This window comes from Pseudomonas protegens, from assembly GCF_003363755.1.
In the GTDB taxonomy this organism is placed as follows: Bacteria; Pseudomonadota; Gammaproteobacteria; order Pseudomonadales; family Pseudomonadaceae; genus Aquipseudomonas; species Aquipseudomonas danubii.
The window spans coordinates 4,182,064-4,370,000 of record NZ_CP031396.1 but is presented as its reverse complement, the minus strand read 5'-3'; the positions used below and the strand labels follow the sequence as shown (position 1 = coordinate 4,370,000).

At 63.4% G+C, this 187,937-nt stretch carries 164 protein-coding genes, 2 tRNA genes and 1 pseudogene (2 of these 167 only partly in view); 99 read left to right on the top strand and 68 right to left on the bottom strand.

The genetic code is table 11. The annotated features are described in order from the left end of the window. Positions 1 to 940 carry the 5' portion of a CoA-acylating methylmalonate-semialdehyde dehydrogenase gene (locus DWF74_RS19710; RefSeq protein ID WP_102863050.1) on the bottom strand. It extends 554 nt beyond the left edge of the window, so the window shows 940 of its 1,494 coding nt (coding positions 1-940); the start codon lies at positions 938 to 940; its stop codon lies beyond the left edge, outside the window. A gap of 74 nt (positions 941 to 1,014) precedes the next feature. Further along, positions 1,015 to 2,364, bottom strand: a complete 1,350-nt coding sequence (locus tag DWF74_RS19705; protein ID WP_115581544.1) for an aspartate aminotransferase family protein — start codon at positions 2,362 to 2,364, stop codon at positions 1,015 to 1,017. 124 nt (positions 2,365 to 2,488) lie between these two features. Between DWF74_RS19705 and DWF74_RS19700 the strand changes: the two genes are divergently transcribed. The 6 genes from DWF74_RS19700 to DWF74_RS19670 all read left to right on the top strand — a co-directional run bounded on the left by DWF74_RS19700 (position 2,489) and on the right by DWF74_RS19670 (position 9,183). Next, a complete protein-coding gene (locus DWF74_RS19700) occupies positions 2,489 to 3,409 on the top strand; it encodes a LysR family transcriptional regulator (RefSeq protein WP_102863048.1) in 921 nt (306 codons plus the stop codon). Positions 3,410 to 3,786: 377 nt separating this feature from the next. Beyond that, positions 3,787 to 4,455, top strand: coding sequence for a TetR/AcrR family transcriptional regulator (locus DWF74_RS19695; RefSeq protein WP_102863047.1), 669 nt, complete (start codon positions 3,787 to 3,789; stop codon positions 4,453 to 4,455). Between the two features lie 5 nt (positions 4,456 to 4,460). Next, positions 4,461 to 5,042, top strand: a complete 582-nt coding sequence (locus DWF74_RS19690; RefSeq protein WP_102863046.1) for an IMPACT family protein — start codon at positions 4,461 to 4,463, stop codon at positions 5,040 to 5,042. Positions 5,043 to 5,573: 531 nt separating this feature from the next. Continuing rightward, positions 5,574 to 7,139 carry an ABC transporter ATP-binding protein gene (locus tag DWF74_RS19680; RefSeq protein ID WP_115581542.1) on the top strand — a complete coding sequence of 522 codons (1,566 nt, stop codon included), beginning with the start codon at positions 5,574 to 5,576 and terminating at the stop codon, positions 7,137 to 7,139. A gap of 11 nt (positions 7,140 to 7,150) precedes the next feature. Beyond that, a complete protein-coding gene (locus tag DWF74_RS19675) occupies positions 7,151 to 8,257 on the top strand; it encodes an ABC transporter permease (RefSeq protein WP_110650823.1) in 1,107 nt (368 codons plus the stop codon). Further along, entirely contained in the window at positions 8,257 to 9,183 is a 927-nt protein-coding gene (locus DWF74_RS19670) for an ABC transporter permease (RefSeq protein ID WP_115581541.1), read from the top strand. Before DWF74_RS19675 ends, DWF74_RS19670 begins: the two co-directional genes overlap by 1 nt. Here DWF74_RS19670 and DWF74_RS19665 read toward each other — a convergent pair. Then, positions 9,180 to 9,617 carry a hypothetical protein gene (locus DWF74_RS19665; RefSeq protein ID WP_102863042.1) on the bottom strand — a complete coding sequence of 146 codons (438 nt, stop codon included), beginning with the start codon at positions 9,615 to 9,617 and terminating at the stop codon, positions 9,180 to 9,182. The two genes, DWF74_RS19670 and DWF74_RS19665, sit on opposite strands and share 4 nt — an antisense overlap. Before the next feature lie 185 nt (positions 9,618 to 9,802). Between DWF74_RS19665 and DWF74_RS19660 the strand changes: the two genes are divergently transcribed. The 3 genes from DWF74_RS19660 to DWF74_RS19650 all read left to right on the top strand — a co-directional run bounded on the left by DWF74_RS19660 (position 9,803) and on the right by DWF74_RS19650 (position 13,173). Then, a complete protein-coding gene (locus DWF74_RS19660) occupies positions 9,803 to 10,486 on the top strand; it encodes an SDR family oxidoreductase (RefSeq protein WP_102863041.1) in 684 nt (227 codons plus the stop codon). A gap of 204 nt (positions 10,487 to 10,690) precedes the next feature. After that, a complete protein-coding gene (locus DWF74_RS19655) occupies positions 10,691 to 12,049 on the top strand; it encodes an 8-oxoguanine deaminase (RefSeq protein WP_115581540.1) in 1,359 nt (452 codons plus the stop codon). A 116-nt stretch (positions 12,050 to 12,165) separates the two neighbouring features. Further along, positions 12,166 to 13,173, top strand: a complete 1,008-nt coding sequence (locus DWF74_RS19650) for a formylglycine-generating enzyme family protein (RefSeq protein WP_115581539.1) — start codon at positions 12,166 to 12,168, stop codon at positions 13,171 to 13,173. On the opposite strand, the gene DWF74_RS19645 is transcribed toward DWF74_RS19650, so the two are convergent. Beyond that, entirely contained in the window at positions 13,170 to 14,258 is a 1,089-nt protein-coding gene (locus tag DWF74_RS19645; RefSeq protein WP_102863038.1) for a calcium:proton antiporter, read from the bottom strand. The two genes, DWF74_RS19650 and DWF74_RS19645, sit on opposite strands and share 4 nt — an antisense overlap. Before the next feature lie 327 nt (positions 14,259 to 14,585). Between DWF74_RS19645 and DWF74_RS19635 the strand changes: the two genes are divergently transcribed. The 3 genes from DWF74_RS19635 (at position 14,586) to DWF74_RS19625 (ending at position 17,831) form a co-directional block, all read left to right on the top strand. Further along, positions 14,586 to 15,668: a BMP family ABC transporter substrate-binding protein gene (locus DWF74_RS19635; protein WP_115581537.1), complete on the top strand. Its 1,083-nt coding sequence runs from the start codon at positions 14,586 to 14,588 to the stop codon at positions 15,666 to 15,668. Between the two features lie 65 nt (positions 15,669 to 15,733). Continuing rightward, positions 15,734 to 16,699: a 2-oxoglutarate and iron-dependent oxygenase domain-containing protein gene (locus DWF74_RS19630; protein WP_115581536.1), complete on the top strand. Its 966-nt coding sequence runs from the start codon at positions 15,734 to 15,736 to the stop codon at positions 16,697 to 16,699. A gap of 178 nt (positions 16,700 to 16,877) precedes the next feature. Then, entirely contained in the window at positions 16,878 to 17,831 is a 954-nt protein-coding gene (locus DWF74_RS19625) for an adenosine deaminase (RefSeq protein WP_016966700.1), read from the top strand. 61 nt (positions 17,832 to 17,892) lie between these two features. Here the strand turns inward: DWF74_RS19625 and DWF74_RS19620 are convergent, their stop codons facing one another. Both DWF74_RS19620 and DWF74_RS19615 read right to left on the bottom strand, forming a co-directional pair. Beyond that, positions 17,893 to 19,269 (bottom strand): MFS transporter, encoded by a 1,377-nt coding sequence (locus DWF74_RS19620; RefSeq protein ID WP_102863035.1) that lies wholly within the window; start codon positions 19,267 to 19,269, stop codon positions 17,893 to 17,895. Between the two features lie 136 nt (positions 19,270 to 19,405). Continuing rightward, positions 19,406 to 20,314 carry a LysR family transcriptional regulator gene (locus tag DWF74_RS19615; RefSeq protein WP_102863034.1) on the bottom strand — a complete coding sequence of 303 codons (909 nt, stop codon included), beginning with the start codon at positions 20,312 to 20,314 and terminating at the stop codon, positions 19,406 to 19,408. A gap of 118 nt (positions 20,315 to 20,432) precedes the next feature. On the opposite strand from DWF74_RS19615, the gene DWF74_RS19610 reads away from it, so the two are divergent. From DWF74_RS19610 to DWF74_RS30450, 3 genes are all read left to right on the top strand, one after another. Further along, positions 20,433 to 20,726: a putative quinol monooxygenase gene (locus tag DWF74_RS19610; protein ID WP_102863033.1), complete on the top strand. Its 294-nt coding sequence runs from the start codon at positions 20,433 to 20,435 to the stop codon at positions 20,724 to 20,726. 30 nt (positions 20,727 to 20,756) lie between these two features. Further along, positions 20,757 to 21,770, top strand: coding sequence for a zinc-binding alcohol dehydrogenase family protein (locus DWF74_RS19605; protein ID WP_115581535.1), 1,014 nt, complete (start codon positions 20,757 to 20,759; stop codon positions 21,768 to 21,770). Between the two features lie 144 nt (positions 21,771 to 21,914). Next, positions 21,915 to 22,091 carry a hypothetical protein gene (locus tag DWF74_RS30450; RefSeq protein WP_162884107.1) on the top strand — a complete coding sequence of 59 codons (177 nt, stop codon included), beginning with the start codon at positions 21,915 to 21,917 and terminating at the stop codon, positions 22,089 to 22,091. A 1-nt stretch (position 22,092) separates the two neighbouring features. On the opposite strand, the gene DWF74_RS19600 is transcribed toward DWF74_RS30450, so the two are convergent. Then, positions 22,093 to 23,289 carry a multidrug effflux MFS transporter gene (locus tag DWF74_RS19600; RefSeq protein ID WP_115582464.1) on the bottom strand — a complete coding sequence of 399 codons (1,197 nt, stop codon included), beginning with the start codon at positions 23,287 to 23,289 and terminating at the stop codon, positions 22,093 to 22,095. Positions 23,290 to 23,381: 92 nt separating this feature from the next. After that, a complete protein-coding gene (locus tag DWF74_RS19595; protein ID WP_115581534.1) occupies positions 23,382 to 23,579 on the bottom strand; it encodes a heavy-metal-associated domain-containing protein in 198 nt (65 codons plus the stop codon). A 145-nt stretch (positions 23,580 to 23,724) separates the two neighbouring features. Here DWF74_RS19595 and DWF74_RS19590 point away from each other — a divergent pair, with 145 nt between their 5' ends. The 3 genes from DWF74_RS19590 (at position 23,725) to cueR (ending at position 27,057) form a co-directional block, all read left to right on the top strand. Then, positions 23,725 to 24,108, top strand: a complete 384-nt coding sequence (locus DWF74_RS19590) for a hypothetical protein (protein ID WP_102863029.1) — start codon at positions 23,725 to 23,727, stop codon at positions 24,106 to 24,108. A gap of 151 nt (positions 24,109 to 24,259) precedes the next feature. After that, positions 24,260 to 26,656, top strand: coding sequence for a heavy metal translocating P-type ATPase (locus DWF74_RS19585; protein WP_115581533.1), 2,397 nt, complete (start codon positions 24,260 to 24,262; stop codon positions 26,654 to 26,656). Further along, a complete protein-coding gene (gene cueR, locus DWF74_RS19580) occupies positions 26,653 to 27,057 on the top strand; it encodes a Cu(I)-responsive transcriptional regulator (RefSeq protein WP_060837378.1) in 405 nt (134 codons plus the stop codon). Before DWF74_RS19585 ends, cueR begins: the two co-directional genes overlap by 4 nt. Before the next feature lie 247 nt (positions 27,058 to 27,304). On the opposite strand, the gene DWF74_RS19570 is transcribed toward cueR, so the two are convergent. Then, positions 27,305 to 28,201 carry a PA4780 family RIO1-like protein kinase gene (locus DWF74_RS19570; protein WP_102863027.1) on the bottom strand — a complete coding sequence of 299 codons (897 nt, stop codon included), beginning with the start codon at positions 28,199 to 28,201 and terminating at the stop codon, positions 27,305 to 27,307. Between the two features lie 456 nt (positions 28,202 to 28,657). Here DWF74_RS19570 and DWF74_RS31060 point away from each other — a divergent pair. After that, positions 28,658 to 29,698, top strand: a pseudogene (locus tag DWF74_RS31060) (cache domain-containing protein); the annotation flags it as partial. A 138-nt stretch (positions 29,699 to 29,836) separates the two neighbouring features. Next, the gene (locus DWF74_RS31055) at positions 29,837 to 30,604 is read left to right on the top strand and encodes a methyl-accepting chemotaxis protein (RefSeq protein ID WP_371826197.1); all 768 of its coding nucleotides are present in this window, start codon (positions 29,837 to 29,839) and stop codon (positions 30,602 to 30,604) included. An 84-nt stretch (positions 30,605 to 30,688) separates the two neighbouring features. On the opposite strand, the gene DWF74_RS19560 is transcribed toward DWF74_RS31055, so the two are convergent. After that, entirely contained in the window at positions 30,689 to 31,966 is a 1,278-nt protein-coding gene (locus DWF74_RS19560; RefSeq protein WP_115581531.1) for an acetyl-CoA C-acetyltransferase, read from the bottom strand. A 133-nt stretch (positions 31,967 to 32,099) separates the two neighbouring features. On the opposite strand from DWF74_RS19560, the gene DWF74_RS19555 reads away from it, so the two are divergent. Together DWF74_RS19555 and DWF74_RS19550 are read left to right on the top strand one after the other, a co-directional pair. Then, the gene (locus DWF74_RS19555) at positions 32,100 to 33,452 is read left to right on the top strand and encodes a 3-oxoacyl-ACP reductase (protein WP_115581530.1); all 1,353 of its coding nucleotides are present in this window, start codon (positions 32,100 to 32,102) and stop codon (positions 33,450 to 33,452) included. A 2-nt stretch (positions 33,453 to 33,454) separates the two neighbouring features. After that, positions 33,455 to 34,309: a MaoC family dehydratase gene (locus DWF74_RS19550; protein ID WP_102863023.1), complete on the top strand. Its 855-nt coding sequence runs from the start codon at positions 33,455 to 33,457 to the stop codon at positions 34,307 to 34,309. Between the two features lie 7 nt (positions 34,310 to 34,316). Here the strand turns inward: DWF74_RS19550 and DWF74_RS19545 are convergent, their stop codons facing one another. Then, the gene (locus tag DWF74_RS19545; protein WP_102863022.1) at positions 34,317 to 34,766 is read right to left on the bottom strand and encodes a DMT family transporter; all 450 of its coding nucleotides are present in this window, start codon (positions 34,764 to 34,766) and stop codon (positions 34,317 to 34,319) included. 420 nt (positions 34,767 to 35,186) lie between these two features. Here DWF74_RS19545 and DWF74_RS19540 point away from each other — a divergent pair, with 420 nt between their 5' ends. Together DWF74_RS19540 and DWF74_RS19535 are read left to right on the top strand one after the other, a co-directional pair. Continuing rightward, on the top strand, positions 35,187 to 36,686 hold the full coding sequence (locus DWF74_RS19540; protein ID WP_115581529.1) for a collagen-like triple helix repeat-containing protein: 1,500 nt from the start codon (positions 35,187 to 35,189) through the stop codon (positions 36,684 to 36,686). 192 nt (positions 36,687 to 36,878) lie between these two features. Then, positions 36,879 to 38,555: a ShlB/FhaC/HecB family hemolysin secretion/activation protein gene (locus DWF74_RS19535; protein WP_115581528.1), complete on the top strand. Its 1,677-nt coding sequence runs from the start codon at positions 36,879 to 36,881 to the stop codon at positions 38,553 to 38,555. 75 nt (positions 38,556 to 38,630) lie between these two features. On the opposite strand, the gene DWF74_RS19530 is transcribed toward DWF74_RS19535, so the two are convergent. Together DWF74_RS19530 and DWF74_RS19525 are read right to left on the bottom strand one after the other, a co-directional pair. Then, positions 38,631 to 39,044, bottom strand: coding sequence for a response regulator (locus tag DWF74_RS19530; RefSeq protein WP_102863019.1), 414 nt, complete (start codon positions 39,042 to 39,044; stop codon positions 38,631 to 38,633). A gap of 187 nt (positions 39,045 to 39,231) precedes the next feature. Next, positions 39,232 to 39,438 carry a Flp family type IVb pilin gene (locus tag DWF74_RS19525; RefSeq protein ID WP_102863018.1) on the bottom strand — a complete coding sequence of 69 codons (207 nt, stop codon included), beginning with the start codon at positions 39,436 to 39,438 and terminating at the stop codon, positions 39,232 to 39,234. Positions 39,439 to 39,767: 329 nt separating this feature from the next. Between DWF74_RS19525 and cpaB the strand changes: the two genes are divergently transcribed. From cpaB to DWF74_RS19485, 8 genes are read left to right on the top strand one after another with little or no spacing between them, the layout of a single operon-like run. After that, positions 39,768 to 40,703: a Flp pilus assembly protein CpaB gene (gene cpaB, locus DWF74_RS19520; protein WP_115581527.1), complete on the top strand. Its 936-nt coding sequence runs from the start codon at positions 39,768 to 39,770 to the stop codon at positions 40,701 to 40,703. A 19-nt stretch (positions 40,704 to 40,722) separates the two neighbouring features. Continuing rightward, positions 40,723 to 41,976 (top strand): type II and III secretion system protein family protein, encoded by a 1,254-nt coding sequence (locus DWF74_RS19515; RefSeq protein ID WP_102863016.1) that lies wholly within the window; start codon positions 40,723 to 40,725, stop codon positions 41,974 to 41,976. Continuing rightward, entirely contained in the window at positions 41,973 to 43,160 is a 1,188-nt protein-coding gene (locus DWF74_RS19510) for an AAA family ATPase (RefSeq protein ID WP_102863015.1), read from the top strand. Before DWF74_RS19515 ends, DWF74_RS19510 begins: the two co-directional genes overlap by 4 nt. Next, the gene (locus DWF74_RS19505; RefSeq protein ID WP_115581526.1) at positions 43,157 to 44,437 is read left to right on the top strand and encodes a CpaF family protein; all 1,281 of its coding nucleotides are present in this window, start codon (positions 43,157 to 43,159) and stop codon (positions 44,435 to 44,437) included. Before DWF74_RS19510 ends, DWF74_RS19505 begins: the two co-directional genes overlap by 4 nt. A gap of 16 nt (positions 44,438 to 44,453) precedes the next feature. After that, positions 44,454 to 45,335, top strand: a complete 882-nt coding sequence (locus DWF74_RS19500; protein ID WP_115581525.1) for a type II secretion system F family protein — start codon at positions 44,454 to 44,456, stop codon at positions 45,333 to 45,335. A gap of 1 nt (position 45,336) precedes the next feature. Further along, the gene (locus DWF74_RS19495; protein WP_102863012.1) at positions 45,337 to 46,221 is read left to right on the top strand and encodes a type II secretion system F family protein; all 885 of its coding nucleotides are present in this window, start codon (positions 45,337 to 45,339) and stop codon (positions 46,219 to 46,221) included. Positions 46,222 to 46,231: 10 nt separating this feature from the next. Beyond that, positions 46,232 to 46,966 carry a tetratricopeptide repeat protein gene (locus DWF74_RS19490; RefSeq protein ID WP_102863011.1) on the top strand — a complete coding sequence of 245 codons (735 nt, stop codon included), beginning with the start codon at positions 46,232 to 46,234 and terminating at the stop codon, positions 46,964 to 46,966. A 1-nt stretch (position 46,967) separates the two neighbouring features. Beyond that, the gene (locus DWF74_RS19485) at positions 46,968 to 47,234 is read left to right on the top strand and encodes a DUF3613 domain-containing protein (protein ID WP_102881936.1); all 267 of its coding nucleotides are present in this window, start codon (positions 46,968 to 46,970) and stop codon (positions 47,232 to 47,234) included. A gap of 56 nt (positions 47,235 to 47,290) precedes the next feature. On the opposite strand, the gene DWF74_RS19480 is transcribed toward DWF74_RS19485, so the two are convergent. Further along, on the bottom strand, positions 47,291 to 48,079 hold the full coding sequence (locus DWF74_RS19480; RefSeq protein ID WP_115581524.1) for a response regulator transcription factor: 789 nt from the start codon (positions 48,077 to 48,079) through the stop codon (positions 47,291 to 47,293). Positions 48,080 to 48,205: 126 nt separating this feature from the next. Beyond that, on the bottom strand, positions 48,206 to 48,676 hold the full coding sequence (locus DWF74_RS19475) for an A24 family peptidase (protein ID WP_115581523.1): 471 nt from the start codon (positions 48,674 to 48,676) through the stop codon (positions 48,206 to 48,208). Positions 48,677 to 48,750: 74 nt separating this feature from the next. On the opposite strand from DWF74_RS19475, the gene DWF74_RS19470 reads away from it, so the two are divergent. Both DWF74_RS19470 and DWF74_RS19465 read left to right on the top strand, forming a co-directional pair. Then, a complete protein-coding gene (locus tag DWF74_RS19470; RefSeq protein ID WP_115581522.1) occupies positions 48,751 to 49,188 on the top strand; it encodes a TadE/TadG family type IV pilus assembly protein in 438 nt (145 codons plus the stop codon). Next, positions 49,185 to 51,947 carry a PAS domain-containing sensor histidine kinase gene (locus DWF74_RS19465; RefSeq protein ID WP_115581521.1) on the top strand — a complete coding sequence of 921 codons (2,763 nt, stop codon included), beginning with the start codon at positions 49,185 to 49,187 and terminating at the stop codon, positions 51,945 to 51,947. Before DWF74_RS19470 ends, DWF74_RS19465 begins: the two co-directional genes overlap by 4 nt. Here the strand turns inward: DWF74_RS19465 and DWF74_RS19460 are convergent. The 5 genes from DWF74_RS19460 to DWF74_RS19440 all read right to left on the bottom strand — a co-directional run bounded on the left by DWF74_RS19460 (position 51,932) and on the right by DWF74_RS19440 (position 56,398). Next, complete coding sequence (locus tag DWF74_RS19460; protein WP_115581520.1) at positions 51,932 to 53,950, bottom strand: pilus assembly protein TadG-related protein; 2,019 nt, start codon at positions 53,948 to 53,950, stop codon at positions 51,932 to 51,934. The two genes, DWF74_RS19465 and DWF74_RS19460, sit on opposite strands and share 16 nt — an antisense overlap. A 177-nt stretch (positions 53,951 to 54,127) precedes the next feature. After that, positions 54,128 to 54,685, bottom strand: a complete 558-nt coding sequence (locus DWF74_RS19455) for a DUF4136 domain-containing protein (protein WP_102881942.1) — start codon at positions 54,683 to 54,685, stop codon at positions 54,128 to 54,130. Positions 54,686 to 54,726: 41 nt separating this feature from the next. Next, positions 54,727 to 55,335: a DUF4136 domain-containing protein gene (locus tag DWF74_RS19450; RefSeq protein WP_102863003.1), complete on the bottom strand. Its 609-nt coding sequence runs from the start codon at positions 55,333 to 55,335 to the stop codon at positions 54,727 to 54,729. Positions 55,336 to 55,346: 11 nt separating this feature from the next. Then, entirely contained in the window at positions 55,347 to 56,096 is a 750-nt protein-coding gene (locus DWF74_RS19445; RefSeq protein ID WP_102863002.1) for a methyltransferase, read from the bottom strand. Next, on the bottom strand, positions 56,093 to 56,398 hold the full coding sequence (locus DWF74_RS19440; RefSeq protein ID WP_115581519.1) for a MazG-like family protein: 306 nt from the start codon (positions 56,396 to 56,398) through the stop codon (positions 56,093 to 56,095). The genes DWF74_RS19445 and DWF74_RS19440 overlap by 4 nt, the downstream gene beginning before the upstream one ends. Before the next feature lie 189 nt (positions 56,399 to 56,587). On the opposite strand from DWF74_RS19440, the gene DWF74_RS19435 reads away from it, so the two are divergent. Together DWF74_RS19435 and DWF74_RS19430 are read left to right on the top strand one after the other, a co-directional pair. Continuing rightward, on the top strand, positions 56,588 to 56,881 hold the full coding sequence (locus tag DWF74_RS19435) for a hypothetical protein (protein ID WP_102863000.1): 294 nt from the start codon (positions 56,588 to 56,590) through the stop codon (positions 56,879 to 56,881). A 67-nt stretch (positions 56,882 to 56,948) separates the two neighbouring features. Beyond that, positions 56,949 to 58,295 carry an MATE family efflux transporter gene (locus DWF74_RS19430; RefSeq protein WP_115581518.1) on the top strand — a complete coding sequence of 449 codons (1,347 nt, stop codon included), beginning with the start codon at positions 56,949 to 56,951 and terminating at the stop codon, positions 58,293 to 58,295. Here DWF74_RS19430 and DWF74_RS19425 read toward each other — a convergent pair. From DWF74_RS19425 to DWF74_RS19405, 5 genes are all read right to left on the bottom strand, one after another. After that, positions 58,289 to 59,164 (bottom strand): alpha/beta hydrolase, encoded by an 876-nt coding sequence (locus DWF74_RS19425; RefSeq protein WP_102862998.1) that lies wholly within the window; start codon positions 59,162 to 59,164, stop codon positions 58,289 to 58,291. The two genes, DWF74_RS19430 and DWF74_RS19425, sit on opposite strands and share 7 nt — an antisense overlap. Positions 59,165 to 59,338: 174 nt before the next feature. After that, positions 59,339 to 61,252 carry an arginine decarboxylase gene (gene speA / locus DWF74_RS19420; protein WP_102862997.1) on the bottom strand — a complete coding sequence of 638 codons (1,914 nt, stop codon included), beginning with the start codon at positions 61,250 to 61,252 and terminating at the stop codon, positions 59,339 to 59,341. Between the two features lie 222 nt (positions 61,253 to 61,474). After that, positions 61,475 to 61,846: a translation initiation factor Sui1 gene (locus DWF74_RS19415; RefSeq protein ID WP_015634001.1), complete on the bottom strand. Its 372-nt coding sequence runs from the start codon at positions 61,844 to 61,846 to the stop codon at positions 61,475 to 61,477. Between the two features lie 201 nt (positions 61,847 to 62,047). Then, complete coding sequence (locus tag DWF74_RS19410) at positions 62,048 to 62,584, bottom strand: NUDIX hydrolase (protein WP_092319250.1); 537 nt, start codon at positions 62,582 to 62,584, stop codon at positions 62,048 to 62,050. 3 nt (positions 62,585 to 62,587) lie between these two features. Continuing rightward, positions 62,588 to 63,655: a DUF2333 family protein gene (locus DWF74_RS19405; protein ID WP_102862996.1), complete on the bottom strand. Its 1,068-nt coding sequence runs from the start codon at positions 63,653 to 63,655 to the stop codon at positions 62,588 to 62,590. A 288-nt stretch (positions 63,656 to 63,943) separates the two neighbouring features. Here DWF74_RS19405 and DWF74_RS19400 point away from each other — a divergent pair, with 288 nt between their 5' ends. The 16 genes from DWF74_RS19400 (at position 63,944) to DWF74_RS19325 (ending at position 82,381) form a co-directional block, all read left to right on the top strand. Beyond that, positions 63,944 to 65,614 (top strand): response regulator, encoded by a 1,671-nt coding sequence (locus DWF74_RS19400; RefSeq protein ID WP_115581517.1) that lies wholly within the window; start codon positions 63,944 to 63,946, stop codon positions 65,612 to 65,614. Between the two features lie 53 nt (positions 65,615 to 65,667). Further along, positions 65,668 to 67,629, top strand: a complete 1,962-nt coding sequence (locus DWF74_RS19395) for a methyl-accepting chemotaxis protein (protein WP_115581516.1) — start codon at positions 65,668 to 65,670, stop codon at positions 67,627 to 67,629. Positions 67,630 to 67,864: 235 nt separating this feature from the next. Beyond that, on the top strand, positions 67,865 to 68,320 hold the full coding sequence (gene aroQ, locus DWF74_RS19390; RefSeq protein WP_025130565.1) for a type II 3-dehydroquinate dehydratase: 456 nt from the start codon (positions 67,865 to 67,867) through the stop codon (positions 68,318 to 68,320). A 24-nt stretch (positions 68,321 to 68,344) separates the two neighbouring features. Further along, positions 68,345 to 68,806, top strand: a complete 462-nt coding sequence (accB, locus tag DWF74_RS19385) for an acetyl-CoA carboxylase biotin carboxyl carrier protein (protein WP_015633997.1) — start codon at positions 68,345 to 68,347, stop codon at positions 68,804 to 68,806. A gap of 17 nt (positions 68,807 to 68,823) precedes the next feature. Next, on the top strand, positions 68,824 to 70,185 hold the full coding sequence (gene accC / locus DWF74_RS19380; protein WP_015633996.1) for an acetyl-CoA carboxylase biotin carboxylase subunit: 1,362 nt from the start codon (positions 68,824 to 68,826) through the stop codon (positions 70,183 to 70,185). A gap of 238 nt (positions 70,186 to 70,423) precedes the next feature. Beyond that, the gene (gene prmA, locus DWF74_RS19375; RefSeq protein WP_102862993.1) at positions 70,424 to 71,302 is read left to right on the top strand and encodes a 50S ribosomal protein L11 methyltransferase; all 879 of its coding nucleotides are present in this window, start codon (positions 70,424 to 70,426) and stop codon (positions 71,300 to 71,302) included. Positions 71,303 to 71,332: 30 nt separating this feature from the next. Further along, on the top strand, positions 71,333 to 72,634 hold the full coding sequence (locus DWF74_RS19370) for a DUF3426 domain-containing protein (RefSeq protein WP_115581515.1): 1,302 nt from the start codon (positions 71,333 to 71,335) through the stop codon (positions 72,632 to 72,634). Between the two features lie 196 nt (positions 72,635 to 72,830). Beyond that, positions 72,831 to 73,844 (top strand): tRNA dihydrouridine synthase DusB, encoded by a 1,014-nt coding sequence (gene dusB / locus DWF74_RS19365; RefSeq protein ID WP_115581514.1) that lies wholly within the window; start codon positions 72,831 to 72,833, stop codon positions 73,842 to 73,844. Next, positions 73,841 to 74,161, top strand: a complete 321-nt coding sequence (gene fis, locus DWF74_RS19360) for a DNA-binding transcriptional regulator Fis (protein ID WP_007921650.1) — start codon at positions 73,841 to 73,843, stop codon at positions 74,159 to 74,161. The genes dusB and fis overlap by 4 nt, the downstream gene beginning before the upstream one ends. Positions 74,162 to 74,243: 82 nt before the next feature. Beyond that, a complete protein-coding gene (purH, locus tag DWF74_RS19355; protein ID WP_102862991.1) occupies positions 74,244 to 75,851 on the top strand; it encodes a bifunctional phosphoribosylaminoimidazolecarboxamide formyltransferase/IMP cyclohydrolase in 1,608 nt (535 codons plus the stop codon). Between the two features lie 189 nt (positions 75,852 to 76,040). Beyond that, positions 76,041 to 77,330, top strand: coding sequence for a phosphoribosylamine--glycine ligase (purD, locus tag DWF74_RS19350; protein ID WP_102862990.1), 1,290 nt, complete (start codon positions 76,041 to 76,043; stop codon positions 77,328 to 77,330). A gap of 100 nt (positions 77,331 to 77,430) precedes the next feature. Then, positions 77,431 to 80,217, top strand: a complete 2,787-nt coding sequence (locus DWF74_RS19345; protein WP_102862989.1) for a hybrid sensor histidine kinase/response regulator — start codon at positions 77,431 to 77,433, stop codon at positions 80,215 to 80,217. A gap of 63 nt (positions 80,218 to 80,280) precedes the next feature. Beyond that, positions 80,281 to 80,877 carry a MarC family protein gene (locus tag DWF74_RS19340; protein WP_060837337.1) on the top strand — a complete coding sequence of 199 codons (597 nt, stop codon included), beginning with the start codon at positions 80,281 to 80,283 and terminating at the stop codon, positions 80,875 to 80,877. Between the two features lie 33 nt (positions 80,878 to 80,910). Then, positions 80,911 to 81,390 (top strand): hypothetical protein, encoded by a 480-nt coding sequence (locus DWF74_RS19335; protein WP_115581513.1) that lies wholly within the window; start codon positions 80,911 to 80,913, stop codon positions 81,388 to 81,390. Next, positions 81,387 to 81,932, top strand: coding sequence for a CPCC family cysteine-rich protein (locus tag DWF74_RS19330; RefSeq protein ID WP_115581512.1), 546 nt, complete (start codon positions 81,387 to 81,389; stop codon positions 81,930 to 81,932). Before DWF74_RS19335 ends, DWF74_RS19330 begins: the two co-directional genes overlap by 4 nt. Continuing rightward, positions 81,929 to 82,381 (top strand): SMI1/KNR4 family protein, encoded by a 453-nt coding sequence (locus DWF74_RS19325; RefSeq protein ID WP_115581511.1) that lies wholly within the window; start codon positions 81,929 to 81,931, stop codon positions 82,379 to 82,381. The genes DWF74_RS19330 and DWF74_RS19325 overlap by 4 nt, the downstream gene beginning before the upstream one ends. 67 nt (positions 82,382 to 82,448) lie before the next feature. On the opposite strand, the gene cobJ is transcribed toward DWF74_RS19325, so the two are convergent. The 4 genes from cobJ to cobG are packed head-to-tail and all read right to left on the bottom strand — an operon-like array spanning position 82,449 to position 86,833. Further along, complete coding sequence (cobJ, locus tag DWF74_RS19320; protein ID WP_115581510.1) at positions 82,449 to 84,170, bottom strand: precorrin-3B C(17)-methyltransferase; 1,722 nt, start codon at positions 84,168 to 84,170, stop codon at positions 82,449 to 82,451. Then, entirely contained in the window at positions 84,170 to 84,901 is a 732-nt protein-coding gene (locus DWF74_RS19315; RefSeq protein ID WP_102862984.1) for a precorrin-2 C(20)-methyltransferase, read from the bottom strand. Before DWF74_RS19315 ends, cobJ begins: the two co-directional genes overlap by 1 nt. Beyond that, a complete protein-coding gene (locus DWF74_RS19310; RefSeq protein ID WP_102862983.1) occupies positions 84,901 to 85,527 on the bottom strand; it encodes a precorrin-8X methylmutase in 627 nt (208 codons plus the stop codon). The genes DWF74_RS19315 and DWF74_RS19310 overlap by 1 nt, the downstream gene beginning before the upstream one ends. Then, entirely contained in the window at positions 85,520 to 86,833 is a 1,314-nt protein-coding gene (cobG, locus tag DWF74_RS19305; protein ID WP_115581509.1) for a precorrin-3B synthase, read from the bottom strand. Before cobG ends, DWF74_RS19310 begins: the two co-directional genes overlap by 8 nt. 131 nt (positions 86,834 to 86,964) lie before the next feature. Here cobG and cbiE point away from each other — a divergent pair, with 131 nt between their 5' ends. From cbiE to DWF74_RS19170, 27 genes are all read left to right on the top strand, one after another. Continuing rightward, the gene (cbiE, locus tag DWF74_RS19300; RefSeq protein WP_115581508.1) at positions 86,965 to 88,179 is read left to right on the top strand and encodes a precorrin-6y C5,15-methyltransferase (decarboxylating) subunit CbiE; all 1,215 of its coding nucleotides are present in this window, start codon (positions 86,965 to 86,967) and stop codon (positions 88,177 to 88,179) included. 93 nt (positions 88,180 to 88,272) lie between these two features. Beyond that, on the top strand, positions 88,273 to 89,370 hold the full coding sequence (locus DWF74_RS19295; protein ID WP_102862980.1) for a cobalt-precorrin-5B (C(1))-methyltransferase: 1,098 nt from the start codon (positions 88,273 to 88,275) through the stop codon (positions 89,368 to 89,370). After that, positions 89,367 to 90,095 carry a cobalt-precorrin-6A reductase gene (locus DWF74_RS19290; RefSeq protein WP_115581507.1) on the top strand — a complete coding sequence of 243 codons (729 nt, stop codon included), beginning with the start codon at positions 89,367 to 89,369 and terminating at the stop codon, positions 90,093 to 90,095. Before DWF74_RS19295 ends, DWF74_RS19290 begins: the two co-directional genes overlap by 4 nt. A 173-nt stretch (positions 90,096 to 90,268) precedes the next feature. Next, on the top strand, positions 90,269 to 90,571 hold the full coding sequence (locus tag DWF74_RS19285) for a type II toxin-antitoxin system RelE/ParE family toxin (RefSeq protein ID WP_115581506.1): 303 nt from the start codon (positions 90,269 to 90,271) through the stop codon (positions 90,569 to 90,571). Between the two features lie 3 nt (positions 90,572 to 90,574). Next, entirely contained in the window at positions 90,575 to 90,865 is a 291-nt protein-coding gene (locus DWF74_RS19280) for an addiction module antidote protein (RefSeq protein ID WP_115581505.1), read from the top strand. A gap of 99 nt (positions 90,866 to 90,964) precedes the next feature. Next, positions 90,965 to 91,363 carry a DUF2946 domain-containing protein gene (locus DWF74_RS19275; protein WP_115581504.1) on the top strand — a complete coding sequence of 133 codons (399 nt, stop codon included), beginning with the start codon at positions 90,965 to 90,967 and terminating at the stop codon, positions 91,361 to 91,363. 49 nt (positions 91,364 to 91,412) lie between these two features. After that, entirely contained in the window at positions 91,413 to 91,907 is a 495-nt protein-coding gene (locus DWF74_RS19270; protein WP_115581503.1) for a copper chaperone PCu(A)C, read from the top strand. 111 nt (positions 91,908 to 92,018) lie between these two features. Further along, complete coding sequence (locus DWF74_RS19265) at positions 92,019 to 92,372, top strand: DUF2946 domain-containing protein (RefSeq protein WP_240322069.1); 354 nt, start codon at positions 92,019 to 92,021, stop codon at positions 92,370 to 92,372. A gap of 88 nt (positions 92,373 to 92,460) precedes the next feature. Further along, the gene (locus DWF74_RS19260) at positions 92,461 to 94,593 is read left to right on the top strand and encodes a TonB-dependent copper receptor (protein ID WP_115581502.1); all 2,133 of its coding nucleotides are present in this window, start codon (positions 92,461 to 92,463) and stop codon (positions 94,591 to 94,593) included. Between the two features lie 99 nt (positions 94,594 to 94,692). Continuing rightward, positions 94,693 to 96,075, top strand: a complete 1,383-nt coding sequence (locus DWF74_RS19255; RefSeq protein WP_102862973.1) for a PepSY-associated TM helix domain-containing protein — start codon at positions 94,693 to 94,695, stop codon at positions 96,073 to 96,075. Positions 96,076 to 96,229: 154 nt separating this feature from the next. Continuing rightward, positions 96,230 to 98,365, top strand: coding sequence for a TonB-dependent receptor (locus tag DWF74_RS19250; RefSeq protein WP_115581501.1), 2,136 nt, complete (start codon positions 96,230 to 96,232; stop codon positions 98,363 to 98,365). A gap of 41 nt (positions 98,366 to 98,406) precedes the next feature. Then, positions 98,407 to 99,195 (top strand): ABC transporter ATP-binding protein, encoded by a 789-nt coding sequence (locus DWF74_RS19245; RefSeq protein WP_102862971.1) that lies wholly within the window; start codon positions 98,407 to 98,409, stop codon positions 99,193 to 99,195. Beyond that, a complete protein-coding gene (locus tag DWF74_RS19240; RefSeq protein ID WP_115581500.1) occupies positions 99,192 to 100,151 on the top strand; it encodes an ABC transporter substrate-binding protein in 960 nt (319 codons plus the stop codon). The genes DWF74_RS19245 and DWF74_RS19240 overlap by 4 nt, the downstream gene beginning before the upstream one ends. After that, the gene (locus tag DWF74_RS19235; RefSeq protein WP_115581499.1) at positions 100,148 to 101,158 is read left to right on the top strand and encodes a FecCD family ABC transporter permease; all 1,011 of its coding nucleotides are present in this window, start codon (positions 100,148 to 100,150) and stop codon (positions 101,156 to 101,158) included. Before DWF74_RS19240 ends, DWF74_RS19235 begins: the two co-directional genes overlap by 4 nt. A 151-nt stretch (positions 101,159 to 101,309) precedes the next feature. Further along, positions 101,310 to 101,609 (top strand): hypothetical protein, encoded by a 300-nt coding sequence (locus tag DWF74_RS19230; RefSeq protein WP_102862968.1) that lies wholly within the window; start codon positions 101,310 to 101,312, stop codon positions 101,607 to 101,609. A gap of 268 nt (positions 101,610 to 101,877) precedes the next feature. Beyond that, positions 101,878 to 103,143: an urea ABC transporter substrate-binding protein gene (gene urtA, locus DWF74_RS19225; RefSeq protein WP_102862967.1), complete on the top strand. Its 1,266-nt coding sequence runs from the start codon at positions 101,878 to 101,880 to the stop codon at positions 103,141 to 103,143. 170 nt (positions 103,144 to 103,313) lie between these two features. Beyond that, positions 103,314 to 104,816 carry an urea ABC transporter permease subunit UrtB gene (gene urtB / locus DWF74_RS19220; protein ID WP_102862966.1) on the top strand — a complete coding sequence of 501 codons (1,503 nt, stop codon included), beginning with the start codon at positions 103,314 to 103,316 and terminating at the stop codon, positions 104,814 to 104,816. Further along, on the top strand, positions 104,816 to 105,895 hold the full coding sequence (gene urtC, locus DWF74_RS19215) for an urea ABC transporter permease subunit UrtC (protein ID WP_102862965.1): 1,080 nt from the start codon (positions 104,816 to 104,818) through the stop codon (positions 105,893 to 105,895). Before urtB ends, urtC begins: the two co-directional genes overlap by 1 nt. Then, a complete protein-coding gene (gene urtD, locus DWF74_RS19210) occupies positions 105,892 to 106,752 on the top strand; it encodes an urea ABC transporter ATP-binding protein UrtD (protein WP_102862964.1) in 861 nt (286 codons plus the stop codon). The genes urtC and urtD overlap by 4 nt, the downstream gene beginning before the upstream one ends. 139 nt (positions 106,753 to 106,891) lie before the next feature. Then, the gene (gene urtE, locus DWF74_RS19205; protein ID WP_102862963.1) at positions 106,892 to 107,590 is read left to right on the top strand and encodes an urea ABC transporter ATP-binding subunit UrtE; all 699 of its coding nucleotides are present in this window, start codon (positions 106,892 to 106,894) and stop codon (positions 107,588 to 107,590) included. Between the two features lie 30 nt (positions 107,591 to 107,620). Further along, on the top strand, positions 107,621 to 108,460 hold the full coding sequence (locus DWF74_RS19200; RefSeq protein WP_102862962.1) for an urease accessory protein UreD: 840 nt from the start codon (positions 107,621 to 107,623) through the stop codon (positions 108,458 to 108,460). A 43-nt stretch (positions 108,461 to 108,503) separates the two neighbouring features. After that, on the top strand, positions 108,504 to 108,806 hold the full coding sequence (locus DWF74_RS19195) for an urease subunit gamma (RefSeq protein ID WP_115581498.1): 303 nt from the start codon (positions 108,504 to 108,506) through the stop codon (positions 108,804 to 108,806). Positions 108,807 to 108,815: 9 nt separating this feature from the next. Next, positions 108,816 to 109,349 (top strand): GNAT family N-acetyltransferase, encoded by a 534-nt coding sequence (locus DWF74_RS19190; RefSeq protein ID WP_115581497.1) that lies wholly within the window; start codon positions 108,816 to 108,818, stop codon positions 109,347 to 109,349. Between the two features lie 7 nt (positions 109,350 to 109,356). Next, positions 109,357 to 109,890 (top strand): GNAT family N-acetyltransferase, encoded by a 534-nt coding sequence (locus tag DWF74_RS19185; protein ID WP_102862960.1) that lies wholly within the window; start codon positions 109,357 to 109,359, stop codon positions 109,888 to 109,890. Next, on the top strand, positions 109,887 to 110,192 hold the full coding sequence (locus tag DWF74_RS19180) for an urease subunit beta (RefSeq protein WP_102862959.1): 306 nt from the start codon (positions 109,887 to 109,889) through the stop codon (positions 110,190 to 110,192). Before DWF74_RS19185 ends, DWF74_RS19180 begins: the two co-directional genes overlap by 4 nt. Positions 110,193 to 110,300: 108 nt before the next feature. Then, entirely contained in the window at positions 110,301 to 112,001 is a 1,701-nt protein-coding gene (gene ureC, locus DWF74_RS19175; protein ID WP_102862958.1) for an urease subunit alpha, read from the top strand. Positions 112,002 to 112,100: 99 nt separating this feature from the next. Next, positions 112,101 to 113,228, top strand: a complete 1,128-nt coding sequence (locus tag DWF74_RS19170) for a sensor histidine kinase (protein ID WP_102862957.1) — start codon at positions 112,101 to 112,103, stop codon at positions 113,226 to 113,228. A 220-nt stretch (positions 113,229 to 113,448) separates the two neighbouring features. Here the strand turns inward: DWF74_RS19170 and DWF74_RS19165 are convergent, their stop codons facing one another. Further along, positions 113,449 to 113,751, bottom strand: coding sequence for a chaperone modulator CbpM (locus DWF74_RS19165; RefSeq protein ID WP_102862956.1), 303 nt, complete (start codon positions 113,749 to 113,751; stop codon positions 113,449 to 113,451). 23 nt (positions 113,752 to 113,774) lie between these two features. Further along, a complete protein-coding gene (locus tag DWF74_RS19160) occupies positions 113,775 to 114,713 on the bottom strand; it encodes a DnaJ C-terminal domain-containing protein (protein ID WP_102863062.1) in 939 nt (312 codons plus the stop codon). A 297-nt stretch (positions 114,714 to 115,010) separates the two neighbouring features. Here DWF74_RS19160 and DWF74_RS19155 point away from each other — a divergent pair, with 297 nt between their 5' ends. Next, the gene (locus DWF74_RS19155; protein ID WP_102862955.1) at positions 115,011 to 116,276 is read left to right on the top strand and encodes an Hsp70 family protein; all 1,266 of its coding nucleotides are present in this window, start codon (positions 115,011 to 115,013) and stop codon (positions 116,274 to 116,276) included. Positions 116,277 to 116,342: 66 nt separating this feature from the next. On the opposite strand, the gene DWF74_RS19150 is transcribed toward DWF74_RS19155, so the two are convergent. The 6 genes from DWF74_RS19150 to DWF74_RS19125 form a co-directional block, all read right to left on the bottom strand. Beyond that, positions 116,343 to 117,353: an AI-2E family transporter gene (locus DWF74_RS19150; protein ID WP_102862954.1), complete on the bottom strand. Its 1,011-nt coding sequence runs from the start codon at positions 117,351 to 117,353 to the stop codon at positions 116,343 to 116,345. A gap of 125 nt (positions 117,354 to 117,478) precedes the next feature. Then, a complete protein-coding gene (locus tag DWF74_RS19145) occupies positions 117,479 to 118,330 on the bottom strand; it encodes a hypothetical protein (RefSeq protein WP_205413458.1) in 852 nt (283 codons plus the stop codon). Then, positions 118,327 to 127,950 carry a hemagglutinin repeat-containing protein gene (locus DWF74_RS19140; RefSeq protein WP_115581495.1) on the bottom strand — a complete coding sequence of 3,208 codons (9,624 nt, stop codon included), beginning with the start codon at positions 127,948 to 127,950 and terminating at the stop codon, positions 118,327 to 118,329. Before DWF74_RS19140 ends, DWF74_RS19145 begins: the two co-directional genes overlap by 4 nt. A gap of 35 nt (positions 127,951 to 127,985) precedes the next feature. Next, positions 127,986 to 129,689 (bottom strand): ShlB/FhaC/HecB family hemolysin secretion/activation protein, encoded by a 1,704-nt coding sequence (locus DWF74_RS19135; protein WP_115581494.1) that lies wholly within the window; start codon positions 129,687 to 129,689, stop codon positions 127,986 to 127,988. A 244-nt stretch (positions 129,690 to 129,933) separates the two neighbouring features. After that, positions 129,934 to 130,233, bottom strand: a complete 300-nt coding sequence (locus tag DWF74_RS19130; RefSeq protein WP_102862950.1) for a PsiF family protein — start codon at positions 130,231 to 130,233, stop codon at positions 129,934 to 129,936. Positions 130,234 to 130,304: 71 nt separating this feature from the next. Beyond that, the gene (locus tag DWF74_RS19125) at positions 130,305 to 131,093 is read right to left on the bottom strand and encodes an AraC family transcriptional regulator (protein WP_115581493.1); all 789 of its coding nucleotides are present in this window, start codon (positions 131,091 to 131,093) and stop codon (positions 130,305 to 130,307) included. Between the two features lie 96 nt (positions 131,094 to 131,189). Here DWF74_RS19125 and DWF74_RS19120 point away from each other — a divergent pair, with 96 nt between their 5' ends. Continuing rightward, positions 131,190 to 132,095 (top strand): DMT family transporter, encoded by a 906-nt coding sequence (locus DWF74_RS19120; protein ID WP_115581492.1) that lies wholly within the window; start codon positions 131,190 to 131,192, stop codon positions 132,093 to 132,095. Positions 132,096 to 132,098: 3 nt separating this feature from the next. Here the strand turns inward: DWF74_RS19120 and DWF74_RS19115 are convergent, their stop codons facing one another. The 3 genes from DWF74_RS19115 to DWF74_RS19105 form a co-directional block, all read right to left on the bottom strand. Further along, entirely contained in the window at positions 132,099 to 132,989 is an 891-nt protein-coding gene (locus tag DWF74_RS19115; RefSeq protein ID WP_102862947.1) for an esterase/lipase family protein, read from the bottom strand. 118 nt (positions 132,990 to 133,107) lie between these two features. Next, a complete protein-coding gene (locus DWF74_RS19110; protein ID WP_102862946.1) occupies positions 133,108 to 133,413 on the bottom strand; it encodes a DMT family transporter in 306 nt (101 codons plus the stop codon). A gap of 12 nt (positions 133,414 to 133,425) precedes the next feature. After that, on the bottom strand, positions 133,426 to 134,064 hold the full coding sequence (locus DWF74_RS19105) for an FMN-dependent NADH-azoreductase (protein WP_115581491.1): 639 nt from the start codon (positions 134,062 to 134,064) through the stop codon (positions 133,426 to 133,428). Positions 134,065 to 134,189: 125 nt separating this feature from the next. Here DWF74_RS19105 and DWF74_RS19100 point away from each other — a divergent pair, with 125 nt between their 5' ends. After that, positions 134,190 to 135,113, top strand: a complete 924-nt coding sequence (locus tag DWF74_RS19100) for a LysR substrate-binding domain-containing protein (RefSeq protein WP_162884167.1) — start codon at positions 134,190 to 134,192, stop codon at positions 135,111 to 135,113. Positions 135,114 to 135,234: 121 nt separating this feature from the next. Beyond that, a complete protein-coding gene (locus DWF74_RS19095; RefSeq protein WP_102881989.1) occupies positions 135,235 to 135,765 on the top strand; it encodes a ferritin-like domain-containing protein in 531 nt (176 codons plus the stop codon). A gap of 66 nt (positions 135,766 to 135,831) precedes the next feature. Here DWF74_RS19095 and DWF74_RS19090 read toward each other — a convergent pair whose 3' ends face one another. Then, positions 135,832 to 137,907 carry an AsmA family protein gene (locus DWF74_RS19090; RefSeq protein ID WP_115581489.1) on the bottom strand — a complete coding sequence of 692 codons (2,076 nt, stop codon included), beginning with the start codon at positions 137,905 to 137,907 and terminating at the stop codon, positions 135,832 to 135,834. 384 nt (positions 137,908 to 138,291) lie between these two features. Between DWF74_RS19090 and DWF74_RS19085 the strand changes: the two genes are divergently transcribed. The 7 genes from DWF74_RS19085 to DWF74_RS19055 all read left to right on the top strand — a co-directional run bounded on the left by DWF74_RS19085 (position 138,292) and on the right by DWF74_RS19055 (position 143,476). Further along, positions 138,292 to 138,717 (top strand): hypothetical protein, encoded by a 426-nt coding sequence (locus DWF74_RS19085; protein ID WP_102862941.1) that lies wholly within the window; start codon positions 138,292 to 138,294, stop codon positions 138,715 to 138,717. Between the two features lie 168 nt (positions 138,718 to 138,885). Continuing rightward, a complete protein-coding gene (locus tag DWF74_RS19080; protein WP_102862940.1) occupies positions 138,886 to 139,518 on the top strand; it encodes a TetR family transcriptional regulator in 633 nt (210 codons plus the stop codon). A 282-nt stretch (positions 139,519 to 139,800) separates the two neighbouring features. Then, positions 139,801 to 140,301: an urease accessory protein UreE gene (ureE, locus tag DWF74_RS19075; protein ID WP_102862939.1), complete on the top strand. Its 501-nt coding sequence runs from the start codon at positions 139,801 to 139,803 to the stop codon at positions 140,299 to 140,301. Then, positions 140,298 to 140,972, top strand: coding sequence for an urease accessory protein UreF (locus tag DWF74_RS19070; protein WP_115581488.1), 675 nt, complete (start codon positions 140,298 to 140,300; stop codon positions 140,970 to 140,972). Before ureE ends, DWF74_RS19070 begins: the two co-directional genes overlap by 4 nt. 9 nt (positions 140,973 to 140,981) lie before the next feature. After that, positions 140,982 to 141,596: an urease accessory protein UreG gene (ureG, locus tag DWF74_RS19065; RefSeq protein ID WP_047301379.1), complete on the top strand. Its 615-nt coding sequence runs from the start codon at positions 140,982 to 140,984 to the stop codon at positions 141,594 to 141,596. 37 nt (positions 141,597 to 141,633) lie between these two features. Next, positions 141,634 to 142,206 (top strand): HupE/UreJ family protein, encoded by a 573-nt coding sequence (locus DWF74_RS19060; RefSeq protein WP_102862937.1) that lies wholly within the window; start codon positions 141,634 to 141,636, stop codon positions 142,204 to 142,206. Between the two features lie 130 nt (positions 142,207 to 142,336). Beyond that, positions 142,337 to 143,476, top strand: coding sequence for an AGE family epimerase/isomerase (locus DWF74_RS19055; protein WP_102862936.1), 1,140 nt, complete (start codon positions 142,337 to 142,339; stop codon positions 143,474 to 143,476). A 73-nt stretch (positions 143,477 to 143,549) separates the two neighbouring features. Here the strand turns inward: DWF74_RS19055 and DWF74_RS19050 are convergent, their stop codons facing one another. The 9 genes from DWF74_RS19050 to amaB all read right to left on the bottom strand — a co-directional run bounded on the left by DWF74_RS19050 (position 143,550) and on the right by amaB (position 154,692). Then, positions 143,550 to 144,455, bottom strand: a complete 906-nt coding sequence (locus DWF74_RS19050; protein WP_102862935.1) for a cation diffusion facilitator family transporter — start codon at positions 144,453 to 144,455, stop codon at positions 143,550 to 143,552. A 234-nt stretch (positions 144,456 to 144,689) separates the two neighbouring features. Beyond that, positions 144,690 to 145,451 carry an SDR family oxidoreductase gene (locus DWF74_RS19045; protein ID WP_115581487.1) on the bottom strand — a complete coding sequence of 254 codons (762 nt, stop codon included), beginning with the start codon at positions 145,449 to 145,451 and terminating at the stop codon, positions 144,690 to 144,692. A gap of 895 nt (positions 145,452 to 146,346) precedes the next feature. After that, positions 146,347 to 147,063 carry an ABC transporter ATP-binding protein gene (locus DWF74_RS19035; protein ID WP_016967871.1) on the bottom strand — a complete coding sequence of 239 codons (717 nt, stop codon included), beginning with the start codon at positions 147,061 to 147,063 and terminating at the stop codon, positions 146,347 to 146,349. Then, positions 147,060 to 147,932: an ATP-binding cassette domain-containing protein gene (locus tag DWF74_RS19030; protein WP_115581486.1), complete on the bottom strand. Its 873-nt coding sequence runs from the start codon at positions 147,930 to 147,932 to the stop codon at positions 147,060 to 147,062. Before DWF74_RS19030 ends, DWF74_RS19035 begins: the two co-directional genes overlap by 4 nt. Then, a complete protein-coding gene (livM, locus tag DWF74_RS19025) occupies positions 147,929 to 149,224 on the bottom strand; it encodes a high-affinity branched-chain amino acid ABC transporter permease LivM (protein ID WP_102862932.1) in 1,296 nt (431 codons plus the stop codon). The genes DWF74_RS19030 and livM overlap by 4 nt, the downstream gene beginning before the upstream one ends. A 2-nt stretch (positions 149,225 to 149,226) precedes the next feature. Then, a complete protein-coding gene (locus DWF74_RS19020; RefSeq protein ID WP_102862931.1) occupies positions 149,227 to 150,141 on the bottom strand; it encodes an ABC transporter permease subunit in 915 nt (304 codons plus the stop codon). A 161-nt stretch (positions 150,142 to 150,302) separates the two neighbouring features. Continuing rightward, a complete protein-coding gene (locus DWF74_RS19015; protein ID WP_102881998.1) occupies positions 150,303 to 151,439 on the bottom strand; it encodes a branched-chain amino acid ABC transporter substrate-binding protein in 1,137 nt (378 codons plus the stop codon). Between the two features lie 364 nt (positions 151,440 to 151,803). Further along, positions 151,804 to 153,087, bottom strand: coding sequence for an L-pipecolate oxidase (amaA, locus tag DWF74_RS19010; protein WP_115581485.1), 1,284 nt, complete (start codon positions 153,085 to 153,087; stop codon positions 151,804 to 151,806). 114 nt (positions 153,088 to 153,201) lie between these two features. Beyond that, entirely contained in the window at positions 153,202 to 154,692 is a 1,491-nt protein-coding gene (gene amaB, locus DWF74_RS19005; RefSeq protein WP_102862928.1) for an L-piperidine-6-carboxylate dehydrogenase, read from the bottom strand. A 171-nt stretch (positions 154,693 to 154,863) separates the two neighbouring features. On the opposite strand from amaB, the gene DWF74_RS19000 reads away from it, so the two are divergent. The 3 genes from DWF74_RS19000 to nadE all read left to right on the top strand — a co-directional run bounded on the left by DWF74_RS19000 (position 154,864) and on the right by nadE (position 158,005). After that, positions 154,864 to 155,766 carry a LysR family transcriptional regulator gene (locus tag DWF74_RS19000; protein WP_115581484.1) on the top strand — a complete coding sequence of 301 codons (903 nt, stop codon included), beginning with the start codon at positions 154,864 to 154,866 and terminating at the stop codon, positions 155,764 to 155,766. Positions 155,767 to 155,959: 193 nt separating this feature from the next. Beyond that, entirely contained in the window at positions 155,960 to 157,174 is a 1,215-nt protein-coding gene (gene pncB, locus DWF74_RS18995) for a nicotinate phosphoribosyltransferase (RefSeq protein WP_102862926.1), read from the top strand. A gap of 3 nt (positions 157,175 to 157,177) precedes the next feature. Beyond that, positions 157,178 to 158,005 (top strand): ammonia-dependent NAD(+) synthetase, encoded by an 828-nt coding sequence (gene nadE / locus DWF74_RS18990; RefSeq protein ID WP_102862925.1) that lies wholly within the window; start codon positions 157,178 to 157,180, stop codon positions 158,003 to 158,005. 166 nt (positions 158,006 to 158,171) lie between these two features. Here nadE and azu read toward each other — a convergent pair whose 3' ends face one another. Next, positions 158,172 to 158,618 carry an azurin gene (azu, locus tag DWF74_RS18985; RefSeq protein WP_102862924.1) on the bottom strand — a complete coding sequence of 149 codons (447 nt, stop codon included), beginning with the start codon at positions 158,616 to 158,618 and terminating at the stop codon, positions 158,172 to 158,174. Positions 158,619 to 158,970: 352 nt separating this feature from the next. On the opposite strand from azu, the gene DWF74_RS18980 reads away from it, so the two are divergent. Both DWF74_RS18980 and DWF74_RS30445 read left to right on the top strand, forming a co-directional pair. Next, the gene (locus tag DWF74_RS18980; RefSeq protein WP_102862923.1) at positions 158,971 to 159,558 is read left to right on the top strand and encodes a TIGR00730 family Rossman fold protein; all 588 of its coding nucleotides are present in this window, start codon (positions 158,971 to 158,973) and stop codon (positions 159,556 to 159,558) included. A 68-nt stretch (positions 159,559 to 159,626) separates the two neighbouring features. After that, on the top strand, positions 159,627 to 159,803 hold the full coding sequence (locus DWF74_RS30445; RefSeq protein ID WP_162884106.1) for a hypothetical protein: 177 nt from the start codon (positions 159,627 to 159,629) through the stop codon (positions 159,801 to 159,803). Positions 159,804 to 159,904: 101 nt separating this feature from the next. Here the strand turns inward: DWF74_RS30445 and DWF74_RS18975 are convergent, their stop codons facing one another. The 11 genes from DWF74_RS18975 to rnr all read right to left on the bottom strand — a co-directional run bounded on the left by DWF74_RS18975 (position 159,905) and on the right by rnr (position 176,678). Next, positions 159,905 to 160,795: a transglutaminase family protein gene (locus DWF74_RS18975; RefSeq protein WP_102862922.1), complete on the bottom strand. Its 891-nt coding sequence runs from the start codon at positions 160,793 to 160,795 to the stop codon at positions 159,905 to 159,907. Then, complete coding sequence (locus DWF74_RS18970; RefSeq protein WP_102862921.1) at positions 160,795 to 163,281, bottom strand: circularly permuted type 2 ATP-grasp protein; 2,487 nt, start codon at positions 163,279 to 163,281, stop codon at positions 160,795 to 160,797. The genes DWF74_RS18975 and DWF74_RS18970 overlap by 1 nt, the downstream gene beginning before the upstream one ends. An 87-nt stretch (positions 163,282 to 163,368) precedes the next feature. Next, positions 163,369 to 166,644, bottom strand: coding sequence for a DUF2126 domain-containing protein (locus DWF74_RS18965; RefSeq protein WP_115581483.1), 3,276 nt, complete (start codon positions 166,642 to 166,644; stop codon positions 163,369 to 163,371). A 308-nt stretch (positions 166,645 to 166,952) separates the two neighbouring features. Beyond that, positions 166,953 to 169,250, bottom strand: a complete 2,298-nt coding sequence (locus DWF74_RS18960) for a YgiQ family radical SAM protein (RefSeq protein ID WP_102862919.1) — start codon at positions 169,248 to 169,250, stop codon at positions 166,953 to 166,955. Between the two features lie 185 nt (positions 169,251 to 169,435). Beyond that, entirely contained in the window at positions 169,436 to 170,833 is a 1,398-nt protein-coding gene (gene dnaB / locus DWF74_RS18955; protein ID WP_007921486.1) for a replicative DNA helicase, read from the bottom strand. A 123-nt stretch (positions 170,834 to 170,956) separates the two neighbouring features. Further along, positions 170,957 to 171,403: a 50S ribosomal protein L9 gene (rplI, locus tag DWF74_RS18950; protein WP_020299422.1), complete on the bottom strand. Its 447-nt coding sequence runs from the start codon at positions 171,401 to 171,403 to the stop codon at positions 170,957 to 170,959. Between the two features lie 19 nt (positions 171,404 to 171,422). Beyond that, positions 171,423 to 172,316, bottom strand: coding sequence for a hypothetical protein (locus DWF74_RS18945; RefSeq protein ID WP_102862918.1), 894 nt, complete (start codon positions 172,314 to 172,316; stop codon positions 171,423 to 171,425). A gap of 36 nt (positions 172,317 to 172,352) precedes the next feature. Further along, complete coding sequence (rpsR, locus tag DWF74_RS18940) at positions 172,353 to 172,583, bottom strand: 30S ribosomal protein S18 (protein WP_002551829.1); 231 nt, start codon at positions 172,581 to 172,583, stop codon at positions 172,353 to 172,355. 28 nt (positions 172,584 to 172,611) lie between these two features. Next, positions 172,612 to 173,037, bottom strand: a complete 426-nt coding sequence (gene rpsF, locus DWF74_RS18935) for a 30S ribosomal protein S6 (RefSeq protein ID WP_011058949.1) — start codon at positions 173,035 to 173,037, stop codon at positions 172,612 to 172,614. Positions 173,038 to 173,286: 249 nt separating this feature from the next. Next, entirely contained in the window at positions 173,287 to 174,054 is a 768-nt protein-coding gene (rlmB, locus tag DWF74_RS18930) for a 23S rRNA (guanosine(2251)-2'-O)-methyltransferase RlmB (RefSeq protein WP_016964328.1), read from the bottom strand. Beyond that, positions 174,051 to 176,678 carry a ribonuclease R gene (gene rnr, locus DWF74_RS18925; protein ID WP_115581482.1) on the bottom strand — a complete coding sequence of 876 codons (2,628 nt, stop codon included), beginning with the start codon at positions 176,676 to 176,678 and terminating at the stop codon, positions 174,051 to 174,053. Before rnr ends, rlmB begins: the two co-directional genes overlap by 4 nt. A gap of 226 nt (positions 176,679 to 176,904) precedes the next feature. Between rnr and DWF74_RS18920 the strand changes: the two genes are divergently transcribed. The 4 genes from DWF74_RS18920 to DWF74_RS18905 all read left to right on the top strand — a co-directional run bounded on the left by DWF74_RS18920 (position 176,905) and on the right by DWF74_RS18905 (position 180,019). Then, positions 176,905 to 176,991: transfer RNA gene (locus tag DWF74_RS18920), tRNA-Leu, on the top strand. A gap of 165 nt (positions 176,992 to 177,156) precedes the next feature. Next, positions 177,157 to 177,243: transfer RNA gene (locus DWF74_RS18915), tRNA-Leu, on the top strand. Positions 177,244 to 177,428: 185 nt separating this feature from the next. After that, complete coding sequence (locus DWF74_RS18910; protein WP_102862916.1) at positions 177,429 to 178,454, top strand: extracellular solute-binding protein; 1,026 nt, start codon at positions 177,429 to 177,431, stop codon at positions 178,452 to 178,454. Next, positions 178,454 to 180,019, top strand: a complete 1,566-nt coding sequence (locus DWF74_RS18905) for an ABC transporter permease (RefSeq protein ID WP_115581481.1) — start codon at positions 178,454 to 178,456, stop codon at positions 180,017 to 180,019. The genes DWF74_RS18910 and DWF74_RS18905 overlap by 1 nt, the downstream gene beginning before the upstream one ends. A gap of 64 nt (positions 180,020 to 180,083) precedes the next feature. Here the strand turns inward: DWF74_RS18905 and DWF74_RS18900 are convergent, their stop codons facing one another. The 6 genes from DWF74_RS18900 to hflX all read right to left on the bottom strand — a co-directional run. Further along, positions 180,084 to 182,018, bottom strand: a complete 1,935-nt coding sequence (locus DWF74_RS18900) for a methyl-accepting chemotaxis protein (protein ID WP_102862914.1) — start codon at positions 182,016 to 182,018, stop codon at positions 180,084 to 180,086. Between the two features lie 139 nt (positions 182,019 to 182,157). Then, on the bottom strand, positions 182,158 to 183,450 hold the full coding sequence (locus DWF74_RS18895) for an adenylosuccinate synthase (RefSeq protein WP_047283686.1): 1,293 nt from the start codon (positions 183,448 to 183,450) through the stop codon (positions 182,158 to 182,160). Positions 183,451 to 183,504: 54 nt separating this feature from the next. Continuing rightward, entirely contained in the window at positions 183,505 to 184,692 is a 1,188-nt protein-coding gene (locus tag DWF74_RS18890) for an ATP phosphoribosyltransferase regulatory subunit (RefSeq protein ID WP_102862913.1), read from the bottom strand. Positions 184,693 to 184,984: 292 nt separating this feature from the next. After that, positions 184,985 to 185,854 (bottom strand): protease modulator HflC, encoded by an 870-nt coding sequence (hflC, locus tag DWF74_RS18885; RefSeq protein WP_102862912.1) that lies wholly within the window; start codon positions 185,852 to 185,854, stop codon positions 184,985 to 184,987. Next, positions 185,854 to 187,032: an FtsH protease activity modulator HflK gene (gene hflK, locus DWF74_RS18880; protein ID WP_102862911.1), complete on the bottom strand. Its 1,179-nt coding sequence runs from the start codon at positions 187,030 to 187,032 to the stop codon at positions 185,854 to 185,856. The genes hflC and hflK overlap by 1 nt, the downstream gene beginning before the upstream one ends. 96 nt (positions 187,033 to 187,128) lie before the next feature. Beyond that, positions 187,129 to 187,937: the 3' portion of a ribosome rescue GTPase HflX gene (gene hflX, locus DWF74_RS18875; protein ID WP_102862910.1), read on the bottom strand. 493 nt of this gene lie beyond the right edge of the window; 809 of the gene's 1,302 nt are visible here — the last part of the coding sequence; its start codon lies beyond the right edge, outside the window; the stop codon is at positions 187,129 to 187,131.

Below are 187,937 nucleotides of genomic sequence, written 5' to 3'. Positions count from 1 at the left end.
TGCCGGCACCAATCTTCAGCGCCTTGATCTGCGGAACCAACTTGGTCACAAGAGCATCCGCCACTTGATCACCCACGCACACAGCTACCGAAATCGCCATGCAACGCTCGCCACAGGAACCATAGGCTGCGCCCATCAAAGCACTGACGGCGTTATCCAGATCGGCATCAGGCATCAGCACCGCATGGTTCTTCGCCCCGCCCAATGCCTGAACCCGCTTGCCGCGCTTGGTGCCTTCGGCATAGATGTACTCGGCAATGGGAGTCGACCCTACAAAACTCAGCGCCTTGACTTCCGGCGCCTCGATCAGCGCATCCACCGCAGCCTTGTCACCATGCACCACGTTCAGCACGCCCTTGGGCAGACCGGCCTCATGCAGCAGCTCGGCAATCAACAGGGTGGAGCTTGGATCGCGCTCGGACGGCTTGAGGATAAAGCAGTTACCGCAAACGATCGCCAGCGGGTACATCCACAGCGGAACCATGGCCGGGAAGTTGAACGGGGTGATACCGGCCACCACGCCCAACGGCTGGAAGTCGGACCAGGCATCGATGTTCGGGCCGACATTACGACTGTATTCGCCCTTGAGGATTTCCGGCGCGGCACAGGCATATTCGACGTTCTCGATACCGCGCTTCAATTCACCAGCCGCGTCCTCCAGCGTCTTGCCGTGTTCTTCACTGATCAGTTGGGCAATGCGTGCCTCGTTCTGCTCCAGCAGTTGTTTGAAGCGAAACATCACCTGGGCGCGCTTGGCCGGTGGCGTATTACGCCATGCCGGGAACGCGGATTTGGCAGAGTCAATGGCTTGCTGGATGGTTTCACGACTGGCCAACGGCACTTTATGAATCGCCTTGCCAGTGGAAGGGTTGAATACGTCGCTGCTACGACCGTTGTCGCTGACCAGTTCGCCGTGGATCAGGTGTTGAATCAAACTCATGCGGGGACTCCTGAAAAGGGGGAAGGCGCAGGCACGAAACGCTTCATGCCTGCCTCTATATAAGAAGGATCGAATCAGTCGAGCTTGTTCAGCACTTCGCCAACCGCATCGAACAGACGATCGAGGTCTTGCGGCTTGCTATTGAAGGTTGGGCCGAACTGCAGGGTGTCGCCGCCGAAGCGCACGTAGAAACCGGCTTTCCACAAGGCCATGCCGGCCTCGAACGGACGCACAATCGCATCACCATCACGGGCCGCGATCTGGATCGCACCGGCCAGGCCGAAGTTACGGATGTCGATCACGTTCTTCGCGCCCTTGATGCCGTGCAGCGCATTCTCAAAATGCGGAGCAACTTCAGCCACGCTCTGCACCAGGTTTTCCTTCTGCAGCAGATCCAGTGCCGCCAGACCCGCAGCGCACGCCACCGGGTGCGCCGAATAGGTGTAGCCGTGGGGGAATTCCACGGCGTACTCGGGCGTCGCCTGGTTCATGAAGGTCTGATAGATCTCGGAGCTGGCAATCACCGCGCCCATGGGAATGGCGCCGTTGGTGACCTGCTTGGCCACACACATCAGATCCGGGGTTACGCCGAAGCTGTCGGCGCCGAACATCGCCCCCGTACGACCGAAGCCTGTGATCACTTCGTCGAACACCAGCAGGATGTTGTGCTGATCACAGATTTCCCGCAGACGCTTGAGATAACCCTGTGGCGGCACCAGTACGCCAGCCGAGCCAGCCATCGGCTCGACGAAGACCGCAGCGATATTGGAAGCATCATGCAGTTCGATCAGCTTCAGCAGCTCATCGGCCAGGGCAATACCGCCCTGCTCCGGCATGCCACGGGAAAACGCGTTACTGGCCAGCAGAGTGTGCGGCAGGTGGTCCACATCCATCATTGCCTGGCCGAACAGTTTACGGTTGCCGTTGACCCCGCCCAGACTGGTGCCGGCGATGTTCACACCGTGATAGCCACGGGCACGGCCAATCATCTTGGTCTTGGTCGACTGGCCTTTCAGTCGCCAGTAGGCACGCACCATCTTCACTGCGGTATCAGCGCACTCGGAGCCGGAGTCGGTGAAGAACACATGGTTCAGGTTGCCCGGAGTCAGGTCGGTGATTTTTTCCGCCAGTTGAAACGACAGCGGGTGACCGTATTGGAAGCCAGGGGAGTAATCCAGGGTGCCCAGTTGCTTGGATACCGCTTCCTGGATCTCTTTGCGCGAGTGACCGGCGCCGCAGGTCCACAGACCGGACAGCGAGTCATAGACCTTGCGGCCCTTGTCATCCACCAGCCAGCTGCCTTCGGCGCCGACGATCAGGCGCGGGTCGCGTTGGAAGTTGCGATTGGCGGTGTAGGGCATCCAGTGAGCGTCAAGCTTGAGCTGACTGGCCAAAGATGAAATCGCGGTTTCCGGCATGTTCATGAGCAAAACCTCGCAAGGCAATGAAGCGGCGTAGGAATAAAAGCGTTGTTGCGACTAAGTTGCCACGGCTATAAAGTCGGTGAAATCCAACTTTAATAACCTTCAGTCTGGCATCCACTAAACTATGAGCAGCCGTCGCGCCGACCCGCTGGCGCAAGTCAGCGACTTTGATATCCGCCTGCTGCGGATCTTTCGCAGTGTTGTGGAATGCGGTGGTTTCTCCGCCGCAGAGACCGTGCTCGGCATTGGCCGCTCGGCCATCAGCCAACAGATGAGTGATCTGGAGCAACGGGTCGGCCTGCGCCTGTGCCAACGCGGACGCGCCGGCTTTTCCCTCACCGAAGAAGGCCGCGAGGTCTATCAGTCGAGCCTGCAACTGCTCAGCGCCCTGGAGAGTTTCCGCACCGAGGTCAACGGCCTGCACCGCCACCTGCGGGGCGAGTTGATCATCGGCCTCACCGACAACCTGGTGACCCTGCCCCACATGCGCATCACCCACGCCCTGGCGCAATTGAAGGAGCGCGGCCCGGACGTGCAGATCCAGATCCGCATGATCGCCCCCAACGAAGTCGAGCAAGGGGTACTCGACGGTCGCCTGCACGTCGGCGTGGTGCCCCAGGCCAGCGCCCTGTCTGGATTGGAGTATCAGCCGCTGTATGACGAACGTTCGTTGCTGTACTGCGCGGTGGGCCATCCCCTGTTCTACGTGGACGACAAGCAACTGGACGATCAGCGTCTCAATGACCAGGACGCCATTGCCCCGACCTTCCGCCTGCCCGCGGAAATCCAGGCCCACTATCAAGCATTGAACTGCACCGCCAGCGCATCCGACCGCGAAGGCATGGCCTTCCTGATCCTCACCGGACGCTATATCGGCTACCTCCCTGACCACTACGCCACCCTCTGGGTGCAGCAAGGCCGGTTGCGCGCGCTCAAGCCCAAGTCGCGCTTCTATGACCTGAGCCTGGCATCGGTCACACGCAAGGGCCGGCGCCCCCACCTGGTGCTGGAAAGCTTCCTGGAGAGCCTGGCGGCAACCCGCTGAAAACCGGCAAAGCCCGCGCAAAGCCCCGTACTCGCAAGGCCGCATCGACAACCAGAGAAAATGGCCTGAGCACCTGGACAGCTTTTTTGCAAAGACCTCGGCACCTAGAACCTTCAGCCCGAGCTCCACGCCCTTCAGCCAGATGCTTCCCGCTGCAGTGAACTGATCCACGGACTCAACGACCGCCGCAACCCCTGGCAGCCCTGCTGATGCGCCTGCTGCCGGACGGTAAAAGCCTTCCAAACGACATAAATCCGGCGCCGGAAAATCACTGCCTGAAGGCCCGCTGAAGCTTTTGTCGCGCCAAGGCTTGTCTGATCAACCTGGGTGCGCTATCAACGCACAGGTTGCACCCACAGACTTGCTCGGAAACCTCCATGACCTTTGAAGTCCCCGCCCACAGCACTCCTCACCCAGGCAAACCCGCCAGCCGCATTCGGCAGAAGAATGAAGAGGCCATCATCCAGGCCGCCGAGGACGAGTTCGCCCGTCACGGCTTCAAAGGCACCAGCATGAACACCATCGCGCAGAAGGCCGGCCTGCCCAAAGCCAACCTGCACTACTACTTCACCAACAAGCTGGGGCTGTACATCGCGGTGCTGAGCAACATCCTCGAACTCTGGGACAGCACCTTCAACACCCTCACCGCCGAGGATGACCCGGCCGAGGCCCTGACCCGCTACATCCGCGCCAAGATGGAATTTTCCCGTCGCCAGCCACAGGCCTCGCGGATCTTCGCCATGGAAATCATCAGTGGCGGCGAATGCCTGAGCGAATACTTCAGCCAGGACTACCGCGCCTGGTTCCAAGGCCGGGCCAATGTGTTCCAGGCCTGGATCGACGCCGGCAAGATGGACCCGGTTGACCCAGTGCACCTGATCTTCCTGCTTTGGGGCAGCACCCAGCACTACGCCGACTTCGCCACCCAGATCTGCCGCGTCACCGGCCGCAGCCGCCTGACCAAGCAGGATTTCGAAGAGGCCGGCACCAACCTGATCCGCATCATCCTCAAAGGCTGTGGCCTGACTCCCGCCCAGAAAGACTGACGCTCATGCCCTTTACCCTGGCCGGCCTTTGCGAGTACCGCGAAGAGATTCGCAAAAGCCGCTTCATCACCTTTGCCGCGCCCATCACCAGCGCGGTCGAGGCCCAAGCCTTCATCCAGCAATACAGTGACCTCAACGCCTCCCACAATTGCTGGGCGTGGAAGCTGGCTGATCAGTACCGCAGCAACGACGACGGCGAACCCGGCGGCACCGCCGGACGGCCGATCCTCGCGGCCATCGAGGCCCAGGATTGCGATCAGGTAGCCGTGCTGGTGATCCGCTGGTACGGCGGCATCCAGCTGGGCACTGGTGGCCTGGCCCGGGCTTACGGCGGCGGTGCCAACAAATGCCTGCAAGGCGCCGAGCGCATCGCCCTGGTCAACCGCGTACCGCTGCGCTGCGCCTGCAGTTTCAGCGAGCTGGCCCTGGTCAAGTTGCGGATCGCCGAACTGGGCGGGTTGCTGGTAGAGGAAGACTTCACCGCCAATGGCGTGGAGTTGCAACTGGCCCTGGGCGAAGAGCAGATCGATACCCTGCAACAGCAGTTGGCCGACCTCAGCCGCGGACGCATCCTCTTGCAGCGCTGAGCGCACCAACCCGGCCCGAGTACCTTGTGCATAACCCGGCAGAGCCTCCCGCAGTTGCCCACATCTGCTGTGCACCCGACTGTGGATAACCTGAGCACATAACGCTGTAACCCTTCTGTAACGTGGCTTTGCGGGCTTTGTTCATTTTTTGCCCAAAGTTCCTCCAATGGACTTTTTTGCAACGTAAAACAGTAAGTTAGAGTGGTTTATCGCGGTTGGAAGGCAAGGCTGCCGGGCTTATGCCCAAGTTCCAGGCTTGCACACAAATACTGTGGAGCAAGCTGTGGATAACCCGTGCAAGGCTGCTCCAGCCGCTGACTGCACAGGGCCTGCAGGCCACTGGTCATTTTTTGCTCAGTTTGCCGCGGACAAAAACAGAGCCCTTTCAAACACTTTGCCCCGAAGTGGTGCCCGGTTTCCGCCTCCTCCAACAGTTCAAGGGGCACTCCAGGGCGGCGCCTGAGCTTTCCTGACCTACTGGCCAGGAAATTGCTTTATCCACAGCAACAACTCCAATCCCCCGAGCCCGTCATGCCAAATTCCGCTGTGCCCATCGCACAAACTCCGCGCCTGCAACTGCGCCAGATCAGCAAGCGCTATCCCGGTTGCCTGGCCAACGACGCCATCGACCTGAGCATCGCTCCAGGTGAAATCCAGGCCCTGCTCGGCGAGAACGGCGCCGGCAAAAGCACCTTGATGAAGATCATCTACGGGGTGATCCAGGCCGACTCGGGGGAGTTGATCTGGCAAGGCCGGCGTCAGCTCATCAGCAGCCCGGCCCAGGCTCGCGGCCTGGGAATCGGCATGGTGTTCCAGCATTTCTCATTGTTCGAAACCCTCAGCGTCGCGCAAAACATTGCCCTGGCCATGGGCGCGGCGGCCGGCACGCCGGGCCAGCTGGAAGGCAAGATCCGCGAAGTGTCCCAGCGTTATGGCATGCCCCTGGAACCCCAGCGCCTGGTGCACAGCCTGTCCATCGGCGAGCGTCAACGAGTGGAGATCGTGCGCTGCCTGATGCAGGACATCCGCCTGTTGATCCTCGACGAACCCACCTCAGTGCTGACCCCGCAAGAGGCCGAAGAGCTGTTCATCACCCTGCGCCGGCTGGCCGCCGAGGGCTGCAGCATCCTGTTCATCAGCCACAAGCTCGCCGAAGTCCGCGCGCTGTGCCACAGCGCCACAGTACTGCGGGGCGGCCGGGTGGCCGGTCACTGTCGGCCGGCCGAATGCTCGAACCAGGAACTGGCGCGACTGATGGTGGGTGACACGGCGGCCCTGCTCGCCGACTACCCCAAGGTCAGCGGCGCTACCGAATTCCTGCACATCCGCGAGTTGAGCTGGCACAACCCCGATCCCTTCGGCTGCTCCCTCAAGGCCATCGACCTGAGCCTGCGCAGTGGCGAAATCGTCGGTATCGCCGGGGTCGCCGGCAATGGCCAGGACGAACTGCTGGCCCTGCTCAGCGGCGAGCAACGCCTGGCTCCCGGTGAGGCCCAACGCATCTGCCTGGCCGGCCAGGCCGTCGGCCATCTCTACCCCGATGCAAGACGCCGAAAGGGGCTGGCCTTCGTCCCCGCCGAACGCCTGGGGCAAGGTGCAGTGCCGGAACTGAGCCTGGAAGACAACGCGCTGCTCAGCGCCTTTCAACAAGGACTGGTCCGCAATGGCCTGATTCAAAGAGCCAAGGTCCGCGCCCTGGCCGAGACAATCATCCAGCGCTTCGGGGTCAAGACCGGTGATGCCCAGAGCCCGGCCCGCAGCCTGTCCGGCGGCAATCTGCAGAAATTCATCCTCGGCCGCGAGATCCTCCAGCAACCGCGCTTACTGATCGCCGCGCACCCGACCTGGGGCGTCGACGTGGGTGCCGCTGCCACCATTCACCGGGCACTGATCGCCCTGCGCGATGCCGGCGCGGCGATCCTGGTGATCTCCGAAGACCTGGATGAACTGCTGCAGATCAGCGATCGCATTGCCGCCCTGTGCGGTGGTCGTCTCTCGACGCCCAAAGCCTGCGCCGACACCTCATTGGTCGAAGTCGGCGCCTGGATGGCCGGCCACTTCGAAGCCGTCCCCTACACCCCCGCCCCGGCGGTTTAACGGAGTCGTCCATGCTGCTTTCACTCGAACCTCGCGGCCGCCAGTCGCGCCTGATGCTCTGGTGTTCCCCTCTTCTGGCCGCGCTGCTGACCCTGAGCTGTGGTGCCCTGCTGTTCATGGCCCTGGGGCATGACCCGCTGCTGACCCTGCACACCCTGCTGATCGCCCCGGTCAGCGACCTGTACGGCGTCTCGGAACTGCTGGTCAAGGCGCTGCCGATCCTGCTCTGCGCCCTGGGCCTGGCAGTGGCCTACCGGGCCCGCATCTGGAACATCGGCGCTGAAGGCCAACTGCTGCTCGGGGCCCTGGCCGGCAGTGCCCTGGCGGTCAACCTCATCGAATTGCAAAGTCGCTGGGCGCTGGTACTGATCCTGCTTGCCGGCACCCTCGCCGGCGCCGCCTGGGCCGGGCTCACCGCCTGGTTGCGCACACGCTTCAACGCCAATGAAATCCTCACCAGCATCATGCTCAACTACATCGCCCTGAACCTGTTGCTGTATTGCGTACACGGCCCATTGAAGGACCCCGCCGGGTTCAACTTCCCCGAGTCGGCGATGTTCGGCGACGCCAGCCGCCTGCCACAGTTGATGGAAGACGGTCGGGTCCACGCCGGGGTGTATTTCGCCCTGCTGGCCCTGGTGGCGGTCTGGGTACTGCTGCAAAAAAGCTTCGTCGGTTTCCAGATCAAGGTCCTCGGGCTGGACCGGCGCGCCGCGGGTTTCGTCGGCTTTCGCCAGCAGCGCCTGATCTGGCTGGCGCTATTGATCAGCGGCGCCCTGGCTGGGTTGGCCGGGGTCTGTGAAGTCACCGGGCCCATCGGCCAACTGGTGCCGCAGGTCTCCCCCGGCTACGGCTATGCGGCGATCACCGTGGCCTTTCTCGGGCGCCTGAACCCCATCGGCATCCTGTTCTCCAGCCTGCTCATGGCCCTGCTGTACATCGGTGGCGAAAGCGCGCAGATGAGCCTCAACCTGCCCCAGGCCATTACCCAGTTGTTCCAGGGCATGATGCTGTTCTTCCTCCTGGCCTGTGACGTACTGATTCTCTATCGGCCGCGCCTGAACCTGCGCTGGGCACGCCGCGACACGCCCCTCAGCGCAACCGCCGGAGCCCTGTAATGGATATCGATCTGCTGAGCAATATTCTCTACGCCATGGTGCGCTGCGGCACGCCCTTGCTGCTGGTGGCCCTGGGGGAATTGATCTGTGAAAAGAGCGGCGTCCTCAACCTCGGCCAGGAAGGCATGATGCTGTTCGGCGCGGTGATAGGTTTTATCGTCGCCCTCAACAGCGGCCATTTGTGGCTTGGCGTGCTGCTGGCAATGGCGGCGGGAATGCTGCTCTCGGCGTTGTTTGCCCTGGTGGCCCTGGCGTTCAATGCCAATCAAGTGGCTACCGGGCTGGCGTTGACTATCTTCGGGGTCGGCTTGTCGAGCTTTGTCGGCGCGGCCTGGGTCGGCAAGCCACTGGCCGGGTTCGAACCGCTGGCACTGCCATTGCTCAGCGATATCCCGCTGATCGGCCGCATGCTGTTTGCCCAGGATCTGCTGGTGTACTTGTCCTTCGCGCTGTTCGCCCTGGTGGCCTGGGTGCTCCTCAAGAGCCGGGTTGGCCTGATCATCCAGGCCGTCGGCGAAAACCCCGACGCCGCCAGTGCCATGGGCCTGCCGGTGCTGCGGGTGCGCACGCTCGCGGTGCTGTTCGGCGGTGCCATGGCCGGGTTGGCCGGGGCCTACCTGTCCCTGGCCTACACCCCGATGTGGGCCGAGAACATGAGCGCCGGCCGCGGCTGGATTGCCCTGGCCCTGGTGGTGTTCGCCAGTTGGCGCGTGTGGCGACTGTTGCTCGGCGCCTACCTGTTCGGCCTGGCGAGCATCCTGCATCTGGTGGCCCAGGGCCTGGGGCTGGCGATACCCTCCAACCTGCTGGCGATGCTGCCGTATGCCGCCACCATCCTGGTGCTGGTGCTGCTATCGCGCGACGCCTTGCGCCCCCGTTTGTACGCACCGGTATCCCTGGGGCAGCCTTGGCAGGCGGGGCATTAAATGACCGGCGCACGCCCGGCTGGAGCCAGCTTGCCTACGTCGCCTTTGACCGGCAGCAACTGCGCCACGCACCAGGCCAGTTCGAAAACCAGGAACACCGCGATCAATGCGGTGGCGCCGTGCATCAGGGCGTACCCCTGCCAAGTGGCAAATAGGAGGCGTCCCACCGCGTCATAACGGCCAAACGCCTGCTGCGGATCACGAATCCGCAGCACCGACCATACGCAGACAATCGACCCCATGAGGTTGGCCATCAGCAGGTGCATCGGCTCGAACGGAGGCAGGCTACCGGGCAGATTGAAGGCCTGGGCCGCGCCCTGCAGCAACTCGTGCAAGGCCATGAAACTCCAGGGGGTGACAAAGGCCAGCGTCACCAGCAAGTCGTACCAGCCGCTGGCGCGGACCAATTTTCGGTAGTGTTCGGTCGTCCACATAGGAAGTGCTCCATCAACTCAAGGAGCGCGCAGGCTAAAGCCTGGAGTATGCTCCAGGGTCAAGCCCTTTCGAGCCCCATGCATGTGCATCGGAGAACTGGGCCAGTTGCGCCACGAGCTGCAACTGCGGCTGGGACAAGCCTGTCCATTGAATCCGTGATCCTCATTTATCAAGGAACCTCATCATGTCCACGGCAAAAACCGCACTGATCATCGGCGCCTCCCGGGGCCTGGGCCTCGGCCTGGTACAACGCCTGCTGGAAGACGGCTGGCAAGTCACCGCCACCGTGCGCAACCCGCACAAGGCCGAAGCCCTGCAGGCACTGGGCAAGGTGCAGATCGAACAACTGGACATGGACGATCAGCAAGCGGTGATCGCCCTGAGCCAGAAACTCAAGGACCAGGTGTTCGACCTGCTGTTCGTCAACGCCGGGGTCAAGGGCCCGGACAACCAGTTGCCGGGCCACGCGACCCTGGCCGAAGTCGGCCAACTGTTCTTCACCAACGCGGTGGCGCCGATCAACCTGGCCCAGCGCTTTGTCGGGCAGATCCGCAAGGACAGCGGCGTGCTGGCGTTCATGAGTTCGGTGCTGGGCAGCGTGACCATGCCGGATGCTCCGGAACTGGCGCTGTACAAGGCCAGCAAGGCGGCGCTGAACTCCATGACCAACAGCTTCGTCACCCAGCTGCAACAGAAGCTGACCGTGCTCTCGCTGCACCCGGGCTGGGTAAAGACTGACATGGGCGGCGAAGGCGCCGACATCGACGTGCAAACCAGCACCCGTGGGCTGATCGCCCAGATCAACGCCTACACCGGCAAGGGCGGCCATCACTTCGTCAACTACAAGGGCGAAACCATCCCCTGGTAAGCCCGCAACCTCTGTAACCGATGCCCCTGGCAGCGCTTGCACAGCGCGGCCAAGGCTCTGCAACCGGGGGCAAACCGCAAGTTTTGTCCCCCGGCACATCTTTCGCTAGACTGCGCACCTCGCCCCTTGCGGCGACCCTGGATCAGCAGACAGGGCAACACTGAGCTGGCTAACCTGAACCCACTTTCAGAGGAGCCGGCCACCATGCCTGCGACCCGTACCTGGTTAAAAAATCCCCTGGCCATCTTCACCGGCAATGCCCTCGACGCCCGTGGCGGCCTGGTCGTGCAAGACGGTCTGATCGTTGAAGTCCTGGGCCTGGGCCAACAGCCTGCGAGCCCTTGCCAACAGGTCTTCGATGCCCGCGAGCACGTGTTGCTGCCGGGCCTGATCAACACCCACCATCACTTCTACCAAACCCTGACCCGGGCCTGGGCGCCGGTGGTCAACCAGCCGCTGTTCCCCTGGCTCAAGACCCTGTACCCGGTCTGGGCCCGGCTGACCCCGGAAAAACTCGCCCTGGCCACCAAAGTGGCGCTGGCCGAGCTGCTGCTCTCCGGTTGCACCACCGCCGCCGACCATCACTACCTGTTTCCCGACGGCCTGGAAAACGCCATCGACGTGCAAGTCGAAAGCGTGCGTGAACTGGGCATGCGCGCCATGCTCACCCGCGGTTCCATGAGCCTGGGCGAAAAGGACGGCGGCCTGCCACCGCAACAGACCGTGCAGGAAGGCCAGGTGATTCTCGACGACAGTCAGCGCCTGATTCGCCAATACCACGAGCGTGGCGACGGCGCGCAGATCCAGATCGCCCTGGCGCCGTGCTCGCCGTTCTCGGTGACCCCGGAAATCATGTCGGCCAGCGCCGAACTGGCCAACGGACTCGATGTGCGCCTGCACACTCACCTCGCCGAAACCCTCGACGAAGAAGACTTCTGCCTGCAGCGCTTCGGCCTGCGCACCGTGGATTACCTGGACAGCGTCGGCTGGCTCGGTCCGCGTACCTGGCTGGCCCACGGCATCCACTTCAACCCGGATGAAATCGCCCGCCTGGGCGCTGCCGGCACCGGCATCTGCCATTGCCCGAGTTCGAACATGCGCCTGGCCTCCGGCATCTGCCCCAGTATCGAACTGACCGACGCTGGCGCGCCCCTGGGCTTGGGCGTGGACGGTTCGGCGTCCAACGATGCGTCGAACATGATTCTCGAAGCGCGGCAGGCGCTGTACATCCAGCGCCTGCGCTACGGCGCCGAGAAGATCACCCCGGAGCGCGTATTGGGCTGGGCGACACAGGGTTCGGCAAGCCTGTTGGGCCGCACCGACATCGGCGAGCTGGCGGTGGGCAAGCAGGCGGACCTGGCGTTGTTCAAGCTCGATGAGCTGCGTTTCTCGGGTAGCCATGATCCGGTTTCGGCGCTGCTGTTGTGCGGCGCGGATCGAGCGGACCGGGTCATGATTGGTGGCCAGTGGCGGGTGATTGATTGCCAGGTCGAAGGGCTGGACCTGAAAAACCTGATCGCCGATCACAGCCAGGCGGCCCGGCAACTGATCGCCGGTAGCTGATCGTTAAGTCCAACGGCGAGGGACCCGATCCCTCGCCTGCGCCTTAAGTTAAGCGGAATCGGATTGAGGAAACATGTTAGTTTCCGCCCTCGAACGAACCGCTATAGGGACATTACGTGAGACAAAAGTACGGACTGGCGCTCTGCGTCGCGCTGCTGATTGCAGGCTGCGAGAAACCGGAGGTTGCTGGCCCGCCCAGCAAAGCGCTGTCAGCTGAAAAAGTGGCAGAAATTGCTTCGACCATCAGCCGCAAATACCCAGATCTGTCCCCACAAAACCGCGAGGCCGTCCTCAACACAGTGATCCGCTCGCTGGACAACATGGTGTTGATCGAAGGGGGCGAATTCCAGATGGGCGATTTCGGTTGGCCCCATGGCTTCGACCCACTTGCCTTGTGCCAATGGCCCTGCGGCGTGGACCCGGCAAAAATGGAGCGGATCAGTCTCGACGTCGATGACGATTTCGTTCACCCGGTCAAATTGAGCAGCTATTACCTGTCCTCGCTGCAAACCACCTTGGGCGATTTTGATCTGTTCTTCCTGGCCCAAGGCAAGCCGCCATTCGACGCTGAACTTCGTAAACGCGAAGACATGAAGCACCTCTACCTTGAAAACCTGCCCGCCCCGGCCTCTCGATCATGGCAAGAGGCCAAGGATTACTGTGGCTGGCTGGCAGACCTCAGCGGCTATCGCGTCGATCTGCCGACCGAGGCGCAATGGGAATATGCGGCGCGCAACCGCGGCCAGCCGGTGATGTTCGCCACCGACAACGGCAATCTGGATTACGGCCGCAACTTCCCGGCCCCTGACGACAACGAAACCTTCGCCGTGGACAGGTTTGTGCCCAATCCGCTGGGCCTCTACAACCTCACCGGCAACGCCAGTGAATGGGTCAACGATTGGTACGATAAACACTACTATCGCGAGTCTCCCGTGGAGAACCCGCAAGGGCCTGAAACAGGCATCTATCGGGCGCAACGCGGCGCCAACAACAAGTTTGCCAACGACCCGACCTTTTCTCCTTCGGCCAGCACCGTGCGCCGTTGGCGTTGGGGGGCACTGGCGGCCTGGAATGCCCCCGGTGTCAGCTTTCGCTGCGCCATCCAGTCAGCCCAGCCGCTTTAAAGGCCCAGCAGCGACAGCATGATGAAGGTGGCAAACAGCACGAAGTGAGTCATGCCTTCTATGGCATTGGTTTCACCGTCGTTGAGGTTGATCGCGCTGACGATCAGGGTGATGAACACCATCACTGTCTGCACAGGAGTCATGGCCATCTGGAACGGCTGGCCGGTGTACAGGGCCATGGCCTCCATCACCGGCACCGTGAGGATCACCGTCGACAGGGAGGCGCCCAGGGCCACGTTGACCACCGACTGCATGCGGTTGGCCAGGGCCGCGCGCAGGGCGGTGAGAATCTCCGGCGCGGCAGAAATCGCCGCCACCAGGATCGCCGTGATCACCGGCGGCGCGCCCGTGCCTTCCAGGCCCAGGTCCAGGGTCTTGGACATCACCTCGGCCAGGGCGCCGATCACCACCACGCCGAACACCAGGATGCCGATGCTCCAGGCCAGGTTGACGGCATGGGGCTGTTCCTGGGCCTCTTTAGCACGGCGCTTTTCCGGGTAGCTATAGCTGAAGAAGTAACTGTGCGGCCCGACCTGCATGCGCAGGAACAGGGTATAGAGCACCACCATCGCGCCAATGGTGAAGGCCGAATACACCTTCCAGTCGGCCTCGGGGATGAACTCCGGCACCACCATCGACACGCCCATGGCGGTGAGGATCATCACGCTGTAGGTGCGCGCCGAATCGTCGTTATAAGGCTGCTCGCCATGCTTGATGCCGCCCATCAGCGCGGCCAGGCCGAGGATGCCGTTGATGTCCAGCATCACCGCCGAATAGATGGTGTCGCGCACCAGGGTCGGCGAGGCTTCGTTGCTCATCATGATGGCCAGGATCACCACCTCCACCAGCACCGCGGCCAGGGTCAGGATCATGGTGCCGTAGGGGTCGCCGACCTTTTCCGCCAGCCGTTCGGCGTGGTGGGCAACACGCATCGAGGCGATGACGATAAAGCCGATCAGCACCAGCCCGGCCATCAGGGCAATGCCTTGGCCGCTATTGAGCAACAGGTGTTCCAGGGGATAGGCGGCCACGGCAGCCAGCAGCGCAAGCAGCAGAAACTGTTCTTGCTTGAGGGAAGTGAACATTGCAGTCCTTTGACGGAAATAAAAACGAGTACAGGAGATGAATGAAAGACTGCTTCGGGTCACTAACGTTTCGTTACATGTCAGTGCACCAGGCTCAGGCGCCACGCACCGGGATGGATCTTGAACAGCCCTTCGCCGGCAAGCCGGCTCCTACATTCCAACGCCGTAGGAGCTGGCTTGCCAGCGAAAAGCGCGCCCCACAGCCCACGTAGAAACCGCCTCGCCGGCGCAACCGCCCTCTTTGTTGTCCTGTTGGTCAGCTATTTGCATTGCCCTTAAGCGCTTGCCGACCCAGTCCTCCCCCACAACAAGATGGAGCTCCAATTCATGCATACACGCCCGTTGCACAAGCTGCTCTGCGCCCTGGCCGCCGCTGTCGGCCTGAGTGCCAGTCTCGCCGCCAGCGCTGCCGATCCGCTGAAGGTCGGCTTCGTCTACATCGGTCCCATCGGTGACCACGGCTGGACCTATCAGCATGAACAAGGACGCAAGGCACTGGCGGAAAAATTCGGCGAGCAGATCAAGACCAACTACGTCGAGAACGTGGCCGAAGGCGCCGACGCCGAGCGGGTGATCCGCAACATGGCCAAGGACAACTACGACCTGATCTTCACCACCTCCTTCGGCTACATGAACCCCACCCTGAAAGTCGCCAAGCAGTTCCCCAAGGTGACCTTCGAACACGCCACCGGCTACAAGCAGGACAAGAACCTCGGCACCTACCTGGCACGCACCTACGAGGGACGCTACGTCGGCGGCTTTCTCGCGGCGAAAATGACCAAGAGCAAGAAGATCGGCTACGTCGCCTCCTTCCCGATCCCGGAGGTGATCCGCGACATCAACGCCATCCAGCTGGCCCTGAACAAGTACAACCCGGGCACCGAGATCAAGGTGGTGTGGGTCAACTCCTGGTTCGACCCGGGCAAGGAAGCCGACGCCGCCAACGCCCTGATCGACCAGGGCGCCGACGTGATCTTCCAGCACACCGACAGCCCGGCGCCGATCCAGGCCGCGGAGCGCCGCGGCGTGTATGCGGTGGGCTACGCCTCGGACATGGCCCACTTCGGCCCCAAGGCGGTGCTGACCTCCATCGTCAACAACTGGGCCCCGCACTACATCCAGGCCACCCAAGGGGTGCTGGACCACAGCTGGACATCCCAGGACTACTGGGGCGGTCTGAAAGAGGGTACGGTTGAGCTGCCCCTCAGCGACCTGCTGCCGGCCCCGGTGAAAGCCGAGGCCGAGCAGATCATCGCCAGCATCAAGAGTGGCCAGTTCCACCCGTTCACCGGCCCGATCAAGGACCAGGGCGGAGTAGAAAAAATCCCTGCGGGAGTCAGCGCCAGCAATGCCGAACTGGCCTCGATGAACTACTACGTCGAAGGCCTGAAGGCAGACCTCCCCAAATAAGCTGGTCGTCGCTGCCGGAGCACCCGCCAGCGACGACGGACCGCCAACAGGATGGGAGCCTTTTCATGCATCAACTGCCGATCATCGATATCAGCCCGCTGTATCAGGAGGCCCAGCCAGGCTGGGACAGTGTCGCCAGACAGATCGACCGCGCCTGTCGCGAATGGGGCTTCTTCTATATAAAGGGCCACCCGATCAGTGCACAACGCATCGATCAATTGCTGGCCATGGCCAAGCACTTCTTCGCCCTGCCCAGCGCCGAGAAACTCAAGATCGACATCACCCAGAGCCGCCACCATCGCGGCTACGGCGCCATCGCCACCGAGCAACTGGACCCGGGCAAGCCCAGCGACCTCAAGGAAACCTTCGACATGGGCCTGCACCTGCCGGATGACCATCCCGAGGTCGTGGCGGACAAGCCCCTGCGCGGCCCCAACCGCCACCCGGACCTGCCCGGCTGGAAAGACCTGATGGAGCAGCACTACCAGGACATGCAGGCCCTGGCCCAGACCCTGCTGCGGGCCATGACCCTGGCCCTGGGCATCGAACGCGACTTCTTCGACCGCCGCTTCCAGGACCCGGTCAGCGTGCTGCGGCTGATCCACTATCCGCCGCGCCACACCGCCAGCAGCACCGAGCAGCAAGGCGCCGGCGCCCACACCGACTATGGCTGCATCACCCTGCTCTACCAGGACACCGCCGGTGGCTTGCAAGTGCGCAACGTCCAGGGGCAGTGGATCGATGCGCCGCCCATCGAAGGCAGCTTCGTGGTCAACCTCGGCGACATGATGGCGCGCTGGAGCAACGACCGTTACCTGTCGACCCCGCACCGGGTCATCAGCCCGCTGGGGGTGGACCGCTACTCGATGCCATTCTTCGCCGAACCGCACCCGGACACCCGTATCGAATGCCTGCCCGGCTGCCAGGACGCGGAGCATCCGGCCAAGTACCCGGTGACCACCTGCGCCGAATTCCTGCTGTCGCGCTTTGCCGATACCTACGCCTATCGCCGGGAGCTGGAGCAGGCCTGATCGCCCATTCGGTCAGGTTTTACCGAACAATCGCGCCGCCAGATGTAGAATGGCGGCTTTTTCGGGCCCGGTGAAAACCTGGCGATCGCCGCAACCGCCGCCAGTTCCCCAGAGAAGGGCACGGCCCCGGCAGCGCATCACTCTCGCAGCGCCCGCCTGCACCTGATGAGACAACACCATGTATGACTGGCTGAACGCCTTGCCCAAGGCCGAGTTGCACCTGCACCTGGAAGGTTCCCTGGAACCGGAACTGCTGTTCGCCCTGGCCGAACGCAACAAGATCGCCCTGCCCTGGAGCGACGTCGAAACCCTGCGCAAGGCCTACGCCTTCAACAACCTGCAGGAGTTCCTCGACCTGTATTACCAGGGCGCCGATGTGCTGCGCACCTCCCAGGATTTCTACGACCTGACCTGGGCCTACCTGCTGCGCTGCAAAGAGCAGAACGTGATTCACACCGAGCCGTTCTTCGATCCGCAGACCCACACCGACCGCGGCATCCCGTTCGAAGTGGTGCTCAACGGCATCGCCGCCGCCCTCAAGGACGGCGAGCAGCAACTGGGCATCACCAGCGGCCTGATCCTCAGCTTCCTGCGCCACTTGAGCGAAGAAGAAGCACAGAAAACCCTCGACCAGGCGCTGCCGTTCCGCGATGCCTTCGTTGCCGTGGGCCTGGACAGTTCGGAAATGGGTCACCCGCCAAGCAAGTTCCAGCGGGTCTTCGACCGCGCCCGCAGCGAAGGCTTCCTGACCGTCGCCCATGCCGGCGAGGAAGGCCCGCCCGAGTACATCTGGGAAGCCCTGGACCTGTTGAAGATCCAGCGCATCGACCACGGCGTGCGCGCTTTCGAGGACGAGCGGCTGATGCAGCGCATCATCGATGAACAGATCCCGCTGACCGTGTGCCCGCTGTCCAACACCAAGCTCTGCGTGTTCGACCACATGTCCCAGCACAACATCCTGCAAATGCTCGAGCGCGGGGTGAAGGTCACGGTCAACTCCGATGACCCGGCCTACTTCGGCGGCTACGTCACCGAGAACTTCCACGCCTTGTACACCGACCTGGGCATGACCCAGGACCAGGCCCGGCGCCTGGCGCAGAACAGCCTGGATGCGCGGCTGGTCAAGCCGTAACGGTCTTCGCCAGCCAGCCGGCTCCTACAGGTTCGTGTAGGAGCCGGCTGGCCGGCGCAACTCAAGCGCCCGCCTCGCTCAACGCCTCCAGCGTCTTGCCCCGGGTCTCCATCCCGAACCGCCAGACCACTCCCGCCGCCACCACAAAGCACGCCGCCCCCAGGGCAAACACCCCGCCCTGCCCAGTGATGGGAAACACCAGTCCGGTCACCAAAGGCCCCAGCAGCGAACCGATCCGGCCAACGGCCGAAGCGAAGCCCGAACCCGTGGCCCGGGCAGACGTCGGGTACAGCTCGGGCGTGTAGGTGTAGAGCACCGCCCACATGCCGAACAGGAAGAACTGCATCAGCAGGCCGGTGCCGATCAACAGGCTGACGTTGCCGCCAAACACCGCGCTCTGGCCGTAGAAGAAGGCCATGATCCCGCCGCCGAGCAAGGTGACGATGCACACCGGCTTGCGCCCCCAGCGCTCCACCAGCCAGGCGGCCATGAGGAACCCGGGAATCCCGCCAAGGGAAATCAGCACCGTGTAGTACACCGACTGGGTCACGGCAAAACCGGACTGTTGCAGCAAGGCGCTGAGCCAGGACGTCAGCCCGTAGAACCCCAGCAATGCGAAGAACCACAGGCTCCAGATCATCATCGTGCGTTGCCGATACAGGGGCGACCAGATCTGTTTCAGCGCAGAAAAGAAGTGCCCCGGCGCCTGCTCGACTCGCGGCAGGCGCACCGGTTCCGGCAACGGGGCGCCACCCAGGGCAGCCCGCACCTTGTCCTCGATGCCCAACAGCACCCGGTCGGCCTCGGCATGGCGCCCAGCCTGCTCCAGCCAGCGCGGCGACTCGGGAATGAAGAAGCGGATCACCAGCACGAACACTGCCGGAATCGCCAGCACCAGGAAGATGTCGCGCCAGCCGATCAGCGGCAGGAGGAAGTACGACAGCGCACCGGCCGCCACAAAACCCAAGGGCCAGAAGCCGTCCATCAAGGCGATGTAGCGCCCGCGTCGTTGCGCCGGAATCATCTCCGAGAGCATCGATTGGGCGATGGGAAACTCCATGCCCATGCCGATGCCCAGCAGCACCCGGAACAGGGTCAGGCTGTCCACGCTCTGGGCGGTGGAGCACAGGTAACTGGCCACGCCCCAGAGCACGATGCTCCATTGGAACACCGGCTTGCGCCCGAAGCGGTCGGCGAGCATGCCCGACAGCGAGGCGCCGAGCACCATGCCGAAGAAGCTGGAGCTGGCCAGCAGGCCGGCCTGGGCCGAGCTCAGGCCGAACTCGGTTTTGATCGACCCCAGCAGGAAGGTCATCATCGCCAAATCCATGGAGTCGAAGAAAAACGCCAGGGCAATGATGATGAAGATCACTCGGTGATAACCGCTGATAGGTAAGCGCTCCAGGCGCTCTGCGGCGCTGTATCCCTGTATGCCCATGCCCTGTTCCCCCGATTGAATGCACGACCCGTCGAGTGTGCGGGATCGAAGCGGGGGGTGATGGCTGAGGGCGACCTGTTCGCGTCCGGCAGCGACGCCGAGGACGCGGCACCTGGGTTCGCCGGCACCCCGGCTCTTACGGGCGGCGGGCGCTGATCTGGGCGCAGCGCTCCTGGAGCATGTCCCGCAACAGCTTGACCGGTTTGCTCAAGTGCGCGCGATGGGTGCACAGCAGGTTCAGCGACGCGCCTTCGCAACGCAACTCCGGCAACAGCACTTGCAAGCGGCCGGCCAGCACGTCGGCGGCCACATCCAGCCAGGACTTGTAGGCAATCCCTTCGCCGGCCACCGCCCAGCGCCGCACTACATCGGCATCGTCACTCAGGCGGTCGCCGCTGACGGTCAGGCTCACCTCGCGCTTGCCGTCATAAAAACTCCAAAGGTCGTGGGCCCGGCTGTCGAGCATGTACAGCAGGCAGTTGTGCTGGGCCAGTTGCTCCAGCTGGCGCGGCTCGCCGTGCCGGGCCAGGTAGCTGGGGGCCGCACACAGGACCCGGAGATTGTCCGGGGCTATCGGCAGCGCCACCAGGCTGGAGTCTTCCGGCTCGCCGTAGCGCAGGGCAATGTCCACCGGCTGGCGGAACAGATCGGCAATCCGGTCCCCCAGCAGCAGGCGCACGCTGAGCTTGGGATGCTCGCGCTGGAACTCGTCGAGCCAGGGCAGCAGCAGGTTGCGACCAAAGTCAGAGGGCGCGGAAAGCTGCAACACGCCGCTGACCTGATCCTGTCCACTAGCCAGCAAGCGCCGCCCTTCATCCAGGTTGCTCAAGGCGGCGCGAGCGTATTCAAGAAAGCCCTCGCCCTCGGCCGTCAGACGCAGGCTGCGGGTGGAACGGGCCAGCAAACGCGCCCCCAAGTGTTCTTCGATGCGCTTGAGGGCGGCGCTGGCCACCGCCGGCGACAGGTCCATGACCCGGGCCGCCGCCGACAGGCTGCCCAGGTCCGCGGCCCGCACGAACAGTTGCAGGTCATCGAATCGCAGCATGGATCTACCCCTGGATTATCAAAGAAATATTGAAAGAGACTGCTCTTTTAGCCGGTTTTATCTTCGGGAGAAATAGCCAATTATCTGCCCATCACCTGACAGCCCAAAGGTAAACACCATGTCCCAAGCCTTTACCGCCATCGCGACCCTGATCGCCAAGCCTGACCAGCACAACGTCCTCAAGCACGAACTCAGTGCCCTGGTACACCCCAGCCGTGCCGAGACCGGCTGCCAGTATTACCAATTGCATCAGGACGCCGAACAGCCGGGCACCTTCTACGTTCTGGAACGCTGGGACGATGAGGCCGCCCTGGAGTTTCACAACAACACCCCACACTTCCAGCATTTCCTCGACCAGACCCGCGAGGCGATCGAGCACTTCGAACTCAAGCGCCTGCAACTGATCGTCTGACCCTCACTCTGCACTCAACAGGAATTCACCATGAAAGCCATCGCCTACTACGCATCCCTACCAATCGACGACCCCAAGTCCCTGCAAGACATCGAACTGCCCGAGCCGGTCGCCGGCCCTCGCGACCTGCTGGTGGAGGTCAAGGCCATCTCGGTCAACCCGGTGGACACCAAGGTCCGCCAGAACGTCCAGCCCGAAGGCGGCGCCGCCAAGGTGCTGGGCTGGGACGTGGCCGGCGTGGTCAAGGCCGTGGGCAACGAGGTCAGCCTGTTCAAGGTTGGCGACCGGGTGTTCTACGCCGGCTCCATCGCCCGGGCCGGAAGCAACAGCGAGCTGCACACCGTGGATGAACGGATCGTCGGCCATATGCCCAAGAGCCTGGGTTTTGCCGAAGCCGCGGCCCTGCCGCTGACCGCGATCACGGCCTGGGAACTGCTGTTCGAACGCCTGCAAATCAGCCAGGACCGCAGCGACCAGGGCCAGAGCCTGCTGATTGTCGGCGCCGCCGGCGGGGTCGGTTCGATCCTCACCCAACTGGCCCGGCAACTGACCGGCCTCAAGGTGATCGGCAGCGCCTCCCGGGAGCAGACCCAAGCCTGGGTCCGCGAGCTGGGCGCGCACGGCGTGGTGGATCACCGTCAGCCACTGAGCGCCGAGCTCAAGCGCATCGGCATCAATCAGGTGACCCACGTCGCCAGCCTGACCCAGACCGACACCCACCTTGATGAGTTGGTGGAAGCCCTGGTGCCCCAGGGCAAACTGGCCCTGATCGACGATCCGAAAAGCCTCGACGTGACCAAGCTCAAGCGCAAGAGCCTGTCCCTGCACTGGGAGTTCATGTACACCCGCTCGCTGTTCGAGACCACCGACATGCAGGAACAGCACGTGCTGCTCAACAAGGTCGCCGAGCTGATCGACGCCGGCACCTTGAAGACCACAGTGGGCGAGCATTTCGGCCAGATCAACGCGGCCAACCTGCGCCGCGCCCACGCCTTGCTGGAGAGCGGCACGGCCAAGGGCAAGATCGTCCTGGAAGGTTTCTAAGGGCTGAACGCACGGCGGCCATCGCGCACAAAAGCCCGATGGCCGCCGTCAGTCCGAGAGTTGATTTCGGTCATATTTGTGACCGTATTCGGGTCTACACTGGCAGCCCTTGCATCGCACTCTTTTACCGTTAGGAGGTCAGCAATGAAGATCCTGATAAAAGAATTGGCAAACCCTCAAGGCTCCCAATGGCAGGTCCGTCTCGACCAGCACGCGGTGACTTTCCGCAGTGAAGCCGAGGCCCGGGCTTTCACCCAGACCCTGCAAGCACGCCTGCAAGCCCCCCACCCGATTCCCCAGAGTCAGCGCGCCGTCGGCTGACTCAGAGCTCGGCGGCTTTCAAGGCCCGGGCATTCTGTAAACGCCGGGTCATGACCGCCATGCTCACCGCCAGAACACCACACAAGCTGATGACCATGGCCATCGGCATGGCACTGCCATCGTGCAACACACCCACCAGATAGGCAGCGCCCGCAGCGACGCTGAACTGCAGGCAACCGAGCATGGCCGAGGCGCTGCCGGCCCGCGCGCCCTGGCCGTTCATGGCGCAGGCCGCCGCGTTGGGAATGATGCAGCCCAGGCTGGCGATGCACACGAACAAGGGCAGCAACAGCGGCCAGAGCTCACTCGTATGCAGGGCGCTGACTGCCAGCAAGATCAACCCGGCCGCCAGGTAGATCCACACGGTACGGGCCAGCAGGAAAGCCGGACCGCGCTTGGCCAACAGCCGCGCATTGATCTGCGCCACCAGGATGAAACCGCCGGCATTGATCCCGAAGAACCAGCCGAAATGCTCCGCCGGCACGCCGTAGAGCTTGATAAAGACAAAGGGCGAGCCGGCGATATAGGAAAACATCCCGGCGATGGCGATGCCGCCGGTCAGGGCGTGACCGAGAAAGACCCGGTCCGCCAGCAACAGGCCGTACTGGCGCAACGCGCCGGACAACGGCAGGCGCGGGCGCGTGGCCGGCATGCTTTCCGGCAGGCCCAGGGCCACCGCCAATCCAGACAGGGCGCTGAACACCGTGAGCATGATGAAGATCGATTGCCAACCGTAGAGATTGACCAGCAGGCCGCCGAGCATCGGCGCCAGGATCGGCGCCAGGCCCATCACCAGCATCAACTGGGAGAACACCTTGGCCGAACCCACGGCATCGCACTTGTCGCTGACCACCGCGCGGGATATCACCATCCCGGCGCAACCGCCCAGGGCCTGGACGAAACGCGCGCCAATCAGCCACTCCAGGTTGGGCGCATAGGCGCAGGCCAGTGAGGCCAGGGTGAACAGCCCCACTCCCACCAGCAACGGCAGGCGCCGACCAAAACGGTCGGCCACAGGACCATAGGCCAGCTGCCCAATGGACAATCCAAGGAAATAGGCGGCCAGGGTCAGTTGGACGTGTTTTTCATCGGTGCCGAAAGCCAGGGCCATCGAGGGAAAGGCCGGCAGATAAAAGTCGATGGCCAAAGGGCCAAAAGCGCTCAAGGCGCCGAGAATCAGGATTGTGCGCAGGTTCATGGCATCCAAGCGAGCGTTGGTCAGCGGTCGCACAGTCTAGCTGCGCTTGGACGCCTTGAACATTCCGATAGGTCGCTAACGATTAAAAAGACTCAAGCAACCTGGACGGCGTAGCCTTCCTCGCTGATCAGATTGATCACCTCTTCGCTGGACAGGCGACTCTCGACCCCCACTTCCTTGGCCGCCAGATCCACCCGCACGGTGGCCGCCGGGTCCTTGCTCTGCAGCGCCTGAGTGATGGCCCGCACGCAGTGGCCGCAGGACATGCCTTGAACAGTGAATACTTGCATCGCGCTTCTCCTGTATTGGGATGCACGCAGTCTTGTCCTTGCCACCGTGGCAAGGTCAAGTTCCGGATTGAACTGCCGGGCTGGAAATCGGCGCCGCGCTCCGCCAAGCTGCACGTCTTATGACATCACAGCAGGAGATTCAGCCATGCGCTGGTCAACTTTCAGCCTCGTCGGCCTCCTTGGTCTGTTGGCGGCAACGCCACCGGCACTGGCCGCCGGAGAAGACTACGGCGTACTGATCATTTCCCGGGAGCGGCTGGAAGTCGCCACCTCCTGCGAGATCGGCCTGTACATCCAGGACCAGCTCGCCGGTCGGCTGTTCCAGGAACAGAGCGCCTCCTTCAACCTGCCGCCGGGCAAAGTGTCCCTGCGCCTGAAACTGCTGCCGGGCCAGGCGCCGGGCTGCAACCCTGGCCTGCTCGCCCCGGGTTCCCAGGACATCAGCGTGCGGGCCGGCGACGTGCTGAAGTTCCGCATCGCCAGCAACGCCTCGGGCATGTACCTCAAGCCCACCGCCCTGGACTACTGACGCTCCGCCCTCCACACGCCTTGCGTCCTGCAGCGCAAGGCGTGCTCCTGCTCCCCCCTGGGACAAAATGAAGCACCCTGGCAATGCCCGCTTGACCTTGCCTGCATGGCAAGGTTGATCCTGTGGGCAACATTTACAGGGAGTGTCAGCCATGCCTGAATCAACCACCTTCGACCTGCCGATTGCCGGCATGACCTGCGCCAGTTGCGCCGGTCGTGTGGAGCGTGCCTTGGCCAAGGTCGCCGGTATACGCGCGGTCAGCGTCAACCTCGCCACGGAACAGGCCCGGATCGAAGCCCCCGGGGACAGTCTGCCGGCCCTGCTGGAAGCGGTGGAAAATGCCGGTTACAGCGTACCGGTGCAGTCCATTGAATTGACCATCGGCGGCATGACCTGCGCCACCTGTGCCGGACGTGTAGAACGCGCCTTGAACAAGGTTCAAGGCGTGCGCAGCGCCAGCGTCAACCTGGCCACGGAACGGGCTCACCTCGAGCTGCTGGGCCAGGTCGACCCGGCGCAACTGATCAACGCCGTGACCCAGGCCGGCTACTCAGCCAGCCTGTGGCAGGCTGAGCAGAAGCACGGCAACGACCAGCAGCAGAACCTGCGCCGCGAACGCTGGAGCCTGGTCCTGGCGATCCTCCTGGCCCTGCCCCTGGTGCTGCCGATGCTGGTGCAACCCTTTGGCCTGCACTGGATGCTCCCGGCCTGGGCCCAGTTCGCCCTGGCCACTCCGGTGCAGTTCATCTTCGGCGCACGCTTTTATGTCGCCGCCTGGAAAGCCGTGCGCGCCGGCAGCGGCAACATGGACCTGCTGGTGGCCCTGGGCACCAGCGCCGGCTATGGCCTGAGCCTGTATGAATGGGCCACGGCCGCCGCCGGCAGCATGCCGCACCTGTACTTCGAAGCCTCGGCGGTGGTGATCGCCCTGGTGCTGCTGGGCAAGTACCTGGAAAGCCGCGCCAAGCGCCAGACCGCCAGCGCCATCCGCGCCCTGGAAGCCCTGCGCCCCGAGCGGGCAATCCAGGTCATCGATGGGCGCGAGCAGGAAGTCGCCATCAGCGCCCTGCGCCTGAACGACCTGGTGCTGGTCAAACCCGGCGAGCGCTTTCCGGTGGACGGCGAAGTCATCGAAGGCCAGAGCCATGCCGACGAAGCGCTGATCAGCGGTGAAAGCCTGCCGGTGCCCAAGCAGCCTGGGGATAAAGTCACCGGCGGCGCCATCAACGGCGAAGGCCGCCTGCTGGTACGCACCCTGGCCCTCGGCGCGGAAACCGTGCTGGCACGGATCATTCGCCTGGTGGAAGATGCCCAGGCCGGCAAGGCACCGATCCAGAAGCTGGTGGACAAGGTCAGCCAGGTGTTCGTACCCACCGTGCTGGTGCTGGCGCTGATCACCCTGGTGGGCTGGTGGCTGTATGGCGCGCCCCTGGAAACCGCAGTGATCAACGCCGTCGCCGTGCTGGTGATCGCCTGCCCTTGCGCCCTGGGCCTGGCCACCCCCACCGCGATCATGGCCGGCACCGGCGTGGCCGCCCGCCACGGCATCCTGATCAAGGACGCCGAAGCCCTGGAACGAGCCCACGAAGTCAGCTCGGTGGTTTTCGACAAGACCGGCACCCTGACTTCCGGTACGCCACGCATCGCCCATATGCAGGCCCTGGAAGGCGACGACAATAGCGTGCTGCAACTGGCCGGTGCCCTGCAGCGCGGCAGTGAGCACCCTCTGGCCAAAGCGGTGCTGGACCTGTGCCAGGAACGCCAACTGCCGGTGGCCGATGTCAGCGCCAGCCAGTCCCTGACCGGGCGTGGCATCGCCGGCACCCTGGACGGTCGCCAACTGGCCCTGGGCAACCGCCGCCTGCTGGAAGAAAGCGGCCTGACCCCGGGCAGCCTGGCCCAGGCAGCCAAAGACTGGGAACACGAGGGCCGGACCCTGTCCTGGCTGATCGAGCAGAGCCCGCAATCCCGGGTGCTGGGCCTGTTCGCCTTTGGCGACACCCTCAAGCCCGGCGCCTTGCAGGCGGTGCAGCAACTGCGCGCGCGGCATATCAGCAGCCACCTGCTGACCGGCGACAACCGTGGCAGCGCCAAGGTCGTGGCCGATGCCCTGGGCATCGACGATGTGCACGCCGAAGTACTGCCGGCGGACAAGGCCGCCACGGTGACGGCACTGAAAAAGACCGGCGTGGTGGCCATGGTCGGCGACGGCATCAACGACGCCCCGGCCCTGGCGGCGGCAGACATCGGCATTGCCATGGGCGGCGGCACCGACGTGGCCATGCACGCGGCGGGCATCACCCTGATGCGCGGCGATCCACGACTGATACCCGCGGCCCTGGAGATCAGCCGCAAGACCTACGCGAAAATCCGCCAGAACCTGTTCTGGGCCTTCGTCTACAACCTGATCGGCATCCCGCTGGCGGCCTTCGGCCTGCTCAATCCGGTGCTGGCCGGGGCGGCCATGGCCCTGTCCAGCGTCAGCGTGGTGAGCAATGCGCTACTGTTGAAAACCTGGAAACCCAAAGACCTGGAGAACGCCGAATGAACATCGGCCAAGCGGCGCGCAAGAGCGGCCTGAGCGCCAAGATGATCCGTTACTACGAGTCCATCGGCCTGCTCAAGCCGGCCCATCGCAGCGACAGCGGCTATCGCCTGTACGGCGACGAAGACCTGCACAGCCTGGCCTTCATCAAGCGCTCTCGCGATCTGGGCTTTTCCCTGGAAGAAGTGGGCAAGCTGCTGACCCTGTGGCAGGACCGGCAGCGAGCCAGCGCCGATGTAAAGGCCCTGGCGCGCCAGCACATCGATGAACTCAACCAGAAGATCCGCGAACTGGCCGGGCTGCGCGACACCCTGCAGGACCTGGTGGAGCACTGCCACGGCGACCATCGCCCGGACTGCCCGATCCTCAAGGAGCTGGCTTCGGGCAGTTGTTGCGGGTCCTGAGCATTTGCAAGAAGCGCTCTCTGTAGCCGCTGCCGAGCCCTGGCGAGGCTGCGAAAAGGTCCGCAGGGCCTTGCTTGGCGATCCCTTGCAAAACCTCAGCGCCCTCAAGATCCTCGCGTCCCTTCGGGCCGTGCGCAGCCTGCGGCAGCGGCTACAAGGTGCCAAGGTGCCAAGGTGCCAAGGTGCCAAGGTGCCAGGTAGTTTGCAGGAATAAAAAATCCGGCCAAGGCCGGATTTTTCTATTCCATCACTGCATCCAGGGCGGAGGCGGTGGTTCTTCGGATTTGCCTGGCGGCGCATCGTCCGCCGCCCGCACGGCCTGCCGGCGTTCCTCGTCGAGACGTGCCGCTTCGATCTCGCGGATCACGCTGCCAACATCCGCCAGTTCTTCGGGGTCGTCGAACTCGCCGGTCAGCACACTGCCCGGATGCAAGGTGCCAGCCTCGTACAAGGCCCACATTTCCTTGGCATAACGGGTGTGCTTGAGCTCCGGGGCAAAACGCCCGAAGTAGGACGCCATGTTGCCCACGTCCCGCTCCAGCATGCTGAACGCATGGTTGTTGCCTGCCGCGTCCACCGCCTGGGGCAGGTCGATGATCACCGGACCGTCCGGCGTCAGCAGCACGTTGAACTCGGACAGGTCACCGTGCACCAGACCGGTACACAGCATCAGGACAATCTGGGAAATCAGGAAGGCGTGATACTCACGGGCCTGATCCGGTTCCAGCACCACATCGTTGAGACGCGGCGCCGCGTCGCCGTACTCGTCGGCCACCAGCTCCATCAGCAACACGCCTTCGAGAAAGTCGAATGGCTTGGGCACCCGCACCCCGGCATTGGCCAGACGGAACAAGGCCGCCACTTCGGCGTTCTGCCAGGCGTCCTCGGTTTCCTTGCGACCGAACTTGGAGCCCTTGGCCATGGCCCGCGCCTGTCGGCTGTTGCGAACCTTGCGCCCCTCCTGATATTCCGCCGCCTGACGGAAACTGCGTTTGTTCGCCTCCTTGTAGACCTTGGCGCAACGTAGCTCGTTGCCGCAGCGCACCACATACACAGCTGCCTCTTTACCACTCATGAGTGGGCGCAGCACCTCGTCTACCAGACCGTCTTCGATCAGGGGTTCAATGCGTTTTGGAGTCTTCATCAGCTTTTATTGTGGGTCCCTTGTTACCAAACACGCGAAAGTCACTCGTTATACGGCAATCCTCCCACCACGGGAAAGGGCTGCCGAGCGCCGGACGACAGCAATGCACTCAATGTGCCAGATCCCTGAAGCGCTGCCGCCGAGGATCATAGCCGAGTGGCCAGCGAACAACGTCCGCCATGGCGTGAGAGATTGCCGCCATCCGTCGCACGCCCTTGGCGTCTTCAAGGAGGTTTTTTCTCTGCGCGACTCAATTTTCCGCCGGCCCAGCCGAAGTCATCAGAGACAAAGGGATTTTGTCCGACAATCCAATAAAGACGTCAGCCGCCGGCCAAGGTTCGATCGCTGCCTGCTCGACTTCTGCCTCAGGGACTGCAATCAGCGCCATCTTTCAAGCTGCCAATAATCCGCGAGTCGCCTGCACTTCGTGGTCATACAAGAAAATCTGGAGCGCGGATGAATATCAAACAGAAACTCACCTGGGCCTTCGCCGCCATTGCCTGCCTGCCCGTGGTGCTGGTGGCCACGCTGGTGGTGATCAACCTGCGCAGCGAAGCGCAAAACACCTTTGTCGACGGCAGCGGCCGCGAGATCCGCCAAGTGGCCAATGCCATGCAGCTGTTCTTCGAAGGCATCAGCCAGAACATCGACTACCTGGCAGCCCAACCCTTGCTGACCCAGGCCGGCGGCGACCTCAAGACCTGGATGAGCGCCGATGCCGCCAAGGTTCCGGAAGGCGAGCAGGACAAACGCATCTTCGAACTGTTCGCCGCCATGGCCGCCAGCCACCCCGCCTATGCCTATGTGTCCTATGGCGTGAGCAACGGCGGTTACGTCTCCTGGCCCGCCGACCTGAAGCTGGCCAACTACGATCCCCGCGTGCGCCCCTGGTACAAGGCCGCGCTGGCCAGCCCGGGCAAGACCCTGCGCACCGATGCGTACTACTGGGCCCCGGACGATGCGGTGCTGGTCAGCACCGTGCGCTCCCTGGCCAACCAGTTGGGCCCCCAAGGCGGCGTGGTCGCGGTCGACGTGTCGCTCAAGCAGCTCACCGAAATCGTCAAGCAGATCAAGCTGGGCGAGTCCGGCTACCTGATGCTGATGGAAAACAACGGCACGGTGCTGGTGGACCCCAAGCAGCCGGAGCATAACTTCAAGGCCCTGGACAGCCTCGGCGAGGGATACGCGCAGCTGGCCAAGACCGGCAAGGGCCTGGTGCAAGTGGAACTGGGTGGCGAGCACTACATGGCCAACGTCTGGCCTTCCGAACAACTGGGCTGGACCTTCATCGGCCTGATCAAGCAGAACGAAGTCATGGGCTCGGCCACCCAGCTGACCTGGATCATCGCCGTGATCGCCGGGGTCCTGGCCGTGTTGTTCGCGGTATTCGGAGCCAGCTTCGCCAGCCTCATCGTGCGGCCGATCCGCAGTGTCGCCAGTGGCCTGGAAGGCATCGCCCAGGGTGAAGGCGACCTGACCCGCAACCTGAACATCCGTGGCAGCGATGAAACCGCGCAACTGGCCAACTGGTTCAACCAGTTCCTCGCGGCGATCCGCAGCCTGATCCAGCACATCGGCCAGGCGGCACAGAAGATTCTCGCCACCTCCCATTCCTCGACCCAGGTTTCCAACGACATGGCCGAAGCCGCCGGACGCCAGCGCGAAGCGGTGGACATGGTGTCCACGGCCTTCCACGAAATGGTGGCCACGGCCAACGAAGTGGCTCGCTCCTGCAGCCAGGCCGCCGAGTCGGCAGACAGTGGCCAGCGTCAGGCCCAGGAAGGCCAGCAGCAGATCGACGACGCGGTGCACAGCGTCGACCGCCTGAGCCAGGAGATCGAGCAATCGGCGCAATCGATGCAGCAACTGGAACGCGACAGCAACGACATCCAGTCGATCCTCGGCACCATCCGCTCCATCGCCGAACAGACCAACCTGCTGGCCCTCAACGCCGCCATTGAGGCTGCCCGGGCCGGAGAGCAGGGACGCGGTTTTGCCGTGGTGGCCGACGAAGTCCGCGCCCTGGCCAAGCGCACCGCCGACTCCACCGCCGAGATCGACGGGCTGCTGGGCAACCTGGCCAAGCGCACCAGCGCCGTGACCCAGCAGATGCACGCCAGCCTGGAAGTCTCCCAACAGTCGGTGAACCGCATCGGCCTGGCGCGCAACAGCTTCGGACAGATCCGCGAGTCGGTGGATGTGATCCGCGACATGAACACTCAGATCGCCACCGCCGCCGAGGAGCAGCATCAAGTGGCGGAAGACATCAACCGGCACATCAGCCAGATCCATGGCGATGCGCAACGGGTGGCGGAACTGGCCAACGCGGCACGCCTGGACTCCCAGAACTTGGCGGGGCTGTCCAATGAGCTGGACAGCCTGGTGCGGCGCTTCAAGACTTGAGGCCCTTTTCACCGGCAAGCCGGCTCCTACGGATTTGGAGGCACTTCTCTGTAGGAACCGGCTTGCCGGCGAACGCCACGAATCTCAGCGTTCGATGATCGCCGTCACACCCTGTCCGCCCGCCGCACAGATCGAAATCAGCCCACGACCCTGCCCCGCCACACTCAGCAACTTCGCCAGGTTGGCGACAATGCGCCCGCCGGTGGCGGCAAACGGGTGCCCCGCCGCCAGGGAGCTGCCTTTGACGTTAAGCCGGGCGCGATCGATGCGCCCCAGAGGCGCGTCGAGGCACAGGCGGGTCTTGCAGTAATCCGCGTCCTCCCAGGCCTTGAGGGTGCACAGCACCTGGGCGGCAAAGGCTTCGTGGATCTCGTAATAATCAAAGTCCTGCAGGCTCAGCCCGTTGCGCGCCAGCAAGCGCGGCACGGCATACACCGGGGCCATCAGCAGACCTTCGGCGCCTTTGACGAAGTCCACCGCGCCAGCCTCGCCATCGCGCAGGTAGGCGAGGATCGGCAGGCCGCGCTCCTGGGCCCATTGTTCACTGCCCAGCAACACCAGGGAGGCGCCATCGGTCAGCGGCGTGGAGTTGCCGGCGGTGAGGGTGCCCGCGGCACTGCGATCGAAGGCCGGCTTGAGGCTGGCGAGCTTTTCCAGAGTCAGGTCCGGGCGCAGGTTGTTGTCCCGGGTCAGGCCGAGGAAGGGGGTGAGCAGGTCGTCGTGCCAGCCTTCGGCATAGGCGGCGGCCATCTTCTGGTGGCTTTCCAGGGCCAGTTGGTCCTGTTCGCCACGGGGAATGTTCCAGGTCTTGGCCATCTGTTCGCAGTGTTCGCCCATGGACAGGCCGGTGCGCGGCTCACCGTTGCGCGGCAGTTCCGGCTTGAGGTGATGGGGCCGCAACTGCAGCAGGATCTTCAGCTTGTCGCCGGTAGTCTTGGCCCGATTGGCCTGCAACAGGATCTGCCGCAGCCCCTCGTTGACCCCGATCGGCGCATCCGAGGTGGTGTCGACGCCACCGGCGATGCCGCAGTCGATCTGCCCCAGGGCAATCTTGTTGGCCACCAGCAAGGCCGCTTCCAGGCCGGTGCCACAGGCTTGCTGGATGTCGTAGGCCGGGGTGGTGGGCGATAGCCGCGAACCCAGTACGCACTCCCGGGTCAGGTTGAAGTCCCGCGAGTGCTTGAGCACCGCCCCCGCCGCCACTTCGCCAAGGCGCAGGCCGTGGAGCTGGTAACGCTCGATCAGGCCCTCCAGGGCGGCCGTGAGCATGGCCTGGTTGCTGGCCGTGGCATACGGGCCGTTGGAGCGGGCGAAGGGAATGCGGTTACCGCCGATAATCGCGACGCGACGCAGCTGTGTCATGGAAAGCTCCCTATTCTATGAGTGCGACTTCGGTGAGTACCTCTCCCACTAGCGTAGGAGGCTTCTCGCAGATCGAACGACTCGGGGCCATTCGTGGTCCACACTTTGAACCCCAGCCTGCGGAGTGCGTTCCATGTCCGACCGTTATATCGACTTCGCCAATTCGTCCATCGGCCAGCGCCTGGTCGGGGCCCTTGGCCTGCCGTCACCGGTACGTCTGGAGCGCTGGCAGGCCGGCCGCCTGCGGCCCATCGAAGGCGCTCTGTTGATCGGTGGCGGCGCCATGGCCCAACAGGTGAGCGCCCTGGCACCGCGCCTGACCGATTCGGTCTACAGCTACGGCACCGACCCAACCCTGGCCACGCCCTGGATTCCCGGCCATGGGCCCAAGCTCAAGGCCGTGGTCTTCGATGCCAGCGAACTGCGGCATACCGATCAACTCAAGCAACTGCGGGAGTTCTTCCAGCCGCTGCTGCGCAGCCTTGAATCCAGCGCCCATCTGCTGATCCTCGGACGTGCTCCGCACACCCTGGCAGAGCCCTTTGCCGCCAGCGCCCAGCATGCCCTGGAAGGCTTTAGTCGCTCCCTGGCCAAGGAGCTGCGCAACGGCGCCACCCTGCAACTGCTGTACGTGGCCGAGGGCGCCGAAGAGCAGTTGGAAGGCGCCCTGCGATTCTTTCTCTCGCCCAAGAGCGCCTATGTTTCCGGGCAGGTGATCCACTTGCAGCCCTGCGCCAGTCAGGTCCAGGACTGGAGCCGCCCGCTGGCCGGGCGCAAGGCCCTGGTCACCGGCGCGGCCCGGGGCATTGGCGCGGCCATCGCCGAAACCCTGGCCCGGGACGGGGCCCAGGTGCTGTTGCTGGATGTGCCCCAGGCCAAGGCCGACCTGGACGCTCTGGCGGCCCGTCTCGGCGCACGCGCCATCGGCCTGGATATCTGCGCCGAGGACGCCCCGGCCCAGTTGCTCGAACAACTGCCCGAGGGCATCGACATTCTGGTGCACAACGCCGGGATCACCCGGGACAAGACCCTGGCCAACATGACCGCCGAGTTCTGGGACGCCGTGCTGGCGGTGAACCTCAACGCCCCGCAGGTACTGACCCAGGCCCTGCTCGACAGCGGCCGGCTGCACGATCACGGACGCGTGATCCTGTTGGCCTCCATCAGCGGCATTGCCGGCAACCGCGGACAGACCAACTACGCCGCCAGCAAGGCCGGGCTGATCGGCCTGGCCCAGGCCTGGGCACCGCTGCTCAAGGCCCGGGACATCAGCATCAACGCCGTGGCGCCAGGCTTCATCGAGACCCAGATGACCGCCAAGGTGCCCTTCGCCTTGCGCGAAGCCGGACGCCGCATGAGTTCCCTGGGCCAGGGCGGCCTGCCTCAGGACGTCGCCGAGGCCGTGGCCTGGCTCGGCCAGCCGGGCAGTGGCGCGGTCAGCGGGCAAGCCTTGCGGGTGTGTGGCCAAAGTGTCCTGGGAGCCTGAAGATGACAACGCACTGGCATGAACTGAACCTGCCTGCGCTCTTGCCGCCGCTGTTTCTCAAGGCGGCGCTGAGACGGCGGAGCAATGGCATCGAGTTGCCCGAAGATGGCCTGCGCTGCTGGATCAGCCTGGAGCCCAAACAGCTGGCGGCCTATCGCAAGGTCTGCGGTTTTGCCGACAACGGCCTGCTTCCCGCTACCTATCCCCATGTGCTGGCCTTCGCCCTGCAGATGCAGCTGCTCACTGCCCAGAACTTCCCCTTCCCGTTGCTGGGGCTGGTTCATCTGGCCAACCGGATTCGAGTGTTGCGCCCCATGGGCAACGTCAGCAGCGTGCGCATCGGCGTCCGGGTAGACAACCTGCAACCTCACGCCAAGGGGGCGGTGTTCGATCTGCTGACCACCGTGGACGATCTGCTGGGGCCACTCTGGGAAGCCGAAAGCCAGATGCTCTGTCGCACCGTCAAGGTGCCCGGAGAACCTGTCGCGCCGCTCCCACCATTGGGCGAAGGCCTGAACGAGGTGAGCCGCTGGCAGGCCGAAAGCAATATCGGCCGGCGCTACGCCAGGGTCTCTGGTGACTACAACCCTATCCACCTCAGCGCCTGGAGTGCCCGCCTGTTTGGCTTTCCCCAGGCCATAGCCCACGGTCTGTGGAACAAGGCCATGACCCTGGCGGCACTGAGCGAGCACCTGCCGGCCGCGAATATCGAAGTGTCGGTGCATTTCATCAAGCCCGTGCTGCTGCCCGGGACCGTCCGCCTGCTGGCCAGCGCAGCAGGGTCCAGTGGCGAACTCCAGCTACTGGGCAATGGCGATCTGCAACATATGCAGGGTCGCTGGCAGCCCATCGCCTGAGCCCTCATCACCCCCGGCGAATAAGCACTACACCGGCGACGATCAGCAGCAATCCGGCAATCTTGCCGAGGCTCACCGGCGCCTCGCGAAAGCCTACCCAACCAAAGTGGTCCAGGGCCAGGGCCATGCTCAACTGACCCGCCAGCACCAGAGCCATGAACAGCAAGGCGCCGATCCGTGGCCCGGCAAAAGCTGCGGTGGTGATGAAAAAGACCCCCAGCAGGCCGCCACACCAGTGCCACCAGGTCAGGCCCTTGAGGGCACTCAACGAGGGCATCTCACGCTGCATCAACACCAGGATCAACAGGGCTGCAGTACCGACAAAAAAGGAAATCAGTGCTGCGGCCAGCACACCGCCGACCTGCTTGGCCAACTGACCATTGATTCCGGCTTGCAGGGCCAGAAAGGCCCCAGCGAAAAACGGCAGGCACAACAGCCACCAGATTGGACTAGGCATCACAGGCTCCAACAGCAATTCGGCCGCGCAGTATAGGCCAGCGCAGATTTGAAAGTCCTCGACAGCCACTAATAGAATCTTAGAAAACTGCCGCTCTCTCGAGCAGAAAACAAAATAAAACCCATTAATTATATATATATAACTTTCGTTTATAGCTCACGAGCAGCCGCTCCACCCATAGATACAAGGCATTGATAAATAACAACTTAAAATACACAAACTTCACAAACAATACTTTCAAACTAGTCACTTTTAAAGCAGTAAAAAACCAAGAATAAAACTCATTAATACCAAGTTCATAATTGTTCAAAAAGTCTCTCGCGCCTTTTATGTAGACAACGGACGACGGTATCTCCAGCAATAGAACTGGAGAGCTATCGAAAACAACGAACGTTGTAATAGGTGCAAGGGATACCTCTCATGAAAACTCAATTCGGATGGAAAGCGTGTACAGCACTGGCGATGATCCTGACCCTCAGCCTGGCGGGCTGCAGCGGCGGCGGTGGTGGTCATAAGAGTGGCTCGAGCAGTTCTCCTGCCAGCTCAGGTGGTGGTGGCACCGATGGCGGAACCGGTGGCACGCCCAGCACTCTGGTGACCGCCGACGTGGCGTCCGGCGTGGGTTCTACCGTGAGCGGTGTCGGCGACGGCATCAGCGCCCTGGGCGATTCTCTGGCAACGGTTCCAGTGGTCGGCGGCCTGGCCCGCAGTGCCGTCAACACTACCGGTAATGTGGTGGACAGCGTTGGTGAGGGCTTGACCAACGGCCTTGGCAAACTGGGCAGCGATCCCAAGGCCCTGAGCAAGACCACGGCCACCGTCGGCAACGTGGTCGGCGATGTGGGCACCGGAGTCAAGGATCTTGGCGGGCAACTGGCGACAACCACCCAAAGCGTTCCGGTCGTCGGTGGCGTGGTGACCAGGGTGGCCCCGGTACTCAGCGGTGTCGGCACCCGGGTGACCATGCTGGGCAACACCTTGAGTACCGTCACCAGTAGCGGCCCAGTAGGCACCCTGACCGATGGCGTGGGTGACAAGGTACTGGTACCGGTAGTGAGCATGGCAGAAGGCCTGACCGACAAGGTGGGCAGCACCACCGGCCTGGGCGCCCCCGTCAAGGGACTGATCAAAGGCGTGAGCGATGCTGTGGATGATACCGGCGAGAAGGTCAGCGATACCGGTGATGGCAACCCTGTGACCGATCTGTTGGGCAATGCCCTGAGCAACGCCAGCGGCGCGGTAAACAGCGCAGGAGGCTACGTCGGCAAGTCCGGGAGCGGCACCGGAAGCGGTGGCAGCAACGGTGGCGGTACTGGCCTGGGCGGCACCGGCATGCTGGAAGTCGTAGGCGGTGCAGTGGCCAATCTCGGCAACGGCATCAACACCGGCAACACCAATGGCGCTGTCAGCGCAGGGAGTGCCGCCGCCGGTGCGGTGGGCGGCCTGATCGCCTCGGTGGGCGGAGCCCTGGGCGGCCCAGGTACTCCCAACCTGGTGGTCACCGCGCCCCTGGCCAGTGTCGGCGTAAACCTGGGTTCGGCGTTGAATCCGGTCACCAGCTCCGTCACCGGCCTGACCCAGCAAGTGGGCGCAGCCAGTGGCCTGGGTGGCGCGGTCAGCGGTCTGCTGGGCCAAGCGGGCGGGGCTGTGAGCAATGTGGGTACCACTGTTGCCGGTGGCATAGGCGGCAATCAGGTCGGCGGCGCCCTGGGCGGCACCCTCGGCGCAGTGGGCAGCACCGTGGCCTCGGTCGGCGGTCTGGTCAACGGCGGCACTGCCCCCGGCGGCGGTCTGCTCGGTGGGGCCGGGCTCGGCGTCGGAGCCAGCGCCAACGGCAGCGCTTCTGCAGGAGCAGGTCTCAACGGTGGCCTGGGTGGTGCGCTGGGTGGTTTGACCGGCGCCCTGGGCGGCAGGAAATAATTTGCACCTGGCCGATTCGACGGCCTCACCTACAGCGCCTACGCTTGGTTGAGGGCGAGAGGTTCAGATGAATCTCTCGCCTTTTTGTTTATCCAGAGCATCACCCTCCAGCACCTGATCAGGGCTCAGACCTTGAACGGTGCATGGAATGAGGACTTTTAGCATCGCTGCGGCTTGACCATGGAGTGTCCTATGCGCACGTTGGCCAGTTTGTTGTTGATTGGATGCTGTACCTCCGCTTACGCCGACTCCCTTCCCCGCTTTCTCAACAGTAACGACAGCATTACCAACCTGCCCCAACCCAACCTGCCGGTGGACGCCTACCGCCCGGCTACACCGCAGTTGCAGATGCCTGAGCAACCCGTCGCCCCCCAAGGGCAGCAGCCGCTGATGATGGGCACCAAGGTTACGGTGCGTCAGGTCCAGATCGAGGGTGGCACGGTCTACCCTCTTGAGCAGTTGGCGGCGATCTACCAGCCATTGATCGGCCATGAAACCAGCTTCGCTCAATTGATCGAAGCCACTCGTGAGATCACCCGACGCTACCAGAACGACGGCTACCTGCTGTCCTACGCCTTCATGCCGCAGCAGAACTTCAACCAGGGTGTCCTGCGGGTGGTGCTGGTGGAGGGCTACATCAGGGACTACCAGCTGCAGGGCGACATCGGTCCGGTGTCCACCTATCTGGACAAGCTGGTGAGCAAGCTAAAGGCCGAACGCCCGCTGACCCGCAAGACCTTCGAGCGCTATACCACTCTGATGAGCCGGGTACCGGGCGTGACCCTGCAAGCGGTGGTGCCCCCACCGGGAACCACCGACGGTGCGACCCAATTGGTCGCCGTGGCCAGCCGCAAGTCCATCAGCACCACCCTCAACAGCACCGACGACAATCGCAACGGTCTGCAGGCCCTGGTGGGTATTACCAGCAGCTCGCAAACGGCCTGGGGCGAACAGCTAAGCCTCAGCGGGCTGTTTCCCCCGGGCAAGGACAAGGAACACTACTACCGCCTGGACTACAGCCAGTTGCTGGGTTCCGAGGGCACGCAGTTGAGCCTCTACGGTGCGCGCTACCGCAGTGATCCGCGAAGCAACGTGCAATTGGGCAATGGCCTGGAGCTTGAGCCCCATCGCGCAAACGACCGTTTCTCCATCGGCGTCAGCCACCCCTTCATCGCCTCGCCCAATGAGATGCTCACCGCCGGTACACGCCTGTATGCAGTGAACGACAAGACCCGCTATCGGCTGAACAACGCCCCCCTGACCCTGGAAGAGAAAACCGATATCCGCGCCCTGGCGCTGGAGAGCGACTGGAGCAAATCCGATCCGCGCCAACTGCGAATCCTCAGCGCCGGTCTCTACCAGGGCCTGGACAGCATGGGAGCCAAGACCAACAACGCACTCTACGATCTGGATTTCTTCCGCCTGCGTGTGGCGGGGGTACAGAGCGACCGTTTCTTCGACAATTGGCAGGGGGTGCTTTCCGCAGCCCTGTACTGGAGCGACGACAATCTGCCAGACAGTGAACGGGCCAGTTTTGGCGGACAGAACTTCGCGCGGGGTTATCCCGATGACCAGGCCACCGGTGACAAGGGTTGGGGCGTGGCTTATGAGGTGAACTACAGCTTTCGTCGCGAGGGACCCTGGGTCCGGGTACTGCAACCCTATGTCGTGCTGGACCGCTCCAAGACCTGGTTCAACCAGTTGCCGGTCAAGGGCAGCAACCTGTCATCGGCGGCTGTGGGCCTGCGCTTCGGCGACACCAAGCATTACAACATCGCCCTGGAGGCCGCCAAGCCCATGTCCGATGAAGCCCTGGACACCTACAACCGCCGTCCGCGCTATACCTTGAGTTTCAGCTATCAACTCTGAACAGTTGGGTGATTTTGACCTGCTCCCCAGCAGGTCTTTTTTTGCCGATAAAAAAAGACCGAGCAAGCCTGAAGGTCAGGGACCGACGACATGCAGCCGGGGTTGGGGAAACAGATTATTGAGGGTTTCCAGCAGGCGCACGTAATAGATCGGCTTGCGGAACAGATCCAGGACCTGCAGGCGCAACAGGTCACTGACGTCATCCATGTCGGCGTGCCCCGACATGACGATCACCGGCAAGTGCTGGCGCGAGGTGTGCTCGCGCAGACGCTTGATCAGCGACAGGCCACTCTCTTCCGGCATGCGCAGGTCCGTGATCACCAAAGCAATATCTGGATGCTGGGTGAGGTGTTCCAGAGCACATTTCACCGAGGTGGCGGTAAAGCAGCAGAAACCCTCGCCTTCCAGCAGCTCGGCGAGTTCCATCAGCGCATCTTCTTCGTCGTCCACCAGCAGCAATTGCTGACGTGTGGGTTGAGGGAAGGTCATGGACAGTACCCTGGAGTGAGCGTCACGCCCGTGGTTGAACGCAGCCATCGAACATCAGGCCACCCGTGACGCAACCGCTAGCAGGCCTTCGGTTCTGGAAAACCGAAGGCCTGCACGGAACCGGGGGTAGCTTGAAGGTCTGTCGAAAGCGCTGCCCAGCGGCTGCTCACCTGGGCCACTCCGCTGATCAAGGGTCAGGCCGGGTGACGGCGTCGCCTCCAAGGCTGGTCAGGATGTTGTTGAAGATGGCCAGTACACGATCACCCAGAGGGGTCACGAACGCTACGACCACCACTGCCACCATCGCTACGACAATCGCGTACTCGATCGCGGATGCGCCTTCGGTGCGGTCAAAAAACAGGCGCGCCCTGAGCAACAAATATTGAAGAATCATCCTAGCTCTCCTTTGCGCCAGACGGCGCCACTGGAACAGCACTGGGCAAAATTCCCCGGTGCCACCTGAGCATTGTCAACAAAGCCCGGCCCAGCAACTGTAAGAACTGATTAATCACAAAGTATTAATCGGATGGTGGGCGCCAAAAAACTCGCCCCGTTGAATCAACTCATACTTTTGTTAGCTATTTTTCGACGACTTAATGGCATTTCGTCCTAGCTCTACTACCTTCACATAGCGAAATAGTTGCATGTTCATAGCTGCCTGATTGCGAAATTAACTCGTTTGGAATCACGGGCTGGTGGTGCAGCAGGATAGGGAGAGCCTTCATGAACAGTCGCGTCACCATGGGTCTGGCTGGACTACTGCTGCTCGGAGCGGTGTTTTTCGGTTACTGGGGCCTGGTCCTCAGCCGTCAACCCGAACCGGCACCACCGGCTCAACCGGTGGCCCCCCGTGTCGTCGAACAAGTCACCAGCAATGCCGAAGACCAGACCCGCCAACCCGTGGTGGTACTGGTGCGCGATGTGCCACCTTTCGTTCCACTCACCGCCGCGGATCTGGCGCTGGAAAAACTGCGCACCGCACCTGCCGGCAGCCTCAGTGCCATTGATCAGGCGGTGGGCCGTACGCCCTGGCGACAACTGAGTGCCGGCACCTGGCTCAACGCCCAGAGCTTCGAGACCGGTGGCACCCTGGCACGAATGATTCGCAGCGATGAGCGAGCCCTGGCGGTAGCGGTGGATGAAGTCATCGGCGCCGCCGGGCAACTGAGCCCCGGGGACTATGTCGACGTGCTGTTGTTCCTGCGTCAGGACACGACCAATCCACAGCAATCGGCACAGATCGCCGTGCCCGCTATGCGGGTACTGGCAGTGGGCGAGCAACTGGGACTGACCAATGACGGACAGCCCGCCGCCCCAGCGGCGACCCGCGAGGAGAAGCTCAAGCAGGACCAGCGCCGGATCGCCGCCCGCACGGTGGTTCTGGCCGTACCCGAGCAGCTCTTGAGCCGGTTGATGCTCGCCACCCAGGTCGGCGTGCTGCGACTGGCCGTGCGCAGCAGCGAGGAGCAGCGCCTGGCCCACTACTGGGCCGGCAACGAGGACGCCATCGGCCACCTCGATGCAGCCAACAGCAACCTGTTCCAGTTCACTCAACTGGCCCTCGGCAAAGCTCCCCGTAGCCCGCTCGCCCAAGGTGGCGGACCAAGCCCGGCGGTGGAGGTCATCCGGGGCAACCAGGTCTCTCAACAAACCCCCTGATCGAGCAAGGATGCATGACATGCGCAGTCGTTCCATGCCGCTGTTCACCACACTGCTGACGCTGAGTCTGGGCCAATGGCTCTGGAACCCGGCCATGGCCGCGCCAATGTCGGGCTGCTCGAGCCTGGCGCCGTTGCCGGCCGTGCTGGAAGTCGGCGAAGGTTTGCAACAGGAGCTGCAGTCCCCGGTGGTCATCACTCGCTTGGCAGTAGGCGATCCAAAAGTTGCCGATGTCCACGCCAACGGCAACAAGGCCTTTCTGCTCACTGGCATGGCTCCCGGCGCCACCAGCCTGATGGTCTGGACCTCCTGCTCCAGCACTCCACGCCAGAGCATGGTGTTCGTCCGCGGCCGGGCCACTGCCGACATGACCGCCAGCGGCTTGCCAATCAGCGATGATCCGTTGCTGCCCAGCCAGGTACAGACCGATATCCGCTTCGTCGAGGTCAGCCGCACCAAGCTCAAGGAAGCCAGTGCCTCGATCTTCGGCCGCGGAAACAACTTCCTGTTCGGCTCCCCTGGCACCGCTCCCGTCACCACCGGCACCGCCGGCAGCGTCACCCCGACCTTCGGTGGTCGGCGGACCAACATCCCCCTGGACAACGGCACCTTCAATATCGGCTTCGGCAACGGCCGAGTGCTGACCCTGATCAACGCCCTGGAAGGCAGCGGCTTCGCCTACACCCTGGCCCGGCCATCCCTGGTGGCCCTCAGCGGCCAGAGCGCAAGCTTCCTGGCCGGTGGCGAAATCCCTATTCCGGTGCCCAGCACCGCTAGCAACAGCGTGACCATCGAATACAAGGAATTCGGTATCCGCCTGACCCTGACCCCCACCATTGTCGACAGCGGTCGCATTTCGCTGAAAGTGGCCCCGGAGGTCAGCGAGCTGGACTACAGCAACGGCGTGACCATCGCCGGGACCGTGGTACCGGCGCTGACCGTACGACGCACGGACACCAGCATCTCCCTGGCCGATGGCGAGAGCTTCGTCATCAGCGGCCTGATCAGCACCCGCAACAGTTCCCTGGTGAACAAGTTTCCCGGGTTGGGGGACATCCCGGTACTGGGGGCCTTTTTCCGCGACTCGACGATCAATCGCGAAGAGCGCGAGCTGCTGATGGTGGTCACTCCGCATTTGGTCCAGCCCCTGGCCGCCGATGCCAAGCTGCCGGCCTTGCCCGGTGAACGCCTGCGCAGCTACGACCCGAACTTCTATCGCATGTTCTTCCTCGAGAACGGCAACTTCGACAAGCGCAGCGGGCTATCGCAATGAGCCAGAACATGAGCCAGACGTTCCTGGCCATCACCCGCAACAGCACCGATCTTGAGTGGCTGCAAGGCGCCCTGGCGCCCCTGGGCCAGGTGGTAGGGGCCGATGGCAGCCTCGACGAGTTGCTGGCGCTGGTGGACGTGACTTTCGCCAACCTGGTATTCGTCGGCCTCGACCGCGAGCATGTGGTGGCCCAGGCCGCACTGATCGAAGGGGCCCTGGAAGCCAAGCCGATGCTGGCGATCGTCGCCCTCGGCGATGGCATGGACAACCAGTTGGTCCTCAACGCCATGCGTGCCGGCGCCCGGGACTTCGTCGCGTACGGCTCGCGTTCCAGCGAAGTTGCCGGTCTGGTCAGACGTTTGAGCAAACGCCTGCCGGCAGTGACGCCCAACACCCAGATGGGCGGCCTGACCGTGCTCTACGGCGTGCAAGCCGATAGCGACGGCGCACTCCTGTCCGGGCACCTGGCCCTGGTGGTGCAAAAGAGCGGCCAGCAAACCCTGCTGCTGGACCTCGGCCTGCCCCGTGGCGACAGCCTGGCACTGCTGGGGCTGGAAAGTTCGTTCCACTTCGGCGATGCCCTGCGCCACCTGCGGCGCCTGGATACCACCCTGATCGACAGCGCCTTCACCAGCACTGAAGCCGGCTTGCGCATCCTCGCCTACGCCAGTCACGACGAGCCCCTGGAACACACCAGCGCAGCCGAGCTGTACATGTTGCTCAGCGCCTTGCGCCAGCACTTCCAGCACATCGTGGTGAACCTCGTTGGCCAGCCCGACAGCGAGGCTCTGCGGACCTTCGTCAGTCATTGCGACAAGCTGATCTGGTGCACCGACCAGAATGTCCTCGACTGCCGGCGCAACCTGGCGGTCCTCAATCACTGGCGCGAAAAGGGCATGAAACTGGAGCACGCCCGCTTGCTGGTGGACCGCTACCTGCGCGCCGTCACTCCGGATTCCGAAACCCTGGGCAAGACTTTCGGCCTGGAAGTGATCGCGGTGCTGGCCTACAGCCCGGAGGTGCGCCTGAACGCCAAGAACCAGGGAGTCACCCTGTTTGAAATGGCCCCCCGGGAGAGCTTGACCCAAAGCATTCGCACCTTGGGCGAACGCCTGGCCAAGCGCTCCGAAGGCCTGCCCAAGCCCAAGGCCGGCTGGCTCAACAGAATCATGGGGGGCAGATGAGCAGCGAAAAACTCTTTGGCGCCCCGGCTCGTCCGGCACCGGGCAATAGCGATCACGAAGGCCTGAAGCTGGTGCTGCATCGCTACATCATCGATGCCATCGAAGACTCGGGGAAAAACCTGCTGGAAAGCTCACGGCAGAACCTCTCGCAGTTCGTCACCGACAAAGTGGCGGAGTACATCGCGCGCATGCACCTGGCGATTTCCCGCTATGAAATGGAACGGCTGGCGGAGGAAATCGTCGATGAGCTGACCGGCTTCGGCCCCCTGGAAGTGCTGCTGCGCGATCCGGCGGTGACCGAGATCCTGGTCAACGGCCCGCACCGGGTATTCGTCGAGCGCGACGGCGTGCTGCACCAGAGCGACCTGCGTTTCATCGACGCCCACCACGTTGAGCGGGTCATGCAACGGATCCTTGCCCCCTTGGGTCGACGCCTCGACGAGTCCTCGCCGATGGTCGATGCGCGCCTGCCGGACGGCAGCCGGGTCAACGCCATCATTCCTCCCATCGCCCTGGACGGCCCCTGCCTGTCGATTCGTAAATTTCGCAAGGACATGCTCAAGAGCAGCGACCTGATCGCCATGCAGACCATCGACCTGGCGATCTTCGAGTTCCTCCAGGAGGCCGTGGGCAAACGCTGCAACATCCTCATCAGCGGCGGCACCGGTACCGGCAAGACCACCCTGCTGAACATCCTCAGCCAGTTGATCAATCCCCACGAACGGCTGGTGACCATCGAAGACGTGGCCGAACTGCAACTGGGGCACCCCCATGTGGTGCGTCTGGAAACCCGCCCGCCCAATGCCGAGGGCCATGGCGAGGTCAAGGCCAGCGACCTGATCCGCAACGCCCTGCGGATGCGCCCGGATCGGATCATCCTCGGTGAGATCCGCGGCGTGGAAGTACTGGATGTACTGACCGCGATGAACACCGGCCACGATGGTTCCATGAGTACGGTACACGCCAACAACGCTCAGGATGCCCTGTTGCGCCTGGAGACCCTGGTGGGCCTGACCGGTCGCCAGATCGCCGAACGCACCTTGCGGCAGATGATCTGCGCAGCCCTGGATGTGGTGATCCAGTTGACCCGCCTGCCCGATGGCCGGCGCTGCGTCAGCGAAGTGGTGGAGGTGGTGGGCATTCGCGATGACATCTATGTCACCAACACCCTGTTCCGCCTGGATCGCCGCAGCGGCTTTGGCTTCGGTTTCCTGCGCGAGGCGCTGCACCCGGCGGGTGACAAACTGCGCCGCGAGAGCGGGCTGAGCGTCAATTGAACCGGCGAGGTAGCCCATGATCGGCCTGCTGCTTACCTTGATCTGCCTGATTCTGCTGGGGCTTTCCGGCTGGCTGTTCTACCACGGTGTGCGCAAGACCGAGCGTGAGCGAGTGCTCAACCGGCTGGCCGAAGGGCAACCCGAGCTGAGCACGCAACGCAGTCCATGGATCGGCCTGGAGCGCGCCTTTGCCCGCGCCGGCCTGGGCCAGCCCAGTGAGCGCCTGGGCCTGTGGCTGGTGGTGTGGGCAGTGCTGATGTTGTTGGGCTACCTGCTGGGGGACTGGCTCGGACTGCTGGGCAGCCTCTTCGGCCCACCGCTGCTGTTGCGGCTGTATGTCGCCTGGCTGTACCAGCGCCGGCTCAAACGCATGATCGAACAACTGCCGCCCTTGCTGGATCACAGCGTGCGCAGCCTGAAGTCCGGACGCACCCTGGCAGACGCCGTGCTGGGAGCCATCGAGGCCAGTAACGATCCGCTGAAACAAGCCATGGGGCGTATCCAGCGCAACGTGCAACTGGGGGTCAATCTGCCGGACGCGGTCAACGATTTCGCCGAGTTCTACGAGCAGGACGAGTTACGCATGTTCGCCCTGGGCCTTAAGGTCAATCACCGATATGGCGGCAACGCCAGCGAGCTGCTGGAGAACCTGATCAAGCTGATTCGCGAGCGGGAACAAGGGGCCCGACAACTGAGCGCGATGACCGGCGAAACCCGCATGACCGCCTGGGTCCTGGGAACCCTGCCGCTGCTGCTGGTGGGCTACTTCATGCTCACCAACCCGGGCTACATGCTGGGCATGTGGCACGACCCTTCCGGACAGAAAATGCTGATCACTGCCGTGTGCTTGCAGATCTTCGGCTGCCTGGCCCTGTGGCGCATGTTGAGGAGTATCTGAAATGCTTCTGCTGGCCGCTGCGATGCTGTTTTTAGGTGCCTTGCTGCTGCTTGGCAACGGCGTGCTGGAGCAACGCCGGCGCGAGCGCCAGGTTGCCCAGCGCCTGCAAGGCAACCTGACCCGTGACAACCGCCTGGGCAGTTGGCTGCGACAGTTGGGCGACAGCCGCTTCGGCCAGCGCGCCGTCAGCATGGACAGCGAGACCCAGACCCTGCTCAACCGTCTGGGCTGGCGTCGCGCCAGCCAGCGCTCGCTGTTCGCCGCCAGCCAGATCGCGACCCCGGTGCTGGCGGTGTGCCTGGTGATCTTTGTCCAGGAAGTGGCATTCCCCAACGCGCAAAGCAAATGGCTGGTACCGATGCTGGCGGCCGGGGCCGGTTATCTGCTGCCCAAGCGCGCCCTGGCCTACGCCGCTCACCGCCGGCAGAAGCAGATCGCCCTGGAGATTTCGACCTTCATTCCCTTGCTGCGCATTCTGTTCGAGTCGGGCATGGCCGTGGAACAGGCCCTGCGGGTCCTGAGCAACGAAGCCGGGAAGCTGCTGCCGGAACTGACCCACGAGTTGCGCCTGATCCTGGCACGGGTCGATTCGGGCCTGGAGCTGGGCCAGGAGCTCAGCCAGACCGCGACCCTGCTGGCGGTGGACGAATTCACCGACACCTGTGTGATTCTCCAGCAACTGGTACTGCAAGGCGGCGGGGCGATGAAATCCCTGCAGGCCCTCAAGCAGTTGCTCGACGACCGGCGCCTGACTCGCCTGCAGGAATACATATCGAAAATGTCGGCCAAAATGTCGGTGGTGATGATGCTGTTTCTCTTCCCCGCCTTGTTGATCGTGCTGGCCGGGCCGGGCTTCACCGCCATCGCCCGGGCCTTTGCTGCCTAGAGGGAATCTGATGAAAGCCATGATTGTCGCCACCAGTTTGTTGCTGCTCGGCGGATGCGCCAGCAACGGCCAGGTGCCGTGGGCAGCCCTGACCCACTCCGCCAGTTGCGCCAAGCTCAGCTCCGAGCAGGAGCTGGCGGTGAACCTCGCCGATGAGATGGCCAACGACGGCAAGCTGCACGCCAGCCTGGCCAACCTGCAGAACCTGCCGGACAACCTCGCCGAAGTGCGGGTGCGCAAGGCCCGGGTCTACCGCCTGCTGGGCCGTAATGAGGCCGAGCCACTGTACCGCAGCCTGCTGGGCTCCTGCCTGGCCGCCGAGGGCGAGCATGGCCTGGGCCAATTGGCGGCGGCCCGGGGGGACAACGGCCAGGCTCAGGCTCACCTGCAAAGGGCGGCGCGACTGGCACCGACCAATGAAAAAATCCGCAACGACCTGGGGGTCGTCTACCTCAACCAGTTGCGCATCGAAGATGCACGCTTCGAATTCCTCACCGCCATCGAGCTCAAGCAGTCCGAGCCGCTGGCGGCCATCAACCTGGTGACCCTGTTGCTTTATCAGGACAACTGGAAGCAGGCCGCCGAAGTGGTCAGCCAGGCCAACCTGAATCCCCAGCAGTTTTCCCAGGCCCAGGCCCGCGCCGAGGCGCTGGGGAAACCCGCGACAACCACGGCCTCCGTGCCCCAGGTGGCGAAGGGTTCCACGACCCTGCAGCCCGAGGCCACGCCGTCCAAGGAGCGCTGAAATGAAACTGCCCATGCTCTGCTGCACCGCCCTGCTGACCATGCCTCTGGCTGCCCAAGCCATCGATGCAGGCCCCGCCTCGCCCCAGCAGCAGGAGACCGAAGGCTGGCTGCTGTTGCAAAGCCGCAACCTGGCCGCCTCGCCGCAGCCACAGTCGGCGACCCCCACGGAACGTGAGCTGGCGTTGCAACGCTGGTTGAAAAAATACCACTACGAAATTCCGGACCTGTACGACCCGGATGCCGGTGGCAAGGTGGAAACCAAGTAGCCAGGAGGCAATCAAGCGGCGGCAAGCTCATCACCGCCGCCATGCACTGCTCGTTATCAGTGGGCGGTGACCCGCTGGCGCAGCCCCGAATTGCTCGGTGACAAGGCCAGGGCCAGTTGCGTGCGGTTGTGCATGTGGGTCAGCCGCAGGACCTGGGAAACGTAGAGTTTTACGGTGTTTTCGGTGATCCCCAGTTCACAGGCGATCTGGTAGTTGGTCTGCCCCTTGCCCACCAGTCGCGCCACGTCCAGTTGTCGTGGCGACAGCTGGTTGAAGATGGCCGGAATCTCGATGGCATCCCCGTATGCGCTGTCGCCCTGAGACTCCTCGCTGCGACTGGCGGCAGGGGTACGCCGGACCTTGTCCAGGTCCTGGTAGAGATCGTCTATGGACTCCGAAAGAAACTGCAGCTTCTGGTTCAGGTGCCCCAGGTGCAGGTTCTTCTGCCGCTCCTGCAAGGCGACTTCCTGACGCTGCAGGCCTTCGAGGAGTTCGTCCAGGTCGATGGGTTTCTGGTAGTAATCGGCAATGCCGGCGCGCAGGGCCTTGATCACGTCCTGTTTGTCCGCCTGCCCGGTGAGCATGATGGCTTCGAACACCCGATGCTTGCCGGCCAGGCGCTGCAGTTCCTGCACCAGCTGGATACCGTCCATATCGGGCATGTGCAGATCGCAGAGCACCAGGGAGATTTCCGGGTCCTTGTTGAAGCACTCCATCGCCTGGAGGCTGGACTCGCAAGGAACACAACGGTAACCACTGCTTTCAAGAAACTCGCAAAGTTCTTCGACAATCAGTGGCTGATCATCGACCACGAGCACTTTCATCTGTGAGGTGAGCTTGTTCACGTGCTACTCCGTGCGGGCCATTCGTCGACTGGCCACTCCTGTCCTGCCTCGCATGATCCAGGCAGCTACACATAAAAACCTAGACCCACTTTCCGACTATGTACATCGCATTAATCAGTCCGGCGACTAATGGATCACGCTCACAGTTAAGACCATTCCAGCCAGTACAAAGGGAGCAAATGGGTATTTTTTTGACAAGCGCCTGCCGGTCCCTCCCTCTTGGGGCTCAAGCCCTTGTTTCTGCTGAAACCAGAGCCTGGGCGCGATCAGCAACCACATAAGGCTGCACAGCCCAGCGCCGATAAAGGCCCCCAGTAAGTGCTCCGGGTCGCAGAGCAGCCCCAGGGCCGCCATCAACTTGACGTCCCCCGCCCCCATCCGCCCCATGGCATACCCGGGCAAAGTGAACAACAGGGCCAGCAACAATGCCCAACCACCCTGTGCGGCACTGGCCCCCAGCCAGGTACTGCCGGTCCACAACAGGTATAGGCCGGCCAGCAGCGCGACGCCCAGAGTCAAGCTGTTGGCGATCTGCCGCTGACGCAGATCCTGCAGCGCACAGATTGCCAACCAGATCCACAAAACCCAGAAATGCATCGCCTAAGAGGGTTCCTTTTGCCGGATTGATCCTATGCTCAATGGACATAGTGGTTGTCAGGGTAGACGCACTCATGAAACCGGGCCTCCCTAGAAAGCAGAAAGGTGCTGTGGCGATCGAGTTCGCCGCCGTGTTCGTGATCTTCTTCGCGGTGTTTTACGGCCTGGTCAGCTACAGCCTGCCGCTGCTGATGATGCAATCCTTCAACCAGGCGACCGCTGAAGCGGTGCGCCGGGCCGTGGCGGTCGACCCCAATACTGACGACTACGCCACCACAGTGCAGGACCTGGCCAACACGGTGGTGCAGAACCAGACCAACTGGATTCCGCCGGCCTTCAACTTCGCCGCCACCGACCACAGCGCGGTGTACGCCAACGGCGTACTCACAGTACGGATCGACTACCCCACCCAGAAACTCACCCAGGTACTGCCGCGCCTGGTATTACCGGTGGTCGGCCCGGTGCCCAACCTGCCCACCAACCTGAGCGCCATCTCGAGTGTGCAATTTTGACCTCTGGTGACAAGCTGCTTGGACGCTTGCTGGGGCGTCAGCCACTCCCCGCCGACGAGTCCCGGGTCCCGCCCCAGGCTGTTGGCCTGCAACTGGTACTCGACCCCCAGGGCCGGGTCCTCACCAGCAGCGGGCCATTGCGTCATGGGCTGGCCCAGTTGCCCCCCAGCGCCGAACCATCGCACCTGCTGGACTACATCCTGCCCGGCAGCACCCTGGCCCTCGAAGGCCGTCCCGCCGACTGGAGCGGACAAGTGCTGGACCTGGACCTGCGCGGGCTGGGTGGCAAGACCTTGCACCTGCGCGGCTGGCTCCAGCCCTGGGGCTCGCAATGGTTGCTGCATCTGCTGGACATCGGCGACCTGATCCAGCAACGCCAACAGGCCCTGAGCCGTGAGCAATGCCAGATCTTCGCCGCGCAGATCAGCGAACAGATCCGCCTGTGCAACCTGACCCGCCTGCCGGACGTGCTGCACGACCAACTCGCCGACCTGGCCCGCTACTGGCACATCCCCTGCCTGGGCCTGGCCTTGCTCGACGAACAGGAACAAAGCTGGGTCATCCACAGTTGCTACAGTGCCCATGACTCGCCCCGGTTGTGGCATGACGACCAGGACCTGGGGACTGGCCTGGATAGCCTGAGCGGCAATACACCGCTGCATCTGAATCAAATCCAGGGCCTGAATGAACACCCGCGATTGCAGGGTATCTTCGGTCATCGCGAAGGTTTTCTGGTGCCCTACCGGGACGACCATGGCGTCGCGGCCTGGCTGCTGTGCGGCTGTTACGCCGTACAGCAACACGCGCCCAACCTGCTGGACCGCGACTGGCTGATGCTCACTGCGGCCCTGGCCGGACCACTGCTCAGCCGCCTGCGGGAACAGCGTCATCACCTGCACCTGGAGCGCCTGGAAGCCCTGCAAGGGCTGCTGGGCACCGGTTGGTGGGAACTGCGCGCCGACACGGCCGAAGTGTTGCTGGCCAAGCCTCTGGCCGCCAGCCTGCAACTGCCCGCCGACAGCAACAGACTCAGCGTCCAGGAGTGGCTGGAACTGATTCATCCCGCCGACCGCGCCGAACTCAACAGCCGCCTGCAGGCCCTGAAGCTGGGCAAGCCGCTGCTGCTCTGCGTACGCCTGCACGAAGCTGACCCGAGCGCGGCGACGCGCTGGTACCGTTTGCAGGGCCAGGCCCTGGGACGAGGCGAACAGCAACGGCTGGTGGGGTTCATGCTGGATATCAGCGATATCAAGAACCAACAGCAACAAGCCGCTGCCGCCCATGCCCGCCTGGACAACCTGATCGCCAGCTCGCCGGCGGTGATCTATGTCCAGCGCTACCTGGAAGGCGCTCTGCAACCGAGTTTTTTCAGCGCCAGCCTGCAACCGCTGCTGGGCTGGAGCCTGGAAGACTGCAACGAAGGCGCCGTGGCGGACTGGGTCCATCCCGAGGACCGCGACCTGTACTTCCAGCGCTGTCGCCAACTGCTGCGTGAGGGCAACGTCCATGCCCGCTACCGACTCCGGGATCGCCAGGGGAACTTTCACTGGGTACTGGACGAAGCCCAGCTGCTACGCGATGACCTGGGCCTGCCGGTGGAAGCTGTTGGCCTGTGGCTGGACGTCACCGAAGCCACCCTGGCCGCCGAGCACGTGCGCCAGAGCGAAGAGCGCTACCGGATTCTGGTGGAAGACTCACCGGCGATGATCTGCCGCTACCGCCCGGACCTGACCCTGACCTTCGGCAACCGGCCGCTGGCGGCCTACCTGGAGTGCGCCGCCGAAGATCTGCCGGGGAGCAATCTCGGACAGTGGCTGTCCGCCGAGCAGCGCGAGGGTTTTGAACGGCGGCTCACGTTGCTGAGCCCGGAGTTTCCGGTCAGCACCGCCGAGATCAACCTGCAACTGCCAGGGCGTGAACACGCCTGGTGGGTCTGGTCGGATCGTGGGGTATTCGATGAACAGGGGCAGTTGCTGGAAATCCAGGCCGTGGGCCGCGACAACACCGAAGTGCGGCGTTCCCAACAGCAACTGACGCAAAGCGCGAAAATGGCCACCCTGGGGGAAATGGCCACCGGCCTGGCCCATGAAATCAACCAGCCGCTCAACGTGATGCGCATGGCCATCGTCAATGTGCTCAAGCGCCTGAACAGTGGCGATATCCAGGTCGACTACCTGACCGAAAAACTCCATCGCATCGACGCTCAGGTCCAGCGGGCCGCTCGAGTGGTGGATCACATGCGGGTATTCGGCCGGCGCTCGGAGGTGGAGCAACAGCCCTTCAATCCGGCCCAGGCCATCGAGGGGACCCTGTCGCTGCTGGCCGAGGGCATGCGTGGCAAGGGGCTGGAACTGCGTATCAGCGAGCTGGGTTTCGAGGTTCAGGTGCTGGGCTTTGTCGACCAGTTGGAACAGGTGCTGATCAACCTTTTGGTGAATGCCCGAGACGCCCTGCTGGGCAAGCAGGGGCAGCAGAAGGATTTCAAACCCTGGATTGCCGTACATGGCCAGCGCGACGAACAGTGGGTGCGCCTGTGGGTCGAGGACAACGCCGGCGGCATCGACCCGCGGCTGCTGGAACGGATTTTCGAACCCTTCTTCACCACCAAGCCGGTGGGCGTCGGCACCGGGCTCGGTCTGTCGGTGAGCTACGGCATAGTCCAGAACATGGGCGGTCGCCTGAGTGTCAGCAACGGTCAGGACGGCGCGCGCTTTTGCATCGAACTGCCAATTGTCCAGGCGGATCAGATCACCAGATAGGCCCTGCCCGTCTGCCCGCAGGTGAGGTTGGCACCGACCTCGACGTCCATCAGGCTGACCCCCAATGCCGCCAGCAGGTTGTTCAACAGCGGATCGAGCAAGGGGCTCAGCAGATTGCTGATCAACGGCATGATCAGGCTGGTGACACCATTGATCAGCCCTCCCGCGCCCGCCACCACCGAACCCAGGAGGTTGGCGCTGACCGGCTGGTAAACCTGCAGGCTGATCCCGGAGATAGTGCCCGACAGGCTGTTGAAGAGGTTGTTGGTCGGGGCAGCGTTCTGGTAGCTCGGCGCCTGGTTGACGTTCGGGGGGACGGAAAAATCCGGCGCACCGCTTGAGTAAGTCAGGTCCCGCCCCAGGTTCGGCCCGGTCTGGCTGAGCCCCAGCGAAGCGTCGACCATGATGCCGATGCCCCCGGCGGCGAAGGCTGTGCGTGCTGGCCCGCAACTGCCGATCCCGAGAATCTTGCGACAGGTCCAGATGCCCAGGTCGATGATCGGCAGCGGCGTCACCACAGGTTGCGTCGAGGAAGAGAACGTCGTGTTGGGATCAATCTGCCCGACCTTGATGTCGGCCAGGGACGATTCGCTGTGCGCCGTGAGGCTTTTGCTTCCGGTGTTGCCCGTCGGACAGCTGTAGTTGGTGACGTAGGCCTTGGCGCCCCCCAACTCCAGGTTGATGTCGATTCGCGGAGAAGGCAGCACTTGCGGGTCGACTTGCTGGCAGCCGGCGCCCAGCAGGCAGCCCACGGAGTTGATGGTGGCCGCCAGGTTCAGGCTCAGGACACTGTTGAGGGTCGGCGTCAGCGAACCCACCAGCCCCAGCACGGCATTGGCCAGGCCGGTCACCCCGGACAGGCCCGTGAGGTTGACCGAAACCAGCGTCCGTACCTGGGCTGTGCTCACATAGATGCGATTGGCTCCCAACGGATCGAGGATGGCCAGCCGAGGGTCACCGACCGCCGAGAACTGCGGTGGCTCGATGACCTTGACCCTGACCGTCACGCTGGCCAGGCCCAGCAGGTTGGCCGGTATTACCGCCGCCACCGCGCTCTTGCTGTTGGCCAGTTGAACCATCGCTTGCAGCAGTTGGAACAGCTGCACGTTGGCATCCAGCGCGGTGGACACGGCACCGGTCTGCAGTTTCAGGATGTCCGCCAGTTCCAGCTCCGGTATCTGAGCACTCACCGCCGCCTGCAGGCTCCCCAGGGCCGCCAGTATGTCGGCGGTCGCGCCATTGGCCTGGACCACGGTGGCGGCAGTCTGGATCAGTTGAGTCAGGCTCGCCTGGGTGTTGAGCAACTGGGTGTAGTTGCCGGCGGCGACGCCCAGGTCGATGGCCAGTTGGTCGAGGTAGCTCAGCAAATTGATATCGCTGTTGAGCAGGCCATTCCAGCCCACGGCACTGATGTTCACGCTGCCGCCGAGCATGTTGCCCACCAGGGCATTGAGCAACGCTGAGTTGGCGCTGTTGACGGTGGCGATGGTGCTGCGAATGCTCAGTTGCGCCAGCGGTGGCGTGGGGGCAGCCGCAACGGCTGTGGCCGTGAGCTGCGTGGTGAGGTTGATCGGACCTGGCGAGAACAGCGCAGCAACACCCGAGGCCACACTGATGGGGACGGTGTTCGTGGCGATTACCTGCACAGCCGCCGACTGCGCCGGGTTGGCATTGAAGGTCCGCAAACCGTCGGCTCCGGTGCTCAGGAAGCCGCAGTTGGTGGTCAGGGTATTGCCGGCGGCGACGACGAAGCCATTGCGCACGGCACTCTGCCCGACATAGGTGGCGGCCGTCAGGCCGGCCAGGCAATTGCCGCCACGGCTGACGGCTTCCAGCGCCGCGTTGTCCGCTACCCGCTGCAACTTGCGCTGCTCCATGTAGAGCCGGCCGCTGTCCACCACCAGCAGCATCAGCAACAGCGCCAGGCCCAGGGTCGTTGCCGCCATCAGGCCAATGGCGCCACGTTGACGGGCCGGGCCGGTAAACCGCTTCAGAGGAGACATCGGGGCACTCCTTTACCGGCTCGCAGCCGAGCGCACTCTCCATCGATGCACAGCAGTGTAGTCAAAGGCCCGGGCCTGCGCTGGCAGGCTGCCAGCTCGCCTGACTGTCGGCGCAAAGGCGCGCCACAGGCTGTCTGCGGCGCTTGCCAAAACCGGTGCCACTGCCTGGTAAAGGCCTCAGTGCGGCGGGTAGTTCTGCAGGATTCGCATCACCGTAGTACGCACCGCAGTCGTGCGGTCGGCGGGATTGGGCGAGCTGCTGAGCATTTGTTCATCACTGCCACGCCACACCAGCCTGCCGTCCTTACCGTCCAGCAAGTCGATCTGAAGGGTCGCCACCTTGTAGGTGATGTTACGGGTCTCGTTGTACATCGGGCCGCCCCAGTAGCCATTCCATGGGCCACCCCAGCCTCCACCATAGTGGGTGGTGACCTGTTGCTGACGGTCTTCGACGATCAGATACGCCTGGACATTCAGGTCCGCCCGGCTCCCGCCCTGGGCCGGGCGCAGACCCCGCTGGTCCAATTGCTCGGCCACCGCCTGACGGATGCGCTGCTCGGTCAGGTCACTCTTGATGCGCGGATCGTCGGGGCGATATTGCAGGGCGGGTTCTTTCCAGCTCCAGCTGCGGTAGGCGCCAAAGTCCCGGCTGGCGTCAAAGTCATGATTGATCTGGTCAGCAGCGCAAGCACTGAGCAAGGCGGCACACACCAGTAACGCGATTCGATGGAACATGCTGTTTCTCCGCGTGAAGAGCAAAAACGGGCATCGTTCAGCTAACTGGGAGGATAGGCGGCCATGGCCTTTTGCACTGCCTCACGCAGCGAATCGGCACGTTCACTCAGGCTGCCCCTGCTGCTGGTCTCGGCACTGGCGCTCCACACCGGCTGGCCGCTGGCGCCGTCAAACAGATTGACCCGGACCACCACGACCTCCACCTCGTAGGTGCGCACCACCGGCACGCTGCCGTACATGCCGTAACCCGGCCCGTAGCGGTTGTACCCCCCGTACCCGCCATAACCATAATCGTCCCGGACCTGGCGCAGGCGCTTCTCCAGGTGCAGGTCGGCGCTGACCCACAGGTCCGCCGGACGCAGGTCTTGCACCGGTCGCAAACCCTGCTGATCCAGGGCATTGCTGACCGCCTCGGCGATCTGCGCCGAGTCAGCCCAGGCCGAGCCGTTGGGCAGGCGCCCATTGAGCCAGGCCCAGTTGCGGTAGCGCCCATAGTCCCGTTGCGGAGCCGGATAGGCGCTGCGGTCGAAGGTGTTGGCCGCTTGCGGCGGCGCCGGTGGCAGGGGCTTGCTACTGGCGACGTAGGGATTGCTGCCCTGACAGGCGGCAAGCCCGGAACACAGGAAGATCAGACCCAGGCGGCGTTTCATTGCGCACTCCGTTAGACCGGCCGGCACAGCCAATGCAGATAACGCCCAAGCCCGGCAAAACCTGGGTGTCGGCGGTGAGCCAATTCCATCTCCAGCAGATCCGTCAGCTCGGCGCGAGCCTGGAATTCCACCGGCATGTAATCGTGGAAAACCCGCACTCCGCTCTGGGTTTCGACTCGCCACAAGCCCTCAAGTTGCGCCGCCAGCTCGCGCGGATCAAGCGGTTGTTGTGGGGTCAGGCTCTGCTTCTCGCCGGCCATGTCGTTCTTGCGCAGCTTGCGGAAGTGGCCCTTGAGCAGATTGCGATAAACCAGGGCATCGCGGTTATAGAAGGCCAGGGACAGCCAGCCGTCGGCGCTGGTCAGTTGGTGCAGCACCGGCAGGATCGCGTGGGGTTCGGCCAGCCATTCCAATACCGCGTGACAGAGCACCAGGTCGTAGGGCTCGGTGAGCTGCCCCAACAACTCCTGCCAGGGCGCCTGGATGAAGGTCGCCTGCTGACCGGCTTCGGCAAAACGCTGGCGGGCGCCTTCGAGCATCGGCGCGGCGGGCTCGGCCAGCGTCACCTGGTGCCCGTGCTGGGCCAGCCACAGTGACATGTGCCCAAGGCCGGCACCGATATCCAGCACCCGCAGCGGCCGCTCGGGCAGGCTTTCCTTGAGGTCGGCCTGGAGCACCGCAAGGCGGATCGCGCCCTTGGCGCCGCCATAGATCTTCTCGGCGAAACGAGTGGCCAGTTGGTCGAAATGCCGATCGCTCATGAGCAGAACCGCCGTTCGCTGTCCGCCAGCTTGCTGCGCACCACCTGGTCCATGTCCAGTCCCAGTTCACTGCATAGCAACAGCAGGTAGAGGACGATATCGCCTACCTCCTGTCCGGCGTGAGCCAGCTTGTCCGCGGGCAGTTGTCGCGACTGCTCCTCGGTCAGCCACTGGAAGATTTCCACCAGCTCCGCCATCTCGACACTGGCGGCCATGGTCAGGTTCTTCGGGCTGTGAAATTGCCGCCAATCGTTGTGGTCACGAATGGCGTGCAGGCGTTGGGTCAGTTGCTCTAGATTCATCGGGGTCTCCTGAAGGCGTATAGCTTCCGGGGGATAGCCGTGGGACGCAAGAGTGCTTTCGCCGGCCGGTCGGCTCCTACAGAATGAGCGGCCCCGGCAGCTTCTATGCTTAACAGGGAACTCGCTGCGGGCATTCATGGCCCAAGGTTGAGCTCGGGCACCCGCCCCCTCTTTCATCAGGACGCACACATGCAGGTAGAAAGTTTCTTCGAGTGGCTTGGCCAGGCCATAGGTTCGGTCATCCGGTTTATCGTCGACCTGCTCAGCGGGTTGTTCAATACCCTGACCCACGCCGGTGGCAACTTCGTCGACGGACTGTCCCGGGCCCTGGGAATGGACACCTCCATTGTCAGCATCATTGGCCTGATCATCGGCCTGATGTTCCTCTACTCGGCGATCCGCGCCTTCATGCGCGCCTCGATCATCCTCGGCATCATCTGGCTGGTGCTCGGTCTCTGGCTGCTGAGCTGGATCATCCACTGATTCCCTTCTGAAACCTCGGCGCCTCTCGCCGCCGAGGCTACAATGCCGGCTCTCGCAAGGAGCCCGCATGTCCCCCCTGATCACCGATTGGCATCATCGCCCCACCCATCGCCGCGTCTGGGCCCTGGCCGCGCCGATGATCCTGTCGAATATTTCCGTGCCCCTGGTGGCCCTGGTGGACAGCACCGTGATCGGTCACCTGCCCCACGCCCATCAGTTGGGGGCCGTGGCAGTAGGCGCCAGCCTCTATACCTTCCTGGCCTGGGCCATGGGTTTTCTGCGCATGGGGGCCACCGGCTTTGCCGCCCAGGCCGCCGGCCGCGGCGATGGTGCCGCCCTGCGCCAGATCCTCCTCCAGGGCCTGTTGCTGGCCCTGGGCCTGGCACTGCTGCTGGGGGCCATCGGCGTGCCGCTGAGCGGCGCGGCCTTGCACCTGATGCAACCCTCGGCGGGCCTGGACCAGATGACCCGGGCATTTTTCCACACCCGATTGCTGGGCCTGCCAGCGGCCCTGGCCAGCTTCGCCCTGGTGGGCTGGTTCCTCGGCACCCAGAATGCCCGGGCACCGCTGGCCATCCTGCTCATTACCAACCTGGTGAACATCGCACTCAACCTGTGGTTCGTCCTGGGCCTGGACTGGGGCGTGGTGGGCTCGGCCCGGGCCTCGGTGATCGCCGAATGGACCGGGGCATTGATCGGCCTGGCCATGACCCGGCCGGCCCTGCGCGCCTATCCGGGACGGATCGTCTGGGCCGCGCTGCGCCGCTGGCAAAGCTGGCGCCCGCTGCTGGCAGTGAACCGCGACATCTTCATCCGCAGCCTGGCCCTGCAATCGGTGTTTTTCCTGATCACCGTACAAGGCGCCCGCCTCGGGGATGCCACGGTGGCAGCCAACGCTCTGCTGCTCAACGGCCTGTTGCTCACCGCCCATGCCCTGGACGGACTGGCCCACGCGGTGGAAGCCCTGTGCGGCCACGCCATCGGCGCCCACGATCGCCAGGCCCTGCGCCGTTCGCTGGTGGTGGCCGGTGGCTGGTCATTGCTGGCCAGCCTGGGATTCGCACTGATGTTCTTGCTAGGCGGCCACCTGTTCATCGAGATGCAGACCAACATTCCCGAGGTCCGCCAGACCGCCTTCACCTATTTGCCCTACCTTGCCGTACTGCCCCTGATCGCCGTCTGGAGCTACCTGCTGGACGGCCTGTTCATCGGTGCCACCCGAGCCCGGGAAATGCGCAACGGCATGCTCCTCACCGTGCTCCTGCTACTGCCCTTCGCCTGGGGCCTGCAAGGCTTCGGCAACCACGGCCTTTGGCTGACCTTTCTGCTGTTCATGCTCCTGCGCAGCCTGACCCTGGCAGCCTTCGCCTGGCACCTGGAACGACGCGATGGCTGGTTTGCCGGGGCTCACTGAGTCGGCGTCGACTCGACAAAGCCACTGACCCGATCCAGTACCGGCGCCAGCCCACGCAAGGGGCGAGACAGGGCGGCCACCAGCGTGGCGTGGCCAGTGCGGGAGAAATAGAACTCCTGCACCGGTACTCCTGCCGCTCGCAGCTTGCTGGCCAGGCCACCGGTATTACGCTGTGGGTTGACCAGCGAATCATCATCGGACGCTATCAGCAGCGCCGGCGGCGCGCCGCGGCTGACGTGGTTGATCGGCTGCGAGTCCGGCGGCGAATCAGGGTAGAAAAACACCGGGCGCACCTCAGGGTTGCGGATCGGCAGAAAGTCATAGGGCCCGGCCAGGCCGATCCAGCCCTTGATGATCTGCGGCGTAAGCCCGACTTGCCCCAGCAAGCGCGAGTCCAGGGCGAGCATGGCCGCGTTGTAGGCACCAGAACTGTGCCCCATCAGATACAACCGCCGCGGGTCGGCGCCAAACTCGCCGATATGTTCATGGGTCCAGGCCACGGCGCGGGCCGCGTCTTCAAGAAAGGCCGGATAGCGCACCTGTGGATACAGCCGGTAGTCCGCCAGGACCGCCACCATGCCCCGCGAGGCCAGGGCCTCGCCGACAAAGTCGTAGTCGTTGCGCGAGCCGCTGTTCCAACTGCCACCGTAAAAGAACACCACCACCGGTGCACCGGGAACCACCTGCCGGGGCTGATAGACATCCAGCTTCTGCCGTGGATCGCTGCCATAGGCAATGTCCCGGGTCTTGATAAAGGTGCTGTCGGGGGTCAGGGAATTAAGCGCCTTGAGCGGTGAACAGGCCGCCAGCAGGCTAAGCACCAGGGTGCCGAACAGCAGACGCCAGGCGCCTTTCGATGTATTGAGCATCAGCAAGCCTCGTTGCGCCCACCATGGACGCCTCTTTGCAGGCTAGCTGAAATGAAACGGTGCCCCCTCTTCCGTGGCGAACCTGGAAACCGTTCAAAAAAAAGCCGCGCCCTCCATCGCAGGGCGCGGCTTTGTGCCGGGACGGAACAGGCATCACTGGGGATGCCCGGCCCTTCAGGACGACAGGTAGGACGAGCGGGTCAGGCCCAGGCGCAAGGCGTCGAGGAACTGGGTGCGCTCGGCGGCGCTGATCTTGGCGCTGGCCACTTTATCGCGGTAATGAGTCATCAACTCCTCCGGCGACAAGTGCACGTAGCGCAGCATGTCTTCGATGGTGTCGTGGGTCTCGATCCCGGCGTGGTACACGCTGCCATTGGGCCGCTGGTAGATGTTCACCGAGTCGGTGTCGCCGAACAGGTTGTGCATGTCGCCGAGGATTTCCTGGTAGGCGCCCACCAGGAAGATCCCCAGCAGGTAGTCCTCGCCCTCGTTGAGACCATGAACCGGCAGGCTGGTCTCGATGCTCTGCTCGTCGACGTACTGCTTGATCTTGCCGTCGGAGTCGCAGGTCAGGTCTTGCAGCACCGCGCGACGCAGCGGCTCTTCGTCCAGACGGTGCAGCGGCAGGATAGGCAGCACCTGGCCGATGGCCCAGGTGTCCGGCAGGCTCTGGAACACCGAGAAGTTGCAGATGTACTTGTCCGCCAGCTTGTCATTGAGTTCGTCCAGCACCTGGCGGTGGGAACGCTGACGTGCCTTGAGGGAGTTGTGCAGGCGACGGCACACGGCGAAGTAGCACTGCTCGGCCAGGGCTTTTTCGGCCAGGGTCAGCTTGCCGTCGGCATACTGGGCCGCCACGTCGCTCATGTAGTGCGTGGCGCGCCAGTAGGTTTCGGTGACCATCTCGATGTCGGTCGGACCCAGCAGGTCCACCAGCCATTGCACGGTTTCCGGCAGCTCTTCCTTGTTTTCGATCTTCGGCACGTCGTCGTTGTGTTTCTCGACGTCGGTCACCTGCACCACCAGCATGGCGTGGTGGGCGGTCAGGGAACGGCCGCTCTCGGAGAAGATGTGCGGGTGCGGCAGGTTCTGCGCATCGCAGAACTCCTTGAGCATGCCCACCACCACGCCGGCGTAGTCGTCCATGTCGTAGTTGATCGAGCTGGCGTTGCGCGAGTGGGTGCCGTCGTAGTCCACGCCCAGGCCACCGCCGACGTCGATGTGATCCACCGGCAAGCCGAGGTTGCGCAGTTCGCCGTAGTAGCGGATGGCTTCCTTGAAACCGTGCTGGTAGTCCGCCAGGTTGGCGATCTGCGAGCCCATGTGGAAGTGCAGCAGGCGGATGCCCTGGTCCAGGCCGGCGGCGCGGAAGCGCTCCACCACCGACAGCAGCTGCGCCGCCGACAGGCCAAACTTGGATTTCTCGCCGCCGGTGTCGGCCCACTTGCTCGACGCCAGGGACGACAGACGCACCCGCAGGCCCACCTGTGGCTTGACCTTGAGGGAGGCCGCTTCCTCGATCACCAGGCCCACTTCGGACTCTTTCTCGATGACGATGAACACGTTGTGGCCAAGCTTCTGGCCCATCAGCGCCAGGCGAATGAACTCACGGTCCTTGTACCCGTTGCAGACGATGGTGCCGCCCTTGGGCGCCAGGGCCAGGACCGCCAGCAGTTCCGGCTTGGAGCCGGCTTCCAGGCCGATGGAGACGTTCTGGGTGGCGATGATGTTCTCGATCACCGCTTCTTGCTGGTTGACCTTGATCGGGTACAGGGCGGTGTACTTGCTCTGGTATTCCAGGCGCGCGATGTTGGCGTCGAAAGCGCCGGTCAGCTGGCGTACACGGTCCTGGAGGATGTCCGGGAAGCGCACCAGCAAAGGCAGGGACAAGCCGCTCTTGCGCAGCTCCTCGACCTGCTCGAACAGATCGATGGGCAAACTGCTCGGGCCATTCGGGCGAACTTCGACGCGACCGGCGTCATTGATCGCGAAATACCCGGCCCCCCAATGGCGAATCCCGTAGACACTGCGGCTGTCCGCAACGGTCCATTGGCTGCCATCGTCTTTACGTGTGCGTCGTACGGACATCGAAGTCCCCTATAAAGAAGTCATAGAGCGCCGCCCCAATCCGGGGTCGGCGCAGTCTAAAGAATGAAAATGACGATTAGCCTGCAAGCGCAATAGACCGCGCCTGCCGTGCTGAGTTTAGAAACCGTTCATGAACAGGCTCTGTGAAAACCATGGAGACGACACCTGCGTCCTGAGCCAATCAAGACAGCGTCCAGTCAGAGGTGGTTTTCACAGAGGCTGCTAGCCGCCGGACTTCTTCGCCTTGAAACCGTGCTTGACCAGTTCCGCCAAGAGTAGCTCGACATGGTCACCCTGGATTTCAATGACGCCGTCCTTCAAGGCGCCACCGGTGCCACAGCGTTTCTTCAACGTGGTAGCAAGCTCCTTGAGGGCGTCTTCGGCCAGAGGCACGCCGGTGATGGTGGTCACCGTCTTGCCGCCACGGCCCTTGCTCTCGCGACGCACGCGGGCAATGCCGTCGCCGGCCGGAATCACGGTTTGTTTGCAGATACAGGCGGCCACCGGCTGGCTACAGTCCGGGCAATGTCGACCTGCGTCGGTGGAAAACACCAGGCCACCAAGGGCGGCGAAGGATGCGGCTTTTTTGGCCACCGGCAATCCTCTTGGGAGGACAAAGACTGGTCGAAGCACATGGCGGTGCCATCGACCGCGAAGCCCCACTCAGGCAGGGGCAGCGCTACTGAGCCGGGCGCCCTTGTTTAAGAAGCAGCATCGGTTCAGCTTGAAAAGTCGCGCAGTGTAACGGCAAAAAGCCCGGTTGCTAAGAGCCAATCAGCGTCAATTTATGCAACTTTAACGACGTCGGGCCAGATAACGTTGCAAGGCGGCCAGGGAGTCCGGGCAATAGGGCTTTTCGTGGATTTCCCGCAGCACCTGATCCAGGGGAATGAAGTGCGCTTCCAGGACTTCTTCCGGCTGCAAACGCAGCGGACCGTCCCACACGGCAGAGAACGCCGAACACCAGAGACGGTTGCCGGTGTCCTCGAAAAAGAAGTGATCATGGGCAGTCAGTTCGACGCCGCTCACCCCCAGTTCCTCTTCCAGTTCCCGGGCCGCGGATTCGGCATAGCTTTCAGTCGCCAGGACCATGCCACCGGCGGCAACATCCCAATAGCCCGGGTAGATGGCCTTGCTCAGGGTGCGCCGGTGCACGCACAGCTCACCGGCAGAATTGAACAGCATGATGTAGGTGCCACGCCCGATCAGGCCGCGCTCGCGCAGCTCCGAGCGGACCATGGCCCCCAGCAGTTGGTCTTCGCCATCGACCCAGGCTATTTCTTCAGCGTCGGAGGCGGCGCGATGGGCCGCCTCATTGGTGGTCGCAACCATGGATCAGCCTTGATTGAGCAGTTGGCGCAAGTCGATGACCGCTGCGTTGGCTCGGGAAATATAGTTGGCCATGACCAGCGAGTGGTTGGCCAGGACGCCGAAGCCGCTGCCATTGAGAATCATCGGGCTCCAGACCGGTTCCTGGGAGGCCTCCAGTTCGCGGATGATCTGACGCACGCTGACCGTAGCGTTCTTTTTCGCCAGCACGTCGGCGAAGTCCACTTCAATCGCACGCAGCAGGTGCGACAGCGCCCAGGCCTGGCCACGGGCCTCGTAGAAGACGTTATCGATCTGCATCCATGGGGTTTCCACCACTTCTTCATCCACCTGCGGGCCCTGGCCCGGGGCCGGCACTTCGGTTTTCAGTGCGGTGTTGAGCTTGACCCGGCCCACACTGGCCGACAGCCGTTGCGACAGCGAGCCCAGGCGCGTCCCTACATCACCCAGCCAGTTGTTGAGGTTGTCGGCACGGGCATAGAACTGCGCGGTTTTCTGGTTTGGATCGGAGAGGCGAGCCTGGTAGCGGCTAAGGGAATTGATGCCGTCCTGGTACTCGGACTCGCTGGACGGCAGCACCCAGCTCTTGTTGTCGAAGTTGAAGCGCGGTTCGGCCTTGGCCAGGTCGGAGTCTTCAGCGGACTGCGACTGGGAGCGGGCGAAGTCCTTGCGCAAGGCGCGGGTCAGGTCGCGGACCTGGACCAGCACGCCATATTCCCAGCTTGGCATGTTGTCCATCCACAGGCCCGGTGGAAAACGGTCGTTGGAGATATAGCCACCCGGCTTGTCCAGCAAGGTACCGACCACGGTCTTCAGGGTTTCCACGGTGGTGTAGCCCACCACCATCTGCCGGCCTTCCTTCTCGGCAGCGATCTGGGCGTTCTGCTGGACCGGGAACAGCGCAGGTTCCTGACTCCAGTACCAGCCCAGGCCGCCCGTGACCAACAGGTACAGGCCCAGCAAGGTGGCCAGGGCACGACTGAACAGCAGGCCACCGAAATAGCTGCGTGTCGCCGACTTGGGTTCGGCAGCACGATCCGGCGCGCTACCTGCGCGATTCTTCCAATCCAGCATGGCTATGTCCTTTCAATCACTTGGGTTCATCGGTTCGACCACAACCCTACTCCATCGTGCCTTGCCTTGACGGGATATATCTTCCGGCAAATGCGCGCCGCGCAATGATTGCGAATCAGGCGGTCACTATAAATGAAGCACACTCCAGAGCCTATGCGACCAGTGGGTCAGGAACTGAATAACCCCGCCTTGCACATTATTGACGTACGACACTCATGGGACACAAAAGTGGTGCTAGCATAGAGCCACCAGTCGACCTCAGCATGCACCCTACCTAGTAGTCAGGATATGACCGAGCCAGAAGACCCCAGCCGTGAGCGCCTCAAGCACCACTTTGCCCAGCGGGTAATTCATCAGGCACGTCAGATTCTTGAGATATGGCAGCGTCTGCAACGCAGCGAATGGTCCACCACCGACATGTCGGAACTGTGCGAAGCCAACCTGCGCCTGCTGCGTTTCGCTGAACGCTTCGAGCAACCCGAACACACCCAACTGGCCCGCAGCATCAGCCAATCGCTGGAGGCTGTCGATGCCAATCGCGGTCGCCTGAGCAGCAACCTGATCACCGACCTCAATCGCTTGATGCAGCGTTTGTCGCGCACCGGCCTGCGCCACGGCGACCAGTTGGAACAGACCTTCCTGCCGCCGTTGCGCAAACCCATCTACGTGATGTTGCAGGATCACGACCGGGCCGAGCGCCTGGCCAAGCAACTGGAGTTCTTTGGCCTCACAGCCCAGTCCCTGGACAGCATCGCCGCCTTTCGTTCGTCCATGGTCGAGCGTTTGCCCGCGGCCATCGTCATTGATGTGGACTTCTGCGGCCCCGGCATGGGCCTGACCCTGGCAGCCGAAGCCCAGGTCGGCCTGGAGCAGAAACTGCCGCTGCTGTTCTTCAGCCTGCATGAAACCGACACCCCGACTCGCCTGGCGGCAGTACGCGCCGGCGGCCAGGAGTTCCTGACTGGCACCCTGGAAGCTTCCAGCCTGCTGGAAAAGATCGAAGTGCTGACCTGCGTCGCCCAGTACGAGCCTTATAAAGTGCTGATCATCGACGACTCCCGGGCCCAGGCACTGCATACCGAGCGCCTGCTCAACAGCGCCGGGATCGTCACCCGCACCCTGATCGAACCGATCCAGGCCATGGCCGAGCTGGCGGACTTCCAGCCGGACCTGATCATCCTCGACATGTACATGCCGGCCTGCACCGGCACCGAGCTGGCCAAGGTGATCCGCCACAACGACCGTTATGTCAGCGTGCCGATCATCTACCTGTCCGCCGAGGACGACCTGGACAAGCAACTGGACGCCATGAGCGAAGGCGGCGATGACTTCCTCACCAAGCCCATCAAGCCGCGGCACCTGATCACCACCGTGCGCAACCGCGCCGCCCGGGCGCGCAACCTCAAGGCACGGATGGTCCGCGACAGCCTCACCGGCCTGTACAACCACACCCACATTCTGCAACTGCTGGAAGACTGCAGCTTCCGCGCCCGCCGCGAGGGCAAGCCGCTGAGCTTCGCCATGCTCGACATCGACCACTTCAAGCGGGTCAACGACAGCCACGGCCACCCCATGGGCGACCGGGTGATCAAGAGCCTGGCGCTGTTTCTCAAGCAGCGCCTGCGCAAGACCGACTTCATCGGCCGCTACGGCGGCGAAGAGTTTGCCATCGTCATGCCCGACACCGATCAGGACGCCGCCTGCAAGGTTCTGGACGAAATCCGCCAGCGCTTTGCCGAGATCCATTACCCGGCCCAGCCTCAAGACCTGTGGTGCACCTTCAGCGCCGGCGTGGTGGAGATGCAAGAAGACTCCGACAGCCTGCTGATGGCCAGCCAGGCGGACGAGGCGCTGTACCGCGCCAAGCACGGCGGTCGCAACCGAGTGCAGGCCGCACGGCAATCAAGTCAAAGTGCCATCTTTTCATCCGAATCCACAGATTCGGTCATAACCTTGTAATGCAAACGCAATAAATTCAGGCGCTTACCATTTTTGCCGTTGGTAGAGCCCTGATGCGCCTGAAGCTGCTGACCAATCTCAATACTCTGCTGTTAGTTGCCGTCTGCCTGGCCCTGGGGGCCACGCTCTGGTGGTCACAACGAGCCCTGGAGCGCCCCTATCTGCTGATGGAGCGCTACCTGGGACTGTCCCAGCAGTTTCAAAATCAGGTAGCGCGCAATATCGAAGACTACCTGGCCAGCGGCGACGCCCTGCGCCTGAGTAGCGCAGCCCAGGCCATCGAGGCCGTGCAAGGCGAACTGACCGAGCTGCCGCCGCAACTCGCGCAAAGCTTGCGCCCGAGCCTGGCCAGCCTCGATGACTTCAGCAAGACCGACCTGCTGGCCGCGGGCAAGCTGGCCGGCGATCCCCAGGCCCTGCTGCTGCAGGCCGAGCGGGAGCTGGGGGCCAACCTGGAACAGCTCAGCCAGTACGCCAGCGGGACCAAGACCGCAGAAGGCGCCACTTACCTGCCCTTGCTGCTCACCGCTGCGCAGCACCTGGGCAAACTGTCCCTGGCCCGGGACAAGTTGGTGAGCAGCGGCCGCAGCGAACTGGCCGCCGATGTCGAACGCGAAGTCAACAACATCAAGGCCCAGGCCGACCGGCTCGAAACCCTGCCTTTATTAGGGGTGGCCGCCAGCAGCGAATCGGGCACCGCTGACTTTGCCGCCCTGATGGGCCTGGAAAACACCCAGAAAGCCACTGCCGAAGACGCCGGCATCGGCCTCAAGCGCGAACTCCACAGCCTGCTCAACCGCTACCCGGCGGAACTGCAGCGCACCCGCGAGCAGATCCAGAAACGTGCCGACCTGAGTGCCGCGACCCTGCTGAAGATCACCGCCGTGCGCCAGGCCATCGCCGAGCTGGAACCGGCGGTGCGGGCCCAGCACGGTCAGATCCAGGGCGAGGTACGGCTGATCCAGGGGCTGATGATCGGCCTGATCCTGCTGATCGCACTGGTCATCGACACCTTGCAGCGCAAGCTGGCCCGGGTCCTGACCAACCTGGCCCCGGCGCTGTCGACCTGGGCCGAAGGCGACTTCAGCCGACCGATCCAACTGGGCAAGACCAACCGCGAACTGCACGCCATCGAAGAATCCCTCAATCGCCTGCGGGCCTACCTGGTGGATCTGGTGGGCACCATTCGCCAGAACGCCGAGCAAGTGGCCGGCAGCAGCCGCGCCCTGGCTGACCTCAGCAGCGGCCTGCACAGCGGGGCCGAGCGCCAGGCCGGCGATACCGCGCAAATCCGCGATGCCCTGGGGGAGCTGGAAGCCACCATCCAGCAGGTTGCCGGTGACGCCAGCCAGGCCGCCGATGCCAGCCGCAGCGCTGGCCTTGCGGTGCAACAGGGGCAGAAAGTCATAGGCCTGAGCCTGACCGGGCTGCACGCCCTGGTGGGTGAGGTACAGGGCAACGCGCAGATGATCGAGCACCTGGCCCAGGAGTCCGCCACCATTGGCGGCGTGCTGACCGTGATCCGCTCCATTGCCGAACAGACCAACCTGCTGGCCCTCAACGCCGCCATCGAAGCCGCTCGCGCCGGGGAAATGGGCCGCGGCTTTGCCGTGGTCGCCGAAGAAGTGCGCTCCCTGGCCCAGCGTACCGCCGGCGCTACGGCAGAGATCCAGACCCTGATCGCTGGCCTGCAGGCCGCCGCGCAACAATCGGTGCAAGGCATGCGTGCCCAGGTGGAACACGCCGAAGCCACCGCCAGCCAGGCCCAGGCCGCCGACGGTGCCCTGGACGAAATCGTCGGGGCGATCCAGACCATTGCCGACACCGCCGTGCGCATCGCCGATGTCACCGCCCAGCAAAGCGGCGCGGTCAGCGAGATCCGCGACCACAGCGAGCGCATCCATCAGTTGGGCGGCGACAACCTGCTGCGCATCGGCGAAGGCCGGGCCCAGGGCGAGAACTTGCTGGACCTCGGGGGACAATTGCATACGGCGGTGCAAGCCTTCCGCGTCTAAGCTCTGCCTGCGCCCCGGTTTTCCCTGACAAACGCCCCATCATCGGCGAAACGGCTGGCCGGGAGTGCAGCGCTCTCACCCTGCAGGCAAATGACCGGATTTAAGTGCTTGGTCACATATTTTGCGCAAACATCGGTCATCGTGCTGGCTATTGCAGAGAACTGGACAGTCATAAAGTCTTTCCGGCATAGTCGCCGGGTTCTGACAACAGCACCCCGATAACAAGGAACAACCGATGGCCACCCTACTGGTGCTTCACGGCCCCAACCTGAACCTGCTCGGCACCCGTGAACCGGGGGTCTACGGTGCAACCACCCTGGCCCAGATCAACCAGGACCTGGAGCAGCGGGCCCGTGATGCCGGGCACCATCTGCAGTATCTGCAGAGCAATGCCGAGTACGAATTGATCGAACGTATCCATGCCGCCCGCGATGAAGGCGTGGACTTCATTTTGATCAATCCAGCAGCTTTTACACATACAAGCGTCGCATTACGTGACGCGCTGCTGGCAGTGAGCATCCCATTCATCGAAGTGCATTTGTCCAACGTGCACAAACGCGAACCTTTCCGCCATCACTCCTACTTCTCCGACGTTGCGGTGGGAGTGATCTGCGGCCTTGGCGCCAGCGGTTACCGACTGGCCCTGGAGGCCGCACTAGAGCAGCTTGAACAACAAGCTAAACGCCCCTGACCGACCCTTGGGAGTTGATGATTCATGGATATCCGTAAAGTTAAGAAACTGATCGAACTGCTGGAAGAGTCCGGCATCGACGAGTTGGAGATCAAGGAAGGCGAAGAGTCCGTGCGCATCAGCCGCCACAGCAAGACTCCAGCCCAGCAGTACTACGCACCGGCTCCGGTTGCCGCCCCCGTAGCTGCACCTGCCGCTGCCGCCCCGGCCGCCGCCGCTGCTCCTGCCGCCCCCGCCGCACCGGCGCTGAACGGCACCGTGGCCCGCTCGCCAATGGTCGGTACTTTCTACCGCAAGTCTTCGCCTACCTCGCCAGCCTTCGTTGAAGTCGGCCAGAGCGTGAAGAAGGGCGACACCCTGTGCATCGTCGAAGCGATGAAGATGATGAACCACATCGAAGCTGAAACCAGCGGTGTGATCGAATCCATTCTTGTCGAAGACGGCCAGCCGGTTGAGTACGACCAACCGCTGTTCACCATCGTTTGAACCGCGGAGAGTCTTTGATGTTGAAGCCTGCGAAGTTGGAAAAAGTCCTGATCGCCAACCGCGGCGAAATCGCCCTGCGGATCCTGCGTGCCTGCAAGGAAATGGGGATCAAGACCGTCGCCGTCTACTCCAAGGCCGACAAGGAGCTGATGCACCTGGGCCTGGCGGACGAATCCGTCTGCATCGGGCCTGCGCAAGCCGCGCAGTCCTACCTGCACATTCCGGCCATCATCGCGGCCGCTGAAGTCACTGGCGCTACGGCAATCCACCCTGGCTACGGCTTCCTGGCGGAAAACGCCGACTTCGCCGAACAGGTGGAAAACTCCGGCTTCGCCTTCATCGGCCCGAAAGCTGAAACCATCCGCCTGATGGGCGACAAGGTTTCCGCCAAGCACGCCATGATCGCGGCGGGTGTTCCTACGGTTCCAGGTTCCGACGGCCCACTGCCGGAAGACGAAGAAACCGCCCTGCGCATTGGCCGTGAAGTCGGCTACCCGGTGATCATCAAGGCCGCTGGCGGCGGCGGTGGTCGCGGCATGCGCGTGGTGCACAAGGAAGAAGACCTGATCGCCTCGGCGAAGCTGACCCGTTCCGAAGCCGGCGCGGCGTTTGGCAACCCGATGGTCTACCTGGAGAAGTTCCTGACCAACCCACGTCACGTGGAAGTCCAGGTGCTGTCCGACGGCCAGGGCAACGCCATCCACCTGGGCGACCGCGACTGCTCGCTGCAGCGTCGTCACCAGAAAGTCCTCGAAGAAGCACCGGCACCGGGCATCGACGAGACTGCGCGCCAAGAAGTCTTCGCCCGCTGCGTCAAGGCGTGCATCGACATCGGCTACCGCGGTGCCGGTACGTTCGAGTTCCTTTACGAGAACGGCCGCTTCTACTTCATCGAGATGAACACTCGCGTGCAGGTAGAGCACCCGGTTTCGGAAATGGTCACTGGTATCGACATCGTCAAGGAGATGCTCAGCATCGCCGCCGGCAACAAGCTGTCGTTCACCCAGGATGACGTGGTCATTCGCGGTCACGCCCTGGAATGCCGGATCAACGCCGAAGACCCGAAAACCTTCATGCCAAGCCCAGGCACGGTCAAGCATTTCCATGCTCCGGGCGGCAACGGCGTGCGCGTCGACTCGCACCTGTACAGCGGTTACGCGGTTCCACCGAACTACGATTCGTTGATCGGCAAGCTGATCACCTACGGGGCGACCCGTGACGAAGCCATGGCGCGCATGCGCAATGCGCTGGACGAAATCGTCGTCGACGGAATCAAGACCAACATCCCGCTGCACCGCGATCTGACCCGTGACGAAGGCTTCTGCAAAGGGGGCGTGAACATTCACTACCTCGAGCACAAGCTGGCCGAGCAACACTGATCGGCACTCGCCACACCGACAAGGCCGCTTTCGAGCGGCCTTGTCGTATCTGTCATTTGCCCCTGCGCGCCCCTTTGCCCGCCAACCGCACAGCGGCCATTGCAGGCATTTCCCGATCAACCGTTAACGCGAGCAAGAACTAGGCGTCCCCCTCGCTCCTGCGGGTCGTCTCGCGTAAACTTGCGCGCTTCTCGCGGCCCGCTAGGCTGCACATCACATATTTTCAAAGGTGCCCGCCATGCCTTGGCTGCAAGTCCGTCTCGCCATCAGCCCAGAACAAGCCGAAACCTATGAAGACGCTTTTCTTGAAGTCGGTGCCGTCTCGGTCACCTTCATGGACGCCGAGGATCAGCCGATCTTCGAACCCGAACTCAATACCACGCCACTGTGGTCCCACACTCACTTGCTGGCTCTGTTCGAAGGCGGCACTGAAGCCGCCAGCGTGCTCGCTCACCTGGAACTGCTGACCGGCAGCCCGTTGCCCGAGCACCACAGCGAAGTCATCGAGGACCAGGACTGGGAACGCAGCTGGATGGACAACTTCCAGCCGATGCGTTTCGGCCAGCGCCTGTGGATCGTTCCAAGCTGGCACGCCGCACCGGAGCCTGACGCGGTCAACCTGCTGCTGGACCCGGGCCTGGCCTTCGGCACCGGCACCCACCCGACCACCGCGCTGTGCCTGGAGTGGCTGGACGGCCAGGACCTCAAGGACTGCAATGTGCTGGACTTTGGTTGCGGCTCGGGAATCCTCGCCATCGCTGCCCTGCTGCTGGGCGCCAAGCAAGCGGTCGGCACCGATATCGATGTCCAGGCACTGGAAGCCTCCCGCGACAACGCCGGGCGCAACGGTATTGCCGACGAACTGTTCCCGCTGTACCTGCCCGAGCAACTGCCACAAGTACAGGCCGATGTGCTGGTGGCCAATATCCTGGCCGGCCCGCTGGTCTCCCTGGCCCCGCAACTGTCCGGCCTGGTGAAGTCCGGAGGACGCCTGGCACTCTCCGGCATCCTCGCCGAACAAGGCGAAGAGGTGGCTGCGGCCTATGCCCAGGACTTCGATCTGGATCCGATCGCCACCCTCGATGGCTGGGTGCGCATCACCGGCCGTCGGCGCTAGAATGGCCGCCTGCATAATCCGGATGGCCGCATGACCGACAGTTTCGTCACCCAGTGCCCGCATTGCCAAACCAGGTTCCGTGTCAGCCATGCTCAGTTGAGCGTGGCCCGCGGGGTGGTTCGCTGTGGCTCCTGCCTGCAGGTGTTCAACGCCGCGCGGCAGTTGCTTGAGCAGCGCGCCGCCAAGGAAAACGCAACGTCCAGGCCGGCGGCGAAACCGGCACCCGCGCCCGCTGCGCCGCCTAAACCCGAGCAGCCGCCCGCCCCCGCACCAACGCCGGCGGCGGCGCCTCCCCAGCGTGCCATCAGCCAGAAACAATGGTCGGCCGCCGAGATGGACCTGGATCACCTGGACCTCGACGAGGAATTGGCCAAGCTCGAGCAACGGGAGATCCAGCCGGCCAAGGCCTTTGGCCAGGAACGCGAACACCAGGAAGACAGCCTCAGTGCCCGTCGCGACCCTCAGGGCACCGACGAAGCCCACTGGCCCGACGGCCTGTTCGGCAGCGCCAGTGAACACGACGAGTCCGAGCCCGCCGCCCTCAAGGCCCAGACGCATCAGGACGACAGCGCCCCCGAGCCGGCCCGCCCCAGTCGCACCGAGCCTTCGCTGTCCTTCAACCTGGCGGATCTGGATGACGAGCCAAAGACGCCGAAACTGCGCCATGACGACGACCTGGAACCCTTCGAGGCCCAGGTGTCCACAGACGCCGACGAACACGACGAACCATCGCCAGCAGCCTCCCCCGGCAAGAAACGCCGCGAACGCAGCGAGCCCGGAGTCAAGGAGGATGTACTGCTGGACCTGGTGGACGATCCGATCCACCTCGATTGGCAGAAACGCCGCTCGCCCTGGGGCCGGCGCCTGCTCTGGCTGCTGCTGATCCTGCTGGCCGCCGGCGGCCTGGTCGGACAATACGTCGCGTATCACTTCGACGAGCTCGCACGCCAGGACCAGTACCGGCCGTGGTTCCAGGAGTTGTGCCCGGAGCTCGGCTGTACGGTGCCATCCCGGGTGGATATCGCCCGAATCAAGAGCAGCAACCTGGTGGTGCGCAGCCACCCGGAATTCAGCGGGGCGCTGGTGGTGGACGCCATCATCTATAACCGCGCGCCCTTCTCCCAACCCTTCCCTCTGCTGGAGCTGCGCTTCGCCGACCTCAACGGCCACCTGATTGCCAGCCGCAGTTTCAAACCCGGGGAGTACCTGGGCGGCGAGATGCAGGATGTGGCGGAAATGCCACCGCAGACGCCGATTCACATCGCCCTGGATATTCTCGACCCAGGACCGAAAGCGGTGAACTACAGTCTGAGTTTCCACTCGCCCGAGTGAATCGGCTGATCAGACTAACGGACAACTCTGGATTGACGACAGATTTATGACTGTATCGCTCAGATTGATCACCGGGCGATAACGGAAGAACTGTTCAGATTTTATCCAATTCAGCCTTTATCCGGTCATCGAGAGCGGGTATCATGCCAACCCTTTTTCGAACTCTCATGATCCGGCCCCACAACAGGGAAGTCCTATGTCGGCGGTACGCATCGGCCCATATACATTGCACAACGGCTTGATTCTCGCCCCGATGGCGGGGGTCACCGACCAGCCCTTTCGTCAGCTTTGCAAGCAGTTGGGCGCGGGCCTTGTAGTCTCGGAAATGGTCACCAGCGACATGAGCTTGTGGAACAGCCGCAAATCGCGGTTGCGCATGATCCACGAAGGCGATCCCGAGCCACGCTCGGTACAGATTGCCGGTGGCGATGCACAGATGCTGGCAGACGCCGCCCGCGCCAACGTCGAGTTGGGCGCACAGATTATTGATATCAACATGGGTTGTCCGGCGAAGAAGGTCTGCAACAAGGCTGCCGGTTCCGCGTTGCTGAAAGACGAAGCCCTGGTCAACGAGATTCTCCAGGCGGTGGTGGCCGCAGTGGATGTACCGGTCACCCTGAAGATCCGCACCGGCTGGGACCGGCAGAACAAGAACGGCCTGACGGTGGCGAAGATCGCCGAGCAGGCGGGCATCACGGCACTGGCGGTCCACGGTCGGACCCGGGCCGACCTGTACACCGGTGAAGCCGAGTACGACACCATTGCCGCGATCAAGCAGGCGGTGTCGATTCCGGTCTTTGCCAACGGCGATATCAACTCGCCCGAGAAGGCCCGGCAGGTATTGCACGCCACCGGGGCCGACGGGTTGTTGATCGGCCGGGCCGCCCAGGGGCGGCCATGGATTTTTCGTGAAATCGAACACTTCCTGCGTACCGGTGAAACCCTCCCGGCACCGGAGCTGTTCGAGGTGGAACGTATTCTGCTAGAGCACCTGGCCGCGCTGCATGCCTTCTATGGGGAGGTCATGGGCGTCCGCATTGCGCGCAAGCATGTGGGCTGGTATCTCGCAACCCTGCCGGGCGCCAGGGAGTTTCGCGCCCACTTCAATCGTTTGGAAGATACGGAAGCACAATGCGCCAACGTTCGTGAGTTCTTTGCCGGACGTTACAAGAGCCTGGAAACAGGGGACGGAGAGGGGGTGGCCGCATGACGATGATGACCGAGACTTTAGTGAGTGGAACTGCACCCGTGAGCGACAACGTGAATTTGAAACAGCACCTCAATACCCCCAGCGAAGAAGGCCAGACCCTTCGCGGGAGTGTCGAGAAGGCGCTGCACAATTATTTCGCCCACCTTGAGGGCGCTGCCGTCACGGACGTGTACAACCTGGTGCTCTCCGAAGTCGAGGCTCCGTTGCTCGAAAGCGTGATGAACTACGTCAAGGGCAACCAGACCAAGGCCAGCGAACTCCTGGGTCTGAACCGCGGCACCCTGCGCAAGAAACTCAAGCAGTACGATTTGTTGTAAGCATTCAATCAAACCAGAAAGGCGCCCGCGTAAAAAACGGTCGCCTTTTTTGCTGACTCCTTTGCTTTTGATGGAAATTGAGATGACCGACCAGACTACCCGCCTGCCGATCCGCCGCGCCTTGATCAGTGTTTCCGACAAGACCGGGATCCTCGAATTCGCCAAGGAGCTGGAAGCCCTCGGTGTGGAGATCCTCTCCACCGGCGGGACCTTCAAACTGCTGCAGGACAACGGCGTGGCCGCAGTAGAAGTCGCGGATTACACCGGTTTCGCGGAAATGATGGACGGCCGGGTCAAGACCCTGCACCCGAAAATCCACGGCGGTATCCTCGGTCGTCGCGGTATCGACGACGCCATCATGAACGAGCACGGGATCAAGCCCATCGATCTGGTGGCGGTCAACCTCTACCCCTTCGAAGCCACCATTTCCAAGCCCGGCTGCGACCTGCCGACCGCCATCGAGAACATCGACATCGGCGGCCCGACCATGGTCCGCTCGGCGGCCAAGAACCATAAGGACGTGGCCATCGTGGTCAATGCCAGCGACTACGCCGGCGTCCTGGAAAGCCTCAAGGCCGGTGGCCTGACCTACGCCCAGCGTTTCGACCTGATGCTCAAGGCCTTCGAACACACCGCCGCCTACGACGGCATGATCGCCAACTACATGGGCACCGTGAACCAGGCCGCCGAGACCCTCTCGACATCCGGCCGCAGCGAATTCCCGCGGACCTTCAACAGCCAGTTCATCAAGGCCCAGGAAATGCGCTACGGCGAGAACCCGCACCAGAGCGCGGCGTTCTACGTGGAAGCCAAGCCTGCCGAAGTCGGCATCGCCACCGCCACCCAGCTGCAAGGCAAGGAGCTGTCCTACAACAACGTAGCCGACACCGACGCCGCCCTGGAATGCGTGAAGAGCTTCGTCAAGCCGGCCTGCGTCATCGTCAAGCACGCCAACCCGTGCGGCGTGGCGGTCAGCCCGGACGCTGAAGGCGGCATCCGCCAGGCCTACGAACTGGCCTACGCCACCGACACCGAATCGGCCTTCGGCGGCATCATCGCCTTCAACCGCGAACTGGATGCCGAAACCGCCAAGGCCATCGTCGAGCGTCAGTTCGTCGAAGTGATCATCGCCCCGAGCGTCAGCGAAGAAGCCCGCGCCATTGTCGCCGCCAAAGCCAACGTGCGCCTGCTGGCCTGTGGCCAGTGGTCGGCAGACCGCGTACCGGCCTGGGACTACAAGCGCGTCAACGGTGGCCTGCTGGTGCAGAGCCGCGATATCGGCATGATCAGCGCCGATGATCTGAAAGTCGTGACCAAACGCGCCCCGACCGAGCAAGAGATCCACGACCTGATCTTCGCTTGGAAAGTCGCCAAATACGTCAAATCCAACGCCATCGTCTACGCCAAGAACCGCCAGACCATCGGTGTCGGCGCTGGCCAGATGAGCCGCGTGAACTCGGCGCGGATCGCTGCGATCAAAGCCGAACACGCCGGCCTGCAAGTGCAGGGCGCAGTGATGGCTTCCGACGCCTTCTTCCCGTTCCGTGACGGCATCGACAACGCGGCCAAGGTCGGCATCACTGCAGTGATCCAGCCAGGCGGCTCGATGCGTGACAACGAAGTGATTGCCGCAGCTGACGAGGCTGGCATTGCGATGGTGTTCACCGGCATGCGCCACTTCCGTCACTGATACGACAACGGTCGCACTGACACCGGCAGCTGCTGCGTTGGAGCCCACCCCGATGACGCTCATTGCCAACAGGCAACTGCGCTCATCGAGGTGGGCTCCGCCTTGCATCTACCTCTGTCATTGCAACCTCCTGAGGCGTGCAGCGCTTCAGGTTCCAAAACAGAATTAGCGTCATCCGAGGTTTTTGAAATGAATGTACTGATCATTGGTAGCGGCGGTCGCGAACACGCCCTGGCCTGGAAAGTCGCTCAGGACCCACGGGTCGAAAAAGTATTCGTTGCCCCCGGCAACGCCGGTACCGCCATCGAAGCCAAGTGCGAGAACGTCGCCATCGACGTCCTGGCCCTGGAGCAGTTGGCGGATTTCGCTGAGAAGAACGTCTCTCTGACCATCGTCGGTCCGGAAGTGCCGCTGGTGGCTGGCGTGGTCGACCTGTTCCGCTCCCGCGGCCTGGACTGCTTCGGTCCGACTGCCGGTGCCGCGCAGCTGGAAGGCTCGAAAGCCTTCACCAAGGACTTCCTGGCGCGCCACAAGATCCCGACCGCCGACTACCAGAACTTCACCGAGATCGAGCCGGCCCTGGCCTACCTGCGGGAAAAAGGCGCGCCGATCGTGATCAAGGCCGACGGCCTGGCCGCCGGTAAAGGCGTGATCGTCGCCATGACCCTGGCCGAAGCCGAGGAAGCCGTACGTGACATGCTGGCCGGCAATGCCTTCGGTGATGCCGGTTCCCGCGTGGTCATCGAGGAGTTCCTCGACGGCGAGGAAGCCAGCTTCATCGTCATGGTCGACGGCAAGAACGTGCTGCCCATGGCCACCAGCCAGGACCACAAACGCGTCGGCGACGGCGACACTGGCCCCAATACCGGTGGCATGGGCGCTTACTCGCCAGCACCGGTGGTCACTTCAGAAGTGCACCAGCGGGTGATGGATCTGGTGATCTGGCCCACCGTTCGCGGCATGGCCGAGGAAGGCAACGTCTACACCGGCTTCCTCTATGCCGGTCTGATGATCGACAAAGCCGGCAACCCGAAAGTCATCGAGTTCAACTGCCGCTTCGGCGACCCGGAAACCCAACCGGTGATGCTGCGCCTGCAATCGAGCCTGGTACTGCTGGTGGAAGCCGCCCTGGCCCAGGCCCTGGACAAGGTCGAAGCCCAGTGGGACCCACGTCCAAGCCTGGGCATCGTCCTCGCCGCCGGCGGCTATCCTGGCGACTATGCCAAGGGCGCGGCCATCACTGGCCTGGACGCCGCCGCTGCACTGGAAGGCAAAGTGTTCCACGCTGGCACCGCACTCAAGGACGGTCAGGTCGTGACCTCCGGCGGCCGGGTGCTCTGCGCCACCGCCATGGGTGACAGCGTCGATGCCGCCCAGCAACAAGCCTACCGCCTGGCGGCCAAGATCGACTGGCAGGGCTGCTTCTACCGCAACGACATCGGCTACCGTGCCATTGCTCGTGAGCGCGGCCAGGAGTAAAGCTGCCAGCGCCCCCCGGCAAGGGCCTCGCGCCCTTGCCGTGCGGTGATCACGCCGCGCATAGTTATAATCAGGCATCAACCAATGAAGGGATTTCGCCGTGCGCTGGCTCAGGACCGCCCTAGGCTTCACCGTCACATTGCTGACCTTGCTCTGCTTGAATCCGGCCCTGGCCGCTCAAGGCAGTGGCTGGGCGGTTTTGCTCGACGAACAGGCCGACCTGCAGCTCAGTGATATCCGCTCCCCGCGCTACACCAACCAATTCAGCCCCATCGAACTGGACAAACTGACCGCAGCCGAACCCGACGGCGCCCTGTGGTTGCGCTTCAAGCTCCAACCGGGAACCCACGAGCAGATCCTGCGGATCTTCGCCCCCGACCTGTCCCACCTGAATCTCTACGTGCTCGACGGCGACAAGCTGATCGAACAAGTGAACACCGGCGCCAGCCAGTCGCAAGCCCAAAAGCCTTTGCCCAGCAGCGACTTCATGCTGCCACTGCCGCAAAGTGCCAAGCCGCTGGACGTCTATCTGCGCCTGGTGTCCGAACATGAACTGCGTCCCTACATCACCCTGCAATCGGCAGTGATGAGCGCCGCCGACCAGAGCCAGACACTGATCTACGGCCTGTTGTTCGGCTGCCTGGCGATGCTGATCCTGCACAACCTCACCCGCTTCGCCTACACCCGTTCACGCAGCAGCCTGTGGCTGGCAGCCTGTGAAGGCCTGCTGACCCTCAGCCTGTTGATGCTGCTGAACCTGCTCGGTCCCTGGTTACCGGACTGGCAAGCGTTGCAGACACCGGGCGCCTACGTGGCCCTGCTGCTGACCGCGCCCTGCGGCATGATGTTCGCCTACCGCTTCTTCGCTCCACTGGGCCCGCACCCGCTGAACCGCTTGCTGCTGGGCAATATTCTGCTGATCGGCCTGTTCGGTCTGTTGCTGCTGTTCGTCAACACCCTGCCGCTGAACATCATCACCTACGGCCTGGTGGCCCTGGCCGGCCTGAGCATGCTGTTCGTTGGCGCCTACCACTGGCACCAGGGCTATCGTCCGGCCCGGCTGTTCGTCACCGCCATGGTGATTTTCAACCTCGGCACCCTGGTGATTCTCCCGGCGCTGCTGGGCCTGACCCTGGTAGCGCCGCAAGGGTTGATCGTCACCCTGCTGAGCGTGGTGTGCATCGCCGGGTTGCTGATGAGCATTGCCTTGGGCGAGCGCCAGCGCAACATCACCGAGAACCGATTCAGTGTCAGCCGCGACCTGGCCGCCAGCACCGCCGAGATCAATGCCAAGGCCGAGTTCCTGGCCAAGATCAGCCACGAGATCCGTACGCCGATGAACGGCGTGCTGGGCATGACTGAGTTACTGCTGGGCACCCCACTGTCGGTCAAGCAACGTGATTATGTGCAGACCATTCACAGTGCAGGCAACGAGCTGCTGACCCTGATCAACGAGATCCTCGACATCTCCAAGCTGGAGTCCGGGCAGATCGAACTGGACGACGTGCAGTTCGACCTCAACGCCCTGATCGAGGATTGCCTGAGTATCTTCCGGGCCAAGGCCGAACAGCAGAACGTCGAGCTGATCAGTTTCATCCAGCCCCAGGTGCCGCGGGTCATCAGCGGCGATCCGACGCGCCTGCGCCAGGCCCTGCTGAGCCTGTTGGAAAACGCCCTGAAGAAGACCGACGAAGGCGAAGTGCTGATCGTCGTCGCCCTCGACGAGCGCAGCAGCAAACCGCGCCTGCGCATTGCCGTACAAGACAGCGGCCAGCCCATGGATACCGAGGAGCGCGAAGCGCTGCTGCACACCGAACTGCACAGCAAGAACTTCCTCGCCACCACCCGTCTGGGGGGCAACCTGGGGCTGGTGATCGCCCGCCAGTTGATCCTGCTGATGCACGGCGAATTCGGCATCAAGAGCGGCACCAACCAGGGCAGCACCCTGTGGTTGACCCTGCCCCTGGACGCCGAGCGCCTGGAACATCCCACCGCCGACCTCGACGGCCCCTTGCAGGGCGCGCGGGTGCTGGTGGTGGACGATAACGACACCTGCCGCAAGGTGCTGGTGCAGCAATGCAGCGCCTGGGGACTGAACGTCAGCGCCGTGCCTTCGGGCAAGGAAGCCCTGGCCCTGCTGCGGACCAAGGCGCACCTGCGGGACTATTTCGATGTGGTGCTGCTGGACCAGAACATGCCCGGCATGACCGGCATGCAGCTGGCAGCGAAGATCAAGGAAGACCCGAGCCTGAACCACGACATCCTGCTGATCATGCTCACCGGCATCAGCAACGCGCCGAGCAAGGTGATTGCGCGCAATGCCGGGATCAAGCGCATCCTCGCCAAGCCGGTGGCCGGCTACACCCTCAAGACCACTCTGGCCGACGAGCTCAGCCAACGCGACAAGGCCCCCACCGCGCCCTACAACATGCCCCTGAACCCGGCACCGGGTCCGGCGCCGATCACCGTTCCCAGCGACTTCAGCATCCTGGTGGCCGAAGACAACAGCATCTCCACCAAGGTCATCCGCGGCATGCTGGGCAAGCTCAATCTGCAGCCCGACACCGCCAGCAACGGCGAAGAGGCCTTGCAGGCCATGAAGGCCAAGCGCTACGACCTGGTGCTCATGGACTGCGAAATGCCGGTGCTCGACGGCTTCTCCGCCACCCAGCAGTTGCGGGCCTGGGAAGTCGGCAACCAACGGGTGCGCACCCCGGTGGTGGCGCTGACCGCGCACATCCTCGCCGAGCACAAGGAGCGCGCGCGCCAGGCCGGCATGGACGGGCACATGGCCAAGCCGGTGGAGTTGTCGCAACTGCGCGAGCTGGTGGAGCACTGGGTCACCCAGCGCGACCTGCGCGAGCGCAGCACCGCACACACCAGTTGAGCCGACAGCCTGCGCGGCGCCTGTTAAACTCTGGCTCGCCCTCCCTAGTCGTGAGCTCCCGCCATGCTCCACGTGCTGTTCAGCGTTTACCTGAAGATGCTGGTGCTCTATAGCCCGTTCTTCGTCCTCTCATGCTTCATCAGCCTGACCCGCGGCTACTCCTCCAAGGAGCGCCGGCGCCTGGCCTGGAAAGTCGCCCTGGCTACCCTGGTCTCCAGCGTCTTGCTGTACCTGTTCGGGCGGGTGATCTTCAGCGTGTTCGGCATCACCGTGGACGCCTTCCGCATCGGTGCCGGCAGCGTGCTGTTCATCTCGGCCCTGGGCATGGCCCAGGGCAAGTCGGCGGTACAGACCGACAACGTACAACAGGACGTGACCATCGTGCCGCTGACCATTCCCCTGACCGTGGGCCCGGGCACCATCGGCGCCCTGCTGGTGATGGGGGTCAGCCAGCCCCACTGGGACGACAAGCTCACCGCCATTCTCAGCATCGCCCTGGCCAGCCTCACCGTGGGCGTGGTGCTGTACCTGTCCAACCGCATCGAGCGCATCCTTGGCGACCAGGGCCTGCAGATCGTCAGCCGGCTGATGGGACTGTTCGTCTGCGCCCTGGCGGCGCAGATCATCTTCACCGGGGTCAAAGGCTATCTGGTGCCCTAACAGCGGCACGACCCAGCGGACAAGGAATGTCACATGCCCGGCCATGAAGATCGCCAGCTCATCCAGCAACGATGGCAGGACGAACGCTACCCCAGGGACAACTCACTCGCCCTGGGCTCGGGCTTCTACTGCCTGTTCGAGCTGCCCCATGAGCATCCCCGACTGATCAACAAGGTGTGGCTGCCGGCCTCGGACTGCGACGCTCATCAGGACGACGAGGGCCTCGCGACCCTGGCGCTGTGCGTCGCCGGCAACGGCGCCTTGCAGGCCCGGGCCGGCGAGTGTGCCGCGCATGGCGGGGATGGTTTCCTGGCATTGCAGGAGAAAGATTCTGAGGCCCTGATCTGGCTGCTGGTCCTGAGGGACACCAATCCCTTCAACCGGGTCGAGATCCAGGACCGACACCTCTATGCCGAGTCGACCTCCGGTGTCAGCGTGCAGATCCCTCTGGAGCGCCCCGATCAGTTGACCCTGGCCTGGCCATGCCCCTTGCACTGCCACCGAGCCCGATGAAAAAACTGACCGCCACCGCCGCCATCGACCTCCTCAGCCGCCAGCGGTTGCCCGGCCTCGACGCCGCCGCCCGCGCCTCCCACCTCCTGAACTGGTGGGGAATAGACAGCGACGACCTTGAGTTCGCCGCACTCCCACCCAGCCTGCAACAACAGCTCAGGGCGCAGCCGGAGCCCCCGGAAGACCCGCAGGCCCCGCGCTACGACGCCCTGCTGCTGATCGCCCTGCGCGCCGAATACCGCGGCGTGACCCACCACTACCTGATGCGCTGCCTGCGTGAAGCCGGGCTGGGCGACTACGCCGTCAGCGCGGACATCGAGTACCTGGAGGCCTGCCCCTGCTGCGGTTATCGAACCCTCTCGGCGCGGGGCGACTACCAGATCTGCGACCTCTGCCATTGGGAGGACGACGGCAGCCAGGCGCTGGATGTGCTGAGCGGCCCCAACCACAAAACCCTGGGCCAGGCCCGGGAACACTTTGCCCGGCAGCAGGGCCGCCTGCCCTTGGACAAGTGGCCACACATCAGCAAGGACACCCCATGATTCCCCAGCAGTTGGTCAGCCTGATCGAAGCCCAGCCCCGCTTCCGCGCGCGCCCCGACACCGCCGAGGTCACCCGAGCGTTGGCAACATTGGGGATTGCCCTGGACAGCGAGTTCGCCCAGATCTATCTGGCCTGTCACCCCGCCGACTTCGAAAGCCGGGCGAGCTACGAAGTGCTGATGGATATCGACGGGCCCAGTGATGAAATCCTGATGTGCACCGAGTTCATTCATGAAGTCTGGGAGTTGCCAGAGAACTTCGTCGCCTTCACCTCGTTGCAAGGTGAAGGCGGCTACCTGCTGGACAAGGACAGCGGCGGCGTCTGGGATTTCGACCTGGGCGACCGGGAAGCTTTCGTCGCCGGCCGCATCCCGGCCAGATGGGCCGGCTTCTTCGAATTCATCACCTGGCTGCTGACCGCCAAGGACAAGGACCAGGATGATGAGTGACCCTGCACGCTAGAAGCCGCTGCCGGCGATGGCGATCTTACGAGCGCCTTCGCCGGCAAGCCGGCTCCTACATGGGTTTATTGCCGTACCAGCGCGGCGTGTAGACCCACTCGCCACCCTCGGCCCGGGGGAACACGCAGGTGGTGGAAGAGCCCACCAGCACCATGGTGCGCATGTCCACCTGCTCCGGGGTCAGCTCGCCCAGGGTGATGACCCGCAGGGTCTGCCCCGGACGACCGATATCCCGTCCCAGCACCACCGGGGTTTGCGGCGTGCGGTGCTGGCGCACGATCTCCAGGGCCCGGCCCAGTTGCCAGGGTCGGGAACGGGAGATCGGGTTGTAGAAGGCCAGGGCCAGATCGGCCTGGGAGGCGAGGTCCAGGCGCTTCTCGATGATGTCCCAGGGCTTGAGGTTGTCGGACAGCGACAGCACGCAGAAGTCATGACCCAGCGGTGCGCCGGCCTGGGCGGCGGTGGCCAGTGAGGCGGAGACGCCCGGGAGGATCTCCAGGTCGACACGATGCCAGGCCGGATCGCTGGATTCGTGCAGGGCTTCCAGGACCGCCGCGGCCATGGCAAACACCCCCGGATCACCGGACGACACCACCACCACCGAACGGCCCTGGGCCGCCAGTTCGAAGGCGTGCCGGGCGCGCTGCATTTCTTCGCGGTTGTCAGTGCAGTGCATCACCTGATCGGCGCGGAACGGGCCGGCCATGCGCACGTAGGTTTCATAACCGAGGATGTCGTTGGCCCGGGCCAGTTCGGCTTTCACCGCCGGCACCATGAGTTCGGCTGCCCCCGGGCCAAGACCGATCACCGCCAGGCGCCCACGGGGCCGGCCGATCTGTTCGAGGTCCAGGGGCTGGCTGGCCACGGCGATGGCGATGTCCTCCCCCACCTTCAGCGGCGGCAGCAACTGCGGAACGGCTTGCTGTGCCAGTTCGACGACACTGCCGGCGGCCGGCAGGAAACGCAGTGGCACACCCAGTTGCGCAGCCGCCTGATGCAGGGCGCGGTCAGCCATGTCACTGTCGGCCGCCAGCAGGCAGGCGACGGACTGCACGGCGATGCGCGCCTGATGCAGGGCCTGACGGATGTGGGTAGCGAGGCTGGTATCGCTTTCGCCAGCAAGCTGGCCGCTACGGCAAGCGACCAGGACGCTGCGGGGGTAGATCAGCAGCTCATTGGCCGCAGGCTCGCGCTCGGCAGAGCCGACCCGGATGGTCAGGCGGGCCTGATCGTTCTCGGGCAGCTTGGCCGCGGCCAGCCAGGGCGCGGCGCCTTCGATGCGCACGCTTTCGCCACCCAGCAGGTCGGAGACAAAGCGCTTGCCCAGCTCCAGGTCGCCCAGGGCATAACCGCTGGGCGGGTTGAGCAGGCAGGTGCCAAAGCGCAGTTCGCCACTGGTGGTAATGGCCGCAGCCACGCCAAGGCCCGCGGCGATTTCCCGGGCCATGACGTTGACGCCGCCCAGGCCACCCAGCAGCGGCACCACGGCGCTGCCGTCTTCGGCCACTGCCAGCACCGGCGGTTCGGCGCCTTTTTCCAGCAGCAGCGGGGCCAGGGTGCGGATCACGATACCCGCCGCACACAGGGCGATGATGGGCCTGTCCTGTTGATACAGCTGGCGCAGGGTGGCGCCGAATTCGTGGTAGATCCGATCAGCGCCTTCGACCCGTTCCGCCAGACCGTGGATCAACGAATCGGGATACAGCCGCTGGATCTGCCGTGCGGTGTCGAGACTGCCTTGGCCAAGGATGACGATGGCCGGAATTGAACGGGCCATCAGCCTTGCCACCTTTCGCCGGGCACGATAATCAGCGAGAAGTACGGCGAGGACATCGGCTCCACGTCATCCAGCGGCACGATCTTCTGGTTGGCCATGGTGGCGCGCTCGACATACAGCGCACGCTGCGCCAGCCCCAGCTCTTCCAGGACCTGGCGCACCTTGGGGAAATTGCGCCCCAGCTTCATCACCACCGCCGCGTCGGCGTCCGCCAGACGCCGCTTGAGTTCGTCATGTGGCAGCACGCCCGAGAGCACCGACAGGCTCTGGTTGCGATACACCAGCGGCGCGCCCAGCACCGACGCGCCGCCCAGCATCGAGCACACCCCGGGCACCACTTCGGCCTGGTAACGCTCGGCCAGACGATCGTGCAGGTACATGTAGGAACCGTAGAAGAACGGGTCGCCTTCGCAGATCACCGCCACATCCCGACCGGCATCCAGATGCAGCGCCAGCTCCTGGCTGGCGCTGTCGTAGAAATCGCTGATCACTTGCTCGTAGGACAGCGGCGCCGGCAGCACTTCGGTGGTCACCGGGTACACCAGCGGCAGCAGGGTCTGGGCCTGTTGCAGGTGCCCTTCGATGATGCCGAAGGCGTTGCCTTTCTTGCCCTTGGCCACGAAGTAGGCCACCACCGGCGACTCGCGCAGCAGGCGCAGGGCCTTCAGGGTAATCAGCTCCGGATCACCAGGACCCACGCCAAGGCCGATCAAACGTCCAGGTTGCTGCATCATTCGATCTCCGTGGCCAGGGCGTTGACGGCGGCGGCGGCCATGGCGCTACCGCCCAGGCGACCCTGCATGATCACAAAGGGCACGCCGCGGCTGTCGGCGGCGAGCATCGCCTTGGATTCGGCGGCGCCGACAAAGCCCACCGGGAAGCCGAGGATCAGCGCCGGTTTCGGCGCGCCGGCGTCGAGCATTTCCAGAAGGTAGAACAGGGCGGTGGGCGCATTGCCGATCACCACCACGCTGCCTTCCAGGTGCGGACGCCAGAGCTCCAGAGCCGCCGCCGAGCGGGTGTTGCCCAGCTCTCGGGCCAACTCCGGGACGCTGTCATCGCGCAGGGTGCAGATCACTTTGTTGTTGGCCGGCAAGCGTGCCCGGGTAATGCCTTCAGAGACCATCCGCGCATCACAGAGGATCGGTGCCCCGGCGGCCAGGGCATCACGCCCGGCCTTGCCGGCGCCCGCGGAGAATTGCAGGCCGTCGATGGCCTCGACCATGCCGCAGGCGTGGATCACCCGTACCGCGAGTTTTTCCAGGTCGGCGGGAATGCGATCCAGCTTGGCTTCTTCGCGGATGATCGCGAAGGAGTTGCGATAGATCTCCTGACCGTCGCGGATGTAATCAATCATCTAGGTGGCTCCGTGGGCGGGCATCAAGCAGTGCCTCTGCCGCTTCAATAGAAAGGTTGCGTGCGTGCAGCGCGCCGAAACCCGGCTGCGCTGCATCGCGTAGATACAAGTCGTAACGCCCTGGGGCCGTCGCCAGCAGGGTGGCCGGCGCCACATGGGCGGCGGCGCAGGAACGGGAGCAGGCCGACAAATGCACCGCCTGCTGACGGCCATGGCCCTGGAGCAGGGTCGCCAACTTCAACGCATCGCCCTTGGTGTCGGCCAGGGCTTTGCCGCAGCCACTGGAGCCGGTACAGGCAATCAGGTGGGCCAGGGACTGTTCAGGGCTGCACAACAGGCCCAGTTGGCCCAGACGTGCCGTGACCCGGGGAGCATCCGCCGGGGCAATGCCGGGCAGCAGCAGGCTCTGCCAGGGTGTGAAGCGCAGGCTGGCGTCGCCGTACTGTTCGGCCAGCTGCGCAGCGCCCTTGAGCATGACGGGATCAAGGCGCCCCAGGGGCGCAACCGCACCGACATAGACCTGTCCGCGTTCACGCTGTGGATAAGTTCCAAGGTGCAGCCCTGGGACCGAGGCCGGACGCTGCCAGCCGTCGATACTCAACAAGGGCCGGCTCAGGCGCAGGTTCAGTTGGGCAAGAAAATCTGCCACCGGCACCTGCGCCAACAGGTGGCGCATCCGCGTCTGCTCGGGCGTGGCCAGTTCGAGAAACAGCTCCAGCACCGCCACCAGCAGTTCATGGCCCAGTTCCTGGGGCACTGCCGCCAAGGGTTTATCCACAGGGCTGCCCGCCAGGCCAAAGGCCAACAGCAACTGCCCCTCCCGCACCAAGGCGGCCAGCCACAGGTCGTGATGATGTTCGAGCATGGCCAGGGCTTCGCCGCCATCGAGCTGCACGGCGAACTTGGCCGACAGTTCATGGAAGCGCGAGTGGCTCTGCAAGGTCTCGAGGATCTGCCCGGCCAGGGGCCGGGTGTCCATCAGCAACTGCCGGTCGATGCCGGCACTGGGGCTGAGCATCAGGTTGCGCACATCGTCGCCGGCGGCGGTGGTCGGTCCCAGGCCGGCCGCCAGCAGTTTGTCGATCAGTGCCTGGTGCTCGGCGCCGATCCCGCGAATCTGCAGGTTGGCGCGGTTGGTGGCCTCGATCACACCGCCGGCATAAGCCTGCGCCGCCTCGGCCACCGCCGCTGCCTGAGCGGCACTGATGACGCCGCCCGCCAGCTTGATCCGGCAGATGCCGCCGTCCAGCGCCGGGACAATGCGCAGCAACCCCGGGCAGGCCGAGGGGCGGATGGCGGTGGACATAGGACGTTCGTTCAAAGGGGCGACCGGCAGTGTGGGAAAAGCGCTTCGTCAGCGAAGGCGCGGTATTATGCCTGCTTTGTCCGAAGGCATGAAAAGCCTGCCGGTCGGAACCTTAGGTTTGAGGAATATAGATGTCGCCCTGGCTGACAGTAGTGGGAATCGGTGAAGACGGCTTCAAGGGCCTGGGCAGGAACGCCCGCCATGCCCTGCTGGGCGCTTCGCGGATCGTCGGCGGCCAGCGCCAGCTGGATCTGCTGCCGGCGTGCATCCGTGGCGAACGCCAGTTGTGGCCCAGTCCGTTCTCCCTGGAGCCGGTGCTGAGCCAACGCGGCACGCCCGTCTGCGTGCTGGCCAGCGGCGATCCGATGCTGTTCGGCGTAGGGGCCAGCCTGGCCCGGCAACTGCCGGCCGATGAGCTGCAGGTACTGCCCTTTCCTTCCTCCTATTCCCTGGCCGCCGCCCGCCTGGGCTGGGCCCTGCAGGAGGTGGTCACGCTGTCGGTGGTGGCACGGCCGATTGCCGCGCTCAACGCCCAACTGTTCAGCGGCGTGCGCCTGCTGGTGCTGAGCAATGACCGCCACAGCCCGGCAGCCATCGCCGGACTGCTGCGCGAGCGCGGCTTCGGCCCGAGCCGGATCACGGTACTGGAGCACTTGGGCGGGCCCTTGGAGCGACGCCTGGACAGCACTGCCAATCAATGGAGCGATCCATCGATCGCCGACCTCAACCTGCTGGCCATCGAATGCCGGGCGGCGGCCGATACGCCGCCACTGTCCCGTCTGGCCGGCCTGCCGGACTCGGCCTTCCGTCATGACGGCCAGTTGACCAAGCGGGACGTGCGCGCCATCACTCTGGCCCGTCTGGCCCCGGTACCCGGTGAACTGCTCTGGGATGTGGGGGCCGGCAGCGGTTCCATCGGTATTGAATGGATGCGGGCCCACCCCAGTTGTAGGGCCCTGGCCATCGAAGCCGATGACGGCCGCCAGCAGTTGATCGAACACAACCGCGACGTGCTCGGGGTGCCCGGGCTGCAACTGATTCGCGGCAGCGCGCCCCAGGCCCTGGCCGGACTGGAGCGTCCGGATGCGGTGTTCATCGGTGGTGGGGTGACCCGCGAAGGCGTATTGCAGACTTGCTGGGAGCAGCTCAAGCCCGGTGGGCGCCTGGTGGCCAACGCGGTGACCCTGCAAAGTGAAATGACCCTGATGCACTGGCGCGAGCAGTACGGCGGGGAACTGACCCGCATCCATATCGCCCAGGCCCAGCCCCTGGGGGAGTTCGATACCTGGCGCCAGGCCCTGCCGATCACCCTGTTGGACCTGCACAAACCCCGGGACCTGCCATGAACCTTGCAGGAATGGGCTTGCCCGCAAAAGCGTCCAGCAAAGAGACCGCAGCGCGCCCTTGGCGAGCAAGCTCGCTCCTACGGGAGCAAGGGCATGCGTGAGGAAACAGCGGAACAGCCCGCGCCCCTGCGCAGCGGCCTGACCACCGGCAGCTGCGCCACCGCCACCAGCCTGGCCGCCGCTCGCCTGCTCTTGGGGGGCGTCAATGCGGACGCGGTGGATATCGTCCTGCCCAAGGGTAAACAGGTACAGATGCGCCTGGAGTTCTGTCGCCGCACCCACGACGGCGCCGAGGCCGGAACCCTCAAGGATGCCGGCGACGACCCGGACGTGACCCACGGCGCCCTGCTCTACTCCCAGGTGCGCCTGACTCCCGAGCCGGGAATCCGCTTTATAGCCGGCCAGGGCGTGGGCACCGTGACCCGCCCCGGGCTGGTGCTGGCAGTGGGTGAGCCGGCGATCAATCCCGTGCCGCGCCGGATGATCAGCGAACACCTGCAACGGCTCGCCGAGGAACAGGCCTACCCCGGCGGCTTCGAAGTCACGGTGAACGTCGAGGGCGGAGCGGAACTGGCCCTGAAAACCATGAACCCGCGCCTGGGGATTCTCGGCGGGCTGTCGATCCTGGGCACCAGCGGCATTGTCCGGCCCTTCTCCTGCGCGGCCTATATCGCCTCGATCCACCAGGGCATCGACGTGGCCAAGACCAATGGCTACCTGCACATCGCCGCCTGCACCGGCAACGCCAGCGAAGACACCATGCGCCGGGTCTACGAACTGCCGGAAATCGCCCTGATCGAAATGGGCGACTTCGTCGGCGCAGTGCTCAAGCACCTGCGCAAAGTGCCTGTGGATAAACTCAGCCTGTGCGGCGGCTTCGGCAAGATCAGCAAACTGGCCGCCGGGCACATGGACCTGCACAGCCGCCATTCCAGCATCGACCTGCCACAACTGGCGCGCTGGGCCGCCGCGGTGGGTGCCGACCCGGCGCTGCAACAGGCCATCCGCGAGGCCAATACCAGCCAGCAGGCCCTGGCCATGGCCAGCGCCGCCGGGATCGCCCTGGGCGACGCGGTGTGCCAGCACGCCCTGGACTTCGCCCGCAGCGTGGTGCCGGCCCAGGTACAGGTGGAAGTCTTCGCCATCGATCGCCAGGGCGGCATCGTTGGCCATGCCGGAGTCTTGTCATGACCCGTATTCTGCTGCTGGGCGGGGTCACCGAAGCCCTGGCCATCGCCCGTACCCTGGGCCCTGAACATATCTACAGCCTGGCCGGGGTCGGTCGGGTGCCCAGCGACCTCAAGTGCCAGGTACGGGTGGGCGGCTACGGCGGTGCCGAGGGCCTGGCGCGCTTTATCCGCGAACAACGCATTGGCCTCCTGCTGGATGCCACCCACCCTTACGCGGCACAGATCAGCGCCAATGCCGTGGCTGCGGCACAGCACGCAGCCGTGCCTTGCTGGGCCTTGCGGCGCCCGGCCTGGCAGCCGCAGCCAGGGGATGACTGGCGCGAGATCGCCGGCTGGGAGGCATTGGTCGAGGCCCTGCGGCCCTTCAAGCGGCCGCTGTTCACCCTGGGCCGCGAGCCGTTGCAGCATCTGAACGAGATTCCTGCGGGGCAGTTCTGGACCCTGCGCGCCCTGGAAACCTGCCCCGGCAACGAGCGTTGCGAAGTCATCGGTGCCCGTGGGCCTTTCCTGATCGAAGACGAGCGCCAACTGTTCGCACGTCGGGACATCGATGTGCTGATCAGCAAGAACAGCGGCAGCAGCGCCACCGAGCCCAAGTTGGAGGTGGCACGTGAGCGGGGCATACCGGTGCTGGTGCTCAAGCGCCCAAAGCTGCCCGAGGCCGACCGCCACTTTGCCAGCGTGGCCGAGTTGCTGCAGGCCCTGCACTCGCCGGACAAAACCTGACAGGCAAAACCGCCGCGCCCCACAAACACTTGGGAAGCCCCTGGCAGCGCGCTACCAACCCCATGCTTTAGCCTCCTTGGACCGTCTCAATGGCGCCGGCTCCGCTCGTCGCCCAGTTGAGCTCTAGGCGGGCAAATGGGTTGCCACGCTGTATCCCAAGGAATACATTCGTCATGTACGTCTTCGAGCAGACCCTGGAGTTCAGCCGCTGGCTCCTGCACCTGAAGGATCCGCAAGGCAAAACCCGTGTACTGGCCAGGATCCGCGCCGCCCAACTGGGCCGATTCGGCGACTGCGAACCGGTGGGCGAAGGTGTCTATGAAATGCACATCCATCGCGGCCCCGGCTATCGGGTGTACTTCTCGCGCCGGGGCACGGTGATCTACCTGTTGTTGATCGGCGGTGACAAGAACACCCAGAGACGCGATATCCAACGCGCCAGGCAACTGGCCCACGACCTCAAGAGCGAGGGTTGAAACATGCACACCCCAGTCACCCGCTTCGACGCGGCGGAGTACCTCAAGAACCCTGAAGACATGGTGGCCTACCTCGACGCCTGCTTCGAGGAAGACACCGGCGATGGCAAGCTGATCCGCGCCGCCCTCAACGACATCGCCCGCGCCCGCGGCATGACCCAGATCGCCCGCGATACCGGCCTGGGTCGCGAGAGCCTGTACAAGGCCCTGGGCAGCCAGGGCAATCCCGAGTTCGCGACTATCATCAAGGTCATGAAGGCACTGGGACTCAAGCTCCACGTCAGCCCGGCCTGAACTGGCACTGCGACACCACACCGCATACGCTGCTTTTTTACTTATCCACAGCGATCAGGCTAAATACCCGCCTGATCGCTCAACCGACGGATCGTCCCCATGTCCCGACAACGGCTCGCATTTGCCTGGATCGCCTGCTTCGCAGTGCTGTTCAACATGCTTGCCATGCCGCTTTCCGGGGCCATGCAACGCAACGATTCGGGGCTGGACGAACAACTGCTGTGGGGCAGCTTCTGCTCTTCCAGCGGCACCAAAATGGTGGCCATTTCCCTGGGCAAGCTTGAACAGAAAGCCCCGCAGAACGACGAGCACTCGAACATGCAGCACTGCTGGTGCTGCTCAGGCTCGGCGCCGCTGGTGGCCCTGCCCGGTCATGTACCCCAGCTGAATTTCATTCGTTTCGCCGTCCAGCCGGGCGCGCCGCAACCGAAGATCGCAGTGCTCACCCTGCGCCAGCAATGGCCCAGCCTGAACCCCGGTGCCCCGCCTCTGGCATGATTCCCTTTCGCAAGTGATCTGCGTTTTTGAATCGTTCTGGAGAACCGTCATGTCCAAACCGTCCCTGATCAAGCAATCCCTGCTCGTTGCCGCGCTGCTGCTGCCTGCCTGTTTCGCCACCGCTCACGACTACAAGGCCGGTGAGTTGCAGATCGCCCATCCCTGGTCGCAGGAGCTGCCGCCGAACGCGCCGACCGTCGCGGCTTACTTCGTGGTGCACAACCCAGGCAAGAACGCCGACACCCTGCTCAGTGTCGACTCGCCGATCTCTGGCCGGGCCGAACTGCATGAACACGTCATGCAAGGCGACATGATGAAAATGCAGCAAGTGGCCAAGGTTGCGGTGCCCGCCGGCGGTGAGGTGACCTTCGCCCCCATGGGCTACCACGTGATGCTGATGGAGCTCAAAGACCGCAGCCTGCTCAGCGACGGCAAGCGCTTCCCCCTGACCCTGCACTTTGAAAAGGCCGGCGACGTCACCGTCGAAGTGGCCGTACAGAAGCAGCCACCGGCCGCCATGCACGAGTCCAAGCACGCTCACTAAGCTGACCGGCTCGTTACCGTGAACACCCCGCACGCGCCTGGCCGCAGGCGGTCCGCGCCGCGTCGCAACTCCCCGGGAGTGCGCCGCGGCAGCTGGATCAGCCTGTTCGCCATGCTGATGATCTTTATCGGCCCGCTGATTTCTCAGTCGATGCCGATGGATCACGCGATGCCGATGAACATGTCCGTCTCCATGGACATGGGCGACGGCGCGCCCGGCTGTCACGGTGAAAGCCCGCATCACGCCCAACAGGGCAAGTCCCAGGGCGAACAACACGTACTCTGGGAAAAATGCGGCTATTGCAGCCTGCTGTTCAATTGCCCGGCGCTGCCTTCGGGGCTGTCGTTCGCCGCCCTGTCCGCGCCGCCCACACAGCATTTCCTGATCCCCGCCACGCGCCTGGGCCACGCCCGGCAGACCGTGTTCCCCGGCGCCCTGACCCGCGCCCCACCGATCCTCGTCTGAGTCCCCTGCTCATCTCACACGGCCGACTGTCATTGCGACAGCCGCGTAGTTGCGGCCGTGTCATTCAAGACCGATCGATGGAACATCTATGTTTTCTGCTGACACTTGCCTGGGCGCTGCCCAGCCATCCAAGCCCTTTGCCCTGAACCCGTCGCGCCTGCGTTTCAACCATGCCCTGGCGGTGCTTTGCGGCGTGCTGCTGACCCCCCTGGCCCTGGCCGACGAGGCCCCGACGGATCACTCCCGACACGGCACGCAATTGAGCCCGACGGTGATCACCGCCATCGCCCCCAGCTCGCCGCTGACCGTGGTCACCAATCCCAAGGACCCGCGCCAACCGGTCCCGGCCAGTGACGGCGGCGACTACCTGAAGACCATTCCCGGCTTCGCCCTGGTACGCAATGGCGGCACCAACGGTGACCCGGTACTGCGGGGCATGTTCGGCTCGCGCCTGAACATCCTCACCAACGGCGGCATGATGCTCGGCGCCTGCCCCGGCCGCATGGATGCACCGACCTCCTACATCTCCCCGGAAACCTATGATCGCCTGACCGTGATCAAGGGCCCGCAAACCGTGCTCTGGGGCCCGGGCGCCTCGGCCGGCACGGTGCTGTTCGAGCGTGAGCCGGAACACTTCGGCGAACTCGGCACGCGGGTCAACGCCAGCCTGTTGGCGGGCTCCAACGGCCGCTTCGACAAGACCCTGGATGCTGCCGCCGGCGGCCCCCTGGGGTATGTGCGGGTGATCGGCAACACCGCCCATGCCGACGACTACAAGGATGGCAACAACGACACCGTGGCCTCGCGCTACGACAAGTGGAACGGTGACGTGGCCCTGGGCTGGACCCCGGACGCCGACACCCTGCTGGAGCTCACCGCCGGCAAGGGCGACGGCGAAGCCCGCTACGCCGGCCGCGGCATGGACGGTTCGCAGTTCAAGCGCGAAAGCCTGGGCCTGCGTTTCGAAAAATCCAATATCGGCGAGGTCCTGGACAAGGTCGAGGCCCAGGTCTACTACAACTACGCCGACCACGTGATGGACAACTACAGCCTGCGCACCCCGTCCGGCACCGGCATGATGGCCGGCCCCATGGCCTCCAATGTCGACCGTCGCACCCTCGGTGCGCGGATCAAGGCCACCTGGCGCTGGGCCGACCTGCAGTTGATTGGCGGCCTGGATGCCCAGACCAACGAACACCGCACTCGGGCCAGCAACGGCGTGGATACCTACAAGCAACTGCCCCGTACCAAGGACGCCGACCTCCACAACTACGGCGCCTTCGGCGAACTGACCTGGTACGCCGCCGAGCGCGACCGCCTGATCACCGGGGCCCGCCTCGACCGTGCTTCGGCCAAGGACTACCGGCAGAGCATCGGCTCGGGAATGATGAGCCGGCCCAACCCCACTGCCGGCGATACTCGGGCCGATACCCTGCCCAGCGGCTTCGTGCGCTACGAGCATGACCTGGCCGACAGCCCGACCACGCTGTACGTCGGCCTTGGCCACACTCAGCGGTTCCCCGACTACTGGGAGCTGTTCTCGCCGAAAATGGGCCCGGCGGGCTCAGTGAACGCCTTCGATTCGATCAAGCCGGAAAAGACCACCCAACTGGACTTCGGCCTGCAATACCAGAGCGAGGATCTGGAAGCCTGGGCCTCGGGCTATATCGGCCAGGTGCGCGACTACATCCTCTTCGACTACAGTCCTGCCATGGGCGGCATGAGCACCTCTCGGGCCGAGAACATCGACGCCCGGATCATGGGCGGCGAACTGGGTGCGGCCTACAAGCTGACCTCCAACTGGAAAGCCGATGCGACCCTGGCCTACGCCTGGGGCAAGAACAGCAGCGACGGCAAGGCCCTGCCGCAGATGCCGCCGCTGGACGCGCGCTTCGGCCTGACCTACAGCGAGGACGACTGGAGCGCCGGGGCCTTGTGGCGGGTGGTGGCGGCGCAAAACCGCGTCGACCTGAACAAAGGCAATGTGGTCGGCAAGGACTTCGGCAAGAGCGGTGGCTTCGGCGTGTTCTCCCTCAACGGCGCCTACCGGGTGACCAAGAACCTCAAGCTCAGCACCGGGGTCGACAACCTGTTCGGCAAGGCCTACGCCGAACACCTGAACCTGGCGGGCAACGCCGGCTTCGGCTACCCGGCCAGTGATCCCCAGGCGATCAAGGAGCCGGGGCGCACCCTCTGGACCAAGGTCGACCTGAGCTTCTGATCCGCCTTCGCCGGCACGCCGGCTCCTCACCGCAGGAGCTGGGGTGCCAGCGAACAGCCCCTATAAGAAAAGATTCACTGCCCTGCGGAGCGTTCCCCGATGAACCGACCCAAAGTGTCTTTCTACAACCTGGCCTGGCGCTGGCATTTCTACGCCGGGCTGTTCGTGGCCCCTTTCATGGTGATGCTGGCCCTGACCGGCATCATCTACCTGTTCAAGCCACAACTGGACCCGTTGATGTACCCCAGCCTGCTCAAGGTGCCCGCCGGTCATCACCTGCTGAGTGCCGACGACTTGCTGCAAAGGGTGCAATCGGCCTACCCCCAGGGCCATATCAAGCAGTACCTGCCACCGATTGATGCCGAGCGCAGCGCGCAGTTCGTGGTGCAGGACAAGGGTCAGGAGCTGAATGTCTTCATCGACCCCTACCACGGCGATGTGCTCGGCGAGCAGGATGCCAAGGCCAACCTGCAGGCCGTGGCCCGGGCCATTCACGGTGAGCTGATGATCGGCACCGTCGGTGACCGGCTGGTGGAACTGGCCGCTGGCTGGGGCATCGTCCTGGTGGTGTCCGGCCTGTACCTGTGGTGGCCACGGGGCAAGTCGTCGGCGGGCGTGCTGTGGCCGCGTTTCAGCGTCCGCGGCAGGCCGTTCTGGCGCGACCTGCACAGTGTGCTGGGCTTCTGGGGCGCGGCATTCCTGCTGCTGATGCTACTCAGCGGCATGACCTGGACCGGCTTCTGGGGCAAGCAGTACGCCGACCTGTGGAACCGCTTTCCGGCGGCCATGTGGAACGACGTGCCGACCTCCGACCAGCAGGCCCGGGAGCTCAACAGCGCCACGCGCCAGACCGTGCCCTGGGCGGTGGAAAACACCCCGATGCCGATGTCGGGCGACCACGCCGAGCACATGGCCCACAACGCCGCGGACACGGCGCCGGCAGCCCCGTCCATCAGCCTGCAAGCGGTGCAGGACATCGCCCGCCAGCGCCAGGTCGAACCGGGCTACAGCATCACCTTGCCGAAGACCGCCACCGGCGTGTTCACCATCGCCGTGTTCGCCGACGATCCGCGCAACGATGCCACCCTGCATGTCGACCAATACAGCGGCAAGGTCCTGGCCGACGTGCGCTGGCAGCAGTACAGCAACGTGGCCCGGGCCACGGAGGTTGGGGTGATGCTGCATGAAGGCAAGATGTTCGGCCGCGTCAACCAGATCCTGGTGCTGGTGGTGTGCCTGATGATCTTGCTCAGCGCCGTGAGCGGCATGGTCATGTGGTGGCAGCGTCGTCCCCAGGGCCGACTCGGCGTGCCCCCGCTGCGCCACGACCTGCCGAAATGGAAAACCGCGATGCTGATCATGGCGCTGCTGGCCTTGGCATTTCCTTTGGTTGGAGCCTCGCTGATTGGGGTGTGGCTGCTCGATCGCCTGCTGCTTTCACGCTTCAATCGCGGGCCTGAATCTGCTTCATCTTCAACATGAATCAGCTGAGATGCGCGTTCCAGAGGGCTCTGTAGAATCTCGGCGCTTTAGCCATGCACAATTATAATGTTACTTTATAACACTAAAGTGTAAGATCCCTGCCCGCAGTTCCCCACTGCGGGCAACCCCCTCGAAGAAGTGATTCACCGTCCCGATGAACAAGTACTTGCTGCCCAGCCTTTGCCTGATGGCCTTGCCTTCCCTGGCTCAGGCGGATGATTCCGCCGCCTCCCTGACCCTACCCACCGGCACCATTTCGGCTCCGGCCAGCGCGGCCGACGACAGCGTCAGCCTGAAGACCCCCACCAGCGCCGGCTCGCGCCTGGGCCTCAGCGCCCTGGAAACCCCGGCCAGCACTGACAGCCTGAGCGGCGAACGGATTCGCGCCCGGGGTGACCGCAGCATTCAGGACGCGGTCTCCCGCAGCGCCGGCATCAGCCGCACCGGCACCCCAGGCGACGGTGGCACTTCCTTGTCGGCACGGGGTTTCACCGGGCAGAGTTCGGTGATGCAGCTGTATGACGGCAACCGCATGTACACCGGCATGGGCACCGTGACCTTCCCGGTGGACAGCTGGGCGGTGGAGCGGGTCGACGTGCTGCGCGGCCCGGCCTCGGTGCTGTATGGCGAAGGTGCCACCGGCGCGGTGATCAACACCCTCCCGAAAAAGCCCTTCAGCGGCGCAATCGAAAACCACCTGCGCCTGGGCTACGGCTCCTTCGATCGCCAGCAGCAGGCCCTGGACAGCGGTGGCTCCCTGAGCGACACCTTGAGCTATCGGCTCAACCTCAACCGCGAGCGCAGCAACGGCTGGATCGACCGTGGCGACTCCTCCGGCGATTTCGTCAGTGCCGCCCTGCGCTGGCAGGCTCGCGACGACCTGGCCTTTACCCTGGCCCACGACTACGGCGACCAGAACCCGATGAACGACTTCGGCACGCCGCTGATCAACGGGCGCTTCCACAAAAGCCTGCGAAACAAGAACTACAACGTCCGCAATGACCAGCAGCACTACAACGACCAGTGGACCCGCCTGACCAGCGAATGGAAGATTTCCGACCAGGTCAGTGCCAGCAACGAGCTGTATTACCTCAAGGCCCAGCGTCGTTGGCAGAACGCCGAGAACTACAACTTCAACCCGACCACCGGCCAACTGAGCCGCAGCGGTTACTACGCTATCGGCCACCAGCAGGAACAGGTCGGCGACCGCCAGACCTTTACCTTCAAGCACTCGCTGCTGGGCCTCGACAGCCAGACCCTGACCGGCGTCGACTACAACCGCATTCGCTTTCACCTGAAGAGCAATTCGCCCTTCACCGACAGTTTTACCAACGGTCAACCGCTGGACCTGTATCACCCGGCCGCGGGCGACTTCGCCAGCAACAGCCCCTACCGCGATCAATTCAAGACCACCACCAAACAGCTGTCGGTGTTCGCCGAAAACCGCCTGCAACTCAGCGAGCGCTGGTCCCTGGTGACCGGTGTGCGCCGCGACTATGCGCACATTGATCGGGATGACTTGAAGGACGACAGCCGCAGCGACAAGACCCTGACCGGCAACAACTGGAAGGCCGGGCTGGTGTTTGCCATAACCCCGGACACCTCCCTTTACGGGCAGTACTCCACCAGCACCGACGGCGTTGGCGGGCTGATTTCCCTGAGCAAGAGCCAGCAGCAATTCGACCTGTCCAGCGCCCGGCAGAGCGAGATCGGCCTCAAGCAGGCGTTCTGGGACCAGCGTGGCGAATGGACCCTGGCGGCCTACCACATCGTCAAGAAGAAGCTGCTGACCGATGTGCCCGGCGAGCCGAACCGCAAACAGCAAGTGGGCCAGCAATCCTCCAACGGCCTGGAAGCCAGCCTGGAGCTGCAACTGCCCGACGCCTGGCAATTGCAGGCCAACGCCGCCATCGTTCGTGCCCAGTACGACGACTTCCAGCAGGACGTCAACGGCGTGCAAGTCTCCCGCGACGGCAAGCGCCCGGTGGACGTGCCGCGCCGCACCGCCAACCTGTGGCTGAGCAAGGCCCTCAACGATGACCTGCGGGCCGGCGCCGGAGTGCGCTACGTGGATGCGCGCTACGCCGATATGGCCAACCGCAACGAACTGCCCAGCTACACCGTGGTCGATGCCAACCTGTCGTGGAAAGCACTGCCCAATACCACCCTGGGCCTGCAATTGAACAACCTGTTTGACCGCCAGTACGCACAAAGCCAATACAATGACGGCCAGCAATGGATACTCGGCGAGCCACGCTCGTTCTTCGTCACCGCTGACTACACCTTTTAACCCCACCTGGCGCTACGGCACGGGGATCACACGGACACCGCATGACCTCGCTGAACCTCACCAACCTGGCCTGGACACCCCTGGGCCAGGGCCACTGCCATCACCAGTTCCAACTGCGTGAGGCCAGCCTGCAAGTGGCGGCCGGCGAGTTCGTCGGCCTGATCGGGCCCAACGGCAGCGGCAAGACCAGCCTGCTGCGCTGCGCCTATCGCTTCAGCAAGCCGCAGCAGGGCGAGGTGCAACTGGCCCATCACAACGTGTGGAAGCAATCGCCACGCTGGTGCGCGCAACGCATCGCCGTGGTGCTCCAGGAGTTCCCCGACGCTTTCGGCCTGACGGTGGAGGAAGTGGTCGCCATGGGGCGCACGCCGCACAAGGGCCTGTTCGACGGCGACACCGAACAAGACCGGCGCATCGCCCGCGAGGCCCTGGAATCGGTGGGCCTGCTGGGCTTCGAGGACCATGCTTTCGCCACCTTGTCCGGGGGCGAGAAACAACGGGTGATCCTGGCCCGTGCCCTGGCCCAGCGCCCGCAACTGCTGATCCTCGATGAACCGACCAACCACCTCGATCCGCGCTACCAGCTGGAGCTGTTGCAACGGGTCAAGCGCCTGGGCATCGGCACCCTGGCGAGCATCCATGACCTGAACCTGGCCGCGGCCTTCTGCGACCGGCTGTATGTCCTCGATCACGGACGCATCGTCGCCAGCGGCACTCCCACCGAAGTGCTCACAGTCGATCTGCTGCGCAACGTCTTCGGCGTCGAGGCGCTGATCGACGCCCACCCCCTGTCCGGCTACCCACGAATCACCTGGATCACTCAACCATGACCTTGCGCTCCCTGCTCCGCTCCGGCCTCGCCCTGACCCTGTTCCTGGGCACCGCCCAAGCCTTCGCCGAAGCGACCCACTACCCGCTGACCATCACCAGCTGCAACCGTGAAGTGACCTTCAAGCAAGCGCCGCAGCACGCCCTCAGCCATGACATCAACATGACCCAGATGATGCTCGCCCTGGGGCTCAAGTCGCGGATGGAGGGCTACAGCGGCGTCAGTGGCTGGAAGGCCGTGACCCCGCAAATGAGCACCTTGCTCGACGGTCTGCCAGAGCTGGCGGCCAAGTACCCGTCGGTGGAAACCCTGCTCAACGCCAACGTCGACTTTTTCTTCGCCGGCTGGGACTACGGCATGCGCATCGGCGGCGACCTCACGCCGCAGACCCTGGCGCCACTGGGGATCAACGTCTACGAGCTGACCGAGTCCTGCGCCTTCGTGATGAAGCGCCCGGCGGCCAGCCTCGACGACACCTACAACGACCTGCGCAACCTGGGGCGGATCTTCGACGTGCAGGACCGGGCCAACGCGCTGATCGCGCAGATGCAGGAGCAGGTCGCCGAGGTACAGAAGGACCTGCCCAAGGACAAGCCCCGGGTGTTCCTCTACGACAGCGGCGAAGACCGGGCCATGACCTCGGGCCGCCTGGGCATGCCCCAGGCCCTGATCGATGCCGCTGGCGGGCGCAACATTCTCGATGACGTCGAAGCCAGTTGGACCCGAATCAACTGGGAGACGGTGGTCGAGCGCAACCCGCAAGTGATCGTCATCGTCGACTACAGCGAAGTCACCGCCGAGCAGAAGCAGCAGTTCCTGCTGAACAACCAGGCCCTGCAAGGAGTCGACGCGATCAAGAACCAGCGCTTCATCGTCATTCCCTATGTGCAAGCCACCCCGGGCATCGACAACGTGCTGGCGGTGGAAACCCTGGCCAAGGGTTTCCACGGCGAATGATCAAGGGTCGTTATGCCTGTCTGTTACTGACCCTCGGCGCCCTGCTGCTGGCGTCCTGTGTGCTGTCCCTGGGTTTCGGTCCGGCGCGGGTGCCGGCGGAGGTGGTCTGGCGGATTCTCCTGCACAAGACCCTGGGCCTGGGTACGGTGGACTGGAGCCCGGGCCAGGAGCATATCGTCTGGCTGATCCGCGTCCCGCGCATGCTCCTCGGTGCTTTGGTCGGCGCCGGGCTGGCCCTGATCGGCGCGGTGCTGCAGGCCGTGACCCGCAATCCCCTGGCCGACCCGCACCTGCTGGGGGTGACCTCCGGCGCCACCCTCGGCGCGGTGATCGTGGTGCTGCACCTGGGGCAGGTCATCGGCCTCTTGACCCTGCCCCTGGCGGCCTTTATCGGCGCCCTGGCGAGCATGCTCCTGGTGCTGGGCATCGCCGCGCGCAACGGGCGCCTGGACAGCGACCGCCTGCTGCTGTGCGGGGTGGCGGTGTCCTTCGTGATGATGGCGGTGGCCAACCTGCTGCTGTTCATGGGTGATCACCGGGCCAGCTCGGCGGTGATGTTCTGGATGCTCGGCGGCCTGGGCCTGGCGCGCTGGGAACTGCTGGCGATTCCTGCCGCCAGCGTGCTGCTGGGGCTGGGGTTGCTGCTGGGCATGGCACGGCCGCTGAATGCCTTGATGGCCGGGGAACAGACTGCCGTGACCCTGGGCCTGAACGCACGCAACGTGCGCCTGAAGGTGTTCCTGATCGCCTCGCTGATGACCGGGGTGCTGGTGTCCATCAGCGGCTCCATCGGCTTTGTCGGGCTGATGGTGCCGCACATCGCCCGGCGCCTGGTGGGTGCCGAGCACCGTCGACTGCTGCCGGTGTGCGTGCTGCTGGGCAGCCTGTTCCTGGTCTGGGTCGACGTCGCCGCGCGTACCCTGATCGCCCCTGAGGACCTGCCCATCGGCGTGGCCACGGCGGCCATTGGCGGGCTGTTCTTCATTGGCCTGATGCGCCGCCGCTGACGGTGCCCGTCTCCCTGTAAGCGCCGGCTTGCCGGCGAAGGCCCCCCTGAGCCTTGTGCCAGGTTCGAGGACCTCTTCGCCGGCAAGCCAGCTCCTACAATCGTCGTCCTTGCTTTAAGATCGCGCGCTTGGATCTCTCAGGATGAGTCTCATGTTCAGAACCGCATTCTTGGCCTTGCTGCTCGGCACCACCCTTGGCGCCCAGGCCGGCACCTCGGTCGACGTCTCGAAAATCTACGGCAACATCCAGATCGTCAACAGCTTCCCCGACTACAAGGTCAAGGTGGTGAACTCCTTTCCCGATCTGAAGGTCAAGCAGGTCAACTCCTTTGCCGACGCGCCGGGCAAGTGGAAGATCGTCAACAGCTTTCCCGATTACAAGATCCAGATCGTCGACTCCTTTCCCGATTTCACCATCAAATACGTCGACTCCTTCCCTGGGGTTAACTGAAGCCCCTGGCTGACCCAGGCTGCCGCTCTGCGGCAGCACCACAATGACGCATCCCTGCGCACCATCCTCTGCGCAAAGCCTCCTCTTGGGGCATCACCTAGCCGCTCACTGCCGCTAAGACCGACGTTTTCATGCCCTAGGGCGACTCGGCACATCCCTTGCAAAACAGCCCTTCAGCACAGGCGGAGTGAAAACTACTGCGTTTTCACTGCGCCCGAGAAGTCGCATCTACCACCTGAAAAAATCAAGAGTTCATGGAGATCGCACAATGAAGCGTCGTAGTTTGCTCAAGGCTTTCACCCTCTCGGCAAGCATTGCCGCGATGGGCATGACCTGGACCGTCCAGGCCGCCGAGACCATCAAGGTCGGTATCCTGCACTCCCTGTCGGGGACCATGGCGATCTCTGAAACCTCGCTCAAAGACATGGCGCTGATGACCATTGACGAGATCAACGCCAAGGGCGGGGTCAACGGCAAGCTGCTGGAACCGGTGGTGGTGGACCCGGCCTCCAACTGGCCGCTGTTCGCCGAAAAGGGTCGGCAGTTGCTGACCCAGGACAAGGTGGCGGTGGTGTTCGGCTGCTGGACATCGGTGTCGCGCAAATCGGTGCTGCCAGTGTTCGAAGAACTCAACGGCCTGCTGTTCTACCCGGTGCAGTACGAAGGCGAAGAAATGTCGCCCAACGTCTTCTACACCGGCGCCGCGCCGAACCAGCAGGCGATCCCGGCCGTGGAGTACCTGATGAGCGAAGACGGTGGCAGTGCCAAGCGCTTCTTCCTGCTGGGCACCGACTACGTCTACCCGCGCACCACCAACAAGATTTTGCGTTCGTTCCTGCACGCCAAGGGCGTGGCCGACAAGGACATCGAAGAGGTCTACACCCCCTTCGGCCACAGCGACTATCAAACCATCGTCGCCAACATCAAGAAGTTCTCCGCCGGCGGCAAGACCGCGGTGATCTCCACGGTCAACGGCGATTCCAACGTGCCCTTCTACAAGGAACTGGCCAACCAGGGCCTGAAGGCCACCGACGTGCCGGTGGTGGCGTTCTCGGTGGGCGAGGAAGAACTGCGCGGCATCGACACCAAGCCGCTGGTGGGCAACCTCGCGGCATGGAACTACTTCGAATCGGTGGATAACCCGGTGAACCAGAAGTTCGTCGCCGCCTGGAAGGCCTACGCCAAGGCCAAGAACCTGCCGGGGGCAGACAAGGCGGTGACCAACGACCCGATGGAAGCTACCTACGTCGGCATTCACATGTGGGCCCAGGCGGTGGAGAAAGCCAAGTCCACCGATGTCGACAAGGTCCGCGAAGCCCTGGCCGGGCAGACCTTCGCCGCGCCCTCGGGCTACACCCTGACCATGGACAAGACCAACCACCACCTGCACAAGCCGGTGATGATCGGCGAGATCCAGCCGGACGGTCAGTTCAACGTGGTGTGGCAGACCGAAGGGCCGATCCGCGCCCAGCCCTGGAGCCCATACATCCCGGGCAACGACAAGAAGCCGGACTACGCGGTCAAGAGCAACTGATCGCCGGATGGACGCCAAGCCTTCAGGCCCGGCACACCCCCTGTAGCCGCTGCCGTAGGCTGCGATCGGCCTCGAAGAGCACGTGCTCTTGAGGCCTTTGAAGGTCCTGCGGACCTTATCGCAGCCTGCGGCAACGGCTACAGAACCACGCTACGCGCAAGGCCACTGATATGCCCACTGCCCTCTACCGTTTGATCCTCGCCTGCCTGTTGCTGCTGCCCATGGCCGCCCAGGCCGGCGACGCCGAAGACTTCGTCGCCGGCAACTCCAGCGAACAGGCCCGGCTTCTGGAAAGCTGGGCCGCGCAGCCCGACCCGGCGCGCCTGGAACTGCTCACGGCCCTGCAACAAGGCCAACTGAGCATGGCCGGCGAAACCAAGCCCCTGCGCCTGAACAACCGCTTGCGGGGCCTGATCGACAGCGCCCTGGCCAGCCATCAGTTGCTTGCCAGCGAGGCCAGTACCCGGCTCGACGCCGCCCGGCAGCTGCAGAAAAGCGCCAAGCCGGCGCAGTTGAAATTCCTCGATGCCCAGCTCGCCGCCGAGCAAGACCCCGGCGTGCACGCCGCCCTGAGCCTGGCCCTGGCCAACCTGCAACTGGTGGACAGCGACCCGGCGGTGCGTCTGGCCGCCGTGCGCCTTTTGGGGGAAACCGGCGACCCACTGGCCCGCACCCGCCTCGAAGGCCTGCTGCAACCCGGGGTCGAGGCCGATGCCAATGTGCGCACCGCCGCCGAAACCAGCCTGGCCCAGGTCAAGCGCAAGCTGCTGGTGGGTGAAGTCCTCGGCCAGGCCTTCAGCGGCTTGTCCCTGGGCTCGATCCTGCTGCTGGCGGCCCTGGGCCTGGCCATCACCTTCGGCCTGCTGGGGGTGATCAACATGGCCCACGGCGAGATGCTGATGCTCGGCGCCTACGCCACCTACGTGGTGCAGCTGCTGTTCCAGCGCTACGCCCCACACGCCATCGAGTACTACCCGCTGCTGGCACTGCCGGTGGCGTTCTTCGTCACCGCCGGGATCGGCATGGCCCTGGAGCGCACGGTGATCCGTCATCTCTATGGCCGGCCCCTGGAAACCCTGCTGGCCACCTGGGGCATCAGCCTGATGCTGATCCAACTGGTGCGCCTGCTGTTCGGCGCGCAGAACGTCGAGGTGGCGAACCCGGCCTGGCTCTCCGGCGGCATCCAGGTATTGCCCAATCTGGTACTGCCCTACAACCGCATCGTGATCATCGCCTTCGCGCTGTTCGTTGTCGTGCTCACCTGGCTGCTGCTGAACAGGACCCGCCTGGGCCTGAACGTGCGAGCAGTGACCCAGAACCGCAACATGGCCGCGTGCTGCGGCGTGCCCACCGGCCGCGTGGACATGCTCGCCTTCGGCCTCGGCTCGGGTATCGCCGGCCTGGGTGGCGTGGCCCTGAGCCAAGTCGGCAACGTTGGCCCGGACCTGGGCCAGAGCTACATCATCGACTCGTTCCTGGTGGTGGTGCTCGGCGGCGTCGGGCAACTGGCCGGCAGCGTGCTGGCGGCCTTTGGCCTGGGGGTGGCGAACAAGATCCTCGAACCGCAGATCGGCGCCGTACTGGGCAAGATCCTCATCCTGGCGCTGATCATTCTGTTTATCCAGAAACGCCCGCAAGGACTCTTCGCACTCAAAGGACGGGTGATCGACTGATGAATCAACCACTGCTCATTACCGCCAGCCAGAAAGCCGGGCCCAAGGTCACGATCGCCGTCGGCGCGCTGCTGCTCCTGGTGCTGCTGGCCTTGCCGCTGTTGTCACTGCTGCCGGCGGACAACCCGCTGCAGGTCTCGGCCTACACCCTGACCCTGGTGGGCAAGATCCTCTGCTACGCCATTGTCGCCCTGGCCCTGGACCTGGTCTGGGGCTACGCCGGGCTGCTGTCCCTGGGCCACGGCCTGTTCTTCGCCCTGGGCGGCTACGCCATGGGCATGTACCTGATGCGCCAGGCCGCCGGAGACGGCCTGCCAGCGTTCATGACCTTCCTTTCGTGGAGCGAACTGCCCTGGTACTGGACCGGCACCAGCCACTTCCTCTGGGCCCTGTGCCTGGTGGTGCTGGCGCCGGGTCTCTTGGCCCTGGTGTTCGGTTTCTTCGCCTTCCGCTCGCGGATCAAGGGCGTGTACTTCTCGATCATGACCCAGGCCCTGACGTTTGCCGGGATGCTGCTGTTCTTCCGTAACGAGACCGGTTTTGGCGGCAACAACGGCTTCACCAATTTCCGCAGCATCCTGGGTTTTGGCATCACCGAACCGGGCACTCGCGCGGTGCTGTTCCTGGCCACGGTGCTGCTGCTGGTGGCCAGCCTGTACCTGGGCTGGCGCCTGGCCCGGAGCAAGTTCGGCCGGGTGCTGACCGCCCTGCGCGATGCCGAAAACCGCCTGATGTTCTGCGGCTACGACCCCCGTGGCTTCAAGCTGTTCGTCTGGGTCTTGAGCGCGGTGCTCTGTGGCTTGGCCGGGGCCCTGTATGTGCCCCAGGTGGGCATCATCAACCCCAGCGAGATGTCCCCCACCAACTCCATCGAGGCTGCCGTGTGGGTAGCCCTGGGCGGACGCGGCACGCTGATCGGGCCGCTGCTGGGCGCCGGGCTGGTGAACGGCATGAAGAGCTGGTTCACCGTGGCCTTCCCCGAATACTGGCTGTTCTGCCTCGGCGCCCTGTTCATCGTGGTGACCCTGTACCTGCCCAAGGGCGTGATCGGCCTGCTGAAGAAACGAGGTGAACAATGAGAGTCACTGCGACCGCGGACTTCATGCTCGAACCCATTCTCGACGCCAACAAGGACGCCGGCGCCAGCCGCGACGCCATCGGCCTCGGGCACGCCGCCGGCAAGGGCCTCAACACCCGCCACGGCACCCTCCTGACCCTGGAAGACATCAGCGTCAGCTTCGACGGTTTCAAGGCCCTCAACGACCTCAACCTGTACATCGGCGTCGGCGAGCTGCGCTGCATCATCGGCCCCAACGGCGCCGGCAAGACCACCCTGATGGACGTGATCACCGGCAAGACCCGCCCCACCCAGGGCAAGGCCTGGTTCGGCGAAACCCTGGACCTGACCCGGATGAGCGAAGTGCAGATCGCCCAGGCCGGGATCGGCCGCAAGTTCCAGAAGCCCACGGTGTTCGAGGCCCTGAGCGTGTTCGAGAACCTGGAGCTGGCGCAGAAGACCGACAAGTCGGTGTGGGCCAGCCTCGGGGCGCGCCTGAGCGGCGAACAGAAAGACCGCATCGCCCAGGTGCTGGAGACCATTCGCCTGAGCCCTTCGGCCCAGCGCCAGGCCGGCTTGCTGTCCCACGGTCAGAAGCAGTTCCTGGAGATCGGCATGCTGCTGATGCAAGACCCGCAACTGCTGTTGCTGGACGAGCCGGTGGCAGGCATGACCGACGCCGAGACCGAGTTCACCGCCGAGCTGTTCAAGACCCTGGCGGGCCAGCATTCGCTGATGGTGGTGGAGCACGACATGGGCTTTGTCGGCTCGATTGCCGACCACGTCACCGTGCTGCACCAGGGCAGCGTGCTGGCCGAAGGGTCGCTGGAGCAGGTGCAGGAAAACGAGCGGGTGATCGAGGTGTACCTCGGCCGCTGACCCAACCAACCACCTTTGTCGCCGCTGCCGCAGGCTGCGATCGGCCTTGAAGAGGACGTGCTCTGCAAGGCCCATGAAGGTCCTGTGGACCTTGTCGCAGCCTGCGGCAGCGGCTACAGGTTTTTGAAGGAATCCGAACATGCTGCAAGTCGACCAGTTGCACCAGTACTACGGCGGTAGCCACATCCTGCGCGGCCTGAGTTTCGAAGCCCGGATCGGCGAAGTCACCTGCCTGCTGGGACGCAACGGCGTGGGCAAGACCACCCTGCTCAAATGCCTGATGGGCCTGCTGCCGGTCAAGGAAGGCGCGGTCAACTGGGAGGGCCGGACCATCACCGGCTACAAGCCCCACCAGAGGGTCAACGCCGGGATCGCCTACGTGCCCCAGGGCCGGGAAATCTTCGGCCGCCTGAGCGTGGAGGAAAACCTGCTGATGGGCCTGTCCCGCTTCCCCGGCTCCCAGGCCAGGGAAGTCCCGGCCTTCATCTACGAACTGTTCCCAGTGCTGTTGCAGATGAAGCAGCGCCGTGGCGGCGACCTCTCCGGCGGCCAGCAGCAACAGCTGGCCATCGGTCGCGCCCTGGCCAGCCGCCCCCGGCTGCTGATCCTCGATGAGCCCACCGAAGGCATCCAGCCCTCGGTGATCAAGGAGATCGGCGCGGTGATCAAGCAACTCGCGGCCCGGGGCGATATGGCCATTGTGCTGGTGGAACAGTTCTACGACTTTGCCGCCGAACTGGCGGACCAGTACCTGGTGATGTCCCGGGGCGAAATCGTCCAGCAGGGCCGAGGGGAAAATATGCAGGCAGAAGGTGTACGCGGCCTGGTTACGATCTAATCTGTAGCTTCCTAACGATAACGACCCAGCATGAACTCACCTGCCGCCACCGCCCTGTTCACCCCCAGCTGGCACGCCGAGCTGGAACTGGCCTATGCCCGTTTCGGCGCCACCACGCGCCCGGTGCTGCGTCGCCACCTGGGCCCGCTGCGGGTGCAGAAGCACCTGTATGCCGAAGGCCCCGAGGTCTGCCAGCACATCATCGTCCACCCACCCGGCGGCATCGCCGGCGGCGACCGGCTGGCCATCAGTGCCCGGGTCGAGCGCGACGCCTGGGCCCAGCTGACCAGCCCCGGTGCCGCCAAGTGGTACCGCGCCACCGGCCCTGCCAGCCAGACCCTGAGGCTGCAAGTGGCGCCGGGGGCGACCCTGGAATGGCTGCCCCAGGAAACCATTGTCTTCAGCGCCGCCCAGGCCGAACTGACCACCCTGATCGAACTGCAAGGCGATGCCCGGCTGTTCTACTGGGACGTCGTGGCCCTGGGACGCCCGGCCAGTGGCGAGCGCTTCGAGCAAGGGCACTTCCAGGCTCACCTGGATATCCAGCGCGACGGCCGACCGCTCTGGCATGAGCGCCAGCGCATCAAAGGTGGCGACGGCCTGCTGGATTCCCCCATCGGCCTGGACGGCCAGCCAGTGTTCGCCACCTTGCTGGTGACCGGTGAAATCGACAGCCAACTGCTGGAGCGCTGCCGCGCCCTGGAACACCCGGTACGTGGCGACCTGAGCCAACTGCCGGGCCTGCTGGTGGCCCGCTGCCTGGCCAGTGAAGCCCTGCAGGCCCGGGCCTGGCTGATCGACCTGTGGCGCCTGCTGCGCCCGGCGTTGCTGGGCCGCGAGGCCGTGCCGCCGAGGATCTGGAACACATGAAACACCTGCCCTTTTCAAACTGCCCAACGACGGATCGATCACGATGGACCTGACCCCACGCGAAAAAGACAAGCTGCTGATCTTCACCGCCGGCCTGGTGGCCGAACGGCGACTGGCCCGCGGCCTCAAGCTCAACTACCCGGAAGCCATGGCCTATATTTCCGCCGCGCTGCTCGAAGGTGCCCGGGACGGCCAGAGCGTGGCCGATCTGATGCACTACGGCACCACCCTGCTGAGACGCGAACAGGTGATGGAAGGCATCCCGGAGATGATCCCGGAGATCCAGGTCGAGGCCACCTTCCCCGACGGCACCAAGCTGGTCACCGTCCACCAACCCATCGCCTGAGGCCGCGCCATGACCTATCGCATCCGCGACGCATTGCACGCCGACCTGCCGGCAATCCGCGACATCTACAACGACGCGGTGGTCAATACCACGGCGATCTGGAACGACGCCCCGGTCGACCTGGGCAACCGTCAGGCCTGGTTCAGCGCGCGCCAGAGCCAGGGCTATCCGATCCTGGTGGTGGTCAACGCCGAGGAGCAGGTGCTCGGCTACGCTTCCTTCGGCGACTGGCGACCCTTCGACGGCTTTCGCCACACCGTGGAACATTCGGTCTATGTCCGTCGCGACCAGCGCGGCAACGGCCTGGGTCCACAGCTGATGGCGGTGCTGCTGGAACGCGCCCGTGGCTGTGACAAGCACGTGATGGTGGCCGCCATCGAAAGCGCCAACGCCGCCTCGATCCGTCTGCATGAACGCCTGGGTTTCATCAGCACCGGGCAGATGCCCCAGGTGGGCACCAAGTTCGGCCGCTGGCTGGACCTGACCTTCATGCAGCTGATTCTCAACCCTGGGGCACAACCGCCCGCCCCTCACCAGGAGTGACCTCTCGATGAACGCCGCCCAACTGCGCCGAGTCCATGGAGAAAGCTTTGCCCATTACCGTCAAGGATTGATCGACCTGCTGCTGGATTCGGTGCACCACGGCGCGTCCATCGGCTTCATGGCCGATCTGGACGACAGCCAGGCCCGGGACTACCTCGGCAGCGTGCAGGCAGGCGTCGAGGACGGCAGCCTGATGCTGTGGGTGGTGGTTCACGATGAGAAGGTCCTGGCCAGCGTGCAGCTGGCGCTGTGCATGAAGGCCAATGGGCGCAATCGCGCCGAGGTGCAAAAGCTCCAGGTGCTGCACAGCGCCCGGCGCCGTGGCCTGGGCCAGCAACTGATGAACGCCCTGGAGCAGGCCGCCCGCCAGCACAAGCGCGGGCTGCTGTACCTGGACACCGAGGCTGGGTCGGCGGCCGAGGACTTCTACCGTTCCCTGGGCTACACCCGGGTCGGCGAACTGCCCAACTACTGCCAGAGCCCGGACGGCACCTACACCGCCACCGCCATCTACTTCAAGACCCTGGGACAACCCCTATGATTCCTGGCCAATACCAGATCCAGCCCGGCGAGATCGAACTCAATGCCGGGCGCCGCACCTTGACCCTCAGCGTGGCCAACAGTGGCGACCGGCCGATCCAGGTCGGCTCCCACTATCACTTTTTCGAAACCAACGACGCCCTGACCTTCGACCGCGCCGCCAGCCGCGGCATGCGCCTGAACATCGCCGCCGGCACCGCGGTGCGCTTCGAACCGGGACAGACCCGGGAAGTGGAACTGGTGGATCTGGCCGGCAAGCGCCGGGTGTTCGGCTTTGCCGGACGCATCATGGGCGACCTCTGAGCCCTCGACCCTACGCACATAGGAGCCAGCTTGGTGGCGAATGCGGTCTTTCGGGCCCCTTCGCCGGCAAGCCGGCTCCTACAAGACCTGTTTCTGTAAGGAGCTGCGATGAAGATTTCCCGTGAGGCCTACGCCGACATGTTCGGCCCTACCGTGGGCGACAAGGTACGGCTGGCCGACACCGAGCTGTGGATCGAAGTGGAGCAGGACTTCACCACCTACGGTGAAGAAGTGAAGTTCGGTGGCGGCAAGGTGATTCGCGATGGCATGGGCCAGAGCCAGCTGCTGGCGTGCGATGTGGTGGACACCCTGATCACCAACGCGCTGATCATCGATCACTGGGGCATCGTCAAGGCCGACGTCGGTTTGAAGGACGGGCGCATCGCCGCCATCGGCAAGGCCGGCAACCCGGATATCCAGCCCGATGTGACCATCGCCATCGGCGCCAGCACCGAGGTCATCGCCGGTGAAGGCATGATCCTCACCGCCGGCGGCATCGATACCCATATCCACTTCATCTGCCCGCAACAGATTGAAGAAGCGCTGATGAGCGGCGTCACCACCATGATCGGCGGCGGCACCGGGCCGGCCACCGGGACCAACGCCACCACCTGCACCTCCGGGCCTTGGCACATGGCGCGCATGCTCCAGGCCGCGGACGCCTTCCCGATGAACATCGGTTTTACCGGCAAGGGCAACGCCAGCCTGCCGGAGCCCTTGATCGAGCAGGTCAAGGCGGGGGCCATCGGCCTCAAGCTGCACGAGGACTGGGGCAGCACCCCGGCCAGTATCGACAACTGCCTGAGCGTGGCCGATGAGTACGACGTGCAGGTGGCGATCCACACCGACACGCTGAACGAATCCGGCTTCGTCGAAACCACCCTCGGCGCCTTCAAGGGCCGGACCATCCACACCTACCACACCGAAGGTGCCGGCGGCGGCCATGCCCCGGACATCATCAAGGCCTGTGGCTTCGCCAATGTGCTGCCCAGCTCCACCAACCCGACCCGGCCCTTCACCCGCAACACCATCGACGAGCACCTGGACATGCTCATGGTCTGCCATCACCTGGACCCGAGCATCGCCGAGGACGTGGCTTTTGCCGAGAGCCGCATCCGCCGCGAGACCATCGCCGCCGAAGACATCCTCCATGACCTGGGGGCGTTCTCGATGATCAGCTCCGACAGCCAGGCCATGGGCCGGGTCGGCGAAGTGGTGACCCGCACCTGGCAGACCGCCGACAAGATGCACCGCCAGCGCGGTCCGCTGCCGGGCGACGGCCCGGGCAACAGCAACTTCCGGGTCAAGCGCTACATCGCCAAGTACACCATCAACCCGGCCATCACCCACGGCATCAGCCATGAGGTGGGCTCTATCGAAGTAGGCAAATGGGCCGACCTGGTGCTCTGGCGCCCGGCCTTCTTCGGGGTCAAGCCGACCCTGATCCTCAAGGGCGGGGCCATTGCCGCGAGCCTGATGGGTGACGCCAATGCCTCGATCCCGACCCCGCAACCGGTGCACTACCGGCCGATGTTCGCAAGCTTTGGCGGCAGCCGCCACGCCACCAGCCTGACCTTTATCAGCCAGGCCGCACTGGACGCCGGCGTACCGGAGCAACTGGGGCTGAAGAAGCGCATCGCCGTGGTCAAGGGCTGTCGCACCGTGCAAAAGAGCGACCTGATCCACAATGACTACCTGCCGAACATCGAGGTCGACCCGCAGACCTATCAGGTCAAGGCCGACGGTGTACTGCTGTGGTGTGAACCGGCGGATGTGTTGCCCATGGCCCAGCGTTACTTCCTGTTCTGAGGCGTGTCCGGCCACTGGGCAGGCACAATGTTGAAGCCGTGGATAAGGCGCTAAGATGCGTGTCGGTTTTCCACTCTCTGCCCAATAAGGTGCCCGGCTATGCGCCTGTCCGATTTCATCGTGCAGCACGTTGATCGAATCGTTGATGAATGGGAACAATTTGCCAGGACCCTGGCCGCGGACACTCTGACCCGCAGCGACCTGCGGGATCACGCCACCTCGATCCTGCTGGCGGCCGCCCGGGACATGCGCATCACCCAGAGCCCGGGTGAACAGCTGGCCAAGGCCAGGGGCGAAGGCCCGGAGAAATCCCCGAGCCTGGATGCGGCCGCCGCCAGCCATGGCGAACTGCGCCATCACGTGGGTTTCGATCTGGTGCAGATGACGTCCGAGTTCCGCCACCTGCGGGCCTGTGTGATCCGTCTGTGGGTCGCCAGCCTGGTAACCCCGGACCTGGAACACCTGCAGGACATGATCCGTTTCAACGAGGCCATCGACGAAGCCCTGGCCGAGTCCACCTGCGCCTATGCCGAGCAGGTCAGCCGCTCACGGGACATCTTCCTGGCGATTCTCGGCCACGACCTGCGGGCACCGTTGCAGGCGGTGAGCATGTCCACCGAGATGCTGGCGCGCAAAGTGCCGCTGGATGGCGACGCCCAGGCCTTTGTCTCACGTATCAAGACCGGCACCCGACACATGGGCGCCATGGTCAGCGATTTGCTGGAGTTCGTCCGCAGTCGCCTGGGCAACGGCCTGCCCATCGACCCCGCGCCCATGGACCTGGCCAGCGCCGCCAAGGCCGCCATGGACGAAGCCTGCGCCGGACAGCCCGATTGCACGCCGTTACTGAGCTTCGAAGGTGACAGCCATGGCATCTGGGACCGGGGACGTATCGAGCAGATGCTGCAGAACCTGATCGGCAACGCCCTGCAGCACGGCAGCAACCGCCGTACCGTGACCGTGACCATTACCGGCGGTGCGGAACAGGTGCTGTTGACCGTGCACAATTACGGCACGCCGATTCCCAAGGAAGCCCTGGGCACGCTGTTCGATCCTTTGGTGCGCAGTGCCGATGAGGAACTGGGCAGCACCAGCACCAGCCTTGGCCTGGGGTTGTTCATCGTCAAGGAAGTGGTGACCGCGCACCAAGGCAGCATCGAGGTCAGCTCCAACGAAAGCGACGGCACCACCTTCACCGTCACCCTGCCGCGGGTCTCCCGCGCCTGAGGCACGCTATAACTGCTGCTGCCCTCTGTAGCCGCTGCTGAGCGCCAGCGAAGCTGCGAACGAGGACGCAGTCCTCGCAACCTGCTTTTCCTGACACGCCGCAGCTGCCTGTTTTTACGGCCGCTGCGCGCCCGGTCGCAGCCTCGCTGGCGCTCGGCAGCGGCTACAGGCCGTCAGTCCGTCAGTCCGTCAGTCCGTCAGTCCGTCAGGCCATGGGACATCAGTCCAGCAGCAGGCGGCCCAGGCGCTGCTTGAGCATCTGGTTCTCCGCCCGCAGTTGCCGCACCTCGTCCAGCAGGTCCAACGCCAGGGCGACGCCCTCCCACTCCAGGTCCAGGTCGCGGCGCAACTTCGCCGCGCGTTTGGCCAGGGCCAGTTCGACATCATTGAAGCGCCAGTCCTTGGGCGCCGTCCCCTGAGGTTCAAGGATGCCGTGTTCGACGATTTCGATCACGTAGGCCGCCGACAGGTCGGCCACTTCACAGAACTCTTCCATGTCCAGCTGAACGATCAGGGTGCTCATGATCAGCGCCTCCTAGTGTCGAATCAGAAATTTTCCCGGGGGTCGAACGCCGCCTTCTTCGCCAGTTCCTGCCACAACGCCTTGACGTCGTCGCCGGTGTGCTTGGGCATCACCGCCTTGAGCTGGACGAACAGGTAGCCACGCTGGCCGGCCTTGTTCAGCAGACCGTGCCCCTTGGCGCGCATGCGCTGGCCGTTCTGGCTGCCGGCCGGGACCTTGAGATTGATCTTGCCGGTCAGGGTCGGGACCGCCACCTCGGTGCCCAACGCCAGCTCCCAAGGGGCCAGCGGCAGGGTGATGATCAGGTTTTCACCTTCGACATCGAACTTCGGATGGGGCGCAAAACGAATGGTCAGGTACAGGTCGCCATTGGCCCCGCCGCCCACGCCCGGCGCGCCCTGGCCCTTGAGGCGGATGCGCTCGCCGTCGGTGACCCCGGCCGGAATCTTCACGTTCAGGCTTTTGCTGGTGTTGCTGACGTGCTGCCCGTTGGCGTTGTATTGTGGCACCTGGAAGCTGATCTTCTTCGACTCGTTCGACAGGGTTTCTTCAAGAAAGATCGGCAGTTCCATTTCCACATCCTGTCCACGACGACCGCTGCTGCGGCGCTGCTCCGGGCCGCCGAATCCTGGCCCCCGGTTGCCAAAGATCGAACTGAAGAAGTCCGAGAAGTCCCCACCGTCACCGCCACCAAAGCCGCCACGGCTCTGCCAGCCCGGTGGCCCCTGGAACGGCTGGCCGTGCTGGCCGTACTTGCGCAGGTCGTCGTACTCGGCGCGCTTGTCGGCGCTTTTCAGCGCTTCATAGGCTTCCGAGGCATCCTTGAACTTGGCCTCGGCATCCTTTTCCTTACTGACGTCGGGGTGGTATTTGCGCGCCAGCTTGCGATAGGCGGCCTTGATCGCCTTGTCGTCCGCCGTCGGCTCCACGCCGAGAATCTTGTAATAGTCTTTGAAGTCCATCGAGGGAATCACCATCCGTTATCAAAGTCGCGCGGCGTGCAGCACAGCATGCTCGGTCTGGCAGCATGAGAATTGATCAATCTCAATCCTCTGACTGAACGGCGCATCAGAAGTTTATCGGCAGCCGCGGGCGGATCTTGTGATCACTGGTGGCTGCTCGGCCCATGCCTGCAAGTTTGGGGGTCAAGGATAGTCTTTCAAGGCACGACAGGGGGTGATTTAGCAGATAGTCGGCCTTTGCAACGCGCGAGGACTGGCGTACGCTTCGCGGCCGTTTTTTTCACCGGATCCAAAGACATGAACAACGCCACCCCGGCCCGTGCCTGCGGCATTGACTTCGGTACCTCCAACTCCACCGTCGGCTGGCTGCGCCCCGGCGAGGAGACGCTGATCGCCCTGGAGGACGACAAGATCACCCTGCCTTCGGTGGTGTTCTTCAATATCGAGGAGCGCCGTCCGGTGTACGGCCGCCTGGCGTTGCACGAATACCTGGAAGGCTACGAAGGCCGGCTGATGCGCTCGCTGAAGAGCCTGCTGGGCTCCAAGCTGATCAAGCACGACACCAGCGTGCTGGGTACCGCGATGCCGTTCAAGGACCTCTTGGGGCTGTTCATCGGCCAGCTGAAAAGCCGCGCCGAAGCCACCGCCGGTCGGGAATTCGAGCAAGTGGTACTGGGCCGCCCGGTGTTCTTCGTCGATGACGATGCCGCCGCCGACCAGGAAGCCGAAGACACCCTGGTGGAAGTGGCGCGCAAGATCGGCTTCAAGGAAGTGTCCTTCCAGTACGAACCCATCGCCGCGGCCTTCGACTACGAATCCACCATCGAACGCGAAGAGCTGGTACTGATCGTCGACATCGGCGGTGGTACTTCGGACTTTTCCCTGGTGCGCCTGTCCCCCGAGCGCCGTGGCGTCGACAACCGTCACGACGACATCCTCGCCACTGGCGGCGTGCACGTCGGCGGTACCGACTTCGACAAGCAACTGAGCCTGCAGGGCGTGATGCCGCTGTTCGGCTACGGCAGCCGGATGAAGAGCGGCGCCTACATGCCCACCAGCCACCACATGAACCTGGCGACCTGGCACACCATCAACTCGGTGTACTCGCAAAAGTCCCAGCTGGCCCTGGGCAGCATGCGCTACGACATCGAGGACACCGGCGGCATCGACCGTCTGTTCAAGCTGATCGAACAGCGCGCCGGGCACTGGCTGGCCATGGAAGTGGAAGAAACCAAGATCCAGCTGACCCACGCCGAGAACCGACTGGTGGCCCTGGACCGCATCGAGCGCGACCTCAGCGTCGATCTGAGCCGGGCCCTGTTCGAATCCTCCATCGACGGTTTGCTGGAGCGCATCCGCACCAGCGTCACCCAACTGCTGAGCGATGCCAATGTTGGTGTGGCCCAGGTCGACACGGTGTTCTTCACCGGCGGTTCCAGCGGTATTCCGGCGCTGCGCCAGAGCGTGGCAGCCATGCTGCCCAACGCCCGGCATGTGGAAGGCAATATCTTCGGCAGCATCGGCAGCGGTCTGGCCATCGAAGCCAAGAAGCGTTACGGCTGAAACCGCCTCGCCGGCCAGCCGGCTCCTACAGACCGTTGTAGGAGCCGGCTGGCCGGCGACCTAGATTCACACCAGTCCCGCCAGCTTCAACTCGCTCTTCAAGTACGCGTAATAGATCGGCCCCGCCACCACCCCGGGCAGGCCGAAGGCGGCCTCGAACACCAGCATCGCCAGGAGCAGTTCCCAGGACTTGGCACTGATCTGCCCGCCGACGATCCGCGCGTTGAGGAAGTATTCCAGCTTGTGGATAAAGATCAGGTAGCCCAGCGCCGCTACCGCCACCCAGATCGACAGCGACAGCCCGACGATGGTGATCAGGGTGTTGGAGATCAGGTTGCCGATCACCGGCAGCAGGCCCAGCAGGAAGGTCAGCACGATCAGGGTCTTGGTCAGCGGCAGCTTGACCCCGAACAGCGGCAGGATCAGCGCCAGGAAGATCCCGGTGAAGAAGGTGTTGAGCAGGGAGATCTTGATCTGCGCGAAGACGATGTTGCGAAACGCCTGGACCAGCAAGTGCAGGCGGTCGAACAGCGCCGCTGCCAGGGGCTTGCGCTTGGTCAGGTCGGGGATGCGCTGCAGGGCGATGATCGCCCCCAGGACCATGCCGATCAGCAGGGTCACGAACATGTGCGCCGCGTCCTTGCCCACCAGCTGCAACTCGCTCAAGTGCTTGCTGGCCCAGGCGCCTATGGCCGCCTGGAACTCCGCGGCGCTGGCCGGCAGGTAGGCGTCGAGGAACGGCGGCAACTGGCCGCGGGCCTTGTCCACCACCACCATGAACTTGCCCAGCGAAGCCCCGGGATTCTCCGCTTCATGCAAGAGGAAGCTGATGGCTCCGGCGAACAGCAGGGTCAGCAGACTGACCACCAGGGTGCCCAGCAGGGCCACCGCCAGCCAGCGCGCGCGCCGGCCCTCGATCAGCCGCTGCAATTGCGGGGTGAGCATGTTGACCAGCTCGAACACCAAGAGACCGGCCAGCAGGCTGGGCAACAGACGCATGGGCAAGGCCAGCAACAGGCCACCGAAGATGATGATCCAACTGATGAACAACAGATGACGCTGTGAAAACGCTGGCATAAAGCCTCAAGACAAACAGCGGGAAAAGACCGGCAGTCTGCCAGCCTTCACCCCGGAGGAATAGTGGCAGGCGCCCCAAGGGCATGGGCTTACATGGGTACTTGAGTCTTGTGACAGGCGAAGGTTCAGTCGCCTTTGGCCTGGGGCAGCGGGGCTGAGAGGTCGGGCAGCGGCACATCGTAGCCGCAGTAGTGCAGGCGGGTCAGGGTCAGGCGCTTGTCCGGATAGTCGCTGCCCCAGGCACTTCCCCGGTCATAACGAGCCTTGCCGCGGGCACAAACAGCCTGGAGCCGGCTTTGTACCTGAGCCAGAGCCGAAGGTGCCAGACGCTTGATCTGCAAGCTGTCAAAGAACGGCAGGATAAAGGTCCGATCCAGATCGTAACCCTTGGCGCCCAAAGCCAGACGTTGCCCGGCATGTACATAGAACGGTTGAGTAAGGCCGCTTTCCCCTTCCCAGCACCAATACCTGACCTCATCCTCCCAGAGCCCCACAGCAGGCCCCTGCCAGTGCTCATAGAAACGCAGGCACTGGTAGCTGCCCCGGGTGACCCAATCCACTTCACGGGGTTTGGCACCACTGCCGGGCAAAGCCAATGCAGCCAGCTTGCCCTGGAGAAAGGCGTCGTGGGGATACATCAGCCCATAACCCTCACCGTCGAGAAAACTGCTGACCTTCATGTACAGCGAAGACGCCGATACCTGAACATCGCCATAGGCGAAGGTCCCCTCAGTAGCGACAGACAGGCTGTCGCTGATTCTGTCGTAGTAGAAACCGCCCATGAGCGTACCGCATTCTGTGTGCCGGAACGGTTCAGGCAGGTCGAAAGAGAAACGCTGGGGCAAGGTCACTCGCTTGGCCCCTTCGCTACACAACATGCGCTGTTCGGTGCGTCGCTCCTGCGGCTTGGCGGGGAGGTTCAGGCATCCCCCGAGCAGCAATGCCAGCCCCACCACCACACTTGGACTACCCCTCATCTGCGGATAGTGTCCTTGCCATTGGCATCGATGAACGTAGGTTCAATGTACCGGGGATTCTTCTTGAACTGGTCCTGCAGCGCATTGGGCGCATCACCGCACATGCCCTTGGCAACACACAGGTAGTTCGAGTGCGGGCTATCCACTCCCATCAACGAGGTGCTGGTCGCCAGCGAACCGAAGAAACGAGCCACCGGGTCGGACGAGTGCGTGAAGTTCTGCCCCAGCAGATCCGACACGGTATCGGTGACCGGCAACATGCCGAAAAAGGTCTTCGACCCCGGACGGTTGACCTGGAAGAAGGCGCCGTTGCCGATATCGAATCCGGCGGCATCGGCGGCTTCAAAGAAGCTCTTGGAACCCACTGGGGCGCCGGACAACTGGATGCTCCCGACCTGGCCATTGAGGTTGAAATCCAGGCCGGAAATAGCCCGGTAGGTCAACAGACCGCCCTGGCTGTGGCCGGCAACGTCCAGCTTGTACTCATCCTTGATCCCGGCCTGGAAGAAATCGTGCAACTGCTGGGCGTTACCAGAGCGCACCGTCCCGCCCAGCGCCACATCCCACAGCGACTCGACCAAGTCGCCGAGAATCCCGTGCTCGGGGTTGTAGGCCTGCATGAAGGAATCGGAGCCGGTCTGCATCGCACCGTTGACCAATGCCGCCATCAGCGAGTTCTGGATGCCGTTGGTGAACACTGCACCATCACCATCGGGACGCTCGATCTCCATCAGCTTCTGCACGTTCTCGATCATCGGTTTGCCGGACACCGGGTCCACCTTGATGGTCTTGCCGTCGGACTCGTACTGGTACTTGGTCTCAACCCGGTAGAAGCGCATGTCACCCGTGATCAAGGCCGGCACCTGGGTGATCAGGCCACCATGGTTCTCGACGCCGGGCATGACGCCACCGGTGTACTTGCCAGCCTTGTCGAGCACGGTTTCCAGGAGCCCAGGAATCCAGGCCAGCGGCAGCAACGACGGGTTGTCGGCCACCACCTGGTCCGCCGCCTTACTCAGGTCACCAAACTGGGTGAAGATACCCGAGGCATTCTTGCCATAGTTCTTCATCCCCTCCTTCCACTGGTTCAGGGTCTGAATCGGGTGGTTCACCGATTCCAGGGACGACTGGGACACATACAGATCGGTACGCTTTTCCTTGTCCTTGGTGATCTCGTAGGCCCGTGACGGATCACGGTTCAGGCCCGCCGTGGAGTCGGCGCCAGTCTTGGCGTCGTTGCGCACGGTGATGGTGCCCGCGCCCACTGTGGCCCGGACCTCTTGCTCACGCTCCTTGCGGTAGTCATAGCCGCTGACACTCCAGCCCGAAGCCCCGGTCTTGCCCTTGCCTTCCTGGCTCTTGTCATTGGTGAAGGCCACCTCCTTGCCGCCGGTGGACTTGGCGCCGTCGCCGCCGCCCCAGCCAAAGGTGCCGCCCGCGTTGACGTAGTAGCTGTGCTCCTTGTCCTGGCCGGAGATATCGCGGAAGCCCAGGGTGCCGGTGTCCAGCTTGAGGTTGCCGTTGTCGGCGGCGACCAGCGCGCCATCGAGCTGGGTGTGCTTCTCGGTGCGGATGTCGACACCGTTCTTGCCGGTGATGCTGGTCTGCTCCTGGACCCAGTTGGTCGTGCCGGTGGTCTTGCCCACACCCAGGGAACCGCTGACGCTGCCACCGCCGCCCAGGCCGATGCTCACGGTGACGCTGGCATCCAGTTCCTTGCCGCTGACCTTGCCGGTATCCGGCACCGAGGACACGGTCAGGTCGCCGCCCACCCGGCCGATGACCTCTCCGCCGCGCAGGGTGGCGCCGGCAATGGTGGTGTCCTTGCCGCTGCTGAAACGCAGCTGGTCGCCGGCCACCAGGTTGGCGTTCTGTTGCCGCTGGTTGTCCCGGTCCAGTTGGCCCTTGCCCATGTCGACGCTGGCATAGACCGAGATGAAGTCCTTGCCACCCACCGCCAGGCCCACTTCGCCTCCGCCGCTGTGACGGCTGGACTCGCTGCTGGAATCGTTCTGCGCAGCGCGGATGGTCAGGTCGTTGCCGGCCCCCAGGTCGATATCGCGCCCGGCCTGGACCTGGGTTCCGATCAGGGTCAGGTTGTTGCGCGCCTCAAGGCTGACGTCGCGCCCGGCGAGGAACACCGACGGGGTGTTGGTGCCCTGGCTCATCTGCTCGCTGGCCACACCGTTGCTGCCACCGATACCGGCACGGGCGCTGCCGCCGCCGCTCTGGCCATTGATGCCGCCCTGGCTGCGGGCGCTCTTGCTCTCTTCGGAAATCGAGCCGCGGGCCACATCCACATTGATGTCGCGCCCCACCAGGGTGATGTCGCGCCCGGCGTCGAACTGACCGCCACGAATGTTGATGTCATTGCCGGCCACGGCGCTGATGTCCCGCCCGGCACCGAGGCTGGCAGGGCTGTTGCTGTGCACTTCCTGGCGCGAGCTGCTGGACTGGCTGGCCGTGCCGAAGTGGGTCGCGGTGGTCGGGCCCGAGGTGAACTGGTTGATCGCATCCACGGTGCTCAGCACGCTGGAGGCCTTGCTGGTGTTGTCCTCGCCTTTGCCGGTGCCCTTGATCGCATCCATGGTGTTGCCGTAGTTGTGGCTGACGTTGACCGTCAGGCCATTGCGATCACGGCTCTTGCTGCGTTCCTCGATCGAGGTTTGCTTGCCGGCATCGATGCTGATATCGCGCCCGGCCTGCAGGTTGATATCGCGCCCGGCATCCACCCGCGAGCCTTCCAGGGTCAGGTCACGCCCGGCCTTGATGGTTGCATCCTGCCCGGCCAGCAACTGGCTCGGCGCCACTGTCTGCTCGGCATTGCGCGACTTCTGCTTGAGGGCTTCGCTGCCCAGGAACGCGGTGACGCCGTTGCGATCGCTCTCCAGGGACAGCCCCACATGCTTCTCGGATTTCCAGTTGCTCTGGTCCGAACTGTTGCTGCCAGCCAGCACGTTGACGTCGCGGCCCGCCCCCACATTGAGGTTGCGCTCGGCCGCCGCCGTGCTGCCGATCATGTTGACGTCGCGGGCCGCCTGCAGGGTGGTGTCACGCCCGCCGCTGACCACGCTGCCAACGCTCTGGGACTGGGTGTTTTCCTGCCCCGACTTCTTCGCCGAGGCAATCGAAGTGAAGCTGCCGGAACTGGAAAGCCCCACCTTGCTCTTGTACTTCTCGCTCTGGCTGCTGGAGGTGTTGGCTGCATCCATCAGGTTGATGTCGCCGTTCTTGTCGATCAGTCCGGCGCGCACTTCGGCATCGCGCTTGGCCTCGATGGAGCTGGCCGAAAGGTTGACGTTGGTGCCGGCGATCACCACCGCGTCATTGCCGGCACTCAGCTCGCTACCCACCTGGGTGGTGCTGCTGGAGGTGCGGCTGTTGCCGCTCTTGCTCAAGCCGAAGCTGCCTTTCTTCTTCTGGCTGTAGGCGCTGTCCTGCTGCTCCTGGGCAGAGACCAGGCTCACGTCGCGGGTGGCACCCACCAGCAGGTCGTTGCCGGCCTTGAGCTGGCTACCGACTACCGTCACGTCGCGCCCGCCATTGAGGCTGATGCGGCCGTCCTTGTCCTGGCTGACGTTGACCATCAGGTCGTGCCCGGCGCTGATCTCGGAGGCCACGTTGGTGGTCGAGGAGTCGGCGCTCTGAGTGGTCTTGCTCTTGCCCCAGGAACCTTTCTTCTTCTGGTAGGAGGTCGAGGACTGCTCGTCCTGGGCCGAGGCGATGACGATGTCGCGCTTGGCGTTGAGGGACAGGTCATGGCCGGCATCAACCTTGCTCGCCACCACCGCCAGGTCGCGCCCGGCATTGAGTTGCAGGTTGCCGCCGGTGGTCACGCTGGAGCCCAGGGTCTGCACCGTGTCGTGGGTCACCAGGCCGCGACGGATCGCGCTCTGGGTGAAGGTATGGTCCTGCACCGCCAGTAAATCGATGTCACGACCAGCGCTGAGCTTGGCATCCCCGGCGCTGGCGAGCTGACCAAGGTTGCTCAGGTCACGGCCGGCGCTGAGGTCGAGCTGCTGGCGCGCGGTGATCTGGCTGCCCTGGTCAAGGATGGTGCGACTGCCCGAGCCGTAGCCGACGGCCACCGCGGTGCGGTCGTTGATGATGTCGCCCTTGATCGAGGTGACGCTGACCTGGTTGCCGCGAATCTCCCCGGCCAGGGCGTTGCGCACGCTGTCCTGGGCCATCAGGCTGACCCGCTCGTTGGCTTCGATCAGGCCACCCTGGTACAGGCTGCCGCCGGCATTCACGCTCAGGTCGTTGCTGGCCCGCAAGGTGCCAACGTTGCTCAGGTCGCCACCGGCGATCAGGGTCATGTCGCGCCCCTGCACCAGGCTGCCGCCGCGCAGGTTGCGGGTTTCTGCCTGAGCCAGGTACAGCACCGGCACCAGCACCTTCTCGCCCTGCACTTCGCGGGTTTCCATCCACACGATGTCGTGGGTCAGCGAGGCCACCTGGGCCGGGGTCAGGGACACGCCGACGCTGAGCTGCAACTGGTCCTTGGAAGCGATGGCGTTGTCCATCAGATAGCGATACTGGTCGTAATCACTGGTCAGCCCTGCCGCGAGGAAGCGCTGCCCGGTCTGGGCCAGCACCGCATCGCGGATCAAGCGGGTTTCATACAGGCCGTCGCCCAGGCGGCGCCAGGTCTGGTCGGTGTTGTAGTTGAGGTGGCCGAGCATATAGTCCGAACTCATGAAGCGCGACAGGTCGGTGAAGGTCGGGTTGGTCTCGATCAGGTAGCGGCCCTGGGGATTCTGGCTCTTGACGAACAGGCCGTACTCGCCCTGGGGTACGCGGAAACTCGACAGAGAGGTCGGGTCCACGGCAGCGAACGGTACGCCGGAGAAGTCCACCGGCACGAAGCTGACTTGGGTGGTGCCGTCGGCGGCGACCTTTTCGATGCGCTGCACATCCTTGGCCACCTGATTGGCAGCGGCGGAGCTTTGCGCGTTGACTGTAATCACCTGGCCGCCCACCTGGGCCAGGTTGTTCTGTAGCGTCTGCCCGGTGAGCTGGGCGCGGCTCTGTTCGGTCTGCACGCCGTTCTCGATAGTGCCGCTGACCTGCAGGTGCAGGCGCTGGCCGGCCTGCAGGGTGGAAGCGTAGGCAGTCTGGGTGCCCGGAGTAATCACCGTGTGGCTGGCGGGTTCGTAGATCGGGTACTGGGTCACCTCTGTCGGCAACGGGTCCTGCTGGCCCGGCGCGCGATTGGCGTTGGCAGCGTTCCAGGCGATGGTCGCCCGCTCCGCGGCGCGGAACGCGCCCTGGGAAACCCCATGCAGGAAATAGCTGATGCTGTCGACCCGCTTGTCCAGGGTCAGGCCGCGGTTGTAGAGATTGTTGGCCGTAATGGAAACATCGCGGTTGGCGGCGATCAGGCTCTGGTCGTTCTCCACTGTGTCGGCATTGATGGTCAGGTCACGGTTGGACACCAGGCGGGCACCGGCGGAGTGCTCGCCCATGGTGCCTTCATAGGTGGTGTTAACGATGTAAGTGGCGGTGTGGTGATCGCCGGAACAGTCGGTGCAATTGATCACGATGTTGCGCTGGGTGATGGTTTCGCCGACCTGGTACTTGTCCATGGCGTTTTGCAGCAACGCCACGTTGAGGTTCATGTCGCCCTCGCTTTCGATGGTCCCGGAGCGGTTGCTCAGCAGGGCCGCGCGGCCACCGTCGAGGGCGGCAAAACTGAGGTTGCCGGCGCTGTAGAGATCGCCATAGCTGTTGCTCAGAGTATTGCCCCGCAGGAGCATGTCGCCGCCGCTGTAGATCAGGGTGTCGGCCGAGGTGGTGATGCCGTTGACGGAGCGCAGTTGCATCTGCCCCAGGGCCCCGAGGGTGCCGCGGTTGTTGATCTGCGCCGCGGACACATAGAGATTCTGGCTGGCGATCAAGCGCCCCAGGTTGTCCAGGGTGCCGCGCAGGTTCAGTTCGCTGTCGCCGCCACTGGCGATGCGACCGCCGTACTGGTTGAGGTCGCCGGCCCCCACCGTGAGCTTGCCCCGGGACGACAGCAGGCCGCTGTTGTTCAGGTTGCCCCCCAGGTCCAGGGTCAGGTAACCGTCACTGGCCAGCTCCCCGGCGTTGTTCAGGGTCGCCGCGCCCACTCGCAGGCCGCTGGCGCTGGCGATGCGGTCGCCGGCACTCAGGTTGAGGTCGCCCCCGGTGCTCAGGTCCAGCGTACCGTTGAGTTGCATCAGACCGCTGCGATCCACCGCAGCCACATCCCAGTCGCCATGGCCCAGGCCGGTGATCCGTCCCTGGAAGCCGGACAGCGCCCCCAGGCCCAGTTTGAACAAGCCGCCGCCGGCGTGCTCGATGCTGCCGCCGATGTTGTTCAGCTGTCCGGCATTCAGGGCAAAGGCGCTGGAGCCCAGGGCCAGGGTGCCGCCCTGGTTATTCAGCACGCCGCCCAGGGTGATACGGCTTTGCTCGCCAGCCAGCGCCCGTACCCGGCCCCCGGCGCTATTGTCCAGGTTGCCGCCCACCAGCAGCAGTGAGCTGCCCGACTCCACCAGCCCGCCCTGGTTGTAGAGGTTGGCCGCCACGTTCAAGTCCAACTGCCGGGCGCTGACTTCGCCGCCAAAGCGGTTGTCCAGGGTCTGCCCGGTGCTGCTGAGCAGGCCATTGGCGTAGAGTTTGCCCGCCTGGTTGGTGAGGCGATCGACCACCAGCTTGAGCGCTCCGGCCTGGCTGCTGATCAGTCCGGCCTTGCCGTTCAGGGCACTGTTATCCACAGCCCCGGCAGTGACTCCCAGGGTCGCGCCCTGCAGGGTGCCTCCACGGTTGTCCAGAGTGCCTTGGCCCAGCGCCACTTCGCCGTGGCCGTCCTTGGCCAGGATCATCCCTTGGGCGTTGTTCAGGCCGCCGGCCACCAGGTTCAAACCGTCGCTGCCGGCCAGCAGTTGTCCCTGGCGGTTATCCAGGGCTGCGCCCTCGACCTCAAGGCGCTTGCCCTTGAGGGTGCCGCCCTGGTTGTCCAATTGCCCGCCCTGGGTCACCCGCAGCGCCTGTTCACCGGCGTCGATGACCCCGGCGTTGTTGTTCAGTGCGCCGTGGTTGAGTTTCAGATCCAGCGCCCCCTGGCTGGCCACCACCGCGCCCTTGGCGCTGTTGTCGAGGCCGGAGGTATCGAGCCCGACACTGCGGCCCAGCAGCACACCGCCACTGTTGTTCAGTTGACCGCCGTTGATCTGCAGGTGCCCGTCGCTTTGCAGGCGCCCCTGGCTGTTGAGCAGTTGCCCCGGTGCCGCGCCGTCAGCCGTCAAGGTCAACTGCAGGCCATCGCTGCCGGCCGCCAGCAGGCCCGACGCCTGGTTGTCCAGACGCTGGGTGCTGACGGTCAACTGATCACCGGCCAATTGCCCACCACGGTTATCCAGCAGGCCGGTGTTGGTCAGCAGCAAGTGATTGCCCACCACCACACCGCCCTGGTTGTTCAGGCTGCCCGAGACGATCTGCACGTCACCGGTCTTGGCCTGCAGGTGGCCCAGGGCATTGTTCAGGTGCTGCTTGACCGTCAGCGTGAACTTGCCGGTCTCGGCGCTCAACACCCCGGCCTGGTTCTGGCTGAGGCTGTCGAGGTTGGCGCTCAGCACGTTGCCGATGACCTGGCCCTGGTTGTTCGCCAGGTCCCGGGCGTCCAGCAGCAGGTTGTCCTTGCCCTGCAGCAGGCCGCCCTGGTTGTCGATGTCCGCGGTGTGCAGCTCCAGCGCGTCGGCGGTGAGGGTGCCGCCCTGGTTGCCGAGCTTGCCGCCGCTGTTGAGGGTCAGTTGCGGGGCGATCAGGGTACCGCCGCGGTTGTCCACACTGCCGGCCTTGAGGTTCAGCAGCGAAGTGGCCTGCAACTTGCCATCGGCATTGACCAGGTCCTGATCGAGGTTCACTTGCAGTGCGCCCTTCTCGGCGCTGACCAGGCCCTTCTGGCTGTTGTCCAGGCGCTTGCCGGTCACCTTGATCTGGTCGGCCAGCAGCTTGCCGCCCTGATTGAGCAACTCCCCACCCTGGGTTTCCAGCAGGGTCTGGGCCTGGAGCCGGCCGCCATTGTTGTTCAACTGCTCGCTGGTCTTGAACGTGGCGCTGCCCTGGCTGGCCCCGATCAGGCCCTGCTGGTTGTCCAGCCGCTGGGCGCTGATCGCAACCTGGTCGGCGACCATCGAACCCTTCTGGTTACTGACCTCACGGGCGTTGAGGGTCAGGTCGGCACCCGCCACTTCCAGGCGTCCGCCGTTGTTGTTCAGGCTGTCGAGGGTCAGGGTTGCCGCCTGCCGGTCGCCAAAGCGGATCAGGCCTTCCAGGTTGGCAATGGCCGGGGTGGTGAGCACCAGCTCATTGTGCGCCAGCACTCGGGCCTGCCCGCCCTGGTTGACCAGGCGTGCGGCCTTGACCTCGACCTTGGGCCCCTGGATCACACCGTTCTGGTTGCTCAGGGTCTGCCGCGCGGTCAGTTGCAGAGAGCGGCTGGCCAGCACATCGCCGCGGTTTTCCAGGTTGTCGGCGTTCAGCTTGACCACGCCTTGATCGTTGCGGCTGTTGTCGCTGTTGACCCCGGCCTCGATGATGCCGTGGTTGACCAGTTGCCCGGCGTCCACCACCCGCACCTGATCCCGGGCCGCCAGACTGGTGCCCACCTCGATCTGCTCCTTGGCCTGCAGGGTCGCTTCGGTCCCGGCATAGGCCTTGCCCTTGAGGTCGATGCTCTGGGCCTTGATCGCGATCGCCTGGTTGGCGCCCATGCCGGCCACCGTGACCTTGCCGTTGGCGTCGATCTGGATGTCACCGGTGCTGGCCGCCATCTCCCCCGACATGTTCACACCCACGCCCTTCTCCGTGCCCACCAGACGGATGGCCCCGGCGTACATGCCTCCCAGGGCCGCACTGTCGATGGCCAGTTCCGGCTTGGCACTGGCATCGGCGTCCCGGGCGGTGACGCTCAGGTCATCGGCCTTGACGTCGTTGCGCCCGGTGATGACGTTGAGGTTCTTGGCATACAGGTTGGCGTTGAGCTTGGTGCTGCGGGTGATCAGGTCGAACTGATCGATATTGCTGGCGTTGAGGCCGGCACCTTCAATGCTGATATCGCCGCCATCGACCTGGAAGCGATCGAGCTTCTGACCCTCGATAATCGGCTTGCCGGTGGTCAGGGTGGCGCGCGGGGTGTTGATGAAGCCGCAACCGTTGCAGGTAATGCCATGGGGGTTGGCGACGATCACCCGGGCAGCCTGTCCGGCCACCTCGGTGTACCCCGCCAGCTTGCTGCGGTTGCTGCCGGTGACTTCGTTGAGGATGACCTGCGCCGCCTGCCCCTTGAGGTTGGGGTTGCCGATGATGTAGCCGCCCAGCTGGGTGCTCTGGGTCGAGCCGGTGGCGTTGTTGAGGATCAGGCCGTTACTGCCGACGTTGTATTCGCTGAACTTGTTGTGGGACAAGCCGCTGCCATTGGCCGCATTGATGTTGACGATGGGGACGCCGTTGCCCGCCGCGCCGATGGTGGCATTGCCCCCGGCGGCCGGGTCCAGGACCAGGCCGGCGGCGACGCTGACGATCGGATTGAGAAACAGGATCCCCGACAACGACAGGGCAATGCATTGGGCAAAGGGCTTGCGTACGTCCATATACGAATCATCCATCCACTAGCGTTTGGGTCGGGTCAGAAGAACAGGTCTACTCGCACGTACACCGGATGCTCTCGTCTCTCGATAATGTCCGGTCGCTCCAGGGAGCGCGCGAAGCTGACTGACGCGGCCAGGTACTGGCCACGGGCGTTGAGTTCGATGGCGTTGCCACTCATGCGGCCCTTGGCGTCATGGTTGTAGCGATCGCCCTTGATCACCCCGACGTCATAAGCAAAGGCCAGGCCGTATTCCTGGACAAAGGGTTGCAGCGCCTGCCAGGTCACGGCACGGCGCCAGCGCAGTTGGTTGCGCCAGTAGCCGCCGCTGTTGCCGGAGAGGGTCTGGTCCTGGAAGCCGCGCACCGAATTGAGCCCGCCGAGGCTGATGCGCTGAGGGCTGAAGAGCACGTCCTCGCTACGCTGGCCGGTGGCCAGGCTGTCGAAACTGAAGTTCTCGTTCCACAGGCGAAAGGGCTGCAGGTAGCTCAGGGTCAGGCTGTACTTGTTGTAGCGCGAAACCGGCTCGCTACCGTGAGGGTTGCCGCTGCCCTGGGCGTCCAGCGCGCCGATGCCCTGCTGCCAGCCGATGTCGGCGTTGACCAGGGCATTGCCGATGCGCCGCCCGTGGTTGAAGCCCAACTGGCTTTCGGTGATGCGATTGCTGGAGACGTCGATCAGGTTGTCGTCGATGTAGTTGCGCGTGCGCAGCTGGCTCAGCCCCAGGCTCATCCCGGTCTTGCTCAGGTTGTCGCGGTGCAACACACGCTCGGCGCGCAACTGCTGGTTCTTGCTTTCGCCGTCCATGGTGAAGTCGAAGCCGGTGCTGTCATTGCGAGTGCGGTAGTAGCTCTGGCTGTAGGCGTAGCTGAAAGTCCACCAGCCCCAGGGCAGGCTGTAGAACAGACTCTGGTTGTCGGAATGGCGCCAGCGATCGCTGACTGCGTCCTGGTTGGCCCGCAGGCTCAATTGATCCGCCAGCCCCAGGGGGCTGTCCCAGTCCAGGCCGAGGCCCATTTGCTGCTCACCGGTGCTTTTGTCGCCACTGTTGTTGCGGGTGGCCGAGACGCGCCAGGGTTTCAGGCGCTGGCCCTTGAGCCCGACATGGCTGTCCCCCAGTTTCTCCCCCGGTGACAGTTCCAGCTCGACCTGGCGCGAAGGCAGGCGGCTGAGCTGGTCCACCAACTGCTCCAGTTCCCGCAGGTTCAGCACCTGGCCGGTGGTGCCGGGAAAGGCCATGGCCAGCTCCCGGGAACTGGCCAGGGCCGAGCTGTCCAGGCTTTCCAGGCGACCTTCGACGATGACGATGATCAATTGCCCCGACGCCAGCTCCTGGGCAGGCAGGTAGGCGCGGGTGGTGACATAGCCCTGTTGCAGGTAGTGGTGGGTAATGGCCTTGAGCATGGTGTTGATCTGCGCCACCGACAGGCACTGGTCGCGATAGGGCGCCACCAGGCGCTCCTGATCCGCTGCCGAGAGGTGTTCGGCGCCTTTGAGGACCACGGTCTTGATGGTGAAACAGCGCTGCTCGCCAGGTTGCGGAGCAGGCTCGGGGGGCAGGGTCTTGCCGGGCAGTTGCTGCAGTTCGTCGAGGCGCTTTTGCTGCTCTTGCAGCAACTGCTGCTGGCGATCACGGATCAGATCGCGGTCACCCGGCGTCTGCAGCGGGGCGGCGGTGAGGGCAAACGAGCCGAACAAAGCACAAAACGCTACGACAGGCCTGAAACAGCCAAAACGCGACATGCCTTCCATTCCCTTGAGTCGCAGACGCCGGTACTAGAGCGGCCGCGCGGTGCATCCCGGCACCTGTTTTCGAAGGGAATAAAGTCTAAATGTAAAATTTATTACATAAAAAAAAAGCGACGAGCGGTATCTTTCTGATTTATCTCATTGAAATAAAGGATTTTTTATGATTCTGAAATCGTAAACCTCGATGCGAACCAAGGCCCTGTGCCAGCCCGGTGACCTTGGTCCCATCGATTCAGGCTCACTTTTTCTTCAGGCAATCACTCATGAACGCCTTGCGCGCATCGCCCTTGAGGGCCTGGGCGGTGGCGGTGGCGTTGCACGATTTCATTCTTTCCTGGGGCGTGGAAGGTGTCGCCGCAGCCGCCGGAGCCGCCTTGAGGCAGGTGCTCATGAAGGCCTTGCGCTCGTCGCCCTTGAGGGCCTTGGCGGTGGCCTCGGCATTACAGGTGGTCATCTTGTTTTGCTGGGCAGTGGCGGCAAAACCTTGGGAGCAAAGCAGCAGGCCCACCATCAACAAAGGGATACGCAACATCTTCATGGAGTTTTCTCCTGGTCACCGCACCGATGGGCACGGCCTCCTGCGCAGTGTAGACAAAGCCTGTTACACCTTCACCTGTTCTGCAGGCTGGCCCGGCGGTACTGCTCGGGGGTGCAGCCGGCCTGGCGCTGGAACATCGCGATAAACGCCGAGGCGCTGCTGTAGCCCATGTCGAAGGCGATTTCCTGGACGCTGCGGGTGCTTTCCAGGGCCTCGATGGCGGCGAGGAAGCGCTGGCGCTGGCGCCATTCGCCGAAACTCATGCCCAGCTCGCGGACGAACTGCCGGGCCAGGGTCCGTTCACTGACATGGGCCTGCTGCGCCCAGTGGGCCAGGGGCTGGTGGTTGCCCGGTTCGGCCTGCAGGGCCTGGAGTACCCGCAGCAGCTCGGGGTTGCGGGCATAGGGCAGGTAACAGTCTTGCACCGGGGCCTGGCGCAACTGGTCCAGCGCCACCTGGGCCAGACGCTGGTCGGCCTCGCCCTCGGGGATCTGCACATCCCGGGCGGCGAAGTCCTTGAGTATCGCCTTGAGAATCTCGCTGATGGCCAGGGTGCTGCCCTGCTTCGGCAAGTCCGTGCACAGTTCCGGCGCCAGCAGCACCGCTCGGTAGTTGATCGGTTGCGGAGTGTAGAAACTGTGGGGCGTCTGCGGCGGCACCCAGACCGCGTACTGTGGCGGCGACATGAAGCGCCGGCCGGCGATGTCCATGCGCATCACACCATGGGCCGAATACTCCAGGCAGCCCCAGGGGTGCCGGTGCTCCAGGGCGTGGCTGTCGGCGGCGAAGTCGGCATAGCGGAAGAACACCGGCGCGGGCAGGCCGTGGAAATCCAGGAGATCGATGTGTTTTTTGCTCATGCTGTCCGGATGTCGGGGCAGGTTGTCCGGTTCGAAGTATAGGCATTGATCCGGACAGGAGGATAATCAGCCCTCATCAACTGTCTGGCTGTTTCCATGCAATACGCTTATCCACTGCTGGCCATCTTTATCTGGGCCGGCAATACCGTGGTCAACAAACTCGCAGTGGGTGCGATCTTCCCGGCAGAGATCGGCTTCTACCGCTGGCTGCTGGCGGGCCTGCTATTCACTCCGTTCATGCTCAAGCCGGTGCTGCGGCACTGGCCGGTGATCCGCCCCAACCTGGGCCGGATCTTCATCCTCGGGGTGTTGGGCATGGCCGTGTATCAGAGCCTGGCCTACTTCGCCGCGACCCTGACCTCGGCCACCAACATGGGCATCATTCTTTCCCTGATGCCGCTGATGTCCCTGGCCATGGCCATTGCCGCCCTGGGCCAGCGCCTGACCGCCGGGGCTCTGGTGGGGGCGGTACTGTCCTTTGCCGGGGTGCTGGTGGTGGTGTCTTCCGGCAGCCTTGCCGCGCTGCTGCAACACGGGGTCAACCTAGGTGACGCGATGATGCTGATCGCCACCCTGGCCTATGCGATCTACAGCACCTTGCTGAAGAAGTGGCAACTGCGCCTGCCGCCGCTGGTGCTGCTGTACCTGCAGGTGCTGGTGGCGGTGCTGGTGCTGCTGCCGTTGTTCCTGGCCTCACCCAAGGTCGGCCCGACCCTGCAGAACATTCCGCTGGTGCTCTATGCCTGCCTGCTGGCTTCGATGCTCGCGCCCCTGGCCTGGATGCAGGCAGTGGTGCGCCTGGGACCAAGCCGGACCACGCTGTTTTTCAATCTGCTGCCGTTGATCACGGCGCTGATTGCCGCGGTGGTGCTGCATGAGCAACTGGCCTGGTTCCATTTGGTGGGGGGCTTGTTGACCTTGGGCGGGGTGGTTCTTTCCGAACGCTGGACCAGGGTGCTGGGGCCGGTCGCCGGCAAGCCGGCGGCTACAGGGCCACAGTGAGGGTCAGAGGTTGGCGGCCTTGAGGCGCCGGGCATGTTCGACGAACAGGCGGATCGGTTCGGCGCCCTTGCCCACCAGCCCCAGGGATTGGTTGACGATATCGAAGTGGTCCAGGGGGTAGTCGTCGCCGATGACCTGCCCCAAATGCGAGCTGTAGCGCCCGACCATGCCGTCGCACTGGCCGGCCTCGCGGACGAAGGTGCGGGCGAACAGGCGGCAACTGCGGTTGGTGCCGTCGAACAGGTTGCGTCCGCGATTGGTCTTGCCCGGCTGCAAAATGCCGGACCAGGAGTAGTAGCGCACGCCGCCGACCTCTTCCGCGCCCTGGCCGCCCCAGGTGGACGGCAACCCTTGAGGGTATTGGCGGTTGAACAGGGCCACGCCCTCGGTGGTCAGCGACTGATGCGAAGCGTGGATATCCACCGGCAGTTTCGGCCCGCGATAGCCGGTTTCCAGCAGCGTCATCAAGGCCGCGACGCCCCGCAACAGCCAGCTCAGGACACGCCCCTTGAGGCTGTGGGCCGGGGAATGCCGAGCCAGGTAATCCGCCAGTTCGGAACCGTGGTTGGGGCCTGCTACCGAAGTCACCGAGGCGACCCAGTCAGGGCGTTTGGCCGCCGCGTAACGGGCGGTAAGCGCGCCCTGGCTGTGGCCGATCAGGTTGACTCGGGGCGCACCAGTCTCGGCCATGATCCGCTGGACCTGGGCCAGCAGTTGTTCACCGCGCACCTCGCTGGAGTTGAGCGGCGACACCTGTATCGCAAACACCTGGGCCCCACCCTGGCGCAAGGCCGGGATGATGCCGTACCAGTAGGGATACAGCAGCAGGCGGACAAAACCGAGCATGCCGGGCACCAGTACCAGGGGGTAACGCGTGGCAAGCTCTTGGGACATGCGGGGACATCCTTGTGCGAAGGCAGGGGGGCTGGCTGAAAGCTAGACCATAACCAAGGCCGTCGTCAGCCCCCGTGACGCTTTGGCGACAAACCAATGACAACCCGGCCCCGAGTTGCTATTTCAGCCCCACCACCCCGACCACGATCAGCCCCACCGACACCAGCTTGACCGGCGTCAGGCTTTCCCCCAGCAGCATGAAGCCCAGCAGCACCGTGCCCAGGGAACCGATGGCGGTCCAGATCGGGTAGGCCACGCTCACCGGCAACTCGCGCATGGCCAGGCTCAGGAAGTAGATCCCGCCCAGCGCCGCGACCACTGTCAGCAGCGACGGCCAGGGCCGGGTAAAGCCCTGGGCATACTTCATGCCCATGGCGAACGTGACCTCGAAGGCCGCTGCCAGCAGCAGGAACATCCAGGCCATGACGCCGCCTCCTCAGAAGGTCTGCGCCAGGGCCAAAAGGCGCTGCCGGGCTTCGCCACAGGACTGCGCGAAACGCTCGGGCGCCGACTCCTCGCCTTCCGCCGCAACCACCGTCACATCCTCGATCCCAATGAATCCCAGGGCCGTGCGCAACCATGGATCGGCGTGATTCATCGCTTCATGCTCCCCCCCGGGCCCAAATCCACCGCCGCCGCGGCTGGTGACGATCAACACCTTCTTGCCCTGCACCAAGGGCTGGTACTGGGCCACGCCGTTGTCCAGCTGGGTGTTGAAGGTCAGCCCCAGGCGCACGATGTGATCGACCCAGGCCTTGATCCCGCTGGGCACGCTGAAGTTGTGCATCGGCGCCGAGATCACCAGGCGCTGATGGCCGAGCAACTCACCGACCAGCTCGTCACTCAAGGCCAGGTCAGCCTGCATCAACAGCGGCCGCGCTTCGGGCTGTGGATAAAACGCCGCGGCGATAAAGGCTTCGCTGACATGGGGCAAGGAACCCCGCCCGACTTCGCGCCGGGTCAGGATGGCCCCGGGATTGGCCTGTTGCCAGGCTTGTAGAAAGTCATCGGTCAGACGCCGACTGTGGGAGCGCTCGCCTCGGGGGCTGCCGTGAATCGCAAGAATTGTGCTCATCTGCTTTCTCGTGTACGGATTGACTGTAACGGCCTTGAAGCCGGCCCTGTTCCGCGTTAAAGCTAGAGCTACCGCGACTCACCCACAAATGAGTAAACATTCACTTGGATGAACTCAACTCATCCATGGAGCCCGTCATGTTCGCCCACCTGCCCCTGACCGCCCTGCGTACCTTCGAGTCCGCCGCGCGCCTGCTGAGCTTCAAGGCCGCTGCCGAGGACCTGTCGGTGACACCCACCGCGGTGTCCCACCAGATCCGCAGCCTGGAACACTGGCTGGGGGTGCCACTGTTCGAACGCCTGCCCCGCCAGGTACGCCTGACGGAGGCTGGCCGCCGCCTGTTCCACAGCCTGCATGGCGCCCTGCTGGATGTGGCCCAGAGCGTCGACACCCTGCGCCCCAGTCCCTGCGCCGCGCAGTTGACCGTTTCCACCACTGCGGCCTTCGCCGCCCTGTGGCTGGTGCCGCGCCTGGGGCGCTTTTACGCCCGGCACCCTGGCATCAACCTGCGCCTGGATACTCAGTGCGAGGTGGTGGACCTGCACCAGGACGCCAGCATCGACGTCGCGATCCGCTACAGCCAGGACGGCTACCTGAATCTCCATGGCCTGTGCCTGTTCGACGAGCGCTTTGCGGTCTATGGCGCGCCGCAGCAGGTGGCCCTGGCCCGGCAGCAGCCACCGTCCCTGATCAGCGTGCATTGGCGCAATTCCAGGTTGTATGCCGATGGCTGGCAGGCCTGGTGTGCCCAGGCCGGGGAAAACTGGCTCGACGCTCGGTTGCCGATCCGTTCCTACGACGAGGAGCAGTACGCCCTGCAAGCTGCCATTGCCGGCCAGGGCCTGGTACTGGCGAGCAACATCCTGGTGTCCCAGAGCGTGGCCAACGGCCTGCTGCAAGCCTATCGGCCGGAGGTCCAGGTGGACGGCGCGGGCTATAGCGCCCTGTGCGTGCCGGGGCGAGAGCGGCACCCTCCGGTGCGGGCCTTCCTCCAGTGGCTGCAACAGGAAGCGCTGCTGGCCGGACATCCGCCCCTGGCCCGCAGTTGACCCCGGCGCAGACCACCGGGCACATCCGATAAAACTTTTTGCCGCGCCCGGGACTCACAACTCAGGTAGTGATCAGGCCGAGAGAGCCTGGCGCAAAACGGATTAGCCCCAGGAGATCGAAATGAGCGACAAGCATTTATCCGATGTGAACACCCTGCGCGAACGGGCCCGTCAACACGTGGAGAACGGAGCCGTGACCGAGGGCTACAACGCCGACCGCGAGCAGGTGCTGCGGCTGCTCAACGAATCGCTGGCCACCGAACTGGTGTGTGTCTTGCGCTACAAGCGCCACTACTTCATGGCCAACGGCCTCAAGGCCAGCGTGGCGGCCGACGAGTTCCTCGAACACGCGACCCAGGAAGCCGAGCACGCCGACAAACTGGCGGAACGCATCGTCCAGCTCGGCGGCGAACCGGAGTTCAACCCGGACCTGTTGTCCAAGCACTCCCACGCCCAGTACGTGGCCGGCAACACCCTGAAGGAAATGGTCTACGAGGACCTGGTGGCCGAACGCATCGCCATCGACAGCTACCGCGAGATCATCCAGTACATCGGCGACAAGGACCCCACCACCCGCCGCCTGTTCGAAGAGATCCTGGCCCAGGAAGAGGAACACGCCGACGACATGGCAGACATCCTCAACGACCTGTAATCCCCTCCTCCAAGCCCGCCCCTGCCTACCGTAGGAGCGGGCTTTTCCGCGAAGCTCCAGTCCTTGCTACTGGCTCGGCTTGACCGTCACCGGCGCCTTGCCCGAGCGCATCTGCTGCAGCAGCGGCGCGCACTGATTGGGCTCGTCACCGCTGGGCGCCACCAGCGCCAGCAAGCCTGCCGCCGGCCCGGCGATCAACCCCAGCGCCACCATCCCGGCACCGCGCAGCACCAGCGGCACCGCCTTGACCCCGGCACTGGGCTTGATGAACTTGCCCTGCACATAAAGCGGTGAACGCAGGGAGAACAGGCGCAGCCCCTTGGACTCCGGCGTGATGGTCAAGTCCAGTTGCTCAGAGGCCATATTGGCGGTGCCATCGATGTAGATGATGGCGTTCTCGGTATCGAAGACGAACAGCCGAGACGTAGCCAGACCGCTCTTGATGCCAAAGTCGGCGGCGGCGCAATTGATCTTCACTTCCTTGTCGCCAAACATCTTGCCGACCACATAGTTGCCGACGTTGAGCCCGGCGATTTCCATGAGGCTGCGGCTGATGGCGCCATCGTTGATCAACATCTTCAGGTCGCCGTTGGCGCTGCCCAGCAAGGCTGCCACCGAGTTGCCGCGTCCGGTGATATCGGCATCGCCATTGAGCTCGCCGAAGCTGGTCTTCATCGGCTCGAAGGTCGGAAACAACTGCTTGAGCTTGAAGTTGCGCGCCGTCAGCCTGGCCCGGCCTTCCAGCGGCGTGGTGTGACCATTGAGGCGCACCTGGGCGTCCAGCTTGCCCCCGGCCACGCCGAAGCGCAGGGGCTCCAGGCTGAGCTGGCCGTCGTTGAGCACCAGGTGCGTGTAGAGATCGGTGAACGGCAACTCGGCGCTGTGGACAATGCGCTTGCCGGTGAACTCCACATCGGCGTCCATGTCACCCCAGCGCTCGGTACGGAACTCCTCCACCGGCAGCACCTTGTCCGCCGGCTGCTTGCTCTCGCCGCCCCGGGCCTTCTGCTTGGCGTTGGAGTCGGCACCAATCAGCGGCGCCAGGTCGCTCATCAGCAACTGGTTGGAGACCAATGCACCGCTGAGCTTGGGTCGCGGCTGACTGGCGACGTAGGTCAGGTTGCCGTGGATATCGCTGTCGCCGATCTTGCCGTTGAAATCCTGGTAGCTGAAGGTCGCACCCGCCGGGTCGCGGAGCTTGGCGGTCAGATGGCCGTCGGTGGCATAGGGCGGCGAGTCCGGCAGGGTCACCCCGGTCAGCGGATAGAGATTGCCCAGGCTGGTGCCGGCCAATTTCAGGCGCAGGTCCAGGGCGCCCAGATTCAGCGGGTCGGTGAGGCTGCCCCGCAGCTCCACCTTGGTGTCGCCGATCTGCACCTGGGCCTGCAGTGGAAACGGCTTGCGCCCGTCCTGCAGGGCCAGCAAGCCGCCGATCTTGCCGGTGCCGGCGAGCTTCTGCCCGTGGTACTGGCCCTTGACCTTGAGGGCGAAGGCATAGGCTTGGGCCGCGGCGCCTTTTTCACTGATTTTCTTCGCTTCGCTCTCACCGACTATGTCGCTGAAGGGAATGGGTTTGCCGAGCAGCTCTACCTGCAGGTCAAGTTGGGTTTTCAGGCTCTGGTCGTCCAGGGTCACATGGCCCTTGTCGAAACCGATGGCGCCGATGTCCACCGTCCAGTTGGAAGGCTCGGCCTCGGGGTCCTTCGGGTCGAACTTGAAGGTCCAGTTGGCGCGACCGTCCGCCAGCCGCTGCAGCGCAGCATCGGGCTCGGTCAGATCGATACGCGGGATGCTGACCCGCTGGGCCAACAGGGCCAGGGGCGAGATGCGCAACTCGACCCGTTTGAGGCTGACCATCTGCGGTGCCTTGGACCACTCCGGGTTGCCCAGGGTCAGGTCCTGGGCCACTACGTGAGGCCAGGGCACCCAGGCCCGCCAGCCACCCTCGTCGGGCTCGCGCTGCCAGGCCACGGACAAGTCGCCATTGATCGCGAAGGGCCGATGCAACTCCTCGGACACCTTGGCGTTGAGGGTCGGCTTGATGCGGTTCCAGTCGAAGAACGCGATCACCAGCACCAGCACGGCCAGTAGCAGGATCAGGCTGGCGACGGACCAGGCGAGGATTTTACGAGTGCGCGTCATTGCACGAGGCTCCTGAAGACAACTGAGCGCCAAACTGCGACGCATCGATGAAATGCCGATGGAAAATCACCGGCCATGAAAACTACGACTGACAAAGCCCACGCAGGTTTAATCCGGCGGCTCGATGCGGCGAAAAAACCTGAATTGCTGATCGCTTGGACAGCTTTGTGTTACCTCGAACCGCCTCTTCCTGAAGCGGGAGTGGGTCGAAAATACCCACCCTGGTGCAAAAGCCATCGGCGCTAAAGCCCGAGCTAGAGCCTTCGAGGCAAACAATCAATTCCGTTGATTATTACCATTGTGTTTATGAACTTTTATATCGATTTTGCGGCGGTAACATTAGCTCCGTACCCACTTTATCGCCCTACCAAGGAGCAACCCATCATGAAACGCCACCTCTTACTGAGCCTGACCTTATCCGTTCTGGCTGCCAACGCCTTCGCCCTGCCAGCCGCTGAACAAGCCACTCCACAGGTCAAGGCCAGCCACAGCGTGTTCACCCAGACCCTGGCCGAAGGCGGTTCGGACCGTCTGATCGAACGCAACAAAGTCGCTGCCGACGGTTACGAACGCACTCCACAAGGCCAGAGCGTTGCCGAAGACGGCTATGATCGCACCCCACAAGGCCAGAGCGTTGCTGAAGATGGCTACGACCGTACCCCACAAGGCCAGAACGTAGCTGAAGGCGGCCGTGATCGCCTGGAAGAGAAAGGCCTGGTTGAAGACGGCTACAGCCGCACGCCTCAAGGTCAGACCGTTGCCGAAGGCGGCGCTGATCGCCTGGCTGAACGTCATCAAGCAGCGAGCTGAGGCCATGCTGGCCCTTAAAAAAAGCCCGATCCCTGGATCGGGCTTTGGCTTTTATGGCCCCGGCATTTTAGCCCTGACCTTCGCCGCTCTCGCCTGACTCCAGTTCGACTCCGGCAAAGTTGATTTGCTAGAGTGCGCCGCTCCCATTGAGCAAAGAACGCCCCGCCGATGCTGCCCCGCGCCGAACAGAAGCAACAGACCCGCAACGCCCTGATGGATGCTGCCCGGCATCTGATGGAGTGTGGTCGTGGTTTCGGCAGCCTGAGCCTGCGGGAAGTGGCCAAAGCCGCCGGCATCGTGCCCACCGGCTTCTATCGGCACTTCAGCGACATGGACCAACTGGGGCTGGAACTGGTCAGCGAGGTCGGCCAGACCTTCCGTGAAACCATCCGCCTGGTGCGCCACAACGAATTCGTCATGGGCGGCATCATCGACGCCTCGGTGCGCATCTTCCTTGATGTCGTGGAAGCCAAGCGCGCGCAATTCCTGTTTCTGGCCCGTGAGCAATACGGCGGCTCGCTGCCGGTGCGCCAGGCCATCGCCACCCTGCGCGAGAACATCAGCTCGGACCTGGCTGCCGACCTGACCCTGATGCCCAAGCTGCAGCATCTGAATGCCGCCGACCTGAGCGTCATGGCCGACCTGATCGTCAAGAGCGTGTTCGCCACCCTGCCGGACATCATCGATCCCCCGGCCCAGGCCCTGCCTGAACACCTGACGCCGCAGGCGAAGATCACCCAACAACTGCGCTTCATCTTCATCGGCCTGAAGCACTGGCAAGGCCTGGGCAGCACCGAGTAATACAGCCTGCCCCTCTCCCCCTTTCAATCGGCGTGCCCCGCTCTGGGTAGCGCGTTTGCGCCTGCTCGTCGGCCCGGCACCGGATTGCAGCAAAAATATTTCCAGCGCACCAACTCAGTGCTATAAATCAGCTCAGCGCGCCATTTTGTAACAAGACAAAACAAGGTTTTGCCCCTTTTTCAGGCGCAGTTCCGGTGTCGACAAAGGGTTTTCCCTCTCCTTCGGGCGATTGGCAAGGCCCTTGCTCTGGCTTGTGTATCGCTCATAGCTGGAAGCTTTCCGATGCTGGTGATCCACCGCAGAACCGAACCCCAAGCCACCTGGTCCGCCGAACTGCACCTGACCTATGAGGCTCGCAGCAAAAGCCGCCTGCGCTGTTTCAGTGCCACAGGCGAAGACGTCGGCCTGTTTCTGGAGCGCGGCCAGCCGCCGCTGCACGACGGTGAGTTCCTGGTGGCCGAGGACGGACGCATCGTCAAGGTCTGCGCCCGCCCGGAAACCCTGCTCCATGTCACCTGCCGCAATGCCTTCGAACTGACCCGCGCCGCCTATCACCTGGGCAACCGCCACGTGGCCCTGCAGGTGGGCGACGGCTGGCTGCGCCTGCTCGATGACTACGTGCTCAAGGCCATGCTCGAACAACTGGGCGCCAGCACTGAAACCATCGAGGCGCCGTTCCAGCCCGAACACGGTGCCTACGGCGGCGGCCACCATCATTCGCGCCACGGCGATGAAGACTTCAATTACCCGCCGCGCCTGCACCAGTTCGGCGTGCGTCAATGAACCCAGCCTGGGCCCTGCTGCGCCTGGCCAGCCCACAACTGCCGATCGGTGGCTACAGCTATTCACAGGGACTGGAAATGGCAGTGGAGCAACAACGGGTGAAGGACCCGGACAGTGCCAGGCGCTGGATCAGCGATCAGTTGCTGTTCAACCTGGCGCGCTTCGAGGCTCCGCTGCTGCTCGCCCACTGCCAGGCCTCCGCAGATCAGGACTGGGCCAGGCTGCAGCAACTCTGCGAAGAACATCGGGCCAGCCGTGAAACCCGCGAGCTGTACCAGGAAAGCCGGCAGATGGGCTATTCCCTCAAGCAATTGCTCGAAGGCCTGCCGGAACTGGACGGCGGCGCCCGAGAGCTGCTGGCGCACCAGGACGAACCGCACCTGGCCCTGGGCTGGGCCCTGGCCGCCCGCGCCTGGCACATCAACCCCGAAGACGCCCTGGCGGCCTGGCTCTGGAGCTGGCTGGAAAACCAGCTGGCGGTGCTGATGAAAACCCTGCCCCTGGGCCAGCAGGCGGCCCAGCGCCTGACCAGCGAGCTGCTGCCGCTGCTGCAAGAGGCCCAGCGCCACGCCACCCACCTTGACCCCAACCACCTTGGCAGCGCCGCTTTCGGCCTGTCCCTGGCGAGCATGGCCCACGAGCGCCAGTACAGCCGCCTGTTCCGTTCCTAGGAGAAACTCATGAACGCACAACCTCTGCGTGTCGGCATCGGCGGCCCGGTGGGCTCCGGAAAAACCGCCCTGACCCTGGCCCTGTGCCTGGCCCTGCGCGAGCGCTACAACCTGGCAGTGGTGACCAACGACATCTACACCCGCGAAGACGCCGACTTCCTGGTCCGCAATGAAGCCCTGGCGCCGGAGCGGATCATCGGCGTGGAAACCGGCGGCTGCCCGCACACCGCGATACGCGAAGACGCCTCGATCAACCTGGAAGCGGTGGACCAGCTGAACCGGCGCTTCCCGGGGCTCGATCTGATCCTGGTGGAGTCCGGCGGCGACAACCTTTCAGCCACCTTCAGCCCGGAACTGTCGGACCTGACGATCTATGTGATCGACGTTTCCGCTGGCGACAAGCTGCCGCGCAAGGGGGGCCCGGGCATCTGCAAATCCGACTTGCTGGTGATCAACAAGATCGACCTGGCGCCGCTGGTGGGCGCCTCCCTGGAGATGATGAACAGCGACACCCAGCGCATGCGCGGCGGCAAGCCGTTTGTCTTCAGCAACCAGAAGACCGGCCAGGGCCTGGAAGACATCATCGCCTTCATCGAACGCCAGGGCCTGCTGACCGCGGCCTGAAACCGAATCTGAAAAACGCTCAACAAGGAAGCCACTCATGACCCTGAAATCACTCTTCGGCGCACTGGCGCTGCTGCTGACCCCGGCCCTGGCCTTCGCTCACCCGGGCCACGGCGACAACGGCCTGATGGCTGGTATCAGTCACCCCATCGGTGGCCTCGACCACTTGCTGGCCATGCTTGCGGTCGGCCTGTGGGCCGCCCAGCAACAAGGCGCGGCGCGCTGGGCACTGCCCTGCACCTTTGTCGGCACCATGCTGATTGGCGGCCTGCTGGGCTTTGAAGGGCTGAACCTGCCGGCCCTGGAAAGCGGGATTGCCGCGTCAGTACTGGCCCTGGGCCTGGCCGTGGCCCTGGCGGTGCGCCCGCCACTGAGCCTGGCGCTCGCCGCCACTGCGCTGTTTGCCCTGTTCCATGGCGTGGCCCATGGCCTGGAACTGCCAGACATGTCCAGCCCCTGGGCCTATGCCGCCGGTTTTGTCGCAGCCACCGCGGCCCTGCATGCCGCCGGTTATGCCGTGGTGCGGGTACTGCCTCAGGCGGCGGCGCCGCTGGTGCGCGTGGCCGGTGCGGCCTCGGCTGCGACGGGCGTGTGGTTGCTGGCAGGCTGATCCCTGCCCTCTTCTGTAGGAGCCGGCTGGCCGGCTCCTACCCGTATCTCGTGCTTGGCGGGCAAGCCGCCTGGCGGGGCTTCTCTGGTAACATGTCGCGCACTCAAACCTGCCGTGACGACGCCAGCCAATGCCCGATGTATCCCGCTCCGCCACCTCGCCTGAATCGAGCGCTCTGTTCAACGCCATGCAGCAGCATTTCCACAAGGTGATAGTGCCGCTGTGGCAAGGTCCGGGCTGGAATCCGCAGTTGGCACTGCCCTATGAGGCGCTGGACGCCGAACAGCGGCCATTGCCGCCGCAGCGCTATCGAGCCATGGCCTGTGCCCGGCAGCTGTACCTGTTCTCCCAATTGATCGGTGATGCCGCCGCCCCCTTTGCCCAGGAGCGGGCCGCCGCGCTGTTCCGCTCGCTGCAGCGGCACTTCCACGATGCCGAGCACGGTGGCTGGTTCTACAGCATCGATGCCGACGGCGCGCCGCTGGATCGGCGCAAGGACCTCTACACCCACGCCTTTATCCTCTTCGCCTGCGCTCATTACTGGGCCAAGGTGCGCGAGCCGCTGGTGGAGTCGGTGCTCAATGCCGCCCTGGAAGTGGTAGCCCTGCGCTTTGCCCGGGGCGATGGACTCTACGAAGCCAGCCTCGCCGAGGACTGGTCCGTACTGGGTTCGGGGCCCCTACAGAATCCGCTGATGCACCTGGCCGAAGCCTTTCTCGCAATCCTGGCAGTGCGCGAAGACGCCGCGGTACAAACCGCACTGCTGGAGCTGTGCCAGGCCATGCAGCAGCAGTTCATCGACCCGCAGCACGGAGTGATGCTGGAGAAGCCACTGGGAGCTGTGGATAACTGGTTCGAGCCAGGGCATCAGTTCGAGTGGTTCTTCCTCCTCGACTCTTCGCCCTTGCTGCGCAGCAACCCGCTGCACGCCTCATTGAGTCGTGCCTTCGCGTTTGCCGAGCAGCTTGGTGTCGACCCGCAGAGCGGCGCGGTGTGCGCCATGCTCGACCTGCAACCGGGTGCCCCCATCAAGGACGCCACCCAGCGCATCTGGGCCCAGGCCGAGTACGTGCGTGCCCTGACCTTGCGTGCGGACAGCCAGGCGCCCCTGCTGCGTCAGCTCAAGGCGCTGCACGCGCATTTCCTGCATGCAGGGGGCTGGAATGAATGCCTGGATGCCAGTGGCGCGGTCAGCCGGCGGGATATGCCATCGACCACGCCTTATCACCTGGCGACCTGTTATCGCGGGCTGGCGGAATATTTTGCCTGAAGCCTCTGCCGGCCAGCCGGCTCCTGCAAGCCCCCTGTAGGAGAAGGCTGGTCGGCGAAAAGCGCACCGCCCATCAAACGATCCACTTGCGATCCCCGGTAAAGCTGATGGTCAGCCAGCGCGCTGCGTCGGCCTCTCCCAACTCACTGGAAATCTCCTCGCGCAAGCGGTCCAGAGTCGCCACATCCTGCAGCGGATAGTCCGCCGGCAGCACGATATGGATCTCGATGAAACGCGCCCGGCCGTGCTTCTGCACGTAGGAAATGTATTCCTGGAAGCCATAGGCAACCATGGCCTCTTCCATCACGCTGCGCACCTTTTCATCCAGCTGGTCCGGAGCGATGCCCAGCACATCACGCAACGCCGGCCGCAGGATCTTCAAGGCTGGCGGCAGCATGCTCAGGGCCAGCAGGATCAGGATCGCCGGGTCGACATACACCGCCCACTGGCCATGCCCGTACTGCTTGAGCAGCAAGGCAATGATGAAACTCACCAGCAGCCCCACCGAGAGCATTGCGTCCACCAGCCAGCTGATGTTGTCGAACTGGATCAGCGACGATTTGAGCTTGCGGTTACGCCGGCGCACATAGAAGAAGTAGGCAAACTCCGTTACCGCAAAGAACCCGGCATAGAAGATCACCATCCCCAGCTCGACCTCCCGGCCGCCATTGATGATGCCGAACACACCGTTAAGAAAGGCGTAGATGGCGATCAACAGCAGGAAGCTGCCTTCGATCAGCAGCACCATGGGTTCCAGGTGCCAGAAGCCGAACTGGAAACGGTGGTTGCTTTCCTTGGCAATCAGCTTGGCAGTGATCAGCATCAGGACCTTGATGAAGGTCGCGATCAGGGAAAAAAACCCATCGAACAAAATGGATTGGGCGCCAGAAACAAAACCCGTGACGATACCGGCGATCGCCACGGCGAACATCAGTACAGTCGATTGTTTGAGCAGAACCTGCTCACCTCGGTTACTCACAACTCCTCCTATCGAACTTCAAAAACACCGCCTTGAGTGAGGCGGCAGCGAAATTTCGGGGCGGAATTCTACCCTGCCAAGGCTGACCTTCAGCTGAAACGAATCAGCTTATGTGTTTCCAAGTACAACTGTAGTCACTGCCGAGCTATGGCGAGGCTGCGACACCTGCGCAGCAGGCGCAGGTCTTGCAACCGTTGGAGGGCCTGGCGGCCCTGTCGCAGCCTGCGGCAGCGGCTACACCTTGCGCTCGATGGCGAAGCCGGCCCAGGTCTGGCTCACCGGCATCAGCTCCAGGCTATTGATGTTGACGTGGGCAGGCGTGTTGAGAACCCAGAAGATGGTATCGGCAATGTCCTCGGGCTGGATCGGCTCGGCCCCGGCGTAGGTGGCGTCGTAGCGCGCCTGGTCGCCGGCGAAACGCACCAGGGAGAACTCGCTTTCGCACAGGCCCGGTTCAATGTTGGTGACCCGCACGCCGGTGCCCTGCAGGTCGCAGCGCAGGTTCAGGGAGAACTGTTTGACGAAGGCCTTGCTCGCGCCATAAACGTGACTGCCCGGGTACGGGTAGTTGCCGGCAATGGAGCCCAGGTTGACGATCCCGGCGCCCCGGCCATGGGCGATCAGCCGCGGCAGCAGCAGACGGGTGCTGTACATCAAGCCCTTGATGTTGGTGTCGACCATGGTGTCCCAGTCATCCAGGTCGCACTTGGGCGCCGGGTCGACGCCCAGGGCCAGGCCGGCATTGTTGATCAGGCCGCGCAACTGGCTGAAGGACGGCGGCAGGTTGGTGATGGCCGCTTCCATGGCCTTGCGGTCCCGCACATCGAGTACCAGGCCGTGCACTTCGGTCTGCTTGGAGAGCTCTGCGCACAGCGCGTTGAGGCGCTCCTCGCGGCGGCCGGTGAGCACCAGCGACCAGCCGGCCTCGGCAAAACGCCGGGCGCAGGCTTCGCCAAAACCGGACGTCGCGCCCGTAATGAACAGTGTGGAAGTCATGGTGTTCTCCTTGCTGGGTGGCGAGCCGCCGTTACGATAAAAAAGCGTTTCGCAGCATGCCCGGCCCGGCTCTGGGCGGCAACAGAAGCGCTGGATATCCGGCATCACTGTACAAAAAACGCTCACATGGCTGAAAGCCATGGTCGGCAAGGCCTGCAGCCACATGCCCGCACCTTATCCACAGGCCGGTCCACAGTCTTTGGGGGCAAGTGCAAATCGCGCAAAGCCGCTGTACACAGGGCTTGCAGCGGATCATGGGAAGTTTTTTGCTTGACCCGCAGAGGCTGTCCATGCAGGTGACCGCAAAAAAGATGACCGAGCGGTCAAAGTGTATAAGGCCAGAGGCCAGTAACTACGCCGCCCAGAGCAGTCTTTCCAGAGTTTAGTCACAGACTTATCCACAGGCTTATCCAGAGTCTTTTGCGGGTACGGCTGCGACAATAAAAAGGTTGACAAGCGCGTCTTCGAGTTGCTCAAAAAGCCATGATCAAAAAACAATCAATCGCTTGCAGGCCACGTAAACAAAGGCTTCCAGCCAGCTACTCCCACGTTACCCACAGCCCGCTCCACAGCAAACGGGGACAAGTCAAAACGGTGGAAAAACAACTGTTTGCAGCGTCTTTATGCCGCGCTTTGCCAGCTTGGGAATAATGTTTTCCACAATTGTCGGACGCCGCCTGCCCTTCAGCGCACGCGCGGTTGCCAATGCCCGCACTCAGCCCGCAGGAACCAGCTTGCCGGCAAATCCCGGACGCACAACGGAATCTGAACAGCTGCCGTAGGCAGGGGTCGTTTCGCTGGCAAGCCAGCGCCTACGGGGCGAGTGAGAACTGTGGATAAAAAATGCCCCGGCGGCGTGAACCGACGGGGCATGGTTTATCCACAGACCGGGCCGTCAGTGACCGCCCAGGTAAGCGTTGCGCACCTCCTCGTTGACCAGCAGCTCCTTGCCGGTGCCGCTCAGGCGGATCTCGCCGTTGACCATCACATAGGCACGGTCCGACAGCTTCAGCGCATGGTTGGCATTTTGCTCCACCAGGAAGATGGTCATGCCGGTGGCCGCCAGCTCCCGCAGGGTGGCGAAGATCTGCTTCACCACGATCGGCGCCAGCCCCAGGCTCGGCTCATCAAGCAACAGCAACTTGGGCCGGCTCATCAGCGCCCGGGCGATGGCCAGCATCTGCTGCTCACCGCCGGACATGGTCATGGCCCGCTGGGTGCGCCGTTCCTTGAGCCGTGGAAACAGCTCGAACATGCGTTGCATGTCCTCATTGGCGTACTTGTCGCCAATCGGGATGGTGCCCATCAGCAGGTTCTCTTCCACGGTCATGTCGGGAAACACCCGGCGCCCTTCCGGCGACTGGGCGATGCCGTTGGAGGCAATGTAGTGGGACGACTTGTGGGTGATGTCCACGCCGCGATAGAGGATCTGCCCGGACTCCGCCCGGGGCTGGCCGAAGATCGACATCAGCAGGGTCGACTTGCCGGCACCGTTGGAGCCGATCAGGCTCACGGTTTCCCCTTCGTTGATGTGCAGCGAGACTTTCTTCAGGGCCTGGATCGGGCCGTAGTACACGTCCAGATCCTTGAGTTCGAGTATGGGTTGACTCATACCAGCTCCTCTTCGTCGGCACCCAGGTAGGCGGCGATCACCTTCGGATCGTTGCGGATCGCCTCCGGCCCGCCTTCGGCGATCACGTTGCCGTGGTCGAGCACCACGATGTGGTCGGAAATACTCATCACCATGCCCATGTCGTGTTCAATCAGCACCACGGTCAGATCGTGCTCGTCGCGCAGCAGCCGGATCATCGCGCTCAGCGCTTCGGTTTCCTGGGGGTTGAGGCCGGCGGCCGGTTCGTCGAGGCAGATGATCTGCGGCCGGGTGCACATGGCCCGGGCGATCTCCAGGCGCCGCTGCTGGCCGTAGGACAGCTCGCCGGCCAGGCGGTTGGCGCAGTCCACCAGGTCCACCACTTCCAGCCAGTAGAAAGCGTGGTCCAGGGCGGCGCTTTCCGCCTGGCGGTAGCCCTTGGTGTTGAGGATGCCGGACAGCAGGTTGCGATTGACCCACATGTGCTGGGCCACCAGCAGGTTTTCCACCACGGACATTTCCTTGAACAGGCGAATGTTCTGGAAGGTCCGCGCCAACCCGGCGCGGTTCACCAGGTGGGTGCCGCCAAACATCTTGTAGTACAGGCGACTGGCGAAGCTTTTCGGCGACACCAAATCGGTGGCGCGAAATGGCTCGCCCAAGAGCTTGATGACGTTGGTCTGCTGGCCCCGGGTATTGAGCTCGATGCGCCCGCCGGAGGCCTTGTAGAAGCCGGTCAGGCAGTTGAACACCGTGGTCTTGCCGGCGCCGTTGGGGCCGATAAGGGCGAAGATCGAGTTGCGCTTGACCTTGAGGCTGACGTCGCTGAGGGCCTTGATGCCACCGAAGTGCATCATCAGGTTCTCGACCGAAAGAATGTATTCGCTCATGGCGCGTTCCCCTCAGTCAGAGCACCTTTGCGTGGCGTCACCCCGGTACGGCTGATGCGGATCAGCCCCCGCGGTCGCCAGATCATCATCAACACCATGAGGATGCCGAACAGCAGCACCCGGTACTCGGAGAAGCTGCGCAGCAGCTCCGGCGCCACGGTCAGGACGAAGGCCGCGATCACCACGCCCACCGTGGAGCCCATGCCCCCCAGCACCACGATGGCGAGGATCAGCGCCGACTCGAAGAAGGTGAACGAGGACGGGTTGACGAAGCCCTGATAGCTGGCGAAGAACACCCCGGCCAGACCGGCGGTGGAGGCACCGATGGTGAAGGCCGAGAGTTTCACCAGCACGTGGTTCAAGCCCATGGCGCGGCAGGCGATCTCGTCTTCACGCAGGGCTTCCCAAGCCCGGCCCACCGGCATGCGGGTCAACCGGTGCTTGATGTAGAGCACCAGCAACACCACCAGGAACAGCACGATGTAGATGAACAGGAACTTCAGGTTGGGGTTGTATTCCAGGCCGAAGAACTCGTGGAACGGCACCCCACCGTCCTTGGCCCTGCGACCGAACTCCAGGCCCAGGAACGTCGGCGATGGCACCGGCATGCCGTTGGGGCCGCCAGTGAAGGACAGCCAGTTGTTAAGCACCAGGCGGATGATCTCGCCGAAGCCCAGGGTCACGATGGCCAGGTAGTCGCCATGCATTCGCAGCACCGGGAAGCCCAATATGCACCCCGCCAGCGCGGCGGCAATCGCCGCCAGGGGCAGCACGCTCCAGAAGCCCAGGCCCAGGTACTGGTAACCCAGGGCCAGGCCATAGGCGCCGATGGCGTAGAACGCCACGTAGCCCAGGTCCAGCAGCCCCGCCAGGCCCACCACAATGTTCAGCCCCAGGCCCAGCAGCACGTAGATCAGTCCGAGGATGACCACGGTCAGCAGGTACTTGTTGGCGAAGAACGGGAACACGATGGCGATCACGATCAGCGCCGGAATGATCCAGCGCAACCGCGACTTGTAGTCCGGCGCCAGCACATGCACCCCGGAGCCTGTGGTCTCGAAGCCCTGGAGAATCTTCAGGCCCTTGGGGGTTTGCAGGAACAGGCTCAGGGCCAGGCGGCCGGCCATGACGATCGCCACCAGCCAGGCGACCCGGGTCGGTTCCAGGTTGAAGCTGTAGCCATCCAGGACCACGCCCACGATGGGGCCGAACACGATCAGCGAGATCAGCCCGGCCAGTACGGCGTCGATGACGCTCTTCTTGATATCAATCGGTTTATTGGCAGCAGACATACTTATACCTTCGCCACGAGTGGGCGACCCAGCAGGCCTTGGGGACGGAAAATCAGGATCAGCACCAGCAGCGAGAAACTGAACACGTCTTTGTAGTCGGAGTTGATCAAGCCGGAGAACAGCGACTCGGAGATCCCGAGGATGATCCCGCCGAGCATCGCTCCGGGCAGCGAGCCAATGCCGCCGAGCACGGCTGCGGTGAACGCCTTGATGCCGATGACGAAGCCGGCATAGAAGTCGAAGGTGCCGTAGTTCATGGTGATCAGCACACCGGCCAGGGCCGCCATGGCCGCGCCGATGACGAACACGTAGGAGATCACCCGATCAGTGTTGATGCCGAGGATCGAGGCCATCTTGCGGTCTTGCTGGGTGGCCCGGCACATGCGCCCCAGCTTGGTGTACTTGATGATGTAGGTGAGCAGCGCCATGCCGGCGAACGCCGCCACCAGGATGAAGATCTTGGTGTAGGTGAGCTGCACGAAGCCGGTGCCGATATCGACTTTCCAGGCCCCGGCCAACAGGGTCGGAACCCCTTGCTGCTTGGCGCCCTGGCTGATCTGCGCGTAGTTCTGCAGGATCAGCGAGATACCGATGGCGCTGATCAGCGGTGCCAGGCGGGTGGAGTTGCGCAGGGGTTTGTAGGCCACGCGCTCGATGACCCAGCCATAGATCCCCGTCACCACCACGGTGAAGACCAGAGTGCCGAGAATGAGTAGCGGGAAGGATTCGATGCCGAAGTAGGCCAGCAGAGCCAGACTGATTGCCGCGAGGTAAGCGGAAATCATGTAAACCTCGCCGTGGGCGAAGTTGATCATGCCGATGATGCCATAGACCATTGTGTAGCCGATGGCGATCAGACCATAGACAGACCCGAGGGTCAGTCCATTGATCAGTTGCTGCAGGAAAATACCATCCATAACGCAATCTCACGGACTTGAGAGACGGCACAGGGCGTCAGCGACGGACAGGGATCACCGGTCCGCGCAACACGTCCGTTGTGCAGCTCTACGAGAAAAGGCAAGTACTGCACGAGTACGAACCGGTACCAGGGGGTAGTACCGGTTCGTTCGGACTCATGTCACTTCTGTTTTTCCAGCTGGTGGTACTTGCCGTCCTTGTCCCACTGATAGACCACGTAGTCGGAGATCTTCAGGTCGCCCTTGCCATCCCAGGACTTCTCGCCCATCACGGTTTTCACCGGGTTGGCCTTGAGCCACTTGGCGGCGTCTTCGCCTTTGTTGGATTTGGCGCCATTGAAGCCGGCGGCCAGGGCCTGGACCGACGCGTAGGCGTACAGGGTGTAGCCTTCAGGCTCGGTGCCAGCCTTGCGGAAGGCATCCACCACCGCCTTGCTGTCAGGCAGCAGGCGTGGGTCGGCGCCGAAGGTCATGTACACGCCGTCAACGTATTGCGGGCCACCGGCGGTGGTCACCAGCTCGTCGGTCACGATGCCGTCGTCGGACATGAACTTGACGTCCTTCAGGCCCTGCTCGCGCAGCTGGCGGACCAGCGGACCGGCTTCCGGGTGCAGGCCGCCGAAGTACACCACGTCAGCACCGGCAGCGCGGATCTTGGTCACCACGGCGCTGAAGTCCTTCTCGCCACGGGTCAGGCCCTCGTACAGCACCGGGGTCACGCCGCGCTTGGTCAGCTGTGCCTTGGTGGCGTCCGCCAGGCCCTGGCCGTAGGTGTCCTTGTCGTGCAGCACCACCACTTTCTTGCCCTTGAGCACGTCAACGATGTAGTCGCCGGCGACGATGCCCTGCTGGTCGTCACGCCCGCACATACGGAACATCGCGGACAGGCCACGCTCGGTGACCTGGGGGTTGGTTGAGCCCGGGGTGATGGCAATCACACCGGCGTCGCTGTACACCTCGGAAGCCGGAATGGTCGACGAGGAGCAGAAGTGCCCCACGACGCCCGCCACCTTGTCCTGGTCCACCAGGCGGTTGGCCACGGCCACGGCCTGCTTCGGTTCGCAGGCGTCGTCGCCCTTGACCAGGACGATCTTCTCGCCGTTGACACCGCCCTTGGCGTTGATCTCGTCAGCCGCTGCCTGTGCACCCTTCATGTACTGCTCGCCAAATGCCGCATTGGCGCCTGTCATGGGACCCGCTACGCCGATCTTCAGGTCGGCTTGAGCAAACGCAGAAACACCCAGCGCAGTTGCCACTGCGAGGGCCAGAAAGCCTTTCTTGTAAAACGTCTGGGACATGAGGTGGTGCTCCAAGGTTTTTTTAGTTGGCACTGCGACTTCACTAGAATTGCTCAGAGCAAGCGCCGTGCCAGTGGTTTTTTATTCTGAAAAAAGTCGCTGTCTTATTGTTATTTCGACTGTTTCGAGCCCATTTTTATTGGGCGTGCAACCGTCTAAACCGCGGAAGGTAAAACCCTGCTTTTTAATGGGCGCAACCCATGCGTGCCATCATTGCAACCGCGACACAATTCAACGTGCAACCCTGCTGTAACAGCCCGCGTCACCGAACTGCACACTGCTGGTGCGAGACTGCTACGAGCCGCACCATTACAGGCTAGTCGCTGCATCGAAAAGCGTCGTCCCCGACTGTTTATTTCCTTGTTCAGATGACGATCCGCAGGCACTGGCCCGCGTGGTAGAGGGAAAATCCGGCCTCGTACAGACAACTGCGCAGCCCCACTCCGACCAGGGGCTGCATGGGGGCAAAAGGAATCGGCAGGGCCTGGGGATTGCCGTTACACAGGTAGTCGGCGAACGCCTTGCCGACCACGGTGCCGGTGGTGACGCCACGGCCGTTGTAACCGGTGACCGCCACCAGGCCGGGCGCCGGTTCAAACAGGCGCATCAGGTGATCGGGGGTAAAGGCAATGCAGCCGGTCCAGGTGGATTCCCACTCCACCGGTTTGAGGTAGGGGAAGTAATGCTGCTGCACCCGATCGGCCCAGGCCTTGAGAAACCACAGGGGTTTCTGGTTGCCGTTGCCCAGGCTGCCCAACAACAAGCGGCCATCGGCATCCCGGCGAATGCTGCTCAGCACCTGGCGGGTATCCCAGGAACCCTGGCCTCCGGGCAGGATCTGCCGGGCGGCCTCTTCGGTGAGCGGCGCCGAGGCCACCTGATAGTAGTAGCCGGGGAAGAAGTTGCGCCGCAGCTCGGTCCAGTCGCCTTCGGTGTAGGCGTTGGAGGCGATCACCACCTGCTCGGCCAGCACCGAACCCTGGTCGGTCTGCACCGACCAACGCTGACCCTGGCGTTCCAGGCGAGTGACGGGGGAATGATCGAACAACTGGCCGCCGAGCTTGATCGCGGCCTTGGCCAGCCCGGTGGTGTAGGCCATCGGGTTGAGGGTGCCGGCGCGCCGGTCGAGCAAGGCGGCGGCGATCTTGCGGGTGCCGGTGGCCTGTTCGCAGGCGGTACCGGTCAACAGTTCCACCGGTGCACCACGGCGCTTCCATTGCTCTTCACGGCTGCGCAGGTCGGCTTCGCCCCGGGCGTTGTGGGCCATGTGCAAGGTGCCTTCGCGGCGTAACTGGCAATCGATCTGGTATTTGTCCACCAGGCTGAACACCAGGGACGGCGCGGCCCCGAGCATGCGGTTGAGCTGGCTGCCCACCTGCTCGCCGAAACCGGCCTCGATCTCGTCCGGGGGAATCCACAGGCCGGCGTTGACCAGCCCGACGTTGCGCCCCGAACCGCCCTGCCCGGCGCGGTGGGCCTCGACGACACAGACCCGCTTGCCTTGCTCCAGCAGATGCACGGCCGCCGATAAACCGGTGAAGCCGGCGCCGATGATGCACACATCCGCCGTCAGCTCGCCCTTGAGCGGCGCATTGTCAGGTCTTTGAGGGGTCAGCTTTTCCCATAGACATTGTTCTTGTAGCGCCATTGCCAGACTCCGAAATAAACCAACCACAGATGCTCAAACGCATGTGCCGCTGTTCGCCGACAAGTGGGCTCCTACAGGAACGTTCTGCAGGAGCCCGCTTGCCGGTCATAGAACTTAATCGAAGGTAATGCCCTGGGCCAATGGCAGCTCCTGGGAGTAGTTGACGGTGTTGGTCTGACGCCGCATGTAGCCACGCCAGGCATCGGAGCCGGACTCGCGACCGCCGCCGGTTTCCTTCTCGCCACCAAAGGCGCCGCCAATCTCCGCGCCACTCGGGCCGATGTTGACGTTGGCAATCCCACAGTCGCTGCCCACCGCCGACATGAACTGCTCGGCTTCACGCACGTCAGTGGTGAAGATGCACGACGACAGGCCCTGGGGCACGGCGTTGTTCAAGCGCAGGGCCTCTTCAAAGTCGTTGTAGCCAATGACATAGAGGATAGGGGCGAAGGTTTCGCTGCACACCACATCACTCTGCTCCGGCATTTCGACAATCGCCGGCGACACGTAATAGGCATTGGGGAACTGGTCCTGCAACTGGCGTTGGCCACCGAACACCCGGCCGCCCTCGCTCAGGGCCTGCTCCAGGGCGTCCTGCATGGCGTCGAAGCTGTGCTTGTCGATCAGCGGGCCGATCAGGTTGCCTTGCAGCGGGTGGCCGATGCGCACCTTGGAGTAGGCCGCCTTGAGACGGGTGACGATTTCCTCTTTCACCGACTCGTGGGCAATCAACCGGCGCAAGGTGGTGCAACGCTGGCCGGCGGTGCCGACAGCGCTGAACAGGATGGCGCGCACGGCCATGTCCAGGTCGGCGCTCGGGCCGAGGATCATGGCGTTGTTGCCACCCAGTTCGAGAATGCTGCGAGCAAAGCGTGCGGCCACTTTCGGCGCCACTTCACGGCCCATGCGGGTGCTGCCGGTGGCGCTGATCAGGGCCACGCGTGGATCGTCCACCAGGGCGGCGCCGGCGTCGCGACCACCGATGATCACCTGGCTCAGGTACTCGGGAGCGTCCTGGAAATTCTTCAGCACGCGCTCCAGCAAGGCCTGGCACGCCAGGGCGGTGAGCGGGGTCTTCTCCGAAGGTTTCCAGATCACCGGGTTGCCGCAGACCAGCGCCAGAGCGGTGTTCCAGGCCCAGACCGCCACCGGGAAGTTGAAGGCACTGATCACCCCGACCACGCCCAGGGGATGCCAGGTTTCACGCATGTGGTGACCGGGGCGCTCGGAGGCGATGGTCAGGCCGTAGAGCTGGCGCGACAGGCCGACGGCGAAGTCGCAGATGTCGATCATCTCCTGCACTTCCCCCAGCCCTTCCTGGGTGATCTTGCCGGCTTCCCAGGAAACCAGTTCGCCCAGATCGGCCTTGTACTCGCGCAGCACCTCACCAAATTGCCGCACCAGCTCGCCACGACGGGGAGCCGGTACTTTGCGCCACAGGGCGAATGCATGCTCTGCGCGACTGACCTGCTGCTCCACTTCGGCGGCGCCCTGCCAGTTCACGGCGGCGATCCGGCTGCCGTCGATCGGCGAATGCACAGGCTGGGAGCCCGACTGGTACAGGGCCGGGTTCACACCCAGACGATCAAGCAATGCGGCAACCATGGGGTCACTCCTTACAGGTGAAAAGCGAAAAATCCCGACCGCTGCGACGGCCATCAAGGCCTGTAGTTGTAGCTGGCCCGAGACTTGCCAACAAACGACCTTTAAGCGAGATATCATTCCGTTTATTCATGCTGAGCCGGCATCCAGCACCGATAAGAACAAGGACCACCCATGCTCAACAAACGCTACCTGCCGTCGATCACCGCCCTGCAGTGCTTCGAGGCCGTGACCCGGCACCTGAGCTTCACCCGCGCCGCCGAGGAACTCAATCTGACCCAGAGCGCGGTCAGCAAGCAGGTGGCGCAGCTGGAAGAGCTGCTGCAACACCTGTTGTTCCGTCGGGTCCGCCGCCGCCTGCAACTGACCCCGGCCGGCGACCTGTACCTGGTGGAAGTGCGCAAGATCCTGACCCAGGTGGAGATGTCCACCCACTACCTGCGCTCCTACGGCGGCGAGACCGAAGTGCTGCGGGTGTCCACGCCCTACACCTTCGGCGCCCGCTGGCTGGTGCCGCGCCTCAAGGGCTGGCGCCTGCGCCATCCGCATATCCACCTGGACCTGTGCAACGAGCAGGAGCCGGACGAACTGCTCCAGGGGCACGCCGACCTGGCGTTCTACTTTGGCCAGGGTTCGCGCCCCGGCACCGAGAGCCTGAAACTGTTCAGCGAAGAACTGGTGGCGGTCTGCGCCCCGGATAGCCTGCCCGCCGAACCCTTGACCGACCCCAGGCAACTGACCGATCTGGTCCTGCTGCAAAACGCCTCGCGCCCCCAAGGCTGGCACGAATGGTTCGAACAGCAGGGTTATCAGACCGAACACAGCTATCACGGCCCGCGCTTCGAAACCTTCTATATGTGCATCCGCGCCGCCCAGGTCGGTTGTGGCGTGGCGCTGCTGCCACGCTTCCTGGTGGAAGAGGAACTGGCCGAGGGCAAGCTGGTGATCGCCTGGAAGTACGCCATGCCCAGCCAGGATGCCTACTACCTGGCCTACCCCGAACACTCGGCGGAAGTGCCCAAGGTCCGCGACTTCGTGCGCTGGATGCTCGAACACAACGACGCTCCCCTCGTGTAGGAGCCGGCTTGCCGGCGAATGGAGCCCAGGCACGGCCCAAGCCCCATTCGCTGGCCAGCCAGCGCCTATCGCAGGAGAATGGCACGCCGCAAAAATCGCTGGTCAAGCGCAGGACGTCTATGCGCCACTAGCGCCTTCATTGAAAGAGCTGAAGCCGCCGCTGTCCGTCGCGGCCAGCATGGAGATTCCCGTTATGAGCGAGAGTGTGTTTGCCGATCGCATCGTGCAGAACCTGCTCGACACCGACTTCTACAAACTGACCATGATGCAGGCGGTGCTGCACAACTACCCCAACGTGGAAGTGGAATGGGAGTTTCGTTGCCGTAACAGCGAGGATCTGCAGCCGTACCTGGCGGAGATCCGCTATCAGTTCGAGCGCCTGGCGGAACTGAGCCTGAGCGCCGACCAACTGGGCTTTCTCGAACGCATCAGCTTCCTCAAGCCGGACTTCCTGCGCTTTCTCGGGCTGTTTCGCTTCAACCTGCGCTACGTGCACACCGGCATCGAGAACGGCGAGCTGTTCATCCGCCTGCGCGGTCCCTGGCTGCATGTGATTCTGTTCGAAGTGCCGATGCTGGCCATCATCAGTGAAGTGCGTAACCGCTACCGCTACCGCGAGATCCAGCTGGTGCAGGCCCGGGAGCAGCTGTACCGCAAGTTCGACTGGCTCAGCGCCAACGCCAGCAGCGAAGAGTTGTCCGAACTGCAAGTGGCGGATTTCGGCACCCGCCGACGCTTTTCCTACCGGGTCCAGGAAGAAGTGGTGAACGTGCTCAAGCATGATTTCCCCGGGCGTTTTGTCGGCACCAGCAACGTGCACCTGTCCCGGGAGCTGAACATGAAACCCCTGGGCACCATGGCCCACGAATGGATCATGGCCCACCAGCAGTTAGGCCCCCGGTTGATCGACAGCCAGATCGCCGCCCTCGACTGCTGGGTCCGCGAATACCGCGGCCTGTTGGGCATTGCCCTGACCGACTGCATCACCACCGACGCCTTCCTCGGTGACTTCGATCTGTTCTTCGCCAAGCTGTTCGACGGCCTGCGCCACGACTCCGGGGACCCGATCCTCTGGGCGGAGAAAGCCATCGCCCATTACCACAAGCTGGGCATCGACCCGATGAGCAAGACCCTGGTGTTCTCCGACAGCCTGACCCTGCCGCGCTCCCTGGAAATATTCCGTGCGCTGCGGGGGCGGATCAACGTCAGCTTTGGCATCGGCACCAACCTGACCTGTGATATTCCCGGTGTCGAGCCGATGAGCATCGTGCTTAAAATGGCCGCCTGCAATGGCCAGCCCGTCGCCAAGATCTCCGATGAAGCGGGCAAGACCCATTGCAAGGATCCCAACTTCGTCGCTTACTTGCGCCACGTTTTCCAAGTACCTGTCCAACCTGGCAAGGAGTGAATCATGCAAGCCGCACAGCGTGAGATTGCGCAGCAGCTGAAGGTCCAAGCACCTTTTCCCGACCAAGCGGCCCTGGAGGCGGAAATCGCCCGGCGCGTCCGTTTCATCCAGGACTGCCTGGTCAATTCCGGTCTCAAGTCCCTGGTCCTGGGTATCAGCGGCGGTGTCGACTCGCTGACCGCCGGCCTGCTGGCCCAACGCGCCATGCGTGAGCTGCGCGAGCGCAGCGGTGACGACAGCTACCGCTTCATCGCCGTGCGCCTGCCCTACGAGACCCAGTTCGACGAACACGACGCCCAGGCTTCGGTGGACTTCATCAACCCCGACGAACGCCACACCGTGAACATCGGCCCGGCGGTCAAGGCCCTGGCCAATGAAGTCGCGGCCTTTGAGGGGCAGCACGCGGTGTCCCGGGACTTTGTCCTCGGCAACACCAAGGCGCGGATGCGCATGGTGGCCCAGTACACCATCGCCGGCGCCGCCCAGGGCCTGGTGATCGGCACCGACCACGCCGCCGAAGCGGTGATGGGTTTCTTCACCAAGTTCGGTGATGGCGCCTGCGACCTGGCGCCACTGAGCGGCCTGGTGAAGAATCAGGTGCGCTCGATTGCCCGCTACTTCGGCGCTCCGGAATCCCTGGTAGAGAAGGTGCCCACCGCCGACCTCGAGGACCTGTCCCCGGGCAAGCCGGATGAAGCCTCACATGGCGTCACCTACACCGAGATCGACGCCTTCCTGCATGGCCAGCCGGTGCGCGAGGAAGCCTTCAAGATCATCTGCGACACCTACCGCAAGACCCATCACAAACGCGTCATGCCCTTCGCCCCGTGACCCACCACGCTCTGTAGGAGCCGGCTTGCCGGCGAAAGGGCCGCGTGATGCTGCACCAGGTTCAAGGGCCTGTTCGCAGACAGGCCGGCTCCGACCAGAGGGTGAAACGTCAGGCACAAAAAAAGCGCCCCGCGGGGCGCTTTCTTGTTGCAGCCGGACCTGATGCTTACTTCAGGATCACAGCGCCTTTCATCATCGAGTTGTGGCCTGGGAACGAGCAGAAGAACTGGTAGCTTTCGCCAGCAGTCAGCTTCGATACGTCGAAAGTCACCGAGTCTTTCTCGCCAGCACCGATGATCTTGGTGTGGGCGATGACGCGGGTGTCGCCTTCTTTCAGGTAGCTCTTGTCGATGCCAGCGGCCATGCCGTCGGCGGCGATGCCAGCCATGTCTGCGGTTTTGCTCAGGACCCAGTTATGACCCATGACGTTCTTCGGCAGGCTGCCGGAGTGAGTCAGGTTCACGGTGAAGGTCTTGCAGCTCTTGTCGATGGTGATTTCCTTAGTGTTGAAGGACATCTGGTCGGTAGAGTCGACATCGACCTTGCATTCGGCAGCCATCAGTTGGCTGCTGGCCAGTGTCAACAGGGATACCGCAACGAGTTTGGCAAACATGGTGAATCTCCAAGGCAGGGTTAACAAAATCCATCTGAATCCATGGGACCGAAGACTGCCTGAATTTCTGCCAAGTTCCTATGATTTGCATCAAAAAACTGTATACAACTCTCTGCTATCGGGCCGATCAAGACAATCAAACAGCCCCCTGCGAAACCGCCCTCTAATATCTGCCCATCAACATCTTTTCGGAGCCTTGGTCATGCCTCTCAACAGCCTGTTTCGCAGCTTGCTCGCCGCCTACGCCTGCGGTGCCAGCGGTACCCATGAAACCCCGCAACGCGAGGTTTAATGCTTGGAGCCAGATCTTTCAGCCTTTACTCTGAGGCCATCAATGACCTCGGAGTAAGGCATGTCGTTAACTTCTGTCTGTGTATTTTGTGGCGCCAGTACCGGCAGCCATCCCCTCTATCGTGAAGCAGCCCAGGCCCTGGGCCGCGCCCTGGCCGAGCGCAAGCTGACCCTGGTCTATGGCGGCGGCGCGGTGGGCCTGATGGGCATAGTGGCCGACGCAGCCCTGGCAGCCGGCGGTGAAGTCATCGGGATCATCCCGCAAAGCCTGAAAGACAAGGAAATCGGCCACAACGGCCTGACCCGCCTGGAAGTGGTGGACGGCATGCACGCGCGCAAGGCGCGCATGGCTGAACTCAGCGATGCCTTCATTGCCCTGCCTGGGGGCCTGGGCACCCTGGAAGAGTTGTTCGAAGTCTGGACCTGGGGCCAACTGGGCTATCACCACAAGCCTCTGGGCCTGCTGGAAGTGAACGGCTTCTACGAAAAACTCAGTGGATTTCTCGACCATATCGTCGGCGAAGGCTTCGTCCGGGCCCCGCACCGTGACATGCTGCAAATGAGCGAATCGCCAGCCAGCCTGCTGGATGCCCTGGACGCCTGGAAGCCTTCGGTAGCGGACAAGTGGTCCGAGAGCAAACCCAGTTAACCGTCAGCACCCGATAACAGGCAGAATACGCGCCGCTCAACCTCACCTTCGACCCCAGAGGATCGCCCATGGCTAAACCCAACTACTCCTTCGCCAAACGTCAACGAGACTTGGCCAAGGAACAGAAGAAAGAGGAAAAGCTGCAACGCAAGAAAGCTGCTGCAGAAGAAGCCAGCACACTGACCCCGGATACTGAAGGTGAAGTGAGCGTCGACGACGCCGAGCCTCAAGCCCCCCAGGCCTGAAACACCCGACCTGGCACAGTAGAAGCCGGCTAGCCAGCGAAGGCTCCCCCAAGCCCCACGCAGCATCCGCCGGCCTCTTCGCCGGCAAGCCGGCTCCTGCTTTATTCCAGAGGCATGACGGTGACCCGGACCTCCGGGTCATGGCTGCCCCCGCCAAGAATCACTCCACGCAACGGCGACACATCGGAAAAATCACGGCCCCAGGCCAGGGTGATGTGTTCCAGTGCCGGCTGCACGTTGTTGGTCGGATCGAAATCCACCCAGCCCAGCACCGGGCAAAACACCGATACCCAGGCATGGGAAGCGTCGGCACCGATCAGCCGCGGCTGCCCCGGCGGTGGCTGGGTCAGCAGGTAGCCGCTGATGTAGCGCGCCGCCAACCCTCGCGAACGCAGGCACGCCAGCATCAGGTGGGCAAAGTCCTGGCACACGCCCCGTCGACGCTCCAGGACTTCCACCAAAGGTGTCGCCACTTGGGTCGCTTCGGCATCGAAGGTGAATTCGCTGAAGATCTTCTCCATCAAGGCCTGGACGCCCTGCAACAGTGGCCGTCCCGGAGCAAAGCAGCTTGCGGAAAACTCGACGAAACGCTGCTTGAGATGCACATAAGGTGATTCGAAGCGATAGCGGCTGGCCTCTAGCAACGCCACCGGCAACGGCCGACCGCTGTAGGTCAGGGCTCCCCGGGCGACATCCCACGCCATGGACGCGGCAAAGTCCAAACGCGGCCGATCCAGCACCTCGACGCTAAGCTGGGCGTTGACCTGCAATTCATCATGGGGCCGCTCGAAGGCCAGACGGGTCAAAGGGTTACCAAACACATCCTGCTCGTCACGGCGGGAGGTGGGCTCGGGACTGATCAGCAACTGCCGCTCGCTGCACTGTTGCCAGGCGCAAACCCGGGGCCACAGGTGCGCCAGCTGCTGGGCCAGGGACACCGGGCTGTCGTAGCGATAATGGGTGTCATGGAAAATCTGGTAGCGCGCGCTCATTACACCGACACCGTTTGCTGGCTGACATCATCCACGTGGGCGAAATGCCGCAAGGCCAGGCGATCGGACACCTGGCCGCTGACTTCGGCGATCTCTTGCAACAGGTCCGCCAGCCCCGCCACGGCGGCTCTCACGCTGGCCTCACCAAACAGGGAGTTCTCCAGGCAGCCCAGGTCGACATGGGCCAGGCGCTCCACCAGCCTCGGCAACGCCACCTCACGGGGCACGCCGAAGTCATCGTTGAGGCGCTTGAGGGTTCGGGTCACCAGCTTGAGCTGGAACAGCACCGCATGGGGGTTCTGCTCATCCAGCAGCAACAGGTCGAGGACCGGTATCAACTGCGCCACCGCCAGGTAGCGGGAGCGATAGGTGATGCTGCTGTTGCCCAGCTCCAGCAGCCACTCCAGGCCCGCCTGATCGAACACCGCAGTGCCCCGCAGGAAGGCGGCCAGGCTGCTGCTGAGAAATTGCAGGCGCTCGATGCGTCGGCCAATCATCAGGAAGCGCCATCCTTCGTCGCGGGTCATGTCGTCCAGGGCGAATCCCGAGAGCGCCGCCAGGGACATCACCAGACGGTTGAGAAAATCCAGCAGCTCGCCGAAGTCCGGCTCTGCGGTGTCCAGCTCCTGGGCTTCGCGCTGCAACTCCACCAGGGCCTGCCAGTTTTCCCGGGACAGCTTGCCGCGCACCTGGGAGGCGGCCCACTGCAGGCGCTGCAAGTTGGAGCGCAGGCTGAACGACCAGTCCTCCCCCAACAGGGCCGCCAGCAGACGCTCGGGCAACTCGCCCTCATCCGGCAGCAGCATCAGGCTTTCCCCCAGGTCGACCGCGGCCAGCAAGGCTCGCGGATCGTCGCCATCGACGTAACGGGCCAGCATGATCCGCAACAGCCGTGCGCTGTCGTCACAGCGCTCACAATAACGACCGAACCAGAACAGATTCTCCACCACCCGCGACGGCAAGTAGGGATCACGACGGACCAGGTCATAGACACCAATGGTGCGCTGGGCTTTCCATTGCTCGCCACTGGGGGCGCGCTCCCCCAGCACCCAAGTGTCCTTGCTGGCGCCACCGCGCTGCATCGACACCACTTCGGCGTCGGCATCGGCGGCGACCCGGGTCAGGCCGCCGGGCAGCACCCGATAGCCGTCGTCGCTGGCCACCGCGTACACCCGCATGCCGATGGCCCGTGGCTGCAAGCGACCGTCCTCGGCCTGCCAGACCGGCGCCTGGGACAGTTGCGGCAACTCCTGGGCCACATAGGCATAGGGTCGCGCACGCATACGCTCGGCGAGGCTGGCGCGCTGTTCGGGACTCAGGTCGCGCCCCAGCACCGGGGTGAAACTCTGGGATGGAAACGCCGGCTTGATCAGCAGCTCTGGGAGTTTCTCCAGGGCCTGTTGCAGCACGGGTGCCTCGCCACACCACCAGGTGGCGATGGAAGGCAGGAGCAATGGCTCCCCCAACAGGAACTGGCTGATTTTCGGCAAGAAGCCCAGCAGCCCTGGAGACTCCAGCACCCCGCTGCCCAGGGCATTGGCCACCAGCACCCGGCCCTGACGCACTGCATCCAGCAGGCCGGGCACCCCCAGAGCGGAATCGGTGCGCAGCTCCAGAGGATCACAGAAATCATCATCCAGGCGACGCATGATGGCGTGCACCCGACGCAGGCCGCTGAGGGTCTTGAGATAGACCGTGGCATCGCGCACCGTCAGGTCGCCGCCCTCCACCAGCGGGTAACCCAGCTGACGCGCCAGGTACAGATGCTCGAAGTAACTCTCGTTGAAACGCCCCGGAGTCAGCAGCACGATCAGCGGCGCTTCGGCATCCCGGGGCGCCTGCCGGGCCAGGGTTTCCTGCAGGGCACGGAAGAAGCCGGCCAGATGCTGCACGTGCAGGTCGCGGTACAGATCCGGAAAGGCCCGGGACACGATCATGCGATTTTCCAGGGCATAGCCGGCCCCGGACGGCGCCTGGGTACGATCGGCAGTGACCCACCAGCGACCATCGGGGGTGCGCGCCAGGTCCACTGCATAGAGGTGCAGAAAGGTCTGCTCGGGCGGCTGGATGCCCTGGCATGGCCAGAGAAAGTTGTTGTGCCCGAACACCAGTTCAGCAGGCAACAGCCCTTCGCTGATCAGTCGCTGCGGGCCGTACAGGTCCGCCAGTACGGCATTGAGCAGGCGCGCCCGCTGGGCGATCCCGGCGGACAACAGTTGCCACTCCTCCACCGGGATCACATGGGGCAGCAAATCCAGCTCCCAGGGCCGGTCCGCGCCCTTGGGGTCGGCATAGACGTTGTAGGTGACACCGTTCTCGTGGATCTGCCGGGTCAGCAGCGCCTGGCGCTGGGCCAGTTGTGCGGGGCTGCTGCGTTGCAGTTGTTCAAGCAGGCGCTGCCAGTGCGCCCGGACCGCACCCTGGTCATCCAGCAGCTCGTGGTAGGTACCCGCCGTCAGCGGGTAACGGTCTAGCAAGTCAGGCATGGAACACTCGGCAGACGGCAGGGAAAGTCAGATTAACCCACAGCCCCGACGCCCGGATATGGCTAGATCGCGGGCGTCGCAGGTGGATTAGAAGCGTCGCAAATCCAGGGTCATGGGCAGCTCGTCATTGATGATCAAAGGCGGCACCGCAAGGCTCCCGGGGCTGTGTCCGAGGCGAAAGAAACGCGCCATGCGCCGGCTTTCCGCTTCATTGGCATTGACCGGCAGACTGTCGTAGTTGCGTCCCCCAGGATGGGCCACATGGTATTGGCAGCCCCCCAGGGAGCGCTGCATCCAGCTGTCCAGCAGATCGAACACCAGCGGTGCGTGTACCGGGATGCCGGGTTGCAGGCAGTTGGCCGGCTGCCAGGCGCGATAGCGCACCCCGGCGACAAACTCCCCTACCCGCCCGGTGGGCTGCAAGGGGACCGCCACACCGTTGCAGGTCAGCACATGGCGCTGCGGCGTCAGCCCACTGACCTTGACCTGCAGACGCTCCACAGAGGAGTCGACATAGCGCACCGTGCCCCCGGCCCCGCCCTCTTCCCCCAGCACATGCCAGGGCTCCAGGGCCTGACGCAACTCCAGCTCGATACCGCTGACCGCGTAATCGCCGACCTTGGGAAAGCGAAACTCCAAGTGCGCGGCAAACCACTCGGCCCGCAGCGGATATCCGGCGGCATTGAGCTCCACCAGCACATCGGCAAAATCCTGCTCGATGAAATGCGGCAGCAGGAAACGATCGTGCAGCTCGGTGCCCCAACGCGCCAGCTTGGCCGGGGCATAAGGTTCGCGCCAGAACCGCGCCACCAGCGCCCGCAGCAGCAACTGCTGGACCAGGCTCATGCGCCCATGGGGCGGCATTTCAAAGGCCCGCAGTTCCAGCAGGCCGAGACGCCCGGTGGCGCCGTCCGGCGCATAGAGCTTGTCGATGCAGAACTCGGCGCGATGGGTATTGCCGGTGACATCGATCAGCAGGTTGCGCAGCAGGCGATCCACCCGCCACGGCGGGCACTCCTCGCCCGGCGCGGGCATTTGTGCAAAGGCAATTTCCAGTTCATAAAGCGAGTCGTTGCGCGCCTCATCGACCCTGGGTGCCTGGGAGGTGGGGCCGATGAACAACCCGGAAAACAGGTAGGACAACGACGGATGATTGTGCCAATAGCTGATCAGGCTACGCAGCAGGTCGGGGCGGCGCAGGAACGGCGAATCCGCCGGCGTCGCGCCACCGAGGACGAAATGGTTGCCGCCGCCAGTACCGGTGTGGCGTCCATCGATCATGAATTTCTCACTGGTCAGGCGGGTCTGCCGGGCCTGCTCGTACAGGAACTCGGTGCGTTCCACCAGCTCGTCCCAACTGACCGAAGGCTGCACGTTGACCTCGATCACGCCCGGGTCCGGCGTCACCCGGAAGTTGCTCAAGCGCGGGTCGGCGGGCGGCTCGTAGCCTTCCAGCAGCACCGGGCAATGCAGCTCTGCCGCAGTGGCTTCGATCACGCTGACCAGTTGCAGGTAATCCTCGAGTCGCTCCAGGGGCGGCATGAACAGGTACAGCCGCCCTTCTCGCGCCTCGGCGCAGAGCGCGGTACGGGTCAGCCAATCCGCGGACTGATCGATCTGTGGCACGCGCTCATCCGCAACCGCCGGCTCAGGGACTTCTGCGAGCTGCGCCCGGTCCGGCAGCTCAGGGAAGTCCTGGTTCGGATCGTTGGGGTGAATGAAGGGGTACTCCGCCGCTGTCACCCAGGGTTGGGACGCCAGGGGCAGGCGATAGCCCAGGGGGGAATCCCCTGGCACCAATCGGCAATGACTGTCTCGCAAATACCAGCGGCCGCTCTGCCATTGATCACCCTTGGCGCTGCGGGCCAGGGGCAGCACCTGGCCAATGACTTTATCCAGGCCCTGGCTGAACACCTTGCGCAACCGCTGGCGCTCCAGGGCATCCTCCAGCCGCGAGTCCTCGGCACTGACATTGAGGGGCAGGCGGCCCTCGCGCCACAGGTAATAGAAATGGTCTTCGTAGGCGGGAAACACAAAGCGCCCGGGCAGCTTCAGGCGCTCGGCGACACTGGCGAGAAAGCGCCCGGCCAATGATGCGTCAGCGCCATAGTCCTCGTGCTCATCGGCAATCAAGGCGCTGTTGTGCCAGATCGGCACACCGTCAACTCGCCAATAGCAGTTCAGCGACCAGCGCGGCAATTGCTCCCCCGGGTACCACTTGCCCTGGCCGAAGTGCACCAGCCCCTGAGGCCCGTAGCGCTGGCGCAGGCGCTGGAACAGCTCAGCGGCCAAACGCCGCTTGTTCGCGCCCAGGGCGGCGGTGTTCCACTCGGCGCCGTCGGGATCGTCGATGGCCACGAAGGTCGGTTCGCCGCCCATGGTCAGGCGCACATCGTTCTGCAGCAGGTCCACATCGATCTGCCGGCCCAGGGCCTGGATGGCCAGCCACTGCTCGTCGGTGTAAGGCTTGGTGACCCGGGGCGCTTCCCAGATCCGCTCCACACTCATTTCATGGCTGAACTGACACTCGCAAGGCTCCACAAGACCCGTGATGGGCGCCGCTGAAGAGGGATCGGGGCTGCAGGCCAGGGGAATGTGACCTTCTCCGGCAAACAGCCCTGAGGTCGCGTCCAGGCCGATCCAGCCGGCTCCGGGCAAGTAGACCTCGCACCAGGCATGCAGGTCAGTGAAGTCCACCTCGGTGCCCGAAGGACCATCCAGGGATTTGACGTCGGCCGTGAGCTGGATCAGGTAGCCGGAGACGAAACGCGCCGCCAGTCCCAGGTGGCGCAACAGCTGCACCAGCAGCCAGGCCGAATCGCGACAGGAGCCGGAGGCATTGACCAGGGTCTGCTCCGGGCTCTGCACCCCCGGTTCCAGGCGAATCAGGTAGGCGATGTCGGCGCTGAGTCGCTGATTCAACGCCACCAGGAAGTCCACCGCCGGCAACGGCGTACGCGAGATACCGTCCAGGTAGGCCTGGAACTTGGGCGTCAGGGGCAGGGTTTCCAGGTAGGGCGCCAGCTCGCGCTGCTCATCGGCGGCGTAGGCGAAAGGGATCTGCTGCGCGTAGGGCTCAAGGAAGAAGTCAAACGGATTGAACACCGCCATCTCCGCCAGCAGATCCACTTCGATCCGCAGCTCGGTGGTTTTCTCCGCAAAGACCAGGCGCGCCAGATAATTGCCCTGGGGGTCCTGCTGCCAGTTGATGAAATGCTGCTCGGGCTGGACCTTCAGCGCATAGGCGAGTATTCGCGTGCGGCTGTGGGCAGCCGGGCGCAGGCGGACGATCTGCGGGCCAAGTTCGACGGCGCGGTCGTAGCGATAGTGCGTGACATGGTGCAATGCGACATGAATCGACACGGCGTGCCTCCTGCGAGCCTGAGCGGTGGATGAACCCGCGCAAGACTTGTGCCAGGGCCCAAGTCCGGGGGGTTGTTCAACGACTCGGGGCAGTACAGCACCAAAACCGCGCAAGCGGTGCATCCCTGTGCAGCTCACTGCACAGAAATGTGCCAGGCGGCATGACCCGAAGCTACTGCGCGCGCACTGTTAATGCAGCGCCAGCTCAATGCGCCAGCGCTAACAGCGGACCGCCAACAAGACCGGCTTGCGCCGCGATCGGCAGCCAAAACAAAAACGCCAGCTCCGAGGAGCTGGCGTTCTGTTGTCTAGCGCGGTACCACCGGCTTGCGGGTTGGCTTCTTGCCTTTGCCCTTGGCCGCATCGGCACGCTCCTTGGCGGCCTGCTTGTTGCGGGCGAAGGCGGCGGCCTTGGCCTGTTCACGCTTGTCCCAGGCATTGCCACCGTCACTGCCACGCGGCGGCAGGCCGGTGTGCTGGGTCAGGATCTTGGTTTCCTTGGCCACCTTGTGGCTGCCGGCCGGTGTCGAGTTCTTGCGGCGGGCGCTCTGGTAGCTGTCGGTGGCCGGCTGATGGGTCGGAATCAGCTGGTGCTTGCCCGGGCCGATCAGGTCGCCACGACCCATGCGCAGCAGGGCCTCGCGCAGCATCGGCCAGCCCTTGGGATCGTGGTAGCGCAGGAACGCCTTGTGCAGGCGGCGCTGCTCCTCGCTCTTGACGATGGTCACGCCGTCGCTCTTGTAGGTGACCTTGCGCAGCGGGTTCTTGCCCGAGTGGTACATGGCGGTGGCGGTGGCCATCGGCGACGGGTAGAACGCCTGCACCTGGTCGGCGCGGAAGCCGTTGCCCTTGAGCCACAGGGCCAGGTTCATCATGTCTTCGTCGGTGGTCCCCGGGTGGGCGGCGATGAAGTACGGAATCAGGTACTGCTCCTTGCCCGCCTCCTTGGAGTACTTCTCGAACATGCGCTTGAAGCGGTCGTAGGTACCGATGCCCGGCTTCATCATCTGATTGAGCGGACCTTCCTCGGTGTGTTCCGGGGCAATCTTCAGGTAGCCACCCACGTGGTGGGTCACCAGCTCCTTGACGTACTCCGGCGATTCCACCGCCAGGTCATAGCGCAGGCCGGAGGCGATGAGGATCTTCTTCACCCCGGGCAAAGCGCGGGCGCTGCGATACAGCTGGATCAGCGACGAATGGTCGGTGTTGAGGTTCGGGCAGATGCCGGGGAACACGCAGGACGGCTTGCGGCACGCGGATTCGATCTCCGGGCTCTTGCAGGCGATGCGGTACATGTTCGCGGTCGGGCCGCCAAGGTCGGAGATCACTCCGGTAAAACCGGGAACCTTGTCGCGGATTTCTTCGATCTCGCGAATGATCGACTCTTCGGAACGGTTCTGGATGATCCGCCCTTCGTGCTCGGTGATGGAGCAGAAGGTACAGCCGCCGAAGCAGCCGCGCATGATGTTCACCGAGAAGCGGATCATGTCGTAGGCCGGAATCTTTTCCTTGCCATAGGCCGGGTGCGGAACGCGCTGGTAAGGCATGCCGAACACGTAGTCCATTTCCTCGGTGGTCATGGGAATGGGCGGCGGGTTGAACCACACGTCCACTTCGCCATGTTTCTGCACCAGGGCGCGGGCGTTGCCCGGGTTGGTTTCCAGGTGCAGCACGCGGTTGGCGTGGGCGTACAGGACCGGGTCGTTGCGCACCTTCTCCATGGACGGCAGGCGGATCACGGTCTTGTCCCGGGTCATCCGCGGGCTGGCAAGGATCTGCACCACCTTGGCTTCGCTCGGATCTTCAACCGGGCCCTTCTCCTGCTCGATGGCGCAGGCCTGGGTGTCCTGGGTATTGACGTAGGGGTTGATGATCTTGTCGATCTTGCCCGGGCGGTCGATACGGGTGGAGTCCACTTCGTACCAGTCTTTGGGCGTATCGCGGCGGATGAAGGCGGTGCCGCGCACGTCGGTGATGTCTTCGATCTTGTGGCCATAGGACAGGCGCTGGGCCACTTCAACGATGGCCCGCTCGGCGTTGCCGTACAGCAGGATGTCGGCGCTGGCGTCGATCAGGATCGAGTTGCGCACCCGATCCTGCCAGTAGTCGTAGTGAGCAATACGGCGCAGGGAAGCCTCGATGCCGCCCAGGACGATCGGCACATGCTTGTAGGCTTCCTTGCAGCGCTGGCTGTACACCAGGCTGGCGCGGTCCGGACGCTTGCCCGCCAGGCCGCCCGGGGTGTAGGCGTCGTCGGAGCGGACTTTCTTGTCGGCGGTGTAGCGGTTGATCATCGAGTCCATGTTGCCGGCGGCGACACCGAAGAACAGGTTCGGCTCGCCGAGCTTCATGAAGTCGTCTTTGGACTGCCAGTTGGGCTGGGCGATGATCCCCACGCGAAAGCCCTGGGACTCCAGCAGCCGGCCGATGATCGCCATGCCGAACGAGGGGTGATCGACGTAGGCATCACCGGTGACGATGATGATGTCGCAGGAATCCCAGCCAAGCTGATCCATCTCCTCCCTGCTCATGGGCAGGAATGGTGCTGGCCCGAAACATTCGGCCCAGTACTTTGGATAGTCAAATAACGGCTTGGCTGCTTGCATGTCGATGACCGGTGTTGGCTTGGATAGGGACGCGTTGATTCACAGGGAAATTCGCGGGCGCGGAATATAGCACAAAAAATAACCAATTCCGACCATTATGGTCGGAATTCGGTGCTGCCCGATTCACCGGCGAGCCGGCACCTACAGCTAGGCGCCGGCAAGCGAATTGCCGGCGAACGGGCGGGTTATTCGTCGTCGTCGAAGTTGTAACTGCCCGGCGCGAGGTTCTCGAAGCGGGTGTACTTGCCGATGAACGCCAGGCGGATAAAGCCGATGGGGCCGTTCCGCTGCTTGCCGATGATGATCTCGGCAATGCCCTTGTGCTCGGTCTCGGGGTGATACACCTCATCCCGGTACACGAACATGATCACGTCGGCGTCCTGCTCGATCGCTCCGGATTCCCGCAAGTCGGAGTTCACCGGGCGCTTGTTGGGGCGTTGTTCCAGAGAGCGGTTGAGCTGGGACAGGGCCACCACCGGGCAGTTGAATTCCTTGGCCAGGGCTTTGAGGGACCGGGAGATCTCGGAAATCTCGTTGGTCCGGTTGTCACCGCTGGAACCGGGGATCTGCATCAGCTGCAGGTAGTCGATCATGATCAGCGCGATGTCGCCGTGCTCACGCACCAGGCGACGGGTCCGCGCACGCATTTCCGAAGGGCTGATACCCGCGGTGTCGTCGATGAACAGCTTGCGGTCATTGAGCAGGTTGACCGCCGAGGTCAGGCGCGGCCAGTCGTCGTCTTCCAGCTGGCCGGAACGGACCTTGGTCTGGTCGATGCGGCCCAGGGAGGACAGCATACGCATGATCAGCGATTCGCCTGGCATCTCCAGGGAGTACACCAACACCGCCTTGTCGCTGCGCAGTACCGCGTTTTCCACCAGGTTCATGGCGAAGGTGGTCTTACCCATGGACGGACGGCCGGCGACGATGATCAAGTCGGCCGGTTGCAGGCCACTGGTCTTCTCGTCGAGGTCGGTGTAGCCGGTGGACAGGCCGGTGATGGCGTTGTCGGTGTTGAACAGGGTGTCGATGCGGTCGATGGCCTTGGTCAGCAACTCGTTGACGCCCACCGGACCGCCGGTCTTGGGCCGCGCCTCGGCAATCTGGAAGATCTGCCGTTCGGCCTCGTCGAGGATCTCTTCGGCGGTGCGACCTTCAGGGTTGAAGGCGCTGTCAGCGATCTCGGTACTGATGCCGATCAGTTGGCGCAGGGTCGCCCGCTGGCGAACGATCTGCGCATAGGCCTTGATGTTGGCCACCGACGGGGTGTTCTTGGCCAGCTCGCCGAGATAGCCCAGGCCGCCGACCTGGGAGGTCTGGCCTTCCTTGTCCAACTGCTCGGACAGGGTGACCACGTCGATGGGCATGTTCTGATCGGCCAGCTTGGCGATGGCGCGGAAGATCAAACGGTGGTCATGCCGATAGAAATCGCCGTCGGACACTTGATCCAACACGCGTTCCCAGGCGTTGTTGTCCAGCATCAGACCACCGAGCACGGCCTGTTCGGCCTCGATGGAATGCGGCGGCACCTTCAGGGCAGCGGTTTGCAGATCGTATTGCTCGGGAGCGGAAATATCGTTCATGGCCACTTGGAATTCGGGGGTGAAAATCAGGATCAGCAGAAAGACAAAGGGCACGACCTGTAAACAGGATCGTGCCCGATGTTAACCGTCAGCCACACAAGGTGCCAGACGATTTGGTACTGCTTAAGCAGCCACCACGACAACGCGTACGGTTGCTTCAACTTCAGCGTGCAGGTGCACGGCTACGTCGAATTCACCTACGTTGCGGATGGTGCCGTTCGGCAGACGAACTTCGCTTTTTGCAACTTCAACGCCGGAGGCGGTCAGTGCATCAGCGATGTCGTGGGTGCCGATCGAACCGAACAGCTTGCCTTCGTCACCGGCGGTGGCAGTGATGGTCACTTCCAGCTCGGCCAGTTGGGCAGCGCGGCTTTCAGCCGAAGCTTTACGGTCTGCAGCCAGTTTTTCCAGCTCAGCACGACGCTCTTCGAACGCAGCCAGGTTGGCAGCGGTAGCAGCGGTGGCTTTGCCGTAAGGCAGCAGGTAGTTACGGCCGTAACCAGCCTTAACGTTCACTTTGTCGCCCAGGTTGCCCAGGTTGGCGACTTTTTCCAGAAGGATCAGTTGCATGTGAAAATCCTCTTAACTTTTAACCTTCACCGTTCGCGTTATCGGCGTCTTTCGGCGCCAAACGACCGCGAAAATCAACCAGACTGTCGACAATGGCCAGGACCACTAGCAACGGATAGATCAGCTGCATGAATGGCAACAGCGTGACGTACAACCCCACCAGCCAGAATCTGGCCAGTCGCCCTTGCGCCACCAGCCCGTGAATCAGGGCCAGCCCGGCAAAAGCCAGCGGGACACTGCACATCGGCGTAAGCATGGCCAGTTGAGGTCCGAAGTTCGGCCCCACCAGCATGCACGCCAGCAGCAACATCGCTGGCCCAAGAGGGATTCTGATGGCGCGAAACTCGCGACCAAAACCACCCGGGTTATACAACACAGCCTGCCAGTAACGCCCAAGAATCAGGCTCAGCACGCTGATGGCTTGCAACAAGGCCGCTATCAGGCCGGTCAGGATCGGTGCAATCAGCGTGGCAAGACGAGCTCGCTCTTCAACCGATAACTGCTGGTAGACCTCACCCAAGGCCATCGGCAGGATCTTTATCAATTCCTGCGACAACGCTTCGATCTGAGGGCGGAAAGCCGCACCCAGGACTCCAGCAAACACCAATCCCATCGCTATGCTGACCAGCAGCACGCGGCTCCAGGACTCGCCTGCGCGCAAAACCAACGCAAGACTCGAAGACCCCACCAGCACCAGAAATGCTCGCGGATCATCGAACGCCAGCCACCAGAACAAAGCCGGCAGCATTCCCAGAGCGAGGACACCAAGGGCATCCTTCAACCCGCGCCGCAGAAGCACCAGGCTCCCCGCGGCAGCACCCAACCAATACAACAACGGCAATGCCGAACAGCCAGCCACTACCAGAGTGGCCTGCATACGACCGCGCATGATGAACTCAGCTAAGGCGCGCATGCATTCAATCCCTTACTACTTGTCGACTGCCCGGTCTCAGCGGCCGTGGCTGTCGGTGTAGGCCAGCAGGGCCAGGAAGCGGGCGCGCTTGATAGCGGTGGCCAGCTGACGCTGATAACGAGCTTTGGTACCGGTGATGCGGCTTGGAACGATTTTGCCGGTCTCGGATACGTAGGCTTTCAGAGTGTTGAGATCTTTGTAATCGATCTCTTTCACGTCTTCAGCGGTGAAGCGGCAGAATTTACGACGACGGAAGAAACGTGCCATGTAATTGGCTCCTCAAAAGGTCCGTGGATTACTCGTCAGCGTTATCGCTGGCGTCGCTGTTGTCGCTGTCATCGCCATCGGCGCTGTCAGCATGCTCAGGACGGTCACGACGCTCACGGCGCTCACTGCGGTTTTCTTCAGCCTTGAGCATCTCGGATTGGCCAGTGATGGCTTCTTCGCGACGGATGACCAGGTTACGGATCACAGCATCGTTGTAACGGAAGTTGTCTTCCAGCTCAGCCAGGGCTTTACCGGTGCACTCAACGTTCAGCATCACGTAGTGAGCCTTGTGAACATTGTTGATTGCATAGGCCAGTTGACGACGGCCCCAGTCTTCCAGACGGTGGATTTTGCCGCCGTCTTCTTCGATCAGCTTGGTGTAACGCTCAACCATGCCGCCGACTTGCTCGCTTTGATCCGGGTGGACCAAAAAGATGATTTCGTAATGACGCATGAATGCTCCTTACGGGTTGTAGCCTGCCGCCTATAAGCGGTCAGACAAGGAGTGAATGACACTGGTGTGTCTTGCCTGTTAGTAGGCACATATGCGCCTGCCGTCACGGCAAGGGGCGCAATTGTAGAGAAGGGGGAACAGCGGCGCAAGGCAATTGGTGATTATTTGAACAATCACCTGCAGGAGCCAACGAGCCGGCAATGGACGGCAGGGCGTGGTTCGCCGGCAAGCCGGCTCCTACGGGATAGATCAGGCTTTTTTGGCGACGGCCTTGGCCTTGGCGCCGCGCTGGCGCATGGCTTCGAACAGGCAGACGCCCGTGGCCACGGAGACGTTGAGGCTGCTGACGCTGCCGGCCATTGGCAGGCGCACCAGATAGTCGCAGTGCTCGCGAGTCAGGCGACGCATGCCCTTGCCTTCGGCCCCCATGATGATGATGGTCGGGCCGGTCAGATCCTGATCGTACAACTCCTGCTCGGCCTCGCCGGCGGTACCGACGATCCACAGGCCGCGCTGCTGAAGCTTTTCCAGGGTACGGGCCAGATTGGTCACCGCCACCAGCGGAATCACTTCGGCAGCACCGCAAGCCACCTTGCGTACAGTCGGGGTCAGAGTGGCCGACTTGTCCTTGGGCACCAGCACCGCCAGGGCACCCGCCGCATCGGCGGTACGCAGGCAGGCGCCAAGGTTGTGCGGATCGGTCACACCATCCAACACCAGCAACAGTGGCGCGCCCTCGGTGCGATCCAGCAGCTCGTCGAGCATGGCTTCGCCCCACACCTGGCTTGGGCTGACTTCCGCCACCACCCCCTGATGCACGCCTTCAACCCAGGCGTCCATCTCACGACGCTCGGCCTGGCCGACCGACACACGGTTCTGCGCAGCCAGATCAACCAGCACCTGAACCCGTGGGTCACTGCGCCCTTCAGCCAACCAGATCTGCTTGACCCGCTTGGGATGGTGACGCAGCAACGCTTCTACAGCATGCACGCCGTAGATCTTTTCCAACTGACTCATGACTTGGCCTTAGGTTTGCGCGCGCCGCCGCTTTTCGCGCCGGAAGCGGAGCCCGCCTTGGGCGGACCCTTACGATGTTTGCTCGGTTTGGCTGGCCGGTCGCTGTCTCTGGCCGGAGCCGATTTGCCGGACTTTCCCCCAGACGCCGCTTTACCACCGCCTTTGGCTCCCGCCAGCAGCGCCTGTTTCATTTCACGACTTTTGCGTACTTCGGCGTTTTTTGCCGCCGCATCGCTCGGACGGTAAGCCTCGACCGCTTTCTCCTTGGCAGAGCTGCGACGCCCCGCCTTCGCTGGAGCTGGCTCTTCGACTGCCTTGCTCGCCGGCACGTCCGCAGCACCCCGTTTTTTACGCCCAATAGGTGCAGCAATGGTCTTTTCGGCCATCTCGAAATCGATTTTGCGCTCGTCCAGATCTACGCGCATGACCCGCACTTCCACGGTGTCACCCAAGCGGAAGCTGCGACCGGTGCGCTCGCCCGCCAAGCGGTGATGCACAGGATCGAAGTGGTAGTAGTCACCTGGCAGCGCAGTGACATGCACCAGGCCTTCGACGTAGATATCGGTGAGTTCGACGAACAGACCAAAACCGGTGACCGCGGTGATCACGCCAGGGAAGGATTCGCCGACGCGATCCTTCATGAACTCGCACTTGAGCCAGTTCACCACGTCACGAGTGGCTTCGTCGGCGCGACGCTCACTCATCGAGCACTGCTCACCGAGCTGCTCGAGGATGGCCTCGTCGTACGGATAGATACGCGCTTTCGGAATACTCATCGCTCCGGCTCGACGCACGTGCGGCGTGTCTTGCTTGGAGTGGATGACACTGCGAATGGCCCGATGGGTCAGCAGGTCCGGGTAACGACGGATCGGCGAAGTGAAGTGGGTATAGGCTTCGTAATTCAGGCCGAAGTGGCCCTGATTATCAGCGCTGTACACCGCCTGGCTCAGCGAGCGCAGCATCACGGTCTGGATCAGGTGGTAATCCGGACGATCCTTGATGGTTTCCAGCAGCGCCTGGTAGTCCTTCGGCGTAGGACCATCCTTGCCTTTATGCAGGGACAGGCCCAGCTCGCCAAGGAAGGCACGCAGCTTCTCCAGACGCTCCGGCGGCGGACCGTCGTGCACCCGGTACAGGGCCGGAATCTCGTGCTTCTTGAGGAACTCGGCGGTGGCCACGTTGGCCGCCAGCATGCATTCCTCAATCAGTTTGTGAGCATCGTTGCGCGTGGTTGGACGAATTTCGGCGATCTTGCGCTCGGAACCGAAGATGATCCGGGTTTCCTGGGTTTCAAAGTCGATGGCGCCACGGGTATGACGAGCACCGAGCAGGACCTTGTACAGCGCATACAATTGCTTAAGGTGCGGTACGACATCCGCGTACTCACCGCGCAGTTGCTTGGCTTCGGTGGTTTTCGGCTGCTCGAGCATGGTGCTGACCTTGTTGTAGGTCAGTCGCGCCTTGGAGTGGATCACCGCTTCATAGAACTGGTAATCGGTCATTTCGCCGGACTTGGAGATGGTCATCTCACAAACCATGGCCAGGCGATCAACTTTCGGGTTCAGCGAGCACAGGCCATTGGAAAGCTGCTCAGGCAGCATCGGGATAACCCGCTCGGGGAAATACACCGAGTTGCCACGCACCTGGGCTTCAGCATCCAGAGCCGAACCAATCTTCACGTAGCTGGAGACGTCGGCAATGGCCACGTACAGTTTCCAGCCGCCGCCGAACAGGCGCAGCTTGCCGGGCTTGGCTTCGCAAAACACCGCGTCGTCGAAGTCGCGAGCGTCTTCACCATCGATGGTGACAAAAGGCAGGTCGCGCAGATCAATGCGTTTCTCTTTGTCCTTCTCCTCCACTTCCGGCTTGAGCTTGGCGGCCTCTTTGAGCACGGCCTCGGGCCAGACATGGGGAATATCGTAGGTGCGCAGGGCAACGTCGATTTCCATGCCCGGCGCCATGTAGTTGCCTACCACTTCAACTACGTCGCCTTGTGGCTGGAAGCGCGGCGTCGGCCAGTGAGTAATCTTCACTTCAACGAACTGACCGACCTTGGCATTGGCATTACGCCCCGGTGTCACCAGCACTTCCTGCTGGATCTTCGGGTTATCCGCTACCACAAAGCCGATACCGCCCTCTTCAAAGTAACGCCCCACGATGCTTTCATGGGCACGAGATACCACTTCGACGATCACGCCTTCGCGACGACCACGACGATCCAGGCCGGAAACTCTGGCCAGGGCGCGGTCACCATCGAATACCAGGCGCATTTGCGCCGGGCTCATGAACAGGTCGTCGCTGCCATCATCCGGCACCAGAAAGCCGAAGCCGTCGCGGTGGCCGCTGATACGACCGAGGATCAGGTCGAGCTTGTCCACCGGCGCATAAGTGCCGCGGCGGGTGTAGATCAGTTGAGCGTCGCGCTCCATGGCGCGTAGGCGGCGGCGCAAAGCTTCAAGTTGGTCCTCTGTGGTCAGACCGAACTCTTCTACCAACTGCTCGCGACTAGCAGGCGAACCCCGATCAGCAAGGTGCTGGAGGATGAGTTCGCGGCTAGGAATAGGGTTTTCGTATTTTTCCGCTTCACGAGCGGCCTCGGGATCGAGGGACTGCCAATCGGCCATTAGATAAATTTCACCTTGTCTATATGCGGGTTAGTTTGGCATACGCGTATTGAAACGGGAAATTTCAGGCTCAGACAACGCTGGAAAAATCCTCATCGCCGCCTCAGAAACATCCTCACGCCTGCCACCGGAGACTTTTTTCAAACTTTTTTGAAATCGGGGGTTTACAGCTTAAAAGAGCCTCCGTATAGTGCGCGCCATCGACGACGGAGACGTCAGCGATACTGCCCAGATGGTGAAATTGGTAGACACGCCAGCTTCAGGTGCTGGTGACCGCAAGGTCGTGGAAGTTCGAGTCTTCTTCTGGGCACCAATTCAAGAGCTTGAGATTAGATCAATTTCAAGACTCAAACAAAAACCCGCGAAAGCGGGTTTTTGCATTCTAAGTGTTTGATTTAATAAAACCAAAACAGGGGTTTACAGATCAAAACACGGTCCGTATAGTGCGCTCCATCGACACGGCGACGACGTCGATACTGCCCAGATGGTGAAATTGGTAGACACGCCAGCTTCAGGTGCTGGTGACCGCAAGGTCGTGGAAGTTCGAGTCTTCTTCTGGGCACCAATTCAAACTTGAGAGCATCGCTTTCAAGTCTCCCAAAAACCCGCGAAAGCGGGTTTTTGCGTTTATGCCTCCAGGCATTCCCTCGCCTCATCGCCCCGCCGTCGTACCCGTAAAGCGCACATGAGAAACGATATCGTTTATGATTGTTACAAGTTTTTGCGGCACTACAGTGAGGAAACCTGCGAATGATGTTCAGAAATACCCTCCTTCCAACATCCCTTCTGCGTGGCTTGACCATCACTTTGCTGGGATTGACCCTGGCATCTCCACTCACCCAAGCAGCCGATCCTGTTTCCCTGACCCTGTATAACGGCCAGCACAAGGAAGTCGGCGATGCCGTTGCCAAGGCCTTCGAAGCCAAGACCGGCATCCACGTCAACGTGCGCAAGGGCAGCAGCAATCAGTTGGCCAGCCAGGTCGTCGAAGAAGGCGATCGCTCCCCCGCTGATGTGATCTACACCGAAGAGTCGCCGCCCCTGAACAAACTGGGCGAACAAGGCCTGCTTGCCCAGACCGATGCCGCGACCCTGGCCGTCCTGCCCAAGGAATACGTAGCCAGCAACGGCACCTGGATCGGCATCACCGCTCGAGTGCGAGTGGTGGCTTTCAACCCGAAACTGATCAATGAGAAAGACCTGCCCAAGTCGGTGATGGAGTTCTCCCAGCCACAATGGCAAGGCAAGGTCGGTTTCGTACCGACCAGCGGCGCCTTCCAGGAACAAGCCGTGGCCATCATCAAATTGCACGGTATGGATGCAGCAGAAGAGTGGCTGACCGGCCTGCGGGCATTCGGCAAGGTCTATAGCAATAACATGGTAGCCCTCAAGGCCGTGGAAAACGGTGAAGTGGCCACCGTCCTGGTGAACAACTACTACTGGTTCGCACTGCAACGGGAAAAAGGTCAACTGGACTCGAAGCTGCACTATTTCACCGGCGGCGATGTTGGCGGCCTGATCACGGTCTCCAGCGCCGCAGTGCTCAAGTCCAGCAAACACCCGAATGAAGCTCAACAGCTCCTTGCCTATATGGCCAGCGAAGAGGGTCAGCGGGTGATCACCCAGACCACCGCCGAGTACCCACTGCATAAAGGCATGGAGTCGGATCGCGGCCTCAAGCCATTCAGTGAACTGCAGGCTCCGAAAGTCACCCCGGCCGACCTCGGAAATGCCGAGGAAGCACTGGACCTGGAACGCGACGTCGGCCTGAACTGATGAGTCCACCACTCTGCGCCCCCGTCTCGCGCACGCCTTACGTGCCGAGGCGCAAGCGACCATCGATCTGGCTGCTGCTGCCGGTATTGCTACTGGTTTGCCTGAGCCTGCTGCCTCTGCTGTATGTCGGGCTCAAGGCCTGGCAAGCCGGCTGGGCCGAAGCGCTGCACCTGCTGTGGCGCCCTTATGTATTCCGCCTGCTAAGCAACACCTTGCTACTGATGCTGGGAGTCACCATCGCCTGCGCAATGATCGGCCTATCCCTGGCTTGGCTGCTGGAGCGCAGCGATCTGCCAGGACGACGGATCTGGGGCGTAGTGCTGTGCCTGCCCTTCGCCGTACCGGCCTTCATCAGCAGCTTCACCTGGGTGTCCCTGAGCGCCGGATTCGAAGGACTGGGCGGTGCGATCCTGGTGATGACCCTGTCCAAATACCCCCTAGTGTTCCTGCCAGTGGCAGCCACCCTACGCAATCTTGACCCCTCCCTCGAGGAGTCCGCACGCACCCTTGGGCAAAATCGCTGGGGCGTGTTCTTCAAGATCACCCTGCCCCTGCTCTGGCCATCGTTACTGGCAGGAGCCCTGTTGATTGCCCTGCACATGCTGGTGGAATTCGGCGCCCTGTCGATCATCGGCCTGCAAACCTTCACCACGGCGATCTATCAGCAATTCGAGCTGGAGTTCAGCAACGCCAACGCAGCCATGCTCTCGGCGGTACTGCTGGTGCTGTGCCTGATACTGCTGGGTCTAGAGCTGCGGGTTCGTGGCAAGGGGCGTCACGTACGCACCGGCCAAGGTGCAGCGCGACATGCAGAACAGGTACGCCTGGGACGCTGGTCCGCAGGCGGACAAATCTACTGCCTGCTACTGGCCTTGATTGGCAGCGGCGTTCCCCTGGGCATGCTTGCCTACTGGCTGGCCATGGGTTCATCGGCCGCTTTCCCGGTCGCAGCCATCGGCGAAGCACTGCTTTCCTCCCTGGCACTGTCCCTGGGCGGCGCCGCCCTGTGCCTGGCGCTGGCGGTTCCTGTGGGACTGCTAGTGGTGCGTCACAAGGGACGACTGGCCATCTGGGCCGAGCGTCTGCCCTACCTGTTGCATGCCCTGCCCGGCCTGGTGATCGCCCTGACGCTGGTGTACTTCGCCCTGCACTATGTGCCGGTGCTGTATCAAACCTCGGCGCTGTTACTGATCGCCTATGCCCTGCTGTTCCTGCCCCTGGCACAGGCGCCCATCCGCACCGCCCTGAACAAGGCCGCGCCGCAACTGGAAGAAGCGGCAAGAACCCTGGGAGCATCGCCATTCAGTGCTTTTTGCCGGGTAACGTTGCCGATCATCTTTCCAGCACTGGGCGCAGCCTTCGCCCTGGTGTTTCTGGATGCGATGAAAGAGCTGACTGCAACCTTGCTGCTCAGCCCGACCGGGCTGAATACCCTGGCCACAGAGGTCTGGGCCCATACCGCGAATGTGGAGTTTGCGGCCGCGGCACCTTATGCAGCACTGCTGATTCTGGTGTCTGGGCTGCCGGTGTACCTGCTGACGACGCGGATGTATCTGAGCCGTTGAGAAGTGCTTCGCCGGCACGCCGGCTCCTACAAAGTGACGCAGGAGCCAGCCGGCCAGCGAAAGATCAAGCGCGGAACTGCCCCAGACTGGCCTTGAGCTGCGCCGCCAGGCTGTCCAGTACCTTGCCGCTGGCGGTGGTCTCCACCACAGCCTGAGCCGCTCGCTCGGCCTGGGCATGAATGGTTTCCACCCGCCCCCGCACCGCTTGCGCGCCCTGAGCCTGATGCGCCGCAGCCTGGGTGGCCAAGCCAATCGCGGCATGCACTTGTTCGACCGAAGACTGCACCGTCTGCTGCAGGCGGACACTGTCACGCAGCACCAGCAACCCCTCACTGGCCTGACGGCCGGCCTGGCCAATAGCCGCCACCGCCTCCCGCGCGCCCTGTTGCAACGCGCCGATATGGGCCTGGATATCGCCCGTGGAACTCTGGGTCTTGCTGGCCAGGGCTCGCACCTCATCCGCCACCACGGCAAACCCGCGCCCGGTTTCACCGGCGCGCGCTGCTTCGATCGCCGCATTCAGCGCCAGCAGGTTGGTCTGTTCGGCAATGCCATGAATCACCGTCAGCACCACCTCGATCTGCTCGCTCTGCTGAGCCAGGCGCTCGATCACCTTGGCCCCGGTATCCACCTGCCCGGCCAGGGCTTCGATCAGACTGCCAACCTGCTCCGAAGTGCGGGTGTTCTCGTCAGTGGCCTGACGGATCTCCACCACCTGCTGCAGCGCCGCCTGCATCGCCTGGCTTTCCGCCTGGGCCTCATCAGCCATCTGCGATAGCGCCCGCAAGCTTTCGGCCACTTCGTCACGCTGCGCCTCAGCCGCTGCATCCGCCCCAGCATTGCGCAGGCTCATAGCCCCAATCTCCACACCGGTACGCTGCGCCACATCGCCCGCTTCACGCACAATGGGCTGCAACTTATCCACAAAGCGATTCACCGCCGAGGCCATATCACCGATCTCATCATTGCTGTTGAGAGGCACGCGCTTGGTCAGATCCCCTTCGCCTGCTGCCAGATCGTTGAGAGCCGTGATCAACAGATGCAGTTTGTTCACCACTCGCCGCCCCAACACTACCGCCAGCAACAGCAGCAGGGCCAAACCCACCAGCGCCAGGCCAACACCGATCTGCCAGCGCAAGGTGGCCGCAGCCTCCTGCACCGTGCTTGCGGTATTGGCCTGCATCTGCGCGGCAGTGGCCTGAGCCGATTGCAAGCGCGAGCGCATGGCCGCCGAACTGTCGGCGGAGGCTCCCTTGAGACTGTCGCCAACCAACTGGTCACTGCTGGCGATCAATGCCCCGAAGCGCTGATCCAGGGCGGCGATATCTGCCTCTACCGAGGCTGTGGACACCCCCATCAGCACCTTGCCGATTTCCACTCCATTAGGATTGATCGACGCCTCAAGGTAGTAGACAGAAGGATCGTTCTTGGCGGCATCCAGAACCTTGTCCAAGGCCCGATCGCCCTTGCCCTTTTCCAGCAGGGCCTTGTTGATCGGATTCTCACGATTCAGATAGCGAGTCAGATGCTCACCTGCAGCATCGTCATAGACCACGAACAGTACGTTGGGGTTACGCTGGGCACGCCGTGCGAACTCGGACAGAGTCGGCACATCACTGTCCCACATGGCACGAGGCGCCACAGAGGCCAGCAACTGGGCCATATCATTGGCGGAGTCCTTAAGATCCTTCTCCAGCGCTGCGCGCAGTTGGACCTGCTCCTCCTTTAGACGCGAAGACAGCCCCGCCGTCAGACGCTGACGCGTACTGCTGGACAGGCTTTCCAGACTGGAAGTGACTTCCTTGCCCGCCTGCTCGAGTTCGCCAGACAACTTCTGGCTATCAACACCCAAACGCGCAGCCAGATCGGCCTCCAGGGCAGTTACCGTGCTCCGAGTCAGGGCAACGGCGAGCACTACCTGCACCAAAAGGGCGATACCGAGAGTAACGAACACAGGCCGCAGTAAACGGCTTTGTAACAGTGAGAGAACGGCCGACACAGGAAATCCCTCTACTTTTGGCGCCATTATTCTGATGGCACTCTAGAAGCGAGTTTCACAGCAAGGGTCGTGCCGCACGACAGGCAGAAACGACAAAGGGCCCGATCAAGGGCCCTTTGGTTTTTACATCAACAACTTATCAAGCGAACGGATGACGCAGAACGATGGTTTCGTTGCGGTCCGGGCCCGTCGAAATAATGTCGATCGGCGCGCCGACCAACTCTTCGATGCGCTTGATGTAGGCCTGAGCAGCGGCAGGCAGCTCTTCCAGGGTCTTGGCACCCAGGGTCGATTCGCTCCAGCCCGGCATCTGCTCGTACACCGGCTCCAGGCCGATGTAGCTGTCGGCGTCGGTAGGCGCGTCGATGACTGCACCATCCTGGTTCTTGTAGCCAACACAGATATTGATGGTTTCCAGGCCGTCCAGTACGTCCAGCTTGGTCAGGCACAGGCCCGAGATGCTGTTGACGTCGATGGCGCGACGCAGGATCACGGCATCGAACCAGCCGCAACGACGGGCACGACCGGTAGTCGCACCGAACTCGTGGCCACGCTTGGCCAGGAAAGCGCCGACGTCATCGAACAGCTCAGTCGGGAACGGCCCCGAACCCACACGAGTGGTGTAGGCCTTGGTGATGCCCAGGATGTAGTCCAGGTACATCGGGCCCACGCCCGAACCGGTGGCGATGCCGCCAGCGGTGGTGTTGGAGCTGGTGACATACGGATAGGTGCCGTGGTCGATGTCCAGCAGCGAACCCTGGGCACCTTCGAACATAATGTCCTTGCCGGCGCGACGCAGCTGGTGCAGCTCGGCGGTGACGTCGAGCATCATCGGCTTGAGCAGCTCGGCGTACTCCATGCACTCGTCCAGCGTCTTCTGGAAGTCGATGGCCGGCTCTTTGTAGTAATTGACCAGGACAAAGTTGTGGTAGTCCAGCAACTCGCCCAGCTTGGCGGCGAAACGCTCGCGGTGGAACAGATCACCGATGCGCAGGCCACGACGGGCAACCTTGTCTTCGTAAGCCGGGCCGATGCCGCGACCGGTGGTACCGATCTTCTGCTCGCCACGGGCCTTCTCGCGAGCCTGGTCCAGGGCTACGTGATAGGACAGGATCAGCGGGCAGGAAGGGCTGATGCGCAGACGCTCACGCACCGGCACGCCTTTCTCTTCCAGCTTGACGATTTCACGCATCAAGGCATCCGGTGCTACCACCACGCCGTTACCGATCAGGCACTGCACGCCTTCGCGCAGCACGCCGGACGGAATCAGGTGCAGCACGGTCTTCTCACCGTCGATCACCAGGGTGTGGCCAGCGTTGTGGCCACCTTGGTAGCGCACTACGGCGGCGGCATGTTCGGTCAGCAGATCAACGATCTTGCCTTTGCCCTCATCACCCCACTGGGTGCCCAGGACTACGACATTCTTACCCATAACACTTGTCCTCATTCGCGCAAACTTGGTGCCGGCAGCCGCCGGCAGGAAAACTCAAGAAGCCAGCGGCAATACTTGCCAAAGCCCATTCTGCTGAATCAATTGCCGGTCGCAGTCCGCTTCACGGGCGGCGGCCAAAGGTTGCCCAGGCAACGCCTGAACGACACGCTGACCCTCACTGCGCAACTGGCAGACGGTCTGCCAGAGTGCCGCGTCAGTGCTGTCAGGCATCCAGATACCACCAGACGGCAGCTCGACCTCAGCACGCCCCAGGGTCACCAGGGTTTTCAAATCGGTAGAAAAACCGGTCGCTGGACGGGCACGCCCAAAATCCGCGCCGATGTCATCGTAGCGACCGCCCTGGGCGATGGATTGACCCACGCCCGGTACAAACACCGCGAACACCACACCCGTGTGGTAGTGATAGCCCCGCAGCTCGCCCAGATCGAAATACAACGGTAAGTCAGGGAAACGCACCGACAAGCGCTCGGCGATCGTCAGCAATTCATCCAGGGCCAGTAGCACCGAGGTCGGCGCACCCGCCAGGCGACGGCGAGCATCGCCCAATACTTCGCGGCCACCACACAACTCCACCAGGGAGCGCAGCATGTCGGCCAGATCGGCAGGCAGGCCCTGGGTCAGGCTGATGACTTCATCGATCGCCTTGCGCTGCAGGGCATCGAACAATTGTTGCTCCACGGCACCGGACAGGCCGGCAGCCTGGGCCAGGCCGCGGTAGATGCCCACATGCCCCAGATCCATGTGCACATCCGGCACATCGGCCAACTGCAGCATGGCCAACATCAGACTGATGACCTCAACGTCGCTGCTCGGGCTGGCGTCGCCGTACAACTCGGCGCCCAACTGGATCGGACTGCGCGAGGACGACAAGGCCCGCGGCTGAGCATGCAGCACGCTGCCGGCATAGCACAGGCGGCTCGGCCCTTCGCGACGCAGGGTGTGGGCATCGATGCGCGCCACTTGAGGCGTAATGTCGGCACGGAACCCCATCTGCCGACCCGACTGCGGGTCGATGACCTTGAAGGTACGCAGGTCCAGGTCCTGGCCGGCACCTGTCAGCAGGGATTCCAGGTATTCGATATGGGGAGTCACGACAAACTCGTAACCCCAACTCTGAAACAGATCCAACACCTGACGACGCGCCACTTCTATGCGCGCCGCTTCCGGCGGCAATACTTCTTCGATGCCATCTGGCAGCAGCCAGCGGTCTACCGTTGCCATTACGCCATTCCCCTATGGTCCGGGCGGCAAGCCTGGGGCCAGCCTTAGAGTGAAGCAGAAAACAGTCGCATCCGACGCGAGCTCAGCCGGACAGGCAGCCAGAAATCAGCTGTACAGACTATTTTCCTCGAAAAATCTTGCCGAGCTCTTGAACGAGCCACGGCCAATCAAAGATGCAGACGCAAAAAAGCCGGGAATTTCCCGGCTGCCGCATCATACACCCGTTTTCCCAAAGGATCACCCCGCGAGGCATTTTAGCCGCCCGGCGGGGTGCCCAAGGATCAGGGCCTGATCAAGGCTTGGACTTTTCCAGGTAGTGGAAGAAGTCGCTGCTTGGGTCCAGAACCATGACGTCGGATTTGTTTGCAAAGCTTTCACGGTAGGCACGCAGGCTACGGTAGAACGCATAGAACTCCTGGTCCTGGCCGTAGGCCTTGGCGTAGATCGCCGCCGCCTGAGCATCACCATCACCGCGCGCCTCTTCAGACTCGCGATAGGCTTCAGCCAGCAGCACGCGACGCTGACGATCAGCGTCAGCACGAATACCTTCGGCCAACTCGTTACCCTTGGCACGGTGCTCGCGAGCCTCACGCTCACGCTCGGTGCTCATGCGCTCGAACACGCTGCGGTTCACTTCCTTCGGCAGATCGATGGCCTTGACCCGGACATCGACCACTTCGATACCCAGCTCCTTTTCCGCCATCCTGTTCAGGGAAGCCGTGATATCCGCCATCAGCGCATCACGCTCACCGGAAACCACTTCATGCAGGGTGCGCTTACCAAACTGGTCACGCAGGCCCGATTCCAGACGACGGGAAAGACGCTCGTCGGCAATTTGCTTGAGACCGGAAGTCGCGGTGTAGAAGCGCTCGGCATCCTTCACTCGCCACTTGGCGTAGGCATCCACCATGACGGCTTTCTTTTCCAGGGTCAGGAAGCGCTGTGTCGGTGCATCCAGGGTCATCAGGCGCGCATCAAACTTACGCACCTGGTTCACGTAGGGCACTTTCACATGCAGGCCAGGCTGGACATCAGCCTGGACCACACGACCGAACTGCAGCAACACCGCGCGCTCGGTCTGAGCGACGATGTAGAAGCTGTTCCAGGCAACCACCGCCACGACAACGCCCACGATCAGGGCGATCAGCGATTTATTGCTCATCAGCGACTCTCCCTAGAACGCGTCTGCTGCTGTTGCTGCATGTGCTCCGCAGCGGCGCGCGCATTCGCTTCATTGCTGGTCGCAGACGCTGATCCCGTTGCCGGAACACCGCCACTACGACCACTGTCGATCATCTTGTCCAGCGGCAGGTAGAGCAGGTTGTTCTGCCCGCCTTTGCTGCCGGTTACCAGAACTTTGCTGGTATTGCTGAAGACTTCCTGCATGGTGTCCAGGTACAGGCGCTGACGAGTCACTTCAGGAGCCTTGCGGTACTCGGCAACCAGCTTGGTAAAGCGATCAGCCTCACCCTTGGCCCGCGATACCACTTCGTCGCGATAACCATTGGCATCTTCGAGGATGCGCTGAGCCTGACCACGAGCCTCCGGCACAACACCGTTGGCGTAGGTTTCAGCCTGGTTGCGCGAACGCTGTTCGTCTTCACGAGCTCGGATCACGTCATCGAAGGCTTCCTGCACTTCACGCGGTGCAGCTGCGCTCTGTACGTTCACCTGAGTCACGGTGATACCGGTGCGGTAGTTGTCGAGGAAGCGTTGCAACCGCTCCTTGATTTCACTGGCCATCAATTCACGACCTTCAGTCAACACCTGATCCATGGCGGTGGAACCCACCACATGGCGCAGGGCGCTGTCGGTTGCATGCTGCAGACTGATTTCCGGCTGATCAACGTTCAACACGAAGTCCTGCAGATTGCTGATCTTGTACTGCACGGTCAGCGGCACTTCGACGATGTTCTCGTCCTCGGTGAGCATCTGCCCCTGCTTGGTATAGGCACGCTCACGCGTGACGTTTTCCATGTACTTGCGATCGATCGGCGGGAAGTAGATGTTCAGACCCGGGCCGACGGTTTCGTAGTATTTGCCGAAGCGCAGCACCACGGCCTGCTCCTGCTCATCGACTACATAAACCGCGCTGTACAGCCACACGGCCGCCAGCACGACAAGACCAATACCCAGCAAGCCGAAACCACCACCCTTGCCGGAGCTACCGCCGTCATCACCACGTTTCTTACCACCACCGAACAACCCATTCAGGCTTTCCTGCAGCTTACGGAAGGCCTCGTCGAGATCTGGTGGCCCCTTGCGATCGCCATTATTGCGGCGCTTACCACCCCAAGGGTCCTGATTATTCGAGTTGCCACCCGGCTCATTCCAAGCCATAGCGCTCTCCATCTGATAAAGCAAAGACGCACCCACGGCGCGCCGACCAATGCTACAGAATGCCTGCTACAGCGGCACAACCGCATGCCCAGGCTTTTATTGCAAAGTGTGTTGCTCGATGAATTCCGACGGTTGCAGACCTTCGCGACTGACCAGCCGGTTCAACTCGGCCCGCGGCAGGCGAACGGCCAGCAAACTGACCCCTTCGTCGTCGTGATCTTCTTTCTGCACAGCGTTCAACTGGAAAAACTGTGCTCGCAGTCGAGCAAAACGCTGAGGCAAGCGCAAGGTGCCTACGAACAAATCTTCACCCAGCAGCTCCGCAATGGCCTGCTTGAGCAGATCAAGTCCCTGGCCATCACGGGCCGACAACCAGACACGCTGCGGCTTGCCATCGGGATCGCGCTGAATCTGCGGCTCCACACCCTCGAGCAAATCGAGTTTGTTATAGACCTCCAGGATCGGCAAGTCTTGAGCCCCGATCTCACCCAGTACCACCATCACCTGCTCGATCTGGGCCATGCGCTCGGGCTCGTGAGCATCGATCACATGAAGCAGCAAGTCGGAGTTGCTGGACTCTTCGAGCGTAGCCCGAAACGCCTCCACCAGCTTGTGCGGCAGGTGGCGAATGAAACCGACGGTATCAGCCAGCACAATCGGCCCCAGATCATCCAGCTCCAAGCGGCGCAAGGTCGGATCGAGGGTAGCGAACAGCTGGTCGGCGGCGAAAACATCGGACGCGGTGACAGCATTGAACAACGTGGACTTGCCAGCGTTGGTGTAGCCCACCAGCGAAACTGAAGGAATGTCGGCACGCTTACGGCCTCGACGAGCCTGCTCGCGCTGGCTGCGAACCTTTTCCAGACGCGCCTTGATCTGCCGCAGACGCACTCGCAGCAGGCGCC

Bases quoted from the DNA above. Each gene is read 5' to 3' on its own strand.
- DWF74_RS19085 (WP_102862941.1), top strand. From the start codon at position 138,292: ATGAAACGCCACCTCTTACTGAGCCTGACCTTATCCGTTCTGGCTGCC.
- DWF74_RS19090 (WP_115581489.1), bottom strand. From the start codon at position 137,907: ATGACGCGCACTCGTAAAATCCTCGCCTGGTCCGTCGCCAGCCTGATC.
- amaB (WP_102862928.1), bottom strand. From the start codon at position 154,692: ATGGTTGCCGCATTGCTTGATCGTCTGGGTGTGAACCCGGCCCTGTAC.
- DWF74_RS19275 (WP_115581504.1), top strand. From the start codon at position 90,965: ATGTCCCGACAACGGCTCGCATTTGCCTGGATCGCCTGCTTCGCAGTG.
- DWF74_RS19530 (WP_102863019.1), bottom strand. From the start codon at position 39,044: ATGACCTTCCCTCAACCCACACGTCAGCAATTGCTGCTGGTGGACGAC.
- cpaB (WP_115581527.1), top strand. From the start codon at position 39,768: ATGAACAGTCGCGTCACCATGGGTCTGGCTGGACTACTGCTGCTCGGA.
- hflK (WP_102862911.1), bottom strand. From the start codon at position 187,032: ATGGCTTGGAATGAGCCGGGTGGCAACTCGAATAATCAGGACCCTTGG.
- DWF74_RS19110 (WP_102862946.1), bottom strand. From the start codon at position 133,413: ATGGCCTGGATGTTCCTGCTGCTGGCAGCGGCCTTCGAGGTCACGTTC.
- DWF74_RS19400 (WP_115581517.1), top strand. From the start codon at position 63,944: ATGACCGAGCCAGAAGACCCCAGCCGTGAGCGCCTCAAGCACCACTTT.
- DWF74_RS19170 (WP_102862957.1), top strand. From the start codon at position 112,101: ATGCGCCTGTCCGATTTCATCGTGCAGCACGTTGATCGAATCGTTGAT.
- DWF74_RS19315 (WP_102862984.1), bottom strand. From the start codon at position 84,901: ATGCAGCAACCTGGACGTTTGATCGGCCTTGGCGTGGGTCCTGGTGAT.
- DWF74_RS18945 (WP_102862918.1), bottom strand. From the start codon at position 172,316: ATGCGCGCCTTAGCTGAGTTCATCATGCGCGGTCGTATGCAGGCCACT.
- DWF74_RS19510 (WP_102863015.1), top strand. From the start codon at position 41,973: ATGAGCCAGAACATGAGCCAGACGTTCCTGGCCATCACCCGCAACAGC.
- dnaB (WP_007921486.1), bottom strand. From the start codon at position 170,833: ATGAACGATATTTCCGCTCCCGAGCAATACGATCTGCAAACCGCTGCC.
- urtE (WP_102862963.1), top strand. From the start codon at position 106,892: ATGCTGCAAGTCGACCAGTTGCACCAGTACTACGGCGGTAGCCACATC.
- DWF74_RS19550 (WP_102863023.1), top strand. From the start codon at position 33,455: ATGACAACGCACTGGCATGAACTGAACCTGCCTGCGCTCTTGCCGCCG.
- DWF74_RS19505 (WP_115581526.1), top strand. From the start codon at position 43,157: ATGAGCAGCGAAAAACTCTTTGGCGCCCCGGCTCGTCCGGCACCGGGC.
- DWF74_RS19615 (WP_102863034.1), bottom strand. From the start codon at position 20,314: ATGCTGCGATTCGATGACCTGCAACTGTTCGTGCGGGCCGCGGACCTG.
- DWF74_RS19255 (WP_102862973.1), top strand. From the start codon at position 94,693: ATGAACCGACCCAAAGTGTCTTTCTACAACCTGGCCTGGCGCTGGCAT.
- DWF74_RS19035 (WP_016967871.1), bottom strand. From the start codon at position 147,063: ATGAGTCAACCCATACTCGAACTCAAGGATCTGGACGTGTACTACGGC.
- DWF74_RS19535 (WP_115581528.1), top strand. From the start codon at position 36,879: ATGCGCACGTTGGCCAGTTTGTTGTTGATTGGATGCTGTACCTCCGCT.
- DWF74_RS19290 (WP_115581507.1), top strand. From the start codon at position 89,367: ATGACCCGTATTCTGCTGCTGGGCGGGGTCACCGAAGCCCTGGCCATC.
- DWF74_RS19060 (WP_102862937.1), top strand. From the start codon at position 141,634: ATGACCCTGAAATCACTCTTCGGCGCACTGGCGCTGCTGCTGACCCCG.
- DWF74_RS19610 (WP_102863033.1), top strand. From the start codon at position 20,433: ATGTCCCAAGCCTTTACCGCCATCGCGACCCTGATCGCCAAGCCTGAC.
- DWF74_RS19095 (WP_102881989.1), top strand. From the start codon at position 135,235: ATGAGCGACAAGCATTTATCCGATGTGAACACCCTGCGCGAACGGGCC.
- DWF74_RS19440 (WP_115581519.1), bottom strand. From the start codon at position 56,398: ATGAATCTAGAGCAACTGACCCAACGCCTGCACGCCATTCGTGACCAC.
- DWF74_RS19000 (WP_115581484.1), top strand. From the start codon at position 154,864: ATGCTCAACAAACGCTACCTGCCGTCGATCACCGCCCTGCAGTGCTTC.
- DWF74_RS19445 (WP_102863002.1), bottom strand. From the start codon at position 56,096: ATGAGCGATCGGCATTTCGACCAACTGGCCACTCGTTTCGCCGAGAAG.
- DWF74_RS19030 (WP_115581486.1), bottom strand. From the start codon at position 147,932: ATGAGCGAATACATTCTTTCGGTCGAGAACCTGATGATGCACTTCGGT.
- DWF74_RS19555 (WP_115581530.1), top strand. From the start codon at position 32,100: ATGTCCGACCGTTATATCGACTTCGCCAATTCGTCCATCGGCCAGCGC.
- DWF74_RS19655 (WP_115581540.1), top strand. From the start codon at position 10,691: ATGCCTGCGACCCGTACCTGGTTAAAAAATCCCCTGGCCATCTTCACC.
- accC (WP_015633996.1), top strand. From the start codon at position 68,824: ATGTTGAAGCCTGCGAAGTTGGAAAAAGTCCTGATCGCCAACCGCGGC.
- DWF74_RS19195 (WP_115581498.1), top strand. From the start codon at position 108,504: ATGGACCTGACCCCACGCGAAAAAGACAAGCTGCTGATCTTCACCGCC.
- DWF74_RS19585 (WP_115581533.1), top strand. From the start codon at position 24,260: ATGCCTGAATCAACCACCTTCGACCTGCCGATTGCCGGCATGACCTGC.
- DWF74_RS18980 (WP_102862923.1), top strand. From the start codon at position 158,971: ATGTCGTTAACTTCTGTCTGTGTATTTTGTGGCGCCAGTACCGGCAGC.
- DWF74_RS19270 (WP_115581503.1), top strand. From the start codon at position 91,413: ATGTCCAAACCGTCCCTGATCAAGCAATCCCTGCTCGTTGCCGCGCTG.
- DWF74_RS19325 (WP_115581511.1), top strand. From the start codon at position 81,929: ATGATTCCCCAGCAGTTGGTCAGCCTGATCGAAGCCCAGCCCCGCTTC.
- speA (WP_102862997.1), bottom strand. From the start codon at position 61,252: ATGTCCGTACGACGCACACGTAAAGACGATGGCAGCCAATGGACCGTT.
- DWF74_RS19015 (WP_102881998.1), bottom strand. From the start codon at position 151,439: ATGTCCCAGACGTTTTACAAGAAAGGCTTTCTGGCCCTCGCAGTGGCA.
- DWF74_RS19140 (WP_115581495.1), bottom strand. From the start codon at position 127,950: ATGGACGTACGCAAGCCCTTTGCCCAATGCATTGCCCTGTCGTTGTCG.
- DWF74_RS19180 (WP_102862959.1), top strand. From the start codon at position 109,887: ATGATTCCTGGCCAATACCAGATCCAGCCCGGCGAGATCGAACTCAAT.
- DWF74_RS19620 (WP_102863035.1), bottom strand. From the start codon at position 19,269: ATGGGCATACAGGGATACAGCGCCGCAGAGCGCCTGGAGCGCTTACCT.
- DWF74_RS19495 (WP_102863012.1), top strand. From the start codon at position 45,337: ATGCTTCTGCTGGCCGCTGCGATGCTGTTTTTAGGTGCCTTGCTGCTG.
- DWF74_RS19435 (WP_102863000.1), top strand. From the start codon at position 56,588: ATGCAGGTAGAAAGTTTCTTCGAGTGGCTTGGCCAGGCCATAGGTTCG.
- DWF74_RS19705 (WP_115581544.1), bottom strand. From the start codon at position 2,364: ATGAACATGCCGGAAACCGCGATTTCATCTTTGGCCAGTCAGCTCAAG.
- DWF74_RS19160 (WP_102863062.1), bottom strand. From the start codon at position 114,713: ATGGACTTCAAAGACTATTACAAGATTCTCGGCGTGGAGCCGACGGCG.
- cueR (WP_060837378.1), top strand. From the start codon at position 26,653: ATGAACATCGGCCAAGCGGCGCGCAAGAGCGGCCTGAGCGCCAAGATG.
- pncB (WP_102862926.1), top strand. From the start codon at position 155,960: ATGAGCGAGAGTGTGTTTGCCGATCGCATCGTGCAGAACCTGCTCGAC.
- DWF74_RS19150 (WP_102862954.1), bottom strand. From the start codon at position 117,353: ATGCCAGCGTTTTCACAGCGTCATCTGTTGTTCATCAGTTGGATCATC.
- DWF74_RS19185 (WP_102862960.1), top strand. From the start codon at position 109,357: ATGAACGCCGCCCAACTGCGCCGAGTCCATGGAGAAAGCTTTGCCCAT.
- DWF74_RS19155 (WP_102862955.1), top strand. From the start codon at position 115,011: ATGAACAACGCCACCCCGGCCCGTGCCTGCGGCATTGACTTCGGTACC.
- DWF74_RS19070 (WP_115581488.1), top strand. From the start codon at position 140,298: ATGAACCCAGCCTGGGCCCTGCTGCGCCTGGCCAGCCCACAACTGCCG.
- DWF74_RS19335 (WP_115581513.1), top strand. From the start codon at position 80,911: ATGCCCGGCCATGAAGATCGCCAGCTCATCCAGCAACGATGGCAGGAC.
- rlmB (WP_016964328.1), bottom strand. From the start codon at position 174,054: ATGAGTCAGTTGGAAAAGATCTACGGCGTGCATGCTGTAGAAGCGTTG.
- DWF74_RS19560 (WP_115581531.1), bottom strand. From the start codon at position 31,966: ATGACACAGCTGCGTCGCGTCGCGATTATCGGCGGTAACCGCATTCCC.
- DWF74_RS19645 (WP_102863038.1), bottom strand. From the start codon at position 14,258: ATGTTCACTTCCCTCAAGCAAGAACAGTTTCTGCTGCTTGCGCTGCTG.
- DWF74_RS19625 (WP_016966700.1), top strand. From the start codon at position 16,878: ATGTATGACTGGCTGAACGCCTTGCCCAAGGCCGAGTTGCACCTGCAC.
- DWF74_RS19570 (WP_102863027.1), bottom strand. From the start codon at position 28,201: ATGAAGACTCCAAAACGCATTGAACCCCTGATCGAAGACGGTCTGGTA.
- purH (WP_102862991.1), top strand. From the start codon at position 74,244: ATGACCGACCAGACTACCCGCCTGCCGATCCGCCGCGCCTTGATCAGT.
- DWF74_RS19280 (WP_115581505.1), top strand. From the start codon at position 90,575: ATGCACACCCCAGTCACCCGCTTCGACGCGGCGGAGTACCTCAAGAAC.
- DWF74_RS18975 (WP_102862922.1), bottom strand. From the start codon at position 160,795: ATGAGCGCGCGCTACCAGATTTTCCATGACACCCATTATCGCTACGAC.
- DWF74_RS31055 (WP_371826197.1), top strand. From the start codon at position 29,837: ATGGCCGAAGCCGCCGGACGCCAGCGCGAAGCGGTGGACATGGTGTCC.
- rpsR (WP_002551829.1), bottom strand. From the start codon at position 172,583: ATGGCACGTTTCTTCCGTCGTCGTAAATTCTGCCGCTTCACCGCTGAA.
- hflC (WP_102862912.1), bottom strand. From the start codon at position 185,854: ATGAGCAATAAATCGCTGATCGCCCTGATCGTGGGCGTTGTCGTGGCG.
- DWF74_RS18960 (WP_102862919.1), bottom strand. From the start codon at position 169,250: ATGCAAGCAGCCAAGCCGTTATTTGACTATCCAAAGTACTGGGCCGAA.
- DWF74_RS19600 (WP_115582464.1), bottom strand. From the start codon at position 23,289: ATGAACCTGCGCACAATCCTGATTCTCGGCGCCTTGAGCGCTTTTGGC.
- purD (WP_102862990.1), top strand. From the start codon at position 76,041: ATGAATGTACTGATCATTGGTAGCGGCGGTCGCGAACACGCCCTGGCC.
- DWF74_RS19455 (WP_102881942.1), bottom strand. From the start codon at position 54,685: ATGTTCCATCGAATCGCGTTACTGGTGTGTGCCGCCTTGCTCAGTGCT.
- DWF74_RS19370 (WP_115581515.1), top strand. From the start codon at position 71,333: ATGACCGACAGTTTCGTCACCCAGTGCCCGCATTGCCAAACCAGGTTC.
- DWF74_RS19120 (WP_115581492.1), top strand. From the start codon at position 131,190: ATGCAATACGCTTATCCACTGCTGGCCATCTTTATCTGGGCCGGCAAT.
- DWF74_RS19230 (WP_102862968.1), top strand. From the start codon at position 101,310: ATGTTCAGAACCGCATTCTTGGCCTTGCTGCTCGGCACCACCCTTGGC.
- ureG (WP_047301379.1), top strand. From the start codon at position 140,982: ATGAACGCACAACCTCTGCGTGTCGGCATCGGCGGCCCGGTGGGCTCC.
- DWF74_RS19235 (WP_115581499.1), top strand. From the start codon at position 100,148: ATGATCAAGGGTCGTTATGCCTGTCTGTTACTGACCCTCGGCGCCCTG.
- DWF74_RS19515 (WP_102863016.1), top strand. From the start codon at position 40,723: ATGCGCAGTCGTTCCATGCCGCTGTTCACCACACTGCTGACGCTGAGT.
- DWF74_RS19680 (WP_115581542.1), top strand. From the start codon at position 5,574: ATGCCAAATTCCGCTGTGCCCATCGCACAAACTCCGCGCCTGCAACTG.
- DWF74_RS19165 (WP_102862956.1), bottom strand. From the start codon at position 113,751: ATGAGCACCCTGATCGTTCAGCTGGACATGGAAGAGTTCTGTGAAGTG.
- DWF74_RS19670 (WP_115581541.1), top strand. From the start codon at position 8,257: ATGGATATCGATCTGCTGAGCAATATTCTCTACGCCATGGTGCGCTGC.
- DWF74_RS19660 (WP_102863041.1), top strand. From the start codon at position 9,803: ATGTCCACGGCAAAAACCGCACTGATCATCGGCGCCTCCCGGGGCCTG.
- DWF74_RS19595 (WP_115581534.1), bottom strand. From the start codon at position 23,579: ATGCAAGTATTCACTGTTCAAGGCATGTCCTGCGGCCACTGCGTGCGG.
- DWF74_RS18890 (WP_102862913.1), bottom strand. From the start codon at position 184,692: ATGGCAACGGTAGACCGCTGGCTGCTGCCAGATGGCATCGAAGAAGTA.
- ureC (WP_102862958.1), top strand. From the start codon at position 110,301: ATGAAGATTTCCCGTGAGGCCTACGCCGACATGTTCGGCCCTACCGTG.
- DWF74_RS19250 (WP_115581501.1), top strand. From the start codon at position 96,230: ATGAACAAGTACTTGCTGCCCAGCCTTTGCCTGATGGCCTTGCCTTCC.
- DWF74_RS19055 (WP_102862936.1), top strand. From the start codon at position 142,337: ATGCCCGATGTATCCCGCTCCGCCACCTCGCCTGAATCGAGCGCTCTG.
- DWF74_RS19540 (WP_115581529.1), top strand. From the start codon at position 35,187: ATGAAAACTCAATTCGGATGGAAAGCGTGTACAGCACTGGCGATGATC.
- DWF74_RS19340 (WP_060837337.1), top strand. From the start codon at position 80,281: ATGCTCCACGTGCTGTTCAGCGTTTACCTGAAGATGCTGGTGCTCTAT.
- DWF74_RS19105 (WP_115581491.1), bottom strand. From the start codon at position 134,064: ATGAGCACAATTCTTGCGATTCACGGCAGCCCCCGAGGCGAGCGCTCC.
- DWF74_RS19125 (WP_115581493.1), bottom strand. From the start codon at position 131,093: ATGAGCAAAAAACACATCGATCTCCTGGATTTCCACGGCCTGCCCGCG.
- livM (WP_102862932.1), bottom strand. From the start codon at position 149,224: ATGTCTGCTGCCAATAAACCGATTGATATCAAGAAGAGCGTCATCGAC.
- DWF74_RS19460 (WP_115581520.1), bottom strand. From the start codon at position 53,950: ATGTCTCCTCTGAAGCGGTTTACCGGCCCGGCCCGTCAACGTGGCGCC.
- DWF74_RS19200 (WP_102862962.1), top strand. From the start codon at position 107,621: ATGAACTCACCTGCCGCCACCGCCCTGTTCACCCCCAGCTGGCACGCC.
- DWF74_RS19295 (WP_102862980.1), top strand. From the start codon at position 88,273: ATGCGTGAGGAAACAGCGGAACAGCCCGCGCCCCTGCGCAGCGGCCTG.
- DWF74_RS18970 (WP_102862921.1), bottom strand. From the start codon at position 163,281: ATGCCTGACTTGCTAGACCGTTACCCGCTGACGGCGGGTACCTACCAC.
- prmA (WP_102862993.1), top strand. From the start codon at position 70,424: ATGCCTTGGCTGCAAGTCCGTCTCGCCATCAGCCCAGAACAAGCCGAA.
- DWF74_RS19310 (WP_102862983.1), bottom strand. From the start codon at position 85,527: ATGATTGATTACATCCGCGACGGTCAGGAGATCTATCGCAACTCCTTC.
- amaA (WP_115581485.1), bottom strand. From the start codon at position 153,087: ATGGCGCTACAAGAACAATGTCTATGGGAAAAGCTGACCCCTCAAAGA.
- DWF74_RS19695 (WP_102863047.1), top strand. From the start codon at position 3,787: ATGACCTTTGAAGTCCCCGCCCACAGCACTCCTCACCCAGGCAAACCC.
- DWF74_RS19245 (WP_102862971.1), top strand. From the start codon at position 98,407: ATGACCTCGCTGAACCTCACCAACCTGGCCTGGACACCCCTGGGCCAG.
- DWF74_RS19630 (WP_115581536.1), top strand. From the start codon at position 15,734: ATGCATCAACTGCCGATCATCGATATCAGCCCGCTGTATCAGGAGGCC.
- urtC (WP_102862965.1), top strand. From the start codon at position 104,816: ATGAATCAACCACTGCTCATTACCGCCAGCCAGAAAGCCGGGCCCAAG.
- DWF74_RS19690 (WP_102863046.1), top strand. From the start codon at position 4,461: ATGCCCTTTACCCTGGCCGGCCTTTGCGAGTACCGCGAAGAGATTCGC.
- urtD (WP_102862964.1), top strand. From the start codon at position 105,892: ATGAGAGTCACTGCGACCGCGGACTTCATGCTCGAACCCATTCTCGAC.
- DWF74_RS19045 (WP_115581487.1), bottom strand. From the start codon at position 145,451: ATGACTTCCACACTGTTCATTACGGGCGCGACGTCCGGTTTTGGCGAA.
- cobG (WP_115581509.1), bottom strand. From the start codon at position 86,833: ATGTCCACCGCCATCCGCCCCTCGGCCTGCCCGGGGTTGCTGCGCATT.
- rplI (WP_020299422.1), bottom strand. From the start codon at position 171,403: ATGCAACTGATCCTTCTGGAAAAAGTCGCCAACCTGGGCAACCTGGGC.
- cobJ (WP_115581510.1), bottom strand. From the start codon at position 84,170: ATGGCCCGTTCAATTCCGGCCATCGTCATCCTTGGCCAAGGCAGTCTC.
- DWF74_RS19080 (WP_102862940.1), top strand. From the start codon at position 138,886: ATGCTGCCCCGCGCCGAACAGAAGCAACAGACCCGCAACGCCCTGATG.
- DWF74_RS19635 (WP_115581537.1), top strand. From the start codon at position 14,586: ATGCATACACGCCCGTTGCACAAGCTGCTCTGCGCCCTGGCCGCCGCT.
- DWF74_RS19470 (WP_115581522.1), top strand. From the start codon at position 48,751: ATGAAACCGGGCCTCCCTAGAAAGCAGAAAGGTGCTGTGGCGATCGAG.
- ureE (WP_102862939.1), top strand. From the start codon at position 139,801: ATGCTGGTGATCCACCGCAGAACCGAACCCCAAGCCACCTGGTCCGCC.
- DWF74_RS30445 (WP_162884106.1), top strand. From the start codon at position 159,627: ATGGCTAAACCCAACTACTCCTTCGCCAAACGTCAACGAGACTTGGCC.
- DWF74_RS19675 (WP_110650823.1), top strand. From the start codon at position 7,151: ATGCTGCTTTCACTCGAACCTCGCGGCCGCCAGTCGCGCCTGATGCTC.
- DWF74_RS19500 (WP_115581525.1), top strand. From the start codon at position 44,454: ATGATCGGCCTGCTGCTTACCTTGATCTGCCTGATTCTGCTGGGGCTT.
- urtB (WP_102862966.1), top strand. From the start codon at position 103,314: ATGCCCACTGCCCTCTACCGTTTGATCCTCGCCTGCCTGTTGCTGCTG.
- rnr (WP_115581482.1), bottom strand. From the start codon at position 176,678: ATGGCCGATTGGCAGTCCCTCGATCCCGAGGCCGCTCGTGAAGCGGAA.
- DWF74_RS19430 (WP_115581518.1), top strand. From the start codon at position 56,949: ATGTCCCCCCTGATCACCGATTGGCATCATCGCCCCACCCATCGCCGC.
- DWF74_RS19130 (WP_102862950.1), bottom strand. From the start codon at position 130,233: ATGAAGATGTTGCGTATCCCTTTGTTGATGGTGGGCCTGCTGCTTTGC.
- DWF74_RS19525 (WP_102863018.1), bottom strand. From the start codon at position 39,438: ATGATTCTTCAATATTTGTTGCTCAGGGCGCGCCTGTTTTTTGACCGC.
- DWF74_RS19330 (WP_115581512.1), top strand. From the start codon at position 81,387: ATGAAAAAACTGACCGCCACCGCCGCCATCGACCTCCTCAGCCGCCAG.
- urtA (WP_102862967.1), top strand. From the start codon at position 101,878: ATGAAGCGTCGTAGTTTGCTCAAGGCTTTCACCCTCTCGGCAAGCATT.
- DWF74_RS19605 (WP_115581535.1), top strand. From the start codon at position 20,757: ATGAAAGCCATCGCCTACTACGCATCCCTACCAATCGACGACCCCAAG.
- DWF74_RS19190 (WP_115581497.1), top strand. From the start codon at position 108,816: ATGACCTATCGCATCCGCGACGCATTGCACGCCGACCTGCCGGCAATC.
- DWF74_RS19665 (WP_102863042.1), bottom strand. From the start codon at position 9,617: ATGTGGACGACCGAACACTACCGAAAATTGGTCCGCGCCAGCGGCTGG.
- DWF74_RS18895 (WP_047283686.1), bottom strand. From the start codon at position 183,450: ATGGGTAAGAATGTCGTAGTCCTGGGCACCCAGTGGGGTGATGAGGGC.
- DWF74_RS19265 (WP_240322069.1), top strand. From the start codon at position 92,019: ATGCTGATGATCTTTATCGGCCCGCTGATTTCTCAGTCGATGCCGATG.
- DWF74_RS19410 (WP_092319250.1), bottom strand. From the start codon at position 62,584: ATGGTTGCGACCACCAATGAGGCGGCCCATCGCGCCGCCTCCGACGCT.
- fis (WP_007921650.1), top strand. From the start codon at position 73,841: ATGACGATGATGACCGAGACTTTAGTGAGTGGAACTGCACCCGTGAGC.
- aroQ (WP_025130565.1), top strand. From the start codon at position 67,865: ATGGCCACCCTACTGGTGCTTCACGGCCCCAACCTGAACCTGCTCGGC.
- dusB (WP_115581514.1), top strand. From the start codon at position 72,831: ATGTCGGCGGTACGCATCGGCCCATATACATTGCACAACGGCTTGATT.
- azu (WP_102862924.1), bottom strand. From the start codon at position 158,618: ATGTTTGCCAAACTCGTTGCGGTATCCCTGTTGACACTGGCCAGCAGC.
- DWF74_RS19425 (WP_102862998.1), bottom strand. From the start codon at position 59,164: ATGCTCAATACATCGAAAGGCGCCTGGCGTCTGCTGTTCGGCACCCTG.
- DWF74_RS19395 (WP_115581516.1), top strand. From the start codon at position 65,668: ATGCGCCTGAAGCTGCTGACCAATCTCAATACTCTGCTGTTAGTTGCC.
- DWF74_RS19405 (WP_102862996.1), bottom strand. From the start codon at position 63,655: ATGCTGGATTGGAAGAATCGCGCAGGTAGCGCGCCGGATCGTGCTGCC.
- DWF74_RS19590 (WP_102863029.1), top strand. From the start codon at position 23,725: ATGCGCTGGTCAACTTTCAGCCTCGTCGGCCTCCTTGGTCTGTTGGCG.
- accB (WP_015633997.1), top strand. From the start codon at position 68,345: ATGGATATCCGTAAAGTTAAGAAACTGATCGAACTGCTGGAAGAGTCC.
- DWF74_RS19285 (WP_115581506.1), top strand. From the start codon at position 90,269: ATGTACGTCTTCGAGCAGACCCTGGAGTTCAGCCGCTGGCTCCTGCAC.
- DWF74_RS19700 (WP_102863048.1), top strand. From the start codon at position 2,489: ATGAGCAGCCGTCGCGCCGACCCGCTGGCGCAAGTCAGCGACTTTGAT.
- DWF74_RS19100 (WP_162884167.1), top strand. From the start codon at position 134,190: ATGGAGCCCGTCATGTTCGCCCACCTGCCCCTGACCGCCCTGCGTACC.
- DWF74_RS19545 (WP_102863022.1), bottom strand. From the start codon at position 34,766: ATGCCTAGTCCAATCTGGTGGCTGTTGTGCCTGCCGTTTTTCGCTGGG.
- DWF74_RS19450 (WP_102863003.1), bottom strand. From the start codon at position 55,335: ATGAAACGCCGCCTGGGTCTGATCTTCCTGTGTTCCGGGCTTGCCGCC.
- nadE (WP_102862925.1), top strand. From the start codon at position 157,178: ATGCAAGCCGCACAGCGTGAGATTGCGCAGCAGCTGAAGGTCCAAGCA.
- DWF74_RS19475 (WP_115581523.1), bottom strand. From the start codon at position 48,676: ATGCATTTCTGGGTTTTGTGGATCTGGTTGGCAATCTGTGCGCTGCAG.
- rpsF (WP_011058949.1), bottom strand. From the start codon at position 173,037: ATGCGTCATTACGAAATCATCTTTTTGGTCCACCCGGATCAAAGCGAG.
- DWF74_RS19145 (WP_205413458.1), bottom strand. From the start codon at position 118,330: ATGAGGGGTAGTCCAAGTGTGGTGGTGGGGCTGGCATTGCTGCTCGGG.
- DWF74_RS19490 (WP_102863011.1), top strand. From the start codon at position 46,232: ATGAAAGCCATGATTGTCGCCACCAGTTTGTTGCTGCTCGGCGGATGC.
- DWF74_RS19240 (WP_115581500.1), top strand. From the start codon at position 99,192: ATGACCTTGCGCTCCCTGCTCCGCTCCGGCCTCGCCCTGACCCTGTTC.
- DWF74_RS18905 (WP_115581481.1), top strand. From the start codon at position 178,454: ATGAGTCCACCACTCTGCGCCCCCGTCTCGCGCACGCCTTACGTGCCG.
- DWF74_RS19485 (WP_102881936.1), top strand. From the start codon at position 46,968: ATGAAACTGCCCATGCTCTGCTGCACCGCCCTGCTGACCATGCCTCTG.
- DWF74_RS19115 (WP_102862947.1), bottom strand. From the start codon at position 132,989: ATGTCCCAAGAGCTTGCCACGCGTTACCCCCTGGTACTGGTGCCCGGC.
- DWF74_RS30450 (WP_162884107.1), top strand. From the start codon at position 21,915: ATGAAGATCCTGATAAAAGAATTGGCAAACCCTCAAGGCTCCCAATGG.
- cbiE (WP_115581508.1), top strand. From the start codon at position 86,965: ATGTCGCCCTGGCTGACAGTAGTGGGAATCGGTGAAGACGGCTTCAAG.
- DWF74_RS19020 (WP_102862931.1), bottom strand. From the start codon at position 150,141: ATGGATGGTATTTTCCTGCAGCAACTGATCAATGGACTGACCCTCGGG.
- DWF74_RS19260 (WP_115581502.1), top strand. From the start codon at position 92,461: ATGTTTTCTGCTGACACTTGCCTGGGCGCTGCCCAGCCATCCAAGCCC.
- DWF74_RS18910 (WP_102862916.1), top strand. From the start codon at position 177,429: ATGATGTTCAGAAATACCCTCCTTCCAACATCCCTTCTGCGTGGCTTG.
- DWF74_RS19135 (WP_115581494.1), bottom strand. From the start codon at position 129,689: ATGTCGCGTTTTGGCTGTTTCAGGCCTGTCGTAGCGTTTTGTGCTTTG.